Genomic DNA, 230,686 nt, shown 5'->3' with positions numbered 1-230,686 from the left:
GTTCGTCTTCGGCTCTCGCCGACGCGGTTGAGGCAACGTGTCATCGACCAACTCGCCGTCGAGCACGGGATCGGCTTTGACCGGCAATGAGTCAGCCATTGCCCACCTCCGACCGCAGCGCCCTGGCCAGCCGGGGCGAGAGGCCACGCGAGCAGCCGGTAGCCCGCCGCACCCACGCCGGCGTGATCTCGACGTCCGGCGTCCAGCTCTCCCGAGCGATCGCGAGGTAGTCGGCGAACAGCACGCGGCGCCCAGCCTTCGCAGGCTCTTCGTGGCTGGCGTGCCGTTCAGCCGCGACCAGCACGGCGTCGGTGAGCTTGTCCCGCAGGTCGGTGATCGCCTCGACGGCGACGAACACCACGAGCGGCGGCACCGAGTGCAGCACGATCGCCGCAGCCTCCCCGGCGGCAAATGACGTCCAGGTGTTCATGACGTAGGTGGCCGCAAGCGTGAACCACTTCGCCCGTCGCACCCAGGCGCCCGTCCGGACCTGGTACCGCGCAGTGACCTGCTCGGCCCGCAGGATCGCCAACAGAACGAGAGAGACGGTCGGGTCCAGCACCCACGCGGCCAGCCACGGCAACGAACCCGGCCGCGTCCCGGCCGACGCGAAGCCCTGGACGTTGGTCATCGTGAACGCCAGCCCGAGCACGATCCCGGACCAGCACATCCAATCGACCTGCCGCCGCACGCGCTCGATCCGCAGCGCGACCACATCCGGATCGGTCTGGTACGCCCGCACCTCCGCGGCCTCGGCCGCGTCTTGCGCGAGCCGTTGCGCCCGGTTCATCGCCGACCACCCCGCTTCGAGGTGTCGACCGTGGTCACGGTCATAGCGCGAGTCAGCGCATAGGACGCGAACAGCGCCGGCAGCCCGAGCACGGCGAACAGCAGCCACGGGTTACCTGGGTGGGCGATCACGACCCACTGAACAGCGACGATCAGTCCGGCGTTGAACAGCACTCGCCCGACCAGCGACACGAGCCGCGCCCCGCTGCGAGCAGCTTCGGCGGCAGCCTTCGCCCGGCGGGAACCGGCCCGCCAGACCCAGAACAGCACGAGCAGCACGCCGACACCGGCGAGGATCTGCGTGGGCGTCACGGTGAGCCCGTTCATCGCGTACCCCGATCGGTCCGCTCGCCACGACGCAACCAGAGCGGGTGCAGCGCACGCCGGTCGTCGTCGGTCATCCCGCCCCAGACACCGACCGTGTGGACTCCGGCCGTCCGCAACTCCAGCTCCAGGCACTCGTCCCGGACGGGGCACCCGCCGCACAGCCGATCGGCCAGCTCCCCGTCGCTGCCCGTGTCGGGTAGCCCGTCGTCCGGCGGGGGCCACATACAGACTCCGTCGCTGGTTACGACATCGGTCAGGACGTCCGTCGGCACCCAGCGCAGCCGGTCCAGCCGCCAGGCGATCCCGATCAGTCGAAGGTCGTCGGCGCTCATGCGGCACCTCCGACCTGACGCGACCCCAGCAGGCGAGCCAGCTCGGTCGACGACACGCGGAGCCCGGAACGGCAGCGGGTGGCGCGCACCTCGCGGGTCCGGATCGCCCGGCTCACCGCAGCGCGGGACACGCCGAGCAGCCAGGCCGCTTCTCGAATGGTGTGAAAGGTGATTTGCGAGTTCATGAGAAAGACCAATCTGATGATTTCAAGACTATGTTGTTGATTTCAGCTCTGCGACGGACGCGTTTGTCCGACGCGCCGCCGGAGAAGCGCTAGGCGACGTGGTGAAAGCGCGAAGAACCGCTAATCTCGGCGCTGAGGCGGAGCGCGGAGGAATACGTGACGGAGGACTGGGCGGCAGTCGCCAAGGCCATCAACATGCGCGTGAACGAACTCGGCTGGCGACAACGCGAGCTGGCCGAGCGATCGCACGTGTCGCAGGCGATCGTGCGCGAGCTCCAGCACCACACGGTCGAGCGCCGCCGGAGCGCGCGCACGCTCGAAGCGCTGTCGACGACGCTGGGCTGGCACCCGCAACATCTGCTGGCAGTGCTGCAAAGCCGCACGCCGCAGCATCCGGACGAGCCGGCCGACGACGGCCACGAACTGTGGTCGCGGCTGGACGCGCTCGAACAGCGCCTGGCGGAGATCACCGACCGGCTGGAGGACGTCCAATCGAGCCTTGCGACGGTCGTTGAGCACGTCCGGCCGAAGCGTTAGCGACTTGGTGAGCGAGGTGTTTTCCATGCCTCTAATTCAAGGCCGGAACGGCGTCGCAACCCATGCACAAGCACCGCAGCGCCACTGCACAAACACTGCAGATCGCCGACATTTGGGAGAGCAATGAGTGCGGCCGGGGGATGGACGGGGCGCGCAGCGGTCGCGTTGCAGTCGGCATTGCGGCTCAGTCAAGAGCGATTCGCCGAGCACCTCGGAATCAGCGCGCGCACGGTCGCGTCCTGGCACAAGAAGCCGGACCTGCGGCCACAGTCGGAGATGCAACAGGTCCTGGACACCGCGCATGAACGGGCGTCTGACGCCGAGCGCGCCCGCTTCGCCGAGCTGATCGGCGAAGGTTCGGCCGCCGAGACGACGCTGGACACGACGGAAGCCGACCGCCGGCTCGCCGCGGACCCGCACATCGGCGCGGCACTCGAATGGCTGGACCGGCACGCCCACTGGACGCCCGGCACCGCACGCCGCGCCGTCGCCGAGCGAGTCGCGAGCATCGACGCTCAAGACCTCCACGACCGCGGCACTCGGCGGGGGTGGGTCAGCCAGCGTGACGTAGCGGCAGCTCTGGCCACCTACTACAGCAGCCGAATCGACGACCACGGCCTGTACACCGCGCGGTACGGCGATCTGGCCATGAACACCAGCGTCTTGACCTGCGCAGACTGGCTGGACCTGGACTGCGAACTGCGTCCGCCGTATGACCGGCTCCGGGTTCCGAGCGCACAGCCGGAAGCCGACCTGGAGCTGGACGACCACGCCGCCGGCCGCGCCGTTCAGCGGCTCGCCGAGACGCTGTCCATGAACACCCGGCTGACCGACAGCCCGATCTACCGGTTGCTGAGCACGGACATCCGTGAACACCAACTCGGCGGGACGTTCGGCATGTCCCAGTTCGTGCACTATGCGCTGACGGTCGACTTGCTCGAAGGCGAGCTGGTGGACGCCTTGGCCTCCGGTTCGACGGCCATGCCGCTCCGAGATCGCTACTTGCCGGATCTCCGATCGGTGCTCGACGTCGGCGAGCGCCTGTGTGCGGGCGGCGTCCTCGCACTGACGGCGATCGCCCGGCCCGCCGATCCGTACCGTGGCGAAGCGGACTACCTCCTGCTGGTCCAGGAGCGATCCGGCCACGTGCTCAACGCCGCGCGCCGGCTCGCGGTGATCCCGAAGGGCTTCCACCAGCCGCTCACCGACGTTCGTCGAGACGCGCAGGTCGGCATCACGCTCCGCCGCGAGATGGAAGAAGAGCTGTTCGGCCGCCCGGACATCGACAACACGCTGGGCGACATCCTGTCGGCTGACCCGCTGCATCCGACCAGGCTCAGCGAGCCGATGGGTTGGCTCATGGCACAGCCCGGCCGCTTGCGGATGGAGTGCACCGGGTTCGGCCTGAACCTGGTCAGCGGGAACTACGAGTTCGCCAGCCTGATCGTCGTCGACGACGAAGAATTCTGGGCACGCTACGGGGGAGTGGTCGAAGCGAACTGGGAATCCGCGACTCTTCGTCAGTATTCGACTACCGACGCGGAACTCGTCACCGAGTTGTTGGGTGATGTAGCGTGGAGCAACGAAGGATTGTTCGCCATGACGCAAGGACTCCGACGCCTTGCTGAAATCGGCGGCGAGCGTGTGAAACTGCCCGAGATCGAATGGGAGATCAGCCAGTGAGCGACGGTTGGACCGCCGGCAACGCCAACGAGGACGCGGCCGACACCCGCGGCTGGCTGGTCGGCCACTTCATCGACCCGTCGCAGGGTGTCCGCGCCTCGAAGGACGTAGAAGTCAAGTGGGCCAACCATCCTGCGGGTGACAAGCGTCCCGAGTGGACGTCTGACGACCAGCGGATCACGTTGGTGATGCTCGTCTCCGGTGAGTTTCACGTGGAGGTTACCGGCGGCAGCAAGACCATGACCCGCCCAGGTGACTACGTGATGTGGGGTCCAGGAATCGACCATTCTTGGGAAGCGCTGGCGGATTCGGTCGTCTTGACCGTCCGTTGGCCCTCAGTCACCTAATTCGACTGCTGGAATCCGCACTCGATCGCCGTCGATCTTGGCGAGACGACGCAATCCCTGGAGGAACGCGAACAGTCCTTCGTTGCTCCAGGTTTCGTCGCTGATCAGTTCGGTGACCAAGTCGCCATCGAGTGTCGAGTACTGCCGCAGCCCGGCAGCCTCCCAGTTCGCTTCGACGTCGCCGCCGAACCGCGGCCAGAACTCCTCATCCTCGATCACGACCAGGCTGGCGAACTCGTAGTTCCCGCTGACCAGGTTGAACCCGAACCCGGTGCATTCCAACCGCATCCGCTCCGGCTCGGCAAGCCAGCGCATCGGCGCCGACAACCTGCTCGGGTGCATTGGGTCGGCTGCGCGCTGCGCTCCCGCCGTGTTGTCGACGTCGGTGCGTCTGAACAGCTCTTTTTCCAGCTCGCGTCGCAGTGTCGCGCCGATCCGGGCGTCAGCCCGATGGTCCGCCAACGGCCGGTGGAACGCCTTAGGGATGACCGCCAACCGGCCGGCCGCGTTCAGTACCCGCCCCGATCGCTCCTGGACGAGCAGCAAGTAGTCCGGTCCGCCGCGATGCGGGTCGGCTGGTCGCGCGATCGCGGTCAACGCGAGTACCCCGCCCGCGCACAGTCGCCCGTCCAGACCGAGCACCGCTGAGAAGTCGGGCAAGTACTTGTCCCGCAACGGTGCATTCCCTGGCCGCAAGTGCTTCCCGGCCTCCAAGCTGTCGGTCAACTCGCGCTCAAGCAAATCCACGCTCAAGGCGTACTCGACGAAGGGGGCCAACCCGACCTTGCCCACGATGGCGTCTTGCAGAGACTCGATCGCCGAGAGCCGGTAGATAGGTACGTCCGCTATCCGCACATCATCGGCCGCAGCTTCCGCGAGCCGTCGGACTGCAGCGTTCTCTTCGATGCCATGGCGCGGCCGCGCGACGTCTGACAGCAATGTGAGCCGGTCGGTCTGAAACGTTAGAGGGCACGCCAACTCCGTCCACACTGGACGGGTCAGGATGCTGGTTCGTGTCGCGACTCCGCCGCAGCGGACCTGGTACATCGAATGCCCGGCAGGCGAATCACCGTAGTAGCCCGCCAAGGCGTCGGCGAGCTGGCTTCGACCGACCGGGGTCCGGACGCGCCGACCTGCTGGTGCCCGTGCTTCCACTCGCTCGCGTGTCGTCCCCGGGCTCCAGTCGACCTGCCGATCCAGCCAGCTGAACGCAGGCTCAAGGGCCAATCCGAGCAGCGGCATACCTGCGGCCGGGCGCACGCCGATCAACTCGCGCAGCTCGTCGGCGGAGCGACCGAGAACCCGAGCCAGCTTCGGCCACTGGTACGGCTGTGGCGCGTAGTCGCCGGCCTCCCACCTGATGACCGTTGATCGGTCGACGCGCATCGCTTCGGCGAGCTGCTCTTGAGTCAGCCCGGCCGCCTTGCGAGCTGAAACAAGCTCCTCGCGCCGACGAACGCTGACCACCCGAACACCTCGATCTGGTTGACGATGATCGCAGCCTAGCAAGCATATCAGCAGGTAAACGCACCGACTGCCACATCTGTGCCACGAAACCCCGACCTTTGCGCTCTGGGCTCTGCCGGGTGCTTCGGATTGGATGATTTCAACACATCCGACAACCGAAGGGGCGACCGTGACGAGCGGCGAGCATGGCTCACGACCGCCGCGTCTCTACGTGACCTGGTATCGCTGCGTCGCCGACGACCTGGACCACGCCGTCACGGACGAGGCGTTCGCGCACGGCGTCGCCCTCCACGAGGGTCACTACCACGCGCTCTGCGGACACGAAGTCTTCATCGACTCGTGCCTCGTTCCACCTGGTCGTCCGTGCGTTGCTTGCTTCGCGCTGATCCGCCTCCACAACCGCCCGGCCAATCCCACGCCTGCGCGCCATCGGGAGCCGTCCCGGTGGCGTCGCCTCATCGGCCGCGTCCAGACTCCGGCCGTCCTGCCGCCGCGCCCGCCTCAACGCGTGCGGCTCACTCCCGAGCAGGGCGGCCGGACCACCACGTCGGTGGGAACGGGCGGCGCCCCGACCGCGCCCGTTCCCACCGATCACCACGCCCGGCGAGGCGCCCGATGACGGCCCGCCTGATCATTGCGCGCCCGCTGCCCGGCACAGTGGGCGAAACCCGCCGCGTCGTGCACGTCTTCCCGCTGTCGCCGGAGGAGACCGCGCCCGAGCGCCTGACCGCGTACTGCGGCGAGACGTTCGGTCCCGGCGAACTCGAATTGCTGGACCGCCCGGTTGGGATGCCCTGCGTGAGCTGCCTCCAGCGGTCGCCCGGACAGGGCAGCATCGAACAGTCGGCGATCGAGCAGTGATGTCGAGCCAGCCGCCGTCCGTGCCGGCATCTCAACGGGAACTTGATCCACTGCTGCTTCTGCCGGTGAGGCTATTCGTCGCGTGCTTGCTGTCAGACATGCGATGGTACGAAGACGTCACCGTTAGGAGTGTGTTGTGCCTGAGCGAGCGACGCCTGATACCGCATATCGAGCAACTACGCGGGGCGGGGTACCTGCAGACTCGGCCCGAAGGGAGCCGGACAAGCCTCCGCCTGACCTCGCTTGGACTCGATCGGCTTACCGAGCACGTGACCGCGCTCCAGGCAGTTGCACGCGCAGCCTCCGAACTTCTCGCCGCTACGCGCGACGCGCTCAGCCGATCCGACTCGCCGTGACGGGCGCCCATCGACTCAAACCCGCTCCCGAGAGGGCTGTTCGTGACGCCCGTGACGGGTTTCGGCAGAACCCGTCACAGCCGTCACGGCTGACGGTTTCGCAGGTCGACCGACAGTCGCGGCTGTCACAGACCGTGTGACAGCGGGACGGCCGGCATAGTCGGCGGTGACAGCCATTCTGTGACAAAGAGTTACCTTTACGGGACCCTCTGTCACGAAGGGCACCACAAGACTCGGCGGTGACGCCAGACCCGAACCAGTAAGAGCGGGCTGCGGCGAGATGTTGCCTTGTCCAATGGGTGAGGAGCGCCCAGTGAGGTGCCATGGCGCCGCCTGCCGCCATGTCTGTACACGCCGATGAATCGACTGTCACGAATCCATCACGGAACTCTGGCGTTGGAGATGCACCCAGCGACATGCGAAGAGTGATCGATGTGGACACGGCCCAGGTGGAGCGAGGCGAGGACTTCGAGATCTCAGGCACCTAACGCGTACTGGCCGGCCATTCGGTCCCGGTCGGTCACCTTGGTAGCTGACTCGGCTGGGCGTGCAAGTGTCTGACATGCGAACATAGCTTCTTGCCTTGGTGGGGCAGATGTTGTCTTTGCGCGCAACGACAACATCTGTGCTGCGGGTTCGTCGTCTGTGCTGGCATCCGAAGCGCTTGCGGCTCCGGTTGTAACCGAGTACGCCTGTCAGTCATGGACACGAACACCGTCAATGCACTCGTCAGCTCAGGAGCCGCACTCTCCGGAGCGGTTGTTGGAGGTCTAGCGACGTACCTCTCGGCGGCTGGTCAACACCGTCGACAGGTGGCGAAGGAGCGCGACGAAGCCGTCCGGGCACGTCAGTATCGAGCAGCCAAAGAGTGTGAAGAGCTATGCGTCCGCATGGCGGATGATTCCGAAAACACTCTTCCCGCGTGGCGTCAGAACCACGATGAGGCCGAAAGGGAGCGAGAAAATAGAGTGCGCGAAACGCACGCTAATCTCGACAGCTCATCACTTTATCTACCTGACGTAATCCGCATGCGAGTCGAGCTGCTTGGAAATATTGTCGCCGACGTTGAAGATATCTCGTACGGCTCAGGCAATTATGGGGCAACACATTACAGTAGCCCACATGCAATATGTTGGAATGTAAAGAGGGAGATTCGGACGCTGATCGCAGATTTTATTCAAGGGCGAGACGTTTCCGCGGCGGGACATGCGATCCGCGAGTACGAGGTCGCTTTACGTGATCTCGACGAGGAGCGAAACGAGTTCTACTCGATGATCGAAGCGGACGGTGACGACGAGTACCTAAAGAACCAAGAGGACAAGAGAAAAGAGTTCTACCGACGGCACCCCGAGTTGCAACGTGATCAACCAAAGGAAGATAATTGAGAGTGGTCGGAACGAAGCTGATAATGGATGTTCCATAGAAAATACTTAGACTGAGTCGCAAGCGGGTGCTGCGCCGTAATCCTGCACGCATCGGGCTACGGTCAATCGAGAACTGTCGTCTGCGAGACGTTTCTCGATAGTCAATGTCGTCCGCGTGTCCCTGACGGTCATGCTGAGACTCGCGTGCTAAGGTCGGCCATTGGCCTGAAACTCAGGCTTCGACAGGAGAAGGTGACCGCAGTAGGTGAATGACTACCGGAGCGAGATTCGTGACAGTGATTTCGAAAAACTTGAGGCCAAAGTAAGTGGCCAGAACTATGGCCAGTACTTGCGTCGCATAACGCTCAAGCGAATCCGCAGCTTTGTTGACCGAGTGGTCAGCTTTGACTTCCCTGTCACGGCGCTCGTTGGACCCAATGGTGGCGGCAAGACAACCATTCTCGGGGCTGCCGGGTTGATTTATCGAGATATTAGTCCGGGAACCTTCTTTGCGAAGAGCGGTAAATATGACGCCAGTATGAAAGATTGGTCTGTAGAGTACGAACTGATAGACAAATCTGCTAGTCCGCGTCTCCCGCTTCAGCGAACTGCCAGCTTCCCTCAGTTAAAGTGGAATCGGAGAGCTGTCAGGCGACCGGTGCTTTACTTTGGAGTTTCGCGAACTGTCGCAGCGACTGAACGAAAGGAGCTCGTTAAAGCAATCGGAAACAAGTTTGTTGCGCAAAACGAAGTGGCTCTTCCGGTCTCGGTCGTGAACGAAGTCGAGAAGATCCTAGCCAAGGATATGCAAGGGTGCAATCGACTATCTATCGACTCGCAAAGTAAAGCGACATTGTATGCCGCGCGCAACTCGGATGGCAGCGAGTACTCGGAGTTTCATTTCGGAGCAGGTGAGGCTAGCGTAATTCGGATAGTCTCTGCAATTGAGAATGTTGAAGACGGCGCGCTGATTCTCATTGAGGAGATCGAAAACGGATTGCATCCTGTTGCCACGCGTCATCTGGTCGAGTACCTGGTAAATGTCTCATTGCGTAAATCTTGTCAGGTAATATTTACAACGCATAGTAATGATGCCTTGTTGCCACTTCCAGCCAAGGCTATATGGGCTGCATATAACGGTGAAGTCCTCCAGGGTAAACTTGACATTATATCCTTGCGAACAATAACCGGCCAGATTGACGCCAAGTTGGCTATCTTTGTGGAAGATTCATTTGGTGAAATAATGGTAAGAACTGCTCTGCGGTATCATGGTGGCATCTTAATTGAAGCTGTTAAGATTCATGCAATGGGTGGAGAAGATCCAGCAAAGCAGGTAAACAGACAGCATAATCTTGATCCAACTTCCCATTTTCCCTCGATTTGCATTCTTGATGGCGATCAGTCGGGAAAAGTCGATGCGGACCGTCGAGAATTTGTGCTTCCGGGGGATGGCGCGCCCGAGGCGCACGTGTTCGATGCGATTCTTAGCCGGCTGGACCAGGTTGCAGCTCGGCTAACTGTCTCGATGCAGTTACCGACCTCGTCACAGGAGCAGGTTAAGAAAGTTGTGAGTGACCGTGCGCTCACGAATAGGGATCGTCATGTTGTATTCGAGCAGATTGGTGAAGACCTAGACTTTACTGCTGGCCTGGTAGTGGCCAGCGCATTTCTTGCTGTGTGGGCCCAGGAGTTCCCTGATGAAGTTGCAGACCTTGTGGCAAAGTTCCAGGATCTGGTTCCTTTAAAGGATTAGTTGAAGTACTTGGTCGTATAGGCATGGGAAATCACGTTAGATGGCGGAGATTTGAATGGCTATCTTCGTGGATGGATAGCTTGCCACTTGTCCACGCTGCGTCTGCGGCTTCCTTTGCTCGTAGTCATCGACCACCACTTCGGCGAGTCGGCGGGTCGAGTGGGCAAACACTGGCTCATACTGTTTTGTATGAGTGTGATATCGAACGTGTGGGATGTGACCGCCAATACTGGCGGTCAGCTTCTGAGGAACGCGGGCCCGATTGTGGCAGCGATCGCGATAAGCAAGCTTCTTCTCGATCTGTGGAGGAAGACACTGGGTCGGCGACGTCGGTGGGTTCGTCTCTACCGGCGGCTCAGTCTTGGCCTTCAGCTCGACTATGCCGTAGAACTTTTCGGCAAGGCTGCTTATAAAGCATCTGCACGCGACGGAGAAGGTAATGAGGTGACGGAATACGTCTGGCCTCTTGCGACGGATGCCTACTTGCAGGCGATTGTTGGAGATGATTCCATAATCAAGCGTTACTCGTTGACGACAACTAGCAGATGGTTTCGGCCGCGTTTTAAGATGGGAAGTCCTGGTAACTCTGCGACATTCGAAGTAAAATTGGGAAAAACTTCGTTTTCCTCGCTGCCGGGCGAGCCATCAGATGTGTATTTGGCTCGCGGCGCGTCATTTTATGAGTACGGTGAGAATAGATACCTTGGGCGGCCGGGAAAGTATGCCGACTGGATTTGTAGCTATACGCAGATGGGCGTCGGAAGATTAAAGCCAATACCGATCAATGTTCCGGCGGATGATTCCGTCAGTCGACTCCCTGGTAACTGGTACGTGAACCTCAGTGATGCGGATAAGAAGACGGTTGAAAGTGCGCGGGCAGGTTCGGTTGTCAACACTATTACTGTCAGCAAGTTGCCGCATACGAACCCTGGGGTGCTCAGCTTCGGCCCGCGATTCGAAGAGGTTGAACTTCGGGCACATTAGATTCAGGGGGCTGGGTGGCATTCTTCAATTCGGGCGAACAAGGCCTCGATTGCTGCTTGCTCGTCCGTTGGCGACATGCTCGGCGAAGTATGAGGGCGGGAAGCACCTTCTGGTTCTGGGGAGTCTTCCGTTCGTTCGGCGACATCCTGTTCGGCGGTCCTGTACAAGGACTCATGTGCCGGATACCAGGCATCCATGGATTCGGCCGATGCGCGGATTTCGTCAAGTTCTTCTAAGCTGTCGATATCGCTTGAGTTATTTAGCTGTGTTGCGACCCATTCTGCGCAGGCATCGATAAGGTGCTGATTGACGTTGTCTGGAAAAACTTCGGGGGCAATGGTGCGAAGATCTGCTAGCTCTGACCAAGCGTAACTGTCTCCGACTTCGCCGAGTCCGTCGCGTGCTGCCTCGATGATAGCTAGAGGTAGCGGATAGTCCGCATTACGAAGTGTTCTGATCAAGTCCACCGGTGGCCCGGGATCGTGAATGTGGCTTGACCAGGTCGAGGCCGTGAATTGAAGCTTCTCTTGAAACCATGCGTCTAGTTCGTTAAATTCGCCTGTAGAGAGCAGGCTGTGAACAAACTGAAGTCGGTATTCGCGGCGAGGCAATTCACGCCTAGCGACTCTGACATTCGCGGCGACGTAGTGAAGGTCATACCATCTTATCTCGTCGCTGTCGAAAAGAAGTTGCACTTTGCGTACAAAGGTGTTCTTGGCCTGCGTGCGCATGAGGCCTGCTACTTCGAGTCGTCGGTACAGCCATATCAACTGGTCAAAGAAGGAGGTGCCCTTGATTGCAGTGAGTACCTGGTCAGGATTGCGGATTAGCCAGGCTGCAACGAAGTCCTGCACGGAGGGGTTGGCGACACTAATAAAAGTGTGCTGGGATCGCTCTGTGCTGCGCAGAAATGAGTCGTCCAGCACGCGCAATGCTGCCCGGAAATCCATCATCGAGGGTGCGATACCCTGTTCTTTTATTGTGGCTTCAAAAGCTCGTTGCGCGTCCTCGATTGCCAACTCTCGGCCGGCGATAGCTACGGCAATGAGCAGCCAGCGACAGTGCTGGTCTAGTTGTCGCTCAAACGCGCGCTCCCATACTTGGCCGGGATCGTTGAGGACGTCGATCGCGAATCGAAGGTAGTTTTGTTGTACTGTGGTATCGAAGACTAGTGAAGTGTAGCCTGTGATGTACTCGATCAATCGAGGATTGTAGTTTGGATGGTCAACTATCTTCAAATAGCCCTTATTGTTCAAAATAGAACTGCGAACTTGTGAGTTTGCCTGGCGAGAGTGCCAAATGTGATTATAGAGTATTCGTGCTCGGTCGAAGCGTGTATATGCCGAGAGTTCTAGCAGGAACCGCCGTAGAGGTAGGCCCGCTCGCTCCAGCTCTTCATACCATGACGCTGCCTGTCGGAGTATGTGCTCGCGGGTGGTAAGTATCAGAAGATTCTTTCCGCTGTCTGTGCATCGACGCATAAATGAAGTAAGGCGTTTGTCCTCGTTCTTCGCTAGGCGGTCTTGCAGGAACGTGCTGCCAAGGAAATCGTCATAGTAGAATGCCCGATTTTCGTGGTCATTAATAATACTAAACGCTTCCTCGATGTCGGAGGAGACCTCGACGGGCTGGTAGCCTCCTATGGCGGCGTCAGCGAGAAGCATTCGAGCCAGTGTGGTTTTTCCGATCCCCGGAGGTCCTGATAGTACTAGTACGCGCTCGTTATGAAGTCGCTCTCGGGCCTTCTGAAAAGCTTGGTTTTCGACGTAACGAGGTAGCCAGGCTAAGATTTCAGAATGTAATTGCTTGCTGCGTGCCCAAGTTGGGGCATGCAGTCGCTCATCGAGTTGAGCGCCACTGCTTAACCAGAGCTTGACGTGGGTTCGTTCCACCTGCGGGTGGCGATTAAGGAGGCCTTCGAGATCCTCAGCGCCGAGAACCTGGTCGTCTTGGGTAATCCACGGGGTCAGGATTTTGGCAAGCTCTGCCTTTCCTCTCGCCGTGAGTGACTGACTGGTGACGAAGCGATATCGCGAGATTCGAGAAGGAAGGTTGGCCAAACGCGTCGCTTCGGCTGAAGCGGCGGCCTTTAGCTGAGAGAAACTCGACTTGAGCATGTGCTTGCACTGGATGACGTCTGCGCCATGGGGGGTTAAGTGGCGGACGTCAACTCCCTGGTCTGCGCCACGCGCGAACGCCTCATATACGACCCCGTCCTCGGCGCCGAGGAGGTCGGCGACGAGTAGCTCGAAGTCATGGTCGGACAGCATGGCGTACGTGTGCACGACGGAAGTGTGCCAGCGCCACGCCCGCTTGTCTCGGCGGCGTCGCTCCGCAGTACGTCGGCGTCGGGACTTCGGGCTTAAAGCTTGTCTCACCTGGCGTGTTATAGACGCGCTTGTGCTAGGGGAGGGCTGCACCGATCCGGTATATGTGGCCGACTGGATCACGGAGAGGCATCCAGCTGTAAACGGACTAGATAATCCGTTTTCGGGGGTGTAGCTGTTCAGGTTCCTTCGTTAACTGGGCAGCTTCAGGCGTGTAGATAGTGAGCAAGATCGTCCTCGGACACACGCATTATTCACCCGCGGAGAGGCCGTCACGTCGACGGCCTCTTTTTCGTGGTCGAACCGCAGGTCAAGCCGCAAGTCCCGGTAGAGCTGCGCCAGCCGGCCCGGCTGACCGTCGGCCAGTGCGGCGCTGACGTTGCCGAGTGAGTCGATCATCGCGTAAACCTCTGCCTCGCCGAGTCCCGCAGGTTCGCCGACCGCCATCAGTTCCGCCTGAGCTGCCGCTCGATCGGCTTGTGCCCGGTTGATGCCCTCGATCACAGCTGACGGGTCCACACCCGCGGAGATGGCGTTCTAGAACCGCTGCAGCCTGGTTTCCGCATCCTCCAGTTGCTTCCGTGCGGGCCCGTCGTCCATTGTCCGCGGTGTCGGCTGAGCTTGAACCAGTTGCTCGACGGTCCGCGCGATGTTCTGCCGGTCGAACAGGCCGCCGATCCACTCGTTCAGCGCGTCCCGTAGTGGCTCTTCCTTGAGGTAGATCGTCGGTGGGTGTGTGAGCAAGGCCGGCGAACCCGGCGTGAGCGTCCGGGCCGGGCAGCGGTAGTACATGCCGTGCTTTCGTGGGCTGCCTTCCATCTTCCGTCCGCAGGCGGCGCACCGAACAAGTCCACGGAACAGGTACGCGTGCTTTACCGTCCGGCCGGCGCGCTCGGTCTTTCTCGCGGTCCGCAGACCGCCAGCCGCTTTGGCTCGCCGCATCAACTGCGTTTGCGTGAAGTCTTGGACAGACACGATCTCGGGATGTGCGGGCTTGCGGGAGCGAACCACTCGATCCGGCTTGGCGCGCCGGAACCGCACGACGTTCCCAGCTGCGACGTCGTCAGGATCAAGCAGCATTTCTTGCCGCGCCCATCGCCCGAAGAACGCAAAGCCGGTGTAGCGCGGGTTCTCCAGAATCGCTCGCACCGTACTGCCCTGCCAGCCGTCGGCAAGGCGATGCCGGTTCTGATCCGGCCGCCGCGCCGACGGGCAGGGGATGCCGTCGCGATTCAGCCCGTTCGCAATCGCCCGGTCTCCATTGCCGGAGAGGTATTCCGCGAAGATGCGACGCACGACCTCGGCGGCAGACTCGTCAAGGGCGAGCAGGCGCAACCGGAATCCCTCCGCTGCTTTCCTTGGATTCGGATGCAGCCCGCCGTCGACCACGACGTATCCATACGGAGCCCGGCCGCCCTGGTGACGTCCTTCGTTGACAACCTGCGCATCCATCGCAGCCCGCACGCGAGCCTGAACATGCTGCCGCTCCGACTCGCTCATGCCGCCGAGCACACTCATCAGCATCTTGTGCGACGGGTTCCGCGGATCAAACTTCCCGCCCAACTCCGGCACCCACAGGTCCACGCCGTAGGCAGCGAACCGCGGCGCGATGAGCGAGAACTGATTTCCGAACCAACATCGGGTGCCCTCGCCGACGACCAGGGCATTCCAGCCGCGACGCGGGTTCTTAAGCGCGGCAAGCAACTGCGACCCCTCGGTGCGGCGCTCCCACGGGACCGAGCGCGACTGCCCGATGTCGAAGAACTCTGCCACGATCCGGCCGCCCAGCGGCTCGACGAACTTCCGCGCGTTCCCGAATTGCCAGCCGCGCGAGGTTTCCGGGTCCTGGTTGTCCTCCGTCGAGCACCGCCCGTAGACCGCCAATGCGCCGATCCCTTCGTCAACGGGCTCGGCTACCTCCAGCCCAAGGATCTCGTCTAATTTCGACCATGGGTCGCTGATTTCAGCGGACATCGGTGGCCTCCCTTGCCGGTCCGTCGAGCACCGGCACCTCAGTCAGTTCGATCATTACGGCCAGCAACGCACGCGCAGCCGCAGGCGTCAGCCGTGGCAATCCTGCAGGTAGGATAACCTGATAAGCCTGACCTTCCACCCGTGCACTCATGACGGATCACCGACCCCGGCGGGGTCACCGCCGTCGCGTACACGCTGGACAGCTCGGCGGATATCAGCGGTCAGGTAGCCGCGCACTTGCCGAGTTTCGCCGTCTTCGCTGGTCACGCGATCGCGCGTTGGTCGGCACCCGACCTCGCCCATCTGCTGGGAGAAAGTCCGCCGGTCGACGTCCAACGCCTCCAGCAGCTCGGCCGTCGGCACGAAGTCGCGACCGTCGGAGCCGAGGTCGTCACCCAGGTAGGTGACGAGCGAGGCGAGCGGTTCGGGCAGCTCGGCCAGCGGTGCGGCCGTGCCCGCGCCGAGAGCGTGCGCCACGGCCGCATGATCAACCGTCGGCATGGTGTCCTGGCCTGCCGCGTGCCCTGTGAGCGTCCCCTCGGCCTGGCGCAGCGCACGGCCTTGCTGGCAGATGGTCTGCCAGTCCTCGTTCGGCATGTAGTACGTCCGGACAGTCATGGCCAGCACGTCTGCCCCGGCCGCCGTGTCGCCGTCCGGCCGGAGGGCGCCGACACCCTTGTGCGAGGCCAGCAACCGCGAGGAGTCGAATCCGCGGGTGTTCATCTGCTCGCCGAGGACGATGTTGGAGTCGCGCCAGTCCATCACCCGCAGCGCGAACCGCGACCCGAGCACCGCACGGAGCCCGGACGGGATGGTCTTCGAGTCCGGCCGTTGCGTGGCCAGGACAAGCACGATCCCGGCCGCCGGCCCCTTCTTTGCGAGCCAGGTCAGCAGCTCGCCGACGTACTCGCCCGCTGCGAGCTTCTTTCCTTGGACGTCAACGGGCGTGCGGTCTTCGAGCGGTACCTGGACCTCATCGATGAAGATCGCCGTGATCGGCATGTCCAGGGTCATGTCCCGAGACATCTCTGGCGTCACCTTCGACTCCGGGCACACGATGTCGTCGAGATCCCGCATTCGCCGGTACCGTCCTTGAACCTCGGCAACCAGCTCGACCAGCCAGTCAATGAGCGCCAGGACGTGCTCGGGTTCGTCACCTGCCATGAAGCGATGGGCAACCTGCTCGGCCGAGATCCAGTCCTTTCCGGCCTTGAAGTCCGCCACGTAGAGCCGCACCCACGCGTCCAAGATAAGCCCGCTTGCCCCCAGTCGAGCAGCAAACGTCTTACCCTGCCTAGGAATCGCACCGATCAGCAACGACGTCCACACGAGCGGAAGGTCGATCCGCCGGTCTCGTGCGTCGCGTCCGAACGGGACCGCCCGCCATGCGTCCCAGCGAGTCACGCCGAGCAACGGGGTCTGAAGCGGCGGCCGGGCATACGGGTCCTCATCGGCGACCCACATCGAAATCCGCCCGGCGTGCCCGCCGTTGCCGCGGACGCGCTCGACGATGAGCTGAACTTCGTCGACCGCGAGCGCCGACGCGAGCGCATCCCGGTTCTTCACGACGTCCGCGGCCTTACGCGTCGCCGGAAGGTCTACGGTCACGGCCCACCCGTCGCCTACGCGGGTCGCGCGCTCGACCAGACGAAGCGTCTCGTCCTTCCCGATCAGCTTCGCGTCTCGGAACGCGTCCACGAGAACCTGTGGGTCCATCGTCCACGTGAGTGTGCGCGGACCAGCAAGTGCGGGCTTCCGCCCCGGACTGCCGTCCTTACGACGGCCCAGAACCGCGAGTGCCAGTGATGCGGCAGCCCCGCCGATCCACAGCGGATCGGCGCCGTACCGCAGATTCACTACCGCGACCACCAACGCCGCTACAGCGACCACAGCGCCGGTGACCTTCCAGCGGAACAAGGTAAGTTCGCGGATTTCCGTGAACTTGTCGGCAAGCTTCTGCGACTCCTCGGCGGCCGTCCGGTAGTCGTTGACTTTGACCCACCCGCGCCACGACCGGATACCGACCACGATCCCGCGCACTACTGCGCCGACGTATCGGACCGGCGACTTGACCACCCAGACCACGGCATCCTTCGCAGCCTGGATCGCTTGCGGCTTGCTCTTGAGCCACAGGGGTACGCGCGGCGAGTGCTTCCACCACCGATCGAACCGGCATCGGACAGTCCGGGCGCGCGGCTGAGGCAGGGTGTCGTCGATCAGCTCGCCGTCGAGCACCGGGCCGACGTGCTCGACGTCCCCTGAAGCCACCCGAGCGAGGGTGGCACTGCTGTTCACCTCGGCATCCGATTCAGCGGTCATGACGCACCTCATCTGCAAGTGCAGTGGCTAGCCGAGACGACAACCCGCGCGAGCACCCGGTGACCTCCCGAGCCCATGCCGGCGTCACCTTCACGTCAGGCGTCCACGCTTGACGCGCCTCGGTGAGATAGTCGGCAAACAGCCGCCGCGCAGGCCGTTCACGGGCAGGCGCCGGCAGTTCATGAACGCTCGTGGCATTCACGTGTGCCGTCTGAACGGCGTCGGTGAGCTTGTCGCGCAGATCGGTGACCGCCTCGGCCGCGACGAACACGACCATCGGCGGCACGGAATGCAGAACCACACCGGCCGGCGATCCGGCCGCCCACGACGACCAGGTGTTCATGACGTACGTAGCCGCCAGCGTGAGCCACTTCGCCGCTCGGACCCATCGTCCGGTGTGGACCTGGTATCGGGCGGTCACCTGTTCCGCCCGCAGGATCGCGAGCAGCACCAGGCAGACGGTCGGGTCGAGCAGCCACGCTGTCAACCAGGGCAGCGACCCGAAGGCAGCTCCAGCGGCAGCGAACCACTGCACGTTGGCCGTCGTGAACGCCAGGCCGAGGACGATCCCGGCCCAGCACAGCCGGTCGACCTGAGTCCGAATTCGCTCGACTTGCAGCGCGACCACGTCCGGGTGGGTTCGCCAGCGCCGGACGTCAGCCGCTTCAGCGGCGTCCTTGGCGAGCTGCTGAGCGCGGGGGAGTTGCTCGCTCATCGGCGACCACCGCCCCGGCGCGTCGTGTCCAGAGACGTCACGGTGAGAGCGCGCGTCAGGACGTAGGCCGCGACCAGGTCCGGCGCCCCGAGCACCACGAGCAGCAGTGTCGGGTTCCCCGGGTGCGTGATCACGAGCCACTGAATGCCGACGAATGCCGAGCCGGTGAACAGCACCCGACCGGCGAGCGAAACCACGCGGGCGCCGGCTCGCGCGGTTTCGGCAGCACGACGCGCCTTGCGTGCACCGAACCGCCATACGGTGAACAGGGCAAACAGCACCGCGAGGCCAGCGAGAACCTGCGTAGGCGAAAGGGTGAGCGTCATCGCGTCTCACCTCCCCGTCGTCGCAGCCAGACGGGGTGCAGTGCGCGCCGGTCCGTGTCCGGCAGCGCGCCCCACACGCCGAGCGTGTCCGGCCCGGCGGTACGCAAGTCGAGTTCAAGGCACTCGTCGATCACCGGGCAGCCGGCGCAGAGCCGCGCAGCCAGCTCGCCGTCCGGCGGATCGTCCCCGGTCAGCTCCGGCAGGTCGGGCCGTTCGAACGCCCAGAAGCACAGGCCGTCCCTGGCCACCACGTTCGTAAGCACATCAACGGGCACGGCGGCATACCGGTCGAGCCGAGCAGCGATGGCCGCGTAGTCGTGATCGCTCATCGGGCACCACCGCCGAGCGCCCGCCGCAGCTCGGCGGCCGGGATGACGAGCCGGGAGCGGCGCCGCACTGCACGCAGCGCGCCGACTCGGATAGCGCGATGGATCGAGTTGAGGTCGGCGCCGAGAAGCCAGGCAGCTTCGGCCAGCGAGTAGAACGCCGGACCACCGGCGTTGGGCATTTTTTTCTGCATTGGGAAGTCCTTAAGTCGTCGTCACGCTGATTTGAGCGTGAATTAAGAGCTGATTTAGTCGCATGAAGGCATGAGAATGGCCCGAATGCGCGACGCGGTGTGGATCTCGGCGCCGTCGAATCCGTCAAGCGCTAATGTCGGCGCTGAGGCGGACCACGGAGGAATAGGTGTCGGAAGACTGGGCGGCGGTCGCGAAGGCCATCAACGAGCGCGTGAACGAGCTCGGATGGAAGCAACGCGAGCTGGCCGAGCGCTCGCAGGTCTCCCAGGCGATCGTCCGCGAAATCCAGAACCACACCGTCGAGCGCAAGCGCAGCGACCGGACGCTCGAAGCGCTGGCCGTGGCGCTGGGGCTGCACCCGCAACACCTGCTCGCCGTGCTGCACGGCCGCATCCCGCCGACGCTGGGGCAGCCCCGCGAGAACATGGAAGACGCCGTGTCGGCGCGTCTCGCCGTCATCGAGCAGCGGCTGACTCAGATCACCGAGCACCTGGCCGATCTCACTGAGCTGCTTCGCCGCAATGGGACGTCTCGCGACTAGCGTGAACCCTTTTCGGTGGGTGGCCAACTCGGCGGCCCGCCGATGTTTCTCATCGTGTGTCATGCCTCTAAGAAACGGCATTTCCGCGTCGGCCGGGAGCTGGCAGCAGATGACAGACCCGGTGTTATCTCTTGTTACCTGCGCAGGTCAAAGCACTTATCCGGCGGTCAGATCATGACCTCGACAACTGCTCTGCAGGCGGCACGTAATGCGCTCGGCTGGAGCCAAGAAAAGCTCGCGCGAGCCATCAACGCCCGCGCCGCAGCCCACGGACTGCCGGAGCGTTCAGTCCCGAGTCGAAAGACGGACATCTCCCGATGGGAGAACGGGCACGTGATGCCCGAACCCCCGATGCGGGCGGTCTTGCGCGAGATCTACGGCCGGACCGACGACGACCTCGGGTTCCCGTCGGGGGACTTCGGCGGTCCGTCCGGTGACGAACTCGCCGAGCGGCTGATCATCGCCCGAAGGGTGGAAGAGCAGACGATCGAGCTGTTCCGCGAAGAGGTGATCAGCGTCCGCCACGCCGACCGCCGGTTCGGCTCAGCTGCTCGACTCGAACGGCTCCGCGGTCAGATCACCGAGGTAGAGGGCCTGCTCAGGCACACGATCTTGCGCCGCGACCGCGCTCCGCTGGCAGGCGTACTGGTCGAGGCATCAACGCTGGCCGGCTGGAACTCTCTCGACATCGGCGCGCTCGACCAGGCGTGGACGCACTACGAACGTGCGAAGTACGCCGCGATGGAGTCCGGCTCGGCCGCTTTGCTCGCCCACGCCACCGCCGAACAGGCATTCGTCCTCATCGACGTGGGCAACGTCGACGACGCGCTTGCCCTGTTCGCGGAAGCGCGTTCGATCGGCGAACATGCTCCTGGGCTGCTGCGAGCGTGGCTCGCGGCCGCCGAGGGGGAGGGCCACGCGATCGCCGGCCACCGGGACGACGCCCTTCGCTCGTTCGACGAAGCCGACACGCTCTTGCCGAACGAAGTCGTGCACCCCGAGCTGCCGTTCGTCTTCCTCGGCGGCAGCCACCTCGACCGTTGGCGCGGAAACGCCCTGGTCCACCTCGGCGCGCCGGAAGCGATCGAGCACCTCGAGCGCGTAGTCGAAGGCGCCAGAGCGACTTCGTTCGTCCGAGCCGGTGCGTCGGCATATGTGGATCTCGCCCTGGCCTACAGCGCGGCCGGTGACCGGGAAGCTGCCAGGACGTACGCGCTGCAGGCCCGGCGGATCATCTCCCAGGTCGGCTCAGTGCGGTTGCGTCGCCGCCTCGAACGGCTCGTGCTGCCGGGCTCACGCCCGGCGTGAGTTGAGGTAGTAGAGCAGCGACACCAGCGTGCCGGAGCCGAGCAGTTCCTGACGCTGCGCAAGCTCGTTGACCCGCGACAGCGGCACCCACTCCACCCGGCCGACCTCTTCGGTGTCGGTCGGGTCACCGATGTGCTCGGCCTGACGCCACAGGTACACGTCGACCGGGGCGGTGACCTGGCCGGGAAGCGGCTCGAAGCTCACCAGGTGCTCGGGCTCGCCCACAGGCTGCCAGCCGGACTCCTCGGCCGCCTCACGAGCGGCGGTGCCGGCGGAGTCGTCGCCGTCGTCGACCATGCCGCCCAGCAGCTCGTAACCCCACTGCTCGGTGGCGAACCGGTAGCGCCACAGCATCAGCGCCTCATCCTGGTCGTTCACGATCAGCGCTATGGCGATCCTCGCCAGGTGCACCACGTGGTAATCCCAGCGTTCGCCGTTCGGCGCCTCGACGTCGGTCAGTCCGACCTTGACCCACTTGTTGTCGTAGACCAGCCGTTCACCGAACGTCTTCCACGACCCATGCTCGTCAGCCACGCCGCGAGCCTACGGGCTGGCGGCTCCCGCTCGTACCGCCCTTCAGTTCGCCGGCCCCACCAGCCGAGCGATCCGACGTTGCTGCCGGACAGAGCCGATTTCGACGGCCAAAGCCCGAGCACGCTGAGCGTGCGCGCGTCCCTCAACGCACTCACCCATCGCAAAGAACGCAGTCGCCAGGTCCACTCGCAAACCCGTCTCCGCGCGGGTGAACGTCAGATCGAGACGACTCAACGCCGTGGAGAGCACGTCTACGGCGTCCGGCTCGCCGACCCGGGCGAGCGCGTGTCCACGCCAGCGCGCCAGATGGACTGGATCGAGCGCAACGTAAGGACCGTCCACCGCGGACACATCAGTTGGCAGCAACCCCTCGGCGCGGTCGAAGGCACGCATGCTCGCCGAGCGCTGCCCTTCCGCTGCGAGGGCTTCGCCGTGTGCGGCAGCGAGCCACGACCTGAGCAGGTGGCCAACGACGCGCTGAGCTCGCCGCTCGGTGGCTCCTAACAGCTCGACGGCGGATGCAGTCTCGCCAACGTCGAGCAGCACGAACGCCTGTTCAGCGGCTGTATGCACCTCGAACGCCGCGTCACCGGACTCACGGGCGGCCGCTTTGGCTCGCTCGTAGAACTGCCAGGAGTCGCCGACGAACCCCATGTCGAGCTGCTGCCAGCCAGCGAGCGTGCCGAACTCGGAGAGTAGAGCTCCGAGCTGGCTGCGAACCCCAGGAGTCAGACTGTGCGAGCGCAGGCGTGTGATCTGCCGGACCTTGGTGGACACCTCTTCGTGCGCCGTCGAGGCACCCAGCTGCCGGTCAAGACGGCGCACCGCGGTCAACTGGTCTTGGAGCAAAGCCAGGACGTCGGCGTTCACGCGGCGAGCAGCGCTGAGCCGCTGCCGCAACTCCTCTTCGGCCGCCTCGACCGGCCCGCGCACGACATCGGGTGACGACAGCAGGTCGTCAATCGGGAGACCAAGCATTCGTTCGAGTAGGCGGGCAGTGGCCGGCCGCGGACGCCCGACCGGAGACCCGTCCGGCTTGCGTCCCGAGATCAGGCGCTGCAGGTGCCGCACGCTGAGCGTGCCAGGCTCGCCGAACGTGCGCGCGAACCGCTCGGCATCCTCGACGAACTCGGCGAGGGTCTGACGCCGCTCACGGAGCTTCAGCTCCAGAACGGTGCGCGGCAGGTCGTCGGTCCCGCCCTCAGCTGTCATCTCTGCCCTCTCGACGTGCTGCCAGCGACATGTCCTCGCTATGTCGTCCGCGCGACCTGGCGCCTATATGAGCGCTCAGGTCAGGCTGATTTCAGATCTTACAGCCCGTAGTGGCTGGTCAGCCGGTAGGTGGCGGAGGGGCATGTGAGCGACGTAGTACGGCAGGGGAGGGCCGCCGGACTGTACGTGAGCTGGCACAGGAGCGACATCGACGGCCGCGATCACGCAGTGACCGACGAGGAGTTCTCCAGAGGCTGGCGCGACGCGCTCGGCCGATACGAGGGGCTGTGCGGGCACGTCGTGCTGCCGACGTCGATGCTCGTCGCGCCCGGTCGGCCGTGCGTCCGCTGCCGCGCGTTTCTGGCAGCTCTGACCACGCTCCCGTCCGTCGAACAACGCCTACGCCCACCGCGGCACCGCAGGCCATCACGCTGGCGTCGCCTCTTCCAGCACTTCCCGCAGGTCAACGGGCTCGAATCGGCCCAGTCGTGCAGCGCCCGTACTTCTCGCGCTCACGGACCCCAAACTCCGGCGGGGGCTGGCAGCGCCCCGATCGCGCCCGTCCTCGCCGGACACCACGAGCTGCGGAGTGAGCGGTGACGACCAGGCTGATCATCGCGCGCCCACTGCCCGGCACGGTGGGAGAGACCCGTCGCGTCGTCCACCTGTTCCCGCTGCCGGCCGACGCCACCATGCCGGAGCGCTTGACCGCTTACTGCGACGCCAAGTTCGGGCCGGCCGAACTGGAGCTGCTGGAACGCCCGGTCGGGATGCCGTGCTTGGTCTGCCTCCAGCGCTCACCGCGCCCGACCAGCGAACTGCCAACGGCCGAGTCGTGACACCGCCCGTACGAGGTGTTCTGTCGACGTTTCAGCAGGAGCTTGACCCGCTACTGCTCATGCCAGTCCGGCTGTTCATTGCATGCCTGCTCGCCGACGGCAAGTGGAGCGACGACATCGCTGTTCGGAGCGCTCTGCAGCTCGGTGAACGATCTTTGGTGACGCATGTCGAGTGCCTGCGGGAGGCGGGATATCTGGAAGTCCGCACCCAGGCAGACCGTAAGAAGCTCCGCTTGACGCCTCTCGGCGGGGATAGGTTCGCCGAGCACGTCGGCGCGCTGAGCCGGGTCACGTTCACCGCTGTCAAACTCCTCCCGACCACGCGCCGCCCCCGGGGCGACGCCGAACTGTGACGGGTACGGGCGGTGTCTCGAATGTCAGCCCGCGGAGGCTTCGATGATCAGTCGTGACGAGTGGCGCGGCACCAGCCACGACCGTCACAGGCACGGTTTCCGCAGGTCGGCCGGCTTTCGAGCCGTCACGCCAGACGAGACGGCGTGACAGACTTAGGGACGGCATGTGACGGCCGATCTCACCCGCGTCTGCAGCGACCTCTGCTGGATGCTTCCAGCGTGAGGCTTTTGGGGTACCGAGGGTGTGGACAGTGGACCAGGCTGAGTCCGGGCGCGTCGGCATCAGACTTCGGCTTCGACCAGATGCAAGCGATTGGCAGCTACATGCTGGTGCTGGAGCACTGATGCCGGGAGGTAATCTGATCTCTGGCAAGTTTCGGGTGGACCTCACCGGTGGCAGTGAGACGCTGAACGATCAGGGCGACTACGTGATGTGGCAACCGGGCATCGATCACTCGTGGGAGGCGCTGTCGACATCGACCGTGCTCACCGTCCGTTGGCCATCCGAATCTCATTGACGCAAGGCCGCTGAACTCGGTCAACCCTGGGTTGCGGCGATGATTTCGATGCGAGTTCTCGGCGAGGGCGGCGCGGAATTGGCCGGAGGTGGAACCGCTCAGTCAGCTTGCCGCCAGCCGATGCTGCGGGTCGCTGGCCGAGCTGGGGCAGATGGCAGGGCAGAATCTTGCGATGACATCCGACATGACGTCGACGAGCTGGTTCGGGCCGGACTTCGTCGCCGAGTATCGCCGCAAGCACGGTGCCCGGTCTCCGGAGCAGCGTCCGCTGACTTACGACATCGCGGTCGAGGACGAGTACGCGCCGTGGCGCGGCTGGCTGGACGAGCAGCTTGCGCACCTGCCGGCCAGCGCTGCTGCCGCTACTGCGGGCAAGATCTGGTTGGACAAGGACTTCTGGACTGTCAATCTCGAGCTCGCCGTCGGCGCCGGGCTGCGAGCCGCAGGACTGACCGTCGAATACGAACATAATTGGAACGGGGTGAGCCCGGACTGGACAATATTGGCCAAGGACGGACGACCCTCGTGTTTCGTCGAGGTGCACACGGACAATCCGCCGGCTGACACCTTCGCCAGGATGAGGGCGTGGCACGCACTCGTGCAGCGGATCCGACAGATTCCGGTCGGGGTGGTTCTCCAACTGGGTCCCGGCAGTCCGGTTGACCCTCCTGACGCCGGCACTGCGAAGAAGATCGCCCGCGAGCTGCGGACGCAGCTGCTGCAGGAAACCACGCAAGCGTGGTTCACCAGCTGCGGGTACACGTTCCTCGTCATGGGCGACCGCCATCAGCAGGGACGCCAGATGACGTCGCCGTGGGGTGTGCGCGCTTGTTTTAACCCTCCTAGTGAGATGGCTGGCGTCGTCGACTCCCAGTCGCTCAAGACACACGTGGAAGAAAAAGTGCGCAAGTACCGGACGCTTGCCGATGACTACGGCGTACCGCTTGTGGTGGCCGTCGGCGCGCACAAGTTCACGGGGCTGTCCTTGGAGGAGGTTGACCACTTGATCAACGGCGCGGACGCGCCTGTGATCACATTTCAGTTCAATGCGGGCGACCAGATGGTCTCCAGCCGGCCGATCCCTTGGGGGCCGGTCGCGCCCTGGACGATGCCCGAGGAGCTGTCGGAACTCATCTGGATTAGCAACGAGTTCCCATTCCCGCTAACACGACGAGTCAACCCGCGAGCGCGCCGCGCGGCAACCTGGAATTTGCCCGCCGATGTGGCGAGGTGACGCGAAATGGCCATCCACTGGGAGGGCAAGCCGTGGTGTCTGTCGAAGACAATGCACATGATCCGGTTACGCCTCAACGACGAAGGCCGGTACGTACCCCCGGCCGGGGCCGAGGTGTTCATACACGGTGGTTGGTGCAAGGCGGTTCCATCTGTGGCCGAGGAGGAGAGCGAGCCCTCCGGGACCTGCCAGGTAGAGGTGGATACGCTCAGCGGGGCGGCATTCTAGTTCGAGACGGATGGAGTTGCGGATCTCTTGGGCGTAGGCGACGGCTGCACCGGGGCTGTTCACGGCTTGGTCGTGGGCGCCGTCTTTAGGAAGAAATACGACTAATTCGGCGACGGCTATCGATTGACTGCGCAGATGCTGTGTGACGGCGACGGTGGGATCGACGGCGATGCCGATTGCGACAGCGAGGCCGTTCCCTGCGCCGATGGTGGTTCGTGTGACGTCGGAAGGAGGGACAGGGGTCCGCGGTGTGTTGCTTGACCACAGGACTCCCTGCTGTACGTAGCTAACGGTCTTGCCCGTGACGTGTGCGAGTTGGGCGCCAGCGAGGAAGAAGGTTGCTTGCCGGAGAGCGCCGCGAACCAGAATGTCTTGAGCGCCGAAGGCTTTGAGGCGGCTGACCGCGTTGCTGAGGTCACACGCCATAGCTGCCCAACTTGCCGGGTCGGCGGGTTGCGTACGAGTCATGGGGCTGTCGCCTTGGTAGAGGCCAACCCAATTGAGAGTCTCGGCTGCGTCTTCGGGGTGCGGATCGTAGTCGATGGCTTGGATGAGAAGAATTGAGCGAGGCTTGTCGGCCCTGAGCCTGAGCGCGTCGATCTCGTCGTGAATGTCGCGAACGGTCAGCACTCGTTTTCCGTCGCGGATCCATCCAGCTGCGGCGGAGATCCCGACGTCGAGCGCGGTCTCGTCGTGGCAAAGGCCGGCGGCAAGCATCAGCACCTGCGCGCGGTCGCGTTCGCTGGCGACAGTCATCCCGGTGCGGAATTGGAGGTGGTCGAGCAGGTCAAGGAGGTCAGCACGGGAGACGCCGACGTGTTCGGCCCAGGCGATTATTTGAAGACCTGCCGCCGAGTCGGGTGTGGCGAGTCGAGCGAAGGGCGTGAGTAGTTCGGTTCTGCCGTCGACTCGATGAAGCAGCGGATCGTCAGGGTCTAGAACGCGGTTGCTGAGCAGCTCCAGAGTCGGCGGGTGGTCGTCATCGCGTAGGATCTGATAGCTGTTGTAGAGCTTTTCGAGTACGGATTTTCCGCGAAGCGGTCGGTCAGTGAGATATCCGTCGTTGATCGTTGACGCTGTGGTGGTTGCCCACTTCACCTGTGTATATCGATGTCCCAGCGTTGGGCGGCGTAACACGACGTCGTCGACGTTGCCGGCTCCGTTGATTTCGATTTCGAGCTGAGTGATTTGGTTGTGTGATTGGATGACGCGAAGAGCGGCGCCCCAAGCGATGAGATCCTGATAGTGGTCGCCGCTTCGACGCACACCGCTGCGTGACGGGAGTCCAGCTGCGGGCGTGGGGTTGGTCATATCGGCAGATGTCCTTGTCCGTCAACGTCATCGGTGAGTTGGATCGGTATAGCTGTGATGCTGCTCAAGGTGCAGGCCCAGGCGATCATGCCGATTTCGGGTGTGCGTCGTGGCGGTAAAGACCCGATGATGATCGACACGATCACCGTGAACTGGAGTTCTGGATCAGTGAGCAGAGTGAGGTAGGTGTCGACGTCGGTCCTGCTGGGGACAGGTTCGGTGCTCGGGTGGGTGTGCCATTCACCGATCCATATGCTGCCGTCTGTTGCAAACGCGGTATCGGCCAGCCGCTGAGCATGGGCACGATCCCGGAGGAAGAAAGCTTGCGTGCGCACCGCGGCAGGACCGGGATCGCCCGCGTACCGCACGTCGGCGACGCCGTCTGCGTTGATGTTGCCGAGCAGGATGCCGCCGGTCTCTCGACCGTCGCCGGCAGCGTCGACCTCGCGGGCGATTGTTCTGGCCGCGCAGTCAGTGAGCTGGACGTTTCGAATCGCTCCAGGTTCGGCGTAGCTCATGCTGGCTCGCACGTGGGGCAGCCCGGCTCGGGCGGCTTCGACGGCAACCAACGAACAGTGGCACACCCGTCTATATCGAATGGTGGCGCCAGTCCGGCCTGGGGTCGGAGCCCTATCAGACCGTGTTCCCCGGCAAGGGTCTGGTCGGGATGGCCGCGGCGTTCCAGCAGGGTCGCCACGCTGACCTTCGCAGCAAGTTGCCCAACGAGGTGCAGGTCCGATCCGACAGCAGTCATAGGGCAGTGAGTTGTTCCCGTGCCGTAGTCGGCGTCCAAGGCGGGTTCGGGATCGATGGCGCCATCTTCGACCAGTGCTTCGCGTTGACAGACCAGACAGCCACGGTCTAACCACGGCCTCAGACGGATGATCTCACCGAGTGCCCCGTCCTCCAGGACGCAGGCAAGCACGGCATCGCGGTTAGCGCGGCGGGCGAGGTGGCTGACGACTCGGCGGGCTGCAACGCCGTCAGCCGCACACAGCACGAGGTGTACACGTGGAAGAAGGGCTCGTACGCGGTCGCTATCGCCGATGACGTCGAGCGGAAGCGCCTCGACTATGGTGTCCGGGCGAAGATCGCTGAGCTGCCGCTTAAGCACGTAGACTTTGCGCTGGCCGACGTACTTCGCGTCGCCGAGGTGACGGACGAGGTTGCGTCCCAGTAGCCGGTCGGGATCGAGCAAGATCAGACGCCCTACTCCGTAGGTAGCCAAAGCATGGGCCGCAGCACCTCCGATGCTGCCAGCACCCACTACGAGCACCGATGTCGTGACGAGGTCAGCAACGGGCCAATGTCCGGCAAGTTGCTGAATGCCCTGGTCGGGGGCCTGAACGTCGAGATCCACGGGTTCCACGGCGGTCGGGGTGACGTACCAGGCGGCAATGTCTGGAATATCCACTTCCGGGTAGGAGGTGTGGACGTCGGCGGAAACCGTCAGCGCTAGGTAGCTACCTCCGCCGGGGTTCATCCATCCCGCGTCGATCGACGATTTGAATCCATCAAGCTTCAGTCCACCTCGTATTTTGCGGAGGTGCCACCAAAGAAGATGCAACTCGGGCGGGACTCGGTACCATCGGTGGCCGCCACGGGAATCAGCCGAGTTAAGGAAATGGGTCTTGGGTTGAAGCGCGGTCGGCAGGATCGGATCGTTGCCGTGCGATACCGCCACGACCGCTCCGACATTATCGGTGTCGGAAGCTTTGTAGGTGATCTGACCCCATTGCCCACCGTCACGGATACGTTGCGCGGCAGGATAAGGGACAAGGACCAGGAGGCCGCTCACACTTGCTCCTCACCCGATGGCGGCGCCTGCGCGAGGGCTTCCTCAACCAAGTGATCTTGGCTGGCGTCCGTGACGATCCCGTTCTCCGTCAGCGCCTCGACTACGCCGGCCTTGAGGAGCGCGTATTCCACTCGCCAGCCAGCAGCTTTCAGGAGCAGGTCAACGATCGAGTCACGACCAGTCCACGTCGCTGCATCCTGCAACAGACACAAACTGCCATCGCCCATGACGTGAAATCGAGCTTGGGTGTACTCGACCGGCTCGGGAACAGGATCGAGCGGGTAGATGGCCGGCGGCATCATCGGGTAGACGTGCCCGTACTCGACGTTGACCGGCATGCCGATGTCACCGATCAGCTCCCGCAGATGGGCAGGCTCCGGTCGGTTGAACGGCCATAGAGGCAGCCGCCCCTCCCACCGGCCTGGCCCGTCAGGGACCCACCTCAGGTCAGGGAAGCACTTTGCGATCTCTGCTTGGTCGCGGGCGAGCCGTCTCGGCTCACACGCCCACCAGGTCACCGGCTGATCGTCATTTAGAGGCATTGCGTCAGCCTTGCGGCGCGTCCTTAACCGGGCGTGGCCGCAGCAACGTGGGACCGACCACCGCTACTGCCTGGGTTGTCTTCTTCTCCTCCGGAACCGGGGAGTCCTCACCGAGCAGCTCCTGCCAGACCTGCGCCGCGTCGTCTGCGGCAGCAGCACACGCCCGCTTGGCCAAATCACGCGCGTTCTCCAGGGCCGAGCGCAAAGCCGCCACGTCGAGGTCGGGCTGGATAGCGCCGCAATGCCCGGCTGGATCTTCGACGCCGTAGCCGATCTCCACGGCTGCTGCGGTGAAGAACGCTTTCAAGGCCTCAGGCCGGTTCTTATCCACGGGCAGGCACTCGAGCGCGAGCACCTCGATGACCAGAGACTTGACCTTGGTCGGCACGCCATGCCGCCACAGCTTGAGCACCCGAACCATCGGCCGGAAGCATGACCACTTCTCCTGGCGGAGCTGCACCGCGCGAATCAGGTACTCAGGATCGGCTGTGTTCCACTCACCCTGTCGAGTGCTCGGCAACTGTAGAGTGTTGTCGGGCTGCCGTAGGGCCGGCATGACGTCGACCGTGAACGCGTCGTCCTGCTCGGGCGGGTCGATGAAGCATTTCACCGCCCGGTCCCGGGTCCGGCCCAGTCTGACCAACTGGTCCACGGTGCCGTTGGTCTCTCCCAACAGCGTGTTGACCCGCTTGCGCACATGATCGAGGGCGTCCTGAGACGAGGTACCCGGCGAACCCCAGTCAGTGTGCTGCTCCTGGTCGAAGACGACGATGAGGTCGACATCGTGGACCGGCTTGAGCTGGGTGCTGCGGCGCAGCGACCCCGAGCCGAAGACCTCCACGACGTCGCCTTCCGCACGGAGCGCATCGCTGAATATGTCCCGCCGCTCCCGGGCAAGGGCGACCTGCTCAGGGGCGGCGTCCACGGTCTTCTGGTAATCGTCGAACGCTGCGTTCAAGTCCATGCCACACCTCGTATGTGATCAACATCTTCGGTGCCGTAGGCCATGACCTAGGACTCCAGTCCGAGGACGAGTGGCTCATGCTGCACCGCTGAAATCACGATAAGCGCACCCACCGACAAAACAGCGCCAGACGGGCCGGAGTCGGACACCAGTTCGAAGCGTATCGGCGTCGCTACGCGGTTGTGGACTGAGCCGCTTACCGGATCTCAGCGGTAGTGGCGGGTGGTGGTTCGTGTCCATCAACGAGGCTGGCGGGTTTGACCTTCAGAGCAGCCGTCAGCCTGAGGATGTTGTGGAGGGTGACGTTGCGTCGGCCGCGCTCGACTTGGCCAATGAAGGTCCAGTGCAGGCCGGCATAGTGGGCGAGCAGCTCTGGGGTGCCGCCGAGTTGCTGGCGACGGTCACGGACACTGCACCGAAAGCGATGGTAGCTGGGGAGAGATGGAGGATCCGTGTTGGCTCAACCGCATCTGTCCAGAGACTGATGATCCAGAGGCTAGACAGACTACTCCAGATGTGCGCCGTCAAGCCGAGCCTTGATCCAGATCGTGCCAGGCTGATCACTGAGAGTGAGATGGTCACGTCGACCACTTGCGTGTCCGGTAGATGCTTCAGTTCTCCATCGCGGCCTGTCGCTCGGCATGTGCACGGCTTCATCGGCTCGGCGGAATTAACGGGGGCTACGCGCGCTTCGATGGCTGCCAAATGTCGCCGTAGCTTCGCCTCGGCGTCCTTTATCCGCTTCTCTGCCGCCGCTGGCGAGCTTGAGTCCCCTCGGAATCCCATTGTCCCGCGGCCGACGTCGACGCTACTGAGATCTTGCCGCTGACGGAACGTGACCGATTCTCCTCTGCGAAGTTGAACGTCTCCAGCCGGGTCTGGACGTTGGGGGCGCGACTCCAGCGGGCCTGTCCGCCAGGCATGCTGAGGTGGGGCAGCTTGTTAGCGGGATTCATCGTGGGCCATCGTGGGAGCGGTAACAAGGTAACCCCTCGCAGCGATCTGTTGTATGCGGATCTCTCTGCGTTCGATGACGCGGGGGCGAGGAGTAGGAGTTCAATGTGCGGTGTGACACGACGGTTTTGATCTTCCGACGAACACGAGCCGCCAGGGCAGAAGCTACTTGCGTAGGTCGAACGCGTTGTAAGCGATGAGCCAGGGAGCAACGCAGACCAACTACGACCGGCTGGGAACTAGATTCTCGAACCGGAGCTGGGCTCAGAACGACGAGATTGCGAAGCCTATTAGAAGTCTCACGAGTTCGCTGAGCGGTAATCGGTGGCTTGAAGTGGGGAGTGGTGCGGGAGATTTTACCCGGATTCTTTCCGGTCCCGGCCGTGACATTGTTGGCTTAGACCTTTCTATTGGGATGCTGCATGGTGCACGTACTCAAGTTGGGCTAAAAAGCGCAGTTCAAGGTGACGTATGTAGGTGTCCCTTTGAATCGTGCACATTTGATGTTGTGGCCTGTCGAAACGTTCTCAAGCATTGCTCCGATATGTCGTCTGCGATCGTCGAGATGAAAAGGGTATGTCGATCGTCAGGCCATCTAGTGGTCGTAGAATCCTGCGTTGCCAACGAACTTGATCGCGCCTTTATGAACTCAGTAGTGGCAGTGACTGAGCCAAATCAGTCGCCGTTCTTAAGGCCGGGAGAGTGGGTCGAAGCTTTAACTGACTCACGTGCGCGGTTGGTGTCGAGTACTACATTTACGCATCAAGTCGTCTCGACGCCAGACTACCGCGTTGAGCAGTATGGATTAAGTGAAAATCAACTAGAGGAGCATTGGAAACTTTTCGCAAACGCACCTGAGGAGATTAGGGGACAAAAAGAAATTAGACAGTCTAGCGACGGCGTACTCGAATTCCGTCTTCTGTGGGTGGCAATAGTGATCCAACTTATGGCTTCGCCTGCGAACAGTCAAGAAGGATGACGTTGGAAATTCCTAGGCCGAAATACGCGCGAAGGGTATTCTATTTCACCACGATGGGAGTGTGTGTATTACTTGTCATTGTGCAATTCGTCATAGTCCCGCTGGCATCTTCGGCTCGGCCGCCATCGGCGGCTGCCGTGGCAGGTAGTCTTTCGGGGGCTCTCTTCACTTCGATCGTATCAGGCGTTGTTATTGCCACTATTCTATTGTGGCTTACTCCGGAAAAGGATGAGAAAAATCAGCCTATCGAAGTCATCGCTGCATACGAACGTAAGGAGGTCCACGAGCGGTCAAGGTCGGATACAAATATATGGTGGTATGTGGGAGCCATAGGCCGGTACAATCGTGCGATAGCATTCCCGGATCTTGCTCGCCGCGCAAGGCTTGAAAATGCCAGCAAGAATATTGTCTTGCTGCTCATTGATCCAGATAACATCGATACATGTGAACGCTATGCAAGGTGGAGAAACGGGCTTCGTTCGACAAGCGGATCCGAAGGATGGGATGCAACCCGCGTTCGTCGAGAGCTTCTTGCGACGATCCTATGTGCTTACTCGTGGAGTGCCCAAGAATCTTTCCTGGAGATCACAGTCGGGTTAAAGAATGAGTGGTCACTTCTGCGTGTTGACATGTCATCGCGCTTAGCCATAGTGACGGCGGAGGATGCACAATATCCAGCTTTGAAATGTCGATCAGACGGCTTCTACTACAATATACTTCGTGAAGATTTTCGTCTCGGCCTTGCTCAGGCAAGACAATTGCCTAAGAGTGTTGCAGCTGTGCCACTGAAAGAACTAAATTCGGAAAACGCGCAAAAAATCTTCGGCGAGCTTAGCTTGCGGCTGGATGGATTAAGCCCTTCTGATGTTGGCGAAATTGTCCGTATCGCGAAGAAGCCGGAGAATCCGTATGGCTGACTTCAAGGCGACCCTAGCTACGCTTGCTCAAGCCGAAGAGTTCCACCTTACCTGTGCGCAAGTGCAGGGTCTACTGCTTGACGACAATTTCCTGGGTGAACTCTTTCAGAGGTGTCAAATAGTAAAGCATGCTCTTGGTTTTGTGCAAATCCGATTGGGCAATATCAACGGAAAAGCTATTCGCCTTCATTTGTGGTCGCGGGAAAGTGTTTTGACCTCGGTGTCAGCCGGTTCCGAAATTCACTCTCACCCGTGGCCGCTTCGCAGCTTCGTCCTCTGTGGAAGTATTAATAATCGCATTTATGAAGTAGTTGAGTCGGATTCAGGCACTGATGAGCTCTATAAAGTTGAGAGGCACGGAAAGCGTGTTCATCATACTCGGCTGCACGTTCGGGTTTCGTGGAAGATCGTATCAACGCGTCTAATTCACGCCGGTTCGTCCTATGCTATCGACGTGTCAACTTTCCACTCCACTGATTTTGCCGAGTCGGGATCCTTGACATTAATCGTAGTCGGACAAAGAAAAGGATTACCCGCGCGGGTCGTAAAGCCACTTGATGGGCCGACGACAATTATAAAGGCGCCGGTCCTGCTTAGTGAAAGTGGCAATCGACTGGTGCGTGAGTCGATTATCGAAATGCTCAGACGTGTCTAGCAATGAATTTGCCGGGTTTCAGTCGCATGATCTGATGGTCGGAGATGGAGGGAAGACTGAACAACGTTCATAACCTGAGCAGCTACCACTGCTGCTACTCGCTACTGTGCCCCCGCCTTTTTAAGACGGGGGCACAGTAGTATAAGACATCACCGAGCGTTCAAGGCGCTGGCTGCGTAAGTCGAGTATACGTCCGCTTCGGCAACGTCGCAACTGTGCAAGGTTGCAGAGGGCTCAAAGCTGGCGGTTCCGCCCTCTCCGTCGAGGAAAGTACACGTGGAGCTACAGACCTAGTACGTGGTGCGGCCTGCGAATCGGACGGCGTCAATACTACCTTTGGAAGCGGCCTAGATGTATGAGGCCATGACGTTGGTGACGCCGGCGTGGAGCCGGGTGACTGGGGCTGGTTTCCGGCGGTGGTGTGTGGCCGATGCTAGAAGCGCACCGCGGCCGCGTTGGCCGGCTGTTCAGCACCCCGGTGTCGGAGGGCACGGTGGCAGCGATGACGAAACGTGCTGCCGACGGTTGACCGACTTCCTGACCCGGCTGCGCGACCTGCTCGCCGCGGCCGAAGTAGCAGGGTTCGACGAGACAGGGCTGCGGGTGCCGGGCGCTGCACTTGGTGGACTGGGCCCGCACCGAGAAGTACACGCTGATCACTTGCCGCCCCAGACGCGGCCGCGCGGGCATGGAGAATGCCGGTGTCCTCGGCCGCTTGCGCGGGGTTGCGGTGCGCGACGCGTGGGCTCCCTATGACACCTACTTCGACGTCAAGCATCAACTGTGCTGCGCCTACGTGTTGCGCGAGTTGCAGGCCGTCACCGACACCACCGCGGACGGGAGCCAGTAATGCTGGCCACCCAGATCGCTGACGCGCTCGTCGCGAAGCGAAGCCTGACTGCCGAAGCGATCACTGGCGGCGCGGACGCAATCGAACCCACTGCGCTGGCCGCTCAGGTCCACCGCTACAGCTGAATTCTGCAAGTCGGCAAGTTGCTTCCTTTTGCATCTTGCCTGACAGAGGGCACATTGTGGCGAGAAGGAAGGCTGTAACGAGTATTCCTTGAATCTTTGTCTGTACTGGCTGTCGTGGCTCGCCAGCGGATGCCGACCGATCCTCCCCGGTGTAGAGTCCGTCGTCCTGTCTGGTTTAATCTCGTCTAGCTACTAGATTTTGCATGCGCAATAAGATACTGGCGGACATCGTCATGTGACGACAGGGTTGGGCTATCCAGTATGCGCTCCATAGTGTAGAAGCGCTTAATGGGAACGCTTCCGAAATCGACAAAAAATGCGTATCCTCGAGTGTACTTGCCCTTATGATTGCGATCAAAACTTAGTAGGCCAAAGTTTCTCACGGTTTCCGCGGGGTCGCCGACAAGAGTTCCTTCGCCGATGTGTGCGAGTTGGTTGTGATCCAAGTCTATTAGTGTCTTGGAGCTTTGCCAGGTCGCGCGAACTTGGTAGCTTGGATCGAAAGCTACCCCATGATAGTTATAGTCATCATTGATTGGGTTGTATTCAATGACGGCTAGGGCAACTGGTCTTTCAGGTTGATCTTGCACATCAATTAACCAAATGCCCTCAAATGCTGCGCGTCGATCAACGAGGCGTCGAAGCTTTTTGAAGCGCAACGGGAGACGAAGAACTACCCGTTCGACAACAGCTGCCAGAAGTACTCCCAGTACGGCAGATATAACAACAAGGGGCCCGTCCCTCAAGGTTGGGCTTTGTAGCAATCGGGAAACTCCGAGGGCTGCAGCTGCCGCAATGGCGAAGAAAAACGATCGAACGGCTATGGACATGATCCTCTTGTCTTCCCTTTAGGTGTCGGAAGTCTGCGGTCGCACTTAAGTAATATTATGGGGAGCAGTGCACTTGATCGGGACGCTAATTTTCTAGATGCATCTCAGGTGCAGCTGGGCGTGAGCATTAATATCCAATACACCGGTTTCGTGTCGAATCCGGAAAATCTAGCGCCCAAGCGCTCCGCATCGATGGGGAGTGTAATGGTCTCTTCAGTCTTGACGTAGAATTGAGGTTCCGAAAGTTTCTCGCGGTACCATGCCGTATTCCGATAGTAAAGACTAAGTGAAACTCCATCCCAGCCTGCTGGAAAAGTTATGGTCTTCGAAAGCTGCTCCTGGGCGAGAGCTGTGTTTGCCGCGAGTGTCCAAGACGGGTGGACAATCGATACCAGTGCGATGCCTGAATCCTTTAGGTGTGCTCGCATCCAGGCTGCGGCACGTCGCAGTGTTGCATCATCGACAAGCATGAGTACGCTACAGCACAGAATGACATCAAACTGCTGACCAATGCTTGGAGGGTTTCGAATATCTAAAGAGGCTATAGTTACCCTGGATTCAAATTTCTTCTTGCATTCAGTTAGCAGAGTCTGATTTATGTCGGTTGCCGTGATACTGCAATCGTTGGAAACTGCCGGTATTAACATCGCTGTTGCGGATCCTTCACCGCATCCGATTTCGAACACGCTGGAAGGTTGATGGTCGGATATAATCTCCCTGAGGCGCGGGAATAACAACGTCTGCCGGACTGTGTCCCATCGCTTCAACCGCATAAGCCATTGCTCGGCGAACTCTCTGCTCTCGACGCCGCCCGCGAGAATTCCCATCGGATCATCATAGCAAGCGTCGTGTAAACAAGCGAGGAGCAAGTGACGGCGACAGTCTGATACCCAAATGGCGGATTGATTGATCGCGGATTTTAGGCAGCGCATCGTCCTGATCTGCGTATCCACATCGAATCACGCAAATGATGATCTTAACCCTGGTCTTAAGCTTGAGGGACCCGAAGCGTTTGATCGTAAAGCTGTTCGGGTGGTACTTGGGCCTTCGCGTGGTAGTCGCCGTAGCAGCCTGTCATCGGTGTACCTGTATGACAGGCGACGAGGGGTCGTCGTGCTGCGTTTAGTCCTGACTTCCGTGTCCCGAGCTGCTCAAGATCGCGCGGTAGCGTCAGAGACGCGCCTCTGCGAGGATTGACCCCGTGGCCTCTCCTCTGCTCATTGACTGTGACCCCGGCGTCGACGACATGATCGCGCTGCTCTTCGCTTGTGCCAGTCATGAGATCCGGTTGCTCGGTGTAACGACTGTCAGCGGCAACGTTGGTGTCGACAAGACGACTGCCAACGCTTTAGCGATCTTGGCGCTGGCTGGCCGGTCCGACGTCCCAGTCGCGAGGGGCTCATCTCGCCCGCTGATCAGATCGGTCCGCGGCGGAGCCGCGGATGTCCACGGCGATAATGGGCTAGGTGGGGTATGCTTACCCCCTTCGGATGTAGCTCCCGATCCGCGTCATGCTGTGGACTTTCTAGCCGAAACTGTTACTGATTCGGCGGAGCCTGTCACGCTCATTGCGACTGGGCCTCTTACTAATATCGCCTTGTTCTACGCACGCTATCCTGATGTAGCGAGTTCGCTGAGGCGGGTTATAATTATGGGGGGGTCAATAGGTCCGGGGAATGTCACTCCGGCGGCAGAGTTCAACTGTTGGTTCGACCCCGAGGCGGCGTACCGTGTCTTGACGGATACTGGCCTTAGCAGGCAGGTTCCGAATTTCATGATCGGTCTTGATGTTGCGGCTCGTGTATCCCTGGGGGTGAATGAGTTGAGCGTGCTTCGAAATTCTGGTCGGGTGGGCGCTTACGTCGCAGATGCTCTGGGGGGGCAATATCTCAACCATTTTCGTGATCTCGACGGGCGCGACACGATGCCAATCTATGACTCAGTAACGGTCGTAGAGGCCGTTTGTCCCGGACTCATCACTATGGCGCCGGCTTCGGTCGAAGTAGATACATCGACAGAGCGAGGGCGTGGTGCTACTGAAGTGCATTTTAGGTCCTCCAATGATCAAATTGTTGAACAATCGGTAGGAGTTGATGCGAATGGTGAGAAAATTGTCGAAGTCATCTTGGAACGGCTGGCGGGGGGCGATCTGCCTTCCTGCGCGTGAGGATAATAGTGATCTTGACGTGCAAGATGCATGACGTTTGTAGTTTCGATCTTATGTGGGACTGTGTGGGGAGAGACTGGTGTGCTCACTGCGACTCTTAATGATCAGGCACGGCAAGACGTCAGCGAACCTCACTGGCGTATTGGACTCGCTACCTCCGGGCCTTCCCCTGATAGAGGAGGGTTACCTGCAGGCGGAGAAGCTTGCTGAGGCGCTATCAGGAGAGCCGGTCGTTGGTGTGTACGCGAGCCGGGCGACGCGTGCGCAGCAAACCGCAGCTCCAATTGCGGGCAGGCACGGTCTAAAGGTAATGGTCTTGGGTGGCGTGCATGAGGTCCAGCTCGGTGACTGGGAGGGTAGCAGTGACGCTGAATCGCTCCAGGGATTTTTGAAAACGTTCGCACGCTGGCTCGAAAAAGATCTGGATCGGCGAATACCGGGTGGTGAGTCAGCGCGTGAGGTCCTGGGAAGGTTCTTGAGTGATGTTCGAGCCATTCATGCAGGACATGCTCGGGGAGGTGTGGCAGTGTTGGTTAGTCATGGGGCTGCAATACGACTGGCTTCGATTAATATGGCCGATAATCTCGACGTGAAGACCGTCGACGCTCGGTTCATTCCGAACGCAGAATATGTTGTTATGGAGTCCGTTTCGTCGAGTGGTGAGAGTTGGCGTTGTTTGGAGTGGATAGGGGATAAGGTCGATTAGATTTCGGTGCTTGCAGGTGTACCATCGATGATGTGGTCATCGCGCTAGGTGGAATGCCGCCCGCGGTCCCTGGTGATTCTGGGATGTCGCGTTTGTTGCTGAAGATAAGTCTGCAACTATTGCTCGACTGCATCTCAGCTTCGGACTGGGTTGACTGCGCGCTCCGAAAAGTTCTTGTACTACATTCACGGGTCTTCTGTTGGGTCGTCAATAAAGGCCCTTGTTGGCGCGCCGCTGGTGCATATTGCCATCAAGATTCTCGCCGCCGTACCCTTACCTCGCGGTTTGCCGTATCAAGTTGAGTCAGTCAGGTGCGTTTTGCCTAGCAGCAAAGGGCAAGTTTCGACCGAGGGGCGAACCGAGTTAGGCAGGCGGTTGGGTGGCTTGGACGACGGCCGGCAGGTCGTGTTGCGTGCCGCGGTGGTACGCGACGACCGCGGTCACGCCTGCGATGACGTCCGAGTCGGAGTCTGTGCCGTTGCTAACGGTATCGAGCAGGGTATGGACACCGCCGCAACGTCGCCATTCGTCGGCTGGTCCGGCGTGTCGAGAGTGGGTCAATCGAAACTCGGGTGTCAGCTGGTTGCTGACAGTCAGCCAAGTTCGATGCGGGTGAACAGTGTGCAACTCGCCCCTCGGACACTGGGTTCGTGTCCCTAGGGACACGAACCTTGCCGGTCAGCTGAGGCGTGATCACTTCTCGCGATGTCGGTGCTCTGGTATGCCTTGAGCATGTTGTCCATGGGGGACCGTCGGCGAACTGGCTGATCAGCTCGAGTCTGCGCCGGCGGCGTTCGTCGCTCGTTGTGCTGCGCGTCTCGTCCAGTTGTACGGGCGGCCGCCTGGCGACTCTGAGGAGTTGAGCTGGCATAACAGCTGGCCTTGGCTGTTCCACATGCTCCGGCGGGCAGGGCTCGGCGATCTGCGGCTGCTGCCGGAATACGAGTTGCCCGGTAGCGGGCAGCGGGCCGATGCGCTGACCACGGCGATTACGACGGTCTTCTCGTACGCGATGGGCCGGATCGTGACGGGGGAGGACGCCGACCTGGTCCGGCGGGAGCAGGTCACCGTGCTCACTCAGGCGTTTGACCTGGTGGAACAGGGAGTCGGCCACTTCCCGGGAGCCGCCGCGCCGTGACCGGCGCTGGATCCGTGGCCGGGACGCCGCTAGATTGGGAAAATGCCCGAACCGATCCTGGTCTCCATCGCCGCCGCGCTGGCGGCGAAGGGGGCAACCAGCCTGTACGACCTGGTCAAGCGGAAGTTCGCTAAGGACCCCGAAGCCACCGCTGCCCTGGAAGCGGCATCGGCGGCTCCGGCCGACGATCCGCAGCCGATCACCGCGCTCGCCGAACGGCTGCACCAGGCCGAAAAAGATGACCAGGCGTTCGCCAACGCCCTCCGCACGGAGTGGCGGACCCTGTCGGAAAGCCGGATCACCCAGGGCGGCGTGCACAATCAGGTGTCAGGCACGGTCACCGGCAAGGTCGTGCAGGCCGGCGACGTCCACGGCAACATCAGCTTCTGACCGACGGGCCGGCCGGGGGCAGCCGATCGATGACCGGACATCACAACGAAATCAAGGACGGGCACTTCACCGGGCCCGTGGTGCAGTCGGGAAGCATCGGGCAGCTGAGCATCCATGTCGGCGGGGAGCCCCCACCGCGGCCACCGCTGACGTCGTGGGACGACCGGCCCGAGCTCACGCCGCAACTGCGGGACGTCCTGACCGCGCAGCACAGCGCGACCGAATCGTTGCCCTACAAGCTGCTCGGCGTCCGGCAACCGGAGCTCACCAAGGTCTACGTGCAGCAGACGATGCGCGCCCAGACCGCCGACCGGGCAGCCGAGCCCGACCGGCGCGCCGGGGAGTCCGAACGCCGCTCCATCGGTGAGCCGGGCGAGCGCACCCTTACCATGACCGAGGCGCTCAACCGCGGTGGGCACCTTATGATCACCGGCGAGCCCGGGGCGGGGAAGTCGACCGTCGGCTACATGTACGTCCAGCAGATCTCGGACTACTGGCTCGGCGCCGGCGAAGGTCCGCCCCCGATCGCCGAACCGATGCTGCCCCTGCGCGTCCCGGCTCGGGCGCTGGCCGAGAACGCGGCCTGGGGCGAGCTGCTGGCCGCCGGGCTGGAGGGCGTGCTAGGGCGGATGCTCGACGAGAAGCCGCGACCCGAACTGCTGACCCGCCGGGCACTGGGCGCCCGCTGGCTCGTGTTCGTCGACGGCCTCGACGAGATTGTCGAACCACAGGCCCGGGCTCAGGTGATCGCCGCGCTCGCCCACCGCATCCGGCGGAGCACCGACCACCGGCTGGTCATCACGACCCGCCCGCTGCCCCACAACGAACTGCTGCCCCTCGAGCGCGCTGGCATCGATACTGTCGAGATCCAACCGTTCAGCCCCGTCGAGCTCGAAGAGTTCGCCCGTGCCTGGTTCCGGGCCCAGAACCCGCTCGGCCCGCCCCGGCAGGCCACCGAGTTCGTGCGGCAGGTCCGGGACAGCCGGCTGCGCGAGCTGGTCCGCAACCCACTCCAGGCCACCATCGCCGCCATCACCCACACTCTCGAGCCTGACCGGCCGCTGCCCAACAGCCGGATCGACCTCTACGAGCGGTTCATGGCGTACCTCTTGGACGAAGGAGTGAGCCGCCGTGACACGTTCGCCGAGCTACGCCACGCGGCCCGGGCCGACCCGGCGCGTCTGGAGCTGCTGGACTGGCTGCGGCAGCACCGCCTCCGCATCGTCGAACACCTGGCTGTCCACCGCCTGGAAACCGAGTCGCCGCTGATCGACGCCGCGGGCAACTGGGTGACCGAGCGGCGATCCGGCCTCGCGGAGGGGTGGCGCGAGGATCTCCGGTCCGTCCTGGGCGGCACCGGTGTCTTCGTATCGTCCGAGGAAGACCTGCGGTTCCGGCACCACTCGTTCGCCGAATTCCTCGCGGCCCGGTCCCGTGCCGGCGAAATCCCCGCCGATTTCCCGGATCTGGAGGAGTGGATCGAACGCGGGCTCAGCGGCGCCAAGCGCGTCTTCGCACTCTTCACCTTCGTGCTGTGGGGCCGCGAGAACCACGACGTCGGCCGGGTCCTGCGGGTGCTCTTGGAGGGCACCGACGAACGCGTGCTCCTCGCCGGGCAGCTGATCAGCGAGGGCGTCGAAGTCGAGGAAGAGCTCACCGCGGCGGTCGTAGAGCGGCTCCTGGACCTGCTGGTCTGCCAAGGTGTCTCGGCCAATGCGTCGAACGACTTGGAGCCGATCGGCGAAGTGCTGGGCCTGTTCATGCCCCAGACGGTGGGGTTGGCGGCCCTCGGCCGGCTCCGTGCGCTCCGGGACGACGCCGATCTGGCTGAAGCGACCCGGATCGAGGCGGCGGCGGTGCACGGCCGCCTCGTCGACGTCGAAGACGCGGCCACGTGGCTCGAAGACTACGTCCGGCAGGCTGGCCTGGCCGGGGCCCACCGAGGTACCGAGGTGCTGCGCGATCTGCTCCCGGACGGCGCCGAACGCGTCGAGAACCTGGTGGTTCGGATCGCCGCGACGACGGACCAAGATCGCGTGCTGACCATGGCGCTGATCCTGTTCCTCCTGGAGGCCGACCGCACCGCGACGGCGGCGAAGATGCTTCGCGACCTGACTGCGAAACTACGCGCCGGCCCGGACGCCGAAGGCGGCATCCTCGGGTACACCGAGAGCGACAGCCGCCTGGCGGACCTCTGGGACGAGGGTGTCGCGAGCTGGGGCGTGCTGGCCGATCTCGCCGCGCGGGCGGGCTGCCACGAGGAGGCGCTGTGGGCCGCACGCCGGGCCTTCGCCTCGGCCGATCCTCGTCCGGGGGAGTTCCGGGACGCCGTGGACGCGATGCTTTCCGCAGGTGGGCCGGAAGCGGTCGAGGAGGTAGTCCGGGCCACCCGCGGACGGCCTGCTCGTCACCTGGTGGAAGCCGCCGAAGCACTGCAGTCCGGGCTGCACTCGGCCATCGCGCTGGAAGTTGCGGGCCGGGTCCTGGCCAACCCGAACGCGCGCGAACCCCAGCTCATTTCGGCGGCCAGGATCTTCACCGCCTGCGACGCCACGGCCGACCTGCTGGAGTTGGTGGGGAGCCTGCCGCACTTCAGTACGTGGCGCCTGATGAAGATTTCTCCCTCGTTTCCCGAAGAGAAACGATACCCGGCGGTTCAGGAATGGGCGCGAGCCGCGCTCGTCGATGGTGCGGTGGACGAATGGGAGTTCTCGACCGCCTGCGAAATGCTGCTCAGCGGGGATGATCACGTGACAGCCCGTGCGGTCTTCGAGGCCGCTCTCGGCCGTGGCCCCGATTTCTGGGCACAAGCGGCCGTGGCACTCTGCGTGTCCGGTCACGATGCCCTGGGGAACGAGCTGATCGCCAAGGTGAATTCCGAAGCGGACGTCGACAAATGGGTCGACGTCGCGGCCGACCTCGTCCAGGGGGAGAAGCACTGTCTGGCGACGGACCTGCTCACCGCGGCGGCGGCGCGGATCGCGGAATGCACCGACTACCGGCAGTGGAAAATCATCGATGTCCTGTCCGAAACCGGTCGGAGGGACGAGGCGATCGAGGCCGCCAAGTGGGCGGTCGTCGACAACCTCGACGGTTTCTGGATGGAACAATGTGTCCAGCTGTGGATCCGGACCGGTGGTGTGGCCGCCGCCGATGACATTCTGGCGGCGGTGCTGAAGCGAGACGTTCGCGCCAGGCAGCGCATGAAGGTCGCGGACGAGTTCGCGAAGGCTGGCTTGCTGGCCCCGGCGATCACAGTCTGGCTGAACGTGCTCCGCCACCACGGTGAGGCTGTCGACCAGGGCATGCTGGCGGCGTCCTGCCTGGTGAAGTGCGGGTACCGCGCCGAGGCGGCCGCGCTGTTGACCGAGGCCCTCGTCGACCAGCGGCTTCCCACCCCGGCCCGCAACCGGCTCCGCGCATTGGAGGCCTGGGTCGCGGCAGACCACGAGCCCACGGGATAGCGTCGTCGTCAGGACAGCGTTCGCCGGATCCGCTCAAGCCGCTCGGCGGCTTCCTGATCGTCGAGACGGGCCAGCCAGTCGGCCGCTTCACGCCCGACATCAACAGCTTCGGCATCGTCTCCGGCCGCCGCCAGCGATTCCGCGAGGTTGTCGAGAACCGAACCGAGCACCCAAGGCGAGCCGGTTTCGCGGGCAATCTTGACCGCCTGCCGGTGGAACGGGACGGCGTCGGCCGGGCGCCCGAGGTCCCGGAACGTCGTGCCGGTTCCGTCGAGTGACCAGGCCAGCCGATCGAGGACGCCCGCGTCCTCGTACACGGTCGTCGCCCGCCGGTAGGACACGAGCGCGTCCTCGTGTCGGCCGGCGAGCCGCTGAATCCGGCCGTAGTCCAGGAGAGCCCAGCCCTCGGTGCGGGTGTCACGCAGTTCGCGGGCGATCTCGACGCCGCGCGCTGCGTCGGCGAGCGCGGCACCGGCGTCACCGAGGTTCGCGGTCGCCCGAGCCACGAAGACCAGAGCGACGAGCTCCACGTGCCGGTTTCCCAGCGCCTGGCCCAGTTCCACGCTGCGTCGCGCCGCTTCGACGGCTTCACGGTGCCGCCGGATCCCGTCGTAGGCCTCGGCCAGGTTGAACAAGGCCGCGGCCTCGCCTTCGACGTCACCCTCGGCGAGTTGCAGCTCCAGCAAGCTTTCGAACCGTTCGGCGGCCTCGCCGAACCTCCGCCGGTGCAGCAGGTTGACCCCGAGGAAATTGAGCACGATCCGCTCACCGTGCCGGTCGTCGAGCTCACCGAAGATCGCCAGCGACTCCTCGGCGCGGGCCGCGGCCTCGTCGAACCGCCCCCGCATCCGCTCGATTTCGGCGAGCGTCGCTAGAAGATCGCCTTCGCCTTGCCGAGCGCCGTCGCGGCGGGCGGCTTCGAGGGCGATGTTCACCACGACGCGCTGGTCATGGATCGGCACGCGGCGCATCGCGGGTTCGGTGGCGAGCGTCAGCTGCCAGGTCACCGTGTCGAGTCCCGACTTGGCCGCGGCCTTGATCGCGGCGAACAGGTTCGGCCATTCGAGATAGCACCACTGGACCGCGGTGTCGTGGTCCGGAAACCGCGGGACGGTGGCCGGTGCGGGTAGCGCGTCGGGCGCCAGCATCCGGCCCCACTGGTGCATGACCGCGCACGCGGCGTACGCCGTGTGCAAGTACCAGGCCAGGATCCGGGCCAGCGCCTCGTACTGCCGCTCCAGCGGCTCTTCGTGATGGACGGCGTCGGTGGCGTAGGCGCGCAGCAGGTCGTGGAACTGGTAGCGATCGGCCGCGGTCTGCTCCAGCATGTGGGCGCCGACGATCGAGTCCAGCAGGTGCCGGGCGGTGGTGACCGGCACCCCGGCGGCCTCGGCCGCGATGTTCGTGCCGAACTCCGCCGTCGGATGCAAGCCGAGCAGACGGAACATCCGCGCCGCCTCGGGCGCGAACGAGCGGTAGGACCAGGCGAACACAGCGTGGACGCCGTCGTACTCTTCGCCGCTGCTTGCCGCCAGTTCGTCCCAGAGCCGGGATTCGTCGCGCAGGTTGCGGATCAGCTCGGCCAGCGGCATCCACGGGCGGGAAGCCGCCCGCTCGGCCGCGATGCGCAACGCCAGCGGCAGCCGGGCGCACAGCCGGGCGAGTTCGGCCAGGTCAGCTGCTTCGTCTCCGGCCCGATAGTCGGTGGTCAGCGTCTGGATCAGGGCCACCGCTTCGATCTCGGGCAGGATTTCGACGGTGACCCGCTGCGCCCCGTCGTGCGCCATCACCCCTTCGAGCCGATCGCGGCTGGTGACGATCGTGCGAGACGCCGAACCGCCCGGCAGCAAGGGCCGGACCTGGCTGATGTGCGCGGCGTTGTCCAGGACGACCAGCACGCGGCGTTCCGCGAGTAGCGAGCGGTAGAGCCCGGCTTTACCTTCGACGTCTTCGGGAATCCGGCCGGACGGGACCGCCAGAGCGCGCAGGAAGCGGTCCAGGGCCTGCTCGGCGGTGACCGGCGCGCCCGGGTCGTAGCCGCGGAGGTTCACATACAGCTGCCCGTCCGGAAACCGGTCCATCGCGCGGTGCGCCCAGCGCAACGCCAGTGCGGTCTTGCCGACGCCTGCCGTCCCCACGATCACGGTCAGCCCGGCCGGCTCGGGACCCAGCAGCACTCGGTCCAGCCGGTCGATTTCGGCCCTCCGGTTGATGAATCCGCGCACGTCACCAAGCAATTGCCGGGGGATGTCGGAATCGGGCGGGCGAGTGCGGTGGAAATGCACCCCTCCACTGACGTCGCGTGCCTGTACGACTTCGGCCGCGCTGCCGGACAGCACCGATCGGGTGCCGTCCTGGGGGACCGGTACCGGGTCGTCGCCAGATCCGTCAGGTCGGGCCATCACTCACCTTGGCAGTGTGCGGGCATCGAGTATATCGGGATCGTCTCCCGCCCGGCGACCAACGCTGCGAGACTGGGACATCCACCGGCCCTCGGAGAGGCAGGGGTAGCTTGTGCGGACTCGGAACGAGCTTGAAGCCGGCGACGACGGAACCGCCCGCGTGGATCTCGTATGGCTCGAAATCACCGGAAAGTGTCAGTTGGTCTGTGTCCATTGCTACGCCGAAAGTGCGCCGGCCGGGCGGCACGGCCCGATGACCTGCGAGGACTGGATCCGCGTCATCGACGAGGCCACCGCTTGCGGCGCACGGAAAGTGCAGTTCATCGGTGGTGAGCCGACCCTGCGGCCCGACCTGCCGGAGCTGGTCGCCTACGCGGCAGCGTCGGGGTTGCGGGTAGAGGTCACGTCGAACCTGGTCCGGCTGTCCGAGCGCATGTGGGCAGCCGTGGCCCTGCCTGGAGTCGAACTCGGGACGAGTTACTACTCGGACGATCCGGCCGAGCACGACGAGATCGTCGGCAGGCGGGGCAGTCACGCCAGGACGACGGCGACGATCAGGATCGCGTTGGCGAGGGACATCCCGGTGAACGTGGGAGTCATCGACGTCCGTCCGGGCCAACGGGTGGCAGGCGCCCAGGAAGCACTTCACGAACTGGGCGTAACTCGCGTGGTGGTGGACCGGTTGAGGCACTTCGGCCGCGGCGCGGCGGGCCGGAGCCCGGAAGTTGCCGAGCTCTGCGGCCGGTGCGCGAAGGACGTCGTCGCGGTGTTGCCCGACGGATCCGTGGTGCCGTGTCCGATGTCGCGCTGGTTGTCGTTCGGGAACGTCCGTGAGGTGCCGTTGGCCACGGTGATCCGTGGGAGTGCAGCCCGCCGGATCAGGGCGGCGATCGCCGACGCGACGGTGTGGACCGGGAACTGCGCATCGGGCAGTCAGGGGGGCGGTGGCTGTTCTCCGTAGCTCGTTCCCGGCTTGACCGGTCCTCATATCGTCTCAGTTGACGGCTGGTTCAGCGGAGCGAATCCTCCACAATGGGACGGTCACCTTCGTCAACAAGAAGGACGGTAGCAACCACACCGTTGCTGCAGCCGACTACGAGCAGCTTTATGCGGCAATCAGAGAGAACCGTCGTTGGCAGTTGCTGCTCGAGGACGGGCGAACTCTTCCCTTCAACGGCATGCTCGATGGATTGCGCAGATGGGCCCGTCGACTGGGGTTCCTGCGCGGCCAACGCAACCGCGCCCTCGAACAGGGCAATCACCAACCTGCGAGACCTGGTCGCGCATCCCACCGGCTATCACCTGGCAACGCCAGTCGACGTAGCCAGGACCCTCCGCGATCTCGCGGAAATCATCAATCACCTTTGGGGCGCGCCAACACCGGGCGGGCGACTGTACCCTGCGCCCATCAAACGCGAAGTAGTCGCTCTCGCGTGGGACGAGGGCGAGACGCAGGTTCACGTAGGACTTGCCTCTGACCTCACCGGCGAACAGCCCCCGGACAAGCCGTGGCGGTGCGCCATCGTGCGCGAGTACACGGCGAGAGTCACCGACCTGCATAGGCCCGAGTCTCTTAGTGGCCCAGACTTTCAGAGATTGAGGCGTGCAGATAGTGAGCAAGATCGTCCTCGGACACTCTGTGGGTTCAAGTCCCTGGCAACACATGCCTTGCATCTCTCTAAACTCCGTGCCTCGGCGTTCGTGTCGGCCTTTGAAGGCTGCCCCGTCGGCAAGCCTACGCATCGTGGTGTCTGTGGGCGCGTGAACCGGATTACGACCCCTTGTTGATCGGCCCAGCGGCGCGTCGGGAGTTCAGCCGCGGCAGGGAACCTCGTGGCGGCTGGATGTTCGAGAGCCAGCCTGCCTCCGATGTGACCGAAGGTAACGCGATCATTGCTCTCGGGATTCGCGGTCCAGCGATCGATTGTGTGATCAGTCCCGGTCGCCGATACCGATGCTGGTTCGCATGGTTAAGCCCCGCGAGTTGGACGTTGGAGTCGTCCGGTTGATGAACGAGTGACCGGCGCGGAACGGCTCCAGACAGCCGTTGACTCAATCCACCAGGTCCTGGGCCTACGAGTCGCCCGGCCTGCGCTGGATCATCCGGGACGCGACCTCAAGTGTGCGAACTTGCGGGGGAGCAGATCGACGTCGACTACGACGTCATCAGCTGGCGCCGGCGCAAAGTGCGTGAGCGACGCAAGTGCCAGCGGCACGGCCCACTGTGCTAAGAAACGAATGAAGAACGGCCGCTACTGACCCCATCGTCGGAGTGGGCAAAAGATCTTCGTCAGAGCGACCGTTCGCCTGCTCACCCCTCCGCGACGAGAGCTACAGGGGTGGTGCGAGCGCTGCTGAGCTTGGCAACACCGCGCCTGGACAGAAAATTCATCCCGCTGGAAGGACCAGCGGACGGTCGGCGAGCAAGCCAGCTGAATGAACGTCCTTCACGCGGATTGTCGGCGTTGTGTGAGTGCCTACCGTAACCGCTGCGTCAGGACGTGCGAGGTGAGACGCGGACATGGTGGGCGCCGATTCTCATGGTGGATCCAGTAACAACAGATGCCCTGCTGCCGACCTCAACACGAAGCTTGTCCAGTCGAAAGAAGCATGGTCCGGTCGAAGTTGGATGCGGGCCTGCTCAATCGCCTGGCATCGGTGGTGGAGGTGGAGGTGGAGGCTTTGTGGTCGAAGTTGACACGCCCCGGGCCTGTTGGGCGGTTTTCTGGCCGAGGTGCGTGCCGGCCTCTTCGTCTTCGAGGTCCGGGTCGTCTAGCGGGTTCATCATTCGCAGCGGCCTCGCCGAAGTGAGTGGAGGACTGGGAGACCTCAAGGTAGCAGAGTTCGCTCACGCCGAAACCCTGGTTATACCGCGGCCACGGAGATAGCATGCCCACTACTTTCGTCTCGCTCGTTGCTTTGGTCGTGCTGGCATTTCCAGGATTCGTCCTGCATCGGCGCTTCCGGCTTCGCAATCCCGAACGAGAGCGTTCAACCCTTGACGAACTGCTGACAATCGTGTTCGCAGGCACTGCCGTGGATGCGGCCGTCGCGGTGATCTTCGTTGTCGGTGCGGTTGTCTTCAAACTTCCTTTGCCGCGGTTCGACAGCCTTGTGTCGGCCCCCTCCGCGTACGTGGCGCAGAACGTCCTCGCCACCACCGCCTGGGCCGCTGCGTTCCTGGCAGCGGCAATCGGGCTCGCTTTCGTCTTGGGCTCGCCTCGTTGGCCAGGACTGGGCGACAAAATCACCCCTGGGGCGATGGCCGGTCGTCGTCGGCGCCACCCGCACCAATCCGCGTGGTGGCTGCTGTTCCACGAGAACCCGGGAAGCAGGATCTACGTGGGGTGCCTGCTCACCGATGGCGGGTATGTCGCCGGGTACTTGCACAGCTTCAGCACGCTGGTGACCGAAAACGGAGACCGGGAGCTGACGCTCGAGGGCGACATCGAATACAGGCCACCCAACGGGTCCGCGGCAGTGCTGTCGAATGTCAACGCCGCATCCGTCAAGGCCGATCACATCCAGCTGCTGACCGTGACGTACGTGGTCCCCGCCGCGGAGGCGCCGGTGGCCGGCGAGGAGGCCGGATCCGATGCCGAGTGACGTTCCCAGGCTGACTCCGGTGGCGGCGTCGGTCATGGCTGATGCGATCGCGGTGGCCAACGGAAACGGAGACCGGGAAACGCTGGCGTCCCACCTGCTTCATGCGCTGGCGGCGGCGGTCCTCGACGGGCGTCCGAGCCGGGCCTGGTCGGTCCTCGACAGCATCGCCGTCGAGATGCCCGATGCGCTTCGGGCCTTGCGACGCGGCAGGAGATGTCCGGACGGTGCATTTCCTGCGCTCTCCGACGAAGTGACCACGGTGCTGCGGATCGCGAGCGGCATGGCGCGGGCGACTGGTGAGGCGGCAGTCGCCACCCACCACGTGCTCGCCGCGCTGGTGGAACTGGATCACGCTCGCGCACTCGACGAGCCGGGCGTCTCCGCGGATCTGCTCCTGGCTCGTGGCGCGGCGATCGAGGTGGCCGACGATCTCATCGAGGAGTCGCGTCCCGTTCCGATCGATCTGGCTGCCGAGGTGCCGGCCCCGCCCAGCCCTGACGACTTGAGCCGCCGCACCACCGGACGTCGGTCCGCGCTTTTTTCCCGCTTGGTCACGATCGGCCTGCCGACCGGGCGGCGGAGCAGCACACCCCTGGGACGCAGGCGAGTCAAGCAGTACCTGCTGGCCTGGGCAGTCCAACAGGTGACGACCTACGGCAGCATCCCGGTGATCGTCCAGCACGCGGTGGTGACGGGCAAGTGGTGGGAGCTCCTGCTGACTTTGCCGTTCGCGCTCGGCGCTGCGGGGGCCGGGATTTCGGTCCAGGTCCTGTCCCGCGTCCTCGTGGCCCTGCTCGCGCCGCCCTTGGTCTCGGTGCTGGCCCTGGTCAACTTGGCCGGCGTGCTCGGCCAGACACACCTGATGGTCTGGTTCGGCCGAGTCGAGCACGGTGAGCCCCGGAGCCGGTCGTCGGCGTTGTGGCGCACTTACTGGAAGGAGTCGCAACGACTCCAGGCGGAGGTGAGGAGCAATGGGTTCTGATCCTGACCTCGACCGGTGGCCGTCGACGGAAGAGCACGCGATCCACTGGCTTCGCAGTCGCGGAGGTCCGGAAGAACAGAAGCTGGCCGATCAGGAGTCGGTCGCGGACCTCGCGCTGGTCATCCGGAAGTTCGGCCTGTTCGACGAGCTGACCCTGGAGTGCTTTCCCGCGGTCTTCAGGCATGCGAAGTCGTTACGCCGTGCTCGTACCGACTCACGGCGTATCGGCGCCCTGGGGGCCGATCTGGCATGGGAAAACGATCACGACCAGGTTTGGGGACCCTTGCGGTTCCGGCTCGTGCTCGTCGTCGCGATCATCGCTGCCGGCTGGCTGATGGGCGCCGGCTGGTGGCAGTCCCTGGTGTTGTGCGCGACAGTTCCGTTCCTCGGCCGTCGAACGGTGATCGCCACCTGCATCACCGGTCTCGCGGTCGCTTTCGGACCGGCGACCTGGTGGGTCTGCCTGATTGCGTTGATCGTGTTGACGGCGGCCGTCCACGCGCACGGCCTGTACACCCTCCTTGGCCGAGCCTGGACGGAGCGAGGGCCCTTCCTGGGATTCCTGCCGGTGCGAATGGCCGGTGCGCTCGCCCTGCGTCGCAAGTTGTCCGCGTTCGCGACCGCCGTGGATGTTTCCGGCGCCGATCATTCCGACGTGGCGGAAGCCTTCATCGAATCCCTTGGCGCAGTCCCCCCTCCGCTGGCGCCCGTGGTGGACATGTGCCGCGCCGGGGTGGCGCTCCAGCAGGGCGAGTTCGCTGCTGCGGTGGCGGCGGCCGGCCGAGCGCGGGCGACGGCGCAGCCGGGGCCTTCGGGCATCGCTGGCTGGTGTTCGCTACGGCTGGCCGCCATTCTCCTCGCCAGCGGCCGGGACGACGACGCCCACGCGATGCTGACCGAGGCGGAGAAGCATCTGGGTGGCCGCCGGGCCCGAAGGTGGCGGATGCTGACGGAACTTCAGCTCATCGAACTTGACACGAACCGCCCCGGCAGCGACCTGGTCGGTCTTCTCGCTCGCATCCATCGCCTGCGACTGGCCGGCCAGCGTCGGCATCTCCGCGACGTGCTGATCCGCTCCGAGACCTGGCTCGCGCGGCTGATGCTCAGGTACGGCGCGAGCGATCACGTCCGGTGGACGATCGATCGGTTCGTCGGTCCGGCGGACGGCCGCGGCGAGATGACGCGCACTCGAGACGAGACCGCTGCGGGCCTGTTGATGCGCGCCGCGGCGCACGTCGACAACCCCGAGGCATCGGAACGCGTCGCCGCCGATGCGAACGCCGCGCTCGCGCTCGTCGATGCGGCACGCCGGCCGCTGGCGGCGGTCAACGCGCAGGTGGTCCTGGCGCGGCTACGTGAACGAGAAGGCCGGCTGCGGGAAGGGGCGGCACACGCTGTTGCCTCCCTCATCGTGGCGAACCGTGCTCGCTATCAGCTGCCTTCGAGCCGGTGGCGAGCGCAATGGTCGGTCCGACAGGTCGATGCCTTCGCGACCGCACTGCGCCTGGCCGGCTCGACCGGCGACAGTGCGTTCGTGGCCGAAGTCATCGAACTGGCGCGCGGGGAGGTACTGCCGGCCGACGTTCCGGCCGTCGAGGCCGGGCTGCTGTCGATTCTGGACCTCACCGCTGAACAGGTGATGTCGGCAGATGCCACGGAAGTGTCCCGCGAAGAGGCTGACGCTGCCTTCGCCCGGGTGGGGTTCAGCCCCGTAGCGCGCCCTCCGGTGGCGCGGATCCGCTCGGCCCGACACTCGCTGGGCATCGAAGAACCGGGGTTGGCGACGTTCGACCTGGAACGAGAACTCCTGGCGACGGCAGGGCGATGCTGGTACTGGAGCGCCGTGATCGTGGCCTCCTGCTACCACTGGGCGGTGCGTGATCCCGCTGGGCGCTGGTCGCACGGATCTGCCGAACTGGGACCCGCGACCCTCGGCGGGACAGCTCTGGCCGAGCTTGCTGCCGCGCTGCCGATCGCCGTCGAGGGGGAAACACCGGAAGAGGTGCACGGCAGGGTCCTCGCCGGGCCGCTGGGGCGCTCCGGACGGCCGTCAAGGGAATACGAGCTCTTGCTGGCAGTCGGTCACGCGATCCTCCCGCCTGTTCTGCGTGACGGGTTGATGGCCGAGCGGTCCGCCGACCGCAAATTGGTGGTGTCACTGCCGGCCGCCCTCGGCCATGTCTCGGTCGGCTGGCTGCCGTTGTCGTCGTCCTCGGATCTTCGGGTCCTCGAGATGGCTTCTGTTGTGCACCTTCCGGCTTGGGCGGTAGTGACCCGCGCACGGTCGGGGCGCCGGCGTCCTCTTCGGACTCACTGGCCGATGAGACTTGGCTTGGTCAATCCCGGGGGTAGCGAAGACATCGTGACGATGGGTACTCCGCCGCGCGTCGCTGAAGCCGTCACAACACGCCCGATGACCAAGACGGACGTCCGGCTGGCGCTCGAGTCGCTTTCCGCGGGGGATGAGTGGCTGCTTTACCTCGCCGGCCACATGGTGAGCGCACCGGACGACAGCAGCCGGCACGGGCTCGGTCTCGCCGGTGATCGGTTCGAAGGCCTGTTGACCCTGCGCGACCTGGTCGGTGTCCATCCCGACGGATCGTCGCGGTATCCCGTTCCGGCTCGGGTGCTCAGCGTCGGTTGCGACACCATGGGGGTCGTGTCGTCCGCACGGCAGGACGGTGCATCGGCCAACGAATGGCTGGGTTTCGGCGCCGCGCTGCTGCTCGCCGGTGTCGACGGCGTCTGCTGCACGGCGTACACGGTGTTCGAGAACAAGGCGCTGCTCGCGGTGACGAACTTGCTGGCAGAAGCGCTCGTCGCGGCGCCGGACGCGGCAATTGCCGTCGCCGGCGTGCAGCGTGCGCTGCTGGACCGCTGGCGACGGACGGGTCGTGGGCTGCCGGTGTTGTGGCAATCTTTCGTCTACATCGGTCAGGGGTGATCGTGCTCCGCTCGGCTGTCGTCTGGGGAGGGGGAATCGTCGCATTGCTCATGTGGAACGGCTCGGCGAATCCCTGGCTGTCGCTCGTGGTTGCCGCAGTAGGGTTGCTCGGCACGTCCTGGTGGCCGCTCACCATCGGTGTAGCCGTGACCGGATGGTTCACGTTGGATGCGCCGATCCTGGCACTCGCTGTGGCGTTCCTGTATCGCCTTGTCTACGCCGATCGGATTCGGACGCTCTGGATCGGTCTGGCCGACCGGCTGCGGACGCGGCGCGCGCTCAGTTTCGCCAGCCGCGCCTTCGGCTTGGACCTGCGTGGCCCACGACGTTCAGTGCGGCACTGGATCGCTCGCGCGAAAGCGACGTCGATCCAGCATGTTCCGGCTCCTCCCGTCCGGTGCCGGCACGGCGGTGCCGGGCACTATCGGGAGGGGGACCAGATGATGCGGGACGGCCGGTCGTCCGACGCGTTGATGAGCTACCTCGAGGCACTCCTGAGCCATCCCGCCGAAGGGATTTGCGGTCAAGTTCTCCTGGCCAGGGCCGCTGAGGCGGCGTTGGAGGTCAAAGCACCCCTGGTAGCAGCGGAACTGGCGGCCAGGGCCGCCACCGGGATTTCCGATCGCCCGGTTCTCCGATGGGCGACGCTGGCGGCGCGCACGAAGGCGTTGCAGGCACGGGCGGCTGCGGACCTGGGAAGGCTCGAAGACGCGAACCAGTTGATCCGCGCCGCGCAGCGCATTCCACACAAGAACCGCTCCACGGACCGGTTCGTGCGGATGAGCGCGGTCATGGTGTTCCTCCGGTCCCGTGACGCGCTGAACGCGGAAATGGCCAGGGATGCGATCAGCGGTGAGACTGCCCAGCAGCTGTCCCGCCCCAGCCCGTACGAACTGGCCTTCCTGTTGTTGTTCTGGGGCGACGAACTCCGCCGTCGTGGCGACCTGGAGCTGGCGTCCGAGCACTACGAATTCGGGATCTCCCACGCCGCGTCCGTGGCCTCGGACATGGTGACGAGCGGCTTGGCGGACCCGCATTACCGCCGAGCCGTCTCGATCCTGCTGGCCACCTGGTGCGGCCGGCTCGAGTGTCCCGGCACCCTGGGCGACGAAGACGAATTCCCGGCTGCGGCGGACTCGGCGGTGAGGGTCGGCGACCACCTGCTCGCCAGCAGGCTTTTCCTCGCCGATCCGCGGGTCCGCGGTCATGAGGGTCTCGAAGAGTTCATCCGGAGCCCACTGCCGCCGTGGACGTTCGCCGACGACCACCTTCGGAGCGGTCGGAACCAGGTCGACGCCGGGTTGTCCGGTCTGGTCGTGAATCCAGGCGATCGAAAGGCCGCGGAGGCTCGCGCTGCGGAGCTTTTCGGCGCACTCGCCGAAAAGCACCCTTCGATATTCGCCGCAGCCGCCGCACGCGTTCGCGGAACGGCCGGCCTCGAGACGCCGGAGGAGCCGCCCGCTTCTGCCGGTGGGGTGGCAGCGCAGCCTGAGCGGGAACTCCCCATCGTGCGGGCCTCTCGAGAGCGACTTCGTCGCCCGGTTCTCGCCGACGTCCGGGTACCGTCCTGGATCATCGCCGCCGAGGAGCTGGTCAACGGCCCTTGCCCGGTGCTCCGACGAGCCTGGGAGATCGGCCGGGTTCGAGGACACCACTTGCTGGGCGTCGAACACCTGTTCCTGGCTGCTTTGTCCGACAGCGAGTGCCGTGAGGCGGCTGTGGCGGCAGGAATCACCGCGAACGCCGTCGACGAGGTGCTCCGGATGGTCACGAATCCGGATGGCACGCCAGGCGGTCTGACCCAGTCGGCGCGTGCCGTGCTGGCGGGCAGTGCGATTCGGGCGTTGCACGCGGGTGTTGCGCTCGTACGCCCGCCTCACGTCGTGCTGTCGGTACTCGATGCGGCTCCATCAGCACTGATTCCCCTTTGCGCCGGGGAAACGACAGATGAGGTGGCCGTCCGGCTGCACCACGGAGCGGGACGCTGCCGGTCAGAGCCGCGACAGCAGCTCGGCCTGGGGGGAGCGTTCAGCGCGCCGGCGCGCGCCGCGCTGGCGACCGCGGTCGACGCGGCGGGCGGCACGGTGGTGAGCGTGGGCGCGCTGGCCAGTGCCGTCGTGGATGCGCCGACGGCACCGCCTTCGGTCCGGGCACGGGCGAAGGGCTTTGAACGACGCGGAGCAACCGCTGGGGGAGGACTGACTTCGCCGCTCTGGACGCCTCGTCTGCGGCACGCCTTGCTCACCGCCGGGGCGGCCTGCGCGCGATGGGCCCGCGGTGTGGATCTCATGGATCTCCTCGACGCGATGGCGGAGGCCGAGCGGTCGCCATGCCCCGCGCGGGAACGCGACGCACCGGTGCCGGACGGACAACTGCACCGCGTCCTCACCGGCGCTGCTGCTTTGGCCCGGGCCGACGGGCTTGACTTCGTCGGCCCGGAACACCTCGGGAGGAGTCTGCGGACCGGGGCGGTGCTCGAACCCGGCACCGGGCCGTGGCTGGTGTTCACCCCCATGGCGAAACAGCTACTGGCCCGCGCTGCCACTGTTGCCGGAAGGAAGACCTTGACGGTCGGGAGCCTCCGCGCCGCACTTGACGAAGCGGAGGCGAAGCAATGCTGAGGTGCACCCACAGCCCGCCGGACGCCGACTTGGTGAGGAAAGCGGCCTGCCAGGGCCGGTTCGGTGAAGCACTGGAAACGGGAATCGACTTCTTGGCCGGCCACCGGACAGGAACCGTCTGCCGCTGCGTCTTCGCCATGGATCTCGTCGAACTGGCCCTGGTGGTCGGGCAATACCCGATCCTCGAAGCCCTGTTCGAGGTCGTCATGGACGACGACGTCCAGTACCTGCCCCGCCGTGTGCGAACGAGAGGGCCGCTCATCGGTGTCCTGGCCGACATCCGAGACGGGCACACGGACGAGGTCGCCGACGACATCCGTGGGGCACGCGGCCGCGTCCCCCGGCCACTCGATTTCCGCCTGACCGTGGCCGAGGCAGCGGTGCGCGCCGGGCTGGAGCCGAGTCGGATCCCGAGGGTTCCTGCCCGCCTGCGGACACCCCGGGCCCGCTCCGCCGCGGTGGGCCTCGGACTCGCGTTTGTGGAACGGAACGACCAGGACCGGGGACGAAGCTGGCTGACCTCGGCCGCGGAAGAGGTCGAACGAGCTTGGGGAGGAAAGCCGGACTCTCTTCCCGAGACACTGGCCGGTGCTTTCGACACGTGGACGTGGGCGCGTGCGCTTCTCGGCGTCGCACAGACCGGACCGGACGCGAGGTGGCTGGTCGACCGCCTGCCGGCCTGTGCCCGGTTCTTCTCGGAGACCGGCCATCCCCGTTGGGCGGCCAAGGCTGAAACACTTCTCGCCGGGTATCACGAGCGGGCAGGCAATCACGTGATCGCCGCCCGGCTGGCTGGGCAAGCGATCACGCGTTGGGAGACCCGGTTCCTCGAGGTCGGCTCGCTCGCCGCGATCCGCGAATGGCGAGCGATCGGCAGAGAGGCCGCCAAGATCGGCCTGTCGGCCACAACCGGCGGCGGCGACCGACGGGTTTTCCTCGAGTTCGAACCCCGGACCGGCTGGTTGGGAGAGCCCGCCAAGGCCGACGAGCGTGCAGTCCGGTCGGCCGCGCGCGTCCGTCGTCTCTTCCGCTCCGACGACGTCCGATCCACATATATCGAGATGCTCGGCCTCGCCTGTGAGACCCTTGATGCAGGTGGTGCCGGAGGGCCGTTGATCGATGAACTGGTCGAGATGCTCCGGGAAGACGTCGCCGAAGGCCGGCCGCCCACCCTGCTCGCCCGCGCGTTGACACTCCGCGCCCACCACCGTCACACGTCCGGGTTACCACGAGCAGCGTTGGCAGACGACGTCGAGGCCAGGGCATTACTGGTGGATACCGGCGACGCGGAGGAGATCGGCCGCGCCGACGAGTACCTCGAGCAGCGGCTGGACGCCCTTGTCGACAAAGGTGACTGGACAGCGGCTGTCCGGACTGCCGTTGCCTTCGACGGCAGCGAAATCGATCCGACGGGACACGTCGAAGGCCAAGCCCGGCTCCGCGGTCGCGACGACGTCGTCGAGCAGGTGGCCGCGTTTCGCGTCGAGCTCGCCCGAGAAGGGAATCCCCGGGAGCTGGTGGCCGCCCTTTCGGAATGGGCGGTCAGCCGGGAGCGTCTTGGGGCCGGAGCCGGTACACCGGTCTTCACCGAGGCGATTGCGCTGGCCGAAGCGCTTCCCGGCCACGCCGAGGAAGACCTCGCGGCTCTCGTCGAAGTCCGGCTCGTCGCCGCGCGATACCGAGCCGACCCTGAACTGGGACTCTTGTTGCGTCGCGTGCTAGGCGGCCCCTTCGCGCGGCTCACGGTGCTCGCCGAGCTGACCGACACTGTTGCCGGTGACAGCGACCTGGACCCGAACACGGCGGTGGATCTGCTCGTCGAGGCAGCTGAGCGCTTGCTGGCAGCCGGGCCACCGGCCGGCCGGGGCGTCGCGTGGACGACCAATCAAGTCATGCGCTGGGCAGCTGCCATGCACAGACTGCACGCGCCGCTGTCCGCAGCTGACCTGTATCGGGCGCTCACCGGGCTTCCTGGACAACTCGGCTTTCTCGCTGTCTCCGCCCACCGCAATCTCGCGGAGGCTCTCGCCGACGCTGGAGAGGCCGAAGCCGCAGTAGCAGCAGCGAAGAAGGCGGTGGAGCTGGACCCCGAATCGGCAGGGGGGCGCCTGATCCTGGGCAGGACTCTCCTCGAATGCGCCCGGCTACAGGAGGCGAAGGAGGAGCTCGACGTCTCGTTGCAGCTGGAGCCCGCCAGTTCCTACGGGCACAACCTGCGCGCGAAGGTCCTGCACAAATTGGGCAACATCGAAGGTGCCCTCGTGGACCTGGCCGAGGCAGTCCGGCTGGCACCGGGCTACCAGTCGGCCGCGGTCGAGTACTCACGGCTATTGCGGGGGGCCGGCGAGAACGACGCAGCTTTGGCGGCGCTGGACGCGGTTGCAGCAGGACGATCTGCATCCTCATGGACGCGCTACGTATATGGGCTTGCCTTGGCCGCTGCCGGCGACCGCCGCGAAGCCGGGGAGTTCTTCCGGGATGCCTACGAGCTCGCTGTGATCCCGGTACGCGCTGCAGGAGGACTGAAGCGAGCTGGCGACCCCAACCTGGGCGTATTCCTGCTGGCGCTCGGCGATGAGGGAGCCATGTACGAAGTTCGTGCCGCACTGGGGCCAGGAACCCCCGACTGGCTGCTCGAGGATGTGATCGAGGATTTCCAGGAGATCGCCGCCGTGCTGCCTGAACGGAAGGAGACCGCCGACGAGATCGTCGCATTCATCAGCGATCTGCGATCGTCCAGGAAAAAGTGACTGACTTCAACCGGAAGATTCGAGCTTCGCGACCCGTGGACAAGGGACGGCGATGTACTGTGGTGAACTATTATCAAGGCAGAGTCTATGAACGGGTTCTCGACGATGCCCAGCCCGTTGTTGCGCGTCGGCCACGCACACTGCACCCAGACTCTGCTGCACTTGCACCACGGGTGCGATAGCGAATCAAGCCGACCGAAGCGGCTTCGTTGACCGGGTGCCTCGTGAACGCGGAGGTGTTGCCATGGCGACCGGTAAGAGCGCGGGGAATGTCGAGGTGACGGCACCGGTTGGCCGTCAACACCTGGTTGGTCCGACTCGACCACTTCCGGAGGAGTGATCATCGGTCGGTGCAGCGGGGCGCTCGAGCGGTCCTTCAGCCGGTCGATGCCCGTGTCTCGTAGTGGTGTTTCCACCGGTAGAACACGGTGGGGCTGACGCCGTAGTAGCGGAAGGTCGCCGCGACGTTGCCGCTGACTTCTTCGGCGTGACGCAGGACGGCCAGGCGCCGGTTCGCGCGCCTGACCAGGTCCTTCTCAGTCCGTACTCGCTCAGCCATGAGCCTCCCTTGAAGGGACCCGGACTGTCAACGATCTCTGTCAGTTTCGAGTTGCGGGTGCGTGGGCGGCGATCAAGACTGTGCGGAGGTCGCCTTCGTCAGGCTGTTGATAGGCGGTGTCGTTGGGGAGGGAGTACCTGCAGCCGCCGCCGAGTCGCCAGTGCGCAGTGACGACGTGGATCTTCGCGAGTCGGATTTCTGCGGTTAACCTGCTTCCCGTGATATCGGTGCCCTCTGGTATGCCTTGAGAATGTTTGTCAAGGGGCGGAACTGTCGTTGAATTTGCTTATCGGCTCGAGTTTGCGCTGGCAGGCAGGGCTCGGCGACCTGCGGCTGCTGCTGGAGTAAGTTGCCTGGTAGTGGGCGCGGGTAGATGCGCTGTTGTAGTGGACGGAGGTGGATTCCACGACAAAACTCAGGCTGTCGATCGTCCATCACGCTCGTTCGCTACCGGAATTTGTTGAATTCTGCGGGCCTTAATCCTGAGGTGCCTGCACCACTCCGTTGCCGACATCGACGGGATTGAATCCGGGTTCCAGGTCGGTGGTGACTGCCGAGCCAACAAGTCGGTCAGTGAATCGCTGCTGCGAAAACTGGCGCGACTTCATCAGCTTTTCCGCCCAAAGGGCAGCAATACCGGCGACGTGCGGGGTAGCCATGCTGGTACCGCTCATCGTTGTCAGGCCGCCGCCCGCTCGTGCCGATAGAATGTCGATGCCCGGTCCTGATATGCGCGCGCCACAGTTCGAGAAACTTGCGATGCTGAGTCCGCGCGAATTCCGCCCTACCGCAGCCACCGAGATGATGCCGTCGGCTGCCGCCGGCGGGCTTGCCGCGATGACGAAATCGGGGTCTTCGTCTCGTCTGCTCTCGTTGCCTGCGGCGGCGACCAGCAGACATGGTCCGGTGAAGCTGCTTCGGGCTTGGATCAGCGATCCGAGCCGCTCGAAAAGCAGGATGTTCGCACGGTAGCCCTCCAATGCCATCGAGGTCGCGAGTTCGATGGGGATGCCCTGGTTGTTGAGGTCGGCAACCAGGCCTGGAAAGTCGATTCCCAGCGACATCGAGATGACGTGGGCTCTGTTCTCGATTGCCCACTCGATGGCCGCCAGGATGACATCGCTGGTGCCGCCGTTGCGTCCTAGTACCTTACCGACAAGGGCGGTGTGGATACCTGGGGCCACACCGATCCGCTCGCCGTCGACGTTGCGACCGAATATCGTGCCCGCGCAATGCGTTCCGTGCCCGTGGGTGTCGCCGTCGCTCTCGTCGGTGAAGTTCCGCTGCGCCAGATCGATACCGCTGAACGCCGGATGCGAGGCATCAATGCCGGTGTCGAGGACGGCGATCGTGACGCCCTCGCCGGTGAACGGTGAGGTTTTCGCACCTACTGCCCCGATGCCCCACGTCGCACCGCTCGGTCCCGCGGGTGCGGCGCCGGTGAGTCCCACCGGGGCGATGAGTTTCACGGGTACGACCGGTGCGATGGCCGCAACGTCGCGGTGTCCGTTGATCTCCGCGACTTGGCGCGCCGTGAGCACATCCACTTCGATCGAGATGGGCCGTCTTGCCGCAGCGGTGGTCGACTCCGTGGACCCACGGGTTCGTCGCGACTCGACCTGTCTCAAGATCACGTATTTTGACGTCAGCATGATCCTTGTCTCCATCGGCAGCTTACAGACTAGCGAATTATGGTCACTGTCGTTCCATGGTCCAGGCAAGTGGAGGGTCCGGCGAACTCGAGATCACCTCACCGGTCTCGTTCGAGTTGGTGACTTACGTGCGTGCAAACTCGGAACTCGCCGCAATACCCTGAATGGCTGATCGTGGTCGAGAAGGCGGGGTGAAGAAGCGCTCGGGAGAACTGCATCCAAGCGGGCCGACTGAGTCGAGGTGTACCGTAACAAGGCCCGCGTGATATGCGACCTGCATGTACAGCTCGCGCACGTCTCAGCTCGGAGGTGTCTGTGCCGACCAGCCTCGCCAAGCCTTGGTGCCGTCTGACAATCGACGGCATGCGGCACTGTGGTCGGCTTTGGTGAACCCAGTTTCCACCATGTCGAACCGATTCACCTCAGGTCAGCTCACCGCGCTCGCGGAGGCACTGCCTCCCGGCACCCGGGCGCGAGCCGTACTGCGTTCAGCAGGGTTTCCGCTCGCGCATCTTCCGGTCGCCTCCGGGTTGTCCCGGCTGGAGTTCTGGCAAGCCATCGACGAAGCTCTCGAGTCCGGGGTTCTGGAGTCGGGCCACCGCCGGGTGCTGGCTGCCGCCAGGGTGGTGTATCCGGCCCATCCCGTCTTCAGGGCCACCACGGTGGCCAGCCTCCTCGTAGTCGCCGCGGCCCCTGCCGACGAGGGCCTGATTCAGCCTGATCGCGAGTTCAGGGTGATCGAGACCGCGGTGGAGCGCCTCTCCGTCACCGTTGACCACTGCCCGGCCGCCGAACTTCTCGATCTCCGGCGCATCTTGTCCGCCCGCCCCGACATCCTGCACCTCATCTGCCACGGCCGGTCCGGTGAGCTGATCTTCCAGGACGCGTCGGGGAATGCTCGTCCCGTGCCGGTGGAGACCCTGGTGAGCTTGCTGCGCACCTATCGTGCGGAGGCCGGCGCCGCGTTGTCGGGCATCGTCCTCGGATCGTGCTACGGCTCCGAGATCGTCCATGCGCTGGGCGAGGTCGCGGATGTCGTGATCGCCCACGAAGGGGATCTGGACGACGAGTGCGCCATAGCGTTCGCCGGGGAGCTGTACCGCACACTTCCCGACGTCGACGACCTCGGGACGGCGGCCGCCGTGGCGGCCCGCCACGTCGCCGTGTCGGGCGACGCCTGCGCGAGCATGGCCGACACCCTCGTCGTCTGGCCGGTGGGCGGGTGAACCGAGCCGGCGTGTCCTCCTCGGTCGCCCGGTGGGTGGCCGGACAGCTCGCCACCGTCGGCCGGGCGGCCGTTCCGCCCGGACCGGCGGGTTCCGCCGGAGCTGCCGACGGGTCGTCGCCGGTTCCTTTCGGCCAAACGGTGCCGAAGGCGGGCTCGGCCCAGCGGATGGGCGTCCGCCAGCTCCGGGTTCCGCAGATCACGGCGATCCGGGGCTCGCACTGTTCGTCCGCCATTCACGAGACCCCGGACGGCCGGCTGCTGCTCGCCACCGGGGGGAGCGACGGCGTTCTGCGGATCCTGGCTCTCGACGACACCGGACACGAAGCTCGGTTCCTCGACGGCTTGGACACCTTCGGCGAAGGCTTCAGATCCTTGTCCTGGCAGCCACTCCCCGATGGCCGCCTGCTGCTGGTCATGGTCTTTTCCGGTGGGTCGACGTGGTTGTGCACGGTCGACCCGAGTGACGGTGCCATCGAGGACAGGAGGCTGGTCATCCCGGCTCCCGGCTCGGTCACGGTCGTCGATTGCTGCCTTGGCCCCGGCGGGCGCCTGTTGCTGGCTGTCGGCCGCTCGGACACTCGGCGCGTTGTGATCAATGAAGTGAACCTTCAGCAAATGTCGTCGTCGGAACTCATCAGTTTCTTCATCACGGGCCCCCCTTCTTCGCTTGCCTGGCACAATGCCTCCGAGCTCCTGCTGGCCTGTGGAGGCGCGGGTTTCGATGTCGTCGTGTGCAAGATCGACATCGACGGTAAGCACGTTTCCCAGCATCCGGTTCACGCCGAGCTGGCCCATGTTTCGCAGCTTTCCTGGTATGCCGCGTCCGGCGGGCGCCTCCTGCTGGCCTGCCTGAACAGACGTCGGCCCGATCCCGGCAGCGGCCTCAACGAGCCGTACCGGTTGAACGACATCGGAGTCTTCGAGGTCGACCCTCCCAGCGCCGAGACCACCCTCGTGCAGATGCTCGCCGAGGAGTCCGCTAGCGTGGCCGGTTCCTTCTCGTGGTGCGGCCTGCCCGACGGCGGCGTGCTGCTGATCGTCGCGCGATCCCGGCGCCCGCTCCAAGTCTGGAGTCTCGGGCTTGCGGAGCGCGAGTTCGGCCTGGTGGAGGAGCAGCCTCCCTTGACCGCCTGGGCGCAGTCCACGTCGTGCTGCCTGACGAGCAAGGGCAGGCTGCTCTGCGTCATCTCCGGGATGCCGCTCCACGAAGGCCAGATCGTCGAGGTCTACGACCGTTCGCTGTCCGGTGAGAACGGCACCGCGGCGCTGGGGCAGCCGGTGCGGTCGTCGTTCGGCCCCGGCGTCCGGTGGTGCTCGGTCGCCGGGGTACTCCAGCTGAGCGACGCCGGGCTGGGGCTGGGACTGGGGCTGGTTGACGACATCGTGTCCATCACCGGCCCAGCGGACAACGCCGAGGCGTCCTCTCTCCACAATCCCGTGCTGGCCGGTGCGCTCGGCACCGGCGGCCTCGGCCGGCTGCGGGGGCTCCGGTGGCCACCGGAGGCGCGGGTGGGCTTCGCCGGGTTGTTGTGCGCCGAGCTTCCCGCGGTCACCGAGTGGCTGCCACCCGACGGGACGTCGAGGGCGGAGTTGCTGCGGGAACTCATGTCGACCTGGACGGTGGCCGCCGAGAGCGCCACCGTGGAGTTCGACATCAAGGCTGTGGTGTCGGCGTTGGCCGCGGTGGACGACGACGTCATCAGGCTGTTGGAGGTGCTGGGGCCGAAGCGGGTCGCGGCCGACCCGACCATGCCGTTGCGCCTTCTCGACCGCGCCCGGCGGATCCCGGCGCTGCCCGTCCGGCTGCGGTTGCTGCTGACCGCAGGTGACCGTTGCGAACGGACGAACGTGCAGGCGGGCGGGGTGGAGCGGACACTGGACTCGCGGCCGACGGCGGTGCGGCACGGCAGCCCTGACAGCCTCGTTCCCGCTCACCTGGCGCTGACGCTGAGCGTGGGCGCGCTCGAGCAGGCCGTGCTGGAGGCGGGGCAGCAACTGCTGTACCGCCGGTACACGGTGCCGAGCCGGCCGCCGCTGCGGCCGGTGGCACTGGTGCTCGACACCTCGCCACCCACGTTCGGGCCGATCGAGACGGTGTTGCGCACCGTCGCCCACCTGGCCGTCGTCATGTCGTGGCAGGCCGAGGTCACCCCGGTGCTCGTCACGCTGACCCGCCCCACCCACGCGCGGGAGCTGGGTTCCGCCGAGGGACTGATGGACGTCTGGACCAGCCGGACCCTCGCGGCACCCGATCCGGCTCCGGCGATGGCGACGGCCGCGGGGACCGGCTTGCCGGTCGTGGTCCTGACGACGCACCACGTGGCGTTGGCGCACCTCTCGGCGAAGCATTCCGGTGGAGCGCGGTTCGTCACGACGCACGGCCCCCGTGACCGTTCACCCGGCATCGCAAAGGCCGGCCGGCACTTCCACCTCCCCTTCGATCCCGGGCCCGAGCAAGTGACCCGCGTCCTCACCGAGTTGCTCACGCCATGACGACCGCAGCGGACCAACGAACCGGGCCACGGTGGCAGCCCGGTGTTCTCGGGGTGCCCGGAGCGGGCGGGAAGGTCACGTGCCTGCTCTGCCCCCACGCTTGCGTGCTTGCCGAAGGGCAGGTGGGCGCGTGCGGAGTACGGCGCAACCGCGGCGGCGTGCTCGAGACGTCGACCCACGCGGTCACCGTCGTGCACCTCACCAACATCGAGCGCAAACCGTTCTACCACGTGCGACCCGGCAGCCGGGTCCTCACGATCGCGGGGCCGGGCTGCACTTTCCGGTGCCGCTACTGCATCAACTACTCCCTGTCCCAGTACGGTCAGGACGACGAGGTGCCCTGGCGGGCGCAGGCCGCGGACCCGGCGGAGATCGTCCGGCGTGCGGTCGAGGAGGACGCCGGGATCGGCATGTCCTACACGGAGCCGGGACTCGCGATCGAACTGGCGGTGGACATCGCGAGGCTTGCCGAACCGGCCGGCGTGAAACTGCTGTGGAAGAGCAACGGCTTCCTCACCAGGAAAGCGGTCAAGCACATCGCCGGTCACCTCCACGCCGTCAACATCGATGTGAAGGCCGCCGACGAGGAAGCTCACCAACGGCTGACCGGGGCGGGGCTCGCTCCCGTGCTGCGGGCCATCGAGCTCCTGCGGGACGCCGGCGTCTGGGTGGAGGTCAGCACCCCCCTGGTACCGGGCACCGCGTCCGAGCCGGGGCAGCTGGCCCGCATCGCTTCGACGCTGGCCGCGATCGACCCGGCGATGCCGTGGCACCTGGTGCGCTTCACACCGGAGTACCGGATGCGGGACTGTGCGCCGACTGCGCCACGGCTGCTGGAGGAGGGCCGGCGGATCGGGTTCACCGCCGGTCTGCGGTACGTGTACGTCGAGCGTGCGCTCGGCGAGCAAGGTCGGGCGACCTGCTGTCCCGCCTGCGGAACCACCGTTGTCGCCCGCGGTGTCTGGTCGACCCACAGCGTGCTCCTCGACGACGAAGGCCACTGCCCTGGCTGTGCCCACCCGATTCCGGGCCGATGGAAATGAGGCTTCATGACGACTGCCGCCGCTGACCGCGGTGCACCGGACCGGGTCTACGTGGACGAAGTTCCCGATCTGATCGAGCCCGACGAGTACGGCGACCACCCCGAGGGCGATCTGGTGCGCCTGCGCATCTCCGTGACCGAAACAGGGGTCGAGGTGCTGGGTGACGCGTTGCGCCCGGCCACGCTGGAGGCCGTGCTGCGGGCGGTCGCGCCCGGACCGGTCGAACAGATGTTGTGCGGCTGAACCGTGGACGACGTCGAGCGGTTCGAGGACGGCCGGCTACGGGGCATGAACCCCCAGCCCGCGGGTGAGGCGATCACCGCCGGCGGCCGGGCGGTGACCAGCCCCGCGTCGTCGTGGAACCACGATCGTTGTGGCCGGTGCGGGCAGACGTTCCGGCGCGGCGACGCCGTGGAGGTCACCACCAGTCCCCGCTTCGTCGTGGTGCACACCGATCCGTGGCTGGCCTGCGGCGGCGACGGCGACGCAGCCGGGTCACCGGACCTCGACTCGGGCTTCGCCGCCGGGTTGCTGCGCGCTTTCCCGCCTGCCGGGGGGATCCCGGTGCACCGGTTGGCCGCCGGCGACTGGCGAGTGGCCACTCCGGACCTGGCCGACCCGCCGCGATGCCTCTACTGCGGACACACCTTCCGGGCCGGCGAGCACGTCGTCGTCTGCCCGTGCGGGCCCTCGACCCCCCGGTGTGGCGCCGCCGTCCACCGTGATCCCGCGGCCGGCCTGAGCTGCTGGGAAGCGTGGCGGCCGGACAGCACGCTTTCGGTCTGCCCGGTGACGCTGGCCCGGGTGCGGGGGACGCGATGACGGGGACACGGCACGACCGGCACGACCGCATCCCCGGCTGGGACCAGGCGCGGGTCTCGGCCGCCCGCGTGGTGGTCGTGGGTGCCGGTGCGCTGGGCAACGAGGTCGTCAAGAACCTCGCCCTCGCCGGGGTCGGGCGGATCGTGCTCTGCGACCCGGACACGGTGGCCCTCGGCAACCTCAGCCGCACGGTGTTGTTCCGCCAGGCCGACATCGGTCGTCCCAAGGCCCGGGTCGTGGCGGAGGCGGTCGCCGGCCTGGCACCCGGCACCGTGGTCGACCCGAGGGTGCGGGACCTGGTCTCCGGCGTGGGGCTGGGGGAGCTGGCGGACGCGACCGTCGTGATCGGCTGCCTGGACAGCACGCGGGCCCGCCTGCAGCTGCTGGGCCGCTGCGCACTGGCCGGCGCGCCCCTGGTGGACGGCGGGACGACGCCGTGGGGCGGAGAGGTCCGGTTGCGGCTGACGACGACCGAACCGTGCTACGCGTGCACACTCACCGCGGAGCAACGCGCGGAGTCGGACGATCGGTGGGCGTGCGTGAGCGACGTGCCGGGGCGCCCGGTGCCGTCGTCCATCGTCGGGACGGCGATCGTGGCGGGCTGGAGCACTCTGGTGGCCTTGCGCACCGTCCTGGGCGACCCGCCGCCCTACCGGTTGCTACGCGTGGACGGCCCGTCGGGCGAGACGTCGCCCGTCGTGGTCGGCCGTGACCCGGACTGCCCTTTCCACCGGCCGCTCGACGGCCCCGTCGAACCGGTGGCGGTGGGCACCCACGACACCGTCCGGTCGCTGCTGGCGGAACTTCCCGCCGGCGCGGTTCCGCTCGCCTGGGCGCCCTTCCCGCGACCCGATCGCGGGCCCGGTGCCGTGGGCCGCCGGACGCTGTCGCTCCGGGACGCCGAGCCGGGCACCCGACTGGAAGACCTCGGTGTCGCGCCGGAGGAAGTGCTGGCCGTCCGTCTCGTGGAAGGGGAGTACCGGTGGCTCCGACTGAAGGGCTGAGATCCGGCCGGGACGACGAGTCCGATCCCGGTGCATCGGGATCGGGGAGACCGGTTCCGCCGGAGCAGGACATCGCGCTGAGCGCCGAGGAGCTCGACGAGCTCCTTGTGGCGTTCATTGGGGCCTTTCGCATCCGCGCGGCCGCCGAGCGTGCCGTGCGTCGCTTGGGCTTTCCGGTGGCTGCCCTGCCGGGCTTCGACAACCCCTCCGACTTCTGGAGCAACATCTTCCTGGAGGTGGAGAACGGCATTCTCGACACCACGGCGGCGAACTGGGAACTGCTGATGTGCGGGCTGCGCGTGTACCCGCGCAACGAGACGTTCCGGCGTCTCGCGGTTCGGTACGGCCTCGTCCAGGACGCATCGCCGCAAGCGGTGCCGGAACCACCCGCGGTACCGGCACCCCTTGCCGCCAGGCCGGCCGACGTGGCCGGCGGGCCGGCACCGGAAGCCCGGCAGGCGGGCCACGAGCTGCCCTCGGTCGGGGACACCTGCCACGTGATCGTGCGGGCCGGGTCCGAGGACGCACGCGACGACGCCTACAAGGTGCTCGCCGGTCTCGGGCTGGACCCCGCCGAGGAATGGTCGACCGCCAACGCCGTCTCGTTCCGGCTGTCGAGCGCCGATGCCGGTGCGGTGCGGCGGCTGCTCGACGCCACCACCCTCGGCTGGACACTGGTCCCGCCGGGGGTGCCGGACTACCTCATCGCCCGGCTCTACATCGACGGTCCGGACGGCCGGCGGTTCCGCATCGAGGACGCGCCCGCTCAGCAGACGATGGGCCACATCGCCTCGGAGCTCATCCACACCCAGTACCCCGGGGACTTCGCCGGGAGAAGGCAAGCGGTCGTCGATCACGTCGACGATCGGGGCACGCGAAGGCGGGTCCGCGGGGAGGACACCCTGCACGACGCCGGAATCCGGGACGGCGACCAGCTGAGGGTCGGTTTCCAGGCGACGGCGGGGAGCAACCCGCTGGATCGCCAGGACGCCATCTTCCGGGTGCGCAAGCAGATGCGCGACTACGCGGCGGCGCACCCCGGGTTCGAGGTACGCGTCGACTCCGATCTGCTGCCGATGGCCTACCTGATCTCCTTCAGCGCGCCGAGCTGGGCGCCGCCTGCCGAGCCCGGCGGCCCGGTGCGCCGGACCGACCGCCACGAGGTCGAGATCGAGCTCGGCCCGGAGTTCCCCATCACCCCGCCCCGGGTGGTGTGGCGCTCGCCGATCTTCCACCCCAATGTCGCCCCGATGTACGACACCCCGGAACGCCGGGTGGCGAAAGAGATGCGGGGCACCGTCTGCCTCGGCCTGCTGCAGACGTCCTACCAACCCGCCATGAGTTTCGGTGAGCTGTGCCAGATCCTCGTCGACATGGCGGGCTACCGGAACTACAGCCTGGTCGAACGCGTCGAGCACCCTGACGGGCGCGTCGAGCTGCTGCCCAACGTGTACGACGCGAACGCACGTGCCTGGGTGGACGCGAACCCCGACCGAATCCGCGAGATCGGGGGTATCGACCCGAGGACACTGAGTGGGGGAGAACCGGGGGACCGTACGGAACCCCACTATCCGAATGTCATCTTCCGGCAGGATGCGGAGTCGATCTGATGGCCGTGGAGCTGGCGATCTATCGCACCGACGACTACGTTCCGTACACTCGCCTGCCCATTTTGCCGATTCTCCGCGCAGTGTTCGAACCGGTGCTGAAACAGTCCCTGGCCGGTTGCCGGTTCATCCTGCGGGTGCTTCCCATCGCCGATTCCGCCGCCTTGGGAGACGCGCCGGAACTGGTCAACCTGCGTAGCAGCCACGGTTACCTCCACGTGCGGATCATGCGTGCGGGCGAGGTCATCTACCAGCACCCGCACCCGATCAGCGAGGTCGTCGGGCGGCCGTTGCGCACTCTGCTGGCCGATCGGGATCCCGACGAGACCAACTGGGGGTATGTCATCGACGGACCCACGCTGTCATCGCTGCGGCTGACTCGTCCCACACCGGCCGTGAGCGGGGTGATGCGGATCGACGCCAAGCCGGGCCGCGCGCTGTTCGACCTGCACGAGATCGAGCAGCCGTTGCCGCCGGAGATCTCTCTCGCCGAACTGGGGCTGGCTCCGCCGGGAGGTTCTCATCCGGTTTCGGTCCTGGTTCCGGAAGAAATCCATTCCGGCTTCACGAGCGGGATCGAATTCGACGAGGACGTCGAGGACGGCGGTTTCCTGGTCGGCAAGGTCTACCGCCTGGCCGACCCGGTCGACCACCTCGTGGTGCGGGTGTCGCAGGTGGTGCCCGCCGAACGCACCGGCGCCTCGATGTTCCACTTCACCTTCACCGGGGAGAGTTTCCTCCGCATCAACGACCAGATCTCGCAACGCGACGACGGGCAGCAGCTGGTCGGCTGGTATCACACCCATTTGTTCCCCGCCACCGAGCACCTCGGGCTTTCCAGCATCGACGTCGCCCTGCACACGAGCACGTTCCGCAGGCCGTGGCAGATCGCGGCGCTCGTCAACCTTTCGAAAACCGGCCGCACGCTCCGGTTCTACGCCGCTCACCACGGCAGCGTGGCCCTGACCTCGTACCAGGTGACCCGGTGAACGGGGACTCGACCGCCCGGCGAGTGCTGACCTGGGCCGCTTCGCCGAGCGGGGCACCGCCGTCCGGACCGTTGAGCAGAACCACCGGCCTGGCCCGGCCCACGGACGCCACCCTCGAGGCCGCGCGAGAGCTCCTGCGCACGGGGGCGGGGCGGGCGGGACTCCCCGCACCCGTCCTCGGTGACCGCGGTCCGGCCGGCGCCGGGGTCATCCTGCTCGCGGCGGCCATCGGCGGACGAAGCCTGACCAAACCCGCGGCACGGCTGGCGACCGCCGTCGCGGCGCCCCGGCCCCACGCGGATGGCCGCTGGAACGACGCCGCCGCACGGCATTTCGTCGTCGCTCCGTTCCTGGGGACCGTCGCGCCGCCACCGCCGTTGCCGGTCGTGTACCCGGCGTCGACCGCGGCGTCCGCGCGGGAGGTGCCGCTGCCGGAAGTACTGCTGAGCCACTCGCCCCTCACCCGGGTGCTCCACCGTCCGCCGCTCCAGGAGCTGCGTGCGGGCACTACCGACCCGGACGTCAGGACGGCGATGGAGCTGATCACGCGACCCGGTGGGCGAGCGCTGCTCACCACCACGTTCGCCGCGTGGCGGAAGTCGGCGGAGGTACTCGGGTGGCGGTCCGACCTGATGCAGCTGCTCGTCATCGGCCACCCGGACGTCGTGATCGACGTCTACGTGCTGGCCAGGACCGTGCACGGCGAAGAGTGGGACGAACGGATCAGGGTGGCCCGCCGGGAGCTGTCCCGGCCCGGGTTGCCGACGGACCTGCATCTGCAGACCGTGCGTTTCTGGGCCCCGCTGGCCCAGATCCGGGCGCGCAACGGGGGTTTCCTGCGCGAACACCCGTATCTCGACGGCTGCCAGCGGGCTCTGCAGCTCGTCGACCGTTACCGGCTGGGTGCGAGGCGCGCGGCATGAGACGTGGTGGAAGAACCGAGATAGTGCTCGTGTCCCCGGACCCGCAGGAGCTGCTCAACGCGTGGATGCTGCGGTCGCAGGAAAATCCGGCGTCCACGGTCCGCGAGTTCCTGCTCGCTCACCCGGCGTTCTCGACGACCGAGCTCACCAACGACCACCTCGACCTGCCGATCGGTCGCGTGTCCATGCGGTCGGTGGCTCCGGGCACGGACGTTCCGACGTGCCTGCCTCCCGGACTGCCGCCGCCCGGGCAATGGGGAGCGGCTTCGTCCGGCCCAGCCGTGTCCGAACCCCCGTCGCGGGACATCGGAGACGCGGAGTTCGTGACCGCGGTCGTGGACGTCCCGCCCGGCCACCCGGAAGAGCTGACGGAGAAAGAGGCCACGCTCCGGGCACACGACGACGAGCTGAACGCCGCGGCCGGCTACCTGAACAACGGGCTCTCGGTCCTGGTGCGGTGCGAGAAGCTGCTTGTCGAACACCTCGCGGCCGAAGTGGCGCTGCGTTCCCTCCGCCCGAAGCACATGGTCCGCGTGGGTGGGCAGGACGCGCTCCCCAGCCTGAATCCGGCCGGGGCGAACCCGCTGGCCGGTGCGCGCAGGGCGGCGGTGCTGGCCGAGCTCGACCACATGCTGGCCAAGGCACCGCTCGGCGACGTGATCGTCATCCCGCACCTGGACCTGCTCGCCGGGGGCAACGACGCCAGCCTGAGCAGCGAGGCACGCGAGGTCACCGACCTGCTGTACGAGCACAGCGGCGCGGTTCTGCTCGGCTTCGTCGATCCTTCGCTGGTCCTGCACGAGGTGCTGGCCAACCGCTTCGCGGTGCGGCTCGCGATCGACATCCTGCCTCGCGAGATCAAAGGGGCCGACGGCTCGCCGGTTCCCATCGGCCGCGCGCTGGTGACCCGGCGGGAGGCCGAGATGTTCAGCGGCTTCGACGCGGACGAGCTGTACAAGCACGTGGCCGGCATGAACGCCGTTCGGCTGCGGCACGCGCTGCGCTACAGCGCCCAGCACTACCGGGACAACCGTCCCGCGGCCGGCGGCGCGGGCGAGCAGGCGACCTTCGCGGCGCTGCTGCAGGAGCTGCGCCTCTTCAAGGCCCGCACGTCGACCGGCTCCTTCGAAGTGCCCAGCGTCCCGTTCGACGCCATCGGCGGGTACGACGACGTGAAGGCCGACCTCTCCGAGGCACTCGACATCGTCGGGGGCTCGGTCGACCTGCCCCAGCACCTGCGGCACGACCTGGTTCCGCGCGGGTTCGTGTTGCACGGTCCGCCGGGAACCGGCAAGACGTTGTTCGCCAAGGCGATCGCGACGCGGCTTCGCGGCACCATCCAGGTCGTCTCCGGACCCGAGATCACCGACATGTACGTCGGCGAGAGCGAACGCAAGCTGCGTGAGCTCTTCGCCGAGGCCCGGAGGAACGCGCCGGCCGTTCTGGTCTTCGACGAGTTCGACTCCATCGCCGGGCAGCGCACCGGCCGCGACGACGGCGGCAGCCGGGCCGGCAACGCGATCGTCGCCCAGCTGCTCACCGAGCTGGACGGGTTCCGCCCGGAAGTACCGGTGATCATCGTCGGGACGACCAACCGGATCGACCTGATCGACGTCGCCCTGCTGCGGCCGAGCCGGTTCCGGCCGATCAAGATCGACCTGCCGAACCAGGCCGCACGCCACGAGATCGCCCGCTGGCACGCCAAGCACTTCGGCGTGCCGGCCGGCGAACAGCTGCTGGCCAGTGTGGCGCGGGCGACCGAAAGCCTGAACGGTGACGAGATCAGGTCCGTCTTCCGTGACGCGCGGGCGGCTCAGCTCGTCGGAGAACGGCGCGGCCTGCCGATCGAGCCGGAACGCATCGGTGAACTCGTCGGCACCCTGCTGCGCGCCCGGCAACAGCAGGACATCGACCGGACCGGCGCCGGCCCACGGGGCCGGACGACCGGTAACACCGGCGACCGGCGCTGGGTCCCGCTGTCGACCGGCCGCCCCGCCACCGACGCGATCCGGGACACCCAGGACCACTCCGTCGCCGAGCTGACGGTGGACGTGCCGAATGACGACACTCGGAGGAACAATGACTGACACGATGGCCGTGCCATCGCTGAACGACGCCATGAAGGTGCGAAGCGGCAAATTCAAGGCGAGGCTCGAGGACGTGAAACAGCACTACATCGGCCGGGACGATGTCGTGGACCTGCTGGGGCTCGCCGCGGTGTGTCAGGAGCACGTGCTCCTGATCGGCCCGCCCGGGACGGCCAAGAGCGGTCTCCTCGACCGCTTCGCCCGCATGCTGGGGGTCGGCTACTTCAACTACCTGCTGACCAGGTTCACCGAACCCGCCGAGCTCTTCGGTCCACTCGACCTCGAGGTCTTCAAGAACGAGAGCCGGTACCAGATCAAGACCACGGACATGCTGCCCGACAACGAGATCGTCTTCCTCGACGAGATCTTCCAGGGCAGCTCGGCGATCCTGAACACCCTGCTGACGCTGGTCAACGAACGGACCTTCCACAACGGTTCGCACCCGACCCGCGCGAAGCTGATGACCATGCTCGGTTCGTCCAACGAGATGAGCGACGAGCCGGTGCTCAATGCGTTCAGCGACCGCTTCCTGCTCAGGAACAACGTCCGGTACGTGCCGGAGGACGACCTGGAGGACCTGCTCGAGCAGGGCTGGACGCTGGAGCGCGGCGCCCTCCGGCACGACGTCACCCGAAACGGCGAAGCCGGTCCCGACGTCCGGCGCACGGAAGTGGTCTTCGGTCTCGAGGAGCTGCGCTCGCTGCAGCAGGCCGTCGCGACGATCGACCTCCTGCCGGTGCGCGAGACCATGGCGGCGGTGGCCCGCTCGTTCCGGTCGGAGGGCATCCGGTTCTCCGACCGCCGGATCGTCAAGGCGCAGAAGGTGGTGGCCGCCTCGGCTTTGCTGGCCGGCCGGGCCGCCGCCACCACGACCGACCTGGCGGTCCTGTGCAACATGTGGGCCGATCCGCAGGACGCCGAGTCCATCCAGCGGATCGTGTCGGAGCACGGGATCCCGGTGGCGGCTTCCCGCAGCAGCGCCCGGGTGACCGCGGAGATCCGGCTGGACCTGCAGGAGCTGAGCACCCGGGCCGCGGCCGTGACCGGCGGACCGGAGCTGCGTGAAGCACTCGGCCGGCTGCAGAAGCTCAACCTCGAGGTCCGGCGGGACCACCCGAACGAGCCGGAACTGAGCCGGGACGTGATGAAGGTCCTCCGCGGCGCGGTGACCCGGTACCGGGAGCTCCACGATCACGAAGGTCTCGGAGATGTGTAACCCGCGCCGCGTCCGGGTCCGGGCGACGCGTGACCTCCAGCGGACCTGGGCCGACGAAGTGCGCCGTCAGGTGACCCGCCGCGGCACCGTCGCCGGTGAGGCCCGGATCCGCGAGCCGCTCGCCGCCGACATCGGTGCGCCGACGCTCGCCGCGCTCGCCACCGTGCTCGAGCGCAGCGACGACTGGGACTGGGACGGTGAACGGTTCACGCACCCGCTGGACGGCGGGCTGATCACTCTGGACCCGGTGACCCGGGAGCTGGAGATCGTGGCTCGCCTCACGGACGAAGTCGCCGTGACCGGTGAGGCGCGGCAGGCCATCTCGGGCACGGTCGAAGAACGCATCGACGTGGTGGGTGAGGGCGTCTGGTACGACGACGGCTACGGGGGCTGGACCGCGCGTACCGCACGTGAAGAGGCCCAGCAGGACGCCGAGCGGGCCTTGGCGCGGGAAGCCGACGCGCTCGTGGCCCGGCGCCGGGCCGAGGCCGAGGCGCGAGAGGCCGGGCGGCTCGACGCCGCCGCCTCGGCCGACGCCGATCGTGCCATGGCCGAGGCGACGGCGGCTCGGCGCCGCGAGCTGGAAGCCGCTGCCGTCGCGCGGCTCGACCTGGTCGGCGTGCAGGGGCGCAACCTGTTCCATGCCGTGCTCGCCGAGGCGTACCGCGACGCGATCGTGGCCTACGCGCGCAGTCACGGCGCCGGGGACGTGCTGTGCACCGACCACGACGGCGTGCTCGAGATCCAGTTCGAGATGCCGGCATGAGGGTCCGGGTGCACTTCCGGTACAACTCCGCGACCGGCGAAGTGGAGATGTTCACGGTCGAAGCGGTCGACGCGGATGTGTCGGACGCCGACCACGACCGCCGGCACGACGCGGCCACCACCCGGATCGCCGGGGTCGTGGACCGGCACCCCCTGATCGACGAGGTCGTGTCCGTCGAGGCGGCACCCGAGCCGGTGGAGACCGTGTTCCCCGGCCGGCAGGAGCCCCCCGAGAGCGAAGGCCGCCGTGTGGAGGAACCCCGCCGTGGTTGACGCCCGACTACTGGAGAACGCGGCCCGCTGCTACGAGCGGGCGAACCAGCCCGCGGAGGCTGCGCGCTGCTACCGCGAGATCGGCGCGCACCGGCGATCTGCCGAGCTCCACATGCGGATGGGCAACCTGCGTGAGGCGGCTTTCGACTACGCCCACAGCAACCAGGTCCACCTCGCCGCGTGGCTGCTCGTGCACGACTGCGCCGATCCGGTCGCCGCACGCGCCGTCCTGGCCAAGGACGCGGTCGCGGCGACGGGGGCCGGACCGGCGCGACCTGCCGACCTGCGCCGGCTGGCGGTCACCGCCCGCTGCGCTCTGGCGGAACGAGCGCCGGAAGCCGAGGTGATCGCCTTCCTCGGCGAAATCTGTGCCGACTTCCGCGTGTTCCGGCCCAACCACGACGGCGTCGTGGAGACCTGGTGCGTCGAGATCGCCGAGGTGATGCGGCGCGACGACCAGGCTCAGCTGATCTTCGCCGCCGCCGTCTCCGGCCGCAGGAGGGGAGCGCGTGAACGCTGGCTCGCCTGGGGGGAGAAGAAGTTCGGCATGACCCTGGTCCTGCCGGACGAGGAACGAACACGGAACGGATAGCCCATGGCCATTTTCCCACGACGACGCCGGTCGCCGGAAGGTTCGCCGCCCGACCCGTCGGGCACCGCAGTCGGCGGCATCCAGGAGATTCACCACCGGCCGGACCGGAAACCGCCGCCGGCAACCGCGGTGGCACCGCCGCCTGCCGCCGCGGACCAGCCGCCGCAACCGGCCCCGGCCTCGGAGCTCGTCGGCCGGTTCCCGTCCGCGGCGGCGGCGCTTGCCTTCAACGGGGAGCTGATCAGCCTGGGCCTCGGCGAGCGCGCCACGATCCTGCACGACAGCGGCGCGAGCACCTGCTGGGTCGCGGTCGTCGTGCCCACGCCGCTGGGCCGCGAGCTGATCACGACGTGCGGCGGCCGGGGCTACCTGCGCGTCGGCGACCGGTTCGTGCCGGAGCGGGGCTGGGGTGCGGCGGCGCCGCTGCGTCCGGCCGCGAAAACGTGGGTCGGCCGTCCGGCCGACGGTGAGCCGGTGAGTGGCCTCCGTGAGGCGACCCCGCGAGACCTGATCCGGCTGGCGGGGCTCCATTCCGTGCGGGAGGCATCGCCGACGCGGGTGACGGTGCTGTCCGCGGGTTTCGGCGTGGGGCCGCTGGTCCGCCGGACCCTCGAACTCGGGCTGCGCGTCACGCACCGGCCGGTCGAACTCCGGCCGTTGTTCACCGACGGCGCTGGCTCGACCGACACCGCGGGCTCCGTGCTGATCGCCGTCGAGATCTCGAGACCGCCCGCGCGGAGTGGTGACGTCACCGCGTCCTTGCCGGAAAGCCTGCTGCGGGCGTTGGATCTCGATCCCCAGCTGCTGCTCTGCCGGATGCCCGGCGACGAACTGCTGGTCCAGTACGGGCTCGGTGCCGCATTGGCCGACGGTCAGCTGCTCGACCTGGTTCCTCCGGGCCGGCGCTGGGTCTTGGCCGACGCGGTCTTCGGGTGCGCCGTCTTCCGCGATCTGGCAGAACCCCGCGACAGCACAGGCCTGGTGCGGCGGCATCCCATCTACGAGATCGCTTCGCCGGTACTCGGGGGACGCCCGAGCACCGTGGAGCCGGTGGCGGTGAACGTCGTCGCCGACCGGGTCGAGACAAGCCATGTCGACGCGATCCTGCTCGAAGACGACGACCTGCCGCTGCTTTCCCTTCTCCTGCAGGGCCATCCGCTGGCGGAGCAGGCCTGGATCAGCTTCGGCCGCGACCGACACCTGCTCTTCGCCGCAGGCGGTCTGCTGCAGCGGCTCCCAATCGGGGAACCGCTGTACCGGATGGGGCCGGGAGCGCTGTACCTGCCGGTGGGGTACCGGCTCTCACCGGTGCTGCCGGCCGCCGCCCGGCGGGAGCTGTTCGAGGCCGACGGCGGGCACGCGGTGATCCTGCTCCCCGGCCGGGGACTGGCGTTCGACGTCTCGGAGCCCTCGCGCGAGCCGGTGTGGACGCTCTGGGCGGGCGAGCTCCCGGAGATCGACTGGCAGCTGCCCGACGAAGCCGTCGAACGGCTCGAAGCAGTGGAAGCCGAGTTCCGGCCGAAGCCGGAGGCGCGCCGCCCGGCCCCCAGGACGCCGCGACCGTACACACCCCCGGTCGCCGCCGCGCGGCCTGCCGAGCCGGTGCGGGCCCGTACGTGGCGGGACGAGGCCTGGGAGCACGAGACGGCCGGCGACCTGGTCGCCGCGGCGAAGCTGTTCGAGCGCCACGGCGAACCGGTCACCGCGGCACACCTGTACGAGGCCGCCGCCAGGGCCGACCGTCCGACCGGCGCTCGCCGATGACCGCGACCGCCGAGCTGGACGCATGGTTGTCCGCCCAGCTGGCCACCGTGGGCCGCCAGATCTCGCGGGGCCCGGTGGCGGTGGCGCCGCAGGCGGACACGGAGCCAGGTGGCGGCGGCGAGGCGTGGACCGGTGCGTACCGGGTGACTTCGGTCGTCGACGTCGTCCCGGGGATCTTCGAGTACCCTCCCAAGCCGTTCCTGGTGTCGGCGTGGCACCAGCTGCCCGATGGCCGTGCTCTGCTCGCGACGGGCGAGGTGGACAACGCGTTGCGGCTCTGGGCCGTCGACCCGCACCTGGGAAGCATGACGCCACTGGCAAGCAGCGGACACGGCGGTCTGATCACCGGCATCGCCATTCACGAGTTTCCCGGCGACCGCGTCATCGTCGCCACCAGCAGCCTCGACCGGACCGTGAGGGTGGTGATCCACTCCATGGGACGCAAGTCGATCCGGCACCTCGCCACGCTGGTGGACTGGAACGTGGCGACGGAGGCAGTGTCGTGGTGCTCCGTCGGCCACAACCGGCTTCTGCTGGCTGTCGGCAGCCGGTCCGGCCAGCTGAGTGTCTACGAGGTCAACCTCCTCGACGGAATGACCAAACGGTTGGGGTCGGCAGGTGTCGACGGGCAGATCGGTACGGTCGAGTGGTTCTCGTTGCCCGACGGGCGGTCACTGCTGGCTTCGGCCGGACCTCGCTCCGGGCTGCGCATCTGGGAGCTGGACGGGTCCGGCCGCCCGCAGCCTGCCGCCTTCCCGGGAGCCACCTTCCCCGGAGCCGCCTTCCCGGGAGCCGACCGAGCTGTGTGGCACCGAACCTCGGACGGCCTGGGCCTGCTGGCCACCCACACCGGCGCCCAGGTCATGGTCTGGTCCGTCGACCACGGGACCGGGCTTCCCGCCCTCGCGGCGCAAGCCGCCGTCCCGGACGGTGAACCGCTCTGTTCCCTGGCCTGGCAGGGACTCCCTGACGGCCGGAACATCCTGGTGGCGGGGACGCACACGGGAGCGGTGCGCCTTTTCGCGGTCGGGTCGGCTCCCATCACGCTGAACACCCTCAGCTCGCACCAAGGCGCGATGGGCGAGACGACCTCGGTCTCGTCGTTCCTCACGGCGGGCGGGCAAGTCGCGGTGGCTGCCGGTGCCCGGCGAAGTGTCCGGATCCTGACGGTGGAGCTGGATCCCGCGGCGCCGCGACCGGCCGTCCCGGTGCTGACCGGCGCCGCTGTTCCCGTGACGCTGCCCGGTATCGGCGCGCGGCGATCCTCCCTCTCCGCGGTGGTGGCCCTGGGCGCGGCCGGGCTCTGGCTCGGCCTCGGCGTCGTGGACGACATCGTGTCCGTCACCGGTCCCACGTCCCCCGGAGCGCTGGACAGCCTCCACGACGACCGGTTCAGCGCGATCGCGAACAGCGCCGGCGTGACCATGCTGCGGCGCCTCGGCTGGCCCGCGTCGGCCCGCGCCGGATTCGCCGGCCTGGTCGCGCGTGACCTGGCGGGAGCCGCGAAATGGGCGCCTCCCGACGGGGTTCGCCCGACCCAGCTGATCAGCGCCTTCTTGATGACTCCGGCGGCCCGGCTGTCGCACCACGTCTCGCCGGACGTCTCGGCGGTGCTCGCCGCGTTCGACAACCTCGACCGCAAGGCTGTCACGCTTCTGGGACTGCTCGGAGCACACGCGGTTGCAGCCGATCCGGCATTGCCACTGCGGCTGGTCGACCGAGTCGCGGCCCTGCCCGAGTTGCCCACGAAACTCCTGATGGCGTTCGGCACAGCCACGAAGCGGGCCGATCGGGAGATCGTGGAGAGCGCCGGCGTGGAACGCTCGACGAACTCCGTGCCGGTCGAGGCGCGGCACGGCCGAGTCGACCGCCTGGTGCCGGCTCACCTCGCCTTGGCGCTCAGCCTGGACAAGGACCAGCAGGCCGCGCTCGAGGCGGGACAGCAACTCCTCTACCGGCGCTATACAGTGCCGTCCGTTCCGCTGGCGAGACCGGTGGCCGTCGTCCTCGATACGACGGCGCCCACCTTCGGACCGATCGAGGCGGTCCTGCGTACCGTCGCCTACACGCTGACTCTGGTGTTGTGGCAGCGGAACACGGCACCCACGCTGATCACACTGACGCATCCGGCCCAAGCACGTGAGATCACCACGCCCGAGCAACTGGTCGACCTGTGGACCAGCCGTACCCTGTCGGTACCGGACCCGGCGCCCGCTCTGGCCACGGCCACCACAACGGGCTTGCCCGTGATCGTGCTGACCACGCAGCATCTGGCTCGGACACATCAGTTGGTCGCCAACAGTCGTATGAGGGTGGTGACGACTCACGTTCCGGGGCACCGGCCCGCATCACTGCCGCGCGGCTATCACCATTTCCACTTGCCCGCGGAGCCGATGCCACACCAATTGGCCACGGTAATCGCGGAACTGCTCAAGCCGTGATGAGTACTGGTGGGACCGAGTCCGAAAGGCGATAAGGATCGAGAGAATCTCGGAGGATACCCACCCGGCCAGTCTCCGATCAGGCGGCTGGTAAATCAGACACCTAAGCTGCCGGTGCATCCGGTGTCTGTTGCCGCGCATGGTGGACCTCTTACTTACTCGGCCTCTTAAAGGCTAAATGTTGTGGTTAGCGTGCAAGATCTCGGACTCGGACATCGGACACTCAATTACCCCATAGAGCCGCGCGTCGCGGCTGGGTCAGAGTAACAGCAGCTGGTCGCCGACGGTCTCGTCTATGGTGGCAAGTGCGCAGGGTGGACGGCATGCCTTGACTTCTCGAGTCGGGCCGCCACACGTAATCGTTAGGTCGTTCGATCTCATGTGGTCGGCGATCGCGGACCCGTCATCACCTGCAGCCTCGGCGAATCGCACGCGGAGATCATCAAGTAAGTGGTCTTCGCGGACGTAGACGTTCTTCGCCAACTCGGGTGGGCGGTTGCGGGCGCTGGTGTGGCCGTGCCGACAGCGATAGCCGGGGCGGCCGTTCACCCAGTGCGAGTCCAGTCGGCGGCCGCACAGCTGACATTGCACGTGACCTGCCAGCACGTACGTCCTGGTGTGGCCGTGCTGGGTGGGTCGGGCTGCGCGCATGCCCTGGATCGCTAGGAACGCCGCCTCGTCCACAAGAGCTGGATGCGTCACCTTCTCCGACTCGGCCCAACCTCGTGCCGCGGATGGCTGGACTGGAGCACGGTGGTGGGTCAGACCGGTTGTTCCGGCGCCGTGCCGGTTCCACACCTGGCGTCCGGTGTATCGAGGGTTTTCGAGGATCCCGACGACTGTCCGGATGATCCACTCGTGTCTCGTCCGGTGTCGGTTGCGGTCTCGGTCGGCATTCGATGGGCATGGGATGCCGCGGTCGTTCAGTTCCCGCGCGATGCCGGCGACGCTTCGTCCAGTGGCTCGTTGCTGGAAGATCCACCGCACCCACGGTGCGGTGGCCGGATCGGGTTCGAGACGGTGCATGCGGCGTCCCCAGCTCGCGTGGGCCCGGTTCGGGTGCGGGCCGGCATCGGCGAGTCGGTAGCCGTAGGGTGGTCGGCCGCCGAGGAACCTGCCTTGAACACGGGCCTGAACGTGCATCGCTGCCAGCACCCGGTGCCGAGCCCGCAGCACCTCGCGACGTGACTGGGACCCGAGCAGCAGCATCAACGCCTGGTGCACCGGGTCGTCAAGGTTCACCGGACCGTCCGCTTCGGGCAGCCACAGCTGGACACCTCGCGCCCGGAGCGCGGTCAGCACGGCGCCAAACTGGTCTCCGTAGAACGCGCGCTCGTACTCTCCGATGACGACCGCGTCGAACGGACGGTTCGGGTGCTCCGCTGCTGCCATCAGCTGTGCCGCGGCCGGCCGTTCCCGCCAGGGCAGCCGACGTGAACACCCTTCGTCGAAGTACGCGGCCACAATCACGCCATGCCCTCGGATCGTCTCCTCGGCGACCTCACGCTGCCACCCCGATGACGTTGTCCGGTCCTGGAACTCGATTGTGGACATCCGCCCATAGAACGCGAACCTCAGCCCGTAGCTCCCGGCAGTTCCCTGACGATGTCGGGCGCCGGCCCGACGCGGGGAAACCGCGAGTCTCATGGTGGCTTTGCGAGCGGTAGCGATCATCCTGCACCTCGGCGTTTGAGGCGGGTTCGGGTCGAGAGCGGAACGTAGTCGCCTGGGACCGATGACGGGCTTGGGGCTGATCTGCACTCGAATGGCCGCATTGCAGCCCGTATCACCCGTGTTGCACTGTAAGTGGTCGACCTTTGTCCGTGGGTAGCCGTCGGGGAGGCGTCGGATGTCGACTTTGGTGCTCTACACGCCGCAGGATCGGCTGCTCGACCTGGCCAAGCTCACGGAACGGGACTTTGCGCTGATCAGCTCGCTGCAGTACAAGATCAAGCGCGGCGACCGAACCTTGCTTTGTCAGCGGGCTTTGGTCGAGGACGGGGCAGCCGAGATGTTCGTCCGGCTCAAGAACGGCCGCTACGCTGCGGTGCATTTCCGAGGGAGCGAGTGCACGCAAACCCATGAGATCTCTGTGGAGTCGCCGGAGCATCGACGCCAGAAGGACTATTGGCAGCGTGCTGCCGAGGACGCCGGTTACCGAACGTCACAGGAGGTGCGGACCGGGGCGGGCACGATCCTTGACGTGGCGATCGACGGCCCTCGTCGAACGGGTATCGAGGTCCAGCGTTCGGAGCTGCAGTCGCAGCTCGCGAAGGCACGTACTACGAAGTCTTTCCGGGCCGGCTGGCTACCTGTCTGGTTCCTGGACTCCGACCGGACCCCGCCGTGGTTCCACCAGGTCCCGGCACTTGGCTGCAACAAACTGCCGTGGAGTTCATTGCCGCCGAGGCGGTCCGCGACGGCGCTGGGACCGAGCCGGTTCGTCGCGCGCGCCTGCACGGTCACGAATTTCGGGACCTGCCCGAACGGCACGAAGAAGCGTCCGAAGCCCCACTGCCGCGAGTACCACCCATATCGCGAGCCGTGGCCGGGCCTGACCGTCGATGACGTCGCGGCCATGCTCCCGGCCGAGCAGATCGTGCCGATGCGGGCGCTGCGGGGTGACGTCCACCTTGTCGCACCCGAAACCTTGACTTGGTTCGAGGAGTTAACCGGACAGAACGGCGCGTACTTGCCGGACGCCCGTCGTCCTCGAGGTGGGCGAGCCGCGGACTGTGCGCTCTGCGTCAATCCAGTCCACGACCAGCAGATCGTCGAACGAACGTGTTTCAAGTGCGATCGTGCCCCGGCCGGTCCCGGCGGCGTGCTGTGCCTCGCTTGCACGCGCGCCATGGAGACCCGGTCGGCCCGCGAATACTACAAGCCACAGCCGAGTTGAGCCCGCGATGCGGTCCAGCCCACCGCTAGGGCGATCGCGTATAACGCTCTATTCGTTGGCGCTACGTCCGCGTATGAGTGAACGCTTGTGACAGTCACATGACGTCGAGTCGGGGAGCGGCCGACGCTGCCTCCGCGGCGTCGACGATGGCGTGTGCGTCGGCGGCGTTGCTCACACGCACAGCCATGGCCGGTACCGCGCGTTTCGTCGGCCGGGTCGTGTACACGGCGAGGAACTTCGTCGAGCGGTTGTAGATCGCCGCTTTGGCTTGGTTCCAGTCAACCTCGAGAACCTGCTTGCGCACGATGCCGACGAAGAGGAATAGCAGCCGCTGGCTCGTGCAGGCGAGGACGCCGAAGCCTTCTCCCTGTGCTCCGGTCAGTGCCAAGACCCGCTCCTCGGGACGGAGGTAGCCGGCCAGGAGGTTGACCTCTTTCATCGAGCCGACGAGCAAGCCACTCACCTGGCTCACCGCGTGCGCGATGTCCGGTCGGAGAGCGGGGGCCGCCTCTGCCGGTTTCGTGGGCGCGGGCTGCACGGCTGCCGGGGTCTGAGTCGGCAGTTCGGTGGTGTGGAACGTCCAGCGTCGGCCCTCCCAGTAGCGGAGCAGCAGCTCGTCGAGCGGATCGGTGAACCATCCAGGCGGGCGGACCGGGGCGATCGATGGCTGGGTCACGCGTCACTCACCACCGTCGTCGGACAGATCGCCGTCGGCATGCAGGGCCATGGCCGGCAGCCCCTGCGCCCGAGAGGAACCGCCACCTCACCGGCGCCGCGGCGGCTCGGCTCGGACGCGCGCCACTCGACGGCCTCCGGTGTGTCGGTGTACTGAAGGACGTGGGCGTCACGGATCGCGATCAGGTGCTCCTTGACCTCGGCCGGTGTGGCGTAGAAGAACTCCCGGCGCATGTTGACCAGGTTGACCCGCTTGTGGCTGAGCCGCCGGTGCAGTTCGGTCTCCAACGTGACCGCATCCTCGGAGAAGACCAGAGCGTGGACGTCGAAGCGGAACGGCACGGATGCGTCACCGAGCTCGCGGACCCGGTCGAGGGGTTCTTGCCGTCGGGTCATGCCGATCTTGACGACGTCCTGGCCGAAGGCGCCGATGTTCGAGATCACGTACACGTGCCCGACCCGAATGTTGGCGGCCCGCCGTTCGACGCCGGCGATGGCGTCGTCGATCAACGTCAGCTGTTCCTTCGCCCGCGCGGCACCGTCGAGGTCGCCTTTCGCTTCGAGCTTGGTGATGGCGGTGGCGTAGTGGGCTCGCTCCTTGGCCAGACGAGCGCGTTCCCGCTCGATCTCCTTCATCACCTTGGCCTCTTCGCGAAGTCGCTCGCGCTCCGCCCGAGCCTCTTCTCGTTCGGCCTCGACCTTTACCAGGTAATCGGCGGTCAGGTCGATCTCGCGCAGACGGAGCCGGTGATAGCTGTCCGAGACGGCGATCCGCATCAGGACGCCGAGCCGGCCGATCGTGTCCCGGGTGGTGGTCAGCCGCTTCTTCACGGCCTCACGGGTGTGTGGCTTGACGACGCGAACAGCGTTGTCGGCTTCGGCGTTGTAGGCACGCAGCATCAACTTGGCTATGTCGCGGCCGAGCTTCTGGCCCTCCTTGATCGACCCGTTGACGGCCCAGTCGACCTGACAGGACACCGCGCTGCTCCGCGCCTCGACCTTGATCTGCTCGCGCAGCCGCTTCAGTTCGTCCTTGTAGGCGACGGCGTCGTCGAGTGGGTGGGCGTACTCGTAGACGCCGACTTCCTGCAGCAGCGCGAGTTCTCGCGTTTCGACCAGTCTTGACTGCCACGCTGCGACCTCGGATCTCCGCTGTCCGACCGAGGCGTCCAGTGCCGCGCTTTCCTGCTTCGCGTTCTCGACGGTCGAACGTAGCCGCCGCAAATCGGCTTCGAGCGCGGGAGTTCCCGCGCCACGCAGCTGGGTGACCCATCCGCGCAACTCCGCGATCGTCGCGTGCGCGGCACTGAGCTGCTGATGCAACGCGGCCAAATCCGCATTCTCCCGACCGCCGAACAGCGCCACTGCCGTTGCCCCTTCACCCAGTGAAACTCGTATCCGGTCACAACGGACCCGGACGGCTCACCTGAGATCGGCGCACGCCGAGCCGGTCGACCAGCGGCCCCCCCAGTCATGCCGTCTGGCGCTGCGACCGGGCAGGTTCCGGTAGAGCGACGCGGACACGAGTTGCTCACGGGCGGGCTGGACCGGAATCGTGCCTATTGATCACAGTTCGGCAGCACCCTGAACACGGACGTAACACGCAGGGTAGTCGCAACGACCTCTCATCCGCACTCACTGTCACCGAGAGGCCGCATCCATGACCAGCGACACCGCGCCGGACACCCTCATCGCCCAGCCGCGGCACAAACGGTGGCCGAGGATCTTGCTCGCTGCTGGAGGGGCCGTCGCGATCGTCGCAGTCACAATCGCAGTAACTCGGGCGACAACCACTCAGCCTACGCAGCCCGGCCCGACGACGAACGTGGCCGCGGCGGCGCCGGCCAGCGTCGCCGCGACGACGTCCACCGTTCCGACGGTCGTACCGAACAACACGGGCTACCTGACCAAGAAGGTCGGCGAACGCGCGGGACTCGGCGGGGGCACCGAGCCGGCAGTCGAGTTCTGGATCACGAAGATCACCATCGACTCGAAATGCAATCCCTATAGCCAGCGCAAACCCGGCACCCACTCGCTGATCCTTGACGTGACGGTCAAGACCCACCAGGACGACGGCTATGGGTCGATCGACGCGATGCCCGGCCTGCTGAACGAGTTCGCGTTCTCGACCGAGGGTCCGGCGGGGGTGAAGAATCAGGCGGAGTGGGATTCCTGCCACCCAGAGGTAAAGCGGCTGCCGAACGTGTACGCGCTGAACAGCACCTACACCGGCCAAGTCGCCCTCGCGACCGCAGGTCCCTCAGGAAGGCTGCAGCTCAACGGTGTGGGCATCGACAACGTCAAGGGCTGGGAATGGCCCTTCTGATCTGTCGCCGATCACTTGGGCCGGCTTGACCGGCAGTGCGATCACCGGACGCTATCGACAACGCCGTCGCCACCGCCGCCCTGTCGCTCTGGACCACCGCCAGGTGGTCGGGCGTCGTCGGCGTCGCCGTGAAGCACCGCTGATCTTCGCCTCCGCTGCGCGTAGGAACCGCCAGCCCGCGATCGGGCGGGGCGTACCACCCCCGCCCGCACCGACCCGGCTAGCCAGCTGGGGGTCGACAACTCAGAAGGAGAGAACCACAGTGAAGAAGGTCCTTATCGGCGTCGGCGTCGGATTCGCCCTGCTCGTGATCGCCACGGCGTGCAACAGCCCGACACCTCGGGCGTCCGCACCGACCGAGCAGCCCGCCGCGGCCACTACCCAGCCGGTCACCTACCCGCCCAGCACGCCGTGGCCGACCAGTCCGAGCCACAACAACGAAACGAGCACCGTGGAGGCGGCTGCACAGTTCTCGCCGCAGGTGGAGATGGCCCGCGACAAGGCGCAGAGCTACCTCGGTTTCAGCGCGTTCTCACGCAACGGCCTGATTCGGCAGCTGTCCTCGGACGCTGGTGAAGGTTTTCCAAAAGCCGTGGCCACCGAAGCCGTGGACAGCCTGTCGATCGACTGGAACGCGCAGGCCGTCAAGTCGGCCGAGAACTACCTGAGCTTCACGTCGTTCTCCTGCTCAGGCCTGAAGCAGCAGCTCTCGTCGTCTGCCGGTGAGGGCTATACCAAAGCGCAGGCCGCCTACGGAGCTGGCCATACCGACGCGTGCAAGTGAGATCAAGCGCCTGATCCCCATCATGGTCGGTCCACAGAAGTTTGCCTGGCGAGTCCACCCCGTGCCGGGGAGGTCGGCGTGGGCCTGACCGGCTGGAGGCGGACTAAGTGTACTGACCACGGTGGTTGGGTACACCTAGACGACTCTTTGGCGTCATTCTGTGAGAATCCGGGTAAACTCGTGCTGCGCGAGGTCCAACGAGGTCGTTGGCTAACATTCGTCAGGTGCCGCTGCGGGTGCTTCGCTTCACCACCTGCTTTCTCGCGCGGGCGACATGCTCCAAGCGTTTTGCGGCCTCGACGGGTCTTCGTGCCCCCAGATTCTGACGACCAGCCACCCCATCGCAGTCAAGACGGTGTCAGTATCGCGGTCACGTCTGGCGATACCGCGGAGTTTGAGCCGCCACCAGGTCCTGTTCGCGATGGGAAGGTGACCGTGTTCAGGGCAGGAGTGCCAGAAGCAACCGTCGACGAAGACTGCGATGCGGGTGCCTCGCAGGAGCACATCGACCCGCCGGCGCCGATTCCCGCCCGGAACCGGCTGATCGACGACGAACCGAAGACCTCGGCGGCGTAGCGCACGCCGGAGCTCGATCTCCGGACGGGTGCCCGACCTCCTGGTCCGGCGCATAACGGTTGCAGTGGCTGCAGATGGCGCCGGCGGCGCGGGGCGGGGATCCAGGTGTCGGTACACACGAGGACTCTCTCAGCAAGGTCCGACAGAATTAGCCGACTCCGCTTGCACCCGAAGCGACGACCGGGCAGGCCCCGTCTGCCGCAGCCGATCGGGCGACTGCGGTTGTTCAAGCGGTTTGTATGTCGCTCGCCGATTCGCGCGGCCGTGACTACAGTTGCAGGTCAACCGTGAACCTCAAGGTGGGGTTATAGATCAACTCGGTCCTCGGACACGCACGTTGCCCACGGGGAGAGGCGGTCACCACGACCGCCTCTTTTTGTTGTCGTAGAACACTTGCAGGCCGAGGTCCGGGTAGACCTGCGTGATCCTCTCCGGGCTCCGCGAGTTGAGGTGCCTCTCGACATTGCCGAGGTGGTCGGGCATCGGGTACACCTCCGCCACGTCGGGCGCTTGCGTGTCCGGCAGGTGCTTCAGCTCCTCTGTGGCCGCCTGCCGCTCGGGCTGTGCGCGTTTCGTCGGCTCGACGAAGTTGACGGGGTCTACGTCCGCTTCGATGGCTGCGAGGTGTCGCCGTAGCTTCGCCTCGGCGTCCTTCATCCGCTTCTCCGCCGCCGCTCGGCGGCTGTCCACCCGGCCGTCCTGTGATCCGGTCAGCAGCTGCACCGTCTCATCGCGGTTCTCCGGGTGGAAGACCTGGCACAGCCACTCGTTGATCGGCGCGACTACGACGTCCTTGCGCAGGTTCACCGTCCTCGGGTGATCGGCCAGCGCCGCCGAGCCCGGCGCCATCTTCCGGGTGCAGATCTTGCACCGCACCAGCCCTATCACCAGCTTGGCAATGCCGGGCAACCCGCCGGCCGCACGTCCGTAGCTGAGATCGCGCAGAAGGGCGTTGGAAGACACGACCCTGCGTGCAGGTGTCGTCACCTGCACCGAGATACCGGTCGACGATCTAGGCTCACAGGGTGACCACCGATCTGCTGCTCGCGCCACCGGAACGGGAGACCGGGGCTCCGGCGATCTTCGACGGCCTTCTGGAGCCGGGGGCGCAGGCCGCGCAGGCGCTGCTGGTTCTGGGCCGGGTCGCGCGCACCCGGTTCTACCTGCCGCCCAACATGGTGCGCCGGATCGTCGCCGAATCCGATCCGGTGTTCAGCACGGACGGGCAGACCCTGCGCGCGGAGTCCTTCTCGCCGTGCTGTGGCGTGCACGCCCGGCTGGACGTGCAGTCCTCGGGCGTGCTGGGTTCCGGGTGCACCAACGTGGATTTGGGGGAGGCGACCCGGACGGTGCTGGCCGGGGTGGCCGGCACCGAGCCGCTGCACCTGATCGTGCGCGGGGACGGCATCCGGCTGCGCACCTTGGACGGCGCGGAGTCCGAGCAACGGGTGCCGCTGCCCCGGCGCTGGGTGGCCGGGTTCGCCGAGATCGCCGCGATCACCGCCACCGCGACGCGACGCGCCGACCTGGGGCAGACCGACGCCCGGACCTTTCTCCGCCGGCTGCCGACGGCGGGCACCTCGGCGTGGGCGGTGCCCTCCGGCCCGACCCTGCGGCTGACCGCACGCGGCGGTCCGGCGGCGATCCCGGCCACCGGCCTGCACCGGCTGCGCGTGGTCGAGCCGCTGATCCGCTTCACCCGGGGCCTGTCCGTCTACGTCGCCCCCGGCGGGGAGTCGGCCAGCTGGGTGCTGCACCTGGACCGCGCCCGGCTCACCGTCACCCTCTCGCCCGCGCCCGCCCGAGGCTTCTCCGGGGAAGGCGGCTGGCTGACCGCGCTGTCCGCGGGCCTGGACGCGCCCGAGCTGGTCAACGGGCAGTCCGGGCACGATGTGGTGACCGGCTCCTGGTTCGCCCGCCCGCTGCCCGGCGGCGGCACGCCCGCCTACGCCCGGCTGACCAAGGCACGGGCCCTGGTCGAGGCCGGGGCGGTGCGGGCACTGCCGGCGGGTGGCTACGAGATCGCGCACGGCCAGTCGGTGCAGCGCGTCCGGCTGGATCCGGCGGGCTGCACTTGCGCCTGGTGGGCGGAGCACCAGGAGCAACGCGGGCCGTGCTCGCACCTGCTGGCCGCCCGGTTGTCAGCGGGTCAGGCGTGAGGCCGCCTTCGCCGATTTCGACGACCCGCTGAAGCCCGAGAGCCATTCCCTGGTGTCGGGGCTGACCGTGCCCGCGCCGCGCTCGGCCAGGTCCGCGGCCAGCTCCAGCAACGCGAACACGCCCTTCGTGGACCGGTCGAGGGCAGGCAGCAAGGCGTCCACTATGGACAGAACGGCGGCCGGGTGCTCGCCTGCCACCACTTCCAGGCGTTTGACCAGCCGGGTCGGGGTGAGCGCGTTGCCCAGCACGGCCAGTCCCGCGCCCAGGGCGCGCGGGCCGAGCAGCCGAGCCTCCAGCAGGGACAGCACCACGTCCACACCCAACTGGGCGGCGGTGGCGCGTTTGGTGTTCAGCGCGGCCGCGAACAGCAGCGCGCCCGTGAAACCGGGAATGTCCGGGCGGTCCAGGTATCGGGGCAGACAGACCTGTTCGGTGGGGTAACCGGCTTCCGCGTCGTTGCCGAAGAGGTCCTCGGCCACGGCGGCCTCGATCAGCGTCCGGTCATAGGGTGCGCCGACGGCCTCGTGCGGGGTGCTGAACCCCAGCCATTCCCCCGTGTGCTCGCCGAAGCCCAGCAGACCCAGCCAGGGCACGTCGGGTTCCTCGGCCGTCGGGGTGCGCTCGAAGTCGAGCGCGTCCGCGCCCCAGGAGGTCGTGCCCAACCGCGCGGTCCACACCACCGCGGGCACGGATTCCCCGCGCAGCACCGCGGCCGGATCGGCGGCCTCCGGCTGCCGGGCCCGCGCGGCCGCGAAGCCCACCCAGCCAGGCTCAGGCGCCTCCGCCGCGCCCAGCGCGAACCGCACGGCCGTGGCGTGCGGACCGGTCAACCCGGCGGCGAGTGCACCGGCCTCGGCGCGGGTGTCCGGGGCCAGCCGGAGCAGCCCGTCGACCACGTCGTCCTGGGCGGCGTCCGGCGTGTCGATCAGTCGCCGCACGAAGACCACGGGGTCCAGCCAGCCGCCTTGATGGGTTGGCGCGCCGACCGGGTTCGCGGTGCCGGCCAGCAGCGCGGCGACCCGATGCCGCAACGGCCGCAACCATCCCTGGCCGGGCTCCGGCGGCTCGACCTGCCGTCCGGCCAGCCCGAGCACCAGGGTGCCGACCAGCTTCCTGGCCGCCTCCTCGTGCTCGCCACCGGCGCTGACCGCTCGCTTCACCAGCGGTTTGAGCGCCGAAGCCAAGTCCTGCCCGGCCAGGCGGTGCGCGCCGTCGAGCACGGCCAGCAGCAGATCTGCCCGGTAGATGTCGGCCAGCAGCAGGGAGCACGCCTCGGCCAGCGCGGCGGGGGAGTCCGGGATCTCCAGCGGGGTCACCAACATCCGGCGTTCGGGCCATGGCAGAGGTACCGGCTCCGGGTACTCGGCCGAGACCACCTTGGCGGGGGTCTGCGGCGGCAGTTCCAGCCGCGCGGCGGCCAGTTCGCGGACATCGCTCGCCTGGTGGCTCAGGGCGGTCTGGAAGACCTCGTCGGCGAGTCCGGCCAGCTCGGGTCGCCGCTTGACCGCGTTCGCGGCCAGTCGCACTGCCAGCTTCGCGGCGCCCGCGGTTCGCCCGGCCGCGGCCGCGGGCAGGTGCGCGAGCACCACCTCGTCGTCCAGCTGCCCCGCTTTGTCCACCTCGAGCAGGGCCTTCACCGCGAAGGACACCGTGCGCGGGTTGGCGCTGCCGCACAGCCGGGCGTACCGGTTCTGCGCGGCGGCCCGCTCCCTCGTGGTCGGGACGAGGGCCTCGTGCAGCGCGGCATACCACTGGGCGCGGAAGGCGGCGAAGTCCCCGGCCAGCACCTCCAAGGTCGACGTCAGCAGCCGGGCCCGGTCGACCTCGCCGGAGCGCACCAGCTCGAGCAGGGCGGTTCGCCACTGGTCCTGCTCGGCCACGTACTTGTCGAAGGCGGCGAAACTGGCCTCACCGTCGCCTTCCAGGGCCAGCAGCTCCCACAGTTCGTTCAGCGCCTCAGGTTCCTCGCGCAGCCGCCCGGCCAGGGGCGTGCCCGTGTGCCTGCGGGCCCAGGCGAACCAGCCCGCGTAGTACTCCGGGCCGCGCACCAGCTCGATCTCCTTGGCCCGCGCCAGCTCCCTGGCCAGTTCCCACCCGATCCGGGACCGTAGCAACCACGGCACCAGCTGTGCTCGTTCCGCCACCGGGCGGTCGAGCAGGGCCCGTCGCAGCAGGTCCGCGTCATCGGGCCACACCGTCTGCCACCGCGGGTCGCGCGGCGGCAGCGCGGTCAGCAGTGCGGTCGTGGCCAAGCCGGCGGTCCGTGGATCCCTGGCGCCATGGGTGTTTTCGGCGACCTCCACGAACTCCGCCGCGTGCTCCAGCGCCGCGATCAGCCCGGGCAGCAGCTCCGCGCGCCGCTCACGGCTCAGCGCGAGCATCCGTTCCAGTACCTCGGCCCGCGTGCCGGTCAGCAGTTCAGTCAGTGGCACGCGGCCAACCTACCGCCCAAAGGGGCGGAACCATCGGCTGTACCGCTCGGCTCGGCACGAAGTCGCGTCCGTCTCGTGCCGGCCCGGGTCGTGTGCTCAGGTGTCGGGTCGGGACAGTTCGGGTTCGGTGCCTTGGTCTTCGGTGCGGTGGTGCGCGGCCGCGAATTGGCCGCCGGTCTCGGTGACCTCAACGGTGACGGGCACCAGGATCTGATGTGGTACGACTCGACGACGGGTGAGGTTTCGAGCTGGCTGCTCAACGGCTACGGCAACGTCGTCACCAAGCAGTCGCTGCAGTGGGTGTGCAGCTACCGCAGCACCTGCGAACCACTGGGTCATCGTCAACCCGGACCGCGGGGTCCCCGACCTGCCGCCCGTCTGCCGGCTCTGTCGCGGCACCTGAGCGGTCGGGGCCGTTCGGTCAGCGGTGCCGGACGCGCGTCCCTGCTCGCTCGACGTCCGGAGTGAAGCCATCGTCGAGTGCTCCTTCCGCCGATCGTGTGAACTCCCGGACTACTGGCGGAGCGACGTGCGCCGGGCGGCTATACCGAGTCGATGACCGGCTTCCGGGTGCTCGGCGAGATAGCCGTCCTGGCCGACGGCTCGCGAATCGACCCGGGGCCCGAGAAACAACGGCGCGTGCTCGCTGTGCTGGTCCTCGCCGCCGGGCGGGTGGTTCCCGTCGAGCGGCTGATCGAATGTGTCTGGGACGACGCCCCGCCGGCGCGGGCTCGCGAGACGCTCACCAGCTACGTCTCACGTCTGCGCCGGTTGCTCGCACCCGGCGCCGATGTGGTGCGGCAAGGTGGCGGATACCGGTTGCAAGCGGATCCTTCGGCCGTCGACCTGCACCGGTTCCGGGAACTGTGTACCCGAGCCCGCGGCTCGGGCGATGACCGACGCAGTGCTGAACGGCTACAGGAAGCGTTGGGAATCTGGCACGGGGAAGCGCTGTCCGGGCTTGGTGGCGACTGGGCACTGGCCGAGCGTGAGAGCCTGCACCAGGAGCGCCTCACCGCCGAATGCGAACACACCGATGTCCTCCTCCGGCTCGGGCGCGACGAACACCTCCTGGACGACCTGACCGCTCGTGTCGCCGCCTGGCCCTTGGACGAACGGGTGGCGTGCCAGTACCTGCTCGCCCTGCACCGTGCCGGACGCACGGCTGACGCGCTGGCGCACTTCCAGCGGGTCCGGGGCCGGCTGGCCGAGGAACTCGGCATCGACCCCGGTGCCGCCCTGCGGGCGCTGCACCAGCAGATCCTCACTGCCGAACCGGCGTTGACCGGCGACCACGCGACGTCGGCGATGGTGCCGCGGCAACTGCCCGCCGCACCCGCGCCGTTCGTCGGCCGCACCGAGGAACTGGATCGCCTCGGCTTCGCGGTGTCGGGCGGTCCGGGGGCCACCGTGGTCATCTCCGCCATCGCCGGCGCGGGTGGCATGGGAAAGACCTGGCTGGCCCTGCACTGGGCCCATCGCCACGCCGAGGAGTTCGTCGACGGGCAGCTCTTCGTGGACCTGCGGGGGTTCAGCCCCGGCGGGCAGCCGATGGACCCGGCGGTGGCGGTGCGCGGGTTTCTCGACGCTTTCGGCGTCGAACCGGCCCGGATCCCGGTCGACGCGCAGGCCCAGGCGGCGCTGTTCCGCAGTCTGGCGGCGGGCAAGCGGATCCTGCTCGTACTGGACAACGCTGCCGACACCGCACAGGTCGTTCCCTTGCTGCCCGGCAGCGGGTCCTGCACGGTGCTGGTCACCAGCCGCACCCAGCTTCCCGGCCTGCTCACCGGACACGGCGCCCGGCACTTGCCGCTGGATGTCCTGTCCGGTGCCGAGGCCACTGCTCTGCTCGCCGATCGGCTCGGCCACGCGCGCATCCGCGCGGAGCCGGCGGCGGTGGCCCGGCTCATCGGGTTCTGCGGCGGGTTTCCGCTGGCGCTGGGCATCGTCGCGGGCCAAGCAGCCACCCGGCCGCACACGCCCCTCGCCGGCCTCGTCGACGAACTGGACGAGTCCGGCTTGAGCGCCCTCGACGGCGTCGAACCCACCGCCAGCCTGCCCGCGGTGCTGTCGTGGTCGTTCCACGCGCTCACCTCCGAACAGGCCACCGCGTTCGCCCTGCTCGGCATCGCGCCCGGCCCCGACATCGACCTGCCCGCCGCCTCGGCCCTCGTCGGTTGCCCGCTCGACACGTGCCGGACGGTGCTGCGTGTGCTGGAGCAGTCGTCGCTGATCTCCCGGGACACCCGTGGCCGTTACCGGATGCACGACCTGATCCGCCGGTACGCCGACGACAAAGCCCAGGACCTGCCCGGCGAGGTGCGGCAGGACGCCTTGCGACGGGTGCTCGACTTCTACTGCCACACGGCTTTCGCCGCCGACCGCCGCCTGGCGCCGCACCGGCACCCCATCGAGCTGGACCCCGCCGTACCCGGCGCTCGCCCCGGCTCGCCACTTGACGACAAAGCCGCGATGACGTGGTTCGACGATGCCTACGCCACCTTGCTCGCCGCGCAGCAGGTCGCCGTCGCGCAGGGGAGGTACCCGACGGTCTGGCAGCTCGCCTGGGCGCTGACGACGTTCCAGCACCGGGCCGGACACCGCAAGGACCACCTCGCCATGTGGGAGATCGCGGCGGAGTCCATCACGCGTCGGCCCGGTGGTGCCGGCGACAGCCTGGTGCAGCGGCTCCTGGGTGGCGCGTATGCCGAGAGGGGACGCTACGAAGACGCCACGCGGCACCTCGACGAAGCCCTCACCCTCGCCGTGGACCATCGCGATGACGTCGCCCACGCCTACGCCCATCGCGTGCTTGCGTGGACATGGGCCAGGCGGGGAAACGACCACCTGGCCGCGATGCACGCCGACGACGCACTCGACCTGTTTCGCGGCCTCGGTAAGCCGGTGTGGGAAGCCGAGGCCCTCAACGCACTGGGGTGGTACACCGCCCGGCTCGGGGACCACGAAACCGCCCTCGAGCACTGCCGGGCCGCGCTGGACCTGTTCCGCGACAGCCGTGATCCATCCGGGGAGGCGGCCACCCTGGACAGCCTCGGCTACATCCAGGATCGCCTCGGTCAGCACCGCTCGGCCGTCGAGTACTACGAGCAGGCCGTGCACGTGCTGCGCGAGCTGGGTTACAGCTACGAGATCGCCAACACCCTCGACAACCTCGGTCACGCGCACGCGGCCCTCGGCGGCACGGCGCAGGCTCGCACGGTCTGGAGCGAGGCCCTCGAGCTCTACCGCCGGCAGGACCGGCCGGAGGAAGCCGAGCGCGCGCGGCGCCGGCTGGACGCACTCGACGAGCAGGCTCCGGCAATGCTCTGACCAGGGGAATGCAGGTTTTTGCAGGCCGTTCACAGCGCTCGTGGGCCAGAGTCGTGGCGACCGTATAAACACCGGTAGCCAGGGGGCTCTCAAGGGCGACGACTGGCTCTCGGCGGACAGAAAGGCAGATTCCGTGTCGGCAAAGATTTGCGCTGGCGTCGCTGTTGTTTCCGTGGCTGCTTCTGTGCTTCTCGGGGCAGCGTCGATTGCGAGCGCGGAAGGATTTGGCGGTGACCGGCAGCAAGTCGGTCTTGTGTCGGAGAGTGCGGCTGCGTCTTGGCATTTCTTCGGCTTCTACGGCAACGCAACGAACTGTATAAACACCGGTAGTGAGGGGGTCTCTCAAGGGCGCTGGTCGAACTACCGCTGTATCGACGGTGCGTTCATCTGGCGACTGGATGTCTACTACTGATCGGCCCGCGTAGTCGTCGAATGCTCGTTGTGGTGTTCTTTCCCTGCCCGCCGGCCGGCGGACAGGTTGACTGGGGATCGGAGTACTTCCATGCGCATACGAACACTCTTTTCCGGTGCCTTCACCGCTTTGTTGCTCATCACCGGAGTTGTACCGGGAGCGGCCACCGCCTCGGAAAGCGCGACCCGTCAGGTGGCGGGGATACCGGGCCCCTTCAAGATCATGAACCCAAGGACAGGACTGTGTTTCGATTCGGGTCCCCAGGTGGCGTATCACGGGCGATGCAATTCCACTGATGTGGGGCAACGGTGGGGCTGGTGGAACGGCGGATTTCTGATCAGCCTCCAATCGGGGAAGTGCCTTAACACTTACGAGGTGTACCCCTATTTGGCGCTGGGCAGCTGCAACAATGAGAGCTCGGGTGATTACTGGATTCACCAAAACTCGGCGATCCGGAACAACGCCTCCGGTAGGTGCGTCCACGTTGGAGTCGAGGGTGAGGGGCTCAAGGCAGAGCCGTGCGTGTCGACTTCGTCGCAGGTGTGGTCGGTGACCTACTGGTGAACCGCCGCCACACCGCGCCGCGCAGGATGGGGGCCTCGTGGTGCCGGTGGTGGACCGGGTCGCGGTGTGCGGCGACCCGGTCGGCCGGCTTATGGCTCGGCGACCACGATGATCGGTTTGCCGCCACCTTGCCGTCCGGCAGCGAAGGCCTTCGGTACCTCCTCCAGCGAATGGCGTGACCCGATCGGCACGCGCAGGCTGCCTTCGCGCACGAGCGCGGCCAGTCGGGTGAGCTGGGCCCGGTCCGCCTCCACGACGAAGAAGACCGACCGTCCGTAACGTGGCTCGAACTCCGGCGGGGCGGCGATCGTGACCAGCGTGCCACCCGCCCGCACCAGGCCGGCGGACCGCACGCCGATCTCCTCGCCGAACACGTCGAGAACCACGTCGACTTCGCCGACGTCTTCCAACCGGTCGTTCTCCAGGTCGACGAACGCGTCGGCACCCAGGTCGAGGGCGACATCGCGGTTGTGGGCGCGGCCCGTGCCGATCACGGTCGCGCCCACCCGCTTCGCCAGCTGCACCGCGATCGAGCCGACTCCGCCGGCCGCGCCGTGGATCAGCACGGTCTGTCCCGCCTGGAGCCGGCCGTGGTCGAACAACGCCTGCCACGCGGTCAGCCCGGAGACCGGCAACGCGGCGCCGACGGCGTGCTCGACGTCGGCCGGCAGCGGCGCGAGGTTGCGGGCTTCGACGGCGGTGAACTCGGCGAGCGGGTGTCGGCCGGCCGTGGTCGTTCGCCGACGAATTCGGCCACCTGTTGCGAGACTTCGGTGCCGGAACCCTGAAGCCCGGTGAGCCAGCCTTCGTTGATGAGTTCGGAGTAGACCCGGACCACGGTGTTGCGGGCCACCTGGAGGTCGGCGGCCAAGTCGCGGCTCGACGGGAGCCGGGTCCCGGACGCGAGCCAGCCGGCGCGGATCGCGTCGCGGACGGCGTCCATGAGGCTGGCCTTCACGTTCCCGTCGAGCCGCCCCAGATGCAGGTCGAGGCCCGTCGTCCGGGGTCGGCGCTCGGCCGTTCGGTCGCTCACGGGGCAACGATCCTGATCGGCCGGGCGGATCGAGCTGATCACCTGATCCGGTGATGACGCTGCCAGGCCAAGCTCGTGTTGGAGCCGCGAGACTCAGGAAATGCTGCGGAAGAAGGCGCGGATGTCGTCCGCGAGCAGGTCCGGCTCCTCCATCGCGGGGAAGTGGCCTCCCTCGCTGAACTCGCTCCAGTGGCCGATCGCTTTCCCCGGGTTCATCGCGCGGCGCACGAGAGGGTGGGTGTCGAACACGGCCCATCCGGACGGCACGCCGGAGGCCATGACCAGGTCGAGGCCGGAGTGCTCGGACTCGTAGTAGAACTGCGCGCTCGACGCGCCGCTGCGGGTGAACCAGTACAGGCTGATGTTCGTGAGGAGCTGGTCGCGGTCCACCGACTCGTCCGGCGTCCGGTAGGCGCCGCCGGTTCTGGTCTTGAACTTCTCGGCGATCCACGCGAGCTGGGCGACCGGCGAGTCGGTGAGCGCCGCGCCGATCGTGTCGGGACGGTGGTCCTGCATCAGGAGGTACCCGTGATCGGCCGCGTCCTCGGTGCGCACCGCCTCGATCTGAGCGATCTCGTCATCGGACAGGCCCTCGGGGAAAGGGAACTTGACGCCGAGCAACCCGAGCAGCCGGGGGTCGCAGCCGATGTGCGTGGCGATGACACGTTCCGGGTAGATCGCCGCGAGGCGGCCGGTGGTGCCCGCGCCGACGTCGGTGCCGTGCGCTGCGAACTTCTCGTAGCCGAGCCGCGTCATGATTTCGGCGTAGGCCTCCGTCGTGCGCGCCAGTTCCCAGCCGGTCCCTGACAGCGGGGTGGAGAACCCGAAGCCGGGCAGGGACGGGATGACCACGTGGAACTCATCGGTCAGCAGCGGGATGAGTCGCTGGTAGTCGACGAACGATCCGGGCCAGCCGTGGTTCAGGACCAGCGGGGTGGCCTGCGGGTTCGCCGATCGAACGTGGACGACGTGGAACGTCTGGCCGTCGACGGCCGTCGTGAACTGTTCGAGCTCGTTGAGCTTCTCCTCCTGCGCACGCCAGTCGAATCCGTCGCGCCAGTACTCGGCGAGCTCCTTCAGGTACACCAGCGGGATGCCGCGGCTGAAGTCGGTGCGATCGTCCCGGCCCGGCGTGGGGATCGGCCAGCGGGTGTGTGCCAGCCGGTTGCGCAGGTCGTCGATGTCCGACTGCGGGATGTCGATGCGGAACGGCGTGAGCGTGTTGTTCTCGGTCATGACATCGAGGTTCGCAGACAATGCGGCAGGTTAGCTTCCGCAATTGCCGGCATGCTCGAGAGCATGTTGAAGACGTCGGCCCGTCTGCTCGAACTGCTGTCGTTGCTCCAGCTCAAGCGCGACTGGACGAGCTCCGAGCTCGCCGGCCGGCTCGATGTGAGCACGAGGACTGTGCGCGCCGACATCGGCAAGCTGCGGTCACTCGGATATCCCGTGGACGCGCGCCGCGGCGTCGCGGGCGGGTACCGGCTGGCCGCCGGGACGGCGATGCCCCCGCTGCTGCTCGACGACGACGAGGCCGTCGCCGTCGCCGTCGGACTGGGTGCGATCGCGGCCCAGAGGCTGGGAGTCGAAGAGACATCGCTCACCGCGCTCGCGAAGCTGGAGCAGGTGCTGCCCTCGCGTTTGCGTCGGCGCGTGGAGGCGGTACGCGAGGCGACGAGCGTTGTTCCCGGGGCTGGGCCGCCGCTCGATCTCTCGATTCTCGGCGCGGTCGCCGCCGCGATCCGCGGCCACGAACGGCTCCGGTTCGGGTACACGAAGCGCGGAGGCGACGAAGAGGCGCGCCACACCGAACCGCACCGGCTGGTGAACTGGGAAACGCTCTGGTACCTGCTCGCGTGGGATCTCGACCGTGACGACTGGCGGGTCTTCCGGGTCGACCGCATGGTTCCGCGCGCACCGACGGGTGCGCGGTTCCGGCCGCGCGTGATCCCGCAGGACGATGTCGTCGAGTTCGTCGTCGGACGGATCAGCAAGGGGGCCTGGAAGTACCGCGCCCGCGTACTGATGCGCGCTCCCGCCGCCAAGATCGCCGCGAAGATCCACATCCCGGTCGACATCGAGGTGGTCGACGAGTCCTCGTGCCGTGTCGAGGTGGGTTCCGACGACCCGGACCGGCTCGCGCTGTGGATGACACAGCTCGACGTCGACATCGAGGTGATCGACGGAGACGAGCTCGCGGTGGCGTTCGAGCGCCTCGCGACGAGGTTGCACCGCGCGGCGGGTGGCGCATCCACGTGAATCCCGGCCGTCGCTCATCCGACGATGGCCCAGTACCCGCCCGAGAATCGCCGACATAACGACGAGCAGGACCTTCTGGCGCCAGCCGGGGTCGTCGTTGGCGCTCGAGTATCTCCTACAGACGATCTTTCGCGCACCGAGGAGTCATGGCGACGTGTGCGGCCGTTACGCGCCGCCGCGCAGGGGCCACAGCGGTATCCAGGGTATGGTCCTCGTCCTCAGCAGCGTGCCTGACAAGCGATCAGGTGGTCGATCTGGTCACGCCGCCGGCAACACCAAGCCGGAGCAAGCCACGACCGCCGCCGCGGCCACCACCCACCACGATCATGAACTGCCGTTGCAGTACTAGGCTGGTTCGGCGTCGGCCATGAGGGTGCGCAGGCGGACTCCGTGGTCGGTGACCTGGCCGAGCAGGTGGTGGCCGGCCTCCTCACCCCACAGCCTGCCGACCAGCTGCCGGTACTCCGGCAGCCGCGGCAGCTTGCTGTCCAGCCGGAAGAGGATGGCCAGCGGCCGCCGCTGCCACCACCGACGGATCCAGTCGGCCGGTTGGGTCAGCAGCGCGGCGCCGTAGCTCGTCGGCAGCGCCGGGCCGGCGGCGGCTTTCACCGCCTTCTCGGTGAGGTTGAGCATCTCGGTCAGTGACACGATCTCGCGCTGGGGACCACTGGCTTCGGCCAGCAGCGCCTGGTATTTGGCCAGCAGCTTCCGGCGCTCGCGGATGGTGTCGGCGGTGCGCAGCGCGGCCTTGAAGTCGCCGAAGTAGTGGCGATAGCGGCGGAACTCGTGGCGCACGCGCAGCAGCTGCTCCGGGACGTCGTCGAGCGACGAGGCACGCGAGAGCACCAGCGCACTGATGGGCGGGATCGGGATGGTCGACATCGCCGTCCACTCGGCGACGAGATCACCGCCGTTGAGCGGTTCGTCGAGCGACTCGGAGACCTTGTCGTAGAGCTGGCGCGGAAGCGAACGGTACGTCTTCTGCAACGTGCCCGCGACGAACGGCACGCGGTCGAAGTCCGGGAAGTAGTCCAGGCCGTGTGCGGCGGCCACGATGAGGTAGCCGTTCCCACGGTACATCCGCTCCTTGACCGAGCAATCCCCGCAGCTGGCGTACCCGCCGAGTGCGTCCACCTGGGCGAGGAGATTGTTCAGTCCGGTCGTGTAGTCCAGTCCGGTCACCGCGCCGGTCGCATCGGCGGCGTGCTCGTGGCCGCCGGCGTCGAGAGCGATGCGTTTCGCGAGCTCGTCCGGCAGCCGCAGCATGACGCGCCGGAGTTCCTCAGGGGACAGGCTCGGGTGGAACGTGCGGTAGAGACCTTCGCCGCCGAGCCGCCGGCCCAGGACGTTGTGGTGCTCGTCCGCCGCGCCCAGTGCCTCCAGGCGGTCGAGGAGCACCACGGCTTCGCAGAGGGCGCAGAGATCGAGGAACAGCGGCAGGGTCAGAGTTTCCGGGCGGCTCAGCACGGTGCTGGCGTTGGCGACCAGGGTCTGGGTCACCAGAGCCACGTTTTCCCCGGTTTCAGCCATGCTCTCATTCTATGCTGGGGCGATGACGGTCCTCCTCGAACTCGGTGCGACGCGCGTCGAGGCGACGGAGTTCGCCGGCGCCGACCTGTCGGCCGTGCGCGAGCTGGTGGAGCGCGGCGAGATCGTGCTCCTGCGCGACGAGATCCCCCGGGCTGGTTCCCCCGACCAGTGGCCGCGGGATGTCGCGGAGTCGATCGGCGAGTGCGCGGTGGTGCCGTTGTCGTGCCTGACCGGGGCGGGCGGCCCGCGTTACCCACTCCTGGTGGGCCGGCGCGAGAGCATCCGCTACCTCTGCTCGTACGCCGATCACGTGCCGCCGCGGCCGTTCCCCTGTGAGGCGCAACCGGTGGTGGCGGACTACCGCGAGTTCCGGCACCTGTGGGTCACCGTCCCGCAGGAGCCGGCGCTCGACCCGGACGGCTTCGCGATCGGCACCACGCTCGCCCAGCTGCATTCTCGCAACGTCCTGCACGGCGATGCCCACCGCGGCAACTGGCTGTTCGACCGCGACGGCACGGCGCTGGTGCACGATCCGCGGCCGGTCTTCCTGCACTGCCGGCCGAGCGCGGAGCAGTGCGCGACGGACATCCGCCCGCTGCTGCCCGCCCTCACCCCGGGCGGCTGGCAGGGTTTCCGCCTGGGGTATCGCCGGGCGTGGCCGGAGGAGGGGCGCGTGATCGACCTGATTCAGCTCGGCGACCGGACCGGCTGGGCGGCCGCGTTCCGCGTCGGCGACTTCGCCCGGGCCGTCGAGCTGACGGCCCGGCAACTCGACGCCGAAGACACGCCAATCGTGCGGGTCATGCTGCTGGCGAACCGGGCAATGGCGTTGAGCCGCGCCGAAAGTCACGACGAAGCTTTGCAGGACTGCTTCGCCGCCTTGAAGCTGGCGAAGCGACGCTGCCCTCACGTGGTCAACGGCCTGGGGCTCGCACTGGCCGTCGTGCTGTCCGGCCAGGGGCTTCGGGACGAAGCGGTGGATGTTCTGCGGGCGGTGAGCGATCAGCCCGAGCAGCTGCTCGGGCGTCTGGCCCGCATGGACGCCCAGCTGCCGATCATGAATCTGTGAGTGGCTTTCGCATCCGAGTTCTTGGCGCTTTCAGCGCGCCGCCGACGACACAGAACGTGGCGCAGCTTTCTGCCTGGTGGACGCTGGTGGTAGTGGCCGCGTAGGCCCGCTCAGGAAAGCTGCAGGTCAGTGGTGAGCTTGAGTGTGGGGTTATGCTTGGGACGGGCCGCTTCCGGGGGATCAGTCTCCGGCCGAACAAATGGTTGGCTGCGGACGGCAGCGGCGCTCCAGACCAGTCGAGTCAGGCGATGGGGGCGGCCCAGTGCCCGAGCCAGTACTCTCGCCAGGAGATGGTGATCTCGCGGATGTGCGCGTTGGTGTCCGCCGACTTCACTCTGGCCTTCCAGGCGTCCTCGAGGGCGACGCAGAACTGGGAGGCACTCGGCTCACCGCTCTTCTTCGGGTAGCGGGAGCTGACGAACTGGTAGGGAATCGACAGTTTTCCCTTGCCGCGCAGAAGAGAGTTGCCGAGATCGCGGCAAACCAGGTATTCGACGTTCGCGGCCTGCGCATCCAGGGGGTTTCGGGACCAGCCGACCTTCAAGTCTGCCAGTGCTTCCGCCAAGGTGCCGAGCGGCGCGGTCAATCCTGCGCGGTTCATCTGCCAGGACAGCCAGACGGCGAGCCTTCGGTGCGGCCTGGGAACGACATAGTCCAGGAGTGGTCCGGCGAACGTCTGGTAGTCGCCCGCCGTCTCGCGGACGGCGAACTTCTTGCCGTGGTTACCGGTCCGCGCCATGACTTCCTGCATGAACGAGGCAGGGTCCTTCCCGGCCGCGCTGGTCCGCACGAGCTCGGTATCGAGGTGGTAAGAGAGGGCGAGCTGGAGGTGGATGAAGGCGAGGTCGTCCAGCAGGGTGATCGAGCACCCTGCCACACCGGCGTGTGGCAGGTCGGCGAGCGCCTCCACGATCGAGCGGGTCGAGCCCACACGAGCCGGCCCGACGAAGGTCACCGGCAGGATGTGTTCGATGGTCTCCTCCTCGTCCTGCGGGAGGTCCCCGCGGACCGGAGTCCCAATGATTTCGAACCAGTTCCCGGTGCGGCAGCCCAGCCTCGTGTCGCGGACCCAGAGGCCAAGGTCGTGTTCGGAACAATACGAGCTGATCCGGTCGGCCAGTGCAAAGGCCAGTTCGGCGCTCGGCCTGGGGAGGGCGATCGCGAACCTGACCGCTTTCGCCGAGGCCGTCGGAATCAAGTCCTCTTCGAACTCGGCACGGGGTGGGACGGGGAGCTGAACCGGGCTCTGCACCGACAGCAGTGGGGCCTCGGCGACTTCGATAGCCATCGCACTGAGTTCGTGAAGCGCGTCTCTCAGCCGGGTAGCGTGCCGCATTGTCAGCGGACCGGTCCCGGCGTCGACCACGACGATGGCCTCGAAACGCCGGTTCGTCTCGTAGAGAAAGGTGAGGTTGGGTCGCGCGCTTCCGCGGAAGACATAGCGGTACTCGCCCGTTTCGACCTGCGCCGCGGGGTCCTGCATTCCGCCCTTGTCGCGATGCGTCGGCTTGTCCGGGACTCCCCTGGTGTTGGTGCCGATGACCAGACCGATGCCGTTGGCGCTCGACGAAAGGGTTTCGAGGAACTCCGGCCGGTCCGGCTTGGGCTCGAGGATGTCGGCCAGGTAGCCAGGTTGGTCACGAAAGTGGTGCACCTCGAAGTCGACGTCCATGGACGGATGCAGGAGCGACGAGTATCCCGCTCGTGCCAGTTCTGCGAGTGCCTTCGTGGACACGTGATTCACGGAGTTGTCGTCTGTCATGACTCTGCCCCCGTCGACTGGAAGACCGCGTCGGCAGGCCAGCGTCGTCCGTTGGGCAACGCGCCGCCGTGGACCCATGCAGGTGCCCCGATCAGCCACAACTCCTGTTCCAATGTTCGCTTCGTCTTATCCTGCCGACGTCGCAGCCAACCGGCCATGGTGGGGTAGACGGTAACCAGGCTTGTCGACCACGGCAGAACGACCGCGATCGAAAAGAGAAGCTCCACGATCCAGCCGGGGCTGCCGGCGGCGATCGCCGCGGCGACGACGGCCATCGAACCGACGCACAGCTGGGCGACCAGACGCGGAAGCGCCCGCAGATACCCGGAGATCGAATGCTTGTCCGGCAGGGCGAGCCTGGTGTACAGGAAGCCGGGAATCAGCAGGAGCACCGTGATGACCGAGGCCGTGTTGTCGATCCGGCCGAAATCCGCGGCGGTCGAGCTGTCGAACGGAAAGGCACGGCCGGTCAGGAGGAATGCCATCAGGTAGGCGATGGCGCCGATTCCGACCGCGTAGCAGAACACGCTGATCGGTCCGGCGGCCGTGGTGTCGCGGAGAACCAGGCCTGCCTTGACGGTCGTCTGCGGCGCCCCGTCCGGCAGTCGCCCGGCGTGTCGCCGCCAGTACGCATGCGCCCTGCTGCGTACCGGATCATTCTCCAACGCCAGATCCAAACCCGCCTCGGCGCGACGCAACTGACCAGCCGCGCTGCGCAACGATTCGACGGTAACCGTGCCGCGCGAGGTGATCGGCCGACCGTTCTGCCCGTTCGAGTCGCTCACGATCTCGCCGTTGACTGCGGCTCGGCCCAGCCGCGCGGCTTCGTGGAGGCCCTCCTCATCGAGCGTGAACTCCGCCTGGTCCGCGTCCCAGCGTTTGCGGCGCAGCAACTCCGCTACTTGGCGCAGCGTGGTGTCGGCTGCGAGTTCCAGCAGTCGCACGGAAGACCGTTCTTCCGGTGTCTCCTGCGCGGTCCGCAGCCGATCGGCGAGTGTGTCGAGGTCTGTGGCCAGTTCGTCGACGAGCACCTGGTCCGCGTCGGTGGACAGGTACATTCGTTCGATGTCGACACCGGCCTCCGTCTCGACGACGAGATGGTACGACCTGAGCCCCGCCGGAATGGTGCTCTGGTACTCCGCGAGGTAGCCGCGGCTGTTCGCCCGAAGTTTCGCGGGAAGGGACAGGGCTTGACGGCGGGGCCCGGTGACACGGAGCGGCGCGTCATAGGTCAGTAGGTGTTCGTCCGTCCGGCTGTCCAGGGCCACCACGAGCAGATAGTCGTTGACCGCGATGTCGAGCAGGGAACGGTAATCGGCAAGAAGTGCCTTGTGTTCGCGCAGAACCTCTAACGCGAGGGCTCGCGCCTTCGCCTGCGGCCCGGAGGGGCGGGATGCGGAGGTCTCGCTCTGTGGGTGGTTCCGATCCGTCAGGAGGGTCTGCAACCCGGCCTGGATGAGCCAGCGCGCTTCGTGTTCTTTGAACAGGAGACGATTGAGCGGTGTGCCGTTCTTCCGCGCCTGCGGGTCGCTCGCGAGGATGCCACGCAGGAGATGGAACAACGCCGAGGCAAGAAGCCGGGACGTCTCGTACTGGGTGAGCCGGGGGAGCTTCTGCCCGGACGCGTTCAGGACGTCGACCGGTGTCACACTACGGCGGGAGATTCGCGCTACCGGTACCCAGACCGTGGCTGCCCGGTCCGTCACGCCCTGCTGGCCCTGGCTCACCAAATGTTGGAAGAGCATTGCAGCTTGCCTCTGGTTTTCGTCTAGCATGCCGAGATCGACGTCGACTTCCGTGGTTCGCTGGGCCGAGCGGTGCTCGACTACGGTAAGCCGGTCGGTGATCCTCCGGACGTGGTTGAGCCGCAACACCGTGTCGAGGAAAGACAGTCCCACCGCAGCGCCTTCGATGGAAGTCCGCGGTGGTGCCGCGGGTAAGGAAACCGAGCGCACGGCTTCGATCAGCGCGTCGTACCCCTTCAACCGCTGCATCGATGTTCCTCTCTCGCAGGTACATGTGCAGCCGGTATGTCGCGGTTACTCGTGGCAATGGTTACCACTGTAATGCTTTCGTGACGAAACGAATAGATATTCCATATTTGATCGACGAGTTTCCGATGACTATTATCCGGTTGTTGTCCATGATTTGACCACTTCCGGGGAGTGTTGTGTCCTCCCCGACGAGATGCTCCCTCCCCGGGCTCGGCGCGGTGACAAGCCTGCTGGGTTGCCTTGTGTGTCTGGCCGCGCGCGTGCGCGGTGTCGGCCGGCGACAGCTTTGTCGAACCGGGTGTCGCCGATCAGCGACGCTCCGTCGCGGTCGGGATGCCGGCTTCGCTCGACGATGGTCGGCCGGGTGAGGTCGACGTTGGGGAAGCGCTTCGAGGAACCCGGTCGGCACCGCGTCGTGGCTACGACGTGAGCGCAACTGGGTCGAGAATTCTCGTGAGAGCCGCTGCGGCCGCCTTCGGGCGACTGACCAACCCGTTGTGGCCGCCCGGCAGTTCTGCGAACAGGACGCCCAGGTCGCCGGCGAGCTGCTCGGCGCAGCGGTACTCCCACTGACCTCATGACTGATCACCGCCGGTGAGAATGATGTTCCTCGACTTCGTCGAGGCGGCGAAGTCCTCGGCAACCAACCCGCCGGTGGTGCAGGCCGGACGCCCTCCTCCCGCGACTCGTGCGCGATCGTCAACGACCCCATCTGGCGGATCGCCGATCGAAGGTCCTCCTGGGCCATTGCCACGACCTGGTCCAATGCGGCCTCTCGCGTCGGATCGAGGACCACCGCGCTCATCGGTGGCTCGTGGGACGCCGCAGAAGACGTCGTATCAGCCGGTGAGTACGTCGCTGCATGCCTCGCCGGGTCGGCCCGCAGGGGTGAGTCTCAGCGGGCGTCAGCCCGGAGCTCGCCATCGAGGGCAGCTGCGGCCCTCGGCGTGCCATGCGAAGTTCAGGCGCCCGTTCGGGGTTCTGCGTACTGAAGAGGACGTCCGCAGCGCAGCGCCTCGGCTTTGGCCGCTGTACCCGCTGATCCGGGATCCCGGGTGACGGCGGCGCCCACACTGGCATACTCCGGTGTGCACGCGGGCCGGCGTGTGGTTCACCGTCGAACGTTTCGCGCCGGAGGGAACGCCGCGAGTCCGCTTCCGCCCGTCGGTGACGGAGGTCCGCGGGCCGGCGAACCGCCGCGATGAGGGTGATCCGAGACCGGACGGCCGCGGGCGAACGGACTGGACGCGCACGCGGGCATCTGGTTGCCGCGGCCGGGTGCGGGGTGGTTTCCCTGGGCTTGCTGACGGCGTCGTCCCTCGCCGCGGCCGAGGACCCTTCTCTCGGCCTGCCGCGCCCCGGCGACGCGTCGTGGTGGTCCACCGCCGCGGTACTGGCACTGCAGGCGCTCGTGCTCGTATGGACGAGCGCGGTTCCGGCGCTCGTCCTGGCCGTGCTGGCCGCCGCACCCCTCGCGTTGTCCGTGGCCGAGCCGAACGGCGCGGTCAGCCTGACCATGCTCGCCGTGGTCGTCGGGCTGTACCTCACGGTGTCCGAACGACAGGTGCCCAGACCTCGGCTGCTGGTGCCGGTCGGTTTCTCCTGGTGGCGCTCACGCAGTTCAGCAACGAAATTCGGATCAGCGCCGTCGGAGCCGCGGCGACCTTCGGCGGGGCGCTGCTGCAGGGTCTGATCGTCGTCGGGCAACCGTTGCTGCCGGGCCTGACCGTCGCGGCCCTGCGGGACGCGCGCGAAGCCCGGCACCGGAAGATGCTTGCACTGCAACGTGAACAGGACGCCCTGCTGAAGGCGGCGGTCGACCGCCAGCGCGCGGCGATGTCCCGGGAACTGCACGACATCGCCGCCCACCACATGTCGGGCATCGCGCTCTTCGCCGGGACGATCTGGCGGCAGATCGACTCCGATCCCGCGGCCGCGAAGGAGCTGGCGTGGCAGGTGCGGGAACAGAGCAGCGGGGTCCTCGACGAATTACGGCGGCTCGTCGGCCTCCTGCGTGACGACGACGGCGAAGCGTCCGTGGTCGAATCGCTCGGGGTGGGGGCCGACGGCCCGGGCGGCCAGCAGCCCGCCGATCCCCGGGACGACGGCGCGCAGCCAGACCTGGCTCCGGCCGTTCGCCACGAGAGCCGCCGCGATGATCGTGGTGGTGTAGGCCAACCCGTGCACGGGGCCGAGGATGCCGGAGATCGTCCGGTCGTGGACGGTGACCAGGTTGAGCAGCAGCAGCGCCAGGGTGGTCAGTTCGGCCAGCCCGAGGACGTGCAGGGCGCGGCGCGGGCTCACCGCCCGACCCCGGTCGTCGAGCCGGGCCGGACGATCATGAGGACGACCACCGCCGCCCACAGCAGGTTGAAGAGCCCGGTGGACATCGCCAGCCGCCGGTCCGGGGTGCCGGTGCCGAGAACCCGTTGCTGCCCCGGCAGGACCAGGCCGATCAGCAGCACGGCGGCGACCGCGGTCAGCACCATCGAGACGATCAGCCAGGCGTCGCCGAGCACGCCGAGCGCGGCCCCGGTGGCGACGCCGAAGACCGGCACGGAGATTCCGATGACCGCGTAGACACGCGTGATCCGGTTCAGCACACCGGGAACGGCGTTCTTGCGGGGGTCGTCCGGCGCCAGGTGGGCGACGCGGGCCGCGGGCGGAAACATGCTCGCGGCGACCGCGACCGGCCCGATGGCGAGGATCGCGGCCAGGACGTGAACGGACAGCAGGAACGCCTTCACGCGCCCGTCCGTTCCCCGGTGACGCCGGTGCGGGGGAGGCGTCCCGCCCGGGAGTGGCCGGCGAGGGTGTCGCCGGTGACGGTGACGTCGTACTCGAGGTTCAGCCGCATCGGCTTGGTGATCCGCTGCTGCCACGTGACGCGCTCGCCGTCGGCCGTCACGGTGCGGACGACGTTCTCCAACATGGTCTCCTCACCCGCTCCGACGGCGGTGCCGGTGACGCCGCCACCGGTCTCGGTGAACCGGTAGTCGGCGTCGATGGTGCCGATCGGCGTCTTCATGCGCAGGTGCCAGGTTCCGCTGATGCCGGTCATCACGCGGCTCCCGCGGCGACGTCGAGCCCGCTGTTCTTCCAGGTGACGCCCCGGCGTTCGTATTCGAACAGCTCCTCGACGGCGTGCGCGATCCGCGGCCCGAAGTCCCGTTCGAGCAGGTAGAGCCCGAGGTCGAGGCCGGAGGTCACGCCGCCGGCCGTGACGAGGTCGCCGTCGTCGACGACGCGGGCGCGCACGGCGGTGACGCCGGCCGCCGCGAGCAGGTCGACGCCGAGGACGTGCGTGGTCGCCGTGCGGCCCTCCAGCAGTCCGGCCATGGCCAGCCCGAGCGACCCTCCGCAGACCGCCGCGACGGTGACGGCGGGGTTGTCCAGGCAGTCGCGCAGCAGCGGGGCCGCGGCGCCGGCCGCGAACCGGGCGAGCAGCACGGGGATGGTGTCGACCTCGTCCGGGTCGCCGTCGACCGGGCCGACCGCCCCGGGCACCACGACGTACCCGGGGACGGCCGGATCCAGGGCCGCGGTGGCGGTGAGCGTGATGCCGGGGGTGCCGGAGACGACGTCCCGGGGTCCCTCGGCGGACACGAACTCGAGGTCGAGCACGCCGCCCAGGAACTCGCGACCGGCGGTGAGGATCTCGTACGGCGCGACGGCGTCGAGCGGGTCGAATCCGTCGAAGAGCACGAACTGGGCTCGCGGGCAGGGCATGGGTGATCCTTTCGCCGGTGATGATCACCTGCCATGCTGCGCACTCACGGCGGCACCGGCCACTGGCTATCAGGACAGAAGACAACTGAATCTCGCCACCGGGCCGGTGAGGTACTTTCGGGGCATGTACACGGTTGTGGTGCTCGCACTCGACGACGTGATCGCGTTCGATCTGGCCACACCAGTCGAGACGCTCGGGCGCGTCCGGCTGCCGGACGGGCGCCCGGGCTACCGGATCGTCGTGGCCGGCCCGGAGCCGATGGTCGACGCCGGCCCGCTGCGGATCGGCGTCGGTGCCGGGCTGGACGAGGTGAGCCGGGCGGACCTGGTCGTCGTCCCGGGCCGCAACGACCCCTCCCGGTCGGCGCCGCCCGAGGTCAGGGAAGCCCTGCGGGCGGCGGCGGCCACGGGCACGCGGCTGGCGTCGATCTGCGTCGGCGCGTTCACCCTCGCCGAAGCCGGCTTGCTCGACGGGCAGCGGGCGACGACGCACTGGCTCGCCACCGACGAGCTCGCCCGCCGCCACCCGGCCGTCCACGTCGACGCGGACGCGCTCTTCGTCGACAACGGGCAGATCCTCACGTCGGCAGGCGCGTCGGCCGGCCTCGACATGTGCCTGCACATCGTCGAGCGCGACTACGGCGTCGCGGTGGCCGCCGACGCGGCGCGCCTGGCCGTCACGCCGCTGCAGCGCACCGGCGGGCAGGGCCAGTACATCCTCCGCAACCGTCCGACGTACCGGACGGCGACGCTGGAGAAGGCCCTGATCTGGATCGAGGAGAACGCCCACCGCCCGCTGACCCTCGCGGACATCGCGACCGCGGCCGGCATGAGCGGCCGCACCCTGGCCCGGCGCTTCCACGCGGAGACCGGGCAGAGCCCGATCCAGTGGCTCACCGGTGTCCGCGTCCGGCACGCGCAGGAGCTCCTCGAGGTCACCGACCACACCGTCGACCGCATCGCCGCGCAGGTCGGGTTCCCGTCACCGACCAACTTCCGCGCCCAGTTCGTCCAGACCGTGGGGGTCAACCCGGGTGCGTACCGGAAGACCTTCCGGCCGGCACCCTTCAGTCCACCCTGACGACGTACTTGCCCCGCACGCCACCGGCCTCCAGCGCGCGGTGTGCCGCCGCCGTCTCCGCCAAGGAGAACACCTTGTCGACCGCGGGGCGCAGTTTCCCCTCGGCCACGTGCCGGGCGAGGTCGTCGAAGTCCGTCCGCTTCGGGTTGCCGCTGAACGCGCGCACCCGGCCGCGTCCGTGCGCCGCGCTCGCCGCGATGTAGCCCAGCGACGCGACGAGCCGGGTCAGGTCGAAGGTGATGGTGACCATGCGGCCGCCCGGCGCCAGGAGCCGGCGGAAGGTCGGCAGGTCGGTGCCCACGGTGTCCAGGACCACGTCGAACCGGCCCAGTTCCGCGGGCGGGACGGTCCGGTGGTCGAAAGCGTGGGCGGCGCCCAGCCCGCGGACGAAGCCGAGGTTGGCGGCTCGCGCCAAGGCCGTGACCTCGGCGCCGTAGGCGTGTCCGAGCTGGACGGCGGTGGTGCCGACGCCGCCCGCCGCGCCTCGGACGAGCAGCCGCTCGCCCGGGCGCAGTGCGGCCTTGTCCCGCAGCGCGGTCACCGCCGTGGTGGCCACCGGCAGCGCCGCGGCGTCCACCAGGTCCAGTCCGTCGGGGACCGGGCCGGCCCGGTCGGCCGCCACCGTGACGTACTCGGCGGCCGTGCCGAAGCCGGCGGTGCGCGCCACGACACCCCAGACGCGGTCGCCGACCGCGAACGCCGTCGTCCCGGCGCCGAGCGCGGCGACTTCGCCGGTGAAGTCCAGTCCGACGCGCTGGGGGAACTTCCGGCCGGTGAGGAGCCGGACCTTTCCGGAACGGGCCGCCAGTTCGCCGCCGTTGACGCTGAACGCGCGCACCCGCACCAGTACCTCGCCAGGTGCCGGCACCGGCTGCGGTACCCGGCCGACGTAGAGCACGCCGGGGTCGCCGTAGCGGTCGAACAACACTGCCTTCATCGTGCGGTCGGTCACCGTTCTCACTTTCGTCGTGGGCTCTGCCGGCGACCGTAGACTCGCGACCGGACTTGATCATCCGGTTCTGTCGAGGTGAGAGACAATGCTTGGCGCATCTTCTCGGATAGCGGCCCGGACCGGGCTGCGGGCGGACGCACGGCGCAACCAGGAGCGCATCCTCGCCGCCGCTCGAGCGGTCTTCGCTGAGCGCGGGATCGACGCCCCCATGGCGACTGTGGCCCGCCGCGCCGGTGTCGGCGTCGCGACCTTGTACCGGCGCTTCCCGACCCGCGATGCCTTGGTGCGGGCCGCGTTCACGCAGCAGATGGACACCTGCGCTCGCGCCTTCACCGAGGCGATCGCGGATCCTGATCCGTGGCGGGGGTTCCGGCGGCTGTTCGAGACGGTCTGTGCGCTGCAGCGGGAGGAACGGGGATTTCCGGCCGCGTTCATGGCGGCGTTCCCGGACGACGCGGCGGCCCACGCGCGGGCGCGGAGCCAGGCCGAGCAGGGCCTCCTGACCCTGATCGGCCGAGCGCAGGCCGCGAGTGCGCTGCGGGGCGACTTCCGCCTTTCCGATCTCGCGGTGGCCTTCCTGGCGCACGGTGGACTCGTGACCGCTTTGCCCGACGACGATGCGGCGTCCCGGCGCTTGGTCGCGTACCTGCTCGAGGCTTTCCGCGCCGGCCCGGCGAACGGGACGCTGCCCGCGCCCTCGGCGCTGTCGGTCCACGGGTTCGCGGTTCCCGCCGGCTGACGGTCGTCGCGGCGGCGCCGATCATCGGGTCCGGCGTCTTTACCAACCCCGATCCGGCGTATATGTTGTGGCCCGCAACATATTGGCGCACCGGCTGGGCCCTTGCGCATCCGGTCCCGAGGAGGTGCCGTTTCGATGACGAAACGCGGCGTGTTCAAGAGCAGGGCCGGCCTCGGCGCGGCGGTCGGGTGTCTCCTCCTGGCCGCGACGGCGGTGCCGGCCACCGCCGCACCCGCACCGGCCGGTGGCGACGGCTGGGTGCTGAGCACGACGGACACGTCGAAGAACTACTCCCCGACGTTCGTCGGCAACGGCTACCTCGGCGCGCGTGTGCCCGCGGAGGGCCACGGGTACAGCAGCAAGCCCATCGTGACCCAGTCCCAGCTCGCCGGTTTCTACGGCGCTCCGTCGGCCGGGCAGGAGGAACGCGCCGGGCTGCCGACCTGGACCACGCTCGGGTTCGGCCGCGGCAGCGACGTCTACGGGCTCGGCCAGTGGTCCTGCGAGTTCGGGCAGCTGTGCCCGGCCGCGTACGGGAAGGTCTCCGGAGGCGCGTTCGTCGAAAGCTCCCACCCCGGCTCGGTCGCCGGTGCCTACCTGGCCGGGCTGAACACCAACGACACCCCGACGGTCGGCGGCACCGGCGTCGTCCCGATCCGGGACGCGCCGGCCGGTCCGGCGACGCTGGCCGTGCGGTACGGCAACGGCAGCGGCAGTCCGCAGACCGTCCACATCGGCGTGAACGGCACACTGCAGCAGCTGTCCGTACCCAGCCTGGCGAGCTGGGACGACTGGGCGGTGGTGACCGTCCCGGTGACGCTGAACGCGGGCGCGAACACGCTCGAGGTCACCGTCGCCGAGGGAGACACCGCGCGGGTGAACGTCGACTACCTCGCGCTGTACCCGGATGGCACGCCGCCACCGACGCAGGTCGCCCCCGCGACGGTCGGCACCACCACGCACTACCGGCAGGCGATCGACCTGCGCACCGGGGTGCTGACCACGTCGTTCGACTGGACCTCACCCGCGGGTGACACGACGAGCTTCTCCTACGAGGTCAACGCCAACCGCGCGGAAGGCCATCTGGGCACGGTGAGCGTGCGGGCCGTCCCGCACTGGAGCGGCACGGCCACCGCCGTCGACGAGTTCGACGGGCGGGGCCTGGACCACGCCTCGACGACGGACCCGCGGGTGGACGGCCGGACCGCGACGCTGTCGCAAACCGTGGTGAGCGAAGGGAACCTGGTCACCGCCGGGCTGAGCTCCGTGCTGCGCGTCGACGGGAAGACGGTGCCCACCCAGGCGATCACCGACGGCGGCGCCGGGCAGCGCGCGGACTTCGCGGTCCGCGCCGGGGTGCCGGTGCGGATCACCAAGTACGTGGGCGTGGCGTCCAGTGTGGACACCGACCGGCCGCTCGCGGCCGCGACCCCGGGCCAAGCCGCCGCGAAGACCGCGGCCCGCGCCGCCGGAGACGGCTACGGGCGTGCGCTGGCACGCAACAGCGAGGCGTGGTCGCGGCTGTGGCAGTCGAGCATCTCGGTCCCCGGTGACACGACGATGACCGCGCAGGTCCACGCGTCGATGTTCTACCTGCTCGCGAGCGTGCGCGCCGGGGTGCTCTGGAGCGCCAGCCCGGGCGGGTTGTCCTCGGACGGCTACAGCGGTCATGTGTTCTGGGACATGGAAACGTGGATGTACCCGGCGCTGCTCGCGCAGTACCCCGACATCGCGGCCGACGCGAACACCTACCGGCAGCAACGGCTGCCGGCGGCCCGGGCCGCCGCCGCGGCACTGTCCACTCCGGACCACCCGATCAAGGGCGCGAAGTTCCCGTGGCAGAGCGCGCTGACCGGCAAGGAGACGACCCCGGACTGGTCGCCGGACGGCAAGCAGGAGATCCACATCAACTCCGACATCGCCCTGGCCCAGTGGCAGTACTACCAAGCGACCGGCGACCGGACGTGGCTTCGGGACAAGGCGTGGCCGGTTCTGCAGGGCATCGCCGACTACTGGGCCACGCGCGCCGTGCCCGGTCCGGCCGGCGGGTACGTCATCAACGACGTCAAGGGCGCGGACGAGTACCACGACAACGTCAACAACAGCGCGAGCACGAACGCCGGTGCGCAAGCCTCCCTGCGCATCGCGATCCGCGCCGCGGGCATCGTCGGCCGTCCGGCCGATCCGGCCTGGGGCAAGGTCGCCGACGGCCTGAAGATCCCGGTGGACGCGGACGCGAACATCCATCCCGAGTTCGACGGGTACGCCGGGCAGACCGTCAAGCAGGCCGACGTCACGCTGCTGCAATACCCGTGGGCGGTGCCGATGTCACCCGGCCTCGCCCAGAACGACCTGGACTACTACGGAGCGCGTACCGACCCGAACGGCCCGTCCATGACGGACGCGATCGCCACCATCGCCGGCGCCGCGCTCGGGTCGCCCGGCTGCGCCGTCTACACCTCGCTGCGCGACAGCGCGGACCCGTACCTGGCCGCCCCGTTCGACCAGTGGTACGAGACCCGCACCGGCGGGGCGTTCGACTTCACCACCGGCCAGGGCGGTTACCTGCAGGAGTTCCTCTACGGGTTCACCGGGCTGCGCTGGGGGACCGACGCGGTCACCGTCGACCCCTTCCTGCCGCCGCAGCTGCCGGGGGTGGACATCACCGGGGTCAAGTGGCACGGCCGCACGTTCGATCTGTCGGTCGGGCAGCGGACCACGAAACTGACCCTGCGCTCCGGCCCCCCGCTCCCGGTCCGCGTCGGCGCCGCTGACGTGCGCCAGGTCCGGCCCGGCGCGGCACTGCAGGTGCCCACCCGGCACCCGGCGGGCGACGCGTCGAACTGCGGCTCTTGACGAACGCCCTCGGCCGGGTGCTTTCAAGGGTTCGGCCGAGGGTGATCCGGGCCGAACCCTGATCGGGAGATGCATAAAGGGTTAATATAAATCTGCTATGCTTCAGGCATGAGTCGCCGAGACGCCACGCGCGGCGCTTCCGATGCCATCGGGTCAGCCCTCTACGGTCTGGCCACCAGGGCCGTGAGGCGCCTTCCTCGCGACATGAGCCTGACGTCCGCCGCCACCTTGGCCACCCTGGACAAGACTGGCCCGCGACGGATCACCGATCTGGCGGTGGCCGAGGGCGTCACCCAGCCCGCGATGACCGTCCTGGTCCGGGTGATGGAGGAAGCCGGGCTGGTCGAGCGGCAGGGCGATCCGTCCGACAAGCGGGTCACGCTGGTGTGCCTGACCGAGGCCGGCGCGTCGTACGTCCGGACGCGACGCCAGGCGGGCGTCGACGCGTACGTGCGGTTGATCGGCGAGCTCACCGGTGACGAGGTCGAGGCCTTGGCCGCGGCCCTTCCGGCGCTGCTGCATCTGGCGGAGCTCGAAAGCCACGCCCGAGAGGGGTCGGACCGGTGACCGCGGCCATGACACGTTCCGGGGCGCGCCTGCTGGTCCCCGCCCTGATGTTCATCGCCCTGGTCGTGGCGGCGGTCGCCAGCCTCGGGACGCCGCTCATCACCAGCGTGGCGACCACGTTCCACGTCTCCCTCGACAGTGCGCAGTGGACGTTGACCATCGCCCTGCTCAGCGGCGCCGTCGCCACGCCCGTCCTCGGCCGGCTCGGAGCCGGGCCGCGCCGGCGGGCCACGATTCTCGCCACACTGGCGATCGTCGTCGCCGGCAGCGCGCTCACGGTGCTGCCGCTGCCGTTCGCCTGGCTGCTCGTGGGCAGAGCGGCCCAAGGCGTCGGACTCGGTCTCACGGCGCTGATGATGGGCGTGGCCCGCGACCACCTTCCCGAGGAGCGCAGCGCGGCCACGATCGCCCTGATCTCGGTGGTCTCCATCATCGGAGCCGGGGTCGGCTACCCGCTGGCCGCGCTGCTCGCCGAGCTCGGCGGACTGCGGGCCGCCTACGGCCTCGGGCTGCTCGTCACCGCCATCGCCTTCGTGACCGCGTGGCACTCCATGCCCGCAGCTCCCGCAGGCCGCTCCGCTCACGTGAACGTGGCCGGTGCGCTCGTCCTGGCAGGTGGACTGCTCCTCGTCCTGTTCCTGGCCGGCGACAGGAGCCTGTGGAGCCGGCACCTCGCCGTGGCGGTGATTCTTGCCGTCGCCGCGGTACTCCTGCTCTGCGTCTGGACCGTTTCCGAACTGCGCAGCAAGACGCCCCTGGTCGACGTCCGGGCGGTACGGCACCCGGCGGTCGCCGGGGCGAACATCGCCATGTTCGTCGGCGGGAGCGGCATGTACCTCCTGCTGACGCTCATCACCCGCTACGCGCAGACGCCGCACAGCGCCGGCTACGGCTTCGGGCTGACCACTTTCGTGGCGGGGCTGGTCCTCATCCCGTTCTCCGTGCTGGGGTTCGTCGCCGGCAAGCTCACGCCGCGGGTCCGGATGCGGATCGACGGCCCCCTGCTCCTGGCCGGCAGCGCCGCCATCGTCGGCGGCGGGTTCGTCCTGTTCGCCACCGCCCGGTCCACCCTGGCCGAACTGCTCGCGGCCATGGGCGTGCTGGGCTTCGGCGTCGGCAGCTTCGCGGCCGCCATGCCCGGCGTCATCCTGGCCGTCACCCCCAAGAGCGAGACGTCGAGCGCCATGAGCTTCAACTACGTCGTCCGCAGCGTCGGGTACTCACTGGGCAGCGCCATCGGTGGCCTGATCCTCGCCGCGGGCACCGGTCCCGGCCACCTCTTCCCCGACGACAGCGCCTACACCACCGCGGCGCTGGTCGGCATCGGCGCCATGGCGATCACGACGCTGACCAGCCTCGCTCTCGCCCGCCGACGCTCGTCCGAGACCACCCCGTAAGTCAGATGCACTCACTGGAGGTTCCATGCCCAAGGGCTACTGGGTCAGCGTCTACCGCACCATTTCGGACCCCGAGAAGCTGGCTGCCTACAACAAGCTGGCCGGTCCGGCCGTCAGGGCCGCGGGCGGCCGGACCTTCGCCCGCGACGGCCGGGTCGTCGCACACGACGCCGGAATCGCCGAGCGCACCATCCTGATCGAGTTCGACAGCTTCGACCAGGCGGTCGCCGCACGTGCGAGTGCGGCCTACCAGGAGGCGCTGGCCGCACTTGGCGACGGCGTCGAGCGCGACTTCCGCATCGTCGAAGGCCTCGACTGACGATCGAGGTCCGCCTCCGAGGCGGTCATCCCGTGGGTCACGGTGCGAGCGGCGGCTGACGGCTCCACCGGACATCTCCGACCAGGCGATTTGACGAGGATTTTGACGGTTTGCGGGCGCTCTCCCGTGACGTCGAGATCCGCGGGCCACACCTGGGCGCGGCCATGGTCAACCGCCGGTATCTCGAGAGGTGGCGGTGTTCGTCTGGAGGGTCAGGTAGACGGCACGGACCGCCAGGGTGCGTTCGATCTCGTCGATGATCGGGGCGAAGAACTGTTTGCGGTGCTCGGTGTCGCTCATCGACGTGACCGCGAAGTACATGCTGCCGAATCCGGCGAGCAGGGTGGCGTTGCGCAGCAGGGCGACCGGGACGCCGGGCAGGAGCGGTGAGATCGCCGGCGCCGCGCCGATCCACTGTTCGGCCGCGGCGGGGGTCACGATGATCACGCCGAGGAGGACGAAGAAGGCGAACGAGGCGAGGCCGATGACCGCGGCTTGGACGAGCTGGCGGGTGGCGAGCATCAGCAGCAGGTTGCGCTTCTGGCGTCCGTTGAGGCTGACCGCGCGGATGGGCCCGTCGATGGTGACGGCGGCGAGGGGGGTGCCGGCGCAGGCGGCGGTCAGCATGGGTGGGCTGAAATCCTGTTCGACGCGGCCGATTTCTTCGCGGAGGCGGGCGGCCGCGGCGAGGACGGTGACCGCGCCGAAGAGGGCGACGACCAAGGTGAGGCGCCACCAGGCGAGCTGGTTCATCAGTTGCCACAGCTCGCCGGTGAAGAAGAGGAACAGGGTGACGAAGAGCAGGACCGGCAGGGCTCGGCCGAGGACTTGCACGCTGTTGCGGAGGTCGGTGACCGCCTGCTTGACCCCTTGGCGCACGAGAGTGCCGATGCCGTAGGTGGTGGCGAGGTAGGTGGCCGCGAAGGCGGCGGCGAAGAACACGAGGAACGCGAGAACGCCCAGCGCGCGGGCGCCCGGGAGGGTGATGGCGCCGTCGAAGGCGAGTTGTAGCAGCGGGACGGCGACCGGCATCACGGCGTAGGTGATCAGGATGGCGATGGTCGCGGGGCGGGAGAAGCGGGGGAGGCGCCGGACGAACAGTGAGATCGTCACCCAGGCCGCGATGGTCACCGCGACGACGACGCCGAGCAGAACCCACCGGCCCGAGCCGGCGGTCTTGAGCGGGACCAGCCAGGCGAGGCTCGCGAGCGTGACGAAGACCAGCGCGGGCAGCATCCGGGGCAGGACGTGCTCGGTGAAGCCGTACCCGGCGATCATCGTCGGGGTTCCGCGCCGGAGGAACCAGCGTTCGGTCCGCTGGACTCGCGCCTGGGGTGGGGAGGTCGGCATGAGGAGATGATTCCTGGCCGCTCCGGTCCAGGCCTGCGCGGCCCGTGCGGACACGGCGGTCCGGTCTCCGCTGCTGGCACTTACGCGGCTAGACGGCGTAATTTCGTTCAAATGGGACATACTTTCGTTGACTTGATGCAAAAGTCCTCCCTACGCTCACCGGGCGTCAGGTAGAGAGCCTGGCTCTTCCCCGAGGAGCAACGATGCTTCTGGCTGTCCGCGAACGAAGCCGCCGGGCGGTTCTGGTGGTAACTGTCCTGTTCACAGCCCTGTCGGCTGCCGTCGTCACACCTGCTCACGCCGCCGTCCCGCCTCAAGAGCCCGGCGTGACCCTCCGGGTGTTCGACATGCAGACCGAGCTGACCAAGCTGTGCACCATCAAGCCCGGGTTGACCCCCAACGTCGACAAGCTGATGCCGACGATCAACTGGACCAGCACCGCCGACTTCGGCGTCGACGACTTCCTGGTGTCCGAGGTGACCGGCAACATCTCCGTGGCGACCGCCGGCAGCTACCAGTTCCGGCTGACCAGTGACGACGGCTCCCGGCTGCGCATCGACGGGCAGGTGGTGATCACCCACGACGGCCTGCACGGGGCGACCGCGGTGACCGGCTCGGTCCAGCTGACCACCGGTTATCACGCGCTGCGGATCGAGCACTTCGACAACGCCGGTGGCCAGCAGATCACACTGGAATGGCAGCCTCCCGGCTCGTCGGCCTTCGTGGTCGTGCCCAACTCGGTGCTCAGCACCGACGCCGGGGTCGTCCGGGTGACCTCGCCGGGGAAGAAGGAATGCGAAGGCACCGCCGACTCTCCTGGTGACGGCCTGCCGCTGACCGGCGTCCACCCCGGCTTCACGCTGACCAGCCTGCGCCCCGACGGCTTCCAGCCGCAGGTGACCGGGATGGACTGGCTGCCGGACGGCCGGCTCGCCATCGCGACCTGGGGTGGTTCGGACAACACCGCTGGGGAAGTCCAGCTCATCAGCAACGCCACCGGCACCACCGACCCGTCACGGGTCCGGACGCAGCGGATCGCCAGTGGTCTGAAGGAACCGATGGGCATCAAGTACGTCGACGGCAAGCTGTACGTGTCGGAGAAGACGCGGCTCGTCGAACTGAACGACACCAACGGCGACGGCGTGACCGACGTCTACCGGACGGTGGCGACCTGGCCGTTCGGCGGCAACTTCCACGAGTTCGCGTTCGGCCTGCTGTACAAGGACGGGTTCTTCTACGTCAACCTGTCGGTGGCGATCGACCTCGGTGGGGCGACGACCAATCCCCAGCCCGCGCCGGGCCGCGGGGTCACCATCAAGGTCGACAAGAACACCGGCGCCGTCTCGACCATCGCCGGTGGCCTGCGCACCCCGCACGGCATCGGGTGGGGTCCGGAAGGCGACATCTTCGTCACCGACAACCAGGGTGCCTGGCTGCCCGCGAACAAGCTCGTGCGCATCAAGCAGAACCGGTTCTTCAACCACTACACGAACCCGGCGGGCCCGTTCGACGCGCAGCCGGTGACCGCGCCGGTGGTGTGGTTGCCGCACAACGAAATCGCCAACTCGCCCAGCAACCCGGTCCAGCTGACCCAGGGCACCTTCGCCGGTCAGCTGGTCTACGGCGACGTGACCTACGGTGGCCTGCAGCGGGTCTACCTGGAGAAGGTCAACGGCGAGTACCAGGGTGCGGTCTTCCGGATGACCCAGGGCCTCGAGTCCGGGGTCAGCCGGATCAGCCTCGGCCCGGACGGCGCGATCTACACCGGCGGGATCGACGGCGGCGGCAACTGGGGGCAGCCGGGCAAGCTCGCCTACGGCCTGCAGAAGCTGACTCCCAACGGCACGAACACCTTCGACATGCTCGCCATGCGGGCGGTCCCGGGCGGATTCGAAGTCGAGTACACGCAGCCGTTGTCCGCCGCGACGGTGCAGGACCTGAGCACCAAGTACCAGGTCTCGCAATGGCGTTACGCGCCGACAGCCACCTACGGCGGGCCCAAGGTCGACGAGCAGACCCTCACCGTGACCGGCGCGGCGGTGTCCGCCGACCGCAAGAAGGTCACCCTGCAGATCTCCGGCCTGCAGGCCGGGCGGGTCGTCCACGTCCGGTCGCCTCGGCCGTTCGCGTCCGAATCCGGCACGGCGTTGTGGAGCACGGAAGCGTGGTACACCCTCAACTCGACGGTGGGTGGCGCGCCCGCCGCCCTGACCTACGAAGCCGAGCGGGCGACGCTGAGCGGCGGCGCGGGCGTCAACACCAACCACACGGGTTACGAAGCCACCGGATTCGTCGACGGGTACTGGAATCAGGGCGCCGCCACGACTTTCGCGGTGAACGTGCCTGCCACCGGGACCTACAACGTCGGCCTGCGGTATTCGAACGGTCCGAATCCCAGCGCCGGGACGAAGTCCGTGAGTGTCTACGTCAACGGCACGAAGGTGCGGCAGACCCGGCTGGCGAGCACGACAACGTGGGACAACTGGGGTCTGCAGCCGGAAGCGCTGCCGCTCGCGGCGGGGGCGAACTCGATCTCTTACCGGTTCGATAGCGGCGATGCAGGAAACGTCAACGTCGACAACATCACCGTCACCGCGGCCACCCGGGTTCCCTTGTTCACGGGAACCGATCTGAACGCCTGGGAACTCCGCTCCGGTGGAGCGGCGCCGTGGCCGGTCGCCGGCGGCTCGATGGAATCACTCGGCGGGGACATCCGGACCAGGCAGAAGTTCGGGGACTTCAAACTGCACGTCGAGTGGTACGAGCCGAACTATCCGTCGAACGTGACCGGGCAGGCGCGGGGCAACAGCGGCGTGTACCTGCAGGACCGCTACGAGCTCCAAGTGCTCGACTCCTTCGGTGACACCAGCCTCGCCAACGACGAGGCCGGCGCGATCTACACGCAGAAGGCGCCGGACGTGAACGCCGCGACAGCGCCGCTGACGTGGCAGACCTACGACATCACGTTCCGGGCGGCCCGGTTCGACAGTGCCGGGACGAAGACCGACAACGCCAGGGTGACCGTCGTCTGGAACGGCGTGACCGTCCACAACGACATCGTCATTACCGGATCGACCGGGGCCGGCGACCCGGAAGGCGCCGGTCCCGGCGCGATCCGGCTGCAGGACCACGGTGATGCCGGTGAGAACGTGCGGTTCCGGAACGTGTGGATCGAACCGATCAGCTGACGATCGTCCGGCGGGGCTCGTTCAGCGAGTCCCGCCGACGATCCGCACAATATGAATCGTTTTTTGGCGGGGAGGCAATTCAGGGATCAGGTCACAACAGGGCAACAACTGTGGATCTCACTCTTTCGAGTGGACTGTTGCTTACGAAGTGTCGTTCGGGCTGAGACTAGTAACTCCGATGGTGGATTCCGCGACTGTCGATGCGTCTCCCATTCATAACCGGTCACCTTCCGTGCCTGGTCCCGGACGAAAGGTCGGTTGAACGTGGGTGTTTATGGTCCGATTTCCCCGGTCACCCGGCGGGAGCTCGCCGGCCGGTGGTGGCCGCGGCCGGCGGTGCGCAACCGGTGGCTGCTGTTCGCCCTGGTCACCGTGGCCGTTGTGCCGGCCGATGACGGTGGTGACTTCTGGGCGATGGCCGCTGTGTTCGGCCTGGTCCTGGTCGCCGTGCTGGCCTATCGGGCGCTGGTGCGCGCGGCCGCGAAGGTCGAAGCCGCGCTGGATGACGAGCTCGACTCCCGGTGAGCACGGCTCAGCCGAGCACCGGCTTCGTGCCGTCGAACCGGCACGCAGTGGTGCGCAGCATCCACGTCGTCACCCATCCCGAGGCCACGCACCACGTCGAGAAGGTAGTCGGCGGGTGGCATGACTCGCGGCTCACCCCCGCCGGCGTCCGCGCGGCCGTCTCCATCGCCGCGGCGTTGCGAGCCCGGGTGCCCGATGGCGCCGAGGTGGAAGTGATCTCCTCGGACCTGCGACGCGCCCGCCGCACGGCCGACGAAACGGCGAAGTCGTTCGGCGTGGCACCGATCGAGGACCGCCGGCTGCGGGAGAGGTCCTACGGCGTGGCGGAGGGACGGCCGCAGGAGTGGCTGGACCAGCGGTTCGTCCCGCCGCCGACCGTCGGGGACCGGTTGGGGCACGACGTGGGTGTGCAGGGCGCGGAGACCACCAGGGCGGTCGCGCGGCGCGTCTACGCCGCGATGGACGACATCCTGCGACGCCCGTGCGAGCACCAGATCGTCGTGACGCACGGTGGCTCGCTGACGTTCGTCGTCGCGCACTGGATCGGGATGGCGATCGAGTCGCTGGGCCAGGTGAACTTCCGGGTGGCCTCCGGCAGCATCACCACGCTGCGCGAAGACGGCTACTTTCACAACCGCCAGGTCAGCAGCCTCGGCGACACCAGTCATCTCACCCCGTGAGGCGCTGGGCCGAGACTGTCCAGCAGCAGACGAGCGGCCACCGTCGCTCCGTCGGTGCGGATCTCGGCACCCAGCGCCTTCGCCCGGTCCCGGGTTCCCGGGGCCAGCGCCGTCTCGAACGCGGCGGTCAGCGACTCGATGGTCGCCGTCGGGCCGTCGAGGGCCGCGCCGACCTGCCGGGCTGCCACCTGGCCGGCCCAGTACGGGTTGTCCGCCAGACGGATCGGGACCACCACCTGCGGGACGCCCGCCCGGGCCGCGGTCTGCGTGGTCCCCGCGCCGCCGTGGTGGATCACCGCGGCCAGTTCGCGGAACAGGCGCTGGTGGTTGACGTCGCCGATGGCGAAGCAATCGTCCTGGCCGTGGACCAGATCCAGGTCGGCCCAGCCGCGGGAGACCAGGACGCGGTGACCGCCGGCGCGGCTGACTTCGACGGCCCAGCGGGCGATGTCGGGTGCCGGGCTGATGCTGCCGAAGCCCACGTAGACCGGTGGCGGACCCGCGGCCAGGAACGCCACCAGGTCGGCCGGCAGCGGGCGTTCGTCCACCAGGGTCCACGCACCGGTCTGGACAGCTTCCAGGCCGCGGCCGCCCGGCCAGGGGCCCAGGACCGGGTCCGCCGCGATCCACGGCTGGTCCGAGTAGACGTGGTCGCGCACGCCGGCCACCGGGGGCAGGCCGAGCGCGGCGCGATGGCCGTTGAGCGGCTCACGGAACTGCGCGTCGACCCGCTGGGCGTCGAGTTCCCAGCGAGTCTCGTTGTCGGCATCCGCCGGCTCCGGCCAGCCCGGCCGCGGGGGTGGCGCGTGGTGCGGCGAGGGCAGGTTCACCGCCGAATACGTCACGTACACGTAGGGGATGCCCGCGGCCTCGGCCACCGATCGCGCGGCGACCTGCGCCAAGCCGGCCACCACCAGCGCGTCGCAGCCCTCGGCCGCCGAGGGGAGGACGTCGAACTGCGCGTCGAGCAGCTCGGTGCGGTACCGGGACAGCTCCGCCGGCGACGGCGGGGTCGTCCCGCGCATCAACGCCCGGATCGGCGGCCCGACCGGTACCGCGTCGATCCCGAGGCCGGCCAGCCGGTCCGTGAACTCTTCGTCCGGCGGGGTGCACATCCGCACCTGGGCGCCGAGCGCCTGGAGCTGCACCGCGAGGGCGACCAAGGGTTCGACGTCGCCCCGCGTTCCGTAGGTCGAGAGCAGCACCCGCATTCGTGTCCCTTTCACCGTGGTGCGCGGGCGTAGAAGCCGACCGGCATCGTGACGTCGGCGCTCGCGGCCCCGCACTCCAGCATCCACAGCGCCGCGGCCGGGCCGAGCTCCCGGCCCAGCACCCCGAGCGCGTCCGGATCCGGCGCCACCGCGCGCGCCTGCTCCACCCCGCGCCCGAACGCGTCCGGGTCCCAGCCGGCGGCGTCCCCGTCGCCGAGGGAGCGCGCGCCGCCGGCCAGCGCCGCGACCGGCAGCGGGCCGGGCACGCCGAGCAAGCCGTGGGTGCGTTCACCGACCAGAACCCCCATCCAGCGCGAGCTTTCCGGGGTGGGCCGGGGTCCGGTCCACCGGGGCCGCCCGTCCATGTCCGGGAGCTTCGCCGGGGCGCCGGAGCGCGCCCAGCGGCCGGCCCACTCCACGGCCAGGCCCGGCGCGCTGCGGGTGGCGGGGTTGTGGAACCGGGCCATGTCCCACCGGTTGCCCACCGCGACCGCGGCCAGGTCGCGGTGCGGCCAGACCCGCGCCTCCCACCAGAATCCCCAGGGGAACGCCGCGGTGTGCCCCCACCACCAGTCGTCACCCAGCTCCGGGTCGGCGAGCTCCAGGGTCAGGCCGGAGAACGAGCGGACGCCGTGGGGGCTCGGGCGTTCCGCGCGCGGGGTCACCATGGCCGCGAGCGAGTCCGGCCCGACCAGGCCGCGGTCGCCGCGGGCGGTGCGCAGCAGGGATTGCAGCAGCCGCGCGAAGTCCGCGGCGCTGGTGTACATCCCGACCCCCGGGTAGGCCGACGTCCGCAGGGGTGGGCTCGGCAGGCACCAGTCGCCGAACGCCATGTATCCGGTCGCGCCGGTGGTCCGGTCCGTCGCCCACGGGCTTCGCGTCCCGTCGTCGATGCTCGTGTCCGCCATCCCGGTCGCGGCGAACACGTCCCGGTGGACGCGGGCACCGTACGGTTCGCCGGTCAGGTGCTCGACCGCGCCGCCGAGCACCCCGACCCCGAAGCTCGAGTACGAGTAGGCCCCCGGCGACGTCACCAGCGGCAGCACCCCGCCGTACTCGACGGCGCGGCCGATCCCGTGCCGGCGCCGGACGTGGTCGAGGATCGGCTCGGCCGGCGCCGTGGGCGCGATGGCGGTGACGATGTCGCTGTAGTACCCGCCTTGGTGGGCGGCCAGCATGGCCGTGGTGACGGGTTCCGCGCCGGGACCGCGCAGACCCGCGGGCAGCACCTCGTCGACCGGCGTGTCCAGCCCGACCACGCCCGCCTCGACCAGCTGCATGAAAGCCAGGCCCGTGATCGGTTTGGTGAGCGAGCCGGCCGGCGCGACGGTCCCGGCGGTCATCGGCACACCCGCGGCCAGGTCCGCGAACCCGGTCGAGGCCGTCCGCAGCTCGTCGCTCGTCGCCACCGCGACGGCGACCCCGGGGGTGCCGGTGACCGCGGCCAGCCGGGGCAGGACGGTGCCGAGCGCCGTCATCACGTCGTCGAGCACGCTCATCCTTCGGTGGTGTTGTAGTTGACGATCCGCTCGACCATGAGGGCGCGCGCACCGGACAGGGGGCTGTCCGCGTCCCGTCTCGCCACGTCCGGCAACCGGTGGGCCTGCGCTTCGGCGACCGCGACGATGCCCCAGAGCGCGTTGAACCCCGAAGGGTCGGCCGGCTTCTCCGCGGCGGCCTCGACGATCACGTCGCCGTCCCGGCCGGCCACGGTGAGCGCGCCCATCTGCCGCAGCACGACGGGATCCCGCTCCTTCGCGGCCACCACGCTCCAGCCCGCCACGTCCGTCTGCCGCAGGGCGTCGCGCAGGCTGCCCACGCTGCTGACGACGATGTCCGGCAGGACGAGGGCCACCGGTCCGCGCGTCAGCGGCAAGGCGCACCGGATCGCTCCGTCGAGCCCCGGTTCGGCCACGTCGTCCTGGTAGACGAAGACCAGCTGGAAGGTCCCGGCGTAGCGCGCCAGGTACTTCACCGTGTCCAGCTTGTGCGGCCCGAACACGACGACCACGCGCACGGTGAGCCCGCTCTTCGCCAGCTCGACGACGGTCTCCAGGCTGCGGTCGAGGATCGTGACCCCGGGGGCCAGGCAGTGCAGTTCCTTCGCGTACGGCGCTCCGAAGCGGGTCGCGAGTCCGGCGCAGGGCAGGATGACCGAAACGTCGGGAGTGGGGGCGCTCACCGCAGCCGCACCTCCAGCGCGATCCGGTGGCGGCCGCGGGGCAACGGCACCCATGCCGGCTCGCCCACCACGTGCACCGCGGGGAACCGGTCGAACAGGCTGCGCAGCGCGACCTCGGCCTCCACCTTCGCCAGGGCGACGCCGAGGCAGAAGTGCGGTCCCCAGCCGAATCCGACGCTGCCTTCGCGGCCGCCGTGCTCGGCCTGCCGGCGCACGTCGGCGTGGTGCGGGCAGGCGAACCGGGCCGGGTCGCGGTTGGCGGCGCCCAGTACCGCCTGCACCGCGTCGCCCGCGCTGATCTTCACCCCGCCCACCTCGAGGTCGGTCGCGGCGTACCGCAGCCGCGCCAGCTGCACCGGGCCGTCGGTGCGGACCAGTTCGCGCACCGCGGCCGGCCACAGCTCGGGCTCGGTGCGCAGCAGCTCGCGCTGGGCGGGGTCGCGCATCAGCGCGAGCGCCGCGTTGGACAGCATGTGCGCCATGGTTTCGTGCCCGGCGAGCACCAGGAAGACCACGAGGGCCACCGCGTCGACATCGGTCAGGTCGTCCTGGGCCACGACCTCGCTGAGCAGGTCCTCGCTCGGCTCGGCCCGGCGCTTGTCGACGAGGTCGTGGCAGTAGGCGAACATCTCGCCGAGCGTCGGCGTGATCCGCGCCGGGTCGCCGTCGACCAGCACCTTGCCCCAGCGGTACCAGTCCGCCCAGTCCGTTTCGGGGACGCCGACCAGTTCGCAGACCACGGCCATGGCCAGCGGGTAGGCGTACTCCTCGAGCAAGTCCACGGTCGCGGGGCCGAGGCCGTCGAGCAGCCCGTCGACGATCTGCTGTACCCGCGGGCGCAGCGTTTCGACGCGGGACGCGCTGAACGCGTGGCTGATGCCGCGACGCAGCCTCGTGTGCTCGGCGCCGTCGAGGCTCAGCAGGCTCGCCCGCAGGTACGGCAGGTGCTCCGGGGGCGTGCCCAGCGCGAGGAACATCTCCTCCTGCGTCTGCGCGCCCGGTCCGGGCAGGCCGGTGGGATCGTTGCGCACCGCCGGATCCGACAACACGGCGCGGACCTCGTCGCTGCCGGTGACGAGCCAGCCCTCGGTACCACCGGGCAGCCGGGCCCAGCAGACCGGCGACTCGGCGAGGACGCGGTCGTACCCGCGCATCGGGTCGTCGAGGACGGCCGGATCGCGGACGTCCACCACGGGTTCGGACGACATGGTGCTCCTTTGTTGCCGATTACCAATCCGACCACAGCCACGGCCGAATGGCTTCGTGGCAACGGTTACGTGCCGCGTGGGGGGCGGCCTGCTTTTGGCCGGATTGGTAAGGTGTCAGCCTTTGAGCGGGCCGCCGTTGATCGCGACGCGGTTGCCGAAACGGGTGTGCGGGTAGTAGTCGTAGACGGCGTGGTGCTGGACGCAGCGGTTGTCCCAGAACACCAGCGTGTTCGGCTCCCAGCGCACCCGGCAGGCCAGCATCGGCCGGTTCGGCACGACCGCGAACAGCAGGTCGAGCACCGCTTGGCTCTCGTCTCCCGACAGCTGCGGGATGCGCGAGGTGTAGGCCGGGTTGACGTACAGCAGCGGCCGGTCGGTTTCCGGGTGCCGCACCACCACCGGGTGCTCGCTGACCGGAGGCTCGTAGCCGTCCGGGATCTTGTGGCCGCGGAAGGCGTGCGCGCCGTCGTGGATTGCGGTCAGCCCGGTCAGGAGCTCCTTCAGCTTCGGCGACAGCATGTCGTAGGCGAGGTGCATGTTCGCGAAGAGCGTGTCGCCGCCGTTGCCCGGGTCGGGCATCCGCGTGATGTGCAGCATCGAGCCCAGCGACGGCTCGGCGTCGGCGGTGCCGTCGGCGTGCCAGCCGTTGCCGAACACGGTGGCCGACTCCGGGGCCGTCGCGACCTCCAGGATGTACGGGTTGCCGTGCTCGGGCGGCGGGTTCACCGGCCGCAGCTCACCGAAGCTCGCGGCCAGGCGCTGGTGGTCGTCCGGCGTGATGTCCTGGTCGCGGAACACCAGCACGTGGTGGTCCAGGAACGCCGTCTTCAGCTCGGTGAGCTGCTCCTCGGTGAGCTCCCGGGTCAGGTCGAGGCCGGTGACCCCGGCGCCGATCACCGGGGTCAGGCCCCGCACCGCCAAGGTCCGGTAGTCGCGCGCCGGCCGCGTGGTGATCCGCTTGACGGCGTCGAGTTCGTACTGCTCCATGGTTTCCTTTCCTCCCGTGGGTCTCACAGTCCGATGGCCGCGGCCACCGCGGTGACGTGCGGGGCGCGCACGATGCCGTAGTGGGTGGCGGGCAGTTCGTGCCAGCGGCTCGGCTCGGGCAGCAGGGCGCGCCAGCCGCCGCGATCCGCCACCGGCAGCCCGGGTTCGGGTTCGGCGGCGAGCCAGACGTGGCTGGGCGTCGCGGCCAGGCGGGGCAGCTCGTGCTCGGCCATGCTGCGCAGGTTGGCGCGGCACGCGCTCGCCAGCCGCCGGGCGTGCTCGCCCGCGGTGCCGCCGGACGCGCCCAGCTCATGCTCGAACACCGCTTCCAGCTGCGCGTCGCTGTAGTCCGCGGCACTCGCGCCGGGCGGCGGCGGGTCGATGAGGTGCAGCGCCCGCAGCGGCTCCCCGGCCGCCTCGGCTTCGGCGGCCATCCCGGCCGCCACCCAGGCGCCGAACGACCATCCGGCCAGCTGCCGGGTGTGGCCGGGGAACCGCTTGCGCAGCGCCGTGTAGTAGCGGTGGGCCCGATCCTCGACGGACCACCCGGGTGGTTCCGGCCGGCTCAGGGCCGGGTCAGCGATCACGCAGACGCCGAGTTCCGGCGGCAGGGCCTCCACGAGCGGGCGGTAGGCGTGGACGTCCCCGCCGACCGGGTGCACCAGGCACACCACTTCTTGAGTTGTTCCTTCGCGCCAGACCTGCACGACCACTTCGCCGGTGTCGCTCGCTTCGGAGAGCTTCGCCAGCAGCGCGGCCATCGTCACCTCGGGACCGAGCCACGCGAGATCGAGGTCGACGCCGTAGAGGCGTTTCACGGAGTCGACGACGTCCAGCAGCGTCAGGGAGTCGGCGCCCAGGTCGTACAGCGGCACGTCCGGGTCGAGTTCGGCGACGCCCAGGAGCGCGCGCACTTCCTCCGTCAGGTCCGCTTCGGCCGGTTTTGCCGTGGCCGGGGCGGTGTCGCGTTCATGGAACGTGCGGGCGGTCTCGAGGCCGGTCGTCGCGACCAGCAGCTGCGGCAACCCGGACCCCAACGCGCGGGCGAAGGTGCGGCGGCCTTCGTCCGTGCTCAGGCCGACTGCGAGGTGCGCCTGGTGCCGGGTGTCGGTTTCCAGAGCGGTGACGGCCATGCCGGTGTCGCGCCAGACGTCCCAGCCGATCGAGAGCCGGGCGGTCGGGCCGTCGCGGTGGGCGAGCGCGTCGAGGAACCCGTTGGCGGCGGCGTAGTCCAGCTGGCCGGTGCCGCCGAACTGCGCGGACAGGCTCGAGCAGTAGACGGCGAACGCCGGCCGGTGGCGTTCGATGAGCTGCTCGGTGAGCAGGGCGCCGGCGAGTTTGACGGACTGCGTGCCTTCGCCGCGGGTCGCGATGAGACTGCCGGTCGGTGTCCCGGCGGCGTGGACGATTCCGGCGAGCGGCGTGCCGATCTCGTCGGCGGTGACGGTGGTGACGTCGGCGGCGAGCAGGTCGATGCGGTCTGCCCACGGTTTGAGGGCCTCAGGCAGGAAAGGGTTGCGCGCCAGCAGGATGACGCGGCCGGTGGTGCGTTTCAGGAGTTCTTCGGCGACGGCGGTGCCGATGCCGCCGGTGCCGCCGAGGATCAGGTGGGTCCCGTCGGTCACGGTGGGTGGGCCGGCGTCGACGGGGGCGGTGTCCTGGGTCCACCAGAATCCGGCACTCAGGGCGACCCGGTCCGGCGGGGGCGGGCCGGTGAGGAGGTCGGCGAGGGGAGCCAGGTCCAGGGTGGGGAGATCGACCCAGTGGCCCGGGATGCCGCTTTCCTGCGGGCCGACGGCGGTGATCCCGGCGAGCAGCCCGGCTTCGGGCCGGGTGACGGCGGTGTTCGCGGGGGCGGCGCCGGTGGAGACCCACCAGGTCCTCAGTGGACGGTCATGGGCGGCTCGCAGGAGGGCGGCGGGGGTGTCGAGGCACGCCCAGCCGGCTCGGCCGAGGGATTCTTTGCCGAGGGGGCCGGTGATGGTGAGGGGGAGGGTGTGGAGCCAGTCGATTTCCTGGTCGGGCAGGGCATCGAGGACTTGACGCAGGTGTGCGACGTCGGCCGGGTCGGCTTCGAAGCTGTCGGGGCCCAGCCGGGCGAAGTGGTCTGCGGCGTGGACCCGCACGACGCGCGGATAGGCGGCGTCGAGGGCGGGAGCGGCGAGGGGGCCTTCACCGGAGACGACGAGAACGCGGTCGGTTCTGGTGGCGGTGGTGGCCCGGCGAAGGCGGACCCAGGTGGGCTGGTGCAGCCATTCGCTTTCGGGCTTTCGGGTGGCGGCGGCCCGGCGCGGGAAGTCGAAGTCCCGGACGGCAAAGGCCGGCGGCGGGAAGTCCCATGGTGCGGGAGCGGGGGAGAGACCCCAGTCGACGGCGGCCCCGGCGAGCCAGGCGGCAGCCAGGTCGGCGGGGTTGCGGGGTTGGGGGGTGGCGGCGGAATCGCCCGGCTGCTCGGCGGCGGGCGGGGTGGTGTTGAGGCGGCTGGGTGTGGGTTGCGCAAGTCCGATAGCGGCAGGCAGTGCGTCGCCCGCAGGGGCCGGAGCGGAACTCTCGAGCGCACGCTCGGGCACCTCCCGCGGCTCTACCCTGCGCAGCCACTCCACCGCCGTGGCCGCGTCCTCGCACGCTGCCGCCAGGCGCCATGGCTGTGACGGCCGGCCTGACTGCAGGTGCCGGAGTACGTCCACATAGGACTCCGGGTGTGCCGTCAGGTACTCCGCCACCTGGGCCGCCTCGATCCGCAGGGCCGGCTCGCTGCGCGCCGAAAGCACCAGGCACCGCGCTGGTTCGGGCGCGGCAACAGACGCCGGGCGGACCGACTCCAGCACCACGTGGGCGTTCGTCCCGCCGATGCCGAAGCTGCTCACCCCCGCCACCCGTGGCCCCGCCGGCCACGGCTCGGCCCGCGTCGGCACCCGGAACGGCCCCAGTTCCAACGCCGGGTTGGGCGCTCGGAAATCGACCGTCGGCGGGAGTATGCCGTGGTGGATCGCCAAAGTCGCGCGGATCAGGCCCACCACCCCCGCCGCCGCGCCCAGGTGGCCGAGCTGGCTCTTCACCGAAGACAACGCGCAGCTCGTCGAATCCGGCATCGCCTCGCGTAGCGCCGCTACCTCGATCGGGTCGCCGAGGCGGGTCCCGGTTCCGTGCGTCTCCACGTACCCGACGTCGGCGCCGGAGCGCCCGGCCCGCCGGAGCGCGGCTTGGATGGCCGCGCGTTGCCCGGCCGGGGAGGGTGCGCTGTACCCCTGCTTCACCGCGCCGTCGTTGGTCAGCGCCGAGCCCGTGATCACCGAATACACCGTGTCGCCGTCGCGGCGGGCTGCCGAAAGCGGTTTCAGCACCACCACGCCGACGCCGCTCGCGCCCACCGTGCCGTCCGCGTCGTCGCTGAACGGGCGGCAATGGCCGTCCGCCGAAAAGATGTGCTGTGGCCGGTACCGGTATCCCTCGGCCAGTGTGACGTCGACCAGCACCCCGCCCGCCAGCATCACGTCCGCTTCGCCGCCGCGCAGCATCGCCGCGGCCTGGTGGACGGCCACCAGCGAGCTCGAACACGCCGTCTGCGTCGTCAGTGCCGGCCCCCGAAGGTCCAGATAAAAAGCAACCTTCGTGGCCAGGAAGTCCTTCTCGTGGTGCAGGGCGAGCTGGAACCCGTCCGGCAGCGCCGCGGGATCGGCCTCGCGCAGCATCTGCTGGAAGTACGTGTTCTCGCCGCACCCCGCGATCAGCCCGACCCGGCCAGGGCCGGTGATCCCGGCGTGGGACAGGGCTTCCACGCAGGCCATCAGCAGGTGCCGCTGTTGCGGGTCCATCAGCGCCGCGTCGCGGTGGCTGATCCCGAAGTGCTCCGGGTCGAACGCCAGCGGTCCGTCGAGCAGGCTGCGCGCGCCGACCAATCCCTCGGCGGCCGCGAAGTCTTCGATGCCCCGGCGGCCGGAGACGACCAGATCCCAGAACGCCGCCAGGTCCGGCGCGCCCGGCAGCCGCACCGCCATGCCCACGACCGCCACCGGCTCGTCGGCGGCGGCGACACTGGAAGCCCGAGCCGGCGCCGAGCCGTTTTCGAGGTGCCGCGTCAGGTCCCGCAAGGTGACGTGCTCGAAGAGATCGGCCGCCGTGAACCGGTACCCGGCTTCGGCGCAGCGCAAGTGGAACCGCATCAGCGAGAGACTGGTGGCACCCGCGGCGAAGAACGTCTCGTCCGGCCCGATCGGCGCGCCGGTCACCTCCTCGAACAGCGCCGCCAGCTCGCTCGACGGAGCCGCGGACGTCCGCTGGAGATCCGTGCCCGGCGTGAGAGGAGCGGCGTCCCGGTCGAGCTTCCCGCTGGGCGTGCGCGGCAGGGCGGCGACGACGCGGAAGCGGTCGACTCGCGCGTGCGACGGCAGCAGCGGAACCAAGGACTCCGCCAGCTCCGAAGCCGTCGGTGTCCGGCGGCACTCCAGGAACGCGGTCAGCCGGTCGCCCTCGGCCGTCACCACCGCGTTGACGACGTCGGGGTGCCGCAGCAGCGCGGCTTCGACCTGCCCGAGTTCGAGGCGGTGCCCGCTGAGCTTGACCTGCCGGTCGGCGCGGCCGTCGAAGTGCAGCAGCCCGGCGCGGTCGAAGTGCGCGAGGTCGCCGCTGCGGTAGTACAGCTCCGGCAGCTCGGCGAACTTCTCCGAGGCCGCTTCGCCGAGGTAGCACCGGTTCGCCGCGAGACCGCCGATGAGCAGCTCGCCGACCTGACCCGGCGGCAACGGCGCGCCCGACGCGTCGGCGACCCGCAGCACCGCGTTCGCGACCGGACGGCCGATCGCGGGACGATCGGGCCACTCCGCCGGATCGCCGTCGAGGGTCAATGCGCTGACGACGTGGGTTTCGGTCGGGCCGTAGTGGTTGTGCAGGCGCGCGCCGGGCAGCCCGGCGAACCAGCGGCGGATCGCCGGGGTGCACACCAGCTGCTCGCCGGCGGTGACCACGTCCCGCAGCCGCGACGGGTACCGCCCGAGCCGCACCCCGTGCTCGGCCAGCAGCTGCAAAGCCACGTACGGCAGGAAGATCCGTTCGATCCCGGCGGTTTCCAGCTGAGCCAGCAGCGCCGGGACGTCGTGGCGCCACTCCGGCCGGACCAGGTGCAGCCGGCCGCCGCCGCAGAGGGTCGTGAAGATCTCCTGGAACGACACGTCGAACGACAGCATCGAGAACTGCTGCGTCGCCGCGGGCGGCGCGTCCTGCCACTGCAGCAGGTTGGCCAAGGTGCGGTCCGGGACGCGCACGCCCTTGGGCACGCCGGTCGAGCCCGACGTGAACAGCGTGTAGAGCGGCCGTCCGGTGTGCCGGGCCGGGACGTCCGGCACCGGCCCGCCGGTGAGCGTGACGAACCGCCGTTCGACGTCGGTCTCGAACGTTTCCCCTGGGGCGAGCAGCACGCACCGCGGCCGGGCCCGGGCGAGCATGTCCCGCAGCAACGCGGGTGGGTACGCGGGGTCCAGCGGCACGGCGGTGATGTTCAGCCGGGCGAGCGCGAGGAGCGCGACGACGTGCTCGGCGGACGGCCGGAAGTACAGCGCGACGTCGGTGGCGTCCTCGGGCAGGGTGGCCGCGAGCCGGGCCGCGTGCGCGTCCAGCTCGGCGTAGGTCAGGGTCGTCTCGCCGGTCAGCGCCGGGGCGTCGGGCGTCCGCGCGACCTGCCGCGCGAAGCCGTCCGCCACGGTTTCCCACGTCAGCTCCGCCGTGGCACCCCGGCCGTGGTCGCGGCGGTACGGCTCGGCCAGTTCGGCCGGAGTCCGTGCGGTGCCATGCAAAGCGCGGACGAAGACGTCGCCGAGGGCCGCTGCCTCGGCTTCGGTGAAGTGGCCTTCGCCGTACTCCCACAGGCAGTCGAAGCCGTCCGGTCGTTCGACGACCGACAGCGTGAGCGCGCACTTGGCCTCGGCCGCTTCGATCCACTGTGGACTGACGGAGCAGCCGGGCAGCCGCAGTGCGCCGAAGTCGGTGTTCTCCAAGACGAACAGGTAGTCGAAGGCCGCGTACCCGGGGTCGAGGTCGGCGAACGCGACGTCCTGGTGGTCCAGCGCCGCCCCCGACGCTTCGCCGAGCCGTCGGAGCTGGGCGTCGAGGTCCTCATCGGGATCCACTGACAGTGGCAGCCGCACGGTGTTGGCGAACATCCCGACGCCGTCCTCGAACTCCCGCACCGGCCGGTTCGCGACCGGCGCGGCGATCCGCGGCCGGGTCCGCCCGGTCACGGCGTAGACGCTCCAGGCGAACACGCCGAGCAGCAGCTGGAAGCGGGTCAAGCCCAGCTCGCCGGCCCACTCGTCGACGCGCTCGCGGCCGATCGTCGTGGTCCGCAGCCGCCCGGTGAGCGACGCTTCGCCGACCGGCTCGGCATCGTCGGCGCGTTCGTTCAGCTGAGCGCGGTAGCCGGGGGAGGCGAACCACCGGGACTGCCACCCGGCGAAGTCGAACGGCGTGTGCGCGCCGGGCCGCGGCGAGCCGCCGGACAGCTCGCGGAACAGGATGTTCAACGACCAGCCGTCGACCGCGATGTGGTGCAGGCACAGCAAAAACGTGCCATCGGGTCGCCAGGTCGCGCGCATGAGCACGCCCGACGCGAGGTCGAACGGCGCGGTGAAGAAGTCGTCGCCGGGTTCGGTCCACGGGTCGTACGGCGCCTTCGCCACCTGGCGCAGGCCGTCGGGGGTCGCCTCGAACGCGGTGCGCAGCGCGGGGTGCCGCTCGACCAGGCCGCGCACGTCCCGGCGCAGGGCGTCGACGTCGGGTACGCCGGTGACACGGAAGGCGAGCGGCACGTGATACGCCGTGGACGCGGGATTTCGTTGCTGCACCAGCCAAAGCCGCTGCTGTTCGCTGGTGGCCGGCGCCGTCGTCGCGGACGTCGGTGCGCCCGGCTCCGGGTACGCCGCCTGACCCGCCGCCGAGACCGCGTCGGCGAGATCGGCGAAGGTGCCGCGCTGCACAAGCGAAGGGGCGAGGTCCACGCCCCAGCGTTCCCGGATCGCGAACCGCAGCCGCAACGCCTTGAGCGAGTCGCCGCCGGTCCGCAGCCACGTGTCGCCGGGGTGCAGATCGGGGACGTCGAGGACTTCCGTGACGACGGCCAGGACTTCGCGCTCCCACGACGTCGCTTCGCCGCCGGTCTCCGGCCGCCACGGCGAGAACCCGCCGGCCAAGAGCGCGGCTTCGTCGACCTTCCCGTTCGCGTTCCGCGGCAGCTCGTCGACGCGGAAGACGAGGTGCGGCCGCATGTAGGCCGGCACGGTCTCGCTCAAATGAGCTTCGAACGCGTCGAAGGACAGCTCGCCCGCCACGACGAAGGCGAGCAGCTCGGCCGTGGCCGCGCGGCGCACGGCCACGTGGGCCTGCCGGATCTCGGGATGCGCGAGGAGCCGCTGCTCCAGCTCGCCCGGCTCGATCCGGAACCCGCGGACCTTCACCTGGCGGTCGGTCCGCCCGGCGTAGGCGAAGCGCCCGCCAGGCAGCACCCGGACCAGGTCGCCGGTGCGGTAGAACCGCGCCCGGCCCTCGTCGAGCCACGGCAGCCGGACGAACCGCTGCCCGGTCTCCGCGGGCAGGCCGCGATAGCCGAGCGCGACCCCGGCCCCCGAGAGGTACAGCTCGGCCAGCTCGCCTTCGGCGGCCACGCGCTCGTCCGCGGTCACCGCGACCGCGCCGGTGCCCGGCAGCGGACGGCCGATCGGCACGACGTCGCCGTCGAAGCCGCGCGGGATGGCGTAGCTCAGCGCGAACGTCGTCGTCTCGGTCGGGCCGTAGCCGTTCTGCAGCCGTGTCGGCGAATCCGGGTTGGCGCGGTACCAGCGGCGGATCAGCGGGGCGTTGAGCTGCTCGCCGCCGATGACGACCCGGCGCACGGTCGAGAAGCTGTCCGGCACGGTCTCGGTGACCGCGTTGAACAGCGTCGCGGTCACGAACATCGTGTCGACGCGCTCGCGCACCAGGGCGTCGGCGAACGCCCGCGGGTCCCGGACGGTCTCGTCGTCGAGCACGACGCAGGTGCCGCCGGTCAGCAGCGGCACCCACACCTCGAAGCTGATCGCGTCGAACGCGGGGTTGGCCAGGCAGGCGAACCGGGTGCCGTGGTCGAGCCAGCCGGGTTCGGCGAGCCGCAGGACACCGGCGTCGCGCACCTCGACGCCCTTGGGCCGGCCGGTCGTGCCGGAGGTGTAGAAGAGGAACGACGCCGGCGCGGGTTCGGCGGGCACGCCGGCTTCGGCCGTGCAGGTCAGGAGGTCGGCGGGGGTCAGCGGGGGCAGGCCCGGCAGCCCGTCGTGGACGACGGCGGCCGCGCCCGCGTCGGCGAGGATGACGTCGCGGCGCGCGGGCGGGCTCTGCCGGTCCAGCGGCACGACCTGGCCGCCGAGCCGCAGCACGCCCAGCATGACCTGGATCAGCTCCGCCGAGCGGGGCAGGCCGACGGCGACCGCGTCACCCGGGCGAACTCCCCGGCGGGCCAGGGATTCCGCGACGGCGGCGGCGCCCGCGTCGAGCTCGGCGTAGGTGAGCCGGCGGGCGCCGTCGGACACGGCGACGGAGGCGGGGTGCCGCCGCGCGCGGTCGTGGACGCGGCGGGCGATCGAGGTCATCGGGCCGCCAGCTCGGCTGCGATGACCTTCGCTACCAGCGGCAGCGCATCACTCTCGAGCATGTCCCAGTGCCCGCAGCCCGCGGGGACCACGTCGAACTCGCCGCGGACGCGGCGGCGCCAGAACTCCGCGCTGCCGGGGATCGGATCCTCGCCGACGGCCTGCACGAAGACCACCCGAGCCGCCGATTCCCCGGGATCGTGCTCGCGCGCGGTCCGCCGGTTGTGGTTGTACGTGCGGTGGTAGCGCTCGACCTGCGCGTCCTCGATGCCCGGGTACATCCCGTTGAACCGCACCAGCTTCTCTCGGAACTCCGCCGCGGACACCGGTTCGGCCGCGGCGGGGTCGTCGGTAGCGATGGTGTCGAGCAGGACGACGCTGACGCGCGGGTGGTGCTCGGCCAGCCGGCGCCCCATCTCGTAGGCGACCAAGCCGCCGTAGGAAAGTCCACAAAGGACCAAAGATTCGCCGGGTCGAGGGTCGACGAGCCGCAGGTACTCCTCGGCCATCGCCTCGACGCTCGGCAGCGGCTCTTCACCGGCGTTGAGCCCGGGGGACTGGATGCCGAGGACGCCGGCGTCCTCGGGCAGCGCGGCGCTGAGCGGCAGGTAGCAGAACGCGGTCCCGCCCGCCGGGTGCACGCAGACCACGCGGGCGCCGCCGGTGCCGCGGCGGAACTCGATCAGGCTGCCGCCGTCCGGCGGGCGGTCCGCGCGCAGCAGCGCGGCCTGGGCCTCGATGGTCGGGTGCAGGATGACGTCCCGGATCGGCAGTTCGCGGCCGAATTCCGCGCCGATGGCGTGGGCCAGCTTGATCGCCGAGATCGACGTGCCGCCGACGTCGAAGAAGTCGTCCGAGACGCCGATCGCGGGGTGCAGCAGCAGGGTCCGCCAGATGCGGAGGAGCGCCAGCTCGACGTGGTCGCGCGGGGCGGCGGTGTTGACCGCGGTGGGTGCGCTCTCCCGGGCGTGCGCCAGGACGGCGTCGCGGTCGAGCTTGCCGCTGCGGCTCAGCGGCAGCCGGTCGAACTCGGCGAACACGGACGGGATCATGTAGTCCGGCAGCCGGTCGGCCAGCGCCGCCCGCCACTCGTGCGGGGTCCGGCTCCCGCCCGCGACCCCGGCCACGAGCCGTGCCTCGCCTTCGCGGTCCACCAGCACCGCGGCTTCCCGGACGCCGGGGACGGCCAGCAGCGCGGCCGTCACCTCGCCGGGTTCGATGCGGAACCCGCGCAGCTTGATCTGGTCGTCGCGGCGGCCCGCGTACTCGGCTTCGCCGTCGGGGAGCCATCGGGCCAGGTCGCCGGTGCGGTACATCCTTTCGCCCGGGACGAACGGGTCCGGCACGAACCGTTCGGCCGTCAGCCCCGGCCGGTGCAGGTACCCGCGGGCCAGGCAGTCGCCGGCCAGGAAGACCTCGCCGGCCACGCCCGGCGGCACCGGGCGCAGCCGCTCGTCCAGGAGGTACAGCCGCGAGCCGGGCAGCGGCCGCCCGATCGGCGCCGGGCGGTCCAGGGGCTTCGGGTCGAAGTGGGCGGTGGCGTAGAGCGTGGCTTCGGTCGGTCCGTAGCCGAAGCAGATCCGCAGGCCGGGCAGCGCCGCTTCGAACCGGGCGAGCGCCGCGTCGGTCAGCGGTTCGACCCCGGTGAGGACCTGGCGCAGCGCGAGCCCGGCCACCCGGCCGGGGTCCTCGTCGATCCACCGGACGTACGCGGGCGGCAGGAACGCCTGCACCACCCGGTGTTCCCGCAGCCACGCCATCAGCGCCGCGGGGTCGGGCCGGACGTCCTCGGGCACGACGTGCAGCACCGCGCCGGTCGTCAAGGGGAGCAGCAGTTCGTGCACCGAGGCGTCGAAGCCGATGCTCGACCACGCCGACGTCGCCTCGCCGGGCGTCGCGCCGAAGCGGTCGAGCCACTGGTCGAACAGGGCGAGGACGCTGTGGTGGGTGACGGCGACGCCCTTCGGACGTCCGGTCGACCCCGACGTGTAGATCACGTAGGCCGTCTCGCCAGGGCCGGTCGTGACCGGTGTCCGGGTCTCGGCGCCTTCGGCCTCGAGCGCGGTGAAGTCGTCCAGGACCAGTGCCGGGCGCGCGTCTTCGACCATCGCCGCGCGCCGGGCGGCCGGTTGGGCCGGGTCGAGCGGGAGGTAGGCGGCACCGCTCTTCAGCACGCCCAGCACGGCGACCACCAGCTCCACCGACCGTCCACTGAGGACGGCCACGACCGCACCCGGCCCGGCGCCCCGGGCGCGCAGCGCGTTCGCCAGCTTCGTGCTGCGGCGGTCCAGCTCGCCGTAGGTGAGGGTCCGGCCGTCGCAGACGAGCGCGGGAGCCTCCGGGGTCGTGCCGACGTGGGAGGTGAACCGGCCGACCAGCCCGCCGGGACGCCGGCGCGGACTCGGCCCGGTGCTCCAGCCGGTGAGGATTTCGTGGCGCTCGGCGTCGTCCAGCAGCTCGTAGCTCGCGATGTCGGCGCCGGGACGTGCGGCCAGCTGGTCCAGCAGCCGGACGAGGTAGCGGGCGTAGCGCTGCGCGGTGGCGTGGTCGAAGAGGGCGACGGCGTAGTCGAGGTGCCCGGCGACGTCGCCGTTCTCGGCCGCGAGGCCGAGGGCGAGGTCGAACTTCGCGGGAGCGTGCTCGACTTCCAGGGGCTCCACGGCCACCCCGGGCAGCTCCAGGAGGTCGTGCAGGGTCGGCACCCAGGCCACCATCGTCTGGAACAGCGGGGTGTGCGCCGGGCTGCGCGGCGGGTTCACCAGCTCGACGACCCGTTCGAACGGCAGCTCGACGTGGTCGATGGCGCCCCGCAGGGCCGCGCGGACCTGCTTGAGCAGGACGGCGCCGGTGGGCGAGCCGCCCAGCTCGGCGCGCACGGCGAGCGTGTTGACGAAGAAGCCGATCGTGTCGGGGTATTCGCCGCCGGCACCGCGGTTGGCGGTGGGGACGCCGACAACGATGTCAGTTTGCGCGGAAAGCCGGGATAGCAGGATGAACCAGCAGGTCAGGACGGTGGAGTAGAGCGTGACGCCGTGCTCGCGCGCGACCGCCTTCAACCTCGCGGTGAGGTCCGGCCCGAGGGTGACCGGCACCCGGGCGCCGCGGTGGTCCTGCCGGGCCGGGCGCGGCCGGTCGGCGGGCAGCTCCAGCACCGGCGGCACGCCGTCGAGCCGGTCCCGCCAGTACGTCTCGTGCGGCGCCGGACCGGCGCCGGCCAGCCAGTCCTGCTGCACTCGAGCGTGCTCGCGGTAGGGACGCGTCTCCGGCAGGGAAACCAGGCTTCCGCTCAAATGAGCGGAGTAGAGCACGCCCAATTCGCGCAGCAGCAGGGTGCGGGACCAGCCGTCGAAGACGACGTGGTGGACGGTGATCAGCAGGACGTGCTGCTCGTCGCCGACGCCGAGCAGCCGGGCCCGGGCCAGCGGGGCCCGCGTCAGGTCGAACGGCTCGAACGGGTCGGTCCGCCGCAGCTCGGCCGCTTCGTGCGGCCGTCCGGTGACGTCGGTGACGTCGGTGACGGGGCAGGGAAACCCGTGACCGGCGGGTTCGACGATCTGCACGGGGACGCCGTCTTCGACGACGATCCGGGTACGCAGGGCTTCGTGGCGGTCGGCGAGGGCGTCGAAGGCGCTTTGCAGCGCTTCGCGGTCAAGGGGCCCTCGCAGGACGAAGGCCATGGTCTCGTTGTAGGCCGGGGCGGCCCCGTCCAGCTGGGAGACGGTCCAAAGGCGCTGCTGACCGGACGACAGCGGTGCGGACACTCGCATCGAGGACGGCCTTTCCAGGCGGGGCGGGCGAACCGGTACTGCTTTGTGCCGTCGCAGCCGAGGTCGGGAAACGCTCTCTGTCTGTCTCGACAGTTAACACCACACCATCGGGTGATGACGAGAGGTGACAAAAGTTTGCCCGGAAGTCCCTTCAGCGCGCGGCGAGCACCCGGCGCACCTCGTCCGCGCCCAGCACCACGGGGGACCGCAGCGATCCGACCTCGCCGATCTCGATCTCGACCACGTCTCCCGGCCGCAGCCCTTGGTCGAGCCCCGGCACGACGCACGTGCCCGTCGAGAGCACGGCGCCGTCGGGGAAGTCGTTGTCCCGCCACAGGTACTCGACCAGCCCGGCCGGTTTGCGGTTGAGCTGGGCGGTGCTGGCCTCGCCGGCGAACACTTCGTGACCGTCGCGCAGGATGCGCATGCGCAGGCCGAGCGACAGCGGGTCCGGCACCTCCCACGCCGGCCGCACCCGCGCCGACACCGCGCACGAACCGGTGTAGATCTTGGCCTGCGGGAGGTACAACGGGTTCTCGCCTTCGATGCTGCGGGAGCTGACGTCGTCGACCACGACATACCCGGCGATCTCCCCGGCACCGGTCAGCAGCAGGCCGAGTTCCGGCTCCGGCACGTTATTGGCGGAGTCGGCGCGGAGGGCGATCGGCTCGCCGTCGGTGACCACGCGCCACGCGGCCGACTTGAAGAACAGCTCCGGCCGCTCCGCGCGGTACACCCGCGCGTAGACGTCCTGGTCGGCGCTCTCCTCGCGGCGGGCCTCCTCGGACCGCAGGTAGGTCACCCCGGCGGCCCACACCTCCATCCGCCCGTCCAGCGGCGGCAGCAGGCGCGTCCCGGTGGTGGACACGGGCTCCCCGGCGGCCTCGGCCAGCTCGCGGATCTCCGCCACGGAGTGGCGCAGCAGCTCACTCATCGACGCCACCGCGAGCGGCCGCAGCTGCTCACCGGTGAGCAGGCCGACGCGGATGTTGCCGGTGCCGTCGGTGAATCGCACCAGGTGGCTCATTTCCGGACCTCCTCGATCAGTGTCGAACCTACGGAGTGCGGAGCGTGGCGGTCAACGAGTGTCGGACAGCCGGGCGCTACTCCGTCGAAAAGTCGGCCATCATCGCCATGTCCTCGTGTTCGAGGTTGTGGCAGTGCAGCATGTAGCGACCCGCGTAGCCGGTGAACTTCACCGCCACTTCCACCGCTTCCGACGGGCGGACGTCGACCGTGTCCTTCCAGCCCGCGTCGTACGGGCCCGGTGGGTGGCCGTTGCGGCTCAGCACCTGGAAGTGGTTCAGGTGCAAGTGCACCGGGTGGTGGACGTCGCTCGTGAAGCGCCATACCTCCGTTGTCCCCAGGCGGGCGCGGGCCAGGTCGCGGCCCGGGGTGTACGGCGCGCCGTTGATCGTCCAGGCGCCCGATGACTTCTGGAACAGGAAGTCCCGCGTTGCCGTGGCGCGGGAGGGGTCCAGGGTCGCGATCTCCGACAGCGTCGCCGGGACGTGGCTGTCGTCCGTCACCCGCCCGTCGGTGCCGATGTCGAAGCACATCACCTCCGCCGTCGCGCCCGTGCCGAGCTTGTTGACGAGGCGGACGCGGGTGCCCGGTGCGTAGCGGGCGAAGTCGATCACGACGTCGAAGCGTTCTGCGGGGGAGATGTCGATGCTGTCGTGCGTCAGCGGGCTCGCCAGCAGACCGCCGTCGCCGCCGATCTGGACCAGGGTGCCGCCACCCGGGGGCTGGGGGTCCAGTGCCAGCGAGTAGCGGCGGGCGTTGGAGCCGTTGAGGATCCGGAAGCGGTAGCGGGCGCGGTCGGCGTGCAGCACCGGCCACGGCGCGCCGTTGACCAGGATGACGTCGCCGAGCACACCGTCCATGTAGGCCGGTGAGACGCCGGGCAGCTGCTGTCCGCCGGCGAGTGCGGGGTAGGTGAAGCTGCCGTCCGCGCCGAACGAGCGGTCGCAGATCATCAGCGGGATGTCCCGGTTCCCTTGCGGCAGCGGCAAAGCCGCCTCTTCGTCGTCCGTCACGAGGTGGAACCCGGCCAGGCCCTGCCAGACGTTGGCGGCGGTGAAACCCATGCGGTGGTCGTGGTACCAGAGCGTCGCGGCGCGCTGGTCGAGCGGATACGTGTGGGACCGGCTGGTCCGCCCGCCGCCGGTGTCGAGCTTCGCCATGCCCGCCATCCCGGACATTCCTGCCATGCCGGCCATGCTCGACGCGGGAGTCGCCCGCTCGCCGTCGACGGGGTGCACGAGCTCGGTGGGGTAGCCGTCGCTCTCGGCCGGCGTGTGCCCGCCGTGCAGGTGCACCACGGTCGGGTGCGGCAGCCGGTTGGTGTGGGTCACCACGGCCTTGCGCCCGGCGGGAGTTCTCAAGGTGGGGCCGGGAAAGCTGCCGTGGTAGGTCCACGCCTCGGTGGTGAGCCCGGGCAGGATGCCCAGGGTGGCCGGCCGCTGGATGATCTCGTAGAAGTCCGTCGTCGCGTCGGAACGGACCGGCGCGAGCACCGGCGGGATCGGCAGTTCGGTGCGGAACGCCGGCGGTACCGGCGCGCGGCTGGCCAGCAGCAGTCCGGGCTGGCCGTCGGCGAACAGCCCGCGCAGGAACGGCGTCCCGGCGACGGCGAGCGCGCCGGCTCCGGCCAGGGCGACCGTGCCGACGCCGAGGAACCGGCGGCGGCTCATCGCGGGGCTCACGCGGCGACCCCGGCGTAGCGCGCCACCGGCTGCTTCGCCCAGGAGAGCATCAGGATCCGGACGACGAGGTAGAGCAGCACGGCCCCGAGCGGCACGTGGACGACCAGGTCCCGGGTGAAGCCCAGGACGATCTGCGCGGCGCAGAGGACAAGCGCCAGCGCGGAGAACAGGGCGGGGCGTCCCGGCCCGCGTCCTCCGCGCCACACGACGAGTGCCGCCAGCAGCGTCGGTACCAGCGTCAGCGCGAAGAGCATGCCCGACATGCGATGCGCGGCCAGCATCGAATAGTGCCCCTGCAGGAAGGCGCCGGCCAGGACCGGTTGCAGGCAGGCGAGTGCGGCCGACGCGGCGGCGCCCGCTCTGAGCAGCACGAGCGCGCCGCGGCCGATCGGGGTGCGGACAGGGTCCATCACAAGACTCGTTTCTCCGGGGGGACTTCGCGGGAGGAAGCAACCAGTCTTCGGTCACTGAAAAATTACTGTAGCAGAAAAATTTCTGGAGGTGTACTACTCTGAGGGCATGAGCGCGCGAACCGTCGACTGGGCAGCCCGGCGCACCGGCGAGCCCGGGGCCGAGGGGTTGCGGGAGCGCAAGAAGCGGCTGATGCGCCAGCAGCTCTCGGACACCGCGACGGAGATGTTCCTCGAGCGGGGCTTCGACGCCGTGCGGGTGGCGGAGATCGCCGAGGCCTGCGGGGTGTCGGAGAAGACCGTCTTCAACTACTTCCCGAGCAAGGAATCGCTGATCCTCGACCACCCGGACACGGCGCTGACCGCGCTGCGGGCCGACCTGGCCGAGCCCGGCGTGTCCCCGGCCGAAGCGACGCTGCGGATCCTCGCGCAGGAGCGCGCCGCCGTCTTTTCCTGGCTCGCCGAGCAGGAGGACCCGGCCGAGGCGATCACGAAGTCCCGGCGGTTCGGCCTGCTGATCGCGACCACGCCGGCCCTGCGCGCGCACCGCCTGGAGATGACCGAACAGCTGGTCGTGGTCGCCGCCGAGGCGCTGGCCGAGCGGACCGGGTGCGGCCCGGAGGACCCGGAGCCGCGGGTGCTGGCCACGGCGCTCGTCGCGCTCTGGCAGATCCAGTTCCGGTCGATGGCCCAGCACCTGGACGTCGCCCGCACGCCGGAGTCGATCGAAGAGGCGGTCGCGGCCGACGTCGGGCGTGCGGCCCGGCTCGTCGAAGCCGGGATCGACGCCCTGCCGCGGTTCGCTTGACCGGCGAACTCAGCTGTAGGCCTCGAACCGGGCGAGCTGGCCGGCCGGCCACCCGGTGTTGCCGGTGCAGGTCAGGCGGAGGAAGCGGCGGCTGCCGGCCGGAACGGTGATGGTGACGCTGTTGCCCCGCGCCGGGTCGAACGCGTACCCCGTCGCGGGGACGAGCGTGGCGAACGCGGTGCCGTCGGTGGAGCCCGACACGGCCAACGTCTGCGTCCTCGCGCCCCATGCGCTCGACGGCGGCACCGCCACCACGATCCGCGTCACCGCGGTCGCCGCGCCGAGGTCGACCTGGAGCCACTGGGGGAACGCGTTGTTCGCGCTTTCCCAGTAGCTGTCGGGGTTCCCGTCGACGGCGTTGCCCGCGCCGTAGTTCTGGACGTGGCTGCTTTCGGTGGTCGCGCGGCCGCGTGCCAGGTCGGTCGAGCCGCCGGTGGTCAGCGTCGGCGAGGTCGGCCGGGTCGCGGTGAGCGGGAGCTGGCCCTTGAGCATGCGGCCGCCGTCGGCGGTCAGGCGCAGGTAGTAGTCCGACGAGCACGCCGTCCCGTCCTCGTCGAGGGCGAGCAGGCCGGACCCGGCGGGGGTCATGGAAGCGTTTTCCGCGGTTTTCGCGATCTGGTTGCCTTCGCCGTATTCGTCGAACATCGAGATGTAGATGCCTTGCGCGCCGGCGCGGACCATGTTGTAGAACTGGCGCCACATGAAGTCGCCGTGGGCGCGCTGTCGCCCCGAGACGTCGCCGGGGAGCACGCACGGCTGGTAGTCGATGCCGTGAGCGGTGCAGTCGGCTTGGTCGGGCACGGTGAGGTTCTGGTACATCCAGTCCGCCCCCGCGATGTCGCCGACCGCCCCGACCATCCACGGCGAGATCATGTTGAACGCGCGATAGACGTTCCCGAAGCCCGGCCGCGAGCCGCCGTCGCTGGTCCGCCATTCCCGCGGCACGCCCCCGATGACGTAACAACCCTGGCCCTTGAACCAGTTCACGACGTCGAGGCAGGTGTTCGCGTCCCACGGGTGGTTGCCGTCGTCGTACCCGAAGCCCCAGATGCAGACGACCGGTTTGCCGTTCTGGCGGGCGTAGGCGGACGACGCGGTGTGCGCGGCCATCTTCGCCGTCCAGTCGGCTTTCATCTCGGACTGCATGTTCGCCCAGCCGGTGGCGTCGTACATGATGTAGAACTTCCGGCCGTGTGCCTCGGCGGCGCCGCGGACCTTGGCGGCCATCGCATCGCGGGTCGGGCCCTCGCTGCTGTTGGGGTTGAAGCGCTGCAACGCGGCCGTGTCGCAGCCGTTCTGCTGCATCCACAGGAAATGCGTGTCGACGGTCTGCTGGTCGTAGGACGAGAAGAGTGTCGCAGGCCGGCCGTTGCCGAAGTTGGCGTACGCGGTCTGGTACGTGCGCGTGTACTCGCGCATGTCCGGCCAGGCCTTGATGACGTTGTTGCCCGGCGACGGCGTCTGTCCCCAGTTCTGGCTCCAGTGCCACCAGCCGTCGATCGGCGCGCCGTCTCCGGCGCAGGCGAACCAGCCCTGGTACCCGACGGTGATCTTGCCGACGACGTCCCCGGGTGGGCTGGCCGCGTCGGCTCCGGGCGCGCCGGCGAGGGACAGCGCGCCCCAGGCCGAAGCGGCGGCGGCCGAGCCGATGAACGTCCTGCGCGAGATCGCCATGCCGGGTCCTCCTGCCACGCTGCACGAGTGCTTCTGCCGGTGAGGGGACTGTAGGCTTCCGGGCAAAAATGGGCAATACTCGGACGGATTTCTGAAAGTTTCGTACCAGAGCCTGCAAAGACGGTCGCGCTACCGTGGTGACGTGAGTTCGCCGCCGCCGTTGGTTTGGTATGCCAGCTACGGGTCCAACATGTACGCCGCGCGGTTGCGGTGCTACCTCCAAGGAGGAACGCCGCCGGGCGCCCAGCGCGGGTACCTCGGATGTCGTGATCGCAGTCCGGCGCGTCGCGTCGTGGCGAGCGAGTTCGCCGGAGGCGTCTACTTCGCGACGGAATCGCCGGTCTGGCACGGTGGCCGGGCATTCTTCGACCCCGCGTTGCCGGGGCGGGCGCTGATGCGGTCGTACCTCGTGACCGCCGGGCAGTTCTCCGACATCGCGGAGCAGGAGATGTACCGCGAGCCGGGCCCGGACCTGGATTTGAGCACCGTGCTGAGGACCGGCCGCGACCAGCTCGGGCCGGGTCGCTACGAAACCCTGCTGCACCTCGGCGATCTCGACGGCTGTCCCGTTCTGACGTTCACGGCACCGTGGCCGGCGTCGGAAATCGAGAAGAACCCGCCCGGCCGCTTACCTGGCCATGCTTGTCGGAGGGCTACGCGAAGCGCACGGATGGTCCCTGCCGGACATCGCCGAGTACCTGGCGACGCTGCCCGGGGTGCGGGGTCACTGGTCGGCGCAGGAGATCGTCGACCTTGCTCCGTAGCGTCCAAAGCGGCCGGTTTCAGGTGTGCCTCTCCGGGCCGTCCGGCTGGTCGATCGGGCAGGGTTCGCGCGGTCGGCGTTGCCGGTTCGCTAGGGTCGAGAGCTTCGACGATGTGATCGTGAACTCTGCAATAGGGAGCCCGTGCGGTGACTAATCCGCTGGTTGCGCCGGTGAAGGATTCGACGACGGCGTATTCGGGTGTGTCGCTGCTGGAGTCGGCGGCCGATCTGAAGTCGGCCATCGAGAGCGGCGACTGGGCGTCCGTGGCGATGGGTGCGGTGGGGACCGCGCTCGACGCGCTGTCGATGGCGATGGACCCGTTCGGTGCCATCCTCGCCGCCGGTGTCGGGTGGCTGATCGAGCACGTCGGCCCGCTCAAGGAAGCCCTCAACGCGCTGACCGGCAACGCGGACGAGATCGCCGCGCAGTCGGAGACCTGGAAGAACGTCGCCAAGGAGCTGGGCAGTGTCGGCGAGGACCTGACCGGGATGGTCAAGGCCGACACCGCGTCCTGGACCGGGAACGCCGGCGACACCTACCGGCAGCGCGCGCAGGACACCGTCACGCTGTTGGAAACCGCCCAAAAGGGCTGTGAAGGTGCGTCCAGTGGCGTGAAGACCGCGGGCGAGGTCGTCGCGGCGGTGCGGGCGCTGGTGCGGGACATCATCGCGGAGCTGATCGGGCACTTGATCAGCTGGGCGTTGCAGGTGGTGTTCACGCTCGGGATCGGGCTGACCTGGGTGGTCCCGCAGGTGATCGGCGCGGTGGCGAAGACCGCGTCGAAGCTCGCGGATCTGATGAAGCGGCTGGTGACGGCGCTCAAGGCGCTGGTTCCGCTGCTCAAGCGGGCCGGTGACCTGTTCGGGGACGCGGCGAAGGCGTTGAAGAACATCAAGCCGGGCAAGGCCGCGCCGCCGCCGAAGCACGCCGACATCAACGGCAGCCCCAAGGGTCTCGACGGGCCGAAAGGCAAGGGCGGCGACTCGACCAGCACCGCCGGTGACCACAGCGGGGGCGGCTCGGGCGGCCACAAGGGCGACTCCACCGACACCCCGGGGGACAAGGGCAAGGGCTCCCCGGGCAACGGCGACTCCACCGGCACCGCCGGCGCGCACGGCAAGGGCCCGGACAACTCGGGCAACCACCCGGGCGGCAACGGCTCCCGGGGCAACCCCGGCGACACCACGCCGCAAGGGATCCGCGGCCAGGGCGAGAACAACCGCTCGATCGGCAACGAGGTCTGCGTGACCGACCCGGTCGCCGTCTCGACCGGGCAGATGGTGATGGAAGAGGTCGATGCCGGCCTCCTCGGGGTGCTTCCGCTGGTGTTCCGGCGGACGCACTTCTCCGGCTACCGCGCGGGAATCTTCCTCGGCGGCAGCTGGGTGTCCACTGTGGACCAGCGGATCGAGGCCGACGAGCACGGGGTCAGCTTCGCCGCCGAAGACGGCACCCTGCTGCGCTACCCGCTGCCGGGCACGGACGACTGGGTCGTCGCCGAAAGCGGTCCGTTCCGCCCGCTGAAGCGCGCGCCGGACGGCGGTTACCTGGTCGACGACCAGGAGCTGGGCCGGCTGCTCTACTTCGCGCCGGGCGGCGAGCGGGCGTTGCTGACGTCGGTGACCGACCGCAACGACAACGCCTTCGAGGTCGTGCGCGCCGAAGACGGCCGGCCGCTGGAGATCCGGCACACCGCCGGGCACCGCGTCCGCTTCGAAACCGTCGACGGGCTGGTCACCGCGCTGTTCGCGGTCACCGGCGACAGCGAAGTCGAGCTGGTCCGCTACGCCTACGACGACCGGAACCTGGTCTCCGTCACCAATCCGTCGGGTCAGCCGATGACCTACACCTACGACGGCGCGGGGCGCATCGTGGGCTGGACCGACCGCAACGACGAGTGGTTCCGCTACCACTACGACCAGGCCGGCCGCGTCGTCCGCACCGAAGGCTCGGGCGGCTTCCTGGACTGCGTGCTCGAGTACGACCCGGACAACCGCGTCACCCGCTCCACCGACGCGCTCGGCCACACCTCCGAGTTCCACTACAACGAAGCCGGCCAGGTGACCCGCGAGGTCGACCCGCTCGGGCAGGCGACGGTCTCGGAGTGGGACGCCCGCGGTCACCTGCTGAGCTCGACGGACCCGTTGGGGCGCACCACGCGCTACCGCTACGACGAGCTCGGCAACCTCGTCGCCGAGATCCGGCCCGACGGCACGGAACGCGCCTGGGAGCGCACCGCGGACGGGCGTTCGGTGACGGTCCACGAGGCACCTGGTGTCTCGACGCGCCAGGAGTTCGACGAGCGGGGCAACCTCGTCGCGGTCGTGGCACCGGACGGCGCGACCACCCGGTACCGCTACGACGACAACGGGTTCACCGTCGCGCTGACCGATCCGGCCGGGGCCACGGCCACCATCGTCAACGACCCGGCCGGCCTGCCGATCGCGGTGACCGACCCGCTGGGCGCCGTCACCCGCTACGAACGGGACGAGTTCGGGCGCCTCGTCACGATCACCGACCCCGTCGGCGGCGTCGAGCGCTTCGGCTACTCCGTGGACGGAAAGCTCGCCTGGCACCAGAACCCCGACGGCAGCCAGGACCGGTGGGTGCTGGACGGCGAGGGCAACAACCGGATGCACACCGGCGCGGCCGGCGGTGTCACCCGCTACGAATACGGCGGTTTCGACCAGCCGACCGAGCAGATCCTCCCGGACGGCAGCCGGATCTCGGTCAGCTACGACGGCGAGCTGCGGGTCGACGCGGTGACCAACCAGCAGGGCCGGGTCTGGCGCTACGAACGGGACGCGGCCGGGAACCTGGTCCGGGAGACCGACTTCGCCGGCGGCGTGACGACTTTCGGCTATGACGCGGCCGGAAGGCTCGTCGAGCGCGTCCGCCCCGACGGGCAGCGCACGACCTTCCGCTACGACCTCGCCGGCCACCTGGTCGAGCAGAGCGACCGGAACCGCACCACCCGGTTCGAGGTCAGCGCGACCGGGCAGCTGCTGGCGGCCGACGACGGCACCACGCGGATCAGCTACGAGCGGGACGCGGTGGGCCGGGTGCTGGCCGAGACGGTCAACGGCCGCACGGTGCGCTCCGCCTACGACGCCGCGGGCCGCCGGGTGCACCGGAGCACGCCGTCCGGCGCGGAAAGCGCGTGGGAGTACGACGCCGCCGGGCTCCCGGTCGCCGCCCGGCTCGCCGGCCGCGACCTGCGGTTCGTCCACGACGCCGCGGGACGCGAGGTGCGCCGGACCCTCGGCACCGGCGCCACCCTGCTGCAGACCTGGACGCCGAACTCGCAGCTGGCGTCCCAGGTGATCACCGACGGGGCCAGTGCCACCCGCCAGCAGCGCTCCTACGGCTACCGGGCCGACGGCGAGCTGGTCGCGCTGCATGACCAGGCGGCCGGTCCGCGCGAGTTCGGCCTCGACCCGCTCGGCCGGGTCACGGAGGTGCGGTCCCCGCGCGGGTCCGAGTCCTACCGCTACGACGAAGCCGGGAACCTCACCGACGCGTCGTGGCCGACGGCCGAGGCGGATCTCGTGGGCCGGCGCACGTTCGCGGGCCCGCTCGTCACCGCGGCCGGCGGGACGCGCTACGGGCACGACCGGCGCGGCCGGGTCGTCCTGCGGGAACGCACGATGCCCGGTGGCGCGAAGCTGACCTGGCGGTTCACCTGGGCCGACGACGATCGGCTCGTCGCGGCCGGAGTGCCCGACGGCAGCAGCTGGCGCTACACCTACGACGCGCTGGGCCGCCGCATCGCCAAGGAGCACCTGGCCGCCGACGGCCGGACCCCGCTCGAACGCGTCGACTTCACCTGGGACGGGCAGCTGCTCGTCGAGGAGGCCCGGCACACGCCCGACGGCGTGCAGGCCACGGTCTGGGACTACGAGCCCGGCGACTACCGGCCGCTCGCGCAGCGCGGCCGGGCGGCCCGGCCGGGCCAGGCGTGGGTGGACACCCGGTTCGACGCCATCGTCGCCGACCTCGTGGGCAGTCCCGCGGAGCTCGTCGACGACCACGGCCGGATCACGTGGTGCGCTCGCACGAGCGTCTACGGCGCCCCGGCCGGCGCGGGCTCCCCGGCGGCGACTCCGCTGCGGTTCCCCGGGCAGTACTTCGACGCCGAGACCGGGTTGCACTACAACGCCCAGCGCTACTACGACCCGGTGACCGCGCGCTACCTCAGCCCCGACCCGCTCGGCCTGGTGCCCGGGCCGAATCCCTACGCCTACGTGGACAACCCGTTCGGGCAGATCGACCCGCTGGGCCTCGCCCCGCAGTCGTGCGGCAAGCCCAAGCTGTCGATCGACACGAACATCGGGAACCAGCCGATGAAGCAGTCGCCGGGCGGGGGGAAGTACAGCGATTCCCCGGGCGGCAGCTGGTACAAGGAGTCGGCGCCGGCGGGGAAGTACAAGAACAAGCCGAACCGGCCGGCGGCGGGCATGGACAACCCCAGCTGGACGCACCAGAACATCAAGCCGATGTTCGAAGACGCGCTGGTCAACAAGAACGACATGCCGGCCGGTCTCAACACCACCAAGCAGAACAAGTGGATGCAGGACCACGGCAAGTTCCAGACCTACCACCAGGACGGCACGCCGGACCAGATCGTCCCCAAGAAGGACGCCATCATGGGGCACAACAAGGCGGCGGGCACCTACTTCAACGAGACCGGGCACAAGCTGCCGATCGAGGACAACAGGCACTACAACCGCCAGGGCAGCAGCTACGGCCAGGTCGAATACTCGAAGAGCTCCTCGGGCACCGGCGCGCACGAGGACAAGTACGTGCCCCCGCGTCCCGACCGCGGTTCCCACCCGGGGTACACCAACCCGGCGGCGCCGGGCCACACCGGCGGCCCGTGGCCGTCCTACCCGCCGGCGCCGAACGGCCTGCCCCCGAACTCGTCGAACATCCTGCCCGACGGCACCCCGATGCCGAATGCGCCGACCAGCGGTCAGTTCCCGCCGAACAGCCTTCCGCCGGTCCACTCCCCGCCGGGATCGCCCATCGACGACCGTCCGACGAAGCGGCCGAGGTTCGACTAGAGGTTCGTCGGCGGCGAGAGGGACGACGGGTGGCCACGGCGGTCGTGGCCACCCCGGCCGGGGTACTTGCCACGAGATCCACCGGTCGGGTGTTGACTTCAAGTGCTTGAAGTTCCGCATGCTGGTGCCATGGCGACAGGAGTTGCGGGCGAGCAGGTGTGGCTGACCATCCTCGAGGCGTCCCGGCGCAGCGGGCTGAGTGAGCCGACGCTGCGCTACTACGAGCAGATCGGCCTGGTCGGGCCGGTGCCGCGGGATCCCAGCAGCGGGCACCGGCGGTACGACGCCGAGACCATGGACGTGCTCGACTCGCTCGGGTGCCTGCGCTCGGCCGGGCTCCGCGTCGAGGACCTGCGCCGCTACCTCGACCTCCTCGCGCGCGGGAACGCGGCCGCCGCCGAGCAGCGTGCGCTGTTCGACCACCAGGCCGACCGGCTCGAGGCCGAGATCGAGCGGCTGCGGCTGCGGCTGGACTACCTGCGCTTGAAGGCGCGGCTCTGGGACGCCCGCGACCGCGGTGACGCCGACGCGGCGCGGCGGCTCGTCCCGCGCCTGGTCGCCCTCATCGACCGATTCTGACGATCCTTTTAAGGAACTCCGCACATGAACGAAGACAACCGATCCCTCGTCCTGGTCACCGGCGGCACCGGCCACCTCGGCGGGCACACCATCGTGCGGCTGCTGGCCGACGGGCACCGGGTCCGCACCACGGTGCGTGACCTCGACCGGGCGGCCGAGGTCCGGGCCGCCGTCGGGCCCGGTGACCTGGAGGTGGTGGCCGCGGACCTGGGTGCCGACGCCGGCTGGGCGGCGGCGACCGACGGCGTGGACTACGTGCTCCACGTCGCTTCCCCGTTCCCGCCCGCCTCACCCGAAGACGAGGACGAGGTGATCCGCCCGGCCCGCGACGGCGCCGTCCGCGTCCTGACCGCCGCCCGGGAGGCCGGGGTGCGGCGGGTCGTGCTGACTTCGTCGTTCGCCGCGGTGGGCTACGGCGCCGTCCCCCGGGCGGAGTACACCGAGGCCGACTGGACCGACCCGGCCGACCCCAACAGCGCGTACGTCCGGTCGAAGGTGATCGCCGAGCGCGCGGCGTGGGAGCAGGCCACCGGCGGCCCGGAGCTGACGGTGATCAACCCGGCCGGCATCTTCGGCCCGGTCCTCGGCGGGCGCCCGTCCTCGTCGGTCGCGCTGGTGCGGGGGATGCTCGACGGGACGCTGCCCGTGGTGCCGCCGCTGTACTTCGGCGTCGTCGACGTCCGCGACGCCGCCGACCTGCACGTGCGGGCGATGACCCACCCGCGCGCCGCGGGGGAGCGGTTCCTGGCCGCGGCCGGGCGGGCGATCAGCTTCCTGGACATCGCCCGGATCCTGGCCGCGAGCGGGCACGACGTGACCACGACCGAGCTGACCGCGGACCAGGTGCGGGCCGCGGCCGAGACCGACCCGGCCCTGCGGGAAGCGGCCGCCCGCCTCGGGCGCGTGCCCGTGATCCGCACGGACAAGGCGCGGAGCGTGCTCGGGTGGCGGTCACGTCCGGTCGAGGAGACCGTGGCCGACACCGCTCGCAGCCTCCTGGCCGCCCGAGCCGGGTAGCGGGGCGCCATCCGTCTTGCTTTTCGTGTGGCACCAACGAGTACGGCGTCGAGCGTGCGGAGCAGGGGGCTTCACCGGCGGAATTCCCCGCACTCTTTCGGCGCTACCTGAGGGATGTCGAGGCTCTGTATCGTCCTTTCGTCGTCCAGAAACCCCTTCTTCCGGAGGTACCACGTGCGCAAGATCGCGGCCTTGGTTTCGACCCTCACGCTGGCGGCGGGGATCAGCGTGCTGACCGCCGGACCCGCCGCGGCCCTGGGTGGCGAAACCTACGGGTGCCAGGTATCGCCGGGTCCGGTGGGCTCGTACAACGGGAACTGCCACAACAGCGCGAAGTTCCACGCTCCCTACTCGGCCGGGTTCGCCGTCGGCGGCGCGGCCGCCGGCACGACCTACACCTGGCACGTCCCCGCCGGCTACCAGACCGCGCCCGGCCTGTGCACCACCGGGGCCGGCTGCCGGATCGACGGGTTGACCGGCGACGACGAGGTCACCGTCTCGGTCACCCTGACCCAGGACGGAGCCACCGAAACGTTGTCGGCCACCGCGTTCATCCTGGCGGTCTGCGGCAACGTCTACTGCTGACCGGCCGGCGCCGGGCGGCGTCGACGTGGTGGCGCATCGCGGCGGCCGGCGCGGCCTGGTGAGCGGCCGCCTTCCCCCGCTGATGGACGAAGACGTTGCCCGGCAACGACTCCTCCGGCGGCGGTCGGCCTTGGTCCAGCATTCCTGGGTCAGCCGAGCAGGCGGATGTCCGAGCGTCCGTAGTGGAACTCGCGGACGGCGATGACGAGTTCGTCGACCGTCAGCCGGCCGTCGCCGTCGAGGTCGATGCGGTCGAACGTCGCGTCGGAGTCGGCGGCGCTCAGGCCCACCGCCGGGCCCAGCCAGCGGCGCAGCTCGACCTTGCTCACGTAGCCGTCGCGGTCGGTGTCGCACAGGTCGGCGATCGCGGCGATGGTCGGGCGGAGCAGGTCTTCGAACCCGTCGTCGCCGCGGTCGTACATCAGTTCCCGGTTGGCGGCGACGTACTGGTCCTGGTTCATGGCGCCGTTCGGGCCGACGCCCGCGGCTTCGGCCTGGCGCTGGTACATCGCGAGCAGGGCGTCCCGGACGGCGCGGCCGCGGTCGCTGGTCGTGGTCTCGCCGAACGCTTCGACGATGCGGCGGGCCTCCGCGTCGTAATCCGTGCGATCGATGACGCCGTCCCCGTTGGCGTCCCATTTCTCGAATCGCTTGACTTCGTGCTCGGTCCTCAGGGCGGTGGTCATGGCCTGAAACTCTAGGGCCGGTCGGCGGTATCGGGCAGTCGCACGAAAGGTGGACCGGATCGCCGACGGTGTTCCGCCGGCGGGCGGGCACTTCACGGACGGTGAGGTCGCCCCTAGCGAGGCGGCTAGGGGTGGAGTTCGGATCGTACCGATCGGTATGTTTTTGACCGGATTCGGACCACACCGCCCGGGGGCATGGGACATGGGGATTTCCGAAGGTGTCGCGGTCGTGGGGATGTCCTGCCGGTTCCCGGGGGCGCCCGATCCGGACGCGTTCTGGCAGCTGCTGAGGACCGGCACGGACGCGGTGACCGGGGTACCGGCCGATCGGGTGGATCCGGGCCTGGGCCGGGGCGGGTTCCTGGACCGCGTCGGGGACTTCGACCCGGCGTTCTTCGGGATCTCCCCGCGCGAGGCGGCGGCGATGGACCCGCAGCAGCGGCTGATGCTGGAGCTGGGCTGGGAGGCGTTCGAGGACGCCGGCCTGCCGCCGGGCGGGAACGTGGGCGTGTTCGTCGGCGCGATCCGTGAGGACTACACGGATCTACGGCGTGCGCAGGACATCAGCGCGCATTCCATGACCGGCGTGCAGCGCGGGATGATCGCCAACCGCGTCTCCTACGCCTTGGGGCTGCGCGGACCCAGCTTCGTGGTCGACGCGGCACAGTCGTCCTCGCTGGTCGCCGTGCACACGGCCTGCGCGAGCCTGCTGGCGGGCGAGTGCACGCTGGCGCTCGCGGGCGGCGTCACCCTCAACCTGAGCACGGACAGCGCCCTGACCGCCGTGCGGTTCGGCGGGCTTTCTCCGGATGGCAAATGCCAGGTGTTCGACGCGCGGGCCAACGGCTACGTCCGCGGTGAGGGCGGTGGGCTGGTCGTCCTCAAGCGGCTGGCCGACGCGGTGGCCGACGGCGACCTGATCCACGGCGTGATCCGGGGCAGCGCCGTGACCAACGACGGCGGGGGCGCGAGCCTGACCGCGCCGGAGCGGGCCGCGCAGGAGGAATGTCTCCGGCTGGCCTACGCGCGGGCCGGCGTCGACCCGGCCGACGTGCGGTACGTGGAGTTGCACGGCACCGGCACCAAGCTCGGCGACCCGATCGAAGCCGCGGCCCTCGGCGTGGTCCTCGGCGAAGGCCGGCGCCCCGACCGGCCGCTGCTGGTGGGCTCGGTCAAGACCAACATCGGCCACCTGGAAGGCGCCGCGGGCGTGGCTGGCCTGCTCAAGACCGTGCTCAGCCTCGAGCACGGCGAGCTGCCGGCGAGCTTGAACTTCAGCACCCCGAATCCCGAGATCCCGTTGGCCGCGTTGAAGATCCGCGTCCAGGACCACCCGGGCGCCTGGCCGGGGGCCGGGCTCGCCGGGGTGAGCTCGTTCGGCATGGGCGGCACCAACTGTCACGTCGTGCTGGAGAAATGGACCGGCACCGCGGTGCCACGCGGGTCGCGGGTGGCGCCCTGGGTGCTCTCGGCCAAGACCGGGCGAGCGTTGCAGGAGCAGGCCGTGCGGCTGCGGGAGCACCTCGAGACGCACCCGGAGCTGGACCTGGCGGCCGCGGCGCGCTCCTCGGCCACGACCCGGTCGTCCTTCGACCACCGCGCGGTGCTGATCGCGCCGGACCGCGACCGTCTTCTCCCCGGCCTGACCGCCCTCGCCGAGGGCATCCCGTTTCCCGGGCTGACTACGGGAGTCGCGCGGCGCACGGGCAAGGTCGCCTTCGTCTTCCCCGGGCAAGGCACGCAATGGCGCGGAATGGCCACGGCGTTGCTGGAATCGTCCCCGGTTTTCGCCGGCCGGATGCACGAATGCGCCGACGCGCTGGCGCCGCACGTGGACTTCTCGCTCCTCGACGTGGTGCGCGGGGAAGTGCACGACATCGAGGTCATCCAGCCGGCCCTGTTCGCCATGATGGTCTCCCTGGCCGCCGTGTGGCGGTCCTTCGGCATCGAGCCGGACGCCGTCGTGGGCCATTCCCAGGGGGAGATCGCGGCCGCGTGCGTGGCGGGGGCGTTGTCGCTCGAGGACGCGGCGAAGGTCGTGGCCCGGCGCAGCCAGGCTTTTCGCGACCTGCTCGGCGAGGGGGCGATGGCCTCGGTCTCCCTGCCGGAGCGGGAAGTGGCACCCAGGCTGACCGAGCGCGTGTGGATCTCCGCGGTGAACGGACCCACCTCGACCGTGGTCGGCGGCGACGTGGCGGCGGTGGCGGAGTTCGTCGGCGGCTGCGAACGGGACGGTGTCCGGGTCCGGCGGGTGAACGTCCGGCACGCGTCGCATTCACCCCTGATGGAGCCGCTGCGCGAACCGCTCCTCGCCGCACTGGCCGGCATCCGGCCGGTGGCCACGGACGTCGCGTTCGTCTCGACGGTGACCGGCGGCGTGCTGGCGGGCACGGAGCTGGACCCGTCGTACTGGTACCGGAACCTGTCGCAGCGGGTCGAGTTCGAGCGCGCCACCCGGTCGCTGACCGAACTGGGCTGTGACCTCTTCGTCGAGTCCAGCCCGCACCCCGTGCTCACCTCGCCGGTGCAGCAGGTCGCCGAGGACGCGCTGGTGGTCGGTTCGCTGCGCCGGGACGCGGGCGGACTGGACGAGGTCCTGGCCTCGGCCGCCCGGCTCCACGTGCGCGGGCGGGCACCGGACTGGGGACGGGCGTTCGACGGCGGCCGGGTCCGGCTGCCCACCTACGCGTTCCAAAGACGGCGCTACTGGCTCGACGAGACCGCGCCCGAACCCGAGGTGCGCGAGGCGCCTCGCGACGTGCTGGGTCTCGTGCGGGCGCACACCGCCGCGGTGCTGGGACACCCGACGCCCGAAGCCGTCGCGGTGGAGGCGACCTTCCGGGAACTGGGGATCGACTCGCACCTCGCGGTCGAGCTGCGCAACCGGCTCGCCGCGGACACCGGCGAGGACCTGTCCGTCACGGTCCTGTTCGACCACCCCACCTGCACCGACCTGGCGGCCCACCTGACCGGCGGCCGCGGCGAGAACGCGCCCGCGATCCGGGCGGCGGCGGCCGACGATCCGGTCGTGGTGGTGGGGATGGCCTGCCGTTTCCCGGGTGGGGTCGCTTCGCCGGAGGACCTCTGGGACGTGGTGGCCGAAGGCCGGGACGTGGTGTCCTCGTTTCCGGCGGACCGGGGCTGGGGCACCGGGGCCGGAGCCGGCGGGTTCCTCGACGACGTCGCCGGGTTCGATGCGGACTTCTTCGGGATCTCGCCGCGCGAGGCGCTCGGCATGGACCCGCAACAGCGTCTGGTCCTGGAGTGTTCCTGGGAGGCTTTGGAGCGGGCTGGGGTCGACCCGTCGACGGTCCGGGGCACCGATCTCGGCGTCTTCGTCGGGGTGATGGGCGGGGAAGGTGCCGGGGTCACCGGCCGCGCGGCGAGCGTCGTGTCCGGGCGGGTCGCGTACGTCCTCGGGTCCGAAGGCCCGGCGATGTCGGTCGACACGGCCTGCTCGTCCTCGCTGGTGGCACTGCACCTCGCGGCACGGTCCGTGCGCGACGGCGAGTGTTCGATGGCGTTGGCCGGCGGGGTGACCGTGTTGTCGTCGCCGGAGCTGTTCGAGGAGTTCGCGCGCAACGGCGGCTTGGCGGCCGACGGCCGGTGCAAGTCGTTCGCGGACGCCGCCGACGGCACCGGGTGGGCCGAAGGTGTGGGTCTGGTGGTGGTGGAACGGCTTTCCGAGGCCCGCCGCCGAGGCCATCGGGTGCTGGCTGTGCTCCGCGGGAGCGCGGTGAACCAGGACGGTGCGTCGAACGGGTTGACGGCGCCGAGTGGTCGTGCGCAGCGGCAGGTGATCCGGCAGGCGCTGGCGAACGCGGGTCTGGTTTCCGCCGATGTGGATGTCGTGGAGGCGCATGGAACCGGGACTCGGCTGGGTGATCCGATCGAGGCGCAGGCGGTGCTGGCGACGTACGGCCAGGATCGAGCCCAGCCGGTCTTGCTGGGGTCGGTGAAGTCGAACATCGGGCACACCCAGGCGGCTGCGGGGGTGGCGGGTGTGGTGAAGATGATCTTGGCGATGCAGCACGGCGTGGTGCCGGCCAGCCTGCACGTCGACCGGCCATCGTCCTTTGTGGACTGGGAAGCGGGCGCGGTCGAGCTGGTCGGGGAGCAGACGCCGTGGCCCGAGGTGGGACGGCCGCGCCGGGTGGGGGTGTCGTCCTTCGGCGTCAGCGGGACGAACGCGCACGTGATCATCGAGCAGGGGCCGGTCGCCGAGGTCGCCGATCGGCCGAAGGCTGGTCTGGTGCCGTGGGTGCTGTCCGCTCGGTCGGAGGTCGCCTTGCGGGAGCAGGTTTCGAGGTTGCGGGACCGGCTCAAGGCGTGCCCAGAATCGAGCGTCGACGTCGGCTATTCGCTGGTGTGCGGTCGTGCCGCTCTGGAGCATCGCGCGGTGCTGCTCGGTGATCGGGTGGTCGAAGGTGCCGTCGGGCCGGTGGCCAAGACGGTGTTCGTCTTCCCGGGCCAGGGTTCGCAGTGGGTGGGGATGGCGGCGGAGCTGTGGGAGTCGTCGCCGGTGTTCGCGCAGTGGATGGATCGCTGTGCGAGTGCGCTGGGTCCTGGATTCGATTTGCGGGACGGGCTGAACAGCGAGCGGGTGGAGGTGGTTCAGCCTGCGTTGTGGGCGGTGATGGTGTCGCTGGCCGGGTTGTGGCGATCCTGTGGTGTCGAACCGGATGCGGTGGTGGGCCATTCGCAGGGGGAGATCGCGGCCGCCTGCGTGGCGGGTGCGTTGTCGCTGGAAGACGGCGCACGGGTCGTGGTGGCACGCAGCCGGCTCATCGCGGAGAGGCTGTCGGGCCGGGGTGCGATGGCGTCGGTGACCCTTCCGGACGGCCATGTGCTGGACGACCGGTTGTCGGTGGCGGTGGTGAACAGCCCGACTTCCGTCGTGGTGTCCGGGGATCCCGAAGCCATCGATGAGCTTCTGCTGACCGTCCCGGGCAAGCGGATCGCGGTGGACTACGCCTCCCATTCGGCTCAGGTCGAGCCGGTGCGGGACGAGCTTCTCGCCGCGCTGGAAGGGATCACGCCGAGTCAGCCGACGATTCCGTTCTGCTCCACCGTGTCCGAGACCGCGGCCTTCGACGCCGAATACTGGTACCGGAACCTTCGTCAGACCGTCCAATTCGACCAGGCCATTCACAAGCTGGGCGACGGTGTGTTCCTGGAGATGAGCCCGCATCCGGTGCTCACCACGCACATCCCCGGCATCGCGATCGGCTCGCTGCGCCGCGACGACGGTGGACTCGAGCGGTTCCTGACGTCGCTGGCCGAGGCGTACGTGCACGGCGTCGACGTCGACTGGATGCCCCTGCTGGCCGGCGGACGGCTGGTGGATCTGCCGACCTACCCCTTCCAGCATCGCCAGTACTGGCTCGATGCCCGGCCGGCGACGGGATCGGCACACCCGATCCTGGCGGCCACGGTCGAGCTGGCCGACGGCGCCGGATCGCTGTCCACCGGCCGGATCTCGCTGCGCGCGCAATCCTGGCTCGCCGACCACGTCGTGGCGGGCAAGGTCCTGTTCCCCGGCACCGGCTTCCTTGAACTGGCGCGACACGCGGGCGCCCGGCTGGAGTGGGCGACCGTCCGGGAGCTCACGGTCGAGGCGCCGCTTGAACTGTCCACCCAGGACGTGGTGGACGTGCAGGTGCTGGTGGGTGCGGTCGACGGCTCCGGGTGCCGGCCGGTGAGCGTGCACGCGCGGTCGACGGGCGACTCCGAGTGGCGCAAGCATGCGAGCGGATCGCTGGCCGCGACCGAGCCGCCGACGGGGTTCGGCCCAGCCGTGTGGCCGCCGGAAGACGCGGTCCCCTTGGACATCCGGTACGACGTGCTGGCCGACACCGGCTTCGAGTACGGGGCCGCGTTCCGGGGACTGCGTTCGGCCTGGCAGCGCGGTGACGAGCTGTTCGCCGAGGTCGACCTGCTTCCCGAGCCGGCCGCGTTCGCCCTGCATCCGGCGTTGCTCGATGCGGCGCTCCACCCGCTGCTGCTCGACGGCGGTGGCTTGCGGGTCCCGTTCGCGTGGGCCGGAGTACGTTACACGGCAACGGATGCGACTACCTTGCGAGTCCGGTTGACACCGGCGGGTGAAGGCGCTTTCGCCGTGGCGTTGACGGACGCCGACGGCACGCCCGTGGCCACGATCGAATCCTTGACACTCCGCCCGGTGGGCCAGGTCCGCCGCACGCTGTACGAAGTGGACTGGAAGCCCGCGCCTCCGGCCGGGAAGCCGGCGACGACCACCGTCTTCGAATGCCCGCAACCGGACAAAGCTCCGGTGGAGGCGGTCCGCGAGGTCCTGAAGCAGGTCCTCGACGTGACCCGGGACTGGCTGGCGACCGAGCACCCGCCGGACGAGCGGCTGGTCCTGGTGACGCGGAACGCTACGGGCGCCGACCCGAACCTGGTCCACGCCCCGGTGTGGGGGCTGGTCCGCTCGGCGCAGGCCGAGCACCCCGGCCGGTTCGTCCTCGTCGACCTGGACGAGTCCGGCTCCCTCCCGGACGTGGTGGGGCTGGACGAACCCCAGCAGGCCGTCCGCGACAGTGCGGTCCTGGTCCCGAGGCTCCGCAAGCTGACCGCCGAGCCCGGTCCCGCGCTGCATGGGACGGTGCTGGTGACCGGCGCGACCGGAACGCTGGGTGGCTTGCTGGCCCGGCATCTCGTGACCGCGCACGGCGTCCGGCGGCTGCTGCTGGTGAGCCGGACCGCGACGGCCGGGCTGGGCGCCGAACTGGCCGAGCTGGGGGCGACGGTCGAGGTGGTCGCCTGCGACGTCGCCGATCGTGACCAGGTGGGCCGGTTGCTCGCGGACCACCCGGTCGATGCCGTCGTCCACGCGGCGGGTGTCCTCGACGACGGCCTGATCGAGTCGATGACCCCGGAGCGGCTGGACGCGGTGCTGGCCCCGAAGGTGGACGCCGCCTGGCACCTGCACGAGCTGACGAAGGACCTGTCCCAGTTCGTGCTGTTCTCGTCGATGGCGGGCGTGGTCGGCATGGCGGGACAGGGCAACTACGCGGCGGCGAACGCGTTCCTGGACGCGCTGGCGGCCCATCGGCGGGCCCGTGGCCTGCCCGCGGTGTCGATGGCCTGGGGCCTGTGGGATGAGCAGAGCGGCATGACCAGCGGGGTCGGCGAGCTCGAACGCCGGCGACTGGCCCGCGACGGAATCGCTCCGCTGTCCACCGAGCGGGCCCTGGACCTGTTCGACGCGGCACTGGGCGCCGACCGCGCCGTAGTGGTCGCGACCAGGATCGATCCGCGCGCCTTGCGTACGGACTCCGCCATGGTGCGCGATCTGGCCGAAGCCGCGACCGTGGACCGTGGCCGGGCGCTCGCAGACATCCCCGAGGCCGAGCGGTACCAGGCCGCGCTCGACCTGGTTCGCGCCCAGGCGGCCGCGGTCCTGGGGCACCCGTCGCCGGAGGCCATCGCGCACGGACGGCCGTTCCGGGAGCTGGGGTTCGACTCGCTGACCGCGGTCGAGCTGCGGAACCGGATCGCAGCGGCCTGCGGCATCGCGCTGCCCAGCACGCTGGTCTTCGACTGCCCGACGCCGGAGGCGATAGCCGACCGGCTGCTGGAACGAGCACCCGCAGAGAAGCCCGCGGTGCGCCGAATGTCCGAAGAGGACCCGGTCGTCCTGGTGGGGATGGCGTGCCGTTTCCCGGGTGGAGTGGCTTCTCCGGAGGACCTGTGGGACGTGGTGGCGGACGGACAAGACGTCGTGTCTTCGTTCCCGGAGGATCGGGGCTGGGGGACTGGCTTCGGCGGGTTCGTCGACGACGTGGCGGGGTTCGACGCGGAGTTCTTCGGGATCTCGCCCCGGGAAGCGCAGGGAATGGATCCGCAGCAGCGGCTGGTCTTGGAGTGCTCTTGGGAGGCGCTGGAACGGGCGGGGATCGATCCGTCGTCCGTGCGAGGCAGTGATCTCGGCATCTTCATCGGCGTGATGCGGGGCGACTACCGGACCGACGGCGACTACGGCTTGACGGGCGGCGCCGGGAGCGTCGTGTCCGGCCGGGTGGCGTACGTGCTGGGGACCGAGGGCCCGGCGATCTCGGTCGACACGGCGTGCTCGTCGTCGCTGGTGGCCCTGCACCTGGCGGCCGAGTCGGTCCGGCGCGGCGAGAGCACGATGGCGCTGGCCGGCGGGGTGACCGCGATGTCGTCGCCGGTGCTGTTCGAGGAGTTCGCCCGGCAGGGCGGCCTGGCCGCCGACGGGCGGTGCAAGTCGTTCGCCGGGGCCGCCGACGGCACCGGGTGGGCCGAGGGCGTGGGTCTGGTGGTGGTGGAACGGCTGTCGGATGCCACCCGCCACGGGCACCGGGTGCTGGCGGTCCTCCGGGGCAGCGCGGTCAACCAGGACGGCGCCTCCAACGGCCTGACCGCGCCGCACGGCCCGAGCCAGCAGTGGGTGATCCGGCAGGCGCTGGCGAACGCCGGTCTCCGGCCGGCCGACGTGGACGTGGTCGAAGGACACGGCACCGGCACCCGGCTCGGCGACCCGATCGAGGCGCAGGCCGTGCTGGCGACCTACGGCCAGGGCCGGGCCGAACCGCTGTGGCTGGGGTCGGTGAAGTCCAACATCGGCCACACCCAGGCCGCGTCCGGCATGGCCGGCTTGATGAAGATGGTCCTGGCCATGCGGCACGGCGTCGTCCCGTCCACCTTGCACGTGGACGAGCCTTCGCCGGTCGTGGACTGGGAATCCGGCGCGGTGACGCTGGTGCGGGAGCCGGTGGCGTGGCCCGAGGCGAACCGGCCGCGACGGGCGGCGGTGTCGTCCTTCGGGATCAGCGGGACGAACGCGCACGTGATCATCGAGCAAGGTCCGGCTCCCGAGCCGAGCGAGCGGCCGGACGGTGGTCCGGTGCCGTGGGTCGTGTCCGCCAAGTCAGATGTCGCTCTGCGGGACCAGATCGGGCGGCTGTCCGAGTGGCCGGGAGCGGCTGTCGATGTCGGCTATTCGCTGGTGTGCGGTCGTGCCGCTCTGGACCATCGCGCGGTGCTCCTGGGCGATCGAGTGGTCGAAGGTGCTGTCGGTCCGGTGGCGAAGACGGTGTTCGTCTTTCCCGGCCAGGGCTCACAGTGGATCGGGATGGCGGCGGAGTTGTGGGAGTCGTCGCCGGTGTTCGCGGAGTGGATGGATCGGTGTGCGGTCGCGTTGGCGCCTCTCGACTTGCGGGGCGCGCTGAACAGTGAACGCGTCGAGGTGGTCCAGCCCGCGTTGTGGGCGGTGATGGTGTCACTGGCCGGGTTGTGGCGGTCATTGGGTGTCGAGCCGGATGCAGTGGTGGGGCATTCGCAGGGCGAGATCGCGGCGGCCTGCGTCGCGGGAGCGCTGTCGCTCGAGGACGGTGCCCGGGTCGTGGTGGCTCGGAGCCGGCTCATCGCCGAGAAACTCTCCGGCCGGGGTGCGATGGCATCGGTGACGCTCCCGGAAGGTCACGTGCTGGATGACCGGCTGTCGGTGGCGGTCGTGAACAGTCCGGCTTCCGTGGTGCTGTCGGGAGATCCCGAGGCGATCGATGAGCTTCTGCTGACTGTCCCCGGCAAGCGGATCGCGGTGGACTACGCGTCGCACTCGGTGCACGTGGAGTCGGTGCGGGACGAGCTGCTGGCGGCCCTGGGAGAAATCATCCCAAATCCACCGGAGATCCCGTTCTGCTCCACGGTGTTCGAGACGGCGACCTTCGACGCCGAGTACTGGTACCAGAACCTCCGCCGGACCGTGCAGTTCGAGCGGGCCATCGAGTCGCTGGGTGACGGTGTGTTCCTGGAGATGAGCCCGCACCCGGTGCTCACCATGCACCTGCCCGGCATTGCCGTCGGCTCACTGCGCCGCGACGACGGTGGACTCGAGCGGTTCCTGACCTCCCTGGCCGAGGCGTACGTGCAGGGCGTCGAGGTCGACTGGATGCCTTTGCTCGGAGCCGGACGGTTGGTGGATCTGCCCACCTACGCCTTCCAGCACCAGCGGTACTGGCACCGAACCGAAGCGTCCACAATGGATGACTGGCGGTACCGGATCGCCTGGCGGCAGCTGCCCGGGACACCGCAGACCCTGACCGGACGCTGGCTCGCCGTGGTACCCGACGGCGGCACCGCGGATCTCGGCCCGAATGTGGAAGTCGTCGCGCTGAGCCGGCTTTCCGAGCGCTTGGGCGAGGCCGTCGGCGTGTTGTCGTTGCTCGCGGTGGACGACACCCTGACGCTGGTCCGGATGCTGGAGGACAGCGACGCGCCGCTGTGGCTGGTGACGTCCGGCGCCGTCGCGGCAGCACCAGGAGACGTCGTGCGCCAACCGGACCAGGCGCAGATCTGGGGCCTCGGACTGACCATCGAGCTCGAGCACCCCCGGCGCTGGGGCGGCCTGGTCGATCTGCCCGAGAACGTCGACGGCGAGGTGCTCGGCAGGCTGGCCGCAGTGCTCTCCGGCGACGAGGACCAGGTCGCGGTGCGGGCCGGCGGGACCTACGCGCGACGTCTCGTGCGCGCACCACGCAACCGGACGGGGCAAGTCTGGCGGCCGCGCGGAACCGTCCTGGTCACCGGGGGAACCGGCGGACTCGGCGCGCACGTGGCCCGGTGGCTGATCCGGAACGACGCCGAGCGGGTGGTCCTGGCCGGGCGCCGGGGTCCCGACACCCCCGGCGCGGCCGAGCTCGCCGCCGAACTGGGGGACAAGGTCACCTTCGCCGCTTGTGACGTGGCCGACCGGGACGCGGTCCGGGAGCTGCTCGCGTCGCTGCCGGACCTGACGGCCGTGGTGCACGCCGCCGGAGCCGGCCAGCACAGCACCCCCGTGACCGAGATCGATGACCCCGCCGAGGTGATGCGCGCGAAGGTCGCCGGCGCGGCGAACCTCGACGCCCTGCTGGACCACGACACCCTGGACGCCTTCGTGCTGTTCTCCTCCGGCGCGGGGGTGTGGGGCGGCGGCGGGCAAGGCGCCTACGCGGCGGCGAACGCCTATCTGGACGCGCTCGCCCAGCAGCGCCGGGCCGCGGGCGGCAACGCCACCTCGATCGCCTGGGGCACCTGGGCGGGCGACGGCATGACGCGCGGTGGCGTCGGCGAGCGGTTCCGGCGGCTCGGACTGCGGGAAATGGACCCGCAGCTGGCGGTGCGCGCGCTCCGGGAGCTCGACGAACCCGGCCTGGTCGTCGCCGACATCGACTGGCCGGTGTTCGGGCCCGCTTACTCCGTCGCCCGCAAGCGTCCCTTGCTGGCCGAGGTCTTCGAAGAGCCCGAGCTGCCACGCCCGGTCGTCGGCGACGCCCTCCCGCTGGTCCGCGCGCAGGTGGCTGCCGTGCTGGGGATCGACTCCGGTGCCGCGGTCGACGTCCGGCGGGCGTTCCGGGAGCTGGGCTTCGACTCGGTCACGGCCGTCGAACTCCGCAACCGGCTGAACCACGCGACCGGCTTGAGCCTGCCGGCGACGGTCGTGTTCGACCACCCGAACTGCGCCGCGCTCGCCGCCTACCTGAGCGGGCCCGCGCCGGAGCCGGCGGCGGCCGCCACGCCCGTCGGCGAGCCGATCGCGATCGTGGCGATGAGCTGCCGGTTCCCCGGCGGGGTCAGCTCGCCCGAGGACCTGTGGCGGCTGGTCGCCGACGGGGCCGACGCGATCTCCGGCTTCCCGGCCGACCGCGGCTGGACCGTGTCCGGCACCGGCGGATTCCTCTACGACGCCGCCGAGTTCGACGCGGGCTTCTTCGGGATCTCACCGCGCGAGGCGACCGCGATGGACCCGCAGCAGCGGCTGATGCTGGAGTGCTCGTGGGAGGCCTTCGAACGAGCGGGCATCGATCCCACGTCGGTGCGCGGCAGCCGGACCGGGGTGTTTGTCGGCGCACTGGCCCAGGACTACGGCCCCCGGATGCACCAGGCGCCGGCGGACTTCGCGGGATACCTGGCCACCGGCAGCACCGGAAGCGTGCTCTCGGGCCGGATCGCCTACACCTTCGGACTGGAGGGCCAGGCGGTCACCATCGACACCGGCTGCTCCTCGGCACTGGTGGCGCTGCACAACGCCTGCCAGTCGCTGCGGCAGGGCGAGTGCTCGATGGCGCTGGTCGGGGGCGTCACGGTGATGTCCAGTCCCGGCGCGTTCTCGGAGTTCGAGAGGCTCGGCGGGATCGCCGCCGACGGCCGCTGCAAACCGTTCGCGGACGCCGCCGACGGCACCGGCTGGAGCGAAGGCGCGGGCATGCTGCTCGTCGAGCCGTTGTCCGAGGCCCGCCGCAACGGACACCCGGTACTGGCGGTGGTCCGCGGCAGCGCGGTCAACCAGGATGGCGCGTCGAACGGGCTGACGGCGCCGAGCGGGTCCGCGCAACAGCGGGTGATCCGGCAGACCCTGGCCAACGCGGGCCTGTCGCCTGCCGACGTGGACGTCGTGGAGGGGCACGGAACCGGTACTCGATTGGGTGATCCGATCGAGGCGCAAGCGGTGCTGGCGACGTACGGCCAGGACCGGACCGAGCCGGTGTGGCTGGGGTCGGTGAAGTCCAACATCGGGCACACCCAGGCGGCCGCGGGGATGGCCGGGGTGATGAAGATGGTCCTGTCCATGCGGCACGGTGTGGTGCCAGCGAGCCTGCACATCGACCAGCCCTCGTCCTTTGTGGACTGGACTGTTGGTGCGGTGTCGTTGGCGCGGGACTCGGTGGCGTGGCCCGAGGCGGACCGGCCGCGACGGGCCGGGGTGTCGTCCTTCGGGGTCGGCGGCACCAACGCGCACGTGATCATCGAGCACGTGCCGGTCGCGGAGGCTCCGGACGGACCTGACCGCGGTCTCGTGCCGTGGGTGGTGTCCGCTCAGTCCGCGGAAGCGTTGCGGGACCAGATCCGGCGGCTTTCCGAGTGCCCGGGGACCGCCGTCGACGTCGGCTATTCGCTGGTGCGCGGTCGCGCCGCCTTCGACCATCGCGCGGTGGTGCTGGGGGATCGGATCGTCGAGGGCGTCGTCGAGCCGGTAGCCAAGACGGTGTTCATCTTTCCGGGGCAGGGTTCGCAGTGGGTGGGCATGGCGGCCGAGTTGTGGGACTCGTCGCCGGTGTTCGCGAAGTGGATGGATCGGTGTGCGGCGGCGTTGGAGCCGTGGGTCGACTTGCGTGATGCGCTGGACAGTGAGCGTGTCGAGGTGGTTCAGCCTGCGTTGTGGGCAGTGATGGTTTCCCTTGCTGGATTGTGGCGGTCCTTCGGCGTCGAACCGGACGTCGTGGTGGGTCATTCGCAAGGGGAGATCGCGGCGGCCTGCGTGGCGGGAGCGTTGTCGCTCGAGGACGGTGCTCAGGTGGTGGCGGCCCGGAGCCGGGTGATCGCGGAGAAGCTCTCCGGCCAGGGTGCGATGGCGTCGGTGACGCTTCCCGAAGGCCACGTGCTGGACGATCGGTTGTCGGTGGCGGTGGTGAATGGTCCGGCGTCGGTGGTGGTGTCCGGGGATCCCGAGGCGATCGACGATCTTCTGCTGAGCGTTCCGGGCAAGCGGATCGCGGTGGACTACGCGTCGCACTCGATTCACGTGGAGTCCGTGCGGGACGAGATCATCGCGGCGCTGGAGGGCATCGAGCCTCGCGCGGCGACGATCCCGTTCTGCTCCACAGTGTCCGACACGGCGACTTTCGACGCGGAGTACTGGTATCAGAACCTTCGTCAGACCGTGCAGTTCGAACGGGCCGTCCAGTCTCTGGGCGATTGCGTGTTCCTGGAGATGAGCCCGCATCCGGTGCTGACCATGCACATCGAGGGGACCGCTATCGGCTCACTGCGCCGTGGGGACGGCGGACTCGAGCGGTTCCTGACGTCGTTGGCCGAGGCGTACGTGCACGGCGTCGAGGTCGACTGGACGCCTCTGGTAGCCGGTGGGCGGTCGGTGGATCTGCCGACCTATCCCTTCCAGCGGCAGCGTTACTGGCTGAACGCCGACGACCCGGACGCGACCCTGCACGATCACCCGTTCCTCAGCACGGTGACCACCCTGGCGGACTCGGCGATGACGGTGTTCACCGGCCGGCTCGACCCGGACCGGATGCCCTGGCTCACCGAGCATGCCGTCGGGGACACGGTGTTGTTGCCCGGCACGGCCTTCCTCGACCTCGCGTTGTGGGCCGGCGACCAGGTCGGCTCCCCGAGGGTGGCCGAGCTGACGCTCGAGTCCCCGTTGGCGTTGCCGGGTTCCGCCACCGTCCAGCTCACGGTCGACGCCCCGGACCAGTCCGGACAACGGCCGGTGCGGATGTACTCCCGGGCGGCGGACGACGAGTCGTGGACCCGGCACGCGTCCGGCGTCCTCACCGCCGAGGTCTACGCGACCGGCGAACCGATGCCGTGGCCGCCCGCGGATGCGGAACCCATCGAGGTGCCCGGCCTCTACGACAAGCTGACCGGACTCGGCTACCGCTACGGACCCGCGTTCGGCGGCCTGCGGTCGGCGTTCCGGGCAGGTTCGGACCTCTATGCCGAAGTGGCGCTTCCCGAGCGGCTTCGGCCGGAAGCACGCCGGTTCCGGCTGCACCCCGCGCTGCTCGACGCGGCCCTGCACGTCCTCGGGGCCGACCGGACCAAGCCGGCCCTGCCGTTCTCGTGGAGCGGGGTCTCGCTCACCGCGCCCGGAGCGTCCGCGCTCCGGGCGAGGATCTCGCTGCGCGACAACGACGTCGTCGCGATCCAGCTGTCCGACGACCACGGCAACGAGGTCGCCCGGGTGGACGCGCTGGCGCTGCGCTCGCCCACCCCGCGCGACCGGCTGTTCCGGGTCGACTGGACCACGGCCCCCGAAGGAGCGCCCGAGGGCTCGCACACGGTCGTCACGGACCTGGCCGAACTACGGGACATCCCCGCGACCGTCTTCCTGAACGCCCGCTACACCGGCGAAACCGTGCGGGAAGCCACCGTCGGGATGCTGACGGTGTTGCAGGAATGGCTGGACGACGGCCGGTTCAGCGCTTCGCGGCTGGCGATCGTGACCCAGGGCGCGGAACTCACCTGCGCGGCGGTGCAGGGCCTGGTGCGGTCGGCCTGCTCGGAGAACCCGGACCGGTTCGCGCTCGTCGACCTGCGCGCCGGCGACCTCCGGGTGAACGCGGTCCTGGCGGCGCTGGCCGCCGGGGAGACGGAGTGCGAAGTCCGCGATGGGACTGTCCGGGTTCCCCGGTTGACCCGGGTGACCGGAGATCGTGGGACCGCGATCTGGGACACCACGGGCACCGTGCTGATCACCGGCGGCACCGGGGTGCTGGGCGGACTGGTGGCCCGCCACCTCGTCGCCGAACACGGTGTCCGCAGCCTGGTCCTGGTCAGCCGGCAAGGGCACGCTCCCGGCCTGGTGGCGGAGCTCGAAGCCGCCGGTGCGCTGGTGACGGTGGCCGCCTGCGACGTGTCCGACCGCGACGCGCTCGCCCGCGTGCTCGCCGGGATACCGGCCGGGTTCCCGTTGCGCGGTGTCGTGCACGCCGCCGGTGTGGTGGCCGACGGGATCATCGATTCCCTGACACCGCAACGGATGGACGCGGTCCTGGCACCGAAGGCCGACGGGGCATGGCACCTGCACGAGCTGACGAAGGACCTCTCCCGGTTCGTGCTGTTCTCCTCGGCGGCCGGCGTGTTCGGTACGCCGGGACAGGGCAACTACGCGGCGGCGAACGGGTTCCTGGACGCGCTGGCGCGCCACCGCCGGGCCGCCGGACTGCCCGCGGTGTCTCTGGCGTGGGGAATGTGGGAACCGCGCAGCGGACTGACCGGCGGCCTGGGCGAAACCGACGTCGCACGGATGTCCGGCTGGGGAGTGCGTCCGCTGTCCTCGGCCGACGGGCTCGCCTTGTTCGACGCGGCCTGCGCCCAGGACGAGCCGGTGCTGGTCCCGGTCCGGCTGGACGTCACCGGGGTCGACGAAGTGCCTGGCTTGCTGCGGGGACTGGTCGCCGCCAAGGCACCGGTCCAGGTCGAGACCGGGCTCGCCCAGCGCCTCGCGACGCTGCCGGAAGCCGGTCAGGACCGCGCGCTGCTGGACCTGGTGCGGGGACACGCGGCGGCGGTCCTCGGCCACCCCGCGCCCGACCTGGTCGAGACCACCCGGGGGTTCCTGGACGCGGGCTTCGACTCGCTGACCGCGGTGGAACTGCGCAACCGGCTGGCGGCGGCGACCGGCGTGCGCCTGCCCACCACGGCGCTGTTCGACCACCCGACTCCGGTCGCGCTGGCCGAACGCCTGCACCTCGAGCTGGTGGGCGGCCGGTGGTCGCCGATCGACGAGCTCGACCGGCTGGAGGCCCGGTTGCGGGAGTCGGCCGACGACGACACCCGGCTGGCGGTGGCCGGCCGCTTGCGGTCGCTGCTGGCCGGTCTCGGCGGCGGCGCGGACACCGCGAGCCTCGACTCCGCCACCGACGACGAACTGTTCGAGCTGGTCGACGACGATCTGGGGATCCTCTAGATGGACAACGAACAGAAGCTGCGCGACTACCTCAAACGGACCATCGCCGACCTGCAGCAAACCCGAACCCAACTGCGCGAGGCCCAGTCGGCGGCGGGCGAGCCGATCGCGATCGTCGGCATGGGCTGCCGGCTGCCCGGCGGAGTGGTGAGTCCGGCGGACCTGTGGCAGCTGGTCTCCCAGGGGGTCGACGCCGTCTCGGAGTTCCCCACCGACCGCGGCTGGGACCTCGACGCCCTCTACGACGCGGATCCCGGCCGGACCGGCACGAGTTACACGCGCCACGGCGGCTTCCTGCACGACGCCGCGCTGTTCGACCCCGGCCTGTTCGGTGTGTCCCCGCGCGAAGCACTGGCGATGGACCCGCAGCAGCGGCTGATGCTGGAGACCACCTGGGAGGCGTTCGAAAACGCCGGGATCGACCCGCTTTCCCTGCGGGGCAGCGACACCGGCGTCTTCACCGGCGTGATGTACCAGGACTACGCCAGCCGCCTGCACCGGATCCCGGACGGCTTCGAGGGGCAGCTCAGCATCGGCAGCTCGCCCAGCGTCGTGTCCGGCCGGGTGTCCTACACCTTCGGCCTCGAAGGCCCGGCGGTCACCGTGGACACGGCGTGCTCGTCGTCCCTGGTCGCCCTTCACCTGGCCAGCCAGTCGCTGCGGCGCCGCGAATGTTCGCTGGCCCTGACCGGTGGCGTGGCGGTGATGGCCACGCCGGGCACGTTCATCGACTTCAGCCGGCAGGGCGGGCTGGCCCCGGACGGCCGGTGCAAGGCGTTCGCCGCCGCGGCGGACGGCGCCGGGTTCGCCGAAGGGGCCGGCGTGCTGGTGCTCGAACGGCTGGCCGACGCCCGGCGCCACGGCCACCCGGTGCTCGCGCTGGTGCGGGGGAGTGCCGTGAACCAGGACGGGGCGAGCAGCCGGCTGACCGCGCCGAGCGGCCCGGCGCAGCAACGCGTGATCCGGCAGGCCCTGGCCGACGCGGGGCTCACGGCCGCCGACGTCCACGCCGTCGAGGCGCACGGAACCGGCACCACCCTCGGCGATCCCATCGAAGCGCACGCCTTACTGGCGACCTACGGGCAGGACCGGGCCGAGCCGCTGTGGCTGGGTTCGATCAAGTCCAACATCGGGCACACCCAGGCCGCCGCCGGCGTGGCGGGCGTGATCAAGATGGTCATGGCCATGCGCCACGGCACGCTGCCGAAAACCTTGCACGTGGACGGTCCGTCGGCACAGATCGACTGGTCGGCGGGTGCGGTCGAGCTGCTGACCGAGCAGCGTCCGTGGCCAGGCCCGGCTCGGCGGGCCGCCGTCTCGTCGTTCGGCGCCAGCGGGACCAACGCGCACGCGATCCTGGAACAGGCCCCGCCGCCGGAAGAGGCGGGTGACCGGGTCCGGTTCGCCGGGCCGGTGCCGTGCTTGCTGTCCGCCCACAGCGCGGCGGCGTTGCGCACCCAGGCCGAACGTCTCTCGGCGCACCTGGCCGAGACGGACGTCGACGTGCTGGACGTGGGCCACACCCTCGCCGGCCGCGCGATGCTCGGCGAACGGGCGTTCGTGGTCGCCGACGACCGGGACAGCCTGATCACCGCCCTCGACCAGGTCAGGGGCGAAGGAGTTGTCGAGGCCGGCGGGGTCGCGTTCCTGTTCTCCGGTCAGGGCTCCCAGCGGGCGGGGATGGGACGTGAGCTGGCCGCGACCTTCCCGGTGTTCGCCCGCGCGTGGGACGCGATCGGTGCTCACCTCGATCTCAGGACGGACGCCGAAGCGCTGGAGCGGACCGAATTCGCCCAACCCGCCCTGTTCGCGCTCGAGGTCGCCCTGTTCCGGTTGCTGGAGTCTTGGGGGCTGCGACCGGACGCGGTGCTGGGACATTCGGTCGGCGAGGTCGCGGCGGCGCACGTGTCCGGTGTGCTGTCCCTTGTGGACGCTTGTGCGCTGGTGTCCGCGCGGGGGTGCCTGATGCAGGAGCTCCCCGAGGGCGGGGCGATGGTGGCGGTCCGCGCCACCGAGGAGGCGGTCCGGCCGTTGCTGGGCGAGGGGGTCGACCTCGCGGCGGTCAACGGCCCGTCGTCGGTCGTGCTCTCCGGTGACGTGGACGCCGTGCTGGCGCTGGCCGCACGGTTCGGGGATTCGAAGCGGCTGCGGGTGAGCCACGCGTTCCACTCGGCGCGGATGGAGCCGATGCTCGCGGAGTTCCGCCGGGTCGTCGAGAGCTTTTCCTTCCGGCCGCCCGAGATCCAGGTCGTGTCCGGTGCCGTCACGGACCCGGAGTACTGGGTGCGCCAGGTCCGGGAACCGGTCCGGTTCGCCGACGGCATGCGGACGCTGCTCGCCCTCGGCGTCCGGTCCTTCGTGGAGCTCGGGCCGGACGGGACGTTGTCGGCGATGGGCCAGGACTGCGTCGGCGAGACCGGTGCGGTCCTCGTGCCTGCCCTGCGCCGGGACCGGCCCGAGCCGCACTCGGTCGTCACCGCACTGGCCCGCGTGCACGGGCGGGGTGTCCCGGTCGACTGGACGAGGTACTTCGCGGACACCGGGGCACGTCACGTGGAGTTGCCCACCTACGCGTTCCAACGCAAACGTTTTTGGCTCGACGCGCCCCGCGAGGCCGACGACGTCACTTCGGTCGAGTTGGCCGGAGTCGACGGCCTGCTGCTGACCAAGAAGCTGTTGCTGCGGTCGCATCCCTGGCTCGCCGACCACGCGGTGCTGGGATCGGTGGTGCTGCCGGGCACGGCGTTGCTGGAGCTGGCGGTCCAGGCCGGTGACCGGGCCGGCTGTGGCCGGGTCGCCGAACTCACCCTGCACGCCCCGATCGTCCTGCCCGCCACCGGTGAGATCGACCTGCAGGTGCGGGTGGACGATCAGCGGGCGTTGACCATCCACTCCCGTGACGGCTCCGAGTGGGTGCACAACGCCAGTGGCGTGCTGTCCGGTGGCGTGCCCGAGGCCTTCCGGCTCATCGACTGGCCGCCGTCCGAGGCCGACGCCCTCGACGTGGCCGGCCACTACGACCGGCTCGCCGACGCCGGACTCCGCTACGGGCCGGCGTTCCGCGGTTTGCGAGCGGCCTGGCGGCGCGGCGACGAAGTGTTCGCCGAGGTCACGCTCCAGGACGCCCACCTCCCGGCGGTGCTCGACGCGGCCCTGCACGCGATCGGGCTGGGGTCGCTCGGCGACTCGGGCCTCGCGCAGCTGCCGTTCGCCTGGCACGACGTCGACCTGTACGCCACCGGTGCCTCGACGGTCCGGGTCCGGATCACCCCGGCCGGACCCGGCGCCGTCGCCCTGCAGATCGCCGACGGCACCGGGCTTCCGGTGGCCTCGATCGGATCGCTGACGCTCCGACCGGCCACAGTGGACTCGAAGCGCGACAGCATGTACCGCGTCGAGTGGGTTCCGGTGCCGGCCGGATCGCCCGCCACGGACGTGGTCCTGACCAGGTGTGACCCCGGAGCCGGCCTGCCCGAGGGCGGGGGACAGGCAGCCCGCGGCGCACTGGAACAGGTCCAGCGGTGGCTCGCCGAAGAGCGACCGGACCGGCTCGCGTTCGTCACCAGCGGTGCCGTCGCCGTCGGCGACCAGGACGTCACGGATCTGGCGAACGCCCCGGTGTGGGGCCTGCTGAGGTCCGCGCAGAACGAGCACCCGGACCGGTTCCTGCTGGTGGACGTCGACGACGACCCGGAGTCGGCGCGGGTCCTGCCGGACCTGCTCGGCGCCGGTGAGCCGCAGCTGGCGATCCGCGCCGGGATCGGGTACGCACCGAGGCTCACCCGGTTCACCACGGGCAGCCGACGACTGGACGTGACCGCGCCGGGCACCCTCGACGGCCTCGCCTGGGTCCCGGCACCGGAGGCGGAGCGGCCCCTCGGCCCCGGCGAAGTGCGGGTCGAGATGCGCGCCGCCGGCGTGAACTTCCGAGATGTGCTGCTCACCCTCGGCATGTACCCGGGAACGGCGGTGGTCGGCTGCGAAGGCGCCGGTGTCGTGAGAGAAGCCGGGCCGGGCGTGACCCGGTTCCGGCCGGGCGACCGCGTGTTCGGGCTGTTCGGGGGTGCTTTTGGCCCGCTCGCCGTGACCGATCACCGGCTGCTGGCGCCGACTCCGGCCGGTTGGACCGCCGAACAGGCTGCCGCGGTGCCGCTGGTGTTCCTGACCGCCTACTACGGGCTGCACGACCTCGCCGGCGTCCGAGCCGGGGAACGGGTGCTCGTGCACGCGGCGGCCGGCGGGGTCGGGATGGCGGCCGTCCAGCTGGCCCGGCACTTCGGCGCCGAGGTGTTCGGCACCGCCGGCCCGGGCAAGCAGGACGCGTCCGGCCTGGACGACGAGCACTTCGCCTCGTCACGGGAACTGGGCTTCGAGACGAAGTTCGGCCGCGTCGACGTCGTGTTGAATTCATTGGCCCGGGAGTTCGTGGACGCGTCGCTGCGGCTGCTGCGGCCCGGCGGCCGGTTCCTCGAGATGGGCAAGACCGACATCCGTGACGCGGCCGAGCACCCCGGGCTGCTCTACCGGCCCTTCGACCTGTTCGAAGCGGGCACCGACCGGCTCGGGGAGATGCTCGGCGAGATCGTCGACCTGTTCGACCGGGGCGTGCTCTGCCACCTGCCGGTGACCACCTGGCCGCTCGGCCGGGCCGAGCAGGCGTTCCGGTTCCTCGCCCAGGCGAAACACGTCGGCAAGGTCGTGCTGACCGTGCCGAAACCCCTCGACCCCGACGGCACGGTCCTGATCACCGGCGGCACCGGGGCGCTGGGCGGCCTGGTCGCCCGGCACCTGGTGACCGAACACGGCATCCGGCACCTGGTGCTGGCGAGCCGCCGGGGCGAAGCCCCCGAGCTGTGCGCGGAACTGACCGCCCTCGGCGCCGAAGTCACCACGGTCGCCTGTGATCTGGCCGACCGCGCGGCCGTCGCGCGGATGCTGGCCGCGATCCCGCACCGGTTGACGGCGGTGGTGCACGCGGCCGGGGTGCTCGCCGACGCCACCGTCTCCGCCTTGACGCCGGAGCGGCTCGACGAGGTGCTCCGGCCCAAGCTGGACGCCGCCTGGCACCTGCACGAGCTGACCACGGACCTCTCGGCGTTCGTGCTGTTCTCCTCGGCGGCCGGGATCCTCGGCGGGCCGGGGCAGGCCAACTACGCGGCGGGCAACGCCTTCCTGGACGCCCTCGCCCAGCACCGCCGCGCACACGGCCTGCCGGGCGTCTCCCTGGCCTGGGGCGCCTGGGAACACGGCATGGCCGGTCAGCTCGACGAACGGGATCGCGCCCGCATCAGCGGGTCGGGCATCGCGCCGCTGTCCGAGCAGGACGGGCTGGCCCTGTTCGACGCCGCGCTCGGCGCGGAGGAAGCCGTGCTGGTTCCGGTCCGGTTCGACCCGGCCGCGCTGCGCTCGGAAGCACCGGTGCTGCGACGTCTGGTGCGCGGCCGGACCCGCCGGGTGGCCGAAGTCGCGATCACGTCCACTGTGGACACGTCGGAACCCGCGCTGCTGGACCTGGTGTGCGAGCACGCGGCGATGGTGCTCGGGTTCGGCTCGGCGGCGGAGATCGACCGCGGCCGGGCCTTCCGGGACCTGGGCTTCGACTCGCTCACCTCGGTCGAGCTGCGCAACCGGCTGGGCGCCGCCACCGGCCTGCGGCTGCCGTCGACGCTGGTGTTCGACCAGCCGACCCCGGTGGCGCTCGCTGCCTTGCTGCACAAGGAACTGCTGGGCACGCCAGGCGACGCCGTGCCTGCCGAAACTGTCCGGGTCGCGCCCGCCGACGAGCCGATCGCCATCGTCTCGATGAGCTGCCGGTTGCCCGGCGGGGCGGACTCGCCCGAGGACCTCTGGGAGCTGGTCGCCGCCGGCCGGGACGCCATCGCGGGGTTCCCGGCCGACCGCGGCTGGGACGTCGGCGGGCTGGGGCCCAGCGGAGGCGGGTTCCGCTACGACGCCGCCGAGTTCGACGCGGGCTTCTTCGGGATCTCCCCGCGGGAGGCGCTCGCGATGGACCCGCAGCAGCGGATGCTGCTGGAAGGGTCGTGGACGCTCTTCGAACGGGCCGGGCTGGATCCCGCGTCGCTGCGCGGCGCGCCGGTCGGGGTCTACGTCGGCGCGATCCACAACGGCTACGCCGAACGCATGGGCAGCGACCGCGACAGCGTCGAGGGCTACCTGGTGACCGGCACGATGAACAGCGTCGCCTCGGGCCGGCTGGCCTACACCTACGGGTTCGAAGGCCCGGCGATCACCGTGGACACCGCGTGCTCGTCGTCCCTGGTGGCGATCCACCTGGCGGCCCAGGCGCTCCGCCAGGGCGAGTGTTCGCTGGCCGTGGCCGGTGGGGTGACCATCTCGGCGACCCCGGACATCTTCGTCGAGTTCGGCAAGCAGCAGGCGTTGTCCGCGGACGGGCGGTGCAAGGCCTTCTCGGCGGCCGCCGACGGTTTCGGGGTGGCCGACGGGCTCGGCCTGGTGCTGCTCGAACGGCTCTCCGACGCCCGGCGCCACGGCCACCGGGTGCTGGCGGTGGTGCGCGGTTCGGCGGTCAACCAGGACGGGGCCTCCAACGGGCTGACCGCGCCGAGCGGGCCGGCGCAGCAGCGGGTGATCGGCCAAGCGCTGGCGAACGCGGGCCTGCGACCGTCCGAAGTGGACGTCGTGGAGGCGCACGGCACGGGCACCCGCCTCGGTGACCTGATCGAGGCGCAGGCGCTGGCAGCCGCGTACGGGCCGGTCCGGGTGGGCTCGGTCAAGTCCAACATCGGGCACGCCCAGGCGGCCGCGGGCGTGGCCGGCCTGATCAAGATGGTGCAGGCGCTGCGCGCGGGTGTGCTGCCGAAGACCCTGCACGTCGACACGCCGCTGCCGGAACTGGCGGAGCTGCGGTTGCTGAGCGAGGCCGAAGACTGGCCGGAGACCGGCCGGCCGCGCCGGGCCGGGGTGTCGTCCTTCGGGATCAGCGGCACCAACGCGCACCTCGTGGTCGAGCAGGCCCCAGCCGACACAGTCGACAAGGCGACCTCGGACGCTCCGGCGCTGGTGCCGTGGGTGGTGTCCGCCCGCAGCGCGCAGGCGCTGACGGCTCGGCTCGATCAGCTGCGGTCGCACGTGCTGGCGCACCCGGAGCTCAGCCCGGCCGACATCGGCTTCAGCCTGGCGACCGGCCGGTCGGTGATGCGGCACCGGTCGGTGGCGATCGGCGAAAGCCGTGAGGAACTGCTCGCGAACCTCGGCGCGGTGACCGGCGACGCGCCGACGTCAGCCGGGGTGGTCTTCGTGTTCCCGGGTCAGGGCTCGCAGTGGACCGGGATGGCGACGGAGCTGCTGGAGTCCTCGCCCGTGTTCGCCGAGCGGATGCGGGAGTGCGCGGCGGCCATCGCGTCCCTTTCGGACATCGACGTCCTCGCCGCGCTGCGGGACGGATCGGCGCTGGACCGGGTGGAGGTCGTGCAGCCCGTCTTGTTCGCGGTCATGGTGTCGCTGGCCGAGCTGTGGCGGTCCTCCGGCGTGCGGCCGGCCGCGGTGATCGGCCATTCGCAAGGCGAGGTCGCGGCCGCCTGCGTCGCCGGCGCGTTGTCCCTGGCCGACGCCGCCCGGGTCGTCGTGACGCGCAGCCGGTTGTTCGCGGAGACCATGGCGGGCGAGGGAGCCGTGCTGGCGGTGGCCCGGCCGGCCGACGAGGTCGCGCGGAGGCTGACCCGGTGGGACGGCCGGCTGTCGGTGGCCGGGAGGAACGGGCCCGCCTCCTCGACCGTGGCCGGTGACCTGGCCGCGCTGGCCGAGTTCGCCGCGGAATGTGCGGCGGCCGGGGTGCGCACCCGGATGGTGCCGGGCACGATCGCGTCCCATTCGCCTCAGGTGGACCGGATCCGCGACCGGCTGCTGGCCGAGCTGGCCGAGGTGACACCCCGGGCCGGTGAGGTGCCGTTCTACTCCACGGTCACGGCGTCCCTGCTGGACACGACGATCTTGGACACGGAGTACTGGTTCCGCAACGTCCGTGAGCCGGTCGACTTCGAAGGCGCCGTCCGGGCCGCCATGGCCGACGGGCACGCCGTGTTCGTCGAGGCCAGCCCGCATCCGGTGCTCACGATGAGCATCGCCGACATCGGCGCCGTCGCGGTCGGCTCGCTGCGCCGCGGCGAGGGACACCTGCGGCGGTTCCTGACCTCGCTGGCCGAGGCCTACGTCCACGGTGCCGACGTCGGCTGGGCGTTCCCGGCCGGCGCCCGGCTCGTCGACCTTCCGACGTACCCGTTCCAGCGTGACCGGTACTGGCCGGACGGCGCCCGGTCCGCCGACGTGCGGTCGGCCGGCCTGGACGCCGCGGAGCACCCCTTGCTCGGCGCGACCGTGACCCTGGCGGAGTCCGACAGCGTGGTGTGCACTGGGCTCTTGTCGCCGGGCACCCAGCCTTGGCTGGCCGACCACGTGGTGGCCGGCACGGTTTTGTTCCCCGGCACGGGTTTCGTCGAGCTGGTCCGGCACGCGGGCGAGCAGGTCGGCTGCGGCACGCTCGACCGGCTGACCCTGACCACGCCCCTCGCCCTGTCCACCGGGGAAAGCGTGCAGGTGCAGGTCACGGTGAGCGCGCCGGATTCGTCCGGGGCCCGGCCGGTGGCCATCCACTCCCGGCGACCGGACACCGATTCCTGGATTCGGCACGCCACCGGCCTGGTGACCCCGGGGCAGCCGCGGTACTTCGAGCTGACCCAGTGGCCGCCGGCCGACGCGGTCGCGCTGGACCTGGACGGGCTCTACGAGCGGCTGGCCGGGGCCGGCCTGGCGTACGGTCCCGCGTTCCGGGGCCTGGGCGCGGCCTGGCAGCGCGGCGACGACCTGTTCGCCGAGGTGTCATTGCCCGCAGACATTCGTGACGCCGGCCGCTACGGCCTGCACCCGGCCGCCTTGGACGCCGCACTGCACGTGCTGGGCATCGCCGGCCGGGGCATGCTGCTGCCGTTCGAATGGTCCGGGGTGTCGTGGCACGCCACCGGGGCGTCGACGCTTCGAGTGCGGCTGGCCCCGGCGGGCACCGATGCGTTCTCGATCGAACTGGCCGACGCCACGGGTTCGCCGGTGGCGTCGGTGGAGTCGCTGTCGTTCCGGGCGGCCACCGGCGGGCGACCGGACTCGCTGTACCGGCTCGACTGGGTACCGGTGCGTGCGGCCGGGCCGGCGGCCGAGGTCGTGTTCGCCGAGAACTTCAGCGGTACCGCGGACGCGCTCGGCCTGATGCAGGCCTGGCTGGCCCAGGACACCGGCGCCCGGCTGGTGTTCGTCACCCGGGCGGCGGTGGCGGCCCGGCCGGGCGAGGACGTGACCGACCTGGCCCGGGCCGGCGTCTGGGGGCTGGTCAGGTCCGCGCAGTCGGAGCACCCGGAGCGGTTCGGCCTGCTGGATCTGGACGGGGAGCTGCCGGAAGGCGCCGTCGCCGCGGCCTTCGGTGCGGGCGAGACGCAGCTGGCGGTCCGGGCCGGCGAACTCCTGGCGCCCCGGCTGGAACGGCTCACCGATGAGCTGCGGCCACCGGCCGGCTCCTGGCGGCTGCACAGCGGCCAGGGCGCTTTGCGAGACCTGTCGTTGGGCGCGGCGCCCGAGGCCGACCGGCCGCTGGCCGCCGGTCAGGTGCGGGTCGCGGTCCGGGCGGCCGGGGTGAACTTCCGGGACGTCATGGTCGCGCTGGGCCTGGTGCCCGAGGGTGACCGGGCGATCGGTGCCGAGGCCGCGGGCGTGGTCGTCGAGATCGGCCCGGACGTCGCCGGTCTGGCGCCGGGCGACGCCGTCCTGGGCCTGTTCTCCGGCGCGTTCGGACCGGTGGCGGTCACCGACCACCGGATGCTGGCGCGGATCCCGCGAGGCTGGTCCCACGCCCAGGCCGCCGCGACCCCGGTCGCGTTCCTGACCGCCTGCTACGCGCTCACCGACCTGGCCGGTGTCCGATCAGGACAGTCGGTGCTGGTGCACGCCGCGGCGGGCGGGGTGGGCATGGCCGCCGTGCGGATCGCCCGGCAGCTGGGCGCGGAGGTGTACGCAACGGCGAGCCCGGGCAAATGGGAGGCCTTGCGGTCGCTGGGTTTGCCGGACGACCACATCGCCTCGTCCCGGGATCTCGAGTTCGAAACGAAGTTCCCCCCGGTGGACGTCGTGCTCAACTCGCTGGCGAACGAGTTCGTCGACGCGTCACTGCGGCTGTTGCGACCGGGTGGCCGGTTCCTCGAGATGGGCAAGACCGACATCCGCGAACCCGCCGACCACCCCGACGTCACCTATCGGGCGTTCGACCTGGCCGAAGCCGGGCCGGAGCGGATCGGCCGGATGCTGGCCGACGTGCTGGCGATGCTCGAGACCGGGCAGCTGCTTCCGTTGCCCACCAAGCTGTGGGACGTCCGCCAGGCGCGGGAGGCGTTCCGGTTCCTGGCGCAGGCCCGGCACGTGGGCAAGGTCGTGCTGACCGTGCCGCCGCCGCTCGACCCGAAGGGCACGGTGCTGATCACCGGCGGCACCGGCACCCTCGGGCGCCGGATCGCCAAGCACCTGGTGGCCGAACACGGCGTGCGGCACCTGCTGCTGACCACGCGCCGCGAGGACCACCCGCCGGTCGACGTGGACGCCGAGGTGGTCGTCTGCGACGTCGGCGACCGAGCCGACCTGGAGCGGCTGCTCGCGCGGATCCCCGCCGAGCGCCCGCTGACCGCGGTCGTGCACGCGGCCGGAGTGCTGGACGACGGCGTCATCGAGTCGCTGACGCCGAGCCGGCTGGACCGGGTCTCGCGGCCGAAGGCCGAAGCGGCCTGGCACCTGCACGAGCTCACCCGCGAGCTGGACCTGGCCGCATTCGTGCTGTTCTCCTCCAGCGCGGGTGTCCTCGGCTCGGCCGGCCAGGGCAGCTACGCCGCGGCGAACACCTCCCTGGACGCGCTCGCGGCGCACCGGCAGGCGCGGGGACTGCCCGCGGTCTCGCTGGCCTGGGGCCTCTGGGCGGACGAAAGCGGGATGACCGCCACCGCGGACACCGCGCGACTGTCCCGGGCCGGGCTCGAGGGCCTGTCCACCGTGGAAGGGCTGGCGCTGTTCGACGCCGCACTGGCGGCCGGTCTGCCGATGGTGGTTCCCGCGAAGCTGGCGCCGCGGGCGCGGGTCCCGCGGCCGGCTGTCCGGTCCGATGTGGACGGTCTACGGCGACGGCTGGCCGGCCTGTCCGCGGCCGACCAGGAGAAGACCCTGGTGGAGCTGGTGCGCGGCCACGCGGCCGCCGTGCTCGGCCACGCCGGGCCCGAGGCCGTAGCGCCGGAGCAGGCATTTCTGGAGATCGGGTTCGACTCGCTGACCGCGATGGAGCTGCGCAACAGCCTCAACGCGGCGACCGGCCTGCGGCTGCCGGCCAGTGCGGTGTTCGACCACCACACCCCGGCCGGGCTCGCCGGGCACCTGCTGGCCGAGCTCGGCACCGAAGCGCCCGCGACGACGGACCTGCTCGGCGACCTGTTCCGCCAGGCCGTCGCCGACGGGCGCGTACCGGAAGGCCTCGAGCTGCTCAAGGCGGCGGGCGGGTTGCGGCCCACCTTCACCTCGGCGGTGCGACCTCCACGGCAGGTGCCGCTGGCCACCGGGCCGAACCCGACCGGCCTGCTCTGCTTCCCGTCCCCGATGGTGATGGGCGGCGTCCAGCAGTACGCCCGCCTGGCCGCGCACTGGCGTGACGTGCGTGCGGTGCACGCCATGCCGGTGCCGGGCTTCACCGGCAACGAGCCGCTGCCGGCCACAGTGGACGCTCTGGCTAGCGTGCTCGCCGAAGCCGCGCTGAGCCAGGGTGATCCGCGCGGACAGGTGCTACTGGGCTACTCCTGGGGCGGCTTGCTCGCGCTGGCCACCGCGAGTGCGTTGGAGCGCCAAGGCGTCCGGTCCGCGGGGGTCGTGTTGCTCGACACTTACCTCGACGGCGTCGACGGGCTTTTCGAGCAGCTGCTGCACGGACTGCTGGAACGAGAACCGCTGTTCGGCCCGTTCACCGGCACCCGGCTGTCGGCGATGGGCCAGTACCTCCGGCTGCTCGGCGGGTACCGGCCGCCGGAGATCACCGCGCCGGTGCTTTTCGTGCGGCCCGAGGGCTCGGCCGGTCTGCGGCCGGGCTGGCCCACGGTGCGGGACGTGCCCGGTGACCACTTCACGATGGTGCAGGAGCACGCCGGCGACACCGTGTCCGCGATCGAAGAATGGTTGGGAGAGTTCGATGAAGGTTCTGTTCACGACGCTGGCGGCGAACGCGCACCTGTACAACCTGGTGCCGATGGCGTGGGCGCTGCGCGCGGCCGGGCATGACGTCCGGATCGCCGCCCAGCCGGACCTCACCGACGCCATCGTCCACACCGGACTGCCGGCGGTCGCGGCGGGCCCGGCGCTGGACCTGGCCGGACTGAGCCGGAAGGCCCAGGAGCGGCCCGCCAGCAAGACCGTCTTCGGCTCCGAGTTCGACATCACCGAGACCCGGGAGGACCGGCTCACGCTGGACTACGTCCGTGGCGTGTTCACGACGTGGTGCTCGTTCGGGCTGGAACGGCTCGCCCACGAGGCGGTGCTCGACGACCTGGTCGGGTTCGCCCGGGCCTGGCAGCCGGATCTGGTCATCTGGGACGCGCTGACGTACATGGGCCCGATCGCCGCGCGCGCCAGTGGCGCGGCGCACGTCCGGATGCTGTTCGGGCTCGACCACTGGGCCCGCATGCGCGGCTTGTTCACCGAACTGGGCGGCGCCGAAGGAGCCGATCCGATGGCGGAGTGGCTGTCGGGCAAGCTGGACCGGTACGGCTGCACGTTCGACGAGGAGCTGATCCTCGGGCAGCGCACGCTCGACCCGCTGCCGCCGTGGACCCGGTTCCCGGTCGGCGTCGACTACCTTCCGGTGCGTCACGTGCCGTACAACGGCCCGTCGGTCGTGCCGGCGTGGCTGTCCGAGCCGCCCGCCCGGCGCCGGGTCTGCGTCACCCTCGGCATGTCCCGGCGCGACCTGTGGGGCACGGACCGGTTCTCGGCCGACGACCTGTTCGACGCGGTGGCCGGCCTGGACGTCGAGGTGGTCGCGACGCTGACCGCCCGGCAGGCCGAGTCGGCCTCGGCGGTACCGGACAACGTCAAGCTGTTCGACTTCGTCCCGCTGGACGCGCTGCTGCCGACGTGCGCGGCGGTGGTCCACCACGGCGGCGCGGGCACGACCGGGAACGCCGTGGTGCACGGGGTGCCGCAACTGGTGATCCCGGGCAACATGTGGGACAAGGCCGGCCTGGCCGAGCTGCTGGCCGGCGAGGGAGCCGGTCTGGTGCTGGAACACGAGCAGGTGACCGCCGGACAGCTGCGCGCGCAGCTGCTGAGGCTCCTCGACGAGCCGTCGTTCGCCGCGTCCGCGGAGAAGGTGCGGGCGCAGATCGAGGAAATCCCCACGCCGGCCCGGATCGTGCCGGAGCTGGAACGGCTAGTCCAGGACTGACGGTTGCCGCTCGGCGGCGGACACGCCCCAGAACAGGGGCGTGGCGTCGTCGAGCAGCAGCCCTGCCGCCCACCGCGGCTCCACCAGCAGGACGTCGTCGTCGCACTCCGTCGTCCACTGTGGACAACAGGCCAGCACGACGAGCAGGTCGCTGTCGGCTTCCGGCACGACGTCGGGCTCGGTGACCAGGGCCAAGGTCACCGTGGCCGCCAGCGGGTGCCGCGTCCGCAGGGACAGGCCCGCCGGGTGCGGGGACAGGTCGAAGTCCAGCCTCGCGTCCAGCTCCCGCGCCCTGGCCAGCCACCGGGTCAGGAGGTCGGCCCACGGCGCACTGGTGGCGAACCGGGCCGGCTCGGACTCGGAGGCCAGCGGCACGGACAGCAACGCCAGCAGGTAGTCCCGGATCATCCGGCCCGCCCGAGCAGGCCGGCGTCGAGAAAAGCCCGCGACACCGAAGGATCCTCGAACACCCCGTTGTCCCGGAGCATGCGCAGCGTCGGCGTCGCGTTGCGCAGCACGGCATCGCGATTCCGCGCCGACGCGGACATCTCGGCCACGATCCGCACCGGGTCGTCGAACTCGCCGGGCATGCTCCGCAGCACGCTGGTCAGCGCGGGCTCGTCCGGCCAGAGGAACGCGTGGATCACCCGGGGCAGCAGCGCGCCGATCTTGCGGCGCAACGGCAGCGGCATCCTCGGCCACAGCAGTTCGAACAGCTGGCGGAAGAACGCGTGGTGCCGGCCCTCGTCCGCGGCGTGGTCCCGCGCGAGCTCACGCACGGCCGGCTGCACGGCGGGATCCTTCGGCAGCTTGGTCAGGGTGCCGGTGATCAGGGTCTCCGACACGATCGCGAAGAACAGCTTGACCAGCGGCCGGTACGCGGGCAGCTCGGCCGAGTACAGCGCGGCGAGCTCGGTGAGGAAACGCGGCCGGTGCTCGATCGGGACCACCCCGGTCTCGGCCACGACCGCCGACTTGAGCGTGTTGGACATCTCCGCGTGGCCGGCTTCGTCGGTGTAGATCCGCAGCACGTCGTCCTTCATGGCGGCGGGCAGCCACGGCAGGAAGCCCGGCGACCGCAGCAGCGCGCAGATCTCGTTGACCGGCCCCATTTCCAGCTGGACGGTGAACTCCAGGTGCAGGTAGAGGCTGTGGACGAGGATCGCCGCGCGGACGCCGGCCGGTGCCGCGAGCACCCGCGGGCACGCCGACAGCGGGCACAGGTCCGCCGAGAAGTAGTGCCGGCCCGTGGTGAACGGGGAGTCCCGGTGAGGCTTGGAGCGCACCCAGGACCGCTGGTCCCACTCGGTGAACCTCGACCGGTATTCGCTTGCCGTCAACGGATCCACCTCCGGTCACACTCCACCACGCACGGCCTGGGGGCCCAACCCCTATGTTCGTTGTCGCTGCCGCCGAGCGTGGATACGATCCGCCGCAACGGAGGGAGCAAACATGTGCGGGGTTGCCGGCTGGGTGTCGTTCGACCGTGACCTGACCAGGGAACGGCCCGCCATCGAGGCCATGACGCACAGCATGCGCCAGCGCGGCCCGGACGAGTGGGGGATCTGGACCGGCACGCACGCCGCCTTCGGCCACCGCCGGCTCTCCATCATCGACCTGCCCGGCGGTACCCAGCCGATGTCGGTCGACACCCCGGACGGCGAGGTCGTGCTCACCTACAGCGGGGAGACGTACAACTTCGTCGAACTGCGCGACGAACTGCGCCGGCGCGGGCACCGGTTCCGGACCGCGAGCGACACCGAAGTCGTGCTGCGCGGGTACCTGGAGTGGGGCGAGGCGATCGCCGAGCGGATGATCGGGATGTGCGCGATCGGGCTGTGGGACGGCCGGACCGAGCGCCTGGTCCTCATCCGCGACCGCCTGGGCACCAAGCCGTTGCACTACTTCCCGACCCCGGACGGCGTCCTGTTCGGCTCGGAGCCGAAGGCGGTCCTGGCGCACCCGCTGGCGGAGCCGGTGGTCGACACCGACGGCATCCGCCGGCTGCTGCTGGGTTTCCCGACCACCGACGAAGGCGTCTGGTCCGGGGTGAAGATCGTCCGCCCGGGCACCGTGGTCACCGTGGACCGGTCCGGCCTGCGCGAGCACACCTACTGGCGCCTGACTGCCGAACCGCACACCGAGGACCGGGAATCCACGATCCGGACGGTCCGGGAGATGATCGAGGACAATGTCGCGCACGAGCTGGTGGCCGACGTGCCCCGGGGCGTGCTGCTGTCCGGCGGCCTGGACTCCAGCGTGCTCACCGGCCTGGCCGACCGCAGCCTGCGTTCCCGCGGTGAGGTCGTCCGCACGTTCTCGGTCGACTTTCCCGACCAGACCGAAAACTTCAAGCCCGACAGCATCCGGGGGAGTGCCGACGGCCCCTACATCGCCGACGTCGTGGCGCACGTCGGGACCGAGCACCACCAGCTCGTCCTGGACCACCGCGCCCTGTCCGACCCGGACGTGCGCCGGGAGGTCGTGGCCGCGTGGGACGCGCCCTACGGCATGGGTGACATGAACAGCTCGATCTTCCTGCTGTTCAAGGCACTCAAGGAACACGTCACGGTGGCGTTGAGCGGAGAAGCCGGCGACGAGATCTTCATGGGCCACCTCTGGCACCACGCCGAAGCGGTCTACTCGGGCGAGAACTTCCCCTGGTTCGTCGCCTGGCCGCAGCTGAACACCTCGTCCTACATGACCCAGGAGTTCATCGACCTGATCGACCTCCCGGGGTTCACCAAGGACGGCTACCACGACGCGCTCACCGAGGTCCCCCACCTGGACGGCGAGGACACCCGCCGGCGCAAGCAACGCGAGCTCGCCTACCTGGGCCTGACCCGCTTCATGCGCACGCTGGAAGACCGCCTGGACCGGATGGCGATGCGCGCGGGCGTGGAGACCAGGGTCCCGTTCTGCGACCACCGCCTGGTGCAGTACCTGTACAACGTCCCCTGGTCGATGCACACCTTCGACGGCCACGAGAAGAGCCTGCTCCGCACGGCGGCCCGGGACCTGCTCCCGGACTCGGTGGCGGCCCGCCGCAAGAGCGGCTACCCCTCGACCCAGGACCTCCGGTACGTGGCCGCACTCCAGCAGCAGGTACGGGACGTCCTCGCCGAGGCGAACACCGACGCGTTGTTCATGTGCGATCCGAAGAAGGTCGCCGAAGCGGCCGGCCGGAACCCCGCCGACGTGGACCCCGCGGCCCGCTTCACCTTCGAGCGGATCCTCGACGTCGCCGTCTGGCTGGACATCACGAAACCCAGCCTCAAACTCTCCTGACCCCGCCGGAGCGACGCTAGCGCGGTGGCGGCGCGGGGAGACCGGCGGCGGCGAGGGCGTCCCAGAGGGGCTTCGCGTCGTAGCGGCGGGCGCCCAGCCCTTCGACGAACTGGCAGCCGAAACCGGCGGCGGTGACGGTCGTCGTCCCGCCTCGGGTGTCGACGAAGCGGAGTTCGTAGCCCGGTCCGAGTTCGAGGGTGCAGGCCATGTCCGCCCCCGGCGTCGGCAGGGAGCACGCGGCGGCTGCGATCTTCTTGATCGCGGCCGTGTCCGTGGTGCGGGCTTCGGCGGGCTGCTGCCTGGCCGGGGTGCGGCCGGAGATGCTGGGCAGCGCCGGCTGGAGGGGCTGGTCGACGAGTTCCCGGGGTTCGTAGCCGGGGGAGCACAGCGCCGGCACGTCTCCGGACCCCGGTGCGGCGCGGCCGCACGCGGTGGCGAGCAGGAGCAGCAGGACGCCGGACACGGCGGGCAGTCTTCGCAGGGGCACCCTCCCAGGACGGAAGTGCCCGGCCGCAAGGTTGCACGTTCGGCGGCTGTGGCGATCGGCCGTACGGGTTCCGCTGGCCGAGGGACATGCGCGGCCCGGCGACGATCCCTAGAGTGGGTGGTGCCGATCGTGACGCAATGACGAAGCCAGAGACGCGCGAGGCGTTGCCGTCGGGCGTCGGTGATGGCCGAAGGTGGTTCTCCACCATGATCGATGCACACCGGTTCGAAGGACAAGCGGCGGGAGCCGTGTTCGAGGCGTGGGAACGGTTCGTGCGGGGCGACGACCAGGTCCCCGGCGTCCGGCCCGTGGTGGCGATCTCCTGGCAGCGCTGCCGGGAGCGGTACCGGGTCAACCCCCACCTGAGGGAAGCTCCGGTCGCCGCCCCCGGGCGCGACCACACACCCGAACACGATGTCGTCTTCGCCGAGCTGGGTTTTCGCGCCGCCTCCGTCGCGCACGAAATGGGCAACCTGCACGGCGTTGTCATCGTCACCGACGCCGCCGGCCGGATCCTGGGCGAATGGGGCGACCCGGCCACGCTCGCCCGGGCCACCGACTTCAACCTGGCGCCCTGGTTCTGCTGGTCGGAGTGCGCGGCGGGGACGAACGGCATGGGCACGGCCCTGGAAGCGCACGGTCCGGTGCTGATCAGCGGCGCGGAGCACTGGTGCCAGGCGTTCCACAACTGGGTCAGCGCGGGTATCGCCGTGCGGGACGTGGTGACGGGGGAGCCGATCGGGGGACTGAGCCTCTGCTGCTGGCGCAGCCGGCTTCCCCCGTCCGCGGGCGGGTGGCTGGCGAACGCGGTCGCCAAGACCCAGCGCGCGCTGAAGAGCCGGGCCCGCGACAGCGGCGCCGAGCTGGTCGCGGCCTACACCCAGGCCGGCGCCCGCTCCGGCACGCCGCTGGCCGCGGTGGACACGGCGGGCAAGGCCGTGATCGCGGACGACAAGGCGAGCGTGCTCATGGGCGTCCCGGCCTCGACCCCGGCGATCGACGCCACCCTGCGGTGGAACCCCGGGCTGCCGGAGCTGATCGGCGCCGCCCGCCACGCCAGCGAACAGGCCGCGCACAACCCCGACTGGGTCGGCTCGACGCAGATCTTCACCCACCTCGCCGACGGGCCGACCGCGATCAGCATCCGGCCCGTCTTCTCCTCCGCGCACCTGATCGGGCACCTGGTCTCGTTCGGGGTTTCCGACGGGCCGCCGCTGCCCCCGGCGGAAGGGCCCGGCGTGCCGCCGCGCCGGCTGGTCGGGGTGCGCGAGAACCGGATGGTGCTGCTGCGGCTGCCGGAAGTTTCGCTCGCGGAGTCGGAGGGCAACGACGTGTGGCTGTCGACCGCGCAAGGGCGCCTGCGAGCCGCGTCGCCGAGCCTGGACAAGCTCGACACCGAGCTGGCCGGGGCCGGCTTCCTGCGCGTGCACCGCCGGTACGTCGTCAACCTCAGCCGCATCCGGGAGATCGAGCGCGGGAACAAGGGCGAGCTGCTGCTCGTCATGGACGGCGAGGCGGACGAGCTGGTGCCGGTCTCCCGGCGCAACGCTCCGGCCGTGCGCCGCGCGCTGAACATCTGAGCCGCGGAGGACTCCCGTGCGTGACCGCAACCGAGAGTGGTGGCCGGACCGGCTCGACCTGGGGGTCCTCCGGAGGCACCCCGCCGCGGGCGACCCGATGGGGCCGGACTTCGACTACGCGGCGGCGTTCCGGACCCTCGATCTCGACGCACTGGCGAGAGACGTCGACGACGTGCTGACGACGTCGCAGGAGTGGTGGCCCGCCGACTTCGGCCACTACGGGCCGCTCGTGCTCCGGATGGTCTGGCACTGCGCCGGGACGTACCGGATCGGCGACGGCCGGGGCGGTCCGGCCGCGGGCATGCAACGCTTCGCGCCGCAGAACAGCTGGCCGGACAACCGCAACCTCGACAAGGCGCGCCGGCTGCTCTGGCCGGTGAAGCGCAAGTACGGCCGCAAGATCTCGTGGGCCGACCTGATGGTCTTCGCGGGCAACCGCGCACTGGAGACAATGGGCTTCACGACGTTCGGCTTCGCGGGTGGGCGCCGGGACGTCTGGGAGCCCGACGACGTCGACTGGGGTTCCGAGCCCGCCTGGCTGGGCGACGAGCGGCACCGCGGCGTCCGGGCCCTGCGGCACCCCCTGGCCGCCGACCAGATGGGCCTCATCTACGTCAACCCGGAAGGACCGAACACCGTCCCGGACCCGCTCACCTCGGCCCGGGACATCCGCGAGACGTTCCGCCGCATGGGGATGAACGACGAGGAGACCGTCGCGCTGATCGCGGGCGGGCACACGTTCGGCAAGACCCACGGCGCCGCCGACCCGGACGCCTTCCTCGGACCCGGTCCCGAGGGGGCCGCGCTGGAGGAGCAAGGCCTGGGCTGGCGCAGCGGCCACGGCACCGGCAAGGGCGCGGACACGATCTCCAGCGGCCTGGCGGGCACCTGGACCCCGACGCCGACGAGCTGGGACAACAGCTTCTTCGAGACGCTGTTCGGCTACGAGTGGGACCTCGAGCTGAGCCCGGCCGGTCTGTGGCAGTGGATCCCGCGCGACGGCGGGGGAGCCGGCACCGTGCCCGACGCCCACGATCCCGCGAAGACGCACGCCCCGGTGATCCTGACGACGGACCTCGCGCTGCGGATGGACCCGGTCTACGAGCCGATCGCCCGGGGTTTCCTGGCGCACCCGGACCGGCTGGCAAGCGCTTTCGCGCGGGTCTGGTTCAAGCTGACGCACCTCGACCTGGGGCCGATCGACCGCTACCTCGGACCGCTGGTCCCGGCGGAGCGGCTGCTCTGGCAGGACCCGGTGCCCGCCGTGGACCACGAGCTCGTCTCCGCGGCGGACATCGCCGCGCTCAAACGGGCGATCCTCGCTTCCGGGCTGTCGGTCGCCGAGCTCGTCTCGACGGCGTGGGCGTCGGCCTCGACGTTCCGCGGTACCGACAAGCGCGGCGGTGCGAACGGCGGCCGCGTCCGCCTCGAGCCGCAGCGCGGCTGGGCGGTCAACGAGCCCGACCGGCTCGCCCGGGTGCTGCGCACCCTGGCGGAGGTCCGGGAAGCGTCGGGCCGGGAGATCTCGCTGGCCGACCTGATCGTGCTCGGGGGCGTGGCCGCCGTCGAGCAGGCGGCCCGGGACGCCGGCCACGACGTCGAAGTCCCGTTCGCGCCGGGACGCACGGACGCGACCCAGGAGTGGACCGACACGGAGTCTTTCGCCGTGCTCGAACCGGTCGCCGACGGATTCCGCAACTACCGGGGGAACGGCCCGCAGGCGGAGTGGCAGCTGGTCGACCGGGCGGACCTGCTCGGTTTGAGCCCGCCCGAGCTGACGGTGCTGGTGGGCGGTCTGCGCGTCATGGGCGCGAACCACCGCCGGTCGCCGCTGGGCGTCTTCACCGCGCGGCCCGGGACGTTGACCAACGACTTCTTCGTGAACCTACTCGACCCGGGTCTGCGGTGGCAGCCCGCCGGGGAGGTCTTCGAGGGACGGGACCGTGTCACCGGGGAGGTGAGGTGGACCGGCAGCCGCGTCGACCTGGTCTTCGGTTCGCACGCCGAACTGCGGGCGCTGGCGGAGGTCTACGCGGGCGACGACGCGGGGGAGAGGTTCGTGCGCGACTTCGTGGCCGCGTGGGACAAGGTCATGAACCTCGACCGGGACGACCTCGGGGTAGCGGGGCCCGATCGGGTGTGAACGGTAGCCGCCGGCGGATGAACGGCACGAGGCCCGCCCGGCCGCCTTGCCCGGCGTAGCTTGATTTTCGCCCATGGAGATCAGGGCGAGGAGGACGAAGGCCGATGACGAGCATCCAAGAGCGCACCGACCTGCTGAACAAGATCGGGTTGGACGCGCAGAACAAAGCATCGCTGGGCGCGGTGCTGGGAACCGGGAACATCGGGCAAGCCACCGAAGGGCCGGACGGCCGCTTGCACGCGACCGTCCGCATCAACCCGGACGAGCTGACCTGGGATCCGTCCATTGTGGTCATGCCCCATGAGGGTGATCTCGAGCTCGAACTCATCAACGACGACCGGAACACGCACTGCGCGCTGCTGCCGAGCAACGGCGACCGGAAGTTCATCTGGCTGGTCAACCATTCCCGGGGCCGCGCGACGCTCAACCTCGACGGGCCGGGCTACTACTGGTTCAGCTCGCCCACGGGCAACGACGAAGGCCGGGGGCTGACCGGCGCGATCGTCGTCCTCGGGGACGCGCCGCCGGAGGCCCGCCTCGACCGACCCCCGCAGCCGCGGCCCTAGTGAGGAGGACGACATGACTGTCGAGTACGTGGACGCGGGCGAGGCCATCGACCAGGCGAAGCTGAGCGGCAAGGTCGCGGGTGGCGAGATCGCGCCGCCGGTGGTGGCGCAGGTCGGGTACGAGCGCATCCTCAACGCCGGCCAGGAGCCCCACAACTGGCTCACCTACTACGGTTCCTACAACGGGCAGCGGTACAGCTCGCTGGACCAGATCAACACCGAGACCGTGAAGCGGCTCACCCCCGCGTGGATCTTCCAGGCCGGGACGACCGGCCTGATCGCGGGCGCGTCGACGTACTCGTTCGAGGCCGCCCCGATCGTCGTCGACGGGATCATGTTCCTCTCCGGCTGGGACGGCTGGGTGTGGGCCCTCGACGCGAAGACGGGGGTGGAGATCTGGCGGTACAAGCACGCGGTGCCCTTCGACGTTTCGCTGTGCTGCGGGAACGTCAACCGCGGCGTGGCGGTGGCCGCGGGCAAGGTCTTCTTCGTCACGGCGAACGCGCGGCTGGTCGCGCTCGACGCCACCACCGGCAAGCGGGTCTGGGTCAAGACCACCGGTGACGTGCGCGCCGGGGAGAGTGCCACGGTCGCGCCGCTGGTCGTGAAGAACCTGGTCATCGTCGGCAGCTCCGGCGGCGAGTTCGGCGTGCGCGGTCACCTCGACGCGTTCGACCTCGAGACCGGGGACCACCAGTGGCGCCTCTACACGGTGCCGAAGCCCGGCGAGCCCGGCTCGGAGACCTGGCCGGCCGAGGGCGAGGCCTGGGCGCGGGGCGGGGCGAACTGCTGGCTCACCGGCACGTTCGACCCGGAGACGAACCTGCTCTACGTGGGCACCGGCAACCCGGCGCCCGACTTCGACGGCGAGGTCCGGGAAGGGGACAACCTCTTCACCGACAGCATCGTCGCCGTCGACGTCGACAGTGGTCAGATCCGCTGGCACTACCAGTGCACACCGCACGACCTGTGGGACTACGACAGCATCGCCGAGTGCATCCTGTTCGAGCACGAGGGACGCAAGCTGCTCGGCCACTTCGACAAGAACGGCTACTTCTTCGTCCTGGACCGCACGGACGGCTCGCTGGTGCGGGTCACCCCCTTCGTGGACCGCATCACCTGGGGCGCGATCACCCGGGACGGGAAGGTCACGGCCAAGGTCTACCCGGAGAAGGAGGGCGAGCCGGTCCACTTCTACCCGGGCCCGGCGGGTGCCAAGGAATGGACCCACGCGTCCTACAGCCCGAAGACGGGGCTGTTCTACGTCCCGGTGCAGGACACCGGGGCCACGGCCACCCGGCGGCGCCGGGAGTTCCGGGAGAGCATCCCGTACTGGGGTGCGGGCGTCGCGGTGGACATCGACGACATGGCCGGTTCGGTAAGCGCTTTCGACGCCGATGGCGAGGAGAAGTGGCGCTGGCGCAACGAGCTTCCGATGTGCGCGTCGACGCTGGCCACCGGCGGTGACCTGGTGTTCGCCGGCGAGCCGTCCGGTGAGCTCAACGCGCTGGACGCGCGGACCGGGGACCTGCTGTGGCAGTTCCAGTGCGGCAGCGGTCACCACAGCAGCCCGACGACGTACGCGATCGACGGACGGCAGTACATCGCCGTGCCGGTCGGCTGGGGCGGCTGGGCCGAGGGCTTCCTCCCCGGCATGCTCGGCGCGGGCCACGGCAGCGCCCTGATCGTGTTCGCCCTGCCGGAAACGTCGTGACACCTTGCCTGCGGACCAGGCGGAGGAGGTGAAGTCATGGAGCCTCAAGCCGTTGTGTGGGAGACGCCCGAGTTCGACGAGATCGCCGTCGCGCCCGAGGTGACGATGTACGTCGCCCAGCTGGACGACTAGCGGCCGCGGGACGGCGCCGGGCCAGGGGGTCCGGCGCCGGTTCCGCACGGAAGGAAGGGTGTGATGCGGTGACGACGACAGCCGAGGCGAGCTTCGTCGAGACGTTGCGGGCGCACTCGCGCCGGTACCACGACCAGCACCCGTTCCACGTGCGGATGAACGACGGCCTGCTGAGCCGCGCGCAGATCCGCGGCTGGGTGGCCAACCGCTTCTACTACCAGGAGAACATCCCCCGCAAGGACGCGGCGATCCTCGCCGGCTGTCCCGACGTCGAGGCCCGCCGCCGCTGGATCCGGCGGATCACCGACCACGACGGCCGGCAGGCCGGCGAGGGCGGGATCGAGGCGTGGCTGCGTCTCGGCGAGGCCGCCGGGCTGACCCGCGAAGAGGTCCAGGACCACCGGCACCTGGTGCCCGGGGTGCGGTTCGCGGTCGACGCGTACGTGACCTTCGCCCGGACCCGCCCGTGGGTGGAGGCGGTCGCGTCGTCGCTCACCGAGCTGTTCGCGCCCGATCTGATGGCGCAGCGGCTGGCCGCGTTCGAGCGGTGGTACCCGTGGCTCGACCCCGCGGGGCTCGCCTACTTCCGGACCCGCCTGGAGCAGGCCCCGCGCGACTGCGAGCACGCGCTCGAGGTGGTCACCGAGCACTGCCGGTCCGCCGAGGCCCAGGCCCGCGCGGTCGACGCGCTGTCGTTCAAGTGCGATGTCCTGTGGAGCCTGATGGACGCCATCGACCGGGCCTACCCGGAATGAGCGTGTCCACAGTGGACCGTCCCCGCCTGGCTCGCCACGTCCGGATGAGCTTCGACCGGGCCCGGCAGCGGCACGTCCTGCTGCTCCCCGAGACGGTCGTGGTGCTGAACGGCAGCGGCGCGGACATCCTCGAGCTGTGCGACGGGCGGCGCACCGTGGCCGAAGTCGTGGCCGAGCTGGGGGTGCGGTACGGGAGCGTCCCCGATGACGAGGTGCGGCGGTTCCTGACGCGGCTCGTCGCCCGGCGCTGTGTGGAGCTCGCCGATGGATAGCCCGTTCGGGCTGCTGGCCGAGCTCACCTACCGCTGCCCGCTGGCCTGCGCGTACTGCTCGAACCCCGTGAACCTGGCCGACTACGCCGACGAGCTGACCACCGGCGAATGGCGGCGCGTGCTGGGCGAGGCCCGTGATCTGGGCGTGCTGCAGTGCCACCTGTCCGGCGGGGAACCGCTGCTGCGGCGCGACCTCGTCGAGATCGTCGCGGAGGCCCACGAGCTCGGCCTGTACACCAACCTCGTGACCAGTGCCCTCGGGCTTTCGCGAGAGAAGGCGGAGCGGCTGCGGGACGCCGGCCTGGACCACGTGCAGGTCAGCGTCCAGTCCGACGAACCCGTGCTGTCCGACCGGATCGCCGGGACCACCTCCTTCCGGCGCAAGGTCGAGGCCATGCGCGTGGTCAAGGAGCTGGGCTGGCCGCTGACCCTGAACGTGGTGCTGCACCGGCAGAACATCGGCCGCGTCGCCGAACTGCTCGCGCTGGCCGAGGAGGCCGGCGCCGACCGGGTCGAGCTGGCCAACACCCAGTACTACGGCTGGGCCTGGCGAAACCGATCCGCGCTGCTGCCGAGCCGGGCCCAGCTCGACGCCGCCGAGACCGTCGTCCGGGAGGCGCGCGAGCGGCTGCGGGACCGGATGGACGTCCTCTACGTCCTGCCCGACTACTACAGCCGCTACCCGAAGCCGTGCATGGGCGGCTGGGCATCCAGGCAGCTGACCGTGACGCCGAACGGCGACGTCCTGCCGTGCCCGGCCGCGCAGTCCCTGCCCCTGCCGCGAGCCAGCGTGCGGGACGACCCGCTGGACCGGATCTGGGCCGAGGCGCCGGTCATGACGGCGTTCCGGGGGACGGACTGGCTGCCGGATCCCTGCCGCGGCTGCGACCGGCGGGAGCTCGACTTCGGGGGCTGCCGGTGCCAGGCGTTCCAGCTCACCGGCGACGCCGCGCGCACCGACCCGGTCTGTCACCTCTCGCCCGACCACGACCTCGTCGCGCGGGCGGTCGAAGAGGCGAACGCCGCCTCCGTCAGTCCGCCTCCACTGGTGCCCCGCCGAAGAAAATGAAGCTGAGGGCCCAGTAGGCGATGTAGAGCGCGAGCAGCAGGAACCCGTGCCAGCGCCGCAACCGGCGGGTGGAGAGGAAGTACGCCGCGAGGCCCGTCATGCCGACGAGCACCGGCAGGTGCCAGGAGAGGACGTCGTCGTCGACGGCGATGCTGCCTCCCGCGAGCAGGATGATGCCGAGCTTCGCGGTCACGCCGAAGACGACGCTGCCGATGACGTTCCCGACGCCGAGATCGGGCGCGCCCTTACGGGTGGGTTCGACGGTCAGGAACAGGTCCTCGAGGGTGAGCACGAGGGTGGCGATCGTGGCGCCGAACAAGGCGCCCTGGATGTGGTAGTCCTCCAGGATCCCTTGGGTGCCGTAACTGGTGATGGCGGCGCCGGCGACGAGCCCGGCGAGCGCGGCGACGGCGAACCCGATCGCGGCCCAGCCGGGGAGCGGGCGGCCCTTGCCGAACGGCATCGTCACGGCGAAGGGGGGCTTGTCGGTGGGCACGTCGCTCGTCGGCGGGGGCCCGGACGGCGCGCCGACCGCCAGCTTCTCGAGGATTTCCGCGTTGCGGAAGACCGGCGTGGAGCGTTTGAGTTCCCGGACGGTCACATAGCCGATGAAAGCCACGAAAAGCAGCACGAGCACGACGCCGTAGACCGGCGTGAGGGGCTGGAAGACGACGAACGGGATCAGCACCAGCGGCGCGGCGGCGAACAGCGCGAGGTACGGGCGCGGGATATCCACTTTCGTCGGCGAAATGATCGCGGCGAGGGCGAGCACGATTCCGATCATCGAGATCGCCGTGCCGAAGACGGTTCCCAGCGCGACGTCGCTGAGATCTTCGACGTTCAGCGCGACGCCGAGGGCGACGTCGTCGAATTCGATTCCGGTGAAGATGATCGCGAGCAGGAAAACGGAGACGCGCAGCCCGGCCGCCGCGCCCACGAGGTAGACGATCAGCCTCTCCGCGCTGTAGATCAGCAAAGTCGCACCGACGACGAACAGCACGATCGACATTGCCGGAGTTCCCTTCCGAGAAGGCCCCCGTATCCGATCATCGCAGGTCGGCGCCGTTCCGGCCATGCTTTCCCGCTCGCGTGAAAACGAGAGCAGGAAAACGTCCCGTTCGCGGACGGAATCCTACGATTTCCGCTGCGGTCGATCGCGCCCGGCACCGGCATTAGGATCCAGGGGTGACCGGCTCGTTCTGGTGGGATCTCCTGATCGGTGCCGCCTCGGCCTTACTGGTGGCCTGGCTCGCGCTGGTCGTGGTCCTGATCGTGGTGCGGCCACGGGGCGGTCTGCTGCGGGAAGCGTTGCGGCTGCTGCCCGACGTGCTGCGCCTGGTCCGCGCGCTCGCCACGGACCCGGCCCTCCCCCGCGGGATCCGGATCCGGCTGGGGCTCCTGCTGGCCTACCTGGCCTTCCCGATCGACCTGATTCCCGACGTCATCCCGGTCCTCGGTTACGCCGACGACGCGATCGTCGTCATCGCGGTGCTCCGCGGCGTCATCCGCCGCGCCGGGCTCGACGCCGTGCGGGCGCATTGGCCCGGCACGGACGACGGCTTCGCCGCTCTCACCCGCCTGGCCGGGTTGGACCGTTCAGCGTGACGACTGGACTCAGCTGCTACTCCTCGGGGAGCCAGCCCCACGGGTGGGGCGCCTCCGCCGGTTCCACCACCGACCCCGCCCGCACCGTCAGCACCGGCGAGAACGACTGCTTCACCCGCAGTGTCCCGCCGAAGGAGTCCGAGACCGTCCAGTCCCCTTCGGACAGTGCCAGTACCGAGATGTCCGCCGTCCGGCCGACCGCGAGGGTTCCGCTGCGGTCGGCGATGCCCGCCGCCGCCGCGGGGCCCGACGTCGTCATCCGGACGACTTCCTCGACGGTGAAGCCGAGCGCCAGGTAGCGGCTCATCACCTCGGTCAGGGAGAAGACGATCTGGCGCCGCCCGGTGAGCGTCAGGTCCGTGCTCACCGCGTGCAGCGGCACCCCCTGGTCGAGCACGCGCCGCGCCACCTCGAAGGACAGGTTCTTGCAGCCGTGCGCCGCGTCGAACAGGACGCCGCGGTCGGCGGCCGCGTGGACCTCCGGGTGGACGCGGCCGCGAGCGTCCAGCACGCCGCCCGGGTTGGCGGTGTACACGTGCGTGACGATGTCGCCCGGGTCCAGCAGGTCCATCGTGTCCGGGCCCAGCCGCGGGCCGCCCGGGCCGTCGATGTCGCCGATGTGCACCATCAGCGGCACGCCGAACTCCCGCGCCACCGTGCGCGCGGTGCGGAGCATGTCCAGGCCCGCGACCTGCAGCGCGGGGGAGACCAGCCGGACCTTGATCCCGCGCACGAGGTCCGGGTGCGCGGCCAGGACGCGCCGGACGCCGCCGGGGTCGAGGTCGGAGGCCGCGGCCACGTCGGGGCGGGCGGCGAGGCCGTTGTGTCCGATGTGGACGAATGGCACGATCTCCGTGCGGCTGCCGGGGATCAGCTCCGCGAACTCGGCGAAGTTGGCGGGTCCGGCGCTGCCCGCGTCGACGACCGTCGTGACGCCGGAGAGCACGCCCGCGACGTCCGGGAGCACGCCGAGGTGCGTGCCGGGGGCGAAGACGTGCGTGTGCAGGTCGACCAGCCCCGCCGTGACCAGGTGGCCGCGGACGTCGACCACGCGGCCGGCGGTGCGGTCGAGGTCCGGGCCGATGGCCGTGACGGTGGCGCCCGTCACGGCCACGTCGAGCCGGCCGGCCCCGGCGACCTCGCCGCCGGTGAGCAGCAGATCCGGTGCCGTCATCGGGTGGCGTCGCTGACCACGAGGAGACCGTCGAGCGGGATCGCACGGCCGGCGGTGACCAGGACCGGGTTCAGCTCCAGCACGAACCCCCGCCACGGCAGCCCGGCGACCAGCCGCGAGAACCGCACGAGGAACGCGGCGGCCCGCGCACCCGCTTCGGCGAGCGGCAGTCCCTTCGGCTTGCCGGTGGTCCGCAGCCGTTGCAGCAACGCCAGTGCCGCGTCCTCGTCGAGCGGCGCGAGGGCGAAACTCAGGTCGTCGATCAGTTCGGTGGCGACCCCGCCCGCGCCGCACGACACCACGGGTCCGAACACCGGGTCGCGGAACCCGGACACCAGCAGCTCCGTGCCCGTGGGCGCCGACTGCTGCACCAGCACGCCCAGCAGGTCCGCGCCCAGCGCCGCGGTGCGGGTGGCGAACTCCCGGAACGTCCGTTCGGCCGTGGCCCGGTCCGCCACGTCGAGCCGGACCAGCCCGGCGGCCGCGCGGTGCGTGATCTGCGGCGACAGCACCTTGAGCACCACCGGGAAACCCAGCCCCGCGGCCAGGTCCGCGGCCTCCTCGGGGGAGTGCGCGGTGGCGCTGCGCAGGACGTCGAACCCGGCTTCGGAGAGCAGCCGGTGCACCTCGTGCTCGGCCACGACCTCGCCGTCACCCACCGAGGGCAGCTCCGGCACCTCGACCGCGGTGACCAGCCGTTTTGCTTCTGCGGCCAGCGTGGGGTCCGCCGTGCGGAGGGGACGGGTCAGCAGGCCCAGCGTCTCCACCGCCACGCGCTGGTCGGCGAACACGTGCAGGCCGGCGTCGTGGTAGAGCTTCCGGGCGACCCCGTCCTCCCGCGAGTACACGGCGACGGCGATCCGGCCGTCGCGGTGCAGGTCGATCACCGGCCCGGCCAGGTCGTGCGGGTGCACGGTCTCGCCGACGCCGAACTGCGTGAGGACGACGTCCGCCTCCCCGGACCGCGCGATGACGTCCAAAGTGGACGGCAGCTGCGCCCGCCACCGCTCCTGGACGTAGGCCTCCGGCGTGAGGTCGATCGGGTTCTTCGCCGACGCGATCGCCGGCATGGTCGGCGCGAGCGCTTCCCGGGTGGCCGCGGACAACGCCGGCACGTCGAGCCCGGCGATCCCGCACTGGTCGGCCGCCAGCACCCCGGAACCGCCACCGTGCCCGATGATCACCACCCGCCGCCCGCGCAGCGGCGGGAGCCCGGCGCGCCCGTGGAGGTACTTCGCGGTCTCCAGCAGCTGTTCGACGGAGTGCACCTGGATCGCGCCTTCGGCCTCCAGCAGCGCGTCCCACACCCGCGTCTCGCCCGCCAGCGCCCCGGTGTGCGCGGCGATCGCGGCGGCGCTGGCCGCCGAGTGCCCGACCTTGAGCACGAGCACCGGTTTGCCCAGCTCACGCGCCCGGCGCAGGGTCGCGGCGAACCGCGCGCCGTCGCGCACGCCCTCCAGGTAGGCCAGCACGATCTCCGTGCCCGGGTCCTCGACCACGTAGCCGAGGAGGTCGACGACGCCGAGGTCGACCTCGTTGCCGCTGCTGATCATGTACCGGAACCCGATGCCGGACTCCTGGGACCACGCGTGCGCGTTCGCCGCGAGCCCGCCGCTCTGGCTGACCATGGCGATCCCGCTGGTCAGCAGCCGGTCGGAGGCGCCAAGCCAGGTCGCGAACGTGCCGGTGAAGCCGACGGCGGTGTTCACCACGCCGAGACAGTTCGGCCCGACGAGCCGCACGCCGGTCTCGCGCACGGTTCTGGTGAGCTCCGCCTGCAGCCGCGCACCCTCGGGACCGTTCTCGCTGAAGCCGCCGGCCCACGCGATCGCGCCGGGGATCCCGGCCGTGTGCAGCTCCCGCACCGCGCCCGCCACCCCGGCCGCGCCGAGGCCGATGATCGCGACGTCCACCTCGGGCGGCAGCTCGCCGATCGACCGCACGGCCGGGTATCCGGCGACGGTTTCCGCGGTCGGGTGCACGGGGTGGACGCTGCCGCGGAAGCCGAACTTGCGCAGCAGCGCCGCGGCCGTGCCGCCCCGGTTGCCCGCCCGGTCGCTGGCCCCGATCACCGCGACCGAGCGCGGGGCGAGGATCCGGCCCAGCACCTCGTGATCCGGCCCGGCGCTCACCGGCCCTGCCAGACGGGCGTGCGGCGCTCGACGAACGCGCGGCTGCCCTCCTTCGAGTCGTCGGTCCCGGCGACGTCCCGGTCGAGCTGCCGGGCGTACTCGTCGAGCGCGGGGTTGACCGACGAGATGCGGTACAGCCGCGTCGCCGCCTGCACGGCGCTCGGCGATCCCGCGACCACCATCGCGGCCAGCTCCTCGGCCTTCGCGAGGATCTCCTCCTGCGGCGCGACTTTGTTCACGATGCCCTGCTGCAGGGCTTCCGGCGCGGTCAGCCGGCCGTTGCACAGCGTCAGGAACGCCGCCGTGGCGCGGGGGAGCGCGAGGTACTTCGCCTGGGGCGAGCCGAGCCGCCCGACGTTGGTGTGCTGGTCGCCGAGCCACGCGTCGTCGGCCATCACCCGCAGCTGGCACTGCATCGCCAGGGTCAGGCCGACGCCTACCGCGAACCCGTTGATCGCCGCGATCAGCGGCTTGTCGAGCTGCGCGTCGTAGGGCATCCCGCCGCCGCCCCAGAAGTAGTCGGCGTTGCCCGGGTTCTCGTGCGGGGTCTGCTCGCCGCGAGCCTGGTAGCCGGCGAGGAACTTGATGTCGCGGCCCGCGCAGAACGCCTTGCCCGCCCCGGTCAGGATGCCCACGTGCACGTCCGGGTCGCGCTGCATGTCCAGCCAGACGCGCCGCAGGTCCTGGTAGGCGTAGGTGTGCAGGGCGTTGCGGACCTCGGGCCGGTCGATCGTCACGTAGGCGACGTGGCCCTTCTTCTCGTAACGCACGAACTCCAGGCCGGTGGGTGCGGCGGTGGGGTCGTAGGACATCGCGGTCTCCTCTCGGGAAGGGGTGTTCAGAGCTGGCGGAGGAACGCCCGCGCACGTTCGGTGCGCGGGGCCTCGAAGAACTCGCCGGGTGGCCCGGCCTCCAGGACGTGGCCGTCGGCCAGGAACACGACCTGGTCGGACACGTCACGGGCGAACCGCATCTCGTGCGTGACCACGACCATCGTCATGCCGTCGGCGGCCAGCTCCCGCATCGCGCGGAGGACCTCGCCGACGAGCTCGGGGTCCAGCGCCGAGGTCGGCTCGTCGAACAGCATCACGTCGGGCTGCTGCATCAGCGCCCGCGCGATCGCCACGCGCTGCTGCTGCCCGCCGGACAGCTGCCCCGGGTGGTGGTGCGCCCGGTCCTTCAGCCCGACGCGGTCGAGGATGCCGAGCGCGCGTTCCTCGGCCTCCTCACGGGTGTGCACGCGGTGCAGGAGCGGGGCGAGCGTGAGGTTGCCCAGCGCGGTGAGGTGCGGGAACAGCTCGAAGTGCTGGAACACCACGCCGAAGCGGCGGCGTTGCGCGAGCAGCCGTTTGCGCGGCAGCTCGTGCAGCTTCCCGCCGCGCACCTCCCGCCCGACGATCTCGCCGTCGAGCAGCACGTGCCCGCGGTCCGGGGTGAGCAGGCCGTTGACGCACCGCAGGAGCGTGCTCTTGCCCGACCCCGACGGCCCGATCAGGCAGGCGACCGCACCCTCGGCGAGGGAGAAGTCGACGGCGTCGAGGACCGGGGTGTCGCCGAAGCTCTTCGAGACGCCGACGACCTCGAGCAGGCCGTCGCCGGATTCCGGGTGGTCCCGCGTGGCGGGGTCGTGGTCATGCGCTGCGAGCACCGGAACTCCCTTCGGTGGTGGCGGTCGTGACCGCGCGGAGGCGGCGGCGGTAGGCGCCGGCCCGGCGTTCGAGGTAGCGCTGCCCGAGCGCGGCGAGGCTGGTCAGCGCGAGGTACCAGATCGAGGCGACGAAGAGCATCTCCATCGTCGCGAGGTTCTGCGACGCGATCTGCTCGGCGACGCCGAGGACTTCGGTGCCGGCGATCGCGTACACCAGCGACGTCGACTTGAGCAGCATCACGAAGGTGCTGCCGGCCGGCGGGATCATCACCGCGATCGCCTGCGGCAGCACGACCTTCCGCTCGATCTGCCACGTGCTCAGCCCCATCGCGGCCGCGGCCTCGCGCTGCGAATCCGGCACCGACTGCGTGCCCGAGCGGACGATCTCCGCGAGGTAGGCGCCTTGCTCCAGCGACAGCGCCACGCCGCCCGCGACCATCGGCACGAGGACCGAGTTGGTGGGCACGGACCAGAAGCTGATGTCGGTGAACGGGATCCCGATGCCCAGCCGGGGCAGGAACAGCGCGAAGTTGCCGAAGATCAGGATGAACACGATCAGCGGCACGCTGCGGAAGAACCACACGTACAGCCAGCTCGCCGTCCGCGCCACCGGGTTGCGGCTGACCCGGGCGTACCCGACGACCACGCCGATCACCGACGCGATCACGAACGACACGAGCGCCAGCGCGATCGCGCCGAGCACACCCTCGAGGATCCGCCAGTCGAACAGGTACCGCACGATCACCACGAGGTGGATGTTGTCGTTGTGCAGCAGCGTGTTCAGGATGATCAGCAGCACGATCGCCAGGGCCAGCCAGGAGATCCAGCGGCCGGCCGGCGACCGGGTCGCGTGCAGCTGCGGGACGGGGTCGGCGCGGGTGAACCGCGGGCCCGCTTCGACGGTGCTCACCGCGTGGCCTGGTTCAGCGTCGCGGTGTCGACCAGCTGGTTGCGCGGCAGGCCGAACTTGGTGAGGATCTGGGCGTAGGTGCCGTCCTTGACCATCGCGTTCACCGCCGCCTGGAACGCCTTCGCCAGCTCGGGCTGGTCCTTGGCGATGGTGAAGCCCTCCAAGCCTTCGTCGATCGCCGCCGCGATCGCGTCGCTCGACTTGGTGGCCACGAGCTTGCCCTGCGACTGCTGCGCCGTGTAGACGACGGTCGGGGTCGGGATCATGCCGCCGTCGACGCGGCCCGACTGCACGGCCAGCACGATGTCCGCGGTGGCCGAGAGCCCGATCATCACCGGCGCGGGCAGCCCGCCCTGCGTGCAGTGCTTCGCGATGTCCTGGAAGATCGCCACGGTGGCGGCGGCCGCCTTGCCCAGGCCGATGTTCTTGCCGCACACGTCGTCGAGCGTGGTGAACTCACCCGCCTTCGCCGACGTGGCGAGGATGCCCTGCAGGTTCTTGAACGCGCCGACCACGTTGGCCTTCGCGATGATTTCGGCGTTGGCGGCGCTGGCCGACCCGCTGACGACGATCTTGCCCGCCTGCATCGCGGGCAGCTGGTCGGGGTAGAGCACCTGCTGCCACGTGACCTTGAGCCCCAGCTTGCCGGCCGCCTGCTCGACGAGCTCGACGACCGCGCCGGTCGGGGTCTTGGTGCCGGCGACGTACATCGCCATCGGCGCGGCCTGGAAGTTGGCGCCGCCGTCGATGGTCCCCTTCGCCGCGATGTCCGCGGGCACCATCGCCTTGAGCGCCGGATCGGCCGCGGCGGGCGCCACGGAAACCGGCGCGGTGGGGCCCGCCGGACCGGTGCCCCCGACCGGCGTGTCCTGGTTCGTGCAGCCGCTCACGACGGCGGCCACGGCTACGCTCGCCAGGAGCGCGGGCACGAGCTTTCTCATGGGGACTCCTCTGGTCGACGACGGTGTCGAGCGGGATTGCCTGGCAAATCTGGTCTGACCTGATCGGCCCGCGACGGCGGCCGCTGGCCTAGACTGGCCGGGTCCCGCGACCGCGGTGACCCCCGTGACCCCAGGAGGTACCCCCGGTGTCGTCGGTGCTCGGAGCCCCGTCGCTGGTGGAGTCGCTCAGCCAGGCGCTGCGCCAGCAGATCATCCGCGGCGAGATCGCGCCCGGGCTGCGGCTGACCGAGGCGTGGGTCGCGGGCCGCTTCGACGTCGCGCGCCCCACCGCGAAGGCCGGCCTCGACCGGTTGTGCGCGGAGGGCGTCCTGCGGCGCGGGCCGCGGCGCAGTTCGATCGTGCCGCAGCTGTCGGCGCAGGACATCGTCGACATCTACTTCAGCCGTGAGCCGGTCGAGACGCTCGCCGTGCGCACGCTGGCCGGCACCAAGTCCGTGCCCGCCGGCGCGCAGCAGGCCCTGAACATGATGCGCCTGGCCGCGGAGCAGGCCGCGCACTCCGACCACACCGAGGCGGACGTCGCGTTCCACCGCGCGCTCGTCGGCGCGGTGGGCAGCCCGCGGCTGGAACGCATGCACGGCACCGTCATGGGCGAGGCCCAGCTGTGCATCGCGCAGGTCCGGCGCACCGCGTCGACCGACCTGGCCGGGCTGACCGACAAGCACGCGGCGATCCTCGACGCCATCCGCGCCGGCGATTGCGCTTCGGCCGAGGACGCGATGCGCGCCGACCTGCACGGCTGCCGGGACATGCTGCTGGCGGACGCCGCGAAACGCGCGTGACGGCCTCATCGGCTCAGCCTCGGTAACCCGGCGAGCCAGCCGAACGAGTCCTCGGTGACGGTGGTCGGCTTGTACTCGCACGCCACGGTGCCGCGATACCCGTGCTGCCACAGGGTTTCCAGGGCGCCGGCGAAGTCGACGCCGCCGGTGCCGGGTTCGCCGCGGCCGGGGGAGTCGGCGAGCTGGACGTGCGCGATCAGCCCGGCGTGGGCGGCCGCGACCCCGTTCAGGTCGTCGCCGCTCGTGGCGAGGTGGAAGGTGTCGAAGAGCAGGCCGATCGCGGCGGAACCGGTGGTGGCGCGGACTTCTTCGACCACCGCGACGGCGTCGGCGGCGGTTTCCAGCGGATAGGCGCCGTTCAGCCCGCGGCCCAGCGGTTCGACCAGCACAGTTCCGCCGAGGTCGCCAAGCCGTCGCGTCGCCTGCGCCAGGTTTTCCCGCGCCACGGCGTCCTCCGCGGCGGGATCGGCGTGACGCTGGCCGTAGAGGGCGTTGAAGGCTCGGCAACCGGTCCGTTCGGCGATCGTCGCGACGAGGTCGAGGTTCGCGGAGAACTCGTCGCGGCGCCGGGGGTTCGAGACGATGCCGCGTTCACCGCCGGGCATGTCGCCGGCGAAGAGGTTGAGGCCGGTCAGGCTGGTGCCCGCGTCGGCGAGGGCGGCGGCGAAGGCGTCCACATCGGACTCTTCCGGCACGGCGACCGGCCACGGCCACCACGTCTCGACCCGGCTGAACCCGGCGTCCGCCGCGCGCTGGAAGCGGTGCAGGTACGGGACTTCCGTGAACAGCAGGGAGACGTTCGCCACCAAGGGCAGGGTGCCGGTCATCGGTCGCTCCAGCGGTCGTGGCCGGACAGCGCGGCGACCTGCTTCAGCAGCGCCGAGTGGTCCGAGTCGCCGTGACCCGCCGCGCGCAGCGCCGCCATCAGCTGGGCGACCAGGGCGCCGGCGGGGGAGAAGACGTCGTGTTCCTGGGCGGCCGCGCCGTAGATCCGGAGGTCCTTGTGGTGCAGATCGACGCGGAACCCGGGTGCGAAGTTCCCGTCCAGCATCGCCTTTCCCTTGCGGGACAACACGGTGCTGCCGGCCAGACCGCCGCCCAAGACGTCGAGCGCGGGTGCGAGGTCGACGTCGTGCACGTCGAGGAACACCAGCGCTTCGGAGACCAGCTGGAGGGTCCCGGCGACGAGCAGCTGGTTCGCGGCCTTGACCGTCTGTCCGCTGCCGGGCCCGCCGACCAGCACGATCGTCTTGCCGACGGCTTCGAGCACCGGCCGCGCGCGCTCGAGTGTCTCCGGAGCCCCGCCGCACATGATCGACAGTGAACCGTCTTTCGCGCCCGCTTCGCCGCCGCTGACCGGGGCGTCGAGCATCGCCAGCTCCGCTTCGGCGGCGCGCTCGTGCAACGCGGCGGCCGCGCCGGGCTGGATGGTGCTCATCTCCAGCAGGAGCGTTCCTGGTGCCACCGCTGGGAAAACCGTCTCGTAGACCGCCTGGACGTCCGGGGTGTCGGGCAGCATCGTGACCACGGCCTCGGCGCCGTCGAGTGCTTCCGCGAGCGAGGGGGCGAGCGTGCCCCCGGCGTCGGCGAGCGGACGGCCGCGCTCGGCGGTCCGCGTGAACCCGGTGACCTCGAAGCCGGCTCGGACGAGGTTGAGGGACATCGGGAGTCCCATGACCCCCAAGCCGACGACCGCGATGCGCACGCTGTCTCCCTTCGGCGGAAGCCGGGCCCCTTCGGTGGTGACCCGGTCGCGGCTCAGCCTTCCTCCGGATGAGCCTGCTGGTCAAGTACTTTTGTCAGGTAAATTTTGCCAGGCAAAATACCGGCGCGCGTGACGGTATGACCTCGGGGGAAACGAGGTCCGATGGTGTTGTTGCCGCAGGTCAGTGACCTGTGAGGGGCCTAGTCGTCGTCGCCGCTGATCGAGAACGACCGCCGGCGCCGGGTGATGGCGGCGAGGTCGGCCTCGATCGCGGAGGCGGTCCTGGTCAGGGGTTCCAGCAGCTGGTCGCGCATCTCGTCCACGGACCGCCGCGACGAGTGCATCGACACGTTGAGCGAGGCGCTCACCGTGCCGTCCGGCTCGTGCAGCGGGACCGCGATCGAGCGCAGGCCCAGGTCCAGCTCCTGGTCGACGATCGAATAGCCGTCCGCCAGGGTCCGGTCGAGGATCGCGCCCAGCTTCGCCGGGTCCTCGACCGTGCGCGGGGTGAACGGCTGCAGCTCGGCACGCGCCAGGTAGGCCGCGCGCCAGTCGTCGGGCTGGTGGGCGAGCAGCACGCGGCCCATCGACGACGGGTGTGCGGGGATCCGGCTCCCGATCGTCACGTTGAGCGCCATGATGCGCCGCGCGGCGGTGCGGACCAAGGCGACGTACAGGATGTCGTCCTCTTCCAGCACGCACAGCGCGGCCGAATCGTCCACTTCGGCCACGAGCTGTTCCATGTGCGGGGTCGCGACTTCGGCGAGCCCCTGGCTGGACAGGTACGCGTTGCCCAGTTCGAGGACCCGCGGCCGGAGCCGGAACCGCTTGCCGTCGGTGTGCACGTAGCCGATCTCGGCCAGGGTCAGCAGGAACCGCCGGGCCGCGGCGCGCGTGACGCCCGCCAGCTCGGCGACCTCGGTCAGCGTCAGCTCCGGTCCGCGGCCGTCGAACGCGCGGATCACGGCGAGGCCGCGTTCGAACGACTGGACCAGGTCGCCCTTGCTGATCGGGCTTCCGCTGCCGGCCACTGTCACCTCCAGGTCTGGGCTGAGGTCCCGGGAACTCTCGCACGAGCTCCCCGTGCCGCGGGCCCCGGTCCGATTCTTGACACGGGTTCGGAGGATGGCGCACAGTTTGTGCGAGCATCGCCATGTTGTGCGATCTCCGCACAAATACAGGGTGCACTACCGGGCGGCCGGACGTCAAGCGGTCCGACCGTCCAGGAAGGACAGCCGATGCCCACTCCCACCGGCCGGAAACCCGCGCGCGTCGTCGTGTCCGGGCTGACCGTGACCATGCACCTGAAGGACCGCAGCTTCGACGCCGTCCAGGACGCCTCCTTCACCATCGAACCCGGGCAGACCCTGGCCATCGTCGGGCCGTCCGGCTGCGGGAAGACCACGTTGCTGAACGTCCTCGGCGGCTTCACCCGCCCGACCGCCGGCGAGGCGCTGATCGACGGCGACCCGGTCGGCGCGCCGGACGAGAGCCGGGCGACGGTGTTCCAGGCGGACGCGGTGTTCCCGTGGCTCACCGTGCGCGGCAACCTCGAGTACGGGCCGCGGATCCGCAAGGCGCAGGACGCGGCGTCCCGGGCGCGGGTCGAGCACTTCCTGTCCGTGCTGGGACTGGAGCAGTTCGCCGACGAGTTCCCGAAGGTGCTCTCGGGCGGCATGCGCAAGCGCGTGGACGTCGGTCGTGCGTACGTCAGCGACCCCCGCGCGATCCTGCTCGACGAGCCGTTCGGCGCGCTCGACGAGATCACCAAGGAGCAGCTGCAGGACGAGCTGGTCACCCTCAGCGCGTCCGACCCGAAGACGCTGGTGTTCATCACCCACGACATCGAAGAGGCGATCTACGTGGGCGACATGGTGGCCGTGATGACACCGCGGCCCGGCCGCATCCGCAAGATCCTCGACATCCCCTTCGCCCGGCCGCGGCCGGAGAACCTCCGGATGGAGCCCGAGTTCCAGGAGCTGCGCCGGGAGATCCAGTCGCTGCTCCGGTCCGAGTGACCCGCTGTCCGCCGAACAGAGCCGTTCGAGAGTGAGAAAGCCATGACCCAGCTGGACATCCCGCCGGTGCGGACCGTGCCGCCGGCGCAGCGCCCCCGGCGCCGGCCGAACATCCGCATCCTGAGCGTGCTCGCCGTGGTCTTCGTGCTGGCCGCGTGGTACGTGCTGACCGACCTGCTCCGGGTCGTGCCCGAGCTGTACTTCCCGTCGATCGCCTCGACGATCGAAGCAGGCCAGACGCTCGGGGTGAACCTCGCGCTGGACTTCGGCTCCACCGCCTACCGGATGCTCTTCGGCTGGGTGCTCGGCTGCGCGCTGGGCATCCTGGTCGGGCTGATCATGGCCCGCAGCCGGATCGTGTACTTCTCGGCGAACCCGCTGATCGAGATCCTCCGGCCGGTGCCGCCGATCGCGCTGATCCCGTTCACCATCCTGTGGTTCGGGCTCACCGACACCCAGCGCATCGCGCTGAGCGCCTTGCCGTGCTTCATGACGCTGGCGGTCACCACGATGGAGGCCGCGAAGAACGTCAACCCGCTGTTCGTGCGGGCCGCCCAGTCGCTCGGCGCGACGCCCAACCAGATCTACCGGACGGTCGTGCTGCGCGCGATCCTGCCGAACCTGGTGGCCTCGCTGCGGATCGCCGCCGCCCTCGCATGGGCGGTCGTCGTCTCGGCCGAGTACCTCGGCGCGCAGAACGGCATCGGCTACCTGATCCTGCAGGCCAGCAACTCGCTCAACACGTCCGTGGTGCTGATCGGCACCGCGACCGTGACGATCGGCGCGTTCGTCTTCGACCAGATCCTGCGCCTGATCACGAAGTTCCTCACCCGGTGGGTCGACCGCATGGCCTGACCCGGATCCCGACCCACACACCGAGGAGATCGATGAGGACGAACAAGCGCCTCGCCGCGCTGGCCCTGACCCTGGGCTTGGTCACCGCCCTGGTGACGGGCTGCCGCTCGGCCGCCGACGCGGGCGCGCCCATCGCCGGGTGCGCTAAGACGACGAACATCCAGATCGCGACCACGCCGTACCAGGACTCGCTGATCATGAGCCTGGGCACCCAGCTCGGCTGGTACCGGCAGGCCTGCCTCAACGTCACCTTCCAGAACGTGGCGCTGACCACCATCGCGAAGATCGTCGCGAGCGGGCACGGCGCGCCGGTCGGCTGGCGGACGTCGTCGGAGATCAACCAGGCCCAGCACCTCGCGCCCGACCTCGGCTACCTGTACCCGTGGGACATCTGCAGCAGCTGCTCGGCGCTGATGGCCCGGCCGGGCAGCGGCCTGAAGAGCTACGGCGAGTTCGCCGCGTCCGGGATGAGCCGTGCGGCCGCGATCGCCGCGGTGATCGACGAGCTGCACGGCAAGTCGATCGTCACGACGTTGAAGAACAGCCGCGCCGAGGTCATCCAGAGTGCGATCCAGGGACAGGGCAAGCCGCTGGACTGGGCGAGCTACGTCGACCTCGACCCGGCCAGCGGGTACACCGCGTTCCTGGCCGGCACCGGCGACACCTACATCGCCGGGCTGCCGCAGCAGCAGCCGCTGGCGGACAAGGGGTACACGAACCTGCTCACCGGTTCGGAGCTGTCCCCGCCGCCGCTCAACGGGTTCCTCACGACCAAGGCGTACTGGACCGAGAACAAGGACGCGCTGCTCGCGCTGATCCGCGTCACGTTCATGGCGATCCGCTACACCGACGCGAACCGCGAGGCCGTCGCGAAGTACGTCTCGCAGACCTACAACAAGCAGACCGGCTCGACGCTGACCGTCGCCGACTTCGACCGCTATTGGCAGAAGCTCGAGACCTACCCGGTGAACGCCGGGGACGCGCGGAAGCTGATGTTCACCCCGGGCGCGCCCGCTTACTGGCGCGCGATCTGGGACGAGGACAACAACTACTTCTTCGGCACCACCCACAGCATCCCCGAACCGGCGCCGGCGTCGGCGTTCCTCGGGGAAGAGGTTCAGCAGGCGTACGTCGCGAAGTTCGGCGCGGGGGAGACGGGGTGGTGGAAGGCAACCGGGAGCCTGTGACCGCAAGGGGGTTCGGCCGATGACGTTCGAAAGCTCCAAGGAAGGTGTTTCATGTCCCCACGTCGGAGAATCACCGCGGTGCTGCTCGCCGCGGCCGCGCTCGGCGCGACGCTGACCGGGTGCCGGTCGGCCGACAGCGCCGCCGGCCCCGCCATCGAGGGCTGCGCCAAGACCACGAGCATCCAGATCGCGACGACGCCGTACCAGGACTCGCTGGTGATGAGCCTCGGCGACGCTTTGGGCTGGTACAAGAAGGAATGCCTCACCGTGACGTTCCAGAACGTCGCGTTCACCAACATCGCGAAGATCGTCGCCAGTGGCAAGGGCGCGCCCGTCGGGTGGCGGACCGCGTCGGAGATCAACCAGGGTTACCACCTGGACAACGACCTGGCCTACCTCTACCCGTGGGACATCTTCAGCAACGGCTTCGCGCTGATGGGCCGGGGAGACTCCGGCCTGAAGACCTTCGACGACTTCGTCAAGGAGGGCAAGAGCCCCCAGGACGCCACCGCGGCCGTGATCGAGGAGATCCACGGCAAGTCGGTCATCACCACCCTGAACAACAGCCGGGCCCAGGTGATCCAGACCGCGATCCAGCGCGTGGGCAAGCCGCTGGACTGGGCCAAGTACATCGACCTGGACCCGGCGAGCGGGCTGACCGCGTACCTGCGCGGCGACGGTGACACCTACATCGCCGGCATCCCGCAGCGCCAGACGCTCTCCGACCGCGGGTACAAGGTGCTGCTGGCCGGCACGAACCTTTCACCGCCGCCGATCAACGGCTACATCACCACGAAGACGTTCTGGAACAACAACCAGGACGCGCTGCTGAAGCTGATCCACGTGACTTACGAGGCGATCCGCTACACGAACGAGAACCTCGACCAGGTCGCCGCGTACATCTCGAAGACGTACAACAAGCAGACCGGTAGCACCCTCACCGTCGACAACTTCAAGGCCTACTGGCAGAAGCTGGAGACCTACCCGGTCAACGCGGGCGAGACGAAGGCGCAGATCTTCACCCCGGGCGCGGTCGCGTACTGGAAGACCACCTGGGACGAGGACAACAAGTACTTCCACGACGACATCCACTCGATCCCGGAGCCCGCGCCCTACACCGGCTACCTCGGCGAGACCGTGCTGAACGCCTACATCGCCAAGTACGGCACCACCGAAACAGGCTGGGACAAGCCGACCGGAAGCCTGTCGTGAAGGGGTTCGAAGCCATCCCCGAACTGCTGCGCCGCGGCGACGCGACCACGGTGTTCAGCATGGTCGGCAACACCAACGTGCCGTGGATCGGCCACGGGCTGAAGACGGGCGCGCTGCGGCTGGTCAAGACGCGGCACGAGGAGACGGCGGTGAACGCCGCCGAGGGCTACAGCCGTTCGAGTGGCCGGATCCCGGTGTGCAGCGTGACGCAGGGGCCGGGGTTCGCCAACGCGATCAACGGGCTCGTCTCGGCGGCCCGGACGCACGTCCCGATGCTCGTGGTCGTCGGCGAGTCGCCGTCGACCAAGGTCAAGACCACGATGAACCTCGATCAACGGGCGCTGTGCGGCATCATCGGCGCGGGCTTTCACCACGTCGCGGACGTCTCGGAGCTGCCGGAGCGGTTCGCCGACGCGCTGACGGCGGTGCGGTGGAACGGCTGCCCGCAGGTGGTCAGCATCGCCGACGGGGTGCTCACCGGCGACGTCGAGCTGCCTGCTTCAGTACCGGAGCCGGCCGAACCCCGGCTCCCGGATGTTGAGTCCACTGTGGACTTGCTGCTCGCGGCGCGGCGGCCGCTGATCCTGGCCGGGCAGGGCGCGATCCTCGCGGACTGCCGGGCGGAGCTGGAAGAGCTCGCCGCGCTCACCGGCGCCCAGGTCGGGTCGACACTGCGGGCGAACTGGTTCTTCGCCGGGCACGAGGCGAACCTCGGGCTGTGCGGCAACTGGGCGCCCGCGCTCGTGCGCAAGGCACTCGCCGAGGTCGACCTGGTGTTCGCGGTCGGCGCGTCGCTGAACACCTACACGACCGGTGACCGGCAGGTGTTCCCGGCGGCGAAGTTCGTGCGCTGCGACGTCGACCCGGACACCGTGCCCGCCGGGGCGGATCCGGAGGTGTCGCTGTTCGGGGACGCGCGGGCCGTGGTGCGCGCGGTGCTCGACGCTTGCCGCGCGCGGGGCCTGGGTGAGCCGCGGCGGCCCACCGCGGGGCCGACGGTCGCCGAGGTGCAGGAGTCGGTGCTCAAGGTTGACGTCGGCCACGACCCGGCGCGCGGGCTCGACCTGCGCGAGGTGTTCCGGGCCTTCGACGAGCACCTCCCACCCGGCCGGGTCGTGGCGACCGACGCCGGCCGCAGCCTGAAGACGCTGCCCACCCTGGTGTCCGCGCGCTCGGCCCGGAACTGGCTGATCGGCAACAGCTTCGGCTCGATCGGCCGCGGTCTCGGCCTCGCGATCGGCGCCGCGGCCGCGCACCCGGACGGCCCGGTGGTCCTCTTCTGCGGCGACGGCGGCTTCATGATGGCCGCCCAGGACCTGGACGCGGTGCGGCTCAACGGGCTCGACCTCGTCGTGGTCGTGACCAACGACGAGCAGCTCGGCGCCGAGGTCAAGTACGTGGAGCAGTACGACCTGCCGCCGGAGCTGATCCGGCAGACGCTGCCCGACATCGGGCACCTGGCCGCCGCGTTCGGCGGTATCGGACGCGTCGTGCGGACTCCGGCCGAACTGGCCGAAGCGGCCGCTGCGGCGACCCGGCCCGGGTTGACGCTCCTCGACGTCCGCATCGACCCGGCCATCGACTGCGCGGACGCGCTCAAGGAGAACGCATGACACGGCAGTACGACATCGCGGTGATCGCGGGGGACGGCATCGGCCTCGAAGTGGTCCCGGCGGCGCTGCGGTGCCTGACCCTCGTCGCCGAGCGGCACGGGTTCGCGCTGAACCTGACCGAATACCCCTGGGGTTCGGCGTACTTCAGGGCCCACGGCGCGATGCTGCCCACCGACGGCCTCGACCGGCTCGCGCGGCACGACGCGATCTTCCTCGGCGCGGTCGGTGACCCGGAGATCCCCGACGTCGAAACGCTGTGGGGCCTGCTGATCCCGATCCGCCGCACGTTCGACCAGTACATCAACCTCCGCCCGGTGCGGACGCTGCCCGGCATCCCGGCGCGGGTCGTCGGCGCGGAGGACCTGGACCTGGTCATCGTGCGGGAGAACGTCGAGGGGGAGTACTCGGCCGTCGGCGGCCGGATCTACCGGGGTGAGCCGCACGAGGCCGCGATGCAGGAGGCCGTCTTCACCCGGCGCGGGATCTCCCGCGCGGCGCGGTACGCCGCCGAGCTGGCGGCGGGCCGGCGTGGCCTGCTCACCTCGGCCACGAAGTCCAACGGGATCGTCCACACGATGCCGTTCTGGGACGAGGTCGTCGCCGAGACGATGGTCGACTTCCCCGGCGTGCGCCTCGACAAGGTGCTCATCGACGCTCTCGCCGCGAAGCTCGTGCTCGACCCCGGCGCGTTCGACGTGATCGTCGCCTCGAACCTGTTCGGCGACATCCTGTCCGACCTCGCCGGCGCACTGGCGGGCTCCATCGGCGTCGCGCCCAGCGGGAACCTGAACCCGGAGAAGCGGCACCCGTCGATGTTCGAACCGGTGCACGGCTCGGCGCCGGACATCGCCGGGCTCGGCGTCGCGAACCCCGTCGGCCAGCTCTGGGCCGGCGCGATGATGCTGGACCACCTCGGCGAGCCCGCCGCGGCCGGCGAGCTGACCGCCGCCTTCGAAGCCTGCCTCGCCGATGGCCTGCGCACCCGCGACCTCGGCGGCGCCGCGTCGACCGGGGAGTTCACCGACGGCGTCGCCGCGCGCCTGGCCGCCGAGCCGGCGCGGGCATGACCACCACGAAGACCGAAGAGGGGATGCGCATGCGTGAACAGGCTCTGTACATCGACGGCGAGTGGTTCACCCGCCCGGCGACCGCCGACGTGCGCGACCCGTGGGACGGCAGCCTCGCCGGCACCTACGCGATCGGCGACGCCGACGACGCGACCGCCGCCGTCACCGCCGCTCGCCGGGCGCTCGCCGAGGGACTGCCGCCGCACCGCCGGGCCGAGATCCTCGCCGCGGCGGCGGACGGGGTGGCACGGCGAGCGGAGGAGTTCGCCGGAATGCTGCGTGCCGAGGCGGGCAAGCCGATCACCGCGGCGCGTCAGGAAGTCCAGCGGGCCGTGACGACGCTGCGGCTGTCCGCCGAGGAGGCGCGACGGCTGCCCGGCGAGGCCGTGCAGATGGACGCGTACCCCGCGGGCGACGGCATGCTGGCGTTCACCGTCGCCGAGCCGCTCGGCGTCGTCGCGGCGATCACGCCGTTCAACTTCCCGCTGAACCTGGTGGCGCACAAGATCGGCCCGGCGCTCGCGGCCGGCTGCCCGGTGGTGCTGAAGCCGTCGGAACGGACGCCGTTGACCGCGGGCCTGCTCGTCGAGGTGCTCACCGAGGCCGGATTGCCGGCGGGCTGGCTCAACCTCGTCACCGGCGACCCGGGCGTGATCGTGCCCGCGTGGCAGCACGACGAGCGCGTCGCCGTCATCTCCTTCACCGGCTCGGCGGCGGTCGGCTGGCAGATCAAGGCGGGTTCGCCACGCAAGCAGCACATCCTGGAGCTGGGTTCCAACACCGCGATGGTGATCGACTCCGGGGCCGACCTCGGCCGGGCCGTCGCGGCCGCGGTGGCGTCGGGGTACGGCTTCTCCGGCCAGGCTTGCGTTTCCCTGCAACGGCTGTACGTCCACGAGTCCGTTGTGGACGAAGTGCTCACCCGGCTCGCCGCCGCGGTCCAGGACCTGGCGGTCGGCGACCCCGGGGATGAGGACACCGTCGTCGGGCCGCTGATCAGCCCCGAGGCCAAGGAACGGGTCACAGCGTGGGTTCGTGGCGCGGTGCGTGACGGCGCCCGCGTGGTCGCCGGCGGTGGCGAGCGTTCGGGCGTACTGGAGCCGACCGTGGTGACCGACGTGCCCGAAGGTGCCGACCTGCTGTGCGCCGAGGTCTTCGGCCCGGTCGTCACGGTGGTGCCGGTCAAGTCCGTCGCCGACGGCATCGCGGCGGCGAACGACTCCCGGTTCGGCCTCAACGCCGCGATCTTCACCGACGACCTCGCGAACGCGCTGGCCTTCAGCCGTCGCACGGAGGCGGGGTCGGTGCTGGTCAACGTGCCACCCGCGTTCCGTGCGGACCACATGCCCTACCACGGGGTGAAGGAGTCCGGCCACGGCCGCGAGGGCGTGAAGTACGCCGTCGAGTCGCTGGTGTCGCCGAAGCTCGTCATCCTCGCGGCGTGAAGGGACTGCCGGTGAGCCCGTCGAAGGTCATGACGCTGCCCGAAGCCGTCGAGCGGTTCGTGCGGCCGGGGATGTTCCTGCACCTGGCCTACAACGGCGGCCGCCCGAACGCGGCGGTCGCGGAGGTGGCCCGGCGCTTCGCCGGCACCTCGCCCGGGTTCCGGGTGAGCGCGCACGGGTTCGTCAACACCCAGCACGTCCTCGTCGCGGCCGGGCTGGTGAGCAGGCTGACCGTGGCGTACGCGGGGGAGAACTTCCCCAGTCCCCGGCCGAACCCCGTGCTGCAGCGGGCCTCCCGCGACGGCTCGGTCCGGATCGACAACTGGTCGATCTGGACGCTGACCGCGCGCCTGATGGCGGGCGCGCTGGGTGTGCCGTTCCTGCCGGTCCGGTCCCTCGAAGGCAGCACGATGGCCGCGGAGCACGCGGGAAGCGCTTACCACGAGGTCGGCCCGGACGGCGCCGTGACGCCGGTGGTCACCGCGTTGCGGCCGGATGTCGTGCTGCTGCAGGGGTTGGCCGCCGATCCGGCGGGCAACGTCATCCTCGCGCCGCCCTACGGCGAAGGCGCATGGGGTTCCCTGGCCGCGCGCGACGGGGTGATCGCGTGCGTCGAGAAGCTCGTCGACGAGGACTTCATCCGGCGGCACAGCTCCCGGCCGATGATCCCGGCGCACGCCGTGCGGGCGGTGTGCCACGTCCCGTTCGGCTCCCACCCCTACGGTCTGTGGCCGGTCGGGCTCGACGAGGTGGCCGGCCACACCGAGGACGTCGAGTTCATGGCCGGTCTCCGGGCCGCCGCCGAAGACCCCGAAGAGCTGGCGCGCTGGACCAAGACGTGGGTCACCGGTGTCCGCGACCACGCCGGGTTCCTGGACCGGCTCGGCCCGGACCGGCTGCGTTCCCTGCGCTCCCCGGTCGCGGCCGTGCCTGTTCCATCGCCCGCCGAGCCGACCGCCGAGGAGCGGATGACGCTGGCCGCCGCGCGCGTCGTGGGGGAGCGGGTCACCGCGGCCGGGCACGACGTCGCGCTGGCCGGGATCGGCTTCGCCCACCTCGCCGCGTGGGTCGCCGTCGCCCGGCTGCGAGCGTCGGGTTCGCCGGTGCAGCTCGCGGCGGAACTGGGCATGTCCGGTTTCGAGCCGCTGCCCGGTGACCCGTACCTGTTCGCCGGCCAGAACCTCCCCACCTGCTTGCAGCTGACCGACGTCCTCACCGTCCTGGGCCGCGACATCGCCGGTCCCGGCACCAGCGCACTCGGCGTGCTGGGCGCCGGGCAGATCGACGGCGCCGGGAACATCAACTCGACCGTCGGCGCCGACGGCGGCTTCCTCGTGGGCTCGGGGGGTGCGAACGACGTCGCGTCGGCCGCGGACGACGTCGTCGCCGTCGTGAAGCACTCACCGCGCCGGCTGGTCGAAACCGTGCCGTACGTGACCGTGCCGGGGAGGCGCGTGTCCGCGATCGTCACCTCGGAAGCCGTGCTGGAACGGCGGAACGGCCGGTACGAGATCGCCACCTACGTCGCCGGACCGGGCGAAGACCGGGACGCGGCGGTGCGCCGGATCATCGCGCGCACCGGGTTCGCGGTCGGCGTGCGCCCGGACTGCCGGGCCGAACCGCCCCCGGACCCGGCCGGCCTCGACCGCTTGCGCGGCTACGACCCCCAGCGCGTCTTCCTCGGCTAGGAAGAACGGACACGGCGCTCCCGGCCACCGTTCCGCCCGCCGTCAGGCCAGCCGGCCGGCTTCCGCCGCGGCCCGGGTCACCGACTCCGCCGCTCGGCGCGACGATCCGGTCAGCTTCCCGCGTGCCATCGCCAAGAGCACCGCCGGCTTCGGCGGGAAAGCGCCGAGCTGGCCGAGCATCGTCAGGTCGTCCCGCACCGCCTCGTGACTCGTGACGCCTTCCGGGCCGACGCGCAGCACGTGGATCTGCTCGAAGTCCATCGCCCGCCCGGTGGCCGGCAGGATCTTGTCGGGTTTGCCGTCCCGGAACCGCACGAACGGCCGGTTCTGCACCCCCTGCATCCGCAGCCGGACCCAGGCGACTCCGTCGTCGTAACCGGCGTCGAGCACCGGGAACCGCAGGTCGTCGAAGGCGGCGCGCATCCACGCGCCCGAGGCGAGCAGGCCGCCCGGCCCGGGGACCGAGCAGGCGGGCGGGGCGACCGCGGCCTCCCGGTTGACGAACGTCGGTGCGACCACCGACCGCGCCAGCTCGGCGTCCCCGGTCACCAGGACCTGGAAGACGTCGATCGCGGACTGCAGCTCAGTGCTGGTGTTCACGGTTCCCTCCTCGGCCGGACCGCGCTGATCCGGCGTATCTCCATATAATGATAGTAACGCATTACGGTCAATGTGATGCGTGACGGTGAAGTAGGCTGAGCCGCGTGACGCGCCCCTACAAGTCCGCCCGGCGGACGTCCGCGGCGGCGGAAACCCGTCGCGCGGTGCTCGCGGCCGCGCTCGCCCTGTTCGAAGAGCGGGGTTACGTCGGGGCGACGCTGGCGGAGATCGCCACGCGCGCGGAGGTGGCGGTCAACACCGTCTACACGAGCGTCGGCGGGAAGCCGCAGCTGCTGATCGAGCTGATCCGCGAAGCGGCTAACAACGACCAGATCGACGAGTCGCTGCGGAGGCTGAACGCCGCCCGGTCCGGGCGAGAGGTCGTCGCCGAAGTCGCGGAAGGCACCGCGGCGGTGTTCCGGGACCGCGCTTGGCTGCTCGGCGCGTTGTACGACAACGCGGGCACCGAACCGCTGCTCACGGAGGCGGTCGAAAACGCCGAGACCGCCTACGCCGGCAGGCTCGCCGAGGCCGCGGCCCGGGTGGCGGCGCTGGGTGAGCTCCGCGACGGGATCGACGTCGCGGCCGCCGCGGACATCCTCTGGTTCTACTTCGGTTTCCGCCCGTGGCGAGACCTCCGCGCGCGCGGCTGGTCCTGGGAACGAGCGGGCGCCTGGCTGGGCGCGCAAGCCGGTCAGGCTCTCCTCGTCGAGCCGCCGGGCCGCTGAGCGCTGGTTCTGCGCGGGCGGCGGGAAAGTCTTTAGAGTCGGGTCCGACCCGCCGGCGGAGACGAAAGGGGCAGTCGATGGCGACCGTGGTTCTCCTGGGGACGTTGGACACCAAAGGCGCGGAGTACTCCTGGCTGAAGGACCGGCTCGCCGAACACGGCGTCGACGTCCTGACGGTCGATGCCGGGTCGTTCTCCGAGAGCCCGCTCGCCGATGTGTCTTCGGATGAGGTCATCGCGGCCGCCGGGGGTGACGCCCGGGCGCTGCGGGAGCGGCGGGATCGCGGTGAGATGACCACCGTGCTGGCGGCCGGGGCGGCCGTCGTGGTGCGCCGGCTCCACGAGGAAGGCCGGCTGCACGGGCTCCTGGCCGTGGGCGGGTCGGGTGGTTCCTCGGTCGCCGCGCCGGCCATGCAGGCCCTGCCGGTCGGCGTGCCCAAGCTGCTGGTGTCGACCATGGCCAGCGGCGACGTCCGGCCCTACGTGGGCGAGGCCGACGCGACGCTCATGTACTCCGTGGTCGACATCGCCGGGATCAACTCCGTTTCGGCGGCGGTGCTCGGGAACGCGGCGGCGGGCATCGCCGGGATGGCGAAGGCCTACGAGGCCCGGACGGGTCAGCACGACACGGACGAGCATCCCCCGCTGGTCGGGGTGACCATGTTCGGGGTGACGACCCCGGCCGCGGACGAGGCGCGGGAACGGCTGACCGCGCTCGGCTACGAAGTGCTCGTCTTCCACGCCACCGGCACGGGTGGCCGCGCGATGGAGAAGCTGGTGGCTTCCGGCCTGCTCGCCGGAGTCTGCGACCTGACCACCACGGAACTGGGCGACGACCTGGTCGGCGGGGTGCTCAGCGCGGGACCGGACCGGCTGGAGGTCGCCGGGCGGCTCGGCGTGCCGCAGGTGGTCAGCGTCGGCGCGCTGGACATGGTCAACTTCGGCCCGCGGGAGACCCTGCCGGCGCAGTTCGAGAGCCGCAACGTCCTGGTCCACAACCCCACGGTCACCCTGGTCCGCACGACCGCCGGCGAAATGGCCGAGCTCGGCCGGCGCATCGCGCGCAAGCTGGCCGCGGCCACCGGCCCGACCGACCTTTTCCTGCCGCTGCGCGGGGTCAGCGCGGTCGACGTCGACGGGGCGCCGTTCCGGGACGCGGACGCCGACGCCGCTCTGTTCGAGGCGTTGCGCGCGGGTCTCGCCGGCTCCGCGGTGACCGTGCACGAGCGGGAGCTGGCCATCAACGACCCGGGTTTCGGCGCGGCCATGGCCGAGACCCTGCACCACCACCTCACCTCGAAGGAGCACTGACCTCCGACATGAGCCGCGAAGAGATCCTCACCCGCTTCCGTACGCAGGTGGCCGCCGGGACGCCGATCATCGGCGGCGGAGCCGGGACCGGCATCACCGCGAAGTCCGCCGAAGCCGGCGGGATCGACCTGTTGATCATCTACAACTCGGGGCGGTTCCGGATGGCCGGCCGCGGCTCGTTGTCCGGTCTGATGCCCTACGGCGACGCCAATGCGATCGTCATGGACATGGCCAGCGAGGTGCTGCCCGTGGTCAAGCACACGCCGGTGCTGGCCGGGGTGTGCGGCACCGACCCGTTCCGCGTCATGCCGCGTTTCCTCAAGCAGGTCAAGGAAACCGGGTTCGCCGGGGTGCAGAACTTCCCGACCGTCGGCCTGATCGACGGGACCTTCCGCGCCAACCTCGAGGAAACCGGCATGGGGTACGGCCTCGAGGTCGACATGGTCCGCGCCGCCCACGACCTCGACCTGCTGACCGCCCCGTACGTGTTCGACGAGGAGCAGGCGGCCGACATGGCCCGGGCCGGCGCGGACATCCTGGTGCCGCACATGGGACTCACCACGTCCGGCACGATCGGGGCGCACACGGCGATCACCCTCCAGGACGCGGCCGAACGGGTCCAAGCCCTGGCCGACGCCGCGAAGCGGGTCAACCCGGACATCCTGTGCCTGTGCCACGGCGGGCCGATCGCCGAGCCGGCCGACGCGAAGTACGTCCTGGACAACACCACGGGCGTGGCCGGCTTCTTCGGTGCCTCGTCCATCGAGCGGCTGCCGACGGAAACCGGCATCCGCGCGCAGACCGAAAGCTTCAAAGGGATCGTGCTGGCTCGCTGACCGCGTCAGGGCGACGTCAGGGGCGTGTCAGGCCGGTCCGCGACAGTTCCTCCCATGACGAACAACAGCACGAACTGGACCGGCATGGTCGCAGTCGACGACACGTCCCTCGCGGTCACCGACACCGGTGGCACCGGCATCCCCGTGGTCTACCTCAACGGCCAGTTCGCCACCCAGGGCTACTGGCGGCGGGTCGTCGCCGAGCTCGGCGACGGCTTCCGGCACATCACCTTCGACGAGCGGGCCCGCGGCAAGTCGAAGCGGTCGGCGGACTATTCCTTCGAGGTCGCCGTCCGGGACGTCGACGCGGTGCTCGCGGCCCGGGGCGTGGACCGGGCGCTGCTGGTCGGCTGGTCCTACGGGGCACTGGTCGGGGCGCACTGGGCGAGCCGGAACCCGGAGCGCACGATCGGCGCGGTCCTGGTCGACGGCGCGTTCCCCTACGACTGGCTGGACGAGGCCATGGAGCAGCGGATCCGCAAGCTGTTCAAGCGGATGAGCTGGTTCCTGCCGCTGCTGCGCCCCACGGGCCTGGCGCCGCGGATGACGGCCGCGCAGCAGGCGGAGAGCAACATCGAGGTCGGCGTGCTCTCCCGCGAGCGCGAGCTGAGCCCGGTGCTCGACGCGATCACCGTCCCGACGCGGTTCGTGGTGGCTTCGGGAACGTCGCTGGGCAGCCGTGGTGACGAGCAGGAGCGGATCCGCACCGGCCTCGACGCGGTGACCGCGCGCAACCCGCACATCGAGGTGAGCGCGAAGGTTTCGAGCAACCACGGCGCGATCCTGCGCAAGGACTTCCGCGCCGTCGCCGGCGCCGTGCACGAGGTCGTCTCCTTCGACCGCGCGGAGCACTGACGTTCGAGACCTATCCTGGAGTCCGTACGTCGAGATCGACTGACACTTGGGAGTGACCATGCCGCGTCCCTACGCCAGCGGAGTCGTCGCCGCGCCCGTCGACCAGGTCTGGGCCCGGCTCCGCGCCTTCGGAGAGCTGCCCGCGTTCCTGTCGGCGATCGGGCACAGCGAGCTCGTCGAGGGGGTCGACGGGCAGGTCGGGGCGGTCCGGCGGCTGACCCTCGCGGCCGGCGGTGACCCCTTCGACGAGCGGCTCCTCGTTCTGGACGACCCCGGTCGCACCCTCACCTACACGTTCACCGGGGCGAACCCCTTCGGCGTGCGCCGCTACGTTTCGACGGTCCGGGTCAGCCCGGTCACCGACACCGGCGAGTCCTTCGTCGAGTGGTGGGCGGAGTACGACGCCGACGCCGGCCAGGAAGAAGAGCTCAACCGGACCTTCGCCCAGGACGTGTACGGCGGCGGCATCGCCGGCCTGCGGAAGCTGCTCGCCTAGTCCGTGCTCCCGTTCTCGACGGTTCTGGCGAGGATGCCGAGAGTGGCTCGCAGCGCGGCTTCGGGGATCACCGGGAAGATGCCCTTCTCGCGGTACCGCTGTTCGATCTGGCTCCAGTCGTAGTACGACGTCAGCAGGGTTCCGGCGCCGTCGGCTTCGAGCCGGTAGCCGTAGAGGTGCTTGATCGGGGGCTGGATGGTCCCGGAGATCGTCCATTCGATCCGGCTGTCCGGCTCGAAGCGGGTGATGATCACCGTGACGTCGTACTTGCCCATCGGCAGATCGTTGAGCGCTTCCCGGTCCATGTGCACGACGAACTGGTCACCGACCGCGGCCACCGGGTCTCCGTCGGCGGACTGGAGCATCCCCGAGCTGTCGATGGCCACGTGCCCCCGCGGATCGCAGAGCAAGGCGAAGACCTTCGAGGGCGCCGCGGCGATCCGGCGCCGCACTTCGAACCGTTCGGTCACGGCTCGACCAGCCTGCGCACGGCTTCCACGACCGTGGCCCGTCTGGCGGCGTGTTCGCGCGGGCCCAGGTCGCTGATTTCCGGGCTTTGCAGCGCCCACATCGAGGCCGTGTTGATCGTGAGCATCAGCAGCTCCGGGGCGGAGAAGCGAGTGGACAGCCTGCCGTCCCGCTGAGCTTTCCGGATCGCGTCGACCTTCTCCTGGATCGACCGGGTGATGGCCTCGATCGGGGGCCGGCCACCCTGCTGTTCCAGCCGGTGCCAGGTGGCGAGGCGCATCACGTCCGGGTGGGCGGTCTGGCCGTCGAAGAGGGCGCCCGCGTAGCCCGGCAGGTCGTCGGGGGAGATCGGGGCCTGCTCGGCGGCCTGCACGACGACCTGGTCGAACACGGCGGTGAAGAGCTCTTCCTTGCTGCCGAAGTAGGTGTAGACGAGGCCCGCGCTGCACCCCGCCCGGCCGGCGAGCCGGTCGATCCTCGCGCCGGCGATGCCGTGTTCGGCGAACTCGGCCCGGGCGGCCTTCAGCAGGGCGCGGCGCTTCGCCTCGGGGTCTCGGGGTGCCATGCTTCCACTGTATTGAGTGAACGTTCATTTGACAACTGGGGACGGCCGGTGCTTACCTGGTTACGTCGAATTGAATGAACGTTCAGTCAGGAGTCGGGATGGACATCCCTCCGCAGGTCGGCAAACGTGCGTTGGTCACCGGTGCCACCGGTGGGATCGGGTTCGAGACGGCGGTGGCGCTGGCCGGGGCCGGCGCCGAGGTGGTGGTCGCCGGGCGCGCGAAGACGAAGGTCGACCACGCCGTCGCCGCCGTCCGGGAGGCCGTCGGCACCGCCAAGGTGGCGGGGCTGGTGCTCGACCTCGCTTCGCTGGCCTCGATCGAGAGCGCCGCCGCCGACCTGCTCGCCGCCGGGCGGCCATTGGACCTGCTGGTCAACAACGCGGGTGTCATGGCCGTGCCGGAACGCCGGGAGACGGCGGACGGGTTCGAGCTGACGTTCGGCACGAACCACCTCGGGCACTTCGCGCTGACCGGACGCCTGCTGCCGGCTCTGCTGGCCGCGCCCGCGGCCCGCGTCGTCACTGTCAGCGCGAAGGTGGCGCGCAACAAGGGCGCAACGCTGGAGGACCCGCTGAGCTCGGTGTCCTACGACTCGGGGATGGTCGCCTACACGAAGTCGAAGCTGGCGAACGTGGTCTTCACGCTGGAGCTGGCCCGGCGGGCGAGCGGGACCGGGATCACCGCCGTCGCCGTGCACCCCGGCACGAGCGCGACCGGGCTCCAGCAGCACCTGCCGAAGTACCTGCGGGTGCTCGTGTCCGCGCTGCTCGACCGGTTCGTGGGCCAGAGTCCCGCCGACGCGGCCCGGCCTTCCCTGTACGCCGCGACGAACCCCGCCGTGAAGCCGGGCGACTTCGTCGTGCCGGACGGGCGCGGCGAGCTGCGCGGAGCGCCCCACGTCGCCGAACTGCCCGCCGCCGCCACCGACCCCGTCGCCGGACGGCGGTTGTGGGAGCTGTCCGAAGAGCTGACGCACGTCACGTACTCATTCCAGTGAAAGGGTTTTCCCGCCATGACTTTCCAGCTCGAGTCCGTTCCCGAATCCACTGTGGACGAGATGAAAGAGATCAACGCGCGGCTCGCCGCCGCCGGACTCCCGGACCCCACCACCGCCGAAGGGCTGGCGGTGCTGCGCGGGACGACGTTCCAGGTTCCGGTGGCGACCGAGCTGACCCCGGTCGACCGGACGGCGTCCGGGCCCGCGGGCGAGGCGTCCGTGCGGATCATCCGGCCGGCCGGCCCGGTGCACGGCGTGGTTTTCCACGTGCACGGCGGCGGTTTCGTGCTCGGCGCGCCCACCGACGACGACGCGGTCAACGACCTGCTGGCCCGCACGGCCGGCGTCGCTGTGGTGTCTGCCCGCTACCGGCTCGCGCCGGAGCACCCGTTCCCGGCCCACCTCGACGACTGCCTCGCGGCGGCGGTATGGCTGGCCGGGGCGGTCGAAGAAGAATTCGGCACCGACCGGATCGTGGTGTCCGGGTATTCGGCGGGCGGGCACCTGGCGGTGCAGACGTTGCTGCGCCTGCGCGACGGGTTCCCCGAGCTGTTCCGGCGGTTCGTGGGGGCCAGCCTGGTGTTCGGGGTCTACGACCTGGCGCGGACGCCGAGCTCGCGCTCGGCCGCGCCGGACACCCCGGTGCTGCCGCCGCGGTGGATCGGCCAGTTCGTCGGGATGGCGTTCCCCGGGCTCGGCCAGGAGCAGCTGCGCGACGGCGATGTGTCCCCGCTGTATGCCGACCTGCACGGGATGCCGCCCGCGCTGTTCACGGTCGGGGACCGCGACCCGCTGCTGGACGATTCGCTGTTCATGGCCGCGCGCTGGCGGGCCGCCGGGGGAGCGAGCGAGCTGGCGGTGTGGCCGGAGTCGCCGCACGGCTTCGTCGGGATGACGCCGCCGACCGGGGTGCCGGCCCAGCGGCGGATCAACGACTGGGTGAAAGCACTGCTGAGCGAGGGGTAGCTCAGACCTGGTCGGTGGGGCGGATGACGATTTCGGCCACGGCCCGGCGACGCGGGCCGGTGACGATGTAGGCGACGGCTTCGGCGATGTCGTCGGCGGGCAGCTGTTCGACGTCGGCGAACCTGGCCACCATGCGTTCGTGCACAGCGGTCTGCTGGTGGCCGAGCAGTTCGGTCTGCACGAGGCCCGGTTCGACGACGGCGAAGCGGACGTTGCGCCGGGCGTACTCCTGGCGCCAGGCCTCGGTGGCGGCGGTGACGCCGAACTTGGTGGCGTTGTACACCGCGGCGTGGGGGATGACCCAGCGGCCGGCGATGGAGCTGATGTTGACCACGTCGGCGACCCGGCGCGGGCTGGTGGCGGCGGCCTCGACGAGGTGGGGCAGGGCGGCTTTGGTGACGTAGAGCAGCCCGTTGAGGTTGATGTCGACCATCCGCTGCCACTCGGTCAGCGGGGACGTGCCGGAGTCGCCGGTGAGCATCACGCCGGCCGCGTTGACGAGGGTGTCCAGCCGGCCGAGCCGTTCGACGGTGGTGGCGACGACGTCGGCGGCCGCGTCGGCGTCGGTCAGGTCGGCGGCCAGGGTGACCGCCTGGCCGCCCAGCTCGGCGATCTCCTTGGCGAGCGTGTCGAGGCGGTCCTGGCGGCGGGCGACGAGCACGACGGCGGCGCCGCGGCCGGCGAGCCGGCGGGCGGTGGCTCGGCCGATGCCGCTGCTGGCGCCGGTGACCAGGGCGACCGTCGAGGTGAGGGCGGTGGTGTCTTCCGCAATGGTGGGCATGGTTCTACTGTGCGTCGTGGTTCATGGGGGTGCCAGAGCGTGCTTATCCAGGTATCCGGGCCACCTGGTAACAGGCTCCGCGCGGTGGCACAGTGGGACGTATGACGACCTCCGTGCCGGCCGAGGCGACCGATGAGCAGGTCCGGCGGCGGGAGCTGGCGTCGTTCCTGCGCAGCAGGCGCGAACGCATCTCTCCCGAGCAGGCCGGGCTGCCGCTCACCGGCCGCAGGCGGACGCCGGGGTTGCGCCGCGAGGAGGTCGCGCACCTCGCCGGGATGGGCGTGACCTGGTACACGTGGCTGGAGCAGGGCCGGGACATCAAGGTTTCCGAGCAGGTGCTCGCCGCGATCGCGAGCACGCTGCGGCTCGATCCGCACGAGCGGGCCCACCTCTACACGCTGGCCGGGCACCCCGCGCCGCCGATGGACCGCGACTCCGCGGCCATTCCGGCCGCCGTGCTGGTGATGGTGCGTCAGCTCGAGCCGATTCCGGCCGCGGTGATCAACGCCCGGTTCGACCTGCTCGCCGGCAACCGCACCTACGAGCGGCTGGTCGGGGGCGTGGACCACCTGCCGTTCGAGGACCGCAACTGGCTGCTGCTGATGTTCACATCGCCGAGGTGGCGGGCGAGCGTGCTCGACTGGGAGGACGCCGCCGCGCGCCTGGTCGCCCGGTTCCGGTCCGGCATGGCGGACCACGCCACCGAGTCCGGGTGGAAGGGGCTGGTCAGGCGGTTGCGGCAGGAGTCACCGGAGTTCGAGCGCCTGTGGGAGCAGCACGACGTGCGTGGCCCGGAGAACTTCACGAAGCGCTTCCTGCACCCCGAGGCCGGCCTGCTGACGCTGGACTACACGCAGCTGTCCGTGGGCGAGCGTTCGGCGATCAAGCTCGTCACCTACACGCCGGTGGACGAGGAAACCTGGGCGAAAGTGCGGCTCCTGGGCGAGCGGGGTCCACAGTGACCGTCCGATGAGGACTTCCGGTCAGTCGGTGACGTACCACGCGCCGTTGCGCAGTTCCAGGACGGCGTCGCCCAGGTCGTGGTCGGTGAACTTGGCTCCGGCGCGCACCGCCTTGGCGGGGATCTCGGTCTTCGCTGTGCGCTCGGTGACGCTGCCCCGGTCCACCGTGGCGCTCTGCAGGGCTTTCCGCTGTGCCGCGGAGAACATCCGGAAGGTGATCGGGAGCGTCTGCTCGCAGGGCCCGAAGCCTTCGTCTTCCGCTTTCTTGGCGGCGGGCGCGGCGATTTCGCAGGCGGTGGCGACGTCTTCCTTGCCGACCGCGTGCAGGTAGGTCTCGTACCGCTCGACCGCTCCGGCGGCCGATTTCGCCGGGGTGGTGGTGGTTTGCGGTGCCGTCGCCGGAGTCGCCGGAGTCGCCGGAGTCGAGGGCGGCGCGGCCGAGGTGGGTGGCGGCGCGGTGCTCGACGACGCCGGGGCCGCCACGCCGTCTTCTCCGCCCGAACATCCGGCGATCAGCAGGATGACGCCTGTGGCCAGGAACGGTAGTGCGCGAGCCGGCATGGAACACCTTTCGAGTCGGGAAAACGGCTGCAGCATAAGTGACTGCGAGCGGGGCTGTGGGGTGGAACGGAAACTCCGGGCCGAACTGGCCGGATCCGGCCAGTGTCCTCGAATCGAGCATGACCAGCGGCCGCGAGCAGGAAGAAGTGACACTTTTGTGTGAACTGCTCCGCGCGTGGTCGACCCTCCGTTAGGGTGCAGCCCGTGGCCCCGATCGGGGTGAGAATCACTCGGGGGAAGGTACAAGCCCATGCGGCGAAATCTGGTTGTCGTGACGTGCCTGGCGGCGGTCGCCGTCGCCGGCTGCGGCGGGACCGACGGCGATCCGGGGGCGGCGCCGGGCGCACCGGGATCCGCCGCGCCGCCGGCCTCGGCCGCGCCCGAGGCCAAGACCGCCGACCCGCCGATGGCCTTCGCCGCCGGCGCGGCCGTCGCGTTGCCCGCCGGCGCACTGAGCTCCAACGTGGCCGGCCACGTCACCTCGACGTTCCTCACCTTGCGCGACCGCACCGGCTACGTCGTCACCCCCACCGCACTGAACGCGGTGGACGTGCTGACCGGCAAGGAAAAGTGGACCGTCGCGGTCGAGCGGGAACCCGGCGACCCGAACAACCAGCGCGGGCCGTTCGTCAACACCACCGGACCGCGCCCGCCCGTGGTCACCGACCGG

174 protein-coding genes and 2 pseudogenes (2 of these 176 only partly in view) are annotated in these 230,686 nt (G+C 69.3%); 101 read left to right on the top strand and 75 right to left on the bottom strand.

What is annotated here, in order from left to right; all coding sequences use genetic code 11:
- The 5 genes in view from AB0C38_RS13950 to AB0C38_RS13930 are tightly spaced (each overlapping or abutting the next) and all read right to left on the bottom strand, a layout consistent with a single transcriptional unit that may run on beyond the window.
- Positions 1 to 99, bottom strand: the beginning of a protein-coding gene (locus AB0C38_RS13950; RefSeq protein WP_360671763.1) for a cell division protein FtsK. The gene continues 2,037 nt to the left of window position 1, outside the view; the window shows 99 of its 2,136 coding nt (coding positions 1-99); its start codon is at positions 97 to 99; its stop codon lies beyond the left edge, outside the window.
- Positions 92 to 790 (bottom strand): hypothetical protein, encoded by a 699-nt coding sequence (locus AB0C38_RS13945; RefSeq protein ID WP_360671760.1) that lies wholly within the window; start codon positions 788 to 790, stop codon positions 92 to 94. Before AB0C38_RS13945 ends, AB0C38_RS13950 begins: the two co-directional genes overlap by 8 nt.
- Positions 787 to 1,116, bottom strand: a complete 330-nt coding sequence (locus AB0C38_RS13940) for a hypothetical protein (RefSeq protein WP_360671757.1) — start codon at positions 1,114 to 1,116, stop codon at positions 787 to 789. Before AB0C38_RS13940 ends, AB0C38_RS13945 begins: the two co-directional genes overlap by 4 nt.
- On the bottom strand, positions 1,113 to 1,448 hold the full coding sequence (locus tag AB0C38_RS13935; protein WP_360671755.1) for a WhiB family transcriptional regulator: 336 nt from the start codon (positions 1,446 to 1,448) through the stop codon (positions 1,113 to 1,115). The genes AB0C38_RS13940 and AB0C38_RS13935 overlap by 4 nt, the downstream gene beginning before the upstream one ends.
- Entirely contained in the window at positions 1,445 to 1,633 is a 189-nt protein-coding gene (locus tag AB0C38_RS13930; protein WP_360671937.1) for an excisionase family DNA-binding protein, read from the bottom strand. The genes AB0C38_RS13935 and AB0C38_RS13930 overlap by 4 nt, the downstream gene beginning before the upstream one ends.
- Before the next feature lie 156 nt (positions 1,634 to 1,789).
- On the opposite strand from AB0C38_RS13930, the gene AB0C38_RS13925 reads away from it, so the two are divergent.
- The 3 genes from AB0C38_RS13925 (at position 1,790) to AB0C38_RS13915 (ending at position 4,200) form a co-directional block, all read left to right on the top strand.
- On the top strand, positions 1,790 to 2,170 hold the full coding sequence (locus AB0C38_RS13925) for an XRE family transcriptional regulator (protein WP_360671752.1): 381 nt from the start codon (positions 1,790 to 1,792) through the stop codon (positions 2,168 to 2,170).
- Between the two features lie 123 nt (positions 2,171 to 2,293).
- Complete coding sequence (locus tag AB0C38_RS13920) at positions 2,294 to 3,853, top strand: transcriptional regulator (RefSeq protein ID WP_360671749.1); 1,560 nt, start codon at positions 2,294 to 2,296, stop codon at positions 3,851 to 3,853.
- Positions 3,850 to 4,200, top strand: a complete 351-nt coding sequence (locus AB0C38_RS13915) for a cupin domain-containing protein (protein WP_360671746.1) — start codon at positions 3,850 to 3,852, stop codon at positions 4,198 to 4,200. The genes AB0C38_RS13920 and AB0C38_RS13915 overlap by 4 nt, the downstream gene beginning before the upstream one ends.
- Here the strand turns inward: AB0C38_RS13915 and AB0C38_RS13910 are convergent.
- A complete protein-coding gene (locus AB0C38_RS13910; protein WP_360671743.1) occupies positions 4,189 to 5,667 on the bottom strand; it encodes a helix-turn-helix transcriptional regulator in 1,479 nt (492 codons plus the stop codon). The two genes, AB0C38_RS13915 and AB0C38_RS13910, sit on opposite strands and share 12 nt — an antisense overlap.
- A gap of 615 nt (positions 5,668 to 6,282) precedes the next feature.
- On the opposite strand from AB0C38_RS13910, the gene AB0C38_RS13905 reads away from it, so the two are divergent.
- The 4 genes from AB0C38_RS13905 (at position 6,283) to AB0C38_RS13890 (ending at position 10,985) form a co-directional block, all read left to right on the top strand.
- Positions 6,283 to 6,528 carry a hypothetical protein gene (locus AB0C38_RS13905; protein WP_360671741.1) on the top strand — a complete coding sequence of 82 codons (246 nt, stop codon included), beginning with the start codon at positions 6,283 to 6,285 and terminating at the stop codon, positions 6,526 to 6,528.
- Between the two features lie 1,168 nt (positions 6,529 to 7,696).
- Entirely contained in the window at positions 7,697 to 8,269 is a 573-nt protein-coding gene (locus tag AB0C38_RS13900; RefSeq protein ID WP_360671738.1) for a hypothetical protein, read from the top strand.
- A gap of 244 nt (positions 8,270 to 8,513) precedes the next feature.
- A complete protein-coding gene (locus tag AB0C38_RS13895; RefSeq protein ID WP_360671735.1) occupies positions 8,514 to 10,001 on the top strand; it encodes an AAA family ATPase in 1,488 nt (495 codons plus the stop codon).
- Positions 10,002 to 10,190: 189 nt separating this feature from the next.
- Positions 10,191 to 10,985, top strand: a complete 795-nt coding sequence (locus AB0C38_RS13890; RefSeq protein WP_360671732.1) for an ETEC_3214 domain-containing protein — start codon at positions 10,191 to 10,193, stop codon at positions 10,983 to 10,985.
- 2 nt (positions 10,986 to 10,987) lie between these two features.
- On the opposite strand, the gene AB0C38_RS13885 is transcribed toward AB0C38_RS13890, so the two are convergent.
- The 8 genes from AB0C38_RS13885 to AB0C38_RS13850 all read right to left on the bottom strand — a co-directional run bounded on the left by AB0C38_RS13885 (position 10,988) and on the right by AB0C38_RS13850 (position 19,166).
- Positions 10,988 to 13,270: a hypothetical protein gene (locus tag AB0C38_RS13885; protein ID WP_360671729.1), complete on the bottom strand. Its 2,283-nt coding sequence runs from the start codon at positions 13,268 to 13,270 to the stop codon at positions 10,988 to 10,990.
- Between the two features lie 234 nt (positions 13,271 to 13,504).
- Positions 13,505 to 13,816 (bottom strand): hypothetical protein, encoded by a 312-nt coding sequence (locus tag AB0C38_RS13880; RefSeq protein WP_360671727.1) that lies wholly within the window; start codon positions 13,814 to 13,816, stop codon positions 13,505 to 13,507.
- A 33-nt stretch (positions 13,817 to 13,849) separates the two neighbouring features.
- A complete protein-coding gene (locus tag AB0C38_RS13875; protein WP_360671723.1) occupies positions 13,850 to 15,286 on the bottom strand; it encodes a recombinase family protein in 1,437 nt (478 codons plus the stop codon).
- A 147-nt stretch (positions 15,287 to 15,433) separates the two neighbouring features.
- Positions 15,434 to 17,605 carry a cell division protein FtsK gene (locus AB0C38_RS13870; RefSeq protein WP_360671720.1) on the bottom strand — a complete coding sequence of 724 codons (2,172 nt, stop codon included), beginning with the start codon at positions 17,603 to 17,605 and terminating at the stop codon, positions 15,434 to 15,436.
- Entirely contained in the window at positions 17,595 to 18,320 is a 726-nt protein-coding gene (locus AB0C38_RS13865; RefSeq protein WP_360671717.1) for a hypothetical protein, read from the bottom strand. The genes AB0C38_RS13870 and AB0C38_RS13865 overlap by 11 nt, the downstream gene beginning before the upstream one ends.
- Positions 18,317 to 18,646, bottom strand: coding sequence for a hypothetical protein (locus AB0C38_RS13860; RefSeq protein ID WP_360671714.1), 330 nt, complete (start codon positions 18,644 to 18,646; stop codon positions 18,317 to 18,319). Before AB0C38_RS13860 ends, AB0C38_RS13865 begins: the two co-directional genes overlap by 4 nt.
- The gene (locus AB0C38_RS13855) at positions 18,643 to 18,975 is read right to left on the bottom strand and encodes a WhiB family transcriptional regulator (RefSeq protein ID WP_360671711.1); all 333 of its coding nucleotides are present in this window, start codon (positions 18,973 to 18,975) and stop codon (positions 18,643 to 18,645) included. Before AB0C38_RS13855 ends, AB0C38_RS13860 begins: the two co-directional genes overlap by 4 nt.
- A complete protein-coding gene (locus AB0C38_RS13850) occupies positions 18,972 to 19,166 on the bottom strand; it encodes a helix-turn-helix domain-containing protein (protein ID WP_360671708.1) in 195 nt (64 codons plus the stop codon). Before AB0C38_RS13850 ends, AB0C38_RS13855 begins: the two co-directional genes overlap by 4 nt.
- A 167-nt stretch (positions 19,167 to 19,333) precedes the next feature.
- Between AB0C38_RS13850 and AB0C38_RS13845 the strand changes: the two genes are divergently transcribed.
- Positions 19,334 to 19,708: a helix-turn-helix transcriptional regulator gene (locus AB0C38_RS13845; protein ID WP_360671705.1), complete on the top strand. Its 375-nt coding sequence runs from the start codon at positions 19,334 to 19,336 to the stop codon at positions 19,706 to 19,708.
- Positions 19,709 to 19,750: 42 nt separating this feature from the next.
- Complete coding sequence (locus tag AB0C38_RS13840) at positions 19,751 to 21,016, top strand: tetratricopeptide repeat protein (RefSeq protein ID WP_360671702.1); 1,266 nt, start codon at positions 19,751 to 19,753, stop codon at positions 21,014 to 21,016.
- Here the strand turns inward: AB0C38_RS13840 and AB0C38_RS13835 are convergent.
- Positions 21,002 to 21,550 (bottom strand): NUDIX hydrolase, encoded by a 549-nt coding sequence (locus AB0C38_RS13835; RefSeq protein ID WP_290050088.1) that lies wholly within the window; start codon positions 21,548 to 21,550, stop codon positions 21,002 to 21,004. The two genes, AB0C38_RS13840 and AB0C38_RS13835, sit on opposite strands and share 15 nt — an antisense overlap.
- 42 nt (positions 21,551 to 21,592) lie before the next feature.
- A complete protein-coding gene (locus AB0C38_RS13830) occupies positions 21,593 to 22,762 on the bottom strand; it encodes a hypothetical protein (RefSeq protein ID WP_360671699.1) in 1,170 nt (389 codons plus the stop codon).
- Between the two features lie 596 nt (positions 22,763 to 23,358).
- Here AB0C38_RS13830 and AB0C38_RS13825 point away from each other — a divergent pair.
- The 4 genes from AB0C38_RS13825 to AB0C38_RS13810 all read left to right on the top strand — a co-directional run bounded on the left by AB0C38_RS13825 (position 23,359) and on the right by AB0C38_RS13810 (position 25,706).
- Positions 23,359 to 23,601 carry a hypothetical protein gene (locus AB0C38_RS13825; RefSeq protein WP_360671696.1) on the top strand — a complete coding sequence of 81 codons (243 nt, stop codon included), beginning with the start codon at positions 23,359 to 23,361 and terminating at the stop codon, positions 23,599 to 23,601.
- Between the two features lie 59 nt (positions 23,602 to 23,660).
- On the top strand, positions 23,661 to 23,954 hold the full coding sequence (locus AB0C38_RS13820) for a transcriptional regulator (protein WP_360671693.1): 294 nt from the start codon (positions 23,661 to 23,663) through the stop codon (positions 23,952 to 23,954).
- A 251-nt stretch (positions 23,955 to 24,205) separates the two neighbouring features.
- Positions 24,206 to 24,472, top strand: a complete 267-nt coding sequence (locus tag AB0C38_RS13815; RefSeq protein WP_360671690.1) for a hypothetical protein — start codon at positions 24,206 to 24,208, stop codon at positions 24,470 to 24,472.
- Positions 24,473 to 24,644: 172 nt separating this feature from the next.
- On the top strand, positions 24,645 to 25,706 hold the full coding sequence (locus tag AB0C38_RS13810; protein ID WP_360671688.1) for a hypothetical protein: 1,062 nt from the start codon (positions 24,645 to 24,647) through the stop codon (positions 25,704 to 25,706).
- A 66-nt stretch (positions 25,707 to 25,772) separates the two neighbouring features.
- Here the strand turns inward: AB0C38_RS13810 and AB0C38_RS13805 are convergent, their stop codons facing one another.
- The 6 genes and pseudogenes from AB0C38_RS13805 to AB0C38_RS13780 all read right to left on the bottom strand — a co-directional run.
- Entirely contained in the window at positions 25,773 to 27,245 is a 1,473-nt protein-coding gene (locus tag AB0C38_RS13805; protein ID WP_360671685.1) for an SAVED domain-containing protein, read from the bottom strand.
- Positions 27,242 to 27,763: a Mov34/MPN/PAD-1 family protein gene (locus AB0C38_RS13800; protein ID WP_360671683.1), complete on the bottom strand. Its 522-nt coding sequence runs from the start codon at positions 27,761 to 27,763 to the stop codon at positions 27,242 to 27,244. Before AB0C38_RS13800 ends, AB0C38_RS13805 begins: the two co-directional genes overlap by 4 nt.
- Positions 27,760 to 29,043: a ThiF family adenylyltransferase gene (locus AB0C38_RS13795; RefSeq protein WP_360671679.1), complete on the bottom strand. Its 1,284-nt coding sequence runs from the start codon at positions 29,041 to 29,043 to the stop codon at positions 27,760 to 27,762. The genes AB0C38_RS13800 and AB0C38_RS13795 overlap by 4 nt, the downstream gene beginning before the upstream one ends.
- On the bottom strand, positions 29,040 to 29,381 hold the full coding sequence (locus AB0C38_RS13790; protein WP_360671676.1) for a hypothetical protein: 342 nt from the start codon (positions 29,379 to 29,381) through the stop codon (positions 29,040 to 29,042). The genes AB0C38_RS13795 and AB0C38_RS13790 overlap by 4 nt, the downstream gene beginning before the upstream one ends.
- A gap of 208 nt (positions 29,382 to 29,589) precedes the next feature.
- Positions 29,590 to 30,549 (bottom strand): nucleotidyltransferase, encoded by a 960-nt coding sequence (locus AB0C38_RS13785; RefSeq protein ID WP_360671673.1) that lies wholly within the window; start codon positions 30,547 to 30,549, stop codon positions 29,590 to 29,592.
- A gap of 196 nt (positions 30,550 to 30,745) precedes the next feature.
- Positions 30,746 to 30,946: pseudogene (locus AB0C38_RS13780) on the bottom strand (helix-turn-helix transcriptional regulator); the annotation flags it as partial.
- Between the two features lie 753 nt (positions 30,947 to 31,699).
- On the opposite strand from AB0C38_RS13780, the gene AB0C38_RS13775 reads away from it, so the two are divergent.
- The 5 genes from AB0C38_RS13775 to AB0C38_RS13755 all read left to right on the top strand — a co-directional run bounded on the left by AB0C38_RS13775 (position 31,700) and on the right by AB0C38_RS13755 (position 35,029).
- Entirely contained in the window at positions 31,700 to 32,482 is a 783-nt protein-coding gene (locus tag AB0C38_RS13775; RefSeq protein WP_360671670.1) for a class I SAM-dependent methyltransferase, read from the top strand.
- Positions 32,479 to 33,399: a hypothetical protein gene (locus tag AB0C38_RS13770; RefSeq protein ID WP_360671667.1), complete on the top strand. Its 921-nt coding sequence runs from the start codon at positions 32,479 to 32,481 to the stop codon at positions 33,397 to 33,399. Before AB0C38_RS13775 ends, AB0C38_RS13770 begins: the two co-directional genes overlap by 4 nt.
- Complete coding sequence (locus AB0C38_RS13765) at positions 33,392 to 34,054, top strand: hypothetical protein (RefSeq protein WP_360671665.1); 663 nt, start codon at positions 33,392 to 33,394, stop codon at positions 34,052 to 34,054. Before AB0C38_RS13770 ends, AB0C38_RS13765 begins: the two co-directional genes overlap by 8 nt.
- Before the next feature lie 622 nt (positions 34,055 to 34,676).
- A complete protein-coding gene (locus AB0C38_RS13760) occupies positions 34,677 to 34,904 on the top strand; it encodes a transposase (RefSeq protein ID WP_360671662.1) in 228 nt (75 codons plus the stop codon).
- The gene (locus AB0C38_RS13755) at positions 34,904 to 35,029 is read left to right on the top strand and encodes a hypothetical protein (RefSeq protein ID WP_360671659.1); all 126 of its coding nucleotides are present in this window, start codon (positions 34,904 to 34,906) and stop codon (positions 35,027 to 35,029) included. The genes AB0C38_RS13760 and AB0C38_RS13755 overlap by 1 nt, the downstream gene beginning before the upstream one ends.
- A 185-nt stretch (positions 35,030 to 35,214) precedes the next feature.
- Here AB0C38_RS13755 and AB0C38_RS13750 read toward each other — a convergent pair whose 3' ends face one another.
- On the bottom strand, positions 35,215 to 35,859 hold the full coding sequence (locus AB0C38_RS13750; protein ID WP_360671656.1) for a hypothetical protein: 645 nt from the start codon (positions 35,857 to 35,859) through the stop codon (positions 35,215 to 35,217).
- Between the two features lie 104 nt (positions 35,860 to 35,963).
- Positions 35,964 to 36,686, bottom strand: a complete 723-nt coding sequence (locus tag AB0C38_RS13745) for a class I SAM-dependent methyltransferase (RefSeq protein WP_360671653.1) — start codon at positions 36,684 to 36,686, stop codon at positions 35,964 to 35,966.
- A gap of 374 nt (positions 36,687 to 37,060) precedes the next feature.
- Between AB0C38_RS13745 and AB0C38_RS13740 the strand changes: the two genes are divergently transcribed.
- The 5 genes from AB0C38_RS13740 to AB0C38_RS13720 all read left to right on the top strand — a co-directional run bounded on the left by AB0C38_RS13740 (position 37,061) and on the right by AB0C38_RS13720 (position 43,724).
- Complete coding sequence (locus tag AB0C38_RS13740) at positions 37,061 to 38,026, top strand: nucleoside hydrolase (protein ID WP_360671650.1); 966 nt, start codon at positions 37,061 to 37,063, stop codon at positions 38,024 to 38,026.
- Positions 38,027 to 38,126: 100 nt separating this feature from the next.
- Positions 38,127 to 38,732, top strand: a complete 606-nt coding sequence (locus AB0C38_RS13735; protein WP_360671934.1) for a histidine phosphatase family protein — start codon at positions 38,127 to 38,129, stop codon at positions 38,730 to 38,732.
- An 859-nt stretch (positions 38,733 to 39,591) separates the two neighbouring features.
- Positions 39,592 to 39,870, top strand: coding sequence for a hypothetical protein (locus AB0C38_RS13730; protein WP_360671647.1), 279 nt, complete (start codon positions 39,592 to 39,594; stop codon positions 39,868 to 39,870).
- Positions 39,871 to 39,912: 42 nt separating this feature from the next.
- A complete protein-coding gene (locus AB0C38_RS13725; RefSeq protein WP_360671644.1) occupies positions 39,913 to 40,260 on the top strand; it encodes a hypothetical protein in 348 nt (115 codons plus the stop codon).
- Between the two features lie 29 nt (positions 40,261 to 40,289).
- A complete protein-coding gene (locus AB0C38_RS13720; RefSeq protein ID WP_360671641.1) occupies positions 40,290 to 43,724 on the top strand; it encodes an NACHT domain-containing protein in 3,435 nt (1,144 codons plus the stop codon).
- Between the two features lie 8 nt (positions 43,725 to 43,732).
- Here the strand turns inward: AB0C38_RS13720 and AB0C38_RS13715 are convergent, their stop codons facing one another.
- Positions 43,733 to 45,949 carry a tetratricopeptide repeat protein gene (locus AB0C38_RS13715; RefSeq protein ID WP_360671638.1) on the bottom strand — a complete coding sequence of 739 codons (2,217 nt, stop codon included), beginning with the start codon at positions 45,947 to 45,949 and terminating at the stop codon, positions 43,733 to 43,735.
- Between the two features lie 337 nt (positions 45,950 to 46,286).
- Between AB0C38_RS13715 and AB0C38_RS13710 the strand changes: the two genes are divergently transcribed.
- The 6 genes from AB0C38_RS13710 to AB0C38_RS13685 all read left to right on the top strand — a co-directional run bounded on the left by AB0C38_RS13710 (position 46,287) and on the right by AB0C38_RS13685 (position 59,029).
- Positions 46,287 to 47,087 (top strand): radical SAM protein, encoded by an 801-nt coding sequence (locus AB0C38_RS13710; protein ID WP_360671635.1) that lies wholly within the window; start codon positions 46,287 to 46,289, stop codon positions 47,085 to 47,087.
- 1,928 nt (positions 47,088 to 49,015) lie between these two features.
- Complete coding sequence (locus AB0C38_RS13705) at positions 49,016 to 49,732, top strand: DUF6338 family protein (RefSeq protein WP_360671633.1); 717 nt, start codon at positions 49,016 to 49,018, stop codon at positions 49,730 to 49,732.
- Between the two features lie 19 nt (positions 49,733 to 49,751).
- A complete protein-coding gene (locus AB0C38_RS13700; RefSeq protein WP_360671630.1) occupies positions 49,752 to 50,714 on the top strand; it encodes a hypothetical protein in 963 nt (320 codons plus the stop codon).
- Positions 50,704 to 53,658, top strand: coding sequence for a CHAT domain-containing protein (locus AB0C38_RS13695; protein WP_360671627.1), 2,955 nt, complete (start codon positions 50,704 to 50,706; stop codon positions 53,656 to 53,658). The genes AB0C38_RS13700 and AB0C38_RS13695 overlap by 11 nt, the downstream gene beginning before the upstream one ends.
- A complete protein-coding gene (locus AB0C38_RS13690; protein WP_360671624.1) occupies positions 53,655 to 56,279 on the top strand; it encodes a Clp protease N-terminal domain-containing protein in 2,625 nt (874 codons plus the stop codon). The genes AB0C38_RS13695 and AB0C38_RS13690 overlap by 4 nt, the downstream gene beginning before the upstream one ends.
- 137 nt (positions 56,280 to 56,416) lie before the next feature.
- A complete protein-coding gene (locus AB0C38_RS13685) occupies positions 56,417 to 59,029 on the top strand; it encodes a tetratricopeptide repeat protein (RefSeq protein ID WP_360671621.1) in 2,613 nt (870 codons plus the stop codon).
- A gap of 376 nt (positions 59,030 to 59,405) precedes the next feature.
- On the opposite strand, the gene AB0C38_RS13680 is transcribed toward AB0C38_RS13685, so the two are convergent.
- Together AB0C38_RS13680 and AB0C38_RS13675 are read right to left on the bottom strand one after the other, a co-directional pair.
- Positions 59,406 to 59,588: a hypothetical protein gene (locus tag AB0C38_RS13680; protein ID WP_360671618.1), complete on the bottom strand. Its 183-nt coding sequence runs from the start codon at positions 59,586 to 59,588 to the stop codon at positions 59,406 to 59,408.
- 476 nt (positions 59,589 to 60,064) lie between these two features.
- Entirely contained in the window at positions 60,065 to 61,255 is a 1,191-nt protein-coding gene (locus tag AB0C38_RS13675; protein WP_360671615.1) for a S8 family serine peptidase, read from the bottom strand.
- 389 nt (positions 61,256 to 61,644) lie between these two features.
- On the opposite strand from AB0C38_RS13675, the gene AB0C38_RS13670 reads away from it, so the two are divergent.
- From AB0C38_RS13670 to AB0C38_RS13595, 16 genes are all read left to right on the top strand, one after another.
- Positions 61,645 to 62,466, top strand: coding sequence for an effector-associated domain EAD1-containing protein (locus tag AB0C38_RS13670; RefSeq protein WP_360671612.1), 822 nt, complete (start codon positions 61,645 to 61,647; stop codon positions 62,464 to 62,466).
- Positions 62,467 to 62,810: 344 nt separating this feature from the next.
- A complete protein-coding gene (locus AB0C38_RS13665) occupies positions 62,811 to 64,961 on the top strand; it encodes a hypothetical protein (RefSeq protein ID WP_360671609.1) in 2,151 nt (716 codons plus the stop codon).
- On the top strand, positions 64,958 to 66,004 hold the full coding sequence (gene amrS, locus AB0C38_RS13660) for an AmmeMemoRadiSam system radical SAM enzyme (protein WP_360671606.1): 1,047 nt from the start codon (positions 64,958 to 64,960) through the stop codon (positions 66,002 to 66,004). The genes AB0C38_RS13665 and amrS overlap by 4 nt, the downstream gene beginning before the upstream one ends.
- A 6-nt stretch (positions 66,005 to 66,010) precedes the next feature.
- Complete coding sequence (locus AB0C38_RS13655) at positions 66,011 to 66,247, top strand: radical SAM-modified peptide, FtsH ternary system-associated (protein WP_360671603.1); 237 nt, start codon at positions 66,011 to 66,013, stop codon at positions 66,245 to 66,247.
- Positions 66,248 to 66,250: 3 nt separating this feature from the next.
- Positions 66,251 to 66,826, top strand: coding sequence for a hypothetical protein (locus AB0C38_RS13650; protein WP_360671600.1), 576 nt, complete (start codon positions 66,251 to 66,253; stop codon positions 66,824 to 66,826).
- Positions 66,823 to 67,830, top strand: coding sequence for a ThiF family adenylyltransferase (locus AB0C38_RS13645; protein WP_360671598.1), 1,008 nt, complete (start codon positions 66,823 to 66,825; stop codon positions 67,828 to 67,830). Before AB0C38_RS13650 ends, AB0C38_RS13645 begins: the two co-directional genes overlap by 4 nt.
- Entirely contained in the window at positions 67,809 to 69,440 is a 1,632-nt protein-coding gene (locus AB0C38_RS13640) for an effector-associated domain EAD1-containing protein (protein ID WP_360671595.1), read from the top strand. Before AB0C38_RS13645 ends, AB0C38_RS13640 begins: the two co-directional genes overlap by 22 nt.
- Positions 69,440 to 70,426: a JAB N-terminal domain-containing protein gene (locus tag AB0C38_RS13635; RefSeq protein WP_360671592.1), complete on the top strand. Its 987-nt coding sequence runs from the start codon at positions 69,440 to 69,442 to the stop codon at positions 70,424 to 70,426. The genes AB0C38_RS13640 and AB0C38_RS13635 overlap by 1 nt, the downstream gene beginning before the upstream one ends.
- On the top strand, positions 70,423 to 71,349 hold the full coding sequence (locus AB0C38_RS13630; RefSeq protein ID WP_360671590.1) for a hypothetical protein: 927 nt from the start codon (positions 70,423 to 70,425) through the stop codon (positions 71,347 to 71,349). The genes AB0C38_RS13635 and AB0C38_RS13630 overlap by 4 nt, the downstream gene beginning before the upstream one ends.
- 23 nt (positions 71,350 to 71,372) lie before the next feature.
- The gene (locus AB0C38_RS13625; RefSeq protein ID WP_360671587.1) at positions 71,373 to 73,436 is read left to right on the top strand and encodes an ATP-binding protein; all 2,064 of its coding nucleotides are present in this window, start codon (positions 71,373 to 71,375) and stop codon (positions 73,434 to 73,436) included.
- Positions 73,429 to 74,652: an AAA family ATPase gene (locus AB0C38_RS13620; RefSeq protein ID WP_360671584.1), complete on the top strand. Its 1,224-nt coding sequence runs from the start codon at positions 73,429 to 73,431 to the stop codon at positions 74,650 to 74,652. The genes AB0C38_RS13625 and AB0C38_RS13620 overlap by 8 nt, the downstream gene beginning before the upstream one ends.
- Positions 74,645 to 75,418, top strand: a complete 774-nt coding sequence (locus tag AB0C38_RS13615) for a hypothetical protein (protein WP_360671581.1) — start codon at positions 74,645 to 74,647, stop codon at positions 75,416 to 75,418. The genes AB0C38_RS13620 and AB0C38_RS13615 overlap by 8 nt, the downstream gene beginning before the upstream one ends.
- The gene (locus AB0C38_RS13610) at positions 75,415 to 75,690 is read left to right on the top strand and encodes a hypothetical protein (RefSeq protein ID WP_360671578.1); all 276 of its coding nucleotides are present in this window, start codon (positions 75,415 to 75,417) and stop codon (positions 75,688 to 75,690) included. The genes AB0C38_RS13615 and AB0C38_RS13610 overlap by 4 nt, the downstream gene beginning before the upstream one ends.
- Positions 75,683 to 76,282 carry a hypothetical protein gene (locus tag AB0C38_RS13605; protein WP_360671575.1) on the top strand — a complete coding sequence of 200 codons (600 nt, stop codon included), beginning with the start codon at positions 75,683 to 75,685 and terminating at the stop codon, positions 76,280 to 76,282. Before AB0C38_RS13610 ends, AB0C38_RS13605 begins: the two co-directional genes overlap by 8 nt.
- Positions 76,283 to 76,285: 3 nt before the next feature.
- Positions 76,286 to 78,046, top strand: coding sequence for a hypothetical protein (locus tag AB0C38_RS13600; RefSeq protein WP_360671572.1), 1,761 nt, complete (start codon positions 76,286 to 76,288; stop codon positions 78,044 to 78,046).
- Complete coding sequence (locus tag AB0C38_RS13595) at positions 78,043 to 80,487, top strand: WD40 repeat domain-containing protein (RefSeq protein ID WP_360671570.1); 2,445 nt, start codon at positions 78,043 to 78,045, stop codon at positions 80,485 to 80,487. The genes AB0C38_RS13600 and AB0C38_RS13595 overlap by 4 nt, the downstream gene beginning before the upstream one ends.
- A gap of 258 nt (positions 80,488 to 80,745) precedes the next feature.
- On the opposite strand, the gene AB0C38_RS13590 is transcribed toward AB0C38_RS13595, so the two are convergent.
- Entirely contained in the window at positions 80,746 to 82,041 is a 1,296-nt protein-coding gene (locus AB0C38_RS13590) for a recombinase family protein (RefSeq protein WP_360671567.1), read from the bottom strand.
- Positions 82,042 to 82,336: 295 nt separating this feature from the next.
- On the opposite strand from AB0C38_RS13590, the gene AB0C38_RS13585 reads away from it, so the two are divergent.
- Entirely contained in the window at positions 82,337 to 83,386 is a 1,050-nt protein-coding gene (locus tag AB0C38_RS13585; protein WP_360671564.1) for a hypothetical protein, read from the top strand.
- Positions 83,387 to 83,480: 94 nt separating this feature from the next.
- Here AB0C38_RS13585 and AB0C38_RS13580 read toward each other — a convergent pair whose 3' ends face one another.
- Together AB0C38_RS13580 and AB0C38_RS13575 are read right to left on the bottom strand one after the other, a co-directional pair.
- A complete protein-coding gene (locus AB0C38_RS13580; RefSeq protein ID WP_360671561.1) occupies positions 83,481 to 84,062 on the bottom strand; it encodes a DUF2510 domain-containing protein in 582 nt (193 codons plus the stop codon).
- Positions 84,059 to 85,426: a DUF4041 domain-containing protein gene (locus AB0C38_RS13575; RefSeq protein ID WP_360671558.1), complete on the bottom strand. Its 1,368-nt coding sequence runs from the start codon at positions 85,424 to 85,426 to the stop codon at positions 84,059 to 84,061. Before AB0C38_RS13575 ends, AB0C38_RS13580 begins: the two co-directional genes overlap by 4 nt.
- A 295-nt stretch (positions 85,427 to 85,721) precedes the next feature.
- Here AB0C38_RS13575 and AB0C38_RS13570 point away from each other — a divergent pair, with 295 nt between their 5' ends.
- Together AB0C38_RS13570 and AB0C38_RS13565 are read left to right on the top strand one after the other, a co-directional pair.
- Complete coding sequence (locus tag AB0C38_RS13570) at positions 85,722 to 86,387, top strand: hypothetical protein (protein ID WP_360671555.1); 666 nt, start codon at positions 85,722 to 85,724, stop codon at positions 86,385 to 86,387.
- 262 nt (positions 86,388 to 86,649) lie between these two features.
- Positions 86,650 to 87,171 (top strand): Ltp family lipoprotein, encoded by a 522-nt coding sequence (locus AB0C38_RS13565; RefSeq protein WP_360671552.1) that lies wholly within the window; start codon positions 86,650 to 86,652, stop codon positions 87,169 to 87,171.
- A gap of 246 nt (positions 87,172 to 87,417) precedes the next feature.
- Here AB0C38_RS13565 and AB0C38_RS13560 read toward each other — a convergent pair whose 3' ends face one another.
- A complete protein-coding gene (locus AB0C38_RS13560) occupies positions 87,418 to 87,801 on the bottom strand; it encodes a very short patch repair endonuclease (protein WP_360671549.1) in 384 nt (127 codons plus the stop codon).
- 303 nt (positions 87,802 to 88,104) lie between these two features.
- Positions 88,105 to 88,710, bottom strand: a complete 606-nt coding sequence (locus AB0C38_RS13555; RefSeq protein WP_360671546.1) for a hypothetical protein — start codon at positions 88,708 to 88,710, stop codon at positions 88,105 to 88,107.
- A gap of 62 nt (positions 88,711 to 88,772) precedes the next feature.
- On the opposite strand from AB0C38_RS13555, the gene AB0C38_RS13550 reads away from it, so the two are divergent.
- Positions 88,773 to 89,906, top strand: coding sequence for a hypothetical protein (locus AB0C38_RS13550; protein ID WP_360671543.1), 1,134 nt, complete (start codon positions 88,773 to 88,775; stop codon positions 89,904 to 89,906).
- On the opposite strand, the gene AB0C38_RS13545 is transcribed toward AB0C38_RS13550, so the two are convergent.
- The gene (locus AB0C38_RS13545) at positions 89,889 to 92,339 is read right to left on the bottom strand and encodes a DUF6493 family protein (RefSeq protein ID WP_360671541.1); all 2,451 of its coding nucleotides are present in this window, start codon (positions 92,337 to 92,339) and stop codon (positions 89,889 to 89,891) included. The two genes, AB0C38_RS13550 and AB0C38_RS13545, sit on opposite strands and share 18 nt — an antisense overlap.
- A gap of 150 nt (positions 92,340 to 92,489) precedes the next feature.
- Here AB0C38_RS13545 and AB0C38_RS13540 point away from each other — a divergent pair, with 150 nt between their 5' ends.
- From AB0C38_RS13540 to AB0C38_RS13530, 3 genes are all read left to right on the top strand, one after another.
- Positions 92,490 to 92,807 carry an FG-GAP repeat protein gene (locus AB0C38_RS13540; RefSeq protein ID WP_360671538.1) on the top strand — a complete coding sequence of 106 codons (318 nt, stop codon included), beginning with the start codon at positions 92,490 to 92,492 and terminating at the stop codon, positions 92,805 to 92,807.
- An 87-nt stretch (positions 92,808 to 92,894) separates the two neighbouring features.
- Positions 92,895 to 95,669, top strand: a complete 2,775-nt coding sequence (locus AB0C38_RS13535; protein WP_360671535.1) for a BTAD domain-containing putative transcriptional regulator — start codon at positions 92,895 to 92,897, stop codon at positions 95,667 to 95,669.
- 133 nt (positions 95,670 to 95,802) lie between these two features.
- On the top strand, positions 95,803 to 96,081 hold the full coding sequence (locus AB0C38_RS13530; RefSeq protein WP_360671532.1) for a hypothetical protein: 279 nt from the start codon (positions 95,803 to 95,805) through the stop codon (positions 96,079 to 96,081).
- 653 nt (positions 96,082 to 96,734) lie between these two features.
- Here AB0C38_RS13530 and AB0C38_RS13525 read toward each other — a convergent pair.
- The 3 genes from AB0C38_RS13525 to AB0C38_RS13515 form a co-directional block, all read right to left on the bottom strand.
- Positions 96,735 to 97,280, bottom strand: coding sequence for an NADP-dependent oxidoreductase (locus tag AB0C38_RS13525; RefSeq protein ID WP_360671529.1), 546 nt, complete (start codon positions 97,278 to 97,280; stop codon positions 96,735 to 96,737).
- Positions 97,262 to 97,678: a winged helix-turn-helix domain-containing protein gene (locus AB0C38_RS13520; RefSeq protein ID WP_360671526.1), complete on the bottom strand. Its 417-nt coding sequence runs from the start codon at positions 97,676 to 97,678 to the stop codon at positions 97,262 to 97,264. Before AB0C38_RS13520 ends, AB0C38_RS13525 begins: the two co-directional genes overlap by 19 nt.
- Before the next feature lie 93 nt (positions 97,679 to 97,771).
- A complete protein-coding gene (locus tag AB0C38_RS13515) occupies positions 97,772 to 98,914 on the bottom strand; it encodes an epoxide hydrolase family protein (protein WP_360671523.1) in 1,143 nt (380 codons plus the stop codon).
- A gap of 63 nt (positions 98,915 to 98,977) precedes the next feature.
- Between AB0C38_RS13515 and AB0C38_RS13510 the strand changes: the two genes are divergently transcribed.
- Positions 98,978 to 99,937 (top strand): WYL domain-containing protein, encoded by a 960-nt coding sequence (locus tag AB0C38_RS13510; RefSeq protein ID WP_360671520.1) that lies wholly within the window; start codon positions 98,978 to 98,980, stop codon positions 99,935 to 99,937.
- A gap of 345 nt (positions 99,938 to 100,282) precedes the next feature.
- Here the strand turns inward: AB0C38_RS13510 and AB0C38_RS13505 are convergent, their stop codons facing one another.
- The gene (locus AB0C38_RS13505) at positions 100,283 to 101,467 is read right to left on the bottom strand and encodes a hypothetical protein (RefSeq protein ID WP_360671517.1); all 1,185 of its coding nucleotides are present in this window, start codon (positions 101,465 to 101,467) and stop codon (positions 100,283 to 100,285) included.
- A 22-nt stretch (positions 101,468 to 101,489) separates the two neighbouring features.
- On the opposite strand from AB0C38_RS13505, the gene AB0C38_RS13500 reads away from it, so the two are divergent.
- On the top strand, positions 101,490 to 102,536 hold the full coding sequence (locus tag AB0C38_RS13500) for a hypothetical protein (RefSeq protein ID WP_360671514.1): 1,047 nt from the start codon (positions 101,490 to 101,492) through the stop codon (positions 102,534 to 102,536).
- Between the two features lie 241 nt (positions 102,537 to 102,777).
- Here the strand turns inward: AB0C38_RS13500 and AB0C38_RS13495 are convergent, their stop codons facing one another.
- Together AB0C38_RS13495 and AB0C38_RS13490 are read right to left on the bottom strand one after the other, a co-directional pair.
- Positions 102,778 to 104,208 (bottom strand): hypothetical protein, encoded by a 1,431-nt coding sequence (locus AB0C38_RS13495; RefSeq protein ID WP_360671511.1) that lies wholly within the window; start codon positions 104,206 to 104,208, stop codon positions 102,778 to 102,780.
- 86 nt (positions 104,209 to 104,294) lie between these two features.
- Positions 104,295 to 106,292 (bottom strand): hypothetical protein, encoded by a 1,998-nt coding sequence (locus tag AB0C38_RS13490; protein ID WP_360671508.1) that lies wholly within the window; start codon positions 106,290 to 106,292, stop codon positions 104,295 to 104,297.
- 1,285 nt (positions 106,293 to 107,577) lie between these two features.
- Here AB0C38_RS13490 and AB0C38_RS13485 point away from each other — a divergent pair.
- Both AB0C38_RS13485 and AB0C38_RS13480 read left to right on the top strand, forming a co-directional pair.
- Positions 107,578 to 107,985 (top strand): hypothetical protein, encoded by a 408-nt coding sequence (locus AB0C38_RS13485; RefSeq protein ID WP_360671505.1) that lies wholly within the window; start codon positions 107,578 to 107,580, stop codon positions 107,983 to 107,985.
- Positions 107,986 to 108,062: 77 nt separating this feature from the next.
- Positions 108,063 to 108,254: pseudogene (locus AB0C38_RS13480) on the top strand (histidine kinase); the annotation flags it as partial.
- A 27-nt stretch (positions 108,255 to 108,281) separates the two neighbouring features.
- Here the strand turns inward: AB0C38_RS13480 and AB0C38_RS13475 are convergent.
- The 4 genes from AB0C38_RS13475 to AB0C38_RS13460 are packed head-to-tail and all read right to left on the bottom strand — an operon-like array spanning position 108,282 to position 110,021.
- Positions 108,282 to 108,596, bottom strand: a complete 315-nt coding sequence (locus AB0C38_RS13475) for a hypothetical protein (protein ID WP_360671502.1) — start codon at positions 108,594 to 108,596, stop codon at positions 108,282 to 108,284.
- The gene (locus AB0C38_RS13470) at positions 108,593 to 109,039 is read right to left on the bottom strand and encodes a hypothetical protein (protein ID WP_360671499.1); all 447 of its coding nucleotides are present in this window, start codon (positions 109,037 to 109,039) and stop codon (positions 108,593 to 108,595) included. Before AB0C38_RS13470 ends, AB0C38_RS13475 begins: the two co-directional genes overlap by 4 nt.
- Complete coding sequence (locus tag AB0C38_RS13465) at positions 109,036 to 109,353, bottom strand: hypothetical protein (RefSeq protein WP_360671496.1); 318 nt, start codon at positions 109,351 to 109,353, stop codon at positions 109,036 to 109,038. The genes AB0C38_RS13470 and AB0C38_RS13465 overlap by 4 nt, the downstream gene beginning before the upstream one ends.
- Positions 109,353 to 110,021, bottom strand: coding sequence for a DJ-1/PfpI family protein (locus AB0C38_RS13460; RefSeq protein ID WP_360671494.1), 669 nt, complete (start codon positions 110,019 to 110,021; stop codon positions 109,353 to 109,355). Before AB0C38_RS13460 ends, AB0C38_RS13465 begins: the two co-directional genes overlap by 1 nt.
- Positions 110,022 to 110,145: 124 nt before the next feature.
- Between AB0C38_RS13460 and AB0C38_RS13455 the strand changes: the two genes are divergently transcribed.
- Positions 110,146 to 111,102: a helix-turn-helix domain-containing protein gene (locus tag AB0C38_RS13455; RefSeq protein ID WP_360671491.1), complete on the top strand. Its 957-nt coding sequence runs from the start codon at positions 110,146 to 110,148 to the stop codon at positions 111,100 to 111,102.
- Here AB0C38_RS13455 and AB0C38_RS13450 read toward each other — a convergent pair.
- The gene (locus AB0C38_RS13450; RefSeq protein WP_360671489.1) at positions 111,089 to 112,054 is read right to left on the bottom strand and encodes an NAD(P)-dependent alcohol dehydrogenase; all 966 of its coding nucleotides are present in this window, start codon (positions 112,052 to 112,054) and stop codon (positions 111,089 to 111,091) included. The genes AB0C38_RS13455 and AB0C38_RS13450 overlap by 14 nt on opposite strands.
- An 85-nt stretch (positions 112,055 to 112,139) precedes the next feature.
- Here AB0C38_RS13450 and AB0C38_RS13445 point away from each other — a divergent pair, with 85 nt between their 5' ends.
- The 5 genes from AB0C38_RS13445 (at position 112,140) to AB0C38_RS13425 (ending at position 117,932) form a co-directional block, all read left to right on the top strand.
- Complete coding sequence (locus AB0C38_RS13445) at positions 112,140 to 112,793, top strand: helix-turn-helix domain-containing protein (protein ID WP_360671486.1); 654 nt, start codon at positions 112,140 to 112,142, stop codon at positions 112,791 to 112,793.
- A gap of 135 nt (positions 112,794 to 112,928) precedes the next feature.
- The gene (locus tag AB0C38_RS13440; protein WP_360671484.1) at positions 112,929 to 115,649 is read left to right on the top strand and encodes a glycosyl hydrolase family 65 protein; all 2,721 of its coding nucleotides are present in this window, start codon (positions 112,929 to 112,931) and stop codon (positions 115,647 to 115,649) included.
- Positions 115,650 to 115,853: 204 nt separating this feature from the next.
- The gene (locus AB0C38_RS13435) at positions 115,854 to 116,216 is read left to right on the top strand and encodes a MarR family transcriptional regulator (protein ID WP_360671481.1); all 363 of its coding nucleotides are present in this window, start codon (positions 115,854 to 115,856) and stop codon (positions 116,214 to 116,216) included.
- A gap of 8 nt (positions 116,217 to 116,224) precedes the next feature.
- A complete protein-coding gene (locus AB0C38_RS13430; RefSeq protein ID WP_360671478.1) occupies positions 116,225 to 117,613 on the top strand; it encodes an MFS transporter in 1,389 nt (462 codons plus the stop codon).
- Between the two features lie 25 nt (positions 117,614 to 117,638).
- Positions 117,639 to 117,932, top strand: coding sequence for a DUF1330 domain-containing protein (locus AB0C38_RS13425; RefSeq protein WP_360671475.1), 294 nt, complete (start codon positions 117,639 to 117,641; stop codon positions 117,930 to 117,932).
- Between the two features lie 168 nt (positions 117,933 to 118,100).
- Here AB0C38_RS13425 and AB0C38_RS13420 read toward each other — a convergent pair whose 3' ends face one another.
- Positions 118,101 to 119,282: a hypothetical protein gene (locus AB0C38_RS13420; protein ID WP_360671473.1), complete on the bottom strand. Its 1,182-nt coding sequence runs from the start codon at positions 119,280 to 119,282 to the stop codon at positions 118,101 to 118,103.
- Between the two features lie 203 nt (positions 119,283 to 119,485).
- On the opposite strand from AB0C38_RS13420, the gene AB0C38_RS13415 reads away from it, so the two are divergent.
- The 3 genes from AB0C38_RS13415 to AB0C38_RS13405 all read left to right on the top strand — a co-directional run bounded on the left by AB0C38_RS13415 (position 119,486) and on the right by AB0C38_RS13405 (position 123,675).
- A complete protein-coding gene (locus tag AB0C38_RS13415) occupies positions 119,486 to 122,470 on the top strand; it encodes a family 16 glycoside hydrolase (RefSeq protein ID WP_360671470.1) in 2,985 nt (994 codons plus the stop codon).
- Positions 122,471 to 122,734: 264 nt separating this feature from the next.
- On the top strand, positions 122,735 to 122,995 hold the full coding sequence (locus tag AB0C38_RS13410) for a hypothetical protein (RefSeq protein WP_360671467.1): 261 nt from the start codon (positions 122,735 to 122,737) through the stop codon (positions 122,993 to 122,995).
- Positions 122,992 to 123,675: a histidine phosphatase family protein gene (locus tag AB0C38_RS13405; protein WP_360671464.1), complete on the top strand. Its 684-nt coding sequence runs from the start codon at positions 122,992 to 122,994 to the stop codon at positions 123,673 to 123,675. The genes AB0C38_RS13410 and AB0C38_RS13405 overlap by 4 nt, the downstream gene beginning before the upstream one ends.
- Here the strand turns inward: AB0C38_RS13405 and AB0C38_RS13400 are convergent.
- The 10 genes from AB0C38_RS13400 to AB0C38_RS13355 form a co-directional block, all read right to left on the bottom strand.
- Positions 123,660 to 124,886, bottom strand: a complete 1,227-nt coding sequence (locus AB0C38_RS13400) for a glycosyltransferase (protein WP_360671461.1) — start codon at positions 124,884 to 124,886, stop codon at positions 123,660 to 123,662. The genes AB0C38_RS13405 and AB0C38_RS13400 overlap by 16 nt on opposite strands.
- Before the next feature lie 11 nt (positions 124,887 to 124,897).
- The gene (locus AB0C38_RS13395) at positions 124,898 to 126,385 is read right to left on the bottom strand and encodes a serine hydrolase domain-containing protein (RefSeq protein WP_360671459.1); all 1,488 of its coding nucleotides are present in this window, start codon (positions 126,383 to 126,385) and stop codon (positions 124,898 to 124,900) included.
- Positions 126,382 to 127,068 (bottom strand): hypothetical protein, encoded by a 687-nt coding sequence (locus AB0C38_RS13390; protein ID WP_360671456.1) that lies wholly within the window; start codon positions 127,066 to 127,068, stop codon positions 126,382 to 126,384. The genes AB0C38_RS13395 and AB0C38_RS13390 overlap by 4 nt, the downstream gene beginning before the upstream one ends.
- Positions 127,065 to 128,276 carry a cytochrome P450 gene (locus AB0C38_RS13385; RefSeq protein ID WP_360671454.1) on the bottom strand — a complete coding sequence of 404 codons (1,212 nt, stop codon included), beginning with the start codon at positions 128,274 to 128,276 and terminating at the stop codon, positions 127,065 to 127,067. Before AB0C38_RS13385 ends, AB0C38_RS13390 begins: the two co-directional genes overlap by 4 nt.
- Before the next feature lie 114 nt (positions 128,277 to 128,390).
- Complete coding sequence (locus AB0C38_RS13380; protein WP_360671451.1) at positions 128,391 to 129,263, bottom strand: TauD/TfdA family dioxygenase; 873 nt, start codon at positions 129,261 to 129,263, stop codon at positions 128,391 to 128,393.
- Positions 129,264 to 129,286: 23 nt separating this feature from the next.
- Positions 129,287 to 137,875, bottom strand: coding sequence for an amino acid adenylation domain-containing protein (locus tag AB0C38_RS13375; RefSeq protein WP_360671448.1), 8,589 nt, complete (start codon positions 137,873 to 137,875; stop codon positions 129,287 to 129,289).
- Positions 137,872 to 141,642, bottom strand: coding sequence for an amino acid adenylation domain-containing protein (locus tag AB0C38_RS13370; protein ID WP_360671446.1), 3,771 nt, complete (start codon positions 141,640 to 141,642; stop codon positions 137,872 to 137,874). Before AB0C38_RS13370 ends, AB0C38_RS13375 begins: the two co-directional genes overlap by 4 nt.
- Positions 141,643 to 141,793: 151 nt before the next feature.
- Positions 141,794 to 142,669 (bottom strand): fumarylacetoacetate hydrolase family protein, encoded by an 876-nt coding sequence (locus AB0C38_RS13365; RefSeq protein ID WP_360671443.1) that lies wholly within the window; start codon positions 142,667 to 142,669, stop codon positions 141,794 to 141,796.
- Between the two features lie 76 nt (positions 142,670 to 142,745).
- Positions 142,746 to 144,350, bottom strand: a complete 1,605-nt coding sequence (locus tag AB0C38_RS13360) for a multicopper oxidase domain-containing protein (protein WP_360671440.1) — start codon at positions 144,348 to 144,350, stop codon at positions 142,746 to 142,748.
- Complete coding sequence (locus AB0C38_RS13355) at positions 144,347 to 144,760, bottom strand: hypothetical protein (RefSeq protein ID WP_360671437.1); 414 nt, start codon at positions 144,758 to 144,760, stop codon at positions 144,347 to 144,349. Before AB0C38_RS13355 ends, AB0C38_RS13360 begins: the two co-directional genes overlap by 4 nt.
- Before the next feature lie 109 nt (positions 144,761 to 144,869).
- On the opposite strand from AB0C38_RS13355, the gene AB0C38_RS13350 reads away from it, so the two are divergent.
- Positions 144,870 to 145,568 (top strand): TetR family transcriptional regulator, encoded by a 699-nt coding sequence (locus tag AB0C38_RS13350; RefSeq protein ID WP_360671434.1) that lies wholly within the window; start codon positions 144,870 to 144,872, stop codon positions 145,566 to 145,568.
- Positions 145,569 to 145,577: 9 nt separating this feature from the next.
- Here AB0C38_RS13350 and AB0C38_RS13345 read toward each other — a convergent pair whose 3' ends face one another.
- Positions 145,578 to 147,242, bottom strand: a complete 1,665-nt coding sequence (locus tag AB0C38_RS13345) for a discoidin domain-containing protein (RefSeq protein ID WP_360671431.1) — start codon at positions 147,240 to 147,242, stop codon at positions 145,578 to 145,580.
- Positions 147,243 to 148,152: 910 nt separating this feature from the next.
- Here AB0C38_RS13345 and AB0C38_RS13340 point away from each other — a divergent pair.
- The 4 genes from AB0C38_RS13340 (at position 148,153) to AB0C38_RS13325 (ending at position 155,250) form a co-directional block, all read left to right on the top strand.
- A complete protein-coding gene (locus AB0C38_RS13340) occupies positions 148,153 to 153,069 on the top strand; it encodes an RHS repeat-associated core domain-containing protein (protein ID WP_360671429.1) in 4,917 nt (1,638 codons plus the stop codon).
- 129 nt (positions 153,070 to 153,198) lie between these two features.
- Positions 153,199 to 153,648, top strand: a complete 450-nt coding sequence (locus AB0C38_RS13335) for a MerR family transcriptional regulator (protein ID WP_360671427.1) — start codon at positions 153,199 to 153,201, stop codon at positions 153,646 to 153,648.
- Between the two features lie 24 nt (positions 153,649 to 153,672).
- Positions 153,673 to 154,665, top strand: coding sequence for an NAD-dependent epimerase/dehydratase family protein (locus tag AB0C38_RS13330; RefSeq protein ID WP_360671424.1), 993 nt, complete (start codon positions 153,673 to 153,675; stop codon positions 154,663 to 154,665).
- Positions 154,666 to 154,839: 174 nt separating this feature from the next.
- Entirely contained in the window at positions 154,840 to 155,250 is a 411-nt protein-coding gene (locus AB0C38_RS13325) for a hypothetical protein (protein WP_360671421.1), read from the top strand.
- A 149-nt stretch (positions 155,251 to 155,399) separates the two neighbouring features.
- Here the strand turns inward: AB0C38_RS13325 and AB0C38_RS13320 are convergent, their stop codons facing one another.
- Positions 155,400 to 155,936, bottom strand: coding sequence for an EF-hand domain-containing protein (locus tag AB0C38_RS13320; RefSeq protein WP_360671418.1), 537 nt, complete (start codon positions 155,934 to 155,936; stop codon positions 155,400 to 155,402).
- 202 nt (positions 155,937 to 156,138) lie between these two features.
- On the opposite strand from AB0C38_RS13320, the gene AB0C38_RS13315 reads away from it, so the two are divergent.
- The 3 genes from AB0C38_RS13315 to AB0C38_RS13305 are packed head-to-tail and all read left to right on the top strand — an operon-like array spanning position 156,139 to position 185,881.
- Complete coding sequence (locus AB0C38_RS13315; protein WP_360671415.1) at positions 156,139 to 172,395, top strand: SDR family NAD(P)-dependent oxidoreductase; 16,257 nt, start codon at positions 156,139 to 156,141, stop codon at positions 172,393 to 172,395.
- Positions 172,396 to 184,719 (top strand): SDR family NAD(P)-dependent oxidoreductase, encoded by a 12,324-nt coding sequence (locus tag AB0C38_RS13310; RefSeq protein WP_360671412.1) that lies wholly within the window; start codon positions 172,396 to 172,398, stop codon positions 184,717 to 184,719.
- Complete coding sequence (locus AB0C38_RS13305; protein WP_360671408.1) at positions 184,631 to 185,881, top strand: activator-dependent family glycosyltransferase; 1,251 nt, start codon at positions 184,631 to 184,633, stop codon at positions 185,879 to 185,881. Before AB0C38_RS13310 ends, AB0C38_RS13305 begins: the two co-directional genes overlap by 89 nt.
- Here AB0C38_RS13305 and AB0C38_RS13300 read toward each other — a convergent pair.
- Both AB0C38_RS13300 and AB0C38_RS13295 read right to left on the bottom strand, forming a co-directional pair.
- Positions 185,867 to 186,289, bottom strand: coding sequence for a hypothetical protein (locus tag AB0C38_RS13300; RefSeq protein WP_360671405.1), 423 nt, complete (start codon positions 186,287 to 186,289; stop codon positions 185,867 to 185,869). The two genes, AB0C38_RS13305 and AB0C38_RS13300, sit on opposite strands and share 15 nt — an antisense overlap.
- Positions 186,286 to 187,221, bottom strand: coding sequence for a diiron oxygenase (locus AB0C38_RS13295; protein WP_360671402.1), 936 nt, complete (start codon positions 187,219 to 187,221; stop codon positions 186,286 to 186,288). Before AB0C38_RS13295 ends, AB0C38_RS13300 begins: the two co-directional genes overlap by 4 nt.
- A 112-nt stretch (positions 187,222 to 187,333) precedes the next feature.
- Between AB0C38_RS13295 and asnB the strand changes: the two genes are divergently transcribed.
- On the top strand, positions 187,334 to 189,169 hold the full coding sequence (gene asnB / locus AB0C38_RS13290; RefSeq protein WP_360671400.1) for an asparagine synthase (glutamine-hydrolyzing): 1,836 nt from the start codon (positions 187,334 to 187,336) through the stop codon (positions 189,167 to 189,169).
- Between the two features lie 16 nt (positions 189,170 to 189,185).
- Here the strand turns inward: asnB and AB0C38_RS13285 are convergent, their stop codons facing one another.
- The gene (locus tag AB0C38_RS13285) at positions 189,186 to 189,656 is read right to left on the bottom strand and encodes a hypothetical protein (RefSeq protein ID WP_360671397.1); all 471 of its coding nucleotides are present in this window, start codon (positions 189,654 to 189,656) and stop codon (positions 189,186 to 189,188) included.
- Positions 189,657 to 189,862: 206 nt separating this feature from the next.
- Here AB0C38_RS13285 and AB0C38_RS13280 point away from each other — a divergent pair, with 206 nt between their 5' ends.
- The 8 genes from AB0C38_RS13280 (at position 189,863) to pqqE (ending at position 197,887) form a co-directional block, all read left to right on the top strand.
- Positions 189,863 to 191,236, top strand: coding sequence for a LytTR family transcriptional regulator DNA-binding domain-containing protein (locus AB0C38_RS13280; RefSeq protein WP_360671394.1), 1,374 nt, complete (start codon positions 189,863 to 189,865; stop codon positions 191,234 to 191,236).
- Positions 191,237 to 191,252: 16 nt separating this feature from the next.
- Positions 191,253 to 193,379 carry a catalase/peroxidase HPI gene (gene katG, locus AB0C38_RS13275; protein ID WP_360671391.1) on the top strand — a complete coding sequence of 709 codons (2,127 nt, stop codon included), beginning with the start codon at positions 191,253 to 191,255 and terminating at the stop codon, positions 193,377 to 193,379.
- Positions 193,380 to 193,483: 104 nt separating this feature from the next.
- Positions 193,484 to 193,945 carry an MSMEG_3727 family PQQ-associated protein gene (locus AB0C38_RS13270; protein ID WP_360671388.1) on the top strand — a complete coding sequence of 154 codons (462 nt, stop codon included), beginning with the start codon at positions 193,484 to 193,486 and terminating at the stop codon, positions 193,943 to 193,945.
- Positions 193,946 to 193,958: 13 nt separating this feature from the next.
- Positions 193,959 to 195,659 (top strand): PQQ-dependent dehydrogenase, methanol/ethanol family, encoded by a 1,701-nt coding sequence (locus AB0C38_RS13265; RefSeq protein ID WP_360671386.1) that lies wholly within the window; start codon positions 193,959 to 193,961, stop codon positions 195,657 to 195,659.
- Positions 195,660 to 195,695: 36 nt separating this feature from the next.
- Complete coding sequence (pqqA, locus tag AB0C38_RS13260; protein WP_360671383.1) at positions 195,696 to 195,791, top strand: pyrroloquinoline quinone precursor peptide PqqA; 96 nt, start codon at positions 195,696 to 195,698, stop codon at positions 195,789 to 195,791.
- Between the two features lie 68 nt (positions 195,792 to 195,859).
- Positions 195,860 to 196,546 carry a pyrroloquinoline-quinone synthase PqqC gene (gene pqqC, locus AB0C38_RS13255; protein WP_360671380.1) on the top strand — a complete coding sequence of 229 codons (687 nt, stop codon included), beginning with the start codon at positions 195,860 to 195,862 and terminating at the stop codon, positions 196,544 to 196,546.
- Between the two features lie 11 nt (positions 196,547 to 196,557).
- Complete coding sequence (gene pqqD / locus AB0C38_RS13250; protein WP_360671376.1) at positions 196,558 to 196,818, top strand: pyrroloquinoline quinone biosynthesis peptide chaperone PqqD; 261 nt, start codon at positions 196,558 to 196,560, stop codon at positions 196,816 to 196,818.
- On the top strand, positions 196,811 to 197,887 hold the full coding sequence (gene pqqE / locus AB0C38_RS13245) for a pyrroloquinoline quinone biosynthesis protein PqqE (RefSeq protein WP_360671373.1): 1,077 nt from the start codon (positions 196,811 to 196,813) through the stop codon (positions 197,885 to 197,887). Before pqqD ends, pqqE begins: the two co-directional genes overlap by 8 nt.
- Here the strand turns inward: pqqE and AB0C38_RS13240 are convergent.
- Positions 197,850 to 198,896 (bottom strand): sodium:proton exchanger, encoded by a 1,047-nt coding sequence (locus AB0C38_RS13240; RefSeq protein ID WP_360671370.1) that lies wholly within the window; start codon positions 198,894 to 198,896, stop codon positions 197,850 to 197,852. The two genes, pqqE and AB0C38_RS13240, sit on opposite strands and share 38 nt — an antisense overlap.
- Positions 198,897 to 199,072: 176 nt before the next feature.
- Between AB0C38_RS13240 and AB0C38_RS13235 the strand changes: the two genes are divergently transcribed.
- Positions 199,073 to 199,492: a DUF1232 domain-containing protein gene (locus tag AB0C38_RS13235; protein ID WP_360671367.1), complete on the top strand. Its 420-nt coding sequence runs from the start codon at positions 199,073 to 199,075 to the stop codon at positions 199,490 to 199,492.
- Positions 199,493 to 199,508: 16 nt separating this feature from the next.
- Here the strand turns inward: AB0C38_RS13235 and AB0C38_RS13230 are convergent, their stop codons facing one another.
- From AB0C38_RS13230 to AB0C38_RS13205, 6 genes are read right to left on the bottom strand one after another with little or no spacing between them, the layout of a single operon-like run.
- The gene (locus AB0C38_RS13230) at positions 199,509 to 200,666 is read right to left on the bottom strand and encodes an amidohydrolase family protein (protein WP_360671364.1); all 1,158 of its coding nucleotides are present in this window, start codon (positions 200,664 to 200,666) and stop codon (positions 199,509 to 199,511) included.
- Positions 200,663 to 202,798 carry an acetate--CoA ligase family protein gene (locus AB0C38_RS13225; RefSeq protein ID WP_360671362.1) on the bottom strand — a complete coding sequence of 712 codons (2,136 nt, stop codon included), beginning with the start codon at positions 202,796 to 202,798 and terminating at the stop codon, positions 200,663 to 200,665. The genes AB0C38_RS13230 and AB0C38_RS13225 overlap by 4 nt, the downstream gene beginning before the upstream one ends.
- A complete protein-coding gene (locus AB0C38_RS13220; protein ID WP_360671359.1) occupies positions 202,795 to 203,610 on the bottom strand; it encodes an enoyl-CoA hydratase-related protein in 816 nt (271 codons plus the stop codon). The genes AB0C38_RS13225 and AB0C38_RS13220 overlap by 4 nt, the downstream gene beginning before the upstream one ends.
- Before the next feature lie 26 nt (positions 203,611 to 203,636).
- The gene (locus AB0C38_RS13215) at positions 203,637 to 204,446 is read right to left on the bottom strand and encodes an amino acid ABC transporter ATP-binding protein (protein WP_360671356.1); all 810 of its coding nucleotides are present in this window, start codon (positions 204,444 to 204,446) and stop codon (positions 203,637 to 203,639) included.
- Entirely contained in the window at positions 204,430 to 205,356 is a 927-nt protein-coding gene (locus AB0C38_RS13210; RefSeq protein WP_360671353.1) for an amino acid ABC transporter permease, read from the bottom strand. The genes AB0C38_RS13215 and AB0C38_RS13210 overlap by 17 nt, the downstream gene beginning before the upstream one ends.
- Positions 205,353 to 206,297, bottom strand: coding sequence for a transporter substrate-binding domain-containing protein (locus tag AB0C38_RS13205; RefSeq protein ID WP_360671350.1), 945 nt, complete (start codon positions 206,295 to 206,297; stop codon positions 205,353 to 205,355). Before AB0C38_RS13205 ends, AB0C38_RS13210 begins: the two co-directional genes overlap by 4 nt.
- 146 nt (positions 206,298 to 206,443) lie before the next feature.
- Here AB0C38_RS13205 and AB0C38_RS13200 point away from each other — a divergent pair, with 146 nt between their 5' ends.
- Positions 206,444 to 207,100 (top strand): GntR family transcriptional regulator, encoded by a 657-nt coding sequence (locus tag AB0C38_RS13200; RefSeq protein ID WP_360671347.1) that lies wholly within the window; start codon positions 206,444 to 206,446, stop codon positions 207,098 to 207,100.
- A gap of 5 nt (positions 207,101 to 207,105) precedes the next feature.
- Here AB0C38_RS13200 and AB0C38_RS13195 read toward each other — a convergent pair whose 3' ends face one another.
- The 3 genes from AB0C38_RS13195 to AB0C38_RS13185 all read right to left on the bottom strand — a co-directional run bounded on the left by AB0C38_RS13195 (position 207,106) and on the right by AB0C38_RS13185 (position 209,836).
- Positions 207,106 to 207,927: a TIM barrel protein gene (locus AB0C38_RS13195; protein WP_360671344.1), complete on the bottom strand. Its 822-nt coding sequence runs from the start codon at positions 207,925 to 207,927 to the stop codon at positions 207,106 to 207,108.
- Positions 207,924 to 208,805 carry an NAD(P)-dependent oxidoreductase gene (locus tag AB0C38_RS13190; protein ID WP_360671341.1) on the bottom strand — a complete coding sequence of 294 codons (882 nt, stop codon included), beginning with the start codon at positions 208,803 to 208,805 and terminating at the stop codon, positions 207,924 to 207,926. Before AB0C38_RS13190 ends, AB0C38_RS13195 begins: the two co-directional genes overlap by 4 nt.
- Before the next feature lie 200 nt (positions 208,806 to 209,005).
- A complete protein-coding gene (locus AB0C38_RS13185) occupies positions 209,006 to 209,836 on the bottom strand; it encodes an IclR family transcriptional regulator C-terminal domain-containing protein (RefSeq protein ID WP_360671338.1) in 831 nt (276 codons plus the stop codon).
- A 207-nt stretch (positions 209,837 to 210,043) separates the two neighbouring features.
- On the opposite strand from AB0C38_RS13185, the gene AB0C38_RS13180 reads away from it, so the two are divergent.
- The 8 genes from AB0C38_RS13180 to AB0C38_RS13145 are packed head-to-tail and all read left to right on the top strand — an operon-like array spanning position 210,044 to position 219,890.
- Entirely contained in the window at positions 210,044 to 210,823 is a 780-nt protein-coding gene (locus AB0C38_RS13180) for an ABC transporter ATP-binding protein (protein ID WP_360671335.1), read from the top strand.
- A gap of 42 nt (positions 210,824 to 210,865) precedes the next feature.
- Positions 210,866 to 211,678: an ABC transporter permease gene (locus tag AB0C38_RS13175; RefSeq protein ID WP_360671332.1), complete on the top strand. Its 813-nt coding sequence runs from the start codon at positions 210,866 to 210,868 to the stop codon at positions 211,676 to 211,678.
- A gap of 32 nt (positions 211,679 to 211,710) precedes the next feature.
- Complete coding sequence (locus AB0C38_RS13170) at positions 211,711 to 212,865, top strand: hypothetical protein (protein WP_360671329.1); 1,155 nt, start codon at positions 211,711 to 211,713, stop codon at positions 212,863 to 212,865.
- A 51-nt stretch (positions 212,866 to 212,916) separates the two neighbouring features.
- Positions 212,917 to 214,077 carry a hypothetical protein gene (locus tag AB0C38_RS13165; RefSeq protein ID WP_360671326.1) on the top strand — a complete coding sequence of 387 codons (1,161 nt, stop codon included), beginning with the start codon at positions 212,917 to 212,919 and terminating at the stop codon, positions 214,075 to 214,077.
- Positions 214,074 to 215,690: a thiamine pyrophosphate-binding protein gene (locus AB0C38_RS13160; RefSeq protein ID WP_360671323.1), complete on the top strand. Its 1,617-nt coding sequence runs from the start codon at positions 214,074 to 214,076 to the stop codon at positions 215,688 to 215,690. Before AB0C38_RS13165 ends, AB0C38_RS13160 begins: the two co-directional genes overlap by 4 nt.
- Positions 215,687 to 216,757, top strand: a complete 1,071-nt coding sequence (locus AB0C38_RS13155; protein WP_360671320.1) for a tartrate dehydrogenase — start codon at positions 215,687 to 215,689, stop codon at positions 216,755 to 216,757. The genes AB0C38_RS13160 and AB0C38_RS13155 overlap by 4 nt, the downstream gene beginning before the upstream one ends.
- A 29-nt stretch (positions 216,758 to 216,786) precedes the next feature.
- Positions 216,787 to 218,202, top strand: coding sequence for an aldehyde dehydrogenase family protein (locus AB0C38_RS13150; RefSeq protein ID WP_360671317.1), 1,416 nt, complete (start codon positions 216,787 to 216,789; stop codon positions 218,200 to 218,202).
- Positions 218,199 to 219,890 (top strand): CoA-transferase, encoded by a 1,692-nt coding sequence (locus AB0C38_RS13145; RefSeq protein WP_360671314.1) that lies wholly within the window; start codon positions 218,199 to 218,201, stop codon positions 219,888 to 219,890. The genes AB0C38_RS13150 and AB0C38_RS13145 overlap by 4 nt, the downstream gene beginning before the upstream one ends.
- Before the next feature lie 42 nt (positions 219,891 to 219,932).
- On the opposite strand, the gene AB0C38_RS13140 is transcribed toward AB0C38_RS13145, so the two are convergent.
- Positions 219,933 to 220,490, bottom strand: coding sequence for an ester cyclase (locus AB0C38_RS13140; protein WP_360671311.1), 558 nt, complete (start codon positions 220,488 to 220,490; stop codon positions 219,933 to 219,935).
- A gap of 104 nt (positions 220,491 to 220,594) precedes the next feature.
- Between AB0C38_RS13140 and AB0C38_RS13135 the strand changes: the two genes are divergently transcribed.
- From AB0C38_RS13135 to AB0C38_RS13115, 5 genes are all read left to right on the top strand, one after another.
- A complete protein-coding gene (locus AB0C38_RS13135) occupies positions 220,595 to 221,218 on the top strand; it encodes a TetR family transcriptional regulator (RefSeq protein WP_360671308.1) in 624 nt (207 codons plus the stop codon).
- Between the two features lie 77 nt (positions 221,219 to 221,295).
- Complete coding sequence (locus AB0C38_RS13130; protein WP_360671305.1) at positions 221,296 to 222,528, top strand: Tm-1-like ATP-binding domain-containing protein; 1,233 nt, start codon at positions 221,296 to 221,298, stop codon at positions 222,526 to 222,528.
- 8 nt (positions 222,529 to 222,536) lie between these two features.
- The gene (locus AB0C38_RS13125) at positions 222,537 to 223,364 is read left to right on the top strand and encodes a phosphoenolpyruvate hydrolase family protein (protein ID WP_360671303.1); all 828 of its coding nucleotides are present in this window, start codon (positions 222,537 to 222,539) and stop codon (positions 223,362 to 223,364) included.
- A 54-nt stretch (positions 223,365 to 223,418) separates the two neighbouring features.
- Positions 223,419 to 224,219 carry an alpha/beta hydrolase gene (locus AB0C38_RS13120; protein WP_360671300.1) on the top strand — a complete coding sequence of 267 codons (801 nt, stop codon included), beginning with the start codon at positions 223,419 to 223,421 and terminating at the stop codon, positions 224,217 to 224,219.
- Positions 224,220 to 224,277: 58 nt separating this feature from the next.
- Positions 224,278 to 224,715: an SRPBCC family protein gene (locus AB0C38_RS13115; RefSeq protein WP_360671297.1), complete on the top strand. Its 438-nt coding sequence runs from the start codon at positions 224,278 to 224,280 to the stop codon at positions 224,713 to 224,715.
- Here the strand turns inward: AB0C38_RS13115 and AB0C38_RS13110 are convergent.
- Both AB0C38_RS13110 and AB0C38_RS13105 read right to left on the bottom strand, forming a co-directional pair.
- Positions 224,712 to 225,185: an SRPBCC family protein gene (locus tag AB0C38_RS13110; RefSeq protein WP_360671295.1), complete on the bottom strand. Its 474-nt coding sequence runs from the start codon at positions 225,183 to 225,185 to the stop codon at positions 224,712 to 224,714. The genes AB0C38_RS13115 and AB0C38_RS13110 overlap by 4 nt on opposite strands.
- Entirely contained in the window at positions 225,182 to 225,748 is a 567-nt protein-coding gene (locus tag AB0C38_RS13105; protein ID WP_360671293.1) for a TetR family transcriptional regulator, read from the bottom strand. The genes AB0C38_RS13110 and AB0C38_RS13105 overlap by 4 nt, the downstream gene beginning before the upstream one ends.
- Positions 225,749 to 225,846: 98 nt before the next feature.
- Between AB0C38_RS13105 and AB0C38_RS13100 the strand changes: the two genes are divergently transcribed.
- Together AB0C38_RS13100 and AB0C38_RS13095 are read left to right on the top strand one after the other, a co-directional pair.
- Positions 225,847 to 226,746, top strand: coding sequence for an oxidoreductase (locus AB0C38_RS13100; RefSeq protein WP_360671290.1), 900 nt, complete (start codon positions 225,847 to 225,849; stop codon positions 226,744 to 226,746).
- A 15-nt stretch (positions 226,747 to 226,761) separates the two neighbouring features.
- Positions 226,762 to 227,712, top strand: a complete 951-nt coding sequence (locus tag AB0C38_RS13095) for an alpha/beta hydrolase (RefSeq protein WP_360671287.1) — start codon at positions 226,762 to 226,764, stop codon at positions 227,710 to 227,712.
- A gap of 1 nt (position 227,713) precedes the next feature.
- On the opposite strand, the gene AB0C38_RS13090 is transcribed toward AB0C38_RS13095, so the two are convergent.
- Positions 227,714 to 228,493, bottom strand: a complete 780-nt coding sequence (locus AB0C38_RS13090) for an SDR family NAD(P)-dependent oxidoreductase (protein ID WP_360671284.1) — start codon at positions 228,491 to 228,493, stop codon at positions 227,714 to 227,716.
- Positions 228,494 to 228,594: 101 nt separating this feature from the next.
- Between AB0C38_RS13090 and AB0C38_RS13085 the strand changes: the two genes are divergently transcribed.
- Entirely contained in the window at positions 228,595 to 229,455 is an 861-nt protein-coding gene (locus AB0C38_RS13085; protein ID WP_360671281.1) for a helix-turn-helix transcriptional regulator, read from the top strand.
- A 21-nt stretch (positions 229,456 to 229,476) separates the two neighbouring features.
- Here the strand turns inward: AB0C38_RS13085 and AB0C38_RS13080 are convergent, their stop codons facing one another.
- Positions 229,477 to 230,016, bottom strand: a complete 540-nt coding sequence (locus AB0C38_RS13080) for a hypothetical protein (protein WP_360671278.1) — start codon at positions 230,014 to 230,016, stop codon at positions 229,477 to 229,479.
- Positions 230,017 to 230,266: 250 nt separating this feature from the next.
- Between AB0C38_RS13080 and AB0C38_RS13075 the strand changes: the two genes are divergently transcribed.
- On the top strand, positions 230,267 to 230,686 hold the start of the coding sequence (locus tag AB0C38_RS13075; protein WP_360671275.1) for a PQQ-binding-like beta-propeller repeat protein. The gene runs 897 nt beyond the window's last position; the window shows 420 of its 1,317 coding nt (coding positions 1-420); its start codon is at positions 230,267 to 230,269; its stop codon lies off the right edge, out of view.

Origin of the sequence: Amycolatopsis sp. NPDC048633 (assembly GCF_040650695.1) — a bacterium.
GTDB lineage: Bacteria > Actinomycetota > Actinomycetes > Mycobacteriales > Pseudonocardiaceae > Amycolatopsis.
The sequence above is the reverse complement of the archived record's forward strand: the minus strand, read 5'-3'. Positions and strand labels throughout refer to the sequence as shown.

What these genes read in the sequence shown, in the direction of transcription:
- AB0C38_RS13945 (WP_360671760.1), bottom strand. Translation starts at nt 790, where the DNA reads ATGAACCGGGCGCAACGGCTCGCGCAAGACGCGGCCGAGGCCGCGGAG.
- AB0C38_RS13940 (WP_360671757.1), bottom strand. Translation starts at nt 1,116, where the DNA reads ATGAACGGGCTCACCGTGACGCCCACGCAGATCCTCGCCGGTGTCGGC.
- AB0C38_RS13935 (WP_360671755.1), bottom strand. Translation starts at nt 1,448, where the DNA reads ATGAGCGCCGACGACCTTCGACTGATCGGGATCGCCTGGCGGCTGGAC.
- AB0C38_RS13930 (WP_360671937.1), bottom strand. Translation starts at nt 1,633, where the DNA reads ATGAACTCGCAAATCACCTTTCACACCATTCGAGAAGCGGCCTGGCTG.
- AB0C38_RS13920 (WP_360671749.1), top strand. Translation starts at nt 2,294, where the DNA reads ATGAGTGCGGCCGGGGGATGGACGGGGCGCGCAGCGGTCGCGTTGCAG.
- AB0C38_RS13905 (WP_360671741.1), top strand. Translation starts at nt 6,283, where the DNA reads ATGACGGCCCGCCTGATCATTGCGCGCCCGCTGCCCGGCACAGTGGGC.
- AB0C38_RS13890 (WP_360671732.1), top strand. Translation starts at nt 10,191, where the DNA reads ATGAGTGTGATATCGAACGTGTGGGATGTGACCGCCAATACTGGCGGT.
- AB0C38_RS13875 (WP_360671723.1), bottom strand. Translation starts at nt 15,286, where the DNA reads ATGTCCGCTGAAATCAGCGACCCATGGTCGAAATTAGACGAGATCCTT.
- AB0C38_RS13870 (WP_360671720.1), bottom strand. Translation starts at nt 17,605, where the DNA reads ATGACCGCTGAATCGGATGCCGAGGTGAACAGCAGTGCCACCCTCGCT.
- AB0C38_RS13865 (WP_360671717.1), bottom strand. Translation starts at nt 18,320, where the DNA reads ATGAGCGAGCAACTCCCCCGCGCTCAGCAGCTCGCCAAGGACGCCGCT.
- AB0C38_RS13860 (WP_360671714.1), bottom strand. Translation starts at nt 18,646, where the DNA reads ATGACGCTCACCCTTTCGCCTACGCAGGTTCTCGCTGGCCTCGCGGTG.
- AB0C38_RS13855 (WP_360671711.1), bottom strand. Translation starts at nt 18,975, where the DNA reads ATGAGCGATCACGACTACGCGGCCATCGCTGCTCGGCTCGACCGGTAT.
- AB0C38_RS13850 (WP_360671708.1), bottom strand. Translation starts at nt 19,166, where the DNA reads ATGCAGAAAAAAATGCCCAACGCCGGTGGTCCGGCGTTCTACTCGCTG.
- AB0C38_RS13840 (WP_360671702.1), top strand. Translation starts at nt 19,751, where the DNA reads ATGTTTCTCATCGTGTGTCATGCCTCTAAGAAACGGCATTTCCGCGTC.
- AB0C38_RS13830 (WP_360671699.1), bottom strand. Translation starts at nt 22,762, where the DNA reads ATGACAGCTGAGGGCGGGACCGACGACCTGCCGCGCACCGTTCTGGAG.
- AB0C38_RS13820 (WP_360671693.1), top strand. Translation starts at nt 23,661, where the DNA reads ATGCCAGTCCGGCTGTTCATTGCATGCCTGCTCGCCGACGGCAAGTGG.
- AB0C38_RS13810 (WP_360671688.1), top strand. Translation starts at nt 24,645, where the DNA reads ATGACATCCGACATGACGTCGACGAGCTGGTTCGGGCCGGACTTCGTC.
- AB0C38_RS13805 (WP_360671685.1), bottom strand. Translation starts at nt 27,245, where the DNA reads ATGACCAACCCCACGCCCGCAGCTGGACTCCCGTCACGCAGCGGTGTG.
- AB0C38_RS13800 (WP_360671683.1), bottom strand. Translation starts at nt 27,763, where the DNA reads ATGAGCTACGCCGAACCTGGAGCGATTCGAAACGTCCAGCTCACTGAC.
- AB0C38_RS13790 (WP_360671676.1), bottom strand. Translation starts at nt 29,381, where the DNA reads ATGCCGGTCAACGTCGAGTACGGGCACGTCTACCCGATGATGCCGCCG.
- AB0C38_RS13785 (WP_360671673.1), bottom strand. Translation starts at nt 30,549, where the DNA reads ATGGACTTGAACGCAGCGTTCGACGATTACCAGAAGACCGTGGACGCC.
- AB0C38_RS13775 (WP_360671670.1), top strand. Translation starts at nt 31,700, where the DNA reads ATGAGCCAGGGAGCAACGCAGACCAACTACGACCGGCTGGGAACTAGA.
- AB0C38_RS13770 (WP_360671667.1), top strand. Translation starts at nt 32,479, where the DNA reads ATGACGTTGGAAATTCCTAGGCCGAAATACGCGCGAAGGGTATTCTAT.
- AB0C38_RS13765 (WP_360671665.1), top strand. Translation starts at nt 33,392, where the DNA reads ATGGCTGACTTCAAGGCGACCCTAGCTACGCTTGCTCAAGCCGAAGAG.
- AB0C38_RS13755 (WP_360671659.1), top strand. Translation starts at nt 34,904, where the DNA reads ATGCTGGCCACCCAGATCGCTGACGCGCTCGTCGCGAAGCGAAGCCTG.
- AB0C38_RS13750 (WP_360671656.1), bottom strand. Translation starts at nt 35,859, where the DNA reads ATGTCCATAGCCGTTCGATCGTTTTTCTTCGCCATTGCGGCAGCTGCA.
- AB0C38_RS13745 (WP_360671653.1), bottom strand. Translation starts at nt 36,686, where the DNA reads ATGGGAATTCTCGCGGGCGGCGTCGAGAGCAGAGAGTTCGCCGAGCAA.
- AB0C38_RS13735 (WP_360671934.1), top strand. Translation starts at nt 38,127, where the DNA reads ATGATCAGGCACGGCAAGACGTCAGCGAACCTCACTGGCGTATTGGAC.
- AB0C38_RS13725 (WP_360671644.1), top strand. Translation starts at nt 39,913, where the DNA reads ATGCCCGAACCGATCCTGGTCTCCATCGCCGCCGCGCTGGCGGCGAAG.
- AB0C38_RS13720 (WP_360671641.1), top strand. Translation starts at nt 40,290, where the DNA reads ATGACCGGACATCACAACGAAATCAAGGACGGGCACTTCACCGGGCCC.
- AB0C38_RS13705 (WP_360671633.1), top strand. Translation starts at nt 49,016, where the DNA reads ATGCCCACTACTTTCGTCTCGCTCGTTGCTTTGGTCGTGCTGGCATTT.
- AB0C38_RS13695 (WP_360671627.1), top strand. Translation starts at nt 50,704, where the DNA reads ATGGGTTCTGATCCTGACCTCGACCGGTGGCCGTCGACGGAAGAGCAC.
- AB0C38_RS13685 (WP_360671621.1), top strand. Translation starts at nt 56,417, where the DNA reads ATGGATCTCGTCGAACTGGCCCTGGTGGTCGGGCAATACCCGATCCTC.
- AB0C38_RS13680 (WP_360671618.1), bottom strand. Translation starts at nt 59,588, where the DNA reads ATGGCTGAGCGAGTACGGACTGAGAAGGACCTGGTCAGGCGCGCGAAC.
- AB0C38_RS13675 (WP_360671615.1), bottom strand. Translation starts at nt 61,255, where the DNA reads ATGGAGACAAGGATCATGCTGACGTCAAAATACGTGATCTTGAGACAG.
- AB0C38_RS13670 (WP_360671612.1), top strand. Translation starts at nt 61,645, where the DNA reads ATGTCGAACCGATTCACCTCAGGTCAGCTCACCGCGCTCGCGGAGGCA.
- amrS (WP_360671606.1), top strand. Translation starts at nt 64,958, where the DNA reads ATGACGACCGCAGCGGACCAACGAACCGGGCCACGGTGGCAGCCCGGT.
- AB0C38_RS13655 (WP_360671603.1), top strand. Translation starts at nt 66,011, where the DNA reads ATGACGACTGCCGCCGCTGACCGCGGTGCACCGGACCGGGTCTACGTG.
- AB0C38_RS13645 (WP_360671598.1), top strand. Translation starts at nt 66,823, where the DNA reads ATGACGGGGACACGGCACGACCGGCACGACCGCATCCCCGGCTGGGAC.
- AB0C38_RS13635 (WP_360671592.1), top strand. Translation starts at nt 69,440, where the DNA reads ATGGCCGTGGAGCTGGCGATCTATCGCACCGACGACTACGTTCCGTAC.
- AB0C38_RS13620 (WP_360671584.1), top strand. Translation starts at nt 73,429, where the DNA reads ATGACTGACACGATGGCCGTGCCATCGCTGAACGACGCCATGAAGGTG.
- AB0C38_RS13615 (WP_360671581.1), top strand. Translation starts at nt 74,645, where the DNA reads ATGTGTAACCCGCGCCGCGTCCGGGTCCGGGCGACGCGTGACCTCCAG.
- AB0C38_RS13610 (WP_360671578.1), top strand. Translation starts at nt 75,415, where the DNA reads ATGAGGGTCCGGGTGCACTTCCGGTACAACTCCGCGACCGGCGAAGTG.
- AB0C38_RS13600 (WP_360671572.1), top strand. Translation starts at nt 76,286, where the DNA reads ATGGCCATTTTCCCACGACGACGCCGGTCGCCGGAAGGTTCGCCGCCC.
- AB0C38_RS13595 (WP_360671570.1), top strand. Translation starts at nt 78,043, where the DNA reads ATGACCGCGACCGCCGAGCTGGACGCATGGTTGTCCGCCCAGCTGGCC.
- AB0C38_RS13590 (WP_360671567.1), bottom strand. Translation starts at nt 82,041, where the DNA reads ATGTCCACAATCGAGTTCCAGGACCGGACAACGTCATCGGGGTGGCAG.
- AB0C38_RS13585 (WP_360671564.1), top strand. Translation starts at nt 82,337, where the DNA reads ATGTCGACTTTGGTGCTCTACACGCCGCAGGATCGGCTGCTCGACCTG.
- AB0C38_RS13570 (WP_360671555.1), top strand. Translation starts at nt 85,722, where the DNA reads ATGACCAGCGACACCGCGCCGGACACCCTCATCGCCCAGCCGCGGCAC.
- AB0C38_RS13560 (WP_360671549.1), bottom strand. Translation starts at nt 87,801, where the DNA reads ATGCGCCGGACCAGGAGGTCGGGCACCCGTCCGGAGATCGAGCTCCGG.
- AB0C38_RS13535 (WP_360671535.1), top strand. Translation starts at nt 92,895, where the DNA reads ATGACCGGCTTCCGGGTGCTCGGCGAGATAGCCGTCCTGGCCGACGGC.
- AB0C38_RS13515 (WP_360671523.1), bottom strand. Translation starts at nt 98,914, where the DNA reads ATGACCGAGAACAACACGCTCACGCCGTTCCGCATCGACATCCCGCAG.
- AB0C38_RS13510 (WP_360671520.1), top strand. Translation starts at nt 98,978, where the DNA reads ATGTTGAAGACGTCGGCCCGTCTGCTCGAACTGCTGTCGTTGCTCCAG.
- AB0C38_RS13505 (WP_360671517.1), bottom strand. Translation starts at nt 101,467, where the DNA reads ATGGCTGAAACCGGGGAAAACGTGGCTCTGGTGACCCAGACCCTGGTC.
- AB0C38_RS13500 (WP_360671514.1), top strand. Translation starts at nt 101,490, where the DNA reads ATGACGGTCCTCCTCGAACTCGGTGCGACGCGCGTCGAGGCGACGGAG.
- AB0C38_RS13495 (WP_360671511.1), bottom strand. Translation starts at nt 104,208, where the DNA reads ATGGACGTCGACTTCGAGGTGCACCACTTTCGTGACCAACCTGGCTAC.
- AB0C38_RS13490 (WP_360671508.1), bottom strand. Translation starts at nt 106,292, where the DNA reads ATGCAGCGGTTGAAGGGGTACGACGCGCTGATCGAAGCCGTGCGCTCG.
- AB0C38_RS13465 (WP_360671496.1), bottom strand. Translation starts at nt 109,353, where the DNA reads ATGACCGGCATCAGCGGAACCTGGCACCTGCGCATGAAGACGCCGATC.
- AB0C38_RS13460 (WP_360671494.1), bottom strand. Translation starts at nt 110,021, where the DNA reads ATGCCCTGCCCGCGAGCCCAGTTCGTGCTCTTCGACGGATTCGACCCG.
- AB0C38_RS13455 (WP_360671491.1), top strand. Translation starts at nt 110,146, where the DNA reads ATGTACACGGTTGTGGTGCTCGCACTCGACGACGTGATCGCGTTCGAT.
- AB0C38_RS13445 (WP_360671486.1), top strand. Translation starts at nt 112,140, where the DNA reads ATGCTTGGCGCATCTTCTCGGATAGCGGCCCGGACCGGGCTGCGGGCG.
- AB0C38_RS13440 (WP_360671484.1), top strand. Translation starts at nt 112,929, where the DNA reads ATGACGAAACGCGGCGTGTTCAAGAGCAGGGCCGGCCTCGGCGCGGCG.
- AB0C38_RS13435 (WP_360671481.1), top strand. Translation starts at nt 115,854, where the DNA reads ATGAGCCTGACGTCCGCCGCCACCTTGGCCACCCTGGACAAGACTGGC.
- AB0C38_RS13430 (WP_360671478.1), top strand. Translation starts at nt 116,225, where the DNA reads ATGACACGTTCCGGGGCGCGCCTGCTGGTCCCCGCCCTGATGTTCATC.
- AB0C38_RS13425 (WP_360671475.1), top strand. Translation starts at nt 117,639, where the DNA reads ATGCCCAAGGGCTACTGGGTCAGCGTCTACCGCACCATTTCGGACCCC.
- AB0C38_RS13420 (WP_360671473.1), bottom strand. Translation starts at nt 119,282, where the DNA reads ATGCCGACCTCCCCACCCCAGGCGCGAGTCCAGCGGACCGAACGCTGG.
- AB0C38_RS13415 (WP_360671470.1), top strand. Translation starts at nt 119,486, where the DNA reads ATGCTTCTGGCTGTCCGCGAACGAAGCCGCCGGGCGGTTCTGGTGGTA.
- AB0C38_RS13400 (WP_360671461.1), bottom strand. Translation starts at nt 124,886, where the DNA reads ATGCGGGTGCTGCTCTCGACCTACGGAACGCGGGGCGACGTCGAACCC.
- AB0C38_RS13395 (WP_360671459.1), bottom strand. Translation starts at nt 126,385, where the DNA reads ATGAGCGTGCTCGACGACGTGATGACGGCGCTCGGCACCGTCCTGCCC.
- AB0C38_RS13385 (WP_360671454.1), bottom strand. Translation starts at nt 128,276, where the DNA reads ATGTCGTCCGAACCCGTGGTGGACGTCCGCGATCCGGCCGTCCTCGAC.
- AB0C38_RS13380 (WP_360671451.1), bottom strand. Translation starts at nt 129,263, where the DNA reads ATGGAGCAGTACGAACTCGACGCCGTCAAGCGGATCACCACGCGGCCG.
- AB0C38_RS13375 (WP_360671448.1), bottom strand. Translation starts at nt 137,875, where the DNA reads ATGACCTCGATCGCCCGCCGCGTCCACGACCGCGCGCGGCGGCACCCC.
- AB0C38_RS13370 (WP_360671446.1), bottom strand. Translation starts at nt 141,642, where the DNA reads ATGCGAGTGTCCGCACCGCTGTCGTCCGGTCAGCAGCGCCTTTGGACC.
- AB0C38_RS13365 (WP_360671443.1), bottom strand. Translation starts at nt 142,669, where the DNA reads ATGAGCCACCTGGTGCGATTCACCGACGGCACCGGCAACATCCGCGTC.
- AB0C38_RS13355 (WP_360671437.1), bottom strand. Translation starts at nt 144,760, where the DNA reads ATGGACCCTGTCCGCACCCCGATCGGCCGCGGCGCGCTCGTGCTGCTC.
- AB0C38_RS13350 (WP_360671434.1), top strand. Translation starts at nt 144,870, where the DNA reads ATGAGCGCGCGAACCGTCGACTGGGCAGCCCGGCGCACCGGCGAGCCC.
- AB0C38_RS13345 (WP_360671431.1), bottom strand. Translation starts at nt 147,242, where the DNA reads ATGGCGATCTCGCGCAGGACGTTCATCGGCTCGGCCGCCGCCGCTTCG.
- AB0C38_RS13335 (WP_360671427.1), top strand. Translation starts at nt 153,199, where the DNA reads ATGGCGACAGGAGTTGCGGGCGAGCAGGTGTGGCTGACCATCCTCGAG.
- AB0C38_RS13330 (WP_360671424.1), top strand. Translation starts at nt 153,673, where the DNA reads ATGAACGAAGACAACCGATCCCTCGTCCTGGTCACCGGCGGCACCGGC.
- AB0C38_RS13320 (WP_360671418.1), bottom strand. Translation starts at nt 155,936, where the DNA reads ATGACCACCGCCCTGAGGACCGAGCACGAAGTCAAGCGATTCGAGAAA.
- AB0C38_RS13315 (WP_360671415.1), top strand. Translation starts at nt 156,139, where the DNA reads ATGGGGATTTCCGAAGGTGTCGCGGTCGTGGGGATGTCCTGCCGGTTC.
- AB0C38_RS13310 (WP_360671412.1), top strand. Translation starts at nt 172,396, where the DNA reads ATGGACAACGAACAGAAGCTGCGCGACTACCTCAAACGGACCATCGCC.
- AB0C38_RS13305 (WP_360671408.1), top strand. Translation starts at nt 184,631, where the DNA reads ATGAAGGTTCTGTTCACGACGCTGGCGGCGAACGCGCACCTGTACAAC.
- AB0C38_RS13300 (WP_360671405.1), bottom strand. Translation starts at nt 186,289, where the DNA reads ATGATCCGGGACTACCTGCTGGCGTTGCTGTCCGTGCCGCTGGCCTCC.
- asnB (WP_360671400.1), top strand. Translation starts at nt 187,334, where the DNA reads ATGTGCGGGGTTGCCGGCTGGGTGTCGTTCGACCGTGACCTGACCAGG.
- AB0C38_RS13280 (WP_360671394.1), top strand. Translation starts at nt 189,863, where the DNA reads ATGATCGATGCACACCGGTTCGAAGGACAAGCGGCGGGAGCCGTGTTC.
- AB0C38_RS13270 (WP_360671388.1), top strand. Translation starts at nt 193,484, where the DNA reads ATGACGAGCATCCAAGAGCGCACCGACCTGCTGAACAAGATCGGGTTG.
- AB0C38_RS13265 (WP_360671386.1), top strand. Translation starts at nt 193,959, where the DNA reads ATGACTGTCGAGTACGTGGACGCGGGCGAGGCCATCGACCAGGCGAAG.
- pqqA (WP_360671383.1), top strand. Translation starts at nt 195,696, where the DNA reads ATGGAGCCTCAAGCCGTTGTGTGGGAGACGCCCGAGTTCGACGAGATC.
- pqqE (WP_360671373.1), top strand. Translation starts at nt 196,811, where the DNA reads ATGGATAGCCCGTTCGGGCTGCTGGCCGAGCTCACCTACCGCTGCCCG.
- AB0C38_RS13240 (WP_360671370.1), bottom strand. Translation starts at nt 198,896, where the DNA reads ATGTCGATCGTGCTGTTCGTCGTCGGTGCGACTTTGCTGATCTACAGC.
- AB0C38_RS13230 (WP_360671364.1), bottom strand. Translation starts at nt 200,666, where the DNA reads ATGACGGCACCGGATCTGCTGCTCACCGGCGGCGAGGTCGCCGGGGCC.
- AB0C38_RS13220 (WP_360671359.1), bottom strand. Translation starts at nt 203,610, where the DNA reads ATGTCCTACGACCCCACCGCCGCACCCACCGGCCTGGAGTTCGTGCGT.
- AB0C38_RS13205 (WP_360671350.1), bottom strand. Translation starts at nt 206,297, where the DNA reads ATGAGAAAGCTCGTGCCCGCGCTCCTGGCGAGCGTAGCCGTGGCCGCC.
- AB0C38_RS13195 (WP_360671344.1), bottom strand. Translation starts at nt 207,927, where the DNA reads ATGACCGGCACCCTGCCCTTGGTGGCGAACGTCTCCCTGCTGTTCACG.
- AB0C38_RS13180 (WP_360671335.1), top strand. Translation starts at nt 210,044, where the DNA reads ATGCCCACTCCCACCGGCCGGAAACCCGCGCGCGTCGTCGTGTCCGGG.
- AB0C38_RS13175 (WP_360671332.1), top strand. Translation starts at nt 210,866, where the DNA reads ATGACCCAGCTGGACATCCCGCCGGTGCGGACCGTGCCGCCGGCGCAG.
- AB0C38_RS13170 (WP_360671329.1), top strand. Translation starts at nt 211,711, where the DNA reads ATGAGGACGAACAAGCGCCTCGCCGCGCTGGCCCTGACCCTGGGCTTG.
- AB0C38_RS13165 (WP_360671326.1), top strand. Translation starts at nt 212,917, where the DNA reads ATGTCCCCACGTCGGAGAATCACCGCGGTGCTGCTCGCCGCGGCCGCG.
- AB0C38_RS13155 (WP_360671320.1), top strand. Translation starts at nt 215,687, where the DNA reads ATGACACGGCAGTACGACATCGCGGTGATCGCGGGGGACGGCATCGGC.
- AB0C38_RS13150 (WP_360671317.1), top strand. Translation starts at nt 216,787, where the DNA reads ATGCGTGAACAGGCTCTGTACATCGACGGCGAGTGGTTCACCCGCCCG.
- AB0C38_RS13130 (WP_360671305.1), top strand. Translation starts at nt 221,296, where the DNA reads ATGGCGACCGTGGTTCTCCTGGGGACGTTGGACACCAAAGGCGCGGAG.
- AB0C38_RS13125 (WP_360671303.1), top strand. Translation starts at nt 222,537, where the DNA reads ATGAGCCGCGAAGAGATCCTCACCCGCTTCCGTACGCAGGTGGCCGCC.
- AB0C38_RS13120 (WP_360671300.1), top strand. Translation starts at nt 223,419, where the DNA reads ATGACGAACAACAGCACGAACTGGACCGGCATGGTCGCAGTCGACGAC.
- AB0C38_RS13115 (WP_360671297.1), top strand. Translation starts at nt 224,278, where the DNA reads ATGCCGCGTCCCTACGCCAGCGGAGTCGTCGCCGCGCCCGTCGACCAG.
- AB0C38_RS13105 (WP_360671293.1), bottom strand. Translation starts at nt 225,748, where the DNA reads ATGGCACCCCGAGACCCCGAGGCGAAGCGCCGCGCCCTGCTGAAGGCC.
- AB0C38_RS13100 (WP_360671290.1), top strand. Translation starts at nt 225,847, where the DNA reads ATGGACATCCCTCCGCAGGTCGGCAAACGTGCGTTGGTCACCGGTGCC.
- AB0C38_RS13095 (WP_360671287.1), top strand. Translation starts at nt 226,762, where the DNA reads ATGACTTTCCAGCTCGAGTCCGTTCCCGAATCCACTGTGGACGAGATG.
- AB0C38_RS13090 (WP_360671284.1), bottom strand. Translation starts at nt 228,493, where the DNA reads ATGCCCACCATTGCGGAAGACACCACCGCCCTCACCTCGACGGTCGCC.
- AB0C38_RS13085 (WP_360671281.1), top strand. Translation starts at nt 228,595, where the DNA reads ATGACGACCTCCGTGCCGGCCGAGGCGACCGATGAGCAGGTCCGGCGG.
- AB0C38_RS13080 (WP_360671278.1), bottom strand. Translation starts at nt 230,016, where the DNA reads ATGCCGGCTCGCGCACTACCGTTCCTGGCCACAGGCGTCATCCTGCTG.